The 223,819-nt window shown below is 63.9% G+C and carries 209 protein-coding genes, 1 tRNA gene, 5 pseudogenes and 2 riboswitches (1 of these 217 running past the window's edge); of the genes and pseudogenes, 68 read left to right on the top strand and 147 right to left on the bottom strand.

Features of this window, described 5'->3' with window-relative positions; translation table 11 throughout:
- The first annotated feature begins 496 nt into the window (after nucleotides 1–496).
- A complete protein-coding gene (locus SO140_RS02585) occupies nucleotides 497–733 on the top strand; it encodes a hypothetical protein (protein ID WP_498542292.1) in 237 nt (78 codons plus the stop codon).
- A 216-nt stretch (nucleotides 734–949) separates the two neighbouring features.
- Here SO140_RS02585 and SO140_RS02580 read toward each other — a convergent pair whose 3' ends face one another.
- Nucleotides 950–1,150, bottom strand: coding sequence for a hypothetical protein (locus SO140_RS02580; protein ID WP_498542291.1), 201 nt, complete (start codon nucleotides 1,148–1,150; stop codon nucleotides 950–952).
- 645 nt (nucleotides 1,151–1,795) lie between these two features.
- Between SO140_RS02580 and SO140_RS02575 the strand changes: the two genes are divergently transcribed.
- Nucleotides 1,796–2,215: a hypothetical protein gene (locus tag SO140_RS02575; protein ID WP_498542290.1), complete on the top strand. Its 420-nt coding sequence runs from the start codon at nucleotides 1,796–1,798 to the stop codon at nucleotides 2,213–2,215.
- Here SO140_RS02575 and SO140_RS02570 read toward each other — a convergent pair.
- The 4 genes from SO140_RS02570 to SO140_RS02555 form a co-directional block, all read right to left on the bottom strand.
- The gene (locus tag SO140_RS02570; RefSeq protein WP_498542289.1) at nucleotides 2,212–2,439 is read right to left on the bottom strand and encodes a hypothetical protein; all 228 of its coding nucleotides are present in this window, start codon (nucleotides 2,437–2,439) and stop codon (nucleotides 2,212–2,214) included. The genes SO140_RS02575 and SO140_RS02570 overlap by 4 nt on opposite strands.
- Before the next feature lie 213 nt (nucleotides 2,440–2,652).
- Complete coding sequence (locus SO140_RS02565; RefSeq protein WP_498542288.1) at nucleotides 2,653–3,291, bottom strand: hypothetical protein; 639 nt, start codon at nucleotides 3,289–3,291, stop codon at nucleotides 2,653–2,655.
- On the bottom strand, nucleotides 3,288–3,533 hold the full coding sequence (locus SO140_RS02560; RefSeq protein WP_498542287.1) for a DUF6074 family protein: 246 nt from the start codon (nucleotides 3,531–3,533) through the stop codon (nucleotides 3,288–3,290). The genes SO140_RS02565 and SO140_RS02560 overlap by 4 nt, the downstream gene beginning before the upstream one ends.
- On the bottom strand, nucleotides 3,530–3,742 hold the full coding sequence (locus SO140_RS02555; protein ID WP_498542286.1) for a helix-turn-helix domain-containing protein: 213 nt from the start codon (nucleotides 3,740–3,742) through the stop codon (nucleotides 3,530–3,532). Before SO140_RS02555 ends, SO140_RS02560 begins: the two co-directional genes overlap by 4 nt.
- An 82-nt stretch (nucleotides 3,743–3,824) precedes the next feature.
- Here SO140_RS02555 and SO140_RS02550 point away from each other — a divergent pair, with 82 nt between their 5' ends.
- Nucleotides 3,825–4,385, top strand: coding sequence for a hypothetical protein (locus SO140_RS02550; protein ID WP_498542285.1), 561 nt, complete (start codon nucleotides 3,825–3,827; stop codon nucleotides 4,383–4,385).
- Nucleotides 4,382–5,581 (top strand): tyrosine-type recombinase/integrase, encoded by a 1,200-nt coding sequence (locus tag SO140_RS02545; RefSeq protein WP_498542284.1) that lies wholly within the window; start codon nucleotides 4,382–4,384, stop codon nucleotides 5,579–5,581. Before SO140_RS02550 ends, SO140_RS02545 begins: the two co-directional genes overlap by 4 nt.
- 74 nt (nucleotides 5,582–5,655) lie before the next feature.
- Here the strand turns inward: SO140_RS02545 and SO140_RS02540 are convergent.
- Nucleotides 5,656–5,731: transfer RNA gene (locus SO140_RS02540), tRNA-Trp, on the bottom strand.
- 147 nt (nucleotides 5,732–5,878) lie between these two features.
- On the opposite strand from SO140_RS02540, the gene SO140_RS02535 reads away from it, so the two are divergent.
- A complete protein-coding gene (locus tag SO140_RS02535; RefSeq protein WP_498542283.1) occupies nucleotides 5,879–7,102 on the top strand; it encodes a serine hydrolase domain-containing protein in 1,224 nt (407 codons plus the stop codon).
- A 178-nt stretch (nucleotides 7,103–7,280) separates the two neighbouring features.
- Here the strand turns inward: SO140_RS02535 and SO140_RS02530 are convergent, their stop codons facing one another.
- Together SO140_RS02530 and SO140_RS02525 are read right to left on the bottom strand one after the other, a co-directional pair.
- On the bottom strand, nucleotides 7,281–8,048 hold the full coding sequence (locus SO140_RS02530; protein ID WP_449377291.1) for an SDR family NAD(P)-dependent oxidoreductase: 768 nt from the start codon (nucleotides 8,046–8,048) through the stop codon (nucleotides 7,281–7,283).
- A 67-nt stretch (nucleotides 8,049–8,115) separates the two neighbouring features.
- The gene (locus SO140_RS02525; protein ID WP_498542295.1) at nucleotides 8,116–8,814 is read right to left on the bottom strand and encodes a histidine phosphatase family protein; all 699 of its coding nucleotides are present in this window, start codon (nucleotides 8,812–8,814) and stop codon (nucleotides 8,116–8,118) included.
- A 137-nt stretch (nucleotides 8,815–8,951) separates the two neighbouring features.
- Here SO140_RS02525 and SO140_RS02520 point away from each other — a divergent pair, with 137 nt between their 5' ends.
- Nucleotides 8,952–9,737: an SDR family NAD(P)-dependent oxidoreductase gene (locus SO140_RS02520; RefSeq protein ID WP_498542282.1), complete on the top strand. Its 786-nt coding sequence runs from the start codon at nucleotides 8,952–8,954 to the stop codon at nucleotides 9,735–9,737.
- Between the two features lie 337 nt (nucleotides 9,738–10,074).
- Complete coding sequence (gene argE / locus SO140_RS02515; RefSeq protein WP_449377293.1) at nucleotides 10,075–11,253, top strand: acetylornithine deacetylase; 1,179 nt, start codon at nucleotides 10,075–10,077, stop codon at nucleotides 11,251–11,253.
- Nucleotides 11,254–11,351: 98 nt separating this feature from the next.
- Here the strand turns inward: argE and SO140_RS02510 are convergent, their stop codons facing one another.
- The 3 genes from SO140_RS02510 to SO140_RS02500 form a co-directional block, all read right to left on the bottom strand.
- A complete protein-coding gene (locus SO140_RS02510) occupies nucleotides 11,352–11,693 on the bottom strand; it encodes an NIPSNAP family protein (RefSeq protein ID WP_498542281.1) in 342 nt (113 codons plus the stop codon).
- 434 nt (nucleotides 11,694–12,127) lie between these two features.
- Entirely contained in the window at nucleotides 12,128–13,186 is a 1,059-nt protein-coding gene (locus SO140_RS02505) for a phosphotransferase family protein (protein ID WP_498542280.1), read from the bottom strand.
- Nucleotides 13,187–13,245: 59 nt separating this feature from the next.
- Entirely contained in the window at nucleotides 13,246–14,484 is a 1,239-nt protein-coding gene (locus SO140_RS02500; protein WP_498542279.1) for an acyl-CoA dehydrogenase family protein, read from the bottom strand.
- A gap of 321 nt (nucleotides 14,485–14,805) precedes the next feature.
- On the opposite strand from SO140_RS02500, the gene SO140_RS02495 reads away from it, so the two are divergent.
- Nucleotides 14,806–15,468: a TetR/AcrR family transcriptional regulator gene (locus SO140_RS02495; protein WP_498542294.1), complete on the top strand. Its 663-nt coding sequence runs from the start codon at nucleotides 14,806–14,808 to the stop codon at nucleotides 15,466–15,468.
- 6 nt (nucleotides 15,469–15,474) lie between these two features.
- Here the strand turns inward: SO140_RS02495 and SO140_RS02490 are convergent, their stop codons facing one another.
- From SO140_RS02490 to SO140_RS02470, 5 genes are all read right to left on the bottom strand, one after another.
- Nucleotides 15,475–15,867, bottom strand: a complete 393-nt coding sequence (locus SO140_RS02490) for a Rid family hydrolase (protein ID WP_498542278.1) — start codon at nucleotides 15,865–15,867, stop codon at nucleotides 15,475–15,477.
- 103 nt (nucleotides 15,868–15,970) lie between these two features.
- A complete protein-coding gene (locus tag SO140_RS02485; RefSeq protein WP_449377298.1) occupies nucleotides 15,971–16,186 on the bottom strand; it encodes a hypothetical protein in 216 nt (71 codons plus the stop codon).
- Nucleotides 16,187–16,504: 318 nt separating this feature from the next.
- A complete protein-coding gene (locus tag SO140_RS02480) occupies nucleotides 16,505–17,383 on the bottom strand; it encodes a beta-keto acid cleavage family enzyme (RefSeq protein ID WP_449377299.1) in 879 nt (292 codons plus the stop codon).
- Between the two features lie 220 nt (nucleotides 17,384–17,603).
- Nucleotides 17,604–18,833, bottom strand: coding sequence for a CaiB/BaiF CoA transferase family protein (locus tag SO140_RS02475; RefSeq protein ID WP_498542277.1), 1,230 nt, complete (start codon nucleotides 18,831–18,833; stop codon nucleotides 17,604–17,606).
- Between the two features lie 129 nt (nucleotides 18,834–18,962).
- Nucleotides 18,963–20,168 carry an MFS transporter gene (locus SO140_RS02470; protein ID WP_498542276.1) on the bottom strand — a complete coding sequence of 402 codons (1,206 nt, stop codon included), beginning with the start codon at nucleotides 20,166–20,168 and terminating at the stop codon, nucleotides 18,963–18,965.
- A 186-nt stretch (nucleotides 20,169–20,354) separates the two neighbouring features.
- Between SO140_RS02470 and SO140_RS02465 the strand changes: the two genes are divergently transcribed.
- The gene (locus tag SO140_RS02465) at nucleotides 20,355–21,581 is read left to right on the top strand and encodes a hypothetical protein (protein ID WP_498542275.1); all 1,227 of its coding nucleotides are present in this window, start codon (nucleotides 20,355–20,357) and stop codon (nucleotides 21,579–21,581) included.
- Between the two features lie 6 nt (nucleotides 21,582–21,587).
- On the opposite strand, the gene SO140_RS02460 is transcribed toward SO140_RS02465, so the two are convergent.
- Entirely contained in the window at nucleotides 21,588–22,322 is a 735-nt protein-coding gene (locus SO140_RS02460) for an NUDIX hydrolase (protein ID WP_498542274.1), read from the bottom strand.
- Between the two features lie 93 nt (nucleotides 22,323–22,415).
- Between SO140_RS02460 and SO140_RS02455 the strand changes: the two genes are divergently transcribed.
- A complete protein-coding gene (locus SO140_RS02455; RefSeq protein ID WP_498542273.1) occupies nucleotides 22,416–23,462 on the top strand; it encodes an SPFH domain-containing protein in 1,047 nt (348 codons plus the stop codon).
- Complete coding sequence (locus SO140_RS02450) at nucleotides 23,446–24,381, top strand: diacylglycerol kinase catalytic domain-containing protein (RefSeq protein WP_498542272.1); 936 nt, start codon at nucleotides 23,446–23,448, stop codon at nucleotides 24,379–24,381. The genes SO140_RS02455 and SO140_RS02450 overlap by 17 nt, the downstream gene beginning before the upstream one ends.
- Before the next feature lies 1 nt (nucleotide 24,382).
- Here the strand turns inward: SO140_RS02450 and SO140_RS02445 are convergent, their stop codons facing one another.
- The 8 genes from SO140_RS02445 to SO140_RS02410 all read right to left on the bottom strand — a co-directional run bounded on the left by SO140_RS02445 (nucleotide 24,383) and on the right by SO140_RS02410 (nucleotide 34,075).
- The gene (locus SO140_RS02445) at nucleotides 24,383–25,210 is read right to left on the bottom strand and encodes a 3-oxoadipate:acetyl-CoA acetyltransferase (RefSeq protein ID WP_498542271.1); all 828 of its coding nucleotides are present in this window, start codon (nucleotides 25,208–25,210) and stop codon (nucleotides 24,383–24,385) included.
- A gap of 202 nt (nucleotides 25,211–25,412) precedes the next feature.
- Nucleotides 25,413–26,810: an MFS transporter gene (locus SO140_RS02440; protein WP_449377307.1), complete on the bottom strand. Its 1,398-nt coding sequence runs from the start codon at nucleotides 26,808–26,810 to the stop codon at nucleotides 25,413–25,415.
- A gap of 411 nt (nucleotides 26,811–27,221) precedes the next feature.
- Nucleotides 27,222–27,683, bottom strand: coding sequence for a lipid-binding SYLF domain-containing protein (locus SO140_RS02435; protein ID WP_449377308.1), 462 nt, complete (start codon nucleotides 27,681–27,683; stop codon nucleotides 27,222–27,224).
- Nucleotides 27,667–28,581 carry a DUF2950 domain-containing protein gene (locus SO140_RS02430; RefSeq protein ID WP_498542270.1) on the bottom strand — a complete coding sequence of 305 codons (915 nt, stop codon included), beginning with the start codon at nucleotides 28,579–28,581 and terminating at the stop codon, nucleotides 27,667–27,669. Before SO140_RS02430 ends, SO140_RS02435 begins: the two co-directional genes overlap by 17 nt.
- Nucleotides 28,578–30,332, bottom strand: a complete 1,755-nt coding sequence (locus SO140_RS02425; RefSeq protein ID WP_498542269.1) for a DUF3300 domain-containing protein — start codon at nucleotides 30,330–30,332, stop codon at nucleotides 28,578–28,580. The genes SO140_RS02430 and SO140_RS02425 overlap by 4 nt, the downstream gene beginning before the upstream one ends.
- 126 nt (nucleotides 30,333–30,458) lie before the next feature.
- Nucleotides 30,459–32,351, bottom strand: a complete 1,893-nt coding sequence (locus SO140_RS02420) for a sensor histidine kinase (protein WP_449377310.1) — start codon at nucleotides 32,349–32,351, stop codon at nucleotides 30,459–30,461.
- Between the two features lie 94 nt (nucleotides 32,352–32,445).
- Complete coding sequence (locus tag SO140_RS02415; protein WP_449377311.1) at nucleotides 32,446–33,678, bottom strand: HlyD family secretion protein; 1,233 nt, start codon at nucleotides 33,676–33,678, stop codon at nucleotides 32,446–32,448.
- The gene (locus SO140_RS02410) at nucleotides 33,671–34,075 is read right to left on the bottom strand and encodes a hypothetical protein (protein WP_449377418.1); all 405 of its coding nucleotides are present in this window, start codon (nucleotides 34,073–34,075) and stop codon (nucleotides 33,671–33,673) included. The genes SO140_RS02415 and SO140_RS02410 overlap by 8 nt, the downstream gene beginning before the upstream one ends.
- Before the next feature lie 181 nt (nucleotides 34,076–34,256).
- Here SO140_RS02410 and SO140_RS02405 point away from each other — a divergent pair, with 181 nt between their 5' ends.
- Nucleotides 34,257–34,712 (top strand): hypothetical protein, encoded by a 456-nt coding sequence (locus SO140_RS02405; protein WP_449377312.1) that lies wholly within the window; start codon nucleotides 34,257–34,259, stop codon nucleotides 34,710–34,712.
- A gap of 44 nt (nucleotides 34,713–34,756) precedes the next feature.
- Nucleotides 34,757–35,560: a polyphosphate kinase 2 gene (ppk2, locus tag SO140_RS02400; protein WP_449377313.1), complete on the top strand. Its 804-nt coding sequence runs from the start codon at nucleotides 34,757–34,759 to the stop codon at nucleotides 35,558–35,560.
- Between the two features lie 42 nt (nucleotides 35,561–35,602).
- Here the strand turns inward: ppk2 and SO140_RS02395 are convergent, their stop codons facing one another.
- Nucleotides 35,603–35,959 carry a hypothetical protein gene (locus tag SO140_RS02395; protein WP_498542268.1) on the bottom strand — a complete coding sequence of 119 codons (357 nt, stop codon included), beginning with the start codon at nucleotides 35,957–35,959 and terminating at the stop codon, nucleotides 35,603–35,605.
- A gap of 8 nt (nucleotides 35,960–35,967) precedes the next feature.
- Between SO140_RS02395 and SO140_RS02390 the strand changes: the two genes are divergently transcribed.
- Nucleotides 35,968–36,213: a hypothetical protein gene (locus SO140_RS02390; protein ID WP_498542267.1), complete on the top strand. Its 246-nt coding sequence runs from the start codon at nucleotides 35,968–35,970 to the stop codon at nucleotides 36,211–36,213.
- Between the two features lie 75 nt (nucleotides 36,214–36,288).
- Here SO140_RS02390 and SO140_RS02385 read toward each other — a convergent pair whose 3' ends face one another.
- The 4 genes and pseudogenes from SO140_RS02385 to SO140_RS02370 form a co-directional block, all read right to left on the bottom strand.
- Nucleotides 36,289–36,723 (bottom strand): hypothetical protein, encoded by a 435-nt coding sequence (locus tag SO140_RS02385; protein ID WP_449377419.1) that lies wholly within the window; start codon nucleotides 36,721–36,723, stop codon nucleotides 36,289–36,291.
- Between the two features lie 109 nt (nucleotides 36,724–36,832).
- Entirely contained in the window at nucleotides 36,833–39,586 is a 2,754-nt protein-coding gene (locus SO140_RS02380) for a decarboxylase (protein ID WP_498542266.1), read from the bottom strand.
- A 173-nt stretch (nucleotides 39,587–39,759) separates the two neighbouring features.
- Nucleotides 39,760–41,468: pseudogene (locus SO140_RS02375) on the bottom strand (SulP family inorganic anion transporter).
- Nucleotides 41,465–41,581, bottom strand: a pseudogene (locus SO140_RS02370) (DUF1275 domain-containing protein); the annotation flags it as partial. The pseudogenes SO140_RS02370 and SO140_RS02375, both read right to left, overlap by 4 nt.
- A gap of 91 nt (nucleotides 41,582–41,672) precedes the next feature.
- Here SO140_RS02370 and SO140_RS02365 point away from each other — a divergent pair.
- Genes SO140_RS02365 through SO140_RS02355 form a run of 3 tightly spaced genes read left to right on the top strand, consistent with a single transcriptional unit; the run spans nucleotide 41,673 to nucleotide 43,323 of the window.
- Nucleotides 41,673–41,807, top strand: a complete 135-nt coding sequence (locus SO140_RS02365; RefSeq protein WP_498542265.1) for a hypothetical protein — start codon at nucleotides 41,673–41,675, stop codon at nucleotides 41,805–41,807.
- A gap of 19 nt (nucleotides 41,808–41,826) precedes the next feature.
- Nucleotides 41,827–42,708: an alpha/beta hydrolase family protein gene (locus SO140_RS02360; RefSeq protein ID WP_498542264.1), complete on the top strand. Its 882-nt coding sequence runs from the start codon at nucleotides 41,827–41,829 to the stop codon at nucleotides 42,706–42,708.
- A 30-nt stretch (nucleotides 42,709–42,738) separates the two neighbouring features.
- A complete protein-coding gene (locus tag SO140_RS02355; RefSeq protein ID WP_449377319.1) occupies nucleotides 42,739–43,323 on the top strand; it encodes an invasion associated locus B family protein in 585 nt (194 codons plus the stop codon).
- Between the two features lie 145 nt (nucleotides 43,324–43,468).
- Here the strand turns inward: SO140_RS02355 and SO140_RS02350 are convergent, their stop codons facing one another.
- The gene (locus SO140_RS02350; protein ID WP_449377320.1) at nucleotides 43,469–43,843 is read right to left on the bottom strand and encodes a response regulator; all 375 of its coding nucleotides are present in this window, start codon (nucleotides 43,841–43,843) and stop codon (nucleotides 43,469–43,471) included.
- A gap of 135 nt (nucleotides 43,844–43,978) precedes the next feature.
- Entirely contained in the window at nucleotides 43,979–44,611 is a 633-nt protein-coding gene (locus SO140_RS02345) for a response regulator transcription factor (protein ID WP_449377321.1), read from the bottom strand.
- 335 nt (nucleotides 44,612–44,946) lie between these two features.
- Between SO140_RS02345 and SO140_RS02340 the strand changes: the two genes are divergently transcribed.
- Nucleotides 44,947–45,630, top strand: a complete 684-nt coding sequence (locus SO140_RS02340; protein WP_449377322.1) for a helix-turn-helix domain-containing protein — start codon at nucleotides 44,947–44,949, stop codon at nucleotides 45,628–45,630.
- Here the strand turns inward: SO140_RS02340 and SO140_RS02335 are convergent.
- From SO140_RS02335 to SO140_RS02320, 4 genes are read right to left on the bottom strand one after another with little or no spacing between them, the layout of a single operon-like run.
- Nucleotides 45,608–46,066 (bottom strand): potassium channel family protein, encoded by a 459-nt coding sequence (locus SO140_RS02335; RefSeq protein ID WP_449377420.1) that lies wholly within the window; start codon nucleotides 46,064–46,066, stop codon nucleotides 45,608–45,610. The genes SO140_RS02340 and SO140_RS02335 overlap by 23 nt on opposite strands.
- Nucleotides 46,067–46,121: 55 nt before the next feature.
- Nucleotides 46,122–46,472 (bottom strand): phasin, encoded by a 351-nt coding sequence (locus tag SO140_RS02330; RefSeq protein ID WP_474800197.1) that lies wholly within the window; start codon nucleotides 46,470–46,472, stop codon nucleotides 46,122–46,124.
- 18 nt (nucleotides 46,473–46,490) lie between these two features.
- Nucleotides 46,491–47,354 carry an alpha/beta fold hydrolase gene (locus SO140_RS02325; RefSeq protein WP_449377324.1) on the bottom strand — a complete coding sequence of 288 codons (864 nt, stop codon included), beginning with the start codon at nucleotides 47,352–47,354 and terminating at the stop codon, nucleotides 46,491–46,493.
- An 8-nt stretch (nucleotides 47,355–47,362) separates the two neighbouring features.
- A complete protein-coding gene (locus SO140_RS02320; protein WP_498542263.1) occupies nucleotides 47,363–49,870 on the bottom strand; it encodes an alpha/beta hydrolase in 2,508 nt (835 codons plus the stop codon).
- A gap of 132 nt (nucleotides 49,871–50,002) precedes the next feature.
- Here SO140_RS02320 and SO140_RS02315 point away from each other — a divergent pair, with 132 nt between their 5' ends.
- The 5 genes from SO140_RS02315 (at nucleotide 50,003) to SO140_RS02295 (ending at nucleotide 53,391) form a co-directional block, all read left to right on the top strand.
- Complete coding sequence (locus SO140_RS02315; RefSeq protein WP_498542262.1) at nucleotides 50,003–50,929, top strand: alpha/beta fold hydrolase; 927 nt, start codon at nucleotides 50,003–50,005, stop codon at nucleotides 50,927–50,929.
- Entirely contained in the window at nucleotides 50,926–51,540 is a 615-nt protein-coding gene (locus tag SO140_RS02310) for a hypothetical protein (protein ID WP_449377327.1), read from the top strand. Before SO140_RS02315 ends, SO140_RS02310 begins: the two co-directional genes overlap by 4 nt.
- 78 nt (nucleotides 51,541–51,618) lie before the next feature.
- Nucleotides 51,619–52,266 carry a CoA transferase subunit A gene (locus SO140_RS02305; RefSeq protein WP_498542261.1) on the top strand — a complete coding sequence of 216 codons (648 nt, stop codon included), beginning with the start codon at nucleotides 51,619–51,621 and terminating at the stop codon, nucleotides 52,264–52,266.
- A gap of 4 nt (nucleotides 52,267–52,270) precedes the next feature.
- On the top strand, nucleotides 52,271–52,921 hold the full coding sequence (locus tag SO140_RS02300) for a 3-oxoacid CoA-transferase subunit B (RefSeq protein WP_449377329.1): 651 nt from the start codon (nucleotides 52,271–52,273) through the stop codon (nucleotides 52,919–52,921).
- Between the two features lie 11 nt (nucleotides 52,922–52,932).
- Nucleotides 52,933–53,391, top strand: coding sequence for a MaoC family dehydratase (locus SO140_RS02295; protein ID WP_449377330.1), 459 nt, complete (start codon nucleotides 52,933–52,935; stop codon nucleotides 53,389–53,391).
- Between the two features lie 181 nt (nucleotides 53,392–53,572).
- Here SO140_RS02295 and fabI read toward each other — a convergent pair whose 3' ends face one another.
- Genes fabI through SO140_RS02275 form a run of 4 tightly spaced genes read right to left on the bottom strand, consistent with a single transcriptional unit; the run spans nucleotide 53,573 to nucleotide 58,786 of the window.
- Nucleotides 53,573–54,361, bottom strand: coding sequence for an enoyl-ACP reductase FabI (gene fabI, locus SO140_RS02290; RefSeq protein ID WP_498542260.1), 789 nt, complete (start codon nucleotides 54,359–54,361; stop codon nucleotides 53,573–53,575).
- A complete protein-coding gene (locus tag SO140_RS02285) occupies nucleotides 54,358–55,572 on the bottom strand; it encodes an acetate/propionate family kinase (protein WP_498542259.1) in 1,215 nt (404 codons plus the stop codon). Before SO140_RS02285 ends, fabI begins: the two co-directional genes overlap by 4 nt.
- A gap of 5 nt (nucleotides 55,573–55,577) precedes the next feature.
- A complete protein-coding gene (locus SO140_RS02280) occupies nucleotides 55,578–56,540 on the bottom strand; it encodes a phosphate acetyltransferase (protein ID WP_498542258.1) in 963 nt (320 codons plus the stop codon).
- Nucleotides 56,541–56,569: 29 nt separating this feature from the next.
- Entirely contained in the window at nucleotides 56,570–58,786 is a 2,217-nt protein-coding gene (locus SO140_RS02275; protein ID WP_498542257.1) for a DUF3141 domain-containing protein, read from the bottom strand.
- 142 nt (nucleotides 58,787–58,928) lie between these two features.
- On the opposite strand from SO140_RS02275, the gene SO140_RS02270 reads away from it, so the two are divergent.
- On the top strand, nucleotides 58,929–59,450 hold the full coding sequence (locus SO140_RS02270; protein WP_449377335.1) for a GNAT family N-acetyltransferase: 522 nt from the start codon (nucleotides 58,929–58,931) through the stop codon (nucleotides 59,448–59,450).
- Nucleotides 59,451–59,459: 9 nt separating this feature from the next.
- Here SO140_RS02270 and SO140_RS02265 read toward each other — a convergent pair whose 3' ends face one another.
- From SO140_RS02265 to SO140_RS02205, 13 genes and pseudogenes are all read right to left on the bottom strand, one after another.
- The gene (locus SO140_RS02265; RefSeq protein WP_449377336.1) at nucleotides 59,460–60,548 is read right to left on the bottom strand and encodes an AI-2E family transporter; all 1,089 of its coding nucleotides are present in this window, start codon (nucleotides 60,546–60,548) and stop codon (nucleotides 59,460–59,462) included.
- Between the two features lie 108 nt (nucleotides 60,549–60,656).
- Nucleotides 60,657–62,685: pseudogene (locus SO140_RS02260) on the bottom strand (TonB-dependent receptor).
- A gap of 280 nt (nucleotides 62,686–62,965) precedes the next feature.
- A complete protein-coding gene (locus SO140_RS02255) occupies nucleotides 62,966–64,009 on the bottom strand; it encodes a HoxN/HupN/NixA family nickel/cobalt transporter (protein WP_449377337.1) in 1,044 nt (347 codons plus the stop codon).
- Nucleotides 64,010–64,077: 68 nt separating this feature from the next.
- Nucleotides 64,078–65,586: a glycerol-3-phosphate dehydrogenase gene (locus tag SO140_RS02250; protein ID WP_498542256.1), complete on the bottom strand. Its 1,509-nt coding sequence runs from the start codon at nucleotides 65,584–65,586 to the stop codon at nucleotides 64,078–64,080.
- Nucleotides 65,583–66,365, bottom strand: a complete 783-nt coding sequence (locus SO140_RS02245) for a class II aldolase/adducin family protein (protein WP_449377339.1) — start codon at nucleotides 66,363–66,365, stop codon at nucleotides 65,583–65,585. The genes SO140_RS02250 and SO140_RS02245 overlap by 4 nt, the downstream gene beginning before the upstream one ends.
- A gap of 19 nt (nucleotides 66,366–66,384) precedes the next feature.
- Entirely contained in the window at nucleotides 66,385–67,425 is a 1,041-nt protein-coding gene (locus SO140_RS02240) for a 2-hydroxyacid dehydrogenase (protein WP_449377340.1), read from the bottom strand.
- Nucleotides 67,418–68,998: an FGGY family carbohydrate kinase gene (locus SO140_RS02235; protein ID WP_449377341.1), complete on the bottom strand. Its 1,581-nt coding sequence runs from the start codon at nucleotides 68,996–68,998 to the stop codon at nucleotides 67,418–67,420. Before SO140_RS02235 ends, SO140_RS02240 begins: the two co-directional genes overlap by 8 nt.
- 2 nt (nucleotides 68,999–69,000) lie before the next feature.
- Entirely contained in the window at nucleotides 69,001–70,110 is a 1,110-nt protein-coding gene (locus tag SO140_RS02230; RefSeq protein WP_498542293.1) for an ABC transporter ATP-binding protein, read from the bottom strand.
- A gap of 19 nt (nucleotides 70,111–70,129) precedes the next feature.
- Nucleotides 70,130–71,236, bottom strand: coding sequence for an ABC transporter ATP-binding protein (locus tag SO140_RS02225; protein WP_449377342.1), 1,107 nt, complete (start codon nucleotides 71,234–71,236; stop codon nucleotides 70,130–70,132).
- A gap of 3 nt (nucleotides 71,237–71,239) precedes the next feature.
- Complete coding sequence (locus SO140_RS02220) at nucleotides 71,240–72,097, bottom strand: carbohydrate ABC transporter permease (RefSeq protein ID WP_449377343.1); 858 nt, start codon at nucleotides 72,095–72,097, stop codon at nucleotides 71,240–71,242.
- A 16-nt stretch (nucleotides 72,098–72,113) separates the two neighbouring features.
- Nucleotides 72,114–73,040: a carbohydrate ABC transporter permease gene (locus SO140_RS02215; RefSeq protein WP_449377423.1), complete on the bottom strand. Its 927-nt coding sequence runs from the start codon at nucleotides 73,038–73,040 to the stop codon at nucleotides 72,114–72,116.
- A gap of 128 nt (nucleotides 73,041–73,168) precedes the next feature.
- Nucleotides 73,169–74,608, bottom strand: a complete 1,440-nt coding sequence (locus SO140_RS02210) for an extracellular solute-binding protein (RefSeq protein WP_449377344.1) — start codon at nucleotides 74,606–74,608, stop codon at nucleotides 73,169–73,171.
- 22 nt (nucleotides 74,609–74,630) lie between these two features.
- On the bottom strand, nucleotides 74,631–75,641 hold the full coding sequence (locus SO140_RS02205; protein WP_449377424.1) for a sugar-binding transcriptional regulator: 1,011 nt from the start codon (nucleotides 75,639–75,641) through the stop codon (nucleotides 74,631–74,633).
- 160 nt (nucleotides 75,642–75,801) lie between these two features.
- Between SO140_RS02205 and SO140_RS02200 the strand changes: the two genes are divergently transcribed.
- The 3 genes and pseudogenes from SO140_RS02200 (at nucleotide 75,802) to SO140_RS02190 (ending at nucleotide 78,982) form a co-directional block, all read left to right on the top strand.
- Nucleotides 75,802–77,082, top strand: coding sequence for an FGGY-family carbohydrate kinase (locus SO140_RS02200; protein WP_498542255.1), 1,281 nt, complete (start codon nucleotides 75,802–75,804; stop codon nucleotides 77,080–77,082).
- Nucleotides 77,079–77,948, top strand: a complete 870-nt coding sequence (locus SO140_RS02195) for a TIGR01459 family HAD-type hydrolase (RefSeq protein WP_449377346.1) — start codon at nucleotides 77,079–77,081, stop codon at nucleotides 77,946–77,948. The genes SO140_RS02200 and SO140_RS02195 overlap by 4 nt, the downstream gene beginning before the upstream one ends.
- Before the next feature lie 9 nt (nucleotides 77,949–77,957).
- Nucleotides 77,958–78,982 (top strand): annotated as a pseudogene (locus tag SO140_RS02190) (class II aldolase/adducin family protein).
- Between the two features lie 10 nt (nucleotides 78,983–78,992).
- Here the strand turns inward: SO140_RS02190 and lhpI are convergent.
- The 3 genes from lhpI to amaB form a co-directional block, all read right to left on the bottom strand.
- Nucleotides 78,993–79,964: a bifunctional Delta(1)-pyrroline-2-carboxylate/Delta(1)-piperideine-2-carboxylate reductase gene (gene lhpI / locus SO140_RS02185; RefSeq protein WP_498542254.1), complete on the bottom strand. Its 972-nt coding sequence runs from the start codon at nucleotides 79,962–79,964 to the stop codon at nucleotides 78,993–78,995.
- Nucleotides 79,965–80,097: 133 nt separating this feature from the next.
- Complete coding sequence (locus SO140_RS02180; protein WP_498542253.1) at nucleotides 80,098–81,378, bottom strand: NAD(P)/FAD-dependent oxidoreductase; 1,281 nt, start codon at nucleotides 81,376–81,378, stop codon at nucleotides 80,098–80,100.
- 6 nt (nucleotides 81,379–81,384) lie between these two features.
- The gene (gene amaB / locus SO140_RS02175; RefSeq protein WP_498542252.1) at nucleotides 81,385–82,950 is read right to left on the bottom strand and encodes an L-piperidine-6-carboxylate dehydrogenase; all 1,566 of its coding nucleotides are present in this window, start codon (nucleotides 82,948–82,950) and stop codon (nucleotides 81,385–81,387) included.
- Nucleotides 82,951–83,200: 250 nt separating this feature from the next.
- On the opposite strand from amaB, the gene SO140_RS02170 reads away from it, so the two are divergent.
- Entirely contained in the window at nucleotides 83,201–84,097 is an 897-nt protein-coding gene (locus SO140_RS02170) for a LysR family transcriptional regulator (protein WP_449377351.1), read from the top strand.
- Nucleotides 84,098–84,715: 618 nt separating this feature from the next.
- On the opposite strand, the gene SO140_RS02165 is transcribed toward SO140_RS02170, so the two are convergent.
- The 5 genes from SO140_RS02165 to SO140_RS02145 all read right to left on the bottom strand — a co-directional run bounded on the left by SO140_RS02165 (nucleotide 84,716) and on the right by SO140_RS02145 (nucleotide 90,124).
- Nucleotides 84,716–85,351, bottom strand: coding sequence for a response regulator transcription factor (locus SO140_RS02165; protein WP_027521051.1), 636 nt, complete (start codon nucleotides 85,349–85,351; stop codon nucleotides 84,716–84,718).
- 145 nt (nucleotides 85,352–85,496) lie between these two features.
- The gene (locus SO140_RS02160; RefSeq protein ID WP_449377352.1) at nucleotides 85,497–86,126 is read right to left on the bottom strand and encodes a response regulator transcription factor; all 630 of its coding nucleotides are present in this window, start codon (nucleotides 86,124–86,126) and stop codon (nucleotides 85,497–85,499) included.
- Between the two features lie 93 nt (nucleotides 86,127–86,219).
- Nucleotides 86,220–87,029 carry a sensor histidine kinase gene (locus SO140_RS02155; RefSeq protein ID WP_449377353.1) on the bottom strand — a complete coding sequence of 270 codons (810 nt, stop codon included), beginning with the start codon at nucleotides 87,027–87,029 and terminating at the stop codon, nucleotides 86,220–86,222.
- A gap of 370 nt (nucleotides 87,030–87,399) precedes the next feature.
- Entirely contained in the window at nucleotides 87,400–88,662 is a 1,263-nt protein-coding gene (arcA, locus tag SO140_RS02150; RefSeq protein WP_498542251.1) for an arginine deiminase, read from the bottom strand.
- Nucleotides 88,663–88,690: 28 nt separating this feature from the next.
- On the bottom strand, nucleotides 88,691–90,124 hold the full coding sequence (locus SO140_RS02145; RefSeq protein WP_449377355.1) for a basic amino acid/polyamine antiporter: 1,434 nt from the start codon (nucleotides 90,122–90,124) through the stop codon (nucleotides 88,691–88,693).
- A 302-nt stretch (nucleotides 90,125–90,426) separates the two neighbouring features.
- Here SO140_RS02145 and SO140_RS02140 point away from each other — a divergent pair, with 302 nt between their 5' ends.
- A complete protein-coding gene (locus SO140_RS02140; protein ID WP_254113161.1) occupies nucleotides 90,427–90,930 on the top strand; it encodes a DUF1269 domain-containing protein in 504 nt (167 codons plus the stop codon).
- Between the two features lie 17 nt (nucleotides 90,931–90,947).
- Here the strand turns inward: SO140_RS02140 and SO140_RS02135 are convergent, their stop codons facing one another.
- A complete protein-coding gene (locus tag SO140_RS02135; protein WP_449377356.1) occupies nucleotides 90,948–91,661 on the bottom strand; it encodes a Bax inhibitor-1/YccA family protein in 714 nt (237 codons plus the stop codon).
- Nucleotides 91,662–91,890: 229 nt separating this feature from the next.
- Between SO140_RS02135 and SO140_RS02130 the strand changes: the two genes are divergently transcribed.
- The 14 genes and pseudogenes from SO140_RS02130 to SO140_RS02065 all read left to right on the top strand — a co-directional run bounded on the left by SO140_RS02130 (nucleotide 91,891) and on the right by SO140_RS02065 (nucleotide 106,890).
- Nucleotides 91,891–92,109, top strand: coding sequence for a DUF6894 family protein (locus SO140_RS02130; protein ID WP_449377357.1), 219 nt, complete (start codon nucleotides 91,891–91,893; stop codon nucleotides 92,107–92,109).
- A 183-nt stretch (nucleotides 92,110–92,292) separates the two neighbouring features.
- A complete protein-coding gene (locus tag SO140_RS02125) occupies nucleotides 92,293–93,732 on the top strand; it encodes a basic amino acid/polyamine antiporter (RefSeq protein ID WP_449377358.1) in 1,440 nt (479 codons plus the stop codon).
- A gap of 32 nt (nucleotides 93,733–93,764) precedes the next feature.
- A complete protein-coding gene (locus SO140_RS02120) occupies nucleotides 93,765–94,001 on the top strand; it encodes a hypothetical protein (RefSeq protein WP_449377359.1) in 237 nt (78 codons plus the stop codon).
- 34 nt (nucleotides 94,002–94,035) lie between these two features.
- Entirely contained in the window at nucleotides 94,036–95,172 is a 1,137-nt protein-coding gene (locus SO140_RS02115; RefSeq protein WP_498542250.1) for an AI-2E family transporter, read from the top strand.
- A gap of 17 nt (nucleotides 95,173–95,189) precedes the next feature.
- Nucleotides 95,190–95,780 carry a hypothetical protein gene (locus SO140_RS02110; protein ID WP_449377425.1) on the top strand — a complete coding sequence of 197 codons (591 nt, stop codon included), beginning with the start codon at nucleotides 95,190–95,192 and terminating at the stop codon, nucleotides 95,778–95,780.
- A 1-nt stretch (nucleotide 95,781) separates the two neighbouring features.
- The gene (locus SO140_RS02105; protein WP_449377361.1) at nucleotides 95,782–96,267 is read left to right on the top strand and encodes a DUF992 domain-containing protein; all 486 of its coding nucleotides are present in this window, start codon (nucleotides 95,782–95,784) and stop codon (nucleotides 96,265–96,267) included.
- A 157-nt stretch (nucleotides 96,268–96,424) separates the two neighbouring features.
- Nucleotides 96,425–96,982 (top strand): HdeD family acid-resistance protein, encoded by a 558-nt coding sequence (locus tag SO140_RS02100; protein WP_498542249.1) that lies wholly within the window; start codon nucleotides 96,425–96,427, stop codon nucleotides 96,980–96,982.
- Between the two features lie 17 nt (nucleotides 96,983–96,999).
- Entirely contained in the window at nucleotides 97,000–97,323 is a 324-nt protein-coding gene (locus tag SO140_RS02095; protein WP_498542248.1) for a twin-arginine translocation signal domain-containing protein, read from the top strand.
- A 42-nt stretch (nucleotides 97,324–97,365) separates the two neighbouring features.
- A complete protein-coding gene (locus SO140_RS02090; protein WP_449377364.1) occupies nucleotides 97,366–97,647 on the top strand; it encodes a hypothetical protein in 282 nt (93 codons plus the stop codon).
- A gap of 47 nt (nucleotides 97,648–97,694) precedes the next feature.
- Nucleotides 97,695–98,915, top strand: a complete 1,221-nt coding sequence (locus SO140_RS02085; protein WP_449377365.1) for an efflux RND transporter periplasmic adaptor subunit — start codon at nucleotides 97,695–97,697, stop codon at nucleotides 98,913–98,915.
- The gene (locus SO140_RS02080; protein WP_498542247.1) at nucleotides 98,912–102,064 is read left to right on the top strand and encodes an efflux RND transporter permease subunit; all 3,153 of its coding nucleotides are present in this window, start codon (nucleotides 98,912–98,914) and stop codon (nucleotides 102,062–102,064) included. Before SO140_RS02085 ends, SO140_RS02080 begins: the two co-directional genes overlap by 4 nt.
- Nucleotides 102,065–102,067: 3 nt before the next feature.
- A complete protein-coding gene (locus tag SO140_RS02075; protein WP_498542246.1) occupies nucleotides 102,068–103,138 on the top strand; it encodes an HlyD family secretion protein in 1,071 nt (356 codons plus the stop codon).
- Nucleotides 103,135–105,775, top strand: a pseudogene (locus tag SO140_RS02070) (ATP-binding cassette domain-containing protein). Before SO140_RS02075 ends, SO140_RS02070 begins: the two are co-directional and overlap by 4 nt.
- Before the next feature lie 2 nt (nucleotides 105,776–105,777).
- Entirely contained in the window at nucleotides 105,778–106,890 is a 1,113-nt protein-coding gene (locus SO140_RS02065; protein ID WP_498542245.1) for an ABC transporter permease, read from the top strand.
- A 5-nt stretch (nucleotides 106,891–106,895) separates the two neighbouring features.
- On the opposite strand, the gene SO140_RS02060 is transcribed toward SO140_RS02065, so the two are convergent.
- The 10 genes from SO140_RS02060 to SO140_RS02015 form a co-directional block, all read right to left on the bottom strand.
- On the bottom strand, nucleotides 106,896–107,663 hold the full coding sequence (locus tag SO140_RS02060) for an SDR family NAD(P)-dependent oxidoreductase (protein WP_449377370.1): 768 nt from the start codon (nucleotides 107,661–107,663) through the stop codon (nucleotides 106,896–106,898).
- Nucleotides 107,660–108,775, bottom strand: coding sequence for an ABC transporter ATP-binding protein (locus SO140_RS02055; protein WP_449377371.1), 1,116 nt, complete (start codon nucleotides 108,773–108,775; stop codon nucleotides 107,660–107,662). The genes SO140_RS02060 and SO140_RS02055 overlap by 4 nt, the downstream gene beginning before the upstream one ends.
- A gap of 10 nt (nucleotides 108,776–108,785) precedes the next feature.
- Nucleotides 108,786–109,643: a carbohydrate ABC transporter permease gene (locus tag SO140_RS02050; RefSeq protein WP_498542244.1), complete on the bottom strand. Its 858-nt coding sequence runs from the start codon at nucleotides 109,641–109,643 to the stop codon at nucleotides 108,786–108,788.
- Entirely contained in the window at nucleotides 109,636–110,565 is a 930-nt protein-coding gene (locus tag SO140_RS02045; protein ID WP_449377373.1) for a carbohydrate ABC transporter permease, read from the bottom strand. Before SO140_RS02045 ends, SO140_RS02050 begins: the two co-directional genes overlap by 8 nt.
- Nucleotides 110,562–111,848, bottom strand: a complete 1,287-nt coding sequence (locus SO140_RS02040) for an ABC transporter substrate-binding protein (protein WP_498539583.1) — start codon at nucleotides 111,846–111,848, stop codon at nucleotides 110,562–110,564. Before SO140_RS02040 ends, SO140_RS02045 begins: the two co-directional genes overlap by 4 nt.
- A gap of 60 nt (nucleotides 111,849–111,908) precedes the next feature.
- A complete protein-coding gene (locus tag SO140_RS02035) occupies nucleotides 111,909–113,081 on the bottom strand; it encodes an ROK family transcriptional regulator (protein WP_498542243.1) in 1,173 nt (390 codons plus the stop codon).
- Nucleotides 113,082–113,226: 145 nt separating this feature from the next.
- Nucleotides 113,227–114,357 (bottom strand): iron-containing alcohol dehydrogenase, encoded by a 1,131-nt coding sequence (locus SO140_RS02030; RefSeq protein ID WP_498542242.1) that lies wholly within the window; start codon nucleotides 114,355–114,357, stop codon nucleotides 113,227–113,229.
- A gap of 18 nt (nucleotides 114,358–114,375) precedes the next feature.
- Nucleotides 114,376–115,407: a 4-hydroxythreonine-4-phosphate dehydrogenase PdxA gene (gene pdxA, locus SO140_RS02025; RefSeq protein ID WP_449377377.1), complete on the bottom strand. Its 1,032-nt coding sequence runs from the start codon at nucleotides 115,405–115,407 to the stop codon at nucleotides 114,376–114,378.
- Entirely contained in the window at nucleotides 115,404–116,519 is a 1,116-nt protein-coding gene (locus SO140_RS02020; protein WP_498542241.1) for a four-carbon acid sugar kinase family protein, read from the bottom strand. Before SO140_RS02020 ends, pdxA begins: the two co-directional genes overlap by 4 nt.
- The gene (locus SO140_RS02015; RefSeq protein WP_498542240.1) at nucleotides 116,516–117,418 is read right to left on the bottom strand and encodes a dihydrodipicolinate synthase family protein; all 903 of its coding nucleotides are present in this window, start codon (nucleotides 117,416–117,418) and stop codon (nucleotides 116,516–116,518) included. The genes SO140_RS02020 and SO140_RS02015 overlap by 4 nt, the downstream gene beginning before the upstream one ends.
- A gap of 232 nt (nucleotides 117,419–117,650) precedes the next feature.
- Between SO140_RS02015 and SO140_RS02010 the strand changes: the two genes are divergently transcribed.
- From SO140_RS02010 to SO140_RS01985, 6 genes are all read left to right on the top strand, one after another.
- The gene (locus SO140_RS02010; protein ID WP_449377380.1) at nucleotides 117,651–118,448 is read left to right on the top strand and encodes an IclR family transcriptional regulator; all 798 of its coding nucleotides are present in this window, start codon (nucleotides 117,651–117,653) and stop codon (nucleotides 118,446–118,448) included.
- Nucleotides 118,449–118,670: 222 nt separating this feature from the next.
- Nucleotides 118,671–120,107: a sodium:solute symporter family protein gene (locus SO140_RS02005; RefSeq protein ID WP_449377381.1), complete on the top strand. Its 1,437-nt coding sequence runs from the start codon at nucleotides 118,671–118,673 to the stop codon at nucleotides 120,105–120,107.
- Nucleotides 120,104–121,291, top strand: coding sequence for a sialidase family protein (locus SO140_RS02000; protein ID WP_498542239.1), 1,188 nt, complete (start codon nucleotides 120,104–120,106; stop codon nucleotides 121,289–121,291). Before SO140_RS02005 ends, SO140_RS02000 begins: the two co-directional genes overlap by 4 nt.
- Nucleotides 121,292–121,295: 4 nt before the next feature.
- Nucleotides 121,296–121,976 carry an SDR family NAD(P)-dependent oxidoreductase gene (locus SO140_RS01995; RefSeq protein WP_498542238.1) on the top strand — a complete coding sequence of 227 codons (681 nt, stop codon included), beginning with the start codon at nucleotides 121,296–121,298 and terminating at the stop codon, nucleotides 121,974–121,976.
- Nucleotides 121,977–122,057: 81 nt separating this feature from the next.
- Complete coding sequence (locus SO140_RS01990) at nucleotides 122,058–124,010, top strand: alpha/beta hydrolase domain-containing protein (RefSeq protein WP_498542237.1); 1,953 nt, start codon at nucleotides 122,058–122,060, stop codon at nucleotides 124,008–124,010.
- A 118-nt stretch (nucleotides 124,011–124,128) separates the two neighbouring features.
- The gene (locus SO140_RS01985) at nucleotides 124,129–124,554 is read left to right on the top strand and encodes a response regulator transcription factor (RefSeq protein WP_498542236.1); all 426 of its coding nucleotides are present in this window, start codon (nucleotides 124,129–124,131) and stop codon (nucleotides 124,552–124,554) included.
- Nucleotides 124,555–124,557: 3 nt separating this feature from the next.
- Here SO140_RS01985 and SO140_RS01980 read toward each other — a convergent pair whose 3' ends face one another.
- A complete protein-coding gene (locus SO140_RS01980; RefSeq protein ID WP_498542235.1) occupies nucleotides 124,558–125,220 on the bottom strand; it encodes a response regulator transcription factor in 663 nt (220 codons plus the stop codon).
- Nucleotides 125,221–125,629: 409 nt separating this feature from the next.
- Nucleotides 125,630–126,514, bottom strand: coding sequence for a LysR family transcriptional regulator (locus SO140_RS01975; protein WP_498542234.1), 885 nt, complete (start codon nucleotides 126,512–126,514; stop codon nucleotides 125,630–125,632).
- A 132-nt stretch (nucleotides 126,515–126,646) separates the two neighbouring features.
- Between SO140_RS01975 and SO140_RS01970 the strand changes: the two genes are divergently transcribed.
- Together SO140_RS01970 and SO140_RS01965 are read left to right on the top strand one after the other, a co-directional pair.
- The gene (locus tag SO140_RS01970; RefSeq protein ID WP_498542233.1) at nucleotides 126,647–127,585 is read left to right on the top strand and encodes a ring-cleaving dioxygenase; all 939 of its coding nucleotides are present in this window, start codon (nucleotides 126,647–126,649) and stop codon (nucleotides 127,583–127,585) included.
- The gene (locus SO140_RS01965) at nucleotides 127,585–128,238 is read left to right on the top strand and encodes an alpha/beta hydrolase (protein ID WP_498542232.1); all 654 of its coding nucleotides are present in this window, start codon (nucleotides 127,585–127,587) and stop codon (nucleotides 128,236–128,238) included. The genes SO140_RS01970 and SO140_RS01965 overlap by 1 nt, the downstream gene beginning before the upstream one ends.
- A 6-nt stretch (nucleotides 128,239–128,244) precedes the next feature.
- On the opposite strand, the gene SO140_RS01960 is transcribed toward SO140_RS01965, so the two are convergent.
- Both SO140_RS01960 and SO140_RS01955 read right to left on the bottom strand, forming a co-directional pair.
- A complete protein-coding gene (locus SO140_RS01960; RefSeq protein ID WP_498542231.1) occupies nucleotides 128,245–129,693 on the bottom strand; it encodes a PepSY domain-containing protein in 1,449 nt (482 codons plus the stop codon).
- Between the two features lie 12 nt (nucleotides 129,694–129,705).
- Nucleotides 129,706–132,072 carry a TonB-dependent receptor domain-containing protein gene (locus tag SO140_RS01955; protein ID WP_498542230.1) on the bottom strand — a complete coding sequence of 789 codons (2,367 nt, stop codon included), beginning with the start codon at nucleotides 132,070–132,072 and terminating at the stop codon, nucleotides 129,706–129,708.
- Between the two features lie 117 nt (nucleotides 132,073–132,189).
- A riboswitch (cobalamin riboswitch) is annotated at nucleotides 132,190–132,389 on the bottom strand.
- Between the two features lie 75 nt (nucleotides 132,390–132,464).
- Here SO140_RS01955 and SO140_RS01950 point away from each other — a divergent pair.
- A complete protein-coding gene (locus SO140_RS01950; protein ID WP_498542229.1) occupies nucleotides 132,465–133,037 on the top strand; it encodes a histidine phosphatase family protein in 573 nt (190 codons plus the stop codon).
- Nucleotides 133,038–133,043: 6 nt separating this feature from the next.
- On the opposite strand, the gene cobT is transcribed toward SO140_RS01950, so the two are convergent.
- The 8 genes from cobT to cbiE all read right to left on the bottom strand — a co-directional run bounded on the left by cobT (nucleotide 133,044) and on the right by cbiE (nucleotide 140,277).
- A complete protein-coding gene (cobT, locus tag SO140_RS01945; protein ID WP_498542228.1) occupies nucleotides 133,044–134,102 on the bottom strand; it encodes a nicotinate-nucleotide--dimethylbenzimidazole phosphoribosyltransferase in 1,059 nt (352 codons plus the stop codon).
- A gap of 35 nt (nucleotides 134,103–134,137) precedes the next feature.
- The gene (gene cobF, locus SO140_RS01940; protein ID WP_498542227.1) at nucleotides 134,138–134,887 is read right to left on the bottom strand and encodes a precorrin-6A synthase (deacetylating); all 750 of its coding nucleotides are present in this window, start codon (nucleotides 134,885–134,887) and stop codon (nucleotides 134,138–134,140) included.
- A 46-nt stretch (nucleotides 134,888–134,933) separates the two neighbouring features.
- On the bottom strand, nucleotides 134,934–135,611 hold the full coding sequence (locus SO140_RS01935) for an energy-coupling factor ABC transporter permease (RefSeq protein ID WP_449377395.1): 678 nt from the start codon (nucleotides 135,609–135,611) through the stop codon (nucleotides 134,934–134,936).
- A gap of 37 nt (nucleotides 135,612–135,648) precedes the next feature.
- Nucleotides 135,649–135,868: riboswitch (cobalamin riboswitch) on the bottom strand.
- A gap of 48 nt (nucleotides 135,869–135,916) precedes the next feature.
- Complete coding sequence (gene cobA / locus SO140_RS01930; RefSeq protein WP_498542226.1) at nucleotides 135,917–136,645, bottom strand: uroporphyrinogen-III C-methyltransferase; 729 nt, start codon at nucleotides 136,643–136,645, stop codon at nucleotides 135,917–135,919.
- A complete protein-coding gene (locus SO140_RS01925) occupies nucleotides 136,642–137,952 on the bottom strand; it encodes a cobyrinic acid a,c-diamide synthase CobB (protein WP_498542225.1) in 1,311 nt (436 codons plus the stop codon). The genes cobA and SO140_RS01925 overlap by 4 nt, the downstream gene beginning before the upstream one ends.
- Entirely contained in the window at nucleotides 137,952–138,734 is a 783-nt protein-coding gene (gene cobM, locus SO140_RS01920) for a precorrin-4 C(11)-methyltransferase (protein WP_449377398.1), read from the bottom strand. The genes SO140_RS01925 and cobM overlap by 1 nt, the downstream gene beginning before the upstream one ends.
- On the bottom strand, nucleotides 138,731–139,099 hold the full coding sequence (locus SO140_RS01915) for a cobalamin biosynthesis protein (RefSeq protein WP_474797144.1): 369 nt from the start codon (nucleotides 139,097–139,099) through the stop codon (nucleotides 138,731–138,733). The genes cobM and SO140_RS01915 overlap by 4 nt, the downstream gene beginning before the upstream one ends.
- A complete protein-coding gene (gene cbiE / locus SO140_RS01910) occupies nucleotides 139,096–140,277 on the bottom strand; it encodes a precorrin-6y C5,15-methyltransferase (decarboxylating) subunit CbiE (protein ID WP_498542224.1) in 1,182 nt (393 codons plus the stop codon). The genes SO140_RS01915 and cbiE overlap by 4 nt, the downstream gene beginning before the upstream one ends.
- Here cbiE and SO140_RS01905 point away from each other — a divergent pair.
- Nucleotides 140,276–141,022: a cobalt-precorrin-6A reductase gene (locus tag SO140_RS01905; RefSeq protein ID WP_449377401.1), complete on the top strand. Its 747-nt coding sequence runs from the start codon at nucleotides 140,276–140,278 to the stop codon at nucleotides 141,020–141,022. The genes cbiE and SO140_RS01905 overlap by 2 nt on opposite strands.
- Here the strand turns inward: SO140_RS01905 and cobJ are convergent.
- From cobJ to SO140_RS01870, 7 genes are read right to left on the bottom strand one after another with little or no spacing between them, the layout of a single operon-like run.
- Nucleotides 140,998–141,732: a precorrin-3B C(17)-methyltransferase gene (gene cobJ / locus SO140_RS01900; protein WP_449377402.1), complete on the bottom strand. Its 735-nt coding sequence runs from the start codon at nucleotides 141,730–141,732 to the stop codon at nucleotides 140,998–141,000. The genes SO140_RS01905 and cobJ overlap by 25 nt on opposite strands.
- Nucleotides 141,729–142,460 (bottom strand): precorrin-2 C(20)-methyltransferase, encoded by a 732-nt coding sequence (locus SO140_RS01895; protein WP_449377403.1) that lies wholly within the window; start codon nucleotides 142,458–142,460, stop codon nucleotides 141,729–141,731. Before SO140_RS01895 ends, cobJ begins: the two co-directional genes overlap by 4 nt.
- 2 nt (nucleotides 142,461–142,462) lie before the next feature.
- Nucleotides 142,463–143,092, bottom strand: a complete 630-nt coding sequence (locus tag SO140_RS01890; protein WP_498542223.1) for a precorrin-8X methylmutase — start codon at nucleotides 143,090–143,092, stop codon at nucleotides 142,463–142,465.
- Complete coding sequence (gene cobG, locus SO140_RS01885; protein ID WP_498542222.1) at nucleotides 143,092–144,255, bottom strand: precorrin-3B synthase; 1,164 nt, start codon at nucleotides 144,253–144,255, stop codon at nucleotides 143,092–143,094. Before cobG ends, SO140_RS01890 begins: the two co-directional genes overlap by 1 nt.
- Nucleotides 144,252–147,500: a cobaltochelatase subunit CobN gene (cobN, locus tag SO140_RS01880; protein ID WP_498542221.1), complete on the bottom strand. Its 3,249-nt coding sequence runs from the start codon at nucleotides 147,498–147,500 to the stop codon at nucleotides 144,252–144,254. The genes cobG and cobN overlap by 4 nt, the downstream gene beginning before the upstream one ends.
- Nucleotides 147,500–148,549, bottom strand: a complete 1,050-nt coding sequence (cobW, locus tag SO140_RS01875) for a cobalamin biosynthesis protein CobW (RefSeq protein WP_449377407.1) — start codon at nucleotides 148,547–148,549, stop codon at nucleotides 147,500–147,502. Before cobW ends, cobN begins: the two co-directional genes overlap by 1 nt.
- Nucleotides 148,546–148,920 (bottom strand): DUF1636 family protein, encoded by a 375-nt coding sequence (locus tag SO140_RS01870; protein ID WP_449377408.1) that lies wholly within the window; start codon nucleotides 148,918–148,920, stop codon nucleotides 148,546–148,548. The genes cobW and SO140_RS01870 overlap by 4 nt, the downstream gene beginning before the upstream one ends.
- A 274-nt stretch (nucleotides 148,921–149,194) precedes the next feature.
- On the opposite strand from SO140_RS01870, the gene cobO reads away from it, so the two are divergent.
- Nucleotides 149,195–149,830, top strand: a complete 636-nt coding sequence (gene cobO, locus SO140_RS01865; protein WP_449377409.1) for a cob(I)yrinic acid a,c-diamide adenosyltransferase — start codon at nucleotides 149,195–149,197, stop codon at nucleotides 149,828–149,830.
- A gap of 7 nt (nucleotides 149,831–149,837) precedes the next feature.
- Nucleotides 149,838–151,286, top strand: coding sequence for a cobyric acid synthase (locus SO140_RS01860; RefSeq protein WP_498542220.1), 1,449 nt, complete (start codon nucleotides 149,838–149,840; stop codon nucleotides 151,284–151,286).
- A 3-nt stretch (nucleotides 151,287–151,289) separates the two neighbouring features.
- On the opposite strand, the gene cobD is transcribed toward SO140_RS01860, so the two are convergent.
- Both cobD and cbiB read right to left on the bottom strand, forming a co-directional pair.
- A complete protein-coding gene (gene cobD, locus SO140_RS01855) occupies nucleotides 151,290–152,255 on the bottom strand; it encodes a threonine-phosphate decarboxylase CobD (RefSeq protein ID WP_449377411.1) in 966 nt (321 codons plus the stop codon).
- Nucleotides 152,256–152,264: 9 nt separating this feature from the next.
- On the bottom strand, nucleotides 152,265–153,203 hold the full coding sequence (gene cbiB / locus SO140_RS01850; protein WP_449377412.1) for an adenosylcobinamide-phosphate synthase CbiB: 939 nt from the start codon (nucleotides 153,201–153,203) through the stop codon (nucleotides 152,265–152,267).
- A gap of 123 nt (nucleotides 153,204–153,326) precedes the next feature.
- On the opposite strand from cbiB, the gene cobU reads away from it, so the two are divergent.
- Genes cobU through bluB form a run of 3 tightly spaced genes read left to right on the top strand, consistent with a single transcriptional unit; the run spans nucleotide 153,327 to nucleotide 155,249 of the window.
- Nucleotides 153,327–153,830 (top strand): bifunctional adenosylcobinamide kinase/adenosylcobinamide-phosphate guanylyltransferase, encoded by a 504-nt coding sequence (gene cobU / locus SO140_RS01845; RefSeq protein ID WP_449377413.1) that lies wholly within the window; start codon nucleotides 153,327–153,329, stop codon nucleotides 153,828–153,830.
- Between the two features lie 4 nt (nucleotides 153,831–153,834).
- The gene (cobS, locus tag SO140_RS01840) at nucleotides 153,835–154,614 is read left to right on the top strand and encodes an adenosylcobinamide-GDP ribazoletransferase (RefSeq protein ID WP_449377414.1); all 780 of its coding nucleotides are present in this window, start codon (nucleotides 153,835–153,837) and stop codon (nucleotides 154,612–154,614) included.
- Between the two features lie 2 nt (nucleotides 154,615–154,616).
- The gene (bluB, locus tag SO140_RS01835; RefSeq protein WP_449377426.1) at nucleotides 154,617–155,249 is read left to right on the top strand and encodes a 5,6-dimethylbenzimidazole synthase; all 633 of its coding nucleotides are present in this window, start codon (nucleotides 154,617–154,619) and stop codon (nucleotides 155,247–155,249) included.
- Nucleotides 155,250–155,258: 9 nt separating this feature from the next.
- Here bluB and SO140_RS01830 read toward each other — a convergent pair whose 3' ends face one another.
- The 6 genes from SO140_RS01830 to SO140_RS01805 are packed head-to-tail and all read right to left on the bottom strand — an operon-like array spanning nucleotide 155,259 to nucleotide 161,125.
- A complete protein-coding gene (locus tag SO140_RS01830) occupies nucleotides 155,259–156,308 on the bottom strand; it encodes a LacI family DNA-binding transcriptional regulator (RefSeq protein WP_474797136.1) in 1,050 nt (349 codons plus the stop codon).
- Entirely contained in the window at nucleotides 156,305–156,949 is a 645-nt protein-coding gene (locus tag SO140_RS01825) for a ThuA domain-containing protein (RefSeq protein ID WP_027521114.1), read from the bottom strand. Before SO140_RS01825 ends, SO140_RS01830 begins: the two co-directional genes overlap by 4 nt.
- Nucleotides 156,950–156,960: 11 nt before the next feature.
- Nucleotides 156,961–158,058 (bottom strand): Gfo/Idh/MocA family protein, encoded by a 1,098-nt coding sequence (locus tag SO140_RS01820; RefSeq protein WP_449384607.1) that lies wholly within the window; start codon nucleotides 158,056–158,058, stop codon nucleotides 156,961–156,963.
- A 22-nt stretch (nucleotides 158,059–158,080) separates the two neighbouring features.
- Nucleotides 158,081–158,929: a carbohydrate ABC transporter permease gene (locus SO140_RS01815; RefSeq protein WP_498542219.1), complete on the bottom strand. Its 849-nt coding sequence runs from the start codon at nucleotides 158,927–158,929 to the stop codon at nucleotides 158,081–158,083.
- Entirely contained in the window at nucleotides 158,922–159,863 is a 942-nt protein-coding gene (locus tag SO140_RS01810) for a carbohydrate ABC transporter permease (protein ID WP_449384605.1), read from the bottom strand. Before SO140_RS01810 ends, SO140_RS01815 begins: the two co-directional genes overlap by 8 nt.
- Nucleotides 159,864–159,865: 2 nt before the next feature.
- Nucleotides 159,866–161,125 carry an ABC transporter substrate-binding protein gene (locus tag SO140_RS01805; protein ID WP_449384604.1) on the bottom strand — a complete coding sequence of 420 codons (1,260 nt, stop codon included), beginning with the start codon at nucleotides 161,123–161,125 and terminating at the stop codon, nucleotides 159,866–159,868.
- Between the two features lie 181 nt (nucleotides 161,126–161,306).
- Here SO140_RS01805 and SO140_RS01800 point away from each other — a divergent pair, with 181 nt between their 5' ends.
- Nucleotides 161,307–162,065, top strand: coding sequence for an SDR family NAD(P)-dependent oxidoreductase (locus SO140_RS01800; RefSeq protein WP_449384603.1), 759 nt, complete (start codon nucleotides 161,307–161,309; stop codon nucleotides 162,063–162,065).
- A 15-nt stretch (nucleotides 162,066–162,080) separates the two neighbouring features.
- Here SO140_RS01800 and SO140_RS01795 read toward each other — a convergent pair whose 3' ends face one another.
- Genes SO140_RS01795 through SO140_RS01785 form a run of 3 tightly spaced genes read right to left on the bottom strand, consistent with a single transcriptional unit; the run spans nucleotide 162,081 to nucleotide 165,599 of the window.
- Nucleotides 162,081–163,103 carry an ABC transporter permease gene (locus tag SO140_RS01795; RefSeq protein ID WP_474797131.1) on the bottom strand — a complete coding sequence of 341 codons (1,023 nt, stop codon included), beginning with the start codon at nucleotides 163,101–163,103 and terminating at the stop codon, nucleotides 162,081–162,083.
- Nucleotides 163,104–163,115: 12 nt separating this feature from the next.
- Nucleotides 163,116–164,618: a sugar ABC transporter ATP-binding protein gene (locus tag SO140_RS01790; protein WP_498542218.1), complete on the bottom strand. Its 1,503-nt coding sequence runs from the start codon at nucleotides 164,616–164,618 to the stop codon at nucleotides 163,116–163,118.
- A 27-nt stretch (nucleotides 164,619–164,645) separates the two neighbouring features.
- A complete protein-coding gene (locus SO140_RS01785; protein ID WP_449378392.1) occupies nucleotides 164,646–165,599 on the bottom strand; it encodes a sugar-binding protein in 954 nt (317 codons plus the stop codon).
- 651 nt (nucleotides 165,600–166,250) lie between these two features.
- On the opposite strand from SO140_RS01785, the gene SO140_RS01780 reads away from it, so the two are divergent.
- The 3 genes from SO140_RS01780 to SO140_RS01770 all read left to right on the top strand — a co-directional run bounded on the left by SO140_RS01780 (nucleotide 166,251) and on the right by SO140_RS01770 (nucleotide 171,514).
- Complete coding sequence (locus SO140_RS01780) at nucleotides 166,251–167,294, top strand: ABC transporter substrate-binding protein (RefSeq protein ID WP_449378391.1); 1,044 nt, start codon at nucleotides 166,251–166,253, stop codon at nucleotides 167,292–167,294.
- Nucleotides 167,291–170,038, top strand: coding sequence for a hybrid sensor histidine kinase/response regulator (locus SO140_RS01775; RefSeq protein ID WP_449378390.1), 2,748 nt, complete (start codon nucleotides 167,291–167,293; stop codon nucleotides 170,036–170,038). Before SO140_RS01780 ends, SO140_RS01775 begins: the two co-directional genes overlap by 4 nt.
- Before the next feature lie 174 nt (nucleotides 170,039–170,212).
- Nucleotides 170,213–171,514: a PQQ-dependent sugar dehydrogenase gene (locus SO140_RS01770; RefSeq protein WP_449378389.1), complete on the top strand. Its 1,302-nt coding sequence runs from the start codon at nucleotides 170,213–170,215 to the stop codon at nucleotides 171,512–171,514.
- A 6-nt stretch (nucleotides 171,515–171,520) separates the two neighbouring features.
- Here the strand turns inward: SO140_RS01770 and SO140_RS01765 are convergent, their stop codons facing one another.
- The 6 genes from SO140_RS01765 to SO140_RS01740 all read right to left on the bottom strand — a co-directional run bounded on the left by SO140_RS01765 (nucleotide 171,521) and on the right by SO140_RS01740 (nucleotide 176,866).
- Nucleotides 171,521–172,339, bottom strand: a complete 819-nt coding sequence (locus SO140_RS01765) for an aspartate dehydrogenase (RefSeq protein WP_449378388.1) — start codon at nucleotides 172,337–172,339, stop codon at nucleotides 171,521–171,523.
- Between the two features lie 75 nt (nucleotides 172,340–172,414).
- Entirely contained in the window at nucleotides 172,415–172,723 is a 309-nt protein-coding gene (locus tag SO140_RS01760) for a hypothetical protein (RefSeq protein ID WP_449378387.1), read from the bottom strand.
- Between the two features lie 173 nt (nucleotides 172,724–172,896).
- Nucleotides 172,897–174,555, bottom strand: a complete 1,659-nt coding sequence (locus tag SO140_RS01755) for a methyl-accepting chemotaxis protein (protein ID WP_449378386.1) — start codon at nucleotides 174,553–174,555, stop codon at nucleotides 172,897–172,899.
- Nucleotides 174,556–174,583: 28 nt separating this feature from the next.
- The gene (locus tag SO140_RS01750) at nucleotides 174,584–174,904 is read right to left on the bottom strand and encodes a plastocyanin/azurin family copper-binding protein (protein WP_449378385.1); all 321 of its coding nucleotides are present in this window, start codon (nucleotides 174,902–174,904) and stop codon (nucleotides 174,584–174,586) included.
- A 26-nt stretch (nucleotides 174,905–174,930) separates the two neighbouring features.
- Nucleotides 174,931–176,016, bottom strand: a complete 1,086-nt coding sequence (locus SO140_RS01745; protein WP_449378384.1) for a cytochrome-c peroxidase — start codon at nucleotides 176,014–176,016, stop codon at nucleotides 174,931–174,933.
- Between the two features lie 235 nt (nucleotides 176,017–176,251).
- Nucleotides 176,252–176,866 (bottom strand): glutathione S-transferase family protein, encoded by a 615-nt coding sequence (locus SO140_RS01740; RefSeq protein WP_498540710.1) that lies wholly within the window; start codon nucleotides 176,864–176,866, stop codon nucleotides 176,252–176,254.
- A gap of 127 nt (nucleotides 176,867–176,993) precedes the next feature.
- On the opposite strand from SO140_RS01740, the gene SO140_RS01735 reads away from it, so the two are divergent.
- Nucleotides 176,994–177,599 (top strand): pyridoxamine 5'-phosphate oxidase family protein, encoded by a 606-nt coding sequence (locus tag SO140_RS01735; protein ID WP_498542217.1) that lies wholly within the window; start codon nucleotides 176,994–176,996, stop codon nucleotides 177,597–177,599.
- Nucleotides 177,600–177,668: 69 nt separating this feature from the next.
- On the opposite strand, the gene SO140_RS01730 is transcribed toward SO140_RS01735, so the two are convergent.
- The 19 genes from SO140_RS01730 to SO140_RS01640 all read right to left on the bottom strand — a co-directional run bounded on the left by SO140_RS01730 (nucleotide 177,669) and on the right by SO140_RS01640 (nucleotide 197,957).
- Nucleotides 177,669–179,162: an ABC transporter substrate-binding protein gene (locus SO140_RS01730; RefSeq protein WP_498542216.1), complete on the bottom strand. Its 1,494-nt coding sequence runs from the start codon at nucleotides 179,160–179,162 to the stop codon at nucleotides 177,669–177,671.
- A gap of 55 nt (nucleotides 179,163–179,217) precedes the next feature.
- A complete protein-coding gene (locus tag SO140_RS01725; protein ID WP_498542215.1) occupies nucleotides 179,218–180,231 on the bottom strand; it encodes an ABC transporter ATP-binding protein in 1,014 nt (337 codons plus the stop codon).
- Nucleotides 180,228–181,241, bottom strand: a complete 1,014-nt coding sequence (locus SO140_RS01720; RefSeq protein ID WP_449378379.1) for an ABC transporter ATP-binding protein — start codon at nucleotides 181,239–181,241, stop codon at nucleotides 180,228–180,230. Before SO140_RS01720 ends, SO140_RS01725 begins: the two co-directional genes overlap by 4 nt.
- Before the next feature lie 2 nt (nucleotides 181,242–181,243).
- Nucleotides 181,244–182,140: an ABC transporter permease gene (locus tag SO140_RS01715; protein WP_498542214.1), complete on the bottom strand. Its 897-nt coding sequence runs from the start codon at nucleotides 182,138–182,140 to the stop codon at nucleotides 181,244–181,246.
- Nucleotides 182,137–183,087, bottom strand: coding sequence for an ABC transporter permease (locus tag SO140_RS01710; RefSeq protein ID WP_498542213.1), 951 nt, complete (start codon nucleotides 183,085–183,087; stop codon nucleotides 182,137–182,139). The genes SO140_RS01715 and SO140_RS01710 overlap by 4 nt, the downstream gene beginning before the upstream one ends.
- 125 nt (nucleotides 183,088–183,212) lie before the next feature.
- On the bottom strand, nucleotides 183,213–184,634 hold the full coding sequence (locus SO140_RS01705) for an amidase (RefSeq protein WP_498542212.1): 1,422 nt from the start codon (nucleotides 184,632–184,634) through the stop codon (nucleotides 183,213–183,215).
- Between the two features lie 120 nt (nucleotides 184,635–184,754).
- Nucleotides 184,755–185,690, bottom strand: a complete 936-nt coding sequence (locus SO140_RS01700) for a carbohydrate kinase family protein (protein WP_498542211.1) — start codon at nucleotides 185,688–185,690, stop codon at nucleotides 184,755–184,757.
- Between the two features lie 22 nt (nucleotides 185,691–185,712).
- Complete coding sequence (locus SO140_RS01695; protein WP_498542210.1) at nucleotides 185,713–187,368, bottom strand: FGGY-family carbohydrate kinase; 1,656 nt, start codon at nucleotides 187,366–187,368, stop codon at nucleotides 185,713–185,715.
- A gap of 29 nt (nucleotides 187,369–187,397) precedes the next feature.
- Nucleotides 187,398–188,171, bottom strand: coding sequence for an SDR family NAD(P)-dependent oxidoreductase (locus SO140_RS01690; protein ID WP_498542209.1), 774 nt, complete (start codon nucleotides 188,169–188,171; stop codon nucleotides 187,398–187,400).
- A gap of 34 nt (nucleotides 188,172–188,205) precedes the next feature.
- Nucleotides 188,206–189,213, bottom strand: coding sequence for an ABC transporter ATP-binding protein (locus tag SO140_RS01685; RefSeq protein ID WP_449378372.1), 1,008 nt, complete (start codon nucleotides 189,211–189,213; stop codon nucleotides 188,206–188,208).
- 18 nt (nucleotides 189,214–189,231) lie between these two features.
- The gene (locus SO140_RS01680; RefSeq protein WP_027521139.1) at nucleotides 189,232–190,062 is read right to left on the bottom strand and encodes a carbohydrate ABC transporter permease; all 831 of its coding nucleotides are present in this window, start codon (nucleotides 190,060–190,062) and stop codon (nucleotides 189,232–189,234) included.
- Between the two features lie 3 nt (nucleotides 190,063–190,065).
- Nucleotides 190,066–190,938 (bottom strand): carbohydrate ABC transporter permease, encoded by an 873-nt coding sequence (locus SO140_RS01675; RefSeq protein ID WP_449378371.1) that lies wholly within the window; start codon nucleotides 190,936–190,938, stop codon nucleotides 190,066–190,068.
- A 95-nt stretch (nucleotides 190,939–191,033) separates the two neighbouring features.
- Entirely contained in the window at nucleotides 191,034–192,287 is a 1,254-nt protein-coding gene (locus tag SO140_RS01670) for an ABC transporter substrate-binding protein (RefSeq protein WP_449378398.1), read from the bottom strand.
- Nucleotides 192,288–192,508: 221 nt separating this feature from the next.
- Nucleotides 192,509–193,459 carry a sugar-binding transcriptional regulator gene (locus tag SO140_RS01665; protein WP_449378397.1) on the bottom strand — a complete coding sequence of 317 codons (951 nt, stop codon included), beginning with the start codon at nucleotides 193,457–193,459 and terminating at the stop codon, nucleotides 192,509–192,511.
- Between the two features lie 8 nt (nucleotides 193,460–193,467).
- Nucleotides 193,468–194,127: an HAD family hydrolase gene (locus SO140_RS01660; RefSeq protein ID WP_449378370.1), complete on the bottom strand. Its 660-nt coding sequence runs from the start codon at nucleotides 194,125–194,127 to the stop codon at nucleotides 193,468–193,470.
- 100 nt (nucleotides 194,128–194,227) lie between these two features.
- Entirely contained in the window at nucleotides 194,228–195,559 is a 1,332-nt protein-coding gene (locus tag SO140_RS01655; RefSeq protein ID WP_449378369.1) for a TAXI family TRAP transporter solute-binding subunit, read from the bottom strand.
- Nucleotides 195,560–195,676: 117 nt separating this feature from the next.
- Entirely contained in the window at nucleotides 195,677–196,822 is a 1,146-nt protein-coding gene (locus SO140_RS01650) for an HlyD family secretion protein (RefSeq protein ID WP_449378368.1), read from the bottom strand.
- 27 nt (nucleotides 196,823–196,849) lie between these two features.
- On the bottom strand, nucleotides 196,850–197,305 hold the full coding sequence (locus SO140_RS01645) for a DUF3302 domain-containing protein (RefSeq protein WP_449378367.1): 456 nt from the start codon (nucleotides 197,303–197,305) through the stop codon (nucleotides 196,850–196,852).
- Between the two features lie 409 nt (nucleotides 197,306–197,714).
- Nucleotides 197,715–197,957, bottom strand: a complete 243-nt coding sequence (locus SO140_RS01640) for a hypothetical protein (protein ID WP_449378366.1) — start codon at nucleotides 197,955–197,957, stop codon at nucleotides 197,715–197,717.
- 29 nt (nucleotides 197,958–197,986) lie between these two features.
- On the opposite strand from SO140_RS01640, the gene SO140_RS01635 reads away from it, so the two are divergent.
- Entirely contained in the window at nucleotides 197,987–198,892 is a 906-nt protein-coding gene (locus SO140_RS01635; protein WP_449378365.1) for a transglutaminase family protein, read from the top strand.
- Between the two features lie 163 nt (nucleotides 198,893–199,055).
- Here the strand turns inward: SO140_RS01635 and SO140_RS01630 are convergent, their stop codons facing one another.
- The 8 genes from SO140_RS01630 to SO140_RS01595 all read right to left on the bottom strand — a co-directional run bounded on the left by SO140_RS01630 (nucleotide 199,056) and on the right by SO140_RS01595 (nucleotide 205,601).
- Nucleotides 199,056–199,241 (bottom strand): hypothetical protein, encoded by a 186-nt coding sequence (locus SO140_RS01630; RefSeq protein WP_449378364.1) that lies wholly within the window; start codon nucleotides 199,239–199,241, stop codon nucleotides 199,056–199,058.
- Between the two features lie 110 nt (nucleotides 199,242–199,351).
- Nucleotides 199,352–199,879 (bottom strand): hypothetical protein, encoded by a 528-nt coding sequence (locus SO140_RS01625; protein ID WP_498542208.1) that lies wholly within the window; start codon nucleotides 199,877–199,879, stop codon nucleotides 199,352–199,354.
- 145 nt (nucleotides 199,880–200,024) lie between these two features.
- Nucleotides 200,025–201,938, bottom strand: a complete 1,914-nt coding sequence (locus SO140_RS01620) for a nitric oxide reductase activation protein NorD (RefSeq protein WP_449378362.1) — start codon at nucleotides 201,936–201,938, stop codon at nucleotides 200,025–200,027.
- Between the two features lie 10 nt (nucleotides 201,939–201,948).
- Entirely contained in the window at nucleotides 201,949–202,761 is an 813-nt protein-coding gene (locus SO140_RS01615; RefSeq protein WP_449378361.1) for a CbbQ/NirQ/NorQ/GpvN family protein, read from the bottom strand.
- A gap of 57 nt (nucleotides 202,762–202,818) precedes the next feature.
- Nucleotides 202,819–204,165: a cbb3-type cytochrome c oxidase subunit I gene (locus SO140_RS01610; protein WP_498542207.1), complete on the bottom strand. Its 1,347-nt coding sequence runs from the start codon at nucleotides 204,163–204,165 to the stop codon at nucleotides 202,819–202,821.
- Between the two features lie 34 nt (nucleotides 204,166–204,199).
- Nucleotides 204,200–204,652: a c-type cytochrome gene (locus SO140_RS01605; protein WP_449378359.1), complete on the bottom strand. Its 453-nt coding sequence runs from the start codon at nucleotides 204,650–204,652 to the stop codon at nucleotides 204,200–204,202.
- Nucleotides 204,653–204,753: 101 nt separating this feature from the next.
- Nucleotides 204,754–205,026, bottom strand: a complete 273-nt coding sequence (locus SO140_RS01600) for a cytochrome C oxidase subunit IV family protein (RefSeq protein WP_449378358.1) — start codon at nucleotides 205,024–205,026, stop codon at nucleotides 204,754–204,756.
- Entirely contained in the window at nucleotides 205,026–205,601 is a 576-nt protein-coding gene (locus SO140_RS01595) for a cytochrome c oxidase subunit 3 family protein (protein ID WP_498542206.1), read from the bottom strand. Before SO140_RS01595 ends, SO140_RS01600 begins: the two co-directional genes overlap by 1 nt.
- A gap of 172 nt (nucleotides 205,602–205,773) precedes the next feature.
- On the opposite strand from SO140_RS01595, the gene SO140_RS01590 reads away from it, so the two are divergent.
- Both SO140_RS01590 and SO140_RS01585 read left to right on the top strand, forming a co-directional pair.
- A complete protein-coding gene (locus SO140_RS01590; protein ID WP_449378356.1) occupies nucleotides 205,774–205,929 on the top strand; it encodes a hypothetical protein in 156 nt (51 codons plus the stop codon).
- A 461-nt stretch (nucleotides 205,930–206,390) separates the two neighbouring features.
- Nucleotides 206,391–207,203, top strand: coding sequence for a Crp/Fnr family transcriptional regulator (locus SO140_RS01585; protein ID WP_449378355.1), 813 nt, complete (start codon nucleotides 206,391–206,393; stop codon nucleotides 207,201–207,203).
- A gap of 206 nt (nucleotides 207,204–207,409) precedes the next feature.
- On the opposite strand, the gene mmsB is transcribed toward SO140_RS01585, so the two are convergent.
- The 11 genes from mmsB to ytfQ form a co-directional block, all read right to left on the bottom strand.
- A complete protein-coding gene (mmsB, locus tag SO140_RS01580; RefSeq protein WP_449378354.1) occupies nucleotides 207,410–208,600 on the bottom strand; it encodes a multiple monosaccharide ABC transporter permease in 1,191 nt (396 codons plus the stop codon).
- Nucleotides 208,597–210,174 (bottom strand): multiple monosaccharide ABC transporter ATP-binding protein, encoded by a 1,578-nt coding sequence (mmsA, locus tag SO140_RS01575; RefSeq protein ID WP_449378353.1) that lies wholly within the window; start codon nucleotides 210,172–210,174, stop codon nucleotides 208,597–208,599. The genes mmsB and mmsA overlap by 4 nt, the downstream gene beginning before the upstream one ends.
- Nucleotides 210,175–210,383: 209 nt before the next feature.
- Nucleotides 210,384–211,457, bottom strand: coding sequence for a multiple monosaccharide ABC transporter substrate-binding protein (gene chvE, locus SO140_RS01570; RefSeq protein WP_449378352.1), 1,074 nt, complete (start codon nucleotides 211,455–211,457; stop codon nucleotides 210,384–210,386).
- A 73-nt stretch (nucleotides 211,458–211,530) separates the two neighbouring features.
- Complete coding sequence (locus SO140_RS01565) at nucleotides 211,531–212,412, bottom strand: SMP-30/gluconolactonase/LRE family protein (RefSeq protein ID WP_449378351.1); 882 nt, start codon at nucleotides 212,410–212,412, stop codon at nucleotides 211,531–211,533.
- Nucleotides 212,409–213,485 carry an aldose epimerase family protein gene (locus tag SO140_RS01560; RefSeq protein WP_498542205.1) on the bottom strand — a complete coding sequence of 359 codons (1,077 nt, stop codon included), beginning with the start codon at nucleotides 213,483–213,485 and terminating at the stop codon, nucleotides 212,409–212,411. The genes SO140_RS01565 and SO140_RS01560 overlap by 4 nt, the downstream gene beginning before the upstream one ends.
- Nucleotides 213,486–213,487: 2 nt before the next feature.
- Nucleotides 213,488–214,414 carry a Gfo/Idh/MocA family protein gene (locus SO140_RS01555; protein WP_498542204.1) on the bottom strand — a complete coding sequence of 309 codons (927 nt, stop codon included), beginning with the start codon at nucleotides 214,412–214,414 and terminating at the stop codon, nucleotides 213,488–213,490.
- Between the two features lie 2 nt (nucleotides 214,415–214,416).
- A complete protein-coding gene (locus tag SO140_RS01550; RefSeq protein ID WP_449378348.1) occupies nucleotides 214,417–215,187 on the bottom strand; it encodes a FadR/GntR family transcriptional regulator in 771 nt (256 codons plus the stop codon).
- The gene (yjfF, locus tag SO140_RS01545; protein WP_498542203.1) at nucleotides 215,184–216,164 is read right to left on the bottom strand and encodes a galactofuranose ABC transporter, permease protein YjfF; all 981 of its coding nucleotides are present in this window, start codon (nucleotides 216,162–216,164) and stop codon (nucleotides 215,184–215,186) included. Before yjfF ends, SO140_RS01550 begins: the two co-directional genes overlap by 4 nt.
- On the bottom strand, nucleotides 216,161–217,153 hold the full coding sequence (locus tag SO140_RS01540) for an ABC transporter permease (protein WP_498540564.1): 993 nt from the start codon (nucleotides 217,151–217,153) through the stop codon (nucleotides 216,161–216,163). The genes yjfF and SO140_RS01540 overlap by 4 nt, the downstream gene beginning before the upstream one ends.
- A complete protein-coding gene (locus SO140_RS01535; RefSeq protein ID WP_498542202.1) occupies nucleotides 217,150–218,694 on the bottom strand; it encodes a sugar ABC transporter ATP-binding protein in 1,545 nt (514 codons plus the stop codon). Before SO140_RS01535 ends, SO140_RS01540 begins: the two co-directional genes overlap by 4 nt.
- Nucleotides 218,695–218,876: 182 nt before the next feature.
- Nucleotides 218,877–219,842, bottom strand: coding sequence for a galactofuranose ABC transporter, galactofuranose-binding protein YtfQ (gene ytfQ, locus SO140_RS01530; RefSeq protein ID WP_449378344.1), 966 nt, complete (start codon nucleotides 219,840–219,842; stop codon nucleotides 218,877–218,879).
- A 292-nt stretch (nucleotides 219,843–220,134) separates the two neighbouring features.
- Between ytfQ and SO140_RS01525 the strand changes: the two genes are divergently transcribed.
- Nucleotides 220,135–221,274: an FAD-dependent oxidoreductase gene (locus tag SO140_RS01525; protein ID WP_498542201.1), complete on the top strand. Its 1,140-nt coding sequence runs from the start codon at nucleotides 220,135–220,137 to the stop codon at nucleotides 221,272–221,274.
- A 120-nt stretch (nucleotides 221,275–221,394) separates the two neighbouring features.
- Here SO140_RS01525 and SO140_RS01520 read toward each other — a convergent pair whose 3' ends face one another.
- Nucleotides 221,395–222,564 carry a fumarylacetoacetate hydrolase family protein gene (locus SO140_RS01520; RefSeq protein ID WP_449378342.1) on the bottom strand — a complete coding sequence of 390 codons (1,170 nt, stop codon included), beginning with the start codon at nucleotides 222,562–222,564 and terminating at the stop codon, nucleotides 221,395–221,397.
- A 340-nt stretch (nucleotides 222,565–222,904) separates the two neighbouring features.
- Between SO140_RS01520 and SO140_RS01515 the strand changes: the two genes are divergently transcribed.
- Nucleotides 222,905–223,819, top strand: the 5' portion of a protein-coding gene (locus SO140_RS01515) for an ABC transporter substrate-binding protein (protein WP_449378341.1). It continues 336 nt past the right edge of the window; the window shows 915 of its 1,251 coding nt (coding positions 1–915); its start codon is at nucleotides 222,905–222,907; the stop codon falls past the right edge of the window.

The following is a 223,819-nucleotide window of genomic DNA, read 5'->3' as shown; positions in this document are numbered from 1 at the left end:
GTGCTGACCCGCAGATAAACGCCAACTCGCTTTGCCATGACTGCAGCCTCCAAACTTGACGCTGCATCATACCCGAAACCATACCGAAAACAACTGTCTTGTGTATGGACTTTCACCGAGCAAATTCGTCAACGATGTCCGTGCTCATCACTCGTCATTTTTGGGTGGGTTTTCGGTATAGACCCTGAACCGCTGCGGCCAAGCTGCAACCATCGCCTAGTAGGCGCGTTATGTGGGCATGCGGGCCGACACGACCCCGCAGCGGCCGCCGGTGCCCCGAGGCAGACCTCAAAGGTGACACGCCGGCGGCCGCGCGCAGGGAGGGTGCAGGAAATTTTTTCCCAGAAGCACGGACGCATTGGGGCCTCGGTGATGCCGCCGCTGCCCGAAAACATCGTGGTGGAACCATTTAGACATCATTTAATTGTGTTTAAAATCATTTATATCGCGGTATAATAATCTCGGTTGCTTGGCCGAGAGACAGGGGAGAAAATCGATGAAGCTGATCTCAGGCGTATTGTCCGCGGCCGCTGTGACCTTCGTTCTGACGATTGGTTCGCCGATCGCGTTCGCTTGCAACGGGAATGGGAATTGCGAGAACGCGCCCGGCCAAATCAAAAAAGGCGGTGATGCGCACGGAGCCCCCGGGCCAATTGCGGGCGCAGGTCTTCCGCTTCTCGCGGCAGGCTACGGCGTGTATTGGTTGGTCAAGCGCCGCCGTAAAAGCAGTTGAGTTGCGATCCCAAGCGGATTCTTAGCCATAGCTCCCGCGCCGTCGCTGGAGGCGGCCATCGAACGAACACAGAGGCTTTGCAGGATCGGCCATGCCGGTATGATCCCCGGCGAGTGGTTATGCCTCCACGGTCTCGACTTCCTCCCCGGGGTCGAGACCCCTTTTTTCTCAGGCCCCGATGTCGGTTTCTCAGGCCCCCATGTCGGATAGGGCCGTTCAATGCTGGAGCGTTCGCGCTGCCGTAAGGACCTCCGCGTCCGAGAATATCCCGATCTCCAGTCCCAGCCGCTCCACTTCGTTCGCCAGTTCTTCGGCGATGCAGTAGTAGTCGAAAAAGGTGCTAGACGGCGTGATGTGCCTATCGACCAGAGCGCGTAGCTCCTGTTTGAACTGCTCATTGCCGACTGCTGTACTCATGGACGTGCTCCCATTCGTTGGGGGCGACACGGGCATCGGGACTTAATCGGCGCCGCTACTACTTTCCCGGCTCAATCGGCTACTTGGGCGAGCCCTCTATGCTGGTCGAACCACTGGGCGCCCCGTTCGGGAGTATGCCAGCTGCGCCCTTATTTCGCTCCGCCTGTCGAGCTGCCGGGGAGCCGGGTGGCGCGTGCGAATTGGTGTCGTCAGTGCCGGTAGTCATGCCGGGAGAAGTGTTGGTCGCGGGCGGCGCAGAAGGTGATTGGTTCGTTCCGCCAGTCGTCGTTGTTTGATTGGTCCCGCCGCTGGTCGCACTAGCTCCGCCGGCGCTGCCAGCCCCACCGCCTCCGCCACCCTGGCCGCTCGCCGAGGACGTCAGGACGATGCAGGCGGTGGCAGCTAGGATAATCGACTTCATGGCGCAGCGCTCCTCTTTTGGAGAGCACAATCGCCGCCGATTGCACTTGTTCCTGCTTGCGGGCGGCGGCTCGCGGATTGGCGAAGGGCGTTCGGCGGTCAGTTTCATGAACCACCCCTAGCGCGATTCGGGCTCGGGAAGATGCCGCGCCGCAGGCTTCACGCGCGGAACAGACGGCTCCTACTTTTGTTCAATCGTCCAGAGTCCAGCTCAGGAGAAGGGCTATGATCAACAGACTTACGATCGTGGGTGCGGTGCTCGCCTTCAGCAGTGCTGTGTATGCCGGTCCCTGCAACATGGCGAGCCGCGATGCAGGATCAGGAAATGTCCCGGGCTATACCGGACAAACCACTGGTTCCACAGGAGCTGATTCCAAGGAGCATCCACCGACATCGTCGATGAGCAAAGCCGCAGAGAATACCGCAACGTCGTCGGAAGACGCGCAGCGCCAGATGCAGAGCCAGCCCACCGCTGCCGAGCAATCAAAGAAGATCGAGCCTGCACCCTCCTCGCAAGCGCCGGATAAGACGGCAGGAACGGTCGAGCAGACCCGTCCCGCGCCTTCCGAACAGTCAAAGAAAATGACGGCCGGTGAGGCGGAGCAAGCACCGTCCCAGCAAAAGGCGGGGCAGGACTGCGATTAAAGGCCCTCGGGGTCCATCGATCTAACGTACAGGTATCCGATAGCCCTGCCTGCGATGGCCCATTGCTCGGGTTCGAGCCGTGCCTTCAGCGATGAAAGTTCGCCCAAGGTACCGTCCAGAGCACTAGTGATCTCTGCGTGGCCGAGGATGCCCTTTCGCTCGAGCAGCGCGAGAATGTGCTTTAGCGCCAGGGTGGTGCCGAATGCCCGCCCGTCTTCAATCATGGTCTGCTCCTTCTAATGTAGTTTGGTTTGCGAAATCGCTTTCCATAGCGGCGCACAAGTCTTCGAGCGCCAGCTCAGCGGCCAAGCAGGCGCTTAGGCAGGAATAGCTGTAGGAGTTGGCGCCGAACTCGTAGGCGGCCCGGGACTCGGCGACTGCCCCGCGCAGGGCCGTACCCAATGCCCGGAAGGCTCGTAGGGTGCGGGCGTGCTCTGTCATGCTGCCTCACCCTCACCCGAGATATAGATAGTAGGGTGATTTTTTCCCCCTGTAACAGTGGGGTGATTTTTTCCCCCTGGGGACTCGGTGACTTCAGGGTGATTTTTTCCCCCTGTAGCGAGGATTTTTTCACCCCCGGCAAACGATTTTTGAGAGCCGGATTTCTTGGACTTGCCCTTCGCCTTAGCGACTGCCCGTTCGTCCTTTGCTGCGCGCGCTTCCTGGGCGATCTTTTCCGCCTCCTCCAAGGTTTTGATTTGCCTCCACTCGTCGGTCGGGTCGTGCCAGCGGGAGCCGCGACGAACCGGGAGATAAGTCAGCCCAAACTTATTGGGATGACGACCGAAGTCAGACTCGCTCGGCCGCCCGCGCTCTGTGATCCTAGCAAACCCAAGTGCCTGCGCTTCACGAATAGCCGGCGCGACGGATTTGTGGCTGATGCCGAAGTTCGTGAAGTTGTCGAAGGTGACAGGCAGCCGATCGTTGTCTTTGCCGCCGTGGTGTCCGTGTTCGATTTCGATGCGGTCCACAACGCGGCGGCCCGACAGTGAAAGCGCTCGCCATGCGGGCGATTCAATCATTTCGATTCTGTGCGGCACGAACTGGCCGAGAATGCTTCCCCTGCCTCGTGTCATGCGTCACCCGTCGACTGGATATCCACCAGTTCGCGCGAGATCGCCGCCTCCATGCACCGGAGTTCACAGGCAATGAGATCTTCGGCGACACCACGCCGGCGCATCGCAGCGGCCTGCACCTCTAGCTGATACTCGAGGTAGCGTGCACCCGCGCGTGGGTTCAGATAGGTCACATGCTCCGCTTGCCGGGTAATGTAGGTCCGGCGGCGGGCGATCGGAAACGGCACAATGACTGCGCTCATTTCACCCCTGCCCGCTCGAGCATCGCATGAAACGCTGCCTTCGGTACCCGGATCAGCTTGCCGATCCTGATTGTGGGGATGTCGCCGCGCTTGGCTGCCGCATAGGCTGCGTTGCGATTGAGGCCGAGCATTTCGCCCGCCTCAGGTACTTCCAGAACAAGACGCTTGTCATCGGGAATTTGGGTCATCGAATCCTCTAGAGTGGTCATTTACCACTCATAGCCTGGACTGTTGATTTCTGTCAATGATGATTGTGCAACCACCACTTAATGTGCTAAGTGGCGCCTCGCCATGATCAGTCTTAAGGCATTTTGCGAAACGCTCGCACCAATCGTCGGATCAAGCCCTGCTGCCCTCTATGAGCGGCAGCGCGCTCTCGTCAGGATGGGAATGTTGCCGGAACCCACTAAAGGCCGAGGCCATGGGTTGGCTGCCACTCCGGAGACGGTAGCGATTCTGCTCACAGCGGTGATGGTTACGGACAACTTGTCAGAAACTGACATTCGCGTTCACAAATTGGCGCAGGCACGACACCGGTTTGCGCAGGACAAAGGCGGCGGCCGCTGCAAGCTAACGGGCAAAACGCACTTTGTTGATGCCGTTGCTGCGATCTTGGGCGCGCGGCGGTTGGCCGGTCGGACTGCGAGGATTACCGTCCACAGGGAATCTTTATCGGCTCAAATCTTCTACTACCGCGAGGACGAAGGGGAAAAGATACGAGACCCAGAACAAAGCCAATTCGGGCGCATGTCAGTATATCCCGATCGAATGGAAGTTCATGCAACCCTTTGGTCGAACATCATCAAAAGGATTGAATACGAACTGCGGAGAGGCAACCAGGAGACAACATGACCAAGCGATCACACGGCGACGGCGGCATTGATCAGCGCGGCGAGAACGTTTTCCGGCTTCGATACCGTGTCAGGGGAAAGCGCTATAGCAAGGCCTTTCACGGCACGTTGACGGAAGCCCGCAAAGAACTGCGTAAGCTACTAAAGTCCGGCGATGATGGGACCCATGTCGCGCGCGATCGCATCACTGTCAGCGTCTGGATCGACCAATGGCTCCAACTGCTCAAGCGCGATCTAACGGGCGATGCCAACCAGAAAGCCAAGCGCAAGCGCGGGCTGGTCAATCCGCGGACCCAAGAGCGTTACAGGCAGCTACTCGATCACGTCAAAGCCAAATATGGCACCCTCGCCCTTCAGAAGCTCACCGGCACCATGATCGACGATCTCTACATCGAGCTGGAGCAGAAGCTCGCGGTGCGCACGGTCCTTCATATCCACAATGCCTTGCGGCCCTGCCTCGCCTCTGCGGTCAAGAAGAAGATGCTTGTCAGCAATCCGGCCGATGACGCCGAGGCACCGAACCCAGGCGACACGGACGATATCACCGTCCTAAATGAGCAGGAGCTGGCGACGCTTGTTCGGGGCTTTCGCGGCCATCCGCTGGAGCACATCGTCGACATTGCCGCCTGCACGGGGGCGAGAAGAAACGAGATCATTGCGCTGCGCTGGTCGGATCTCGACTTCGATGCCAAGACCATGACCATCACCCGGTCGGTGGAGGAGACCATCGAGCACGGAAGGCACGTCAAAGAGCCAAAGACGGCCCGTGGCAGGCGCACGATCTCCATCGATGTCGACCTCAGCGAGCGGCTGCTGGCCTATCGTGACCTGATTAAACGGCTTGTAGCCGGTGTCCCGGGTGGTGCCGAGGTTGACCTCGGCCTTATCAAGCTGCCGGATGGCGCTCTGCTCTTCCCCGGCGAGGATTTGTCCGACCTGACCAAGCTGCGGGATGGTCATGCCGTTACCCGGACCTTCCGGCGGCATGCGAAAGGGCTGGGCTTAAACGTCAAGTTCCATTGGATCAGAGCCAGCCACCTGACCATCCTGCTCGACAAGGGCGAGCCGGTGCACGTCGTAGCAAAGCGGGCCGGGCATGATCCGGTCACCCTGCTCCGGTCATACGCGCGGTGGACCAAGAAGGCCGATGCCAAGGTGGCAGAAACTATCGCCAGCCTTTCGAAGGGCACGGTCTAGGATGCGCTTGGGTCCAAGTTGGGTCCAAGTCCCAAACACGTTCTCAGTTTGTGCCATCTAAGTTATTGATTTGATGGCAGGAGTGGCAGGGCTCGAACCTGCGACCCCCGGTTTTGGAGACCGGTGCTCTACCAATTGAGCTACACTCCTACGGACCTGCGTCACCACGGGTCAGGCCGCTTTCAAGCACAGGGGGCGGCCGGTTTGCAAGGGAGAAGCGCAAGCGAGGCGCTTGTTCACACCGCGCCTTCCGGGTCACAGTTCATCCTGAACCAGAACAACAACCCGGACGTGACAATGAGCGCTCAAACCGCCTCGAAGCCGAAGATCGCCGTTCAAACCCCGCCTTTGCCGGAGGCGAGGCCCGAAACGCTGGGTCTGTCGCGCCCCCGCCTCCAGGCGATGTCGGATGCCTTCAGGCGCGAGATCGACAAGGGAACCGTTCCCGGCGCGACCGTGCTGGTGGCCCGCCGTGGCCAGGTCGGCTGGTTCGAGGCGCTCGGCCGACAGACTCCTGCCGCCACAGTGCCGATGGCGCGTGATTCGATCTTCCGCATCTTCTCGATGACGAAGCCGATCGTGTCGGTCGGCATCATGACGCTGGTCGAGGACGGCCATGTCCTGCTCGGCGATCCCCTCGCCAAGTACATCCCCGAATTCGCCAACCCGCAGGTCGGCGTCGTCAGCGGTGGCAAGCTCGAGCTGGTTTCGGCCCACCGGCCGATCACGGTCCAGGATCTGCTCCGCCACACCTCCGGCATCACCTACGAGCACCAGGGCGACGGCCCAGTGCACAAGCTCTATCAGGAGTCCCGTGTCCGAAGCCGCAAGATCTCCAACGCCGAGCACGCCGCCCTGGTCGCGAGCTTCCCGCTGGTCTGCCAGCCCGGCGCGGAGTTCAACTACAGCCGCTCGACCGACATTCTTGGTCGCATCATCGAGGTCGTCAGCGGCAAGTCACTTGGCGCCTTCCTGGGCGAACGTATCCTCGGCCCCCTTCAGTTGACCGAGACCGGTTTCTCGACCGGCGAGGCCAACGCAGCCCGCCTCGCCGAGCCCTTCCCCGCTGATCCCTGGACCGGCGACAAGATCGTCCTCTTCAACATGCTGGAGCGGCCGGCGATGGAGTCCGGCGGCGGCGGTCTGGTCTCGACCACAATGGACTACGCCCGCTTCGCGATGATGCTGCGCAACGGCGGCACACTGGACGGCGCGCGCATCATCGGCCCCAAGACGCTGGAGCTGATGGCCTCCGATCACCTCGGTGCAAGCGTGAAGGTCAATGGTACGCTGCTCGCACCCGGTCACGGTTTCGGCCTCGGCTTCGCCGTACGCAGGGACGCCGGCATCGCGCCCTTCCCTGGCAGCGTCGGTCAGTTCTTCTGGAGCGGCATCGCCGGCACCTTGTTCTGGATCGACCCGAAGGAGGATTTGATCGCAGTGTTCATGACGCAGGGCCCGGGCCAGCGCGACTACACGCGGACGTTGGTGCGAAATCTCGTGTATGCGGCGGTGGAGTGAGCCGACGCTGCCGCAACATCCTCGGTGTCATGCCTCGCGAACGCGGGGCATCCAGTACTCCGCGGCTGGAGTTGGTTTACCCAACCACCGCCGCGGAGTACTGGATCGTCCGCCTTCGCGGACGATGACTGAGTGAGGGCGGCTTGCTTGCCTTTTCCCACTTCCGCACGCGAACGCGTCAACTAATCGTCGCGCCGCCGTCGATGACCATGGTCTGGCCGGTCATGAAGTCGCCGGCCTTCGATCCAAGGAACACGGCAGCGCCCGCGATCTCGTCGGGGATGCCGATGCGCAGGAGCGGCGAGCGCGAGGTCGAGGCCTTCAGGTTCTCCGGATTGTCCCACAGTGCCTTGGCGAAATCGGTCTTGATCAGGCCGGGCGCGATGCAGTTCACGCGGATGTTGTGCTTGCCGTATTCGCAGGCCAGATTGCGCGCGAGCTGCATGTCGGCAGCCTTGGAGATCGCGTAGGCGCCGAGAATGGTCGACCCTTTGAGGCCGCCGATCGAGGAGACGATGATGACCGAACCGTCTTTGCGCTCGATCATCTGCGGCACCACCATCGAGATCAGCCAGTTATTGGCGACGATGTTGTTGTCGAGGATCTTTCGGAACTGATCGTCGGAGATGCCGGCGAGCGGACCGTAATAAGGGTTCGAGGCGGCGTTGCAGACCAGCACGTCGATCTTGCCGAAGGCGCGGTTGCTCTCGTCGACGAGGTTTTGCAGATTTTCCTTCGAGGAGATGTTGGCCGCGATCGCTACCGCGGTCCCCTTGCCGAACCTGTCGTCTATTCCCTTCGCGACCTCCTCGCAGACGTCGGCCTTGCGCGAGGAGATCACGACCTTAGCGCCGTGCTCGGCCATACGCTCCGCGATCGCAAGCCCGATGCCGCGCGTCGATCCCGTGATGACGGCGACTTTTCCCTTCATGTCGAACAAGGTCATGTTTTTCTCCCAGAATTGACGACGTTGGTTTGATGCGTGAGCCGCGGCCGCGCTCGGCGGCAATGGCTCACGCGAGCTTCTTGACTTCCGGCCCTGCAGGCTGGTGCATCGCGTTGTGCCTGTCGTCCGCGATCCACGGCTGCTGGTTCACCATCGGCAGGCGCCAGACGACGCGCTCTGCTGTTGCGAAATGATCGAGCCGCGTCACCGAGACATTATCGATATCGAAGGAGAGCCCCTTCTCAGGCTCGCCGCCGAGCGCAAGCCCCAGCGCCGCCTTGATCGTGCCGCCATGCGTAACCGCGATCACGTCCTGCCCCGCCCGCTCGCGATTGATCCGTTCGATCGTGCGGCAAGTGCGGTTGTAGAGATCCATGAAACTCTCGCCTCCTGGCGCGGGCTCGTTGATGTCGGCGAACCAGCTACTGCCCGCGGGGCGGCTCGCGACGAAGGCTGCACGATTCATGCCCTGCCAGTCGCCGAGATTCTGCTCGGCGAAATCCGCTTCCCACGTCATGCTGGCTGGCTTCGGAAAGCCGGCCGCCCAGATCGCCTCCGCCGTCTGATGCGTGCGCATCAGATTGCTCGAGTACCAGACTGCATTGCGCGGCAGGATCTTTGCGACCGCCTCGAACACCTCCAGGTCGCTGGTGTCGCAGGCGAGATCCTTCTGACCATAGATGTTGCCGCCGTCATTGCGCACCGGCGCATGACGGACCCACCACCACCGCGTGGTGACGACTTTGGACCTGTCGGAATCGGACATCATCGAAACCCTTCCATCCCGTTTGATGTCGCTGTACGTGAGTAGCGAACGTGTCTCAAGACACTTTGCCGTTTGAAATTCTGTTTGAAATTCCGCCGCGCGGCAAGCGTCGCGTGAAAGCTACAAGGGAGAAACGCATGGGCCGTCTGCAAGGCAAATCCGTCATCATCACCGGCGCGGGCAGCGGCATCGGCCGCGCGGCCTCGCTGCTATTCACGAAAGAAGGCGCAAGACTGATCGCGGTCGATCGCACCGAGGGCGTGAAGGAGACGGTCGAGGAGATCAAGCGTGCCGGCGGCACCGCTGAGGCCGTGATGGCTGATGCGGGTTCCGAGACGGACGTCATGGCCGTCATCGACAAGGCGGTGAAGACGCATGGCCGGCTCGACGTGATCTGGGCCAATGCCGGCGTCTCCGGCGGGCTCGTGCCGCTCGCCGAGCAGACGGTCGAGCATTGGCAGGAGGTTCTGCGCGTCAACCTGATTGGTCCCTTCCTCGCGGTGAAGTATGCGATGCCGCACATGGTGCAGCAGCAGTCGGGCGCGATCGTGCTGACGGCATCGGTCGCGGGTCTCAAGGCTGGTGCGAGCGGTCATCCCTATGCCGCGAGCAAGGCCGGCGTGATCAGCCTGGTGCAGACCACAGCCTATTCGCTCTCCGGCACCGGTGTGCGCATCAACGCGGTGTGCCCCGGACTCGTCGAAACCGGAATGACAAAGCCGATCTTTGACCGTGCGAAGGAGCGCGGTACCGCCGACAAGATCGGCCAGCTCAATCCGCTCAAGCGCCCCGGCCAACCGCACGAGCTCGCGGCGATGGGCTTGTTCCTGGCAAGCGACGAGGCGTCGTATGTCAACGGCCAGGCTTTCCCCGTCGACGGTGGCCTCACGGCCTCGATGCCGTATACGGGCAAGCCGGTTTAGCTTTCTCGTGCCCCGGACGCTGCGCGACAGCGATGCGCTGTTGAGCCGGCCCATGCTTCCGACGACACGGCCGGAGCGTGTAGGGTGGGCAAAGGCGCACTTGCGCCGTGCCCACCATTTTTTCCACGAGGAAGCATACGCGGTGGGCACGCTTCGCTTTGCCCACCCTACGATTGCCGAGACCAAGCATCTAAGCGATGTCTTTTTCTCGAAAACAACCCCATGCAAAGTAGGATCGCCCCAGACTACCGGCAGGTGATTTGCCCGACGGGCGCCACCGTTGGTATGGTTCGTGCAGGCGGCAGAGCTGCCATCCTCCCTTCCCAAGAACCCGACAATGACAAGCCAAAGACCCGACCGTATTCGCAAACTGCTCGCCGACCTCGTTGCCTTCGATACCGTCAGCGATCGCTCCAACCTTGCCCTGATCGCCTACATCGAAAGCTACCTCGCATCCCTCGGCATCAGCGGACAGCGGATCGTCGACGAGACCGGGCAGAAGTCCTCGCTCTGGGTCACCATTGGCCCGAACGACCGTCCCGGCTTCGTGCTGTCGGGGCATACCGACGTGGTGCCGGTCGTGGGCCAGACATGGACCCACGATCCGTTCAAGCTGATCGAGCGTGACGGCCGTCTCTACGGACGCGGCACCACCGACATGAAAGGCTTTGTCGCGGTCTGCCTTGCGATGGTGCCAGAGATGGTCGAGGCGAAGCTGACAACGCCGATCCATCTTGCGATCTCCTATGACGAGGAGATCGGCTGCGTCGGCGTGCGGCCGATGCTGCGCGAAGTTGCCAAGAAGCCCGTCACGCCGCTCGGCTGCTTCGTCGGCGAGCCGACCGAGATGAAGGTCATCATCGGCCACAAGGGCAAGCACGGCGTGCGCGCGACCTTCAAGGGTCTCGCCCGCCACTCCTCGATAGCGCCCGACGGCGTCAACGCCATCGAATATGCGGCCGAGCTGATCACCGAGATCCGCCGCCGCGCCGTCGCGCTTGCCGCAAAGGCGGAGCAGGACAGCCTCTACGACGTCCCACACGCGACGCTGCTCACCAGCATCGTGCATGGCGGCGCCGCACTCAACATCGTGCCGGATACCTGCACCGTGGAGTTCGAGTGCCGTGGGCTTGGCATCACTGAGTCGCGAGAGGTGACGGACGCGATCGTCGCCTGGGCCAAGGCGGAGATCGAGCCGGCGATGAAGAAGCGGCATCCCGAGTGCGGCATCGATTTCGCGGAGATTCTCGACTATCCCGCACTCGACATCCGGGCCGACGACACCATCGTCACGCTCGCCAAAAAGCTCGCCGGCCGCAACGACCATGCCAAGGTTGCCTTCGGCACCGAAGCGAGCCTGTTTGCCAGCATGGCCGATATCCCCTCGGTGGTGATCGGCCCGGGTTCGATCGCCCAGGCGCACACGCCGGACGAGTTCGTGGAGATGTCGGAGCTCGAGAAGTGCGGTAAGTTTGTCGAAAAGCTGATCGCGCATTGCGCGAAAATGGGGGCGTAACTGGCGCAGCGTAGCCCGCATAAGCGAAGCGACAAGCGGGATCAATTCCCCGGGTATCGCTGCGCTCACCCGGGCTACGATACTTGCGCCGCGCGCCGCTAACGCAACAAGCTTTGTGACGGTGAATAATCCACCGGCGCAAGCAGCCGATCCTCGATCTGGCCGACCATCAGCCCATGCTCGGCGTGCGTCACGCGCTTGATCTCGGACCACTCGGTGTCCGCCATGAAGGCAGCCCAGGCGGCAGCCTTGGTCGCTTCGTCCGGCCACTCCAGCAGATAGGCGAACTCAGTTCTGTCGCCGAGCCTGGTTTCCCACATCGCCACGATCTGGAAGCCGTATTTACTTCGCATGATGCGCGCGGCGTGATCGCGAAACCGGGCGTGAAACGCAGTCTTGTTCTTCTCAAAAATCTCGTAGATGCGCAGTTGCTGGATCATGACCGTCTCCTGTTGAAGGAGATAGGGACGAAGCGCCGACTCGCAACCGGCAAGTCGCAGAGGGCAAAGCGACTTGTCCGCCGTAGCTCGAAGAGCGAGGGCGGAAGCGTGCCCGTCTGCGCCTCGGCTCCGGTCGCGGCCAGTGCGTAGGGTGGGCAAAGCGAAGCGTGCCCACCACTTCTGTGTACGTATAAGCGGTGGGCACGACGCTGACGCGCCTTTGCCCACCCTACGAGAGCTGGACGGGTTTCAACAAACTCGTCATTGCGAGGAGCGGAGCGACGAAGCAATCCAGACCGTCGCCGCGGATACATTCCTGGATTGCTTCGCTTCGCTCGCAATGACGGAGAATGCCCGAACGTTCGCGAATCACAACAACAAAAGAAAAAAGCGCGGCTCAATCGAATCGCGCCTCTTATTTCGTCTGGCGTTCCCTAAACCGCGCCCGCCTTCTGCGCGTACTCCCATGATGCCTTCGACAGCGGCACGGTGCGCTTGGCGGATTCGAGCGCTTTTGCATTCGCGGCGGTGCCGTCGCGGATTCGACCCGCGATTCCCTGCGTGATGCCCGCGAGGCGGAAGAGATTGTACGAGAAGTACCAGTTGAGATCAGGCACGCTCATCCCGGTCGCGTTGCAGTAGATCTGCGCCGCTTCTTCCAGGCTCGGAATGTTCAGCGCCTTGATGTCGGCGCCTTCAAGCCCCGGCATGATCCACTGCATCAACAGATAGGTGAAGTCGGCCATGGGATCGCCGAGCGTCGACAGTTCCCAATCCAGCACGGCCTGCACGCGCGGTTCCGTCGCGTGGAAAATCATGTTGTCGAGGCGATAGTCGCCATGGACGATCGAGACGCGCGCCTGCTCCGGCACGGTGCGCGGCAGCCATTCGGCGACCTTCTCGAACTCCGGAATGTGCTGGGTCTCGGAGGCCCGGTACTGCTTGGTCCAGCGATCGATCTGCCGCGCGAAATAATTGCCGGGCTTGCCGAAGTCGCCAAGGCCGATCGCCGCGGGATCGAACATGTGCAGCTTCGCCAGCGTCTCGATCTTGCTGGTGAAGATTCGTCGACGCGCGTCCGGCGTCTGGCTCGGCAGCGTCGGATCCCAGAACACCCGGCCCTCCTCCATCGACATGATGTAGAAGGCAGCGCCGATGATGCCGTCGTCCTGGCAGAGCGCATAGGCTTTCGCGACCAGAAAGCCCTGCTTTCCGAGCGCTGCGATGACGCGATATTCTCGATCGACCGCATGCGCCGACGGCAACAGTTTGCCGAATGGTTTTCGGCGCATCACGTAGGAACGGCCGGGCGTATCGAGCCGGTAGGTCGGGTTGGACTGGCCGCCCTTGAATTGCAGGACGACCAGCGGGCCCTGATAGCCTTCGACGTTCTCGCGCATCCAGGTCTCGAGGCGCAGCTCATCGAAACGATGCCGCTCCTCGACGGGCTTGGTGCCCGAGAACTCCTCGTCTTTCCTGACGCCGTCAGCCACGATGACGCTCCCTCACGGTCTTCTCGATCTTATTCGGGAACGCCGCCGGGCACTCCCTTTTAGTGCTTGGGAGAGTTTGCATACTTCCGGATTTCAAGTCTGGCAATGGCGCGATTGTGCACCTCGTCCGGACCATCGGCGAGGCGGAGCGTGCGGATGCCCGCATAGTCCTTGGCAAGACCGGCTTCATCCGAGACGCCCGCGCCGCCAAAGGCCTGGATCGCCTGGTCGATGATCTTCAGCGCCATGTTGGGAGCTGCGACCTTGATCATGGCGATCTCGAGCTGCGCGGTCTTGTTGCCGACCTTGTCCATCATGTCGGCGGCCTTGAGGCACAAGAGGCGGTTCATCTCGATGTCGGTGCGGGCCTCGCCAATGCGCTGCTCCCACACCGAGTGCTCGATGATCTTCTTTCCGAACGCGGTGCGCGACATCAGCCGCTTCACCATCTTCTCCAGCGCCTCCTCGGCCTTGCCGATGGTGCGCATGCAGTGATGGATGCGGCCGGGGCCAAGGCGGCCCTGCGCGATCTCGAAGCCACGACCCTCGCCGAGCAGCAGGTTCGAAGCGGGAACGCGGACGTTCTCCAGCAGAACCTGCGCATGGCCGTGCGGCGCGTCGTCGAAGCCGAACACCGGCAGCATCTTCTCGACCTTGATGCCGGGCGTGTCGAGCGGCACCAGGATCTGCGACTGCTGCTGATGCTTGGCGGCGTTGATATCGGTCTTGCCCATCAGGATCGCGATCTTGCAGCGGGGATCGCCGACGCCGGACGACCACCATTTGCGGCCGTTGATGACGTAGTGATCACCGTCGCGATCGATGCGGGTCTCGATGTTGGTGGCATCCGACGAGGCAACCGCCGGCTCCGTCATCAGGAAGGCGGAGCGGATTTCGCCGTCCATCAGCGGACGCAGCCATTTGCGCTTCTGCTCCTTGGTGCCGTAGCGGAACAGCACTTCCATGTTGCCGGTGTCGGGAGCCGAGCAGTTGAACACTTCCGAGGCCCAGGAGATGTGGCCCATCTGCTCCGACAGCAACGCGTATTCGAGATTGGTCAATCCCGCGCCGTGAAATTCGTCGTCGTCATGCTCCTTGGACGGCGGCAGGAACATGTTCCAGAGGCCTTCGGCCTTGGCCTTCTTCTTCAGATCCTCCAGCACCGGAATGACCTTCCAGCGCTCGCCGCTGTGATCCTGCTGATTGTAGACGGGAACAGCGGGGCGCACGTGCTTGGTCATGAAGGACTGCACGCGTTCGAGCCATTCCTTCTGCTTGGGGGACATGTCGAAGTCCATGGGACGCTCCTCGTTTCTCTCTTTGAACGATCTTTTTGCCGGACTGTCCTCCCGCCTCGCGCGGCCCGCAAGCACCTTGCGGAGCGCCTGGGAACCCCAGGGTCGCAATTGCGAACGGCTCCCGATTGCGGATTGACTTTTCCCAGCCTTCAAACGATAGTTTCATACAACTGTTTGAATTGCAACTCCCTCCGGCGCGCGCCCCTCGCCGTCATTCCGGGGCAGCCCGCAGGGCTGAACCCGGAATCCGGAAGTTGTGGCGCGAAATTCCGGGTTCGCGACTTCGTCGCGCCCCTGAATGACGAGAAAAGGCTCTCAGCCATGGCCAGTGATCAGACCAGATCTGCCATTCTCGCCGCCGCCGAGCGGCTCTACGCCGACCGTGGCTTCGGCGACGTGACGCTGCGCGACATCGTCGCCGAGGCCAACGTCAACCTGGCTGCCGTGAATTACCATTTCGGCTCGAAGGACGAATTGATCGCCGAGTTGTTCGTGACGCGGAGCATCGCGCTCAATCGCGAGCGGCTGGCGGAACTCAAGGCAGCGGAAGACCAAGGCGGCGGCCGCGCGCCGATCGAAATGATCCTGCGCGCCCTGGTAGGCCCGACCCTGCACGGCTGCCTGGGGCCGGCGAACCAGCGTTCCACCGCGGCGCGGTTCATGATCCGCGCCTCCATTGAATCGGTGCCGCCGATCCGCCGCATCAAGAACCGCGAGATCGACCACTTGCGGAAATTCGCCGCCGCGATGCGCCGCGCGCTGCCCGACCGCAGTGATGAGGAGATCTATTGGGGCCTGCACTTCGCTCTGGCCATGGCGCACCACACCATTCGCGAAAGCGAGCGGCTGACCAAGCTGTCGGACGGCAAATGCGACCTCGACGACGTCGAGGGCATCATCGAGCGCGTGGTGAGGATGGCGGTGATGGGGCTGACCACCGGCAAGGCGGGGAGCAAGGCGCCCGCGAAGGTCGCTGCGCGCTAAGCCCCGTTACATCATCGCGATGCAGTCGATCTCGATGTCGAACGGCCCGGTCCATTCGGGAATGCAGACGAATATCCGCGCCGGCGGTTGCTCCGGGAAGTAGCGGGCGTAGACGCCGTTGAAAGTCGCAAAATGCTTCGCCGACGTGCAATAGACGTTGCACTTCATGACATTGTCGAGGCCGGCGCCGGCGGCCTCGAGGCAGAGCTTCATCTGCTCCATGACGAGCTCGCTCTGCCGCTCGATCGAAGCCGCTGCGATCTCCCCTGTCTGGGGATCGAGCGGCGGCAGCCCCGACACGAATATCATGCTGCCGGCGCGCGTCACCGGTGAGGCCGGCGCCTTCCAGCGGTCGAGAAAGGTCGAGATCGGCTCGACGCGAAGCGTTTCGCGTTTCATGGGCGGTTACCTTCGTCTGTAAACGTAACGGCAGCAGCCTACATCATCTCAAGGCTGCGACGTTTCGCTCAAGATCGAAGCGTGCTCGCGAGCTTCCCGCTGACTACATCCTCTGTGGCATCTCCTCGGCTTCTTCCTTGGCGAGCAGCAGCAGCATTTCGATGCCCATGTCGCCTTCCTGCGGCGAGCGGATGAACTTGATTTCCTCAGCCGACTTTTGCAGCGCTGCGACGATCGCCACGGCCTGGTTGGCCGTCGCCGCCTCGGTCGCCAGGACAGCCTTCTGGTTCTTCACTTGATAGCCGATCGTGTAGGACATTCGAATCCTCCCTGCCGGACATCAGTTCGTCAGATGAAGAGATCGAATACGAGTCCGGATTGCGACGAAAGCCGGGGCAACTACGGATCATCTGTGGACAATGGAACGAAAGGCCCCTCACCCTTCCGTTGTCTCTCAACGGTTCACTGGAATGTTCGGGTTCCGGCATCGCTTTGATTGCCGTCGGCGAACTCGCCGGTGAAGCGCGCCGAGAGTTCCGACTGGCGGCGCGCTCCTTCCTCGCCGTAACGTCGTGGCTAGCAGCACAGAGTTGTCTCGAGATGACATCGACCCGCGCGGCGGGGCTGACGGCGGGCGTCAGGCGAGCCCGAGCATGGCGCGCGCGTCGTCCGAGCTCGCGACTGTCGCACCGAGGCTCTTCAGGATCGCAGCCGCATGCGCGACCAGCTCGGCATTTGTCTTCGCCAGCACACCCTTGGACATGAAGAGATTGTCCTCCATGCCGACTCGGACGTGGCCGCCGAGCAGATAGGCCTGCGCGACCATCGGGAATTCGGCGCGGCCGATGCCGAAGCCGGACCAGATCGCACCCGGCGGCAAGAGACTGCGGGCATAGAACATCGTCTCCGACGTGGCGGAGAAACCGTACTTCACCCCTAACACGAGGGAGAACAGGCCCGGCCCTTTCAACGTGCCGTCGGCAAGGAGATCGCGCGCGAGGTGACAGTCGCCGGAATCAAACAGCTCGATCTCCGGCAGCACGCCGGCCGCCTTCATCCGCTCGGCCATGATGCGGACGTTGCGCGGGGTGTTGATTACGACCTCGCCGCCGGAGTTCATGGTGTTGAGATCGAGCGTGCAGATGTCGGGCCTGAGCAGCTCGATATGCTCGACGCGCTTTTCCGGCTGGACCAGAGTCGTGCCAGGGCCGGCGATACGGGGATCGTCGTGCGAGGGAACATAACGTCCGCCTGGCCCGGTGGTGAGATTGATGACCAGGCTCTTGTTGCGGGCGCGGATGCGCTCGATGACCTCGCGGTAGAGATCGATCGACATCGACGGACGCCCGGTCGCGGGATCGCGCACGTGGATATGGGCGATCGCTGCGCCGGCTTCTGCCGCTTCCAGCGCGGATGTCGCGATCTGCTCGGGCGTGATCGGAAGATATGGCGATTGCTCGGGCTTCGTGAGATTGCCGGTGATCGCGCAGGTGATGATGGTTTTGCCGGTGGTCATCGATTCTCCTTCACCTCTCCCATCTGGAGAGGTCGGCATAGGCGGCCTCTGGCCGCCGTTCCAAGAAGACGCCGATGCTTGCATCGGCTACGGCGCCCGGTGGGGGTTACGCACTCTGGTGAGACCTGAGCCCCTCACCCGATTTGCACTCGACGATGCTTCGCATCGCGAGGAGCAAATCGACCTCTCCCCGCCGGGGAGAGGTGAAGGGAGATCGCTGCTAGATCACGCCCTGCTTCTTCAAGGCCTCGATTTTCCCAGGATCATACCCGAGTTGTTCGCCGAGAACCTCCTGCGTGTGCTCCCCAAGCAGCGGCGGCGCGCGATAGTCCGTCACGGGGGTCTCCGAGAACGTCAGCGCGTTGCGGATCAGCGACAGTTCGGGCTCGAACTTATGGTTGACCTTCACCCGCATGCCACGCGACTGGACGTGCGGATCGCCAAACACCTGCTCGAAATTGTTGATCGGACCTGACGGCACGCCGGCCTCCTCCAGCTTTTCCAGCCAGTAGACCACCGGCTTCTTCAGGAACAGACCAGCGAAGATCGCCATGATCTCCTTGCCGTGCACGACGCGGTCGTTGTTCTTGATGAAGCGCTTGTCGCTCGCAAGCTTGGGCTCACCCAGCACGGCGCATGTCCGCTGGAACTGACCGTCATTGCCGACCACCAGCATCAGTTCGCCGTCGGTGCAGCGGAATACGCCGGCCGGCATGCCACCATTGCCCCAGGTGCCGCGGCGCGGCGGTGTCTTGCCGTTGACGAGGTAGATCTGTAGCCAGTGCGACAACGATGCGATGACGGTATCGAACAGGCAGACGTCGATGTGCTGTCCTTCCCCACCATTGACGTCGCGATGGTAGAGCGCCGAGAGAATTCCGATCGAGGTGTTCATGCCGGTCATGTAATCGACGATCGACGGGCCGACCTTCATCGGGCCCTCGCCGGGCTCGCCGTCGATATGGCCGGTGACGCTCATCAGGCCGCCCATCGCCTGCAGGATCGCATCATAGCCGGCGCGCGGGGCGTAGGGTCCGGTCTGGCCGAAACCGGTCACCGAGCAGTAGATGATGCCGGGGTTGATCGCCTTCATCGTCTCGTAATCGAGGCCATAGCGCTTGAGATCGCCGACCTTGTAGTTCTCCATGAAGACGTCGACGTCCTTGGCGAGCTCGCGAATGATCGCCTGCCCTTCCGGCTTGGCGATGTTGACGGTGACCGACTTCTTGTTGCGATTGGCGCAGAGGTAGAAGGAGTTGTTGTTGTTCTGCTTGCCTTCGGGGTCAGCGAGATAAGGCGGGCCGAAGGCGCGCGCGTCGTCGCCGGTGCCGGGCCGCTCGATCTTGATCACCTCCGCGCCGAGATCGCCGAGCATCTGGGCCGACAAGGGCCCGGCGAGCACGCGCGTAAGGTCAAGGATCTTGATGCCTGAGAGCGGCAAGGCCGACATAAGGTTTCCTCCGGGAACTGGTGTTGGCGCGGCGGCCGAGGCCGGGCCGCGCTCCCTGCGGATACACTATTTCGAGCCCGCGAGTCCTGCACTGGCGGCATGCCACCATCGTAGGCTCGTCTTACGACATCACGCCGCGGCAGCCGTCGCGGCCCGTGGCCGGCGGCGGCCAAGAGCGATCAGGATCAACACCGTTGCGCATGAGCAGAGCATGGTCAGGCCGAGCAGGCCGCGACTGCCGAAGTGGACCAGCAGGGCTGCGAGAATCGGCGGCGACACGGCGGCGGCGAGGTTGACCGGCATGGCGATCATCGACATCGCCTTGGCGAATTCGGTCTGGTCGTAGAAGACGAGCGGGATCGTCGCCCGCGCCACCGCCATCGCGCCGCTGCCGAGGCCATAGAGCAGGATGAAGAGCGTAACGACCCAATATGCGCCGTTGCCGGCCATCAGAAGCAGCATGGCAAGCGGCAGCGCCGTGCCCGCGACCAGCCCGGTCGTGATGCCGTCCCAGCGTCCGCCGCCGAGGAAATCGATGCCGCGCGCGCTGACCTGGATCACGCCCAGCATGGAGCCGAAGCCGACGGCCTCCGCCGGCGAGAGCCCCTCGGCCTTCAGGAGCTCGATGAAGACGGCGCTCAAGCCGAAGTTCACGAAGGCGTTGAGCGCGACCGCTGATACCACGAGATGGAAGGTGCGCCTGGGCACCGGAGACGGCGGCACGTCTCGCGCCTTCGCGGTGACCTCCTCGCTCGCCTTGCGCCGGCGCGGTGCACCGAAGGCAAGGAGCGGCAAGCAGACGACGACCATCATGGCCGCATAGATCAGACACGTTCCGCGCCAGCCGACGAGGCTGCTCAGGAACGACGTCGCGGGCCAGAAGAGGCTGTTGGAAAGGCCGGTCACCAGCATCAGCGCGCCGATCGCGCTCTTTGCGCGCCGGCCGGCAACCTCGTTCAGCATGATGTAGGCGCCGGTCGAGAGCGTGGCGCTGCCGGCCACACCGAGAATGATCCACGACGCGAAATAAAGTATCGACTCCTGCGCGAAGGACAGCAGCACAAAGCCCGGCGCGGTCACCAGCGTGCCCACCATCATCACACGGTGCACGCCATGCCGCGTGAAGGACTTTGCGAGCCAGGGCGCGCACAGCCCCATCGCCACGTACAGAACCGACGTTCCCGCGAATACCGCCGGAAGGCTCATATTGAGATCGGCTGCGAGATCGCGGCCGACGATGGCGGGAAGCCCGATCGTCCCCCATCCGACGAGTTGGGTGACGGCGAGCACCGCCATGACGCCAATCAGCTTCGTATCGAATTTCAAGCGACGCATTCCGCCCCAGGGCCGGATCCGACCGATCCGGTCATTTCCGGATACACCATCTCCACCCCACGCTGCACTGCGAACGCGGTATGACCCTATCCGCCACAATGCCATTGACATGACGACAACGGCCATCAGCGCGATTTGACAGCCCCGCGCGTCGCGGGCAACTCTTGCTCGTTTCGAGAATCACTGATGTCTCACGCCGAGTATGCTCCCAAACAGCTCCCAGTCCTCACGAGACTGGCGATAGCGCTGCGCCGTATCCCGGCGGTTGAATTTGCGTTGGCGAAATTCAAGTCGCTGCTGCGTGGTCGAACGAACGACGAACCGCTTGTCGTCAGCGAGTTTCAGGCACCGGCTGCGGACCTCACGAAGGACGACGTTGCGCGCGGCGCGATCGAGACGGAAACGGTTGAACCCGACACCGTGCAGGCGGCTCCCGATGGAACCGAGGCCGCGGCGGCCGAGCCCGTCGAGACCGACACGGTCGAAGCTGAGGAAATGGAGGCTCCTGCGACGGATGTCGCAGAGACCGCAACAGCGGAGACTGGCGCTGCCGAGATCGATGCAGATGAGCCGGTCACGACGAGCAACCGCGATGCTGTCTCCTCTGCAATCACGTCCGACGATCTCTCCCGGAGTGAGATCGAGGCCGTTGAAAGCGATGAGCTTCCCGTTGAGGCCGAGATAGCTGAAATCGAATCTGCTCAGACGCCTTTCGTCGCAATCGAAAGCGCCGAGGCTGACGCGGCTGAGACCGAGACAATCGAAACCGTCGCGCTTGGCGCCGACGACGTTACGGCGCATGTCGCGCCATCAGAGGACTCATGTAAGGCTGTTGCTACCGGGTCCGGCGTTCTCCCGCTCGATGCTGCCGAGGCCGACATTATCGAGGTCGACGCGATTGAGACGGCGCCTTTTGAAGCCAAGGCCGAGAGCGACGCCGATCGGCCCGATGTGCTTGAGCCCGAGGCAGTCGAGGCTGCCCCGACGCTGATCGAAACTTTCGAGACCGACGCGGTCGATTCCGATGCCGCAGAGACTTCCGAAGCCATCGCTGTCGAGACGAACGTGGTTCAACGCGACCTCGTCGAGACCGATGCCGCCGAAGCGGCCCCAGTCGAGGCTGTCATCGCCAGAGCCGACATCGCCCCGGCCGCCGTCACGAAATCCGACGATCCCTGTGATCGGGAGACGCTTATTCGCAGGCGCTGGAAGGAAACCGGGATCAGGATGTGGCGTGGCACTGGACAGTCCGTGCTGTGCATTCAAGGTCGCATCGCGCTGCTGCCGCCGAAGCCCGGCGAGACGATGCCGGGCTACGACAGGCTAGAGTTCAGGCTGATCAACGGCCTCATCATCTGCGAAGGGTTCGTCGTCGATCCACCGGAACCGCCGCGACCTAGCCAGTTCGCGTAAGACCGCTCACTCCGGCGGATTGAACGTGCGCACGAAATACACCGGCTCCCTGCCCTTCTTCAGGCGATAGAGCTGCGCCGGCCGGTTCGGGCCACGCCGCATCTTGGCGATCGGCTCGATCATGTCGGCTGCGAGAATCCGCGTGCGGAAGGCGCTCTTCTCCAAGGGACGGTCCAGCACGATCTCGTAGACCCGCTGAAGATCGGGCAGCGTGAATTCCGCCGGCATCAGGTAGGCCGGCAGCGAGGTGTATTCGACCTTGTTGCGCAGGCGTTCGACGGCCGCAGTGAGGATCTCGCCGTGGTCGAAGGCGAGCTTCGGCTTGATCCTGCCGGCGACGATCGGAAACCATTGCGCGTCGGGTGCGAGCGCGGCCCGACCCGCCTCCTCCGGCATCAGGGCGAAATAGGCGTGCGTCGCCGACCAGCCACGCGGATCGCGGATCGCGCTGCCCCAGCTTCCGAGCTGCTCGAGATAGGGGCTGGTCACGCCGGTCTTCTCCTTCAGCTTGCGCACCGCGCAGGCCTCCAGATCGCGGTCCTTGGCGATATCGACGAAGCCGCCCGGCAGCGCGAAGGCGAGCGGGAACGGCTCGCCAGCGCCGGCCGGCCGCTGCACCAGAAGGACGTGGAGGCCTTCGTTCCGGATCGCGAAGATCACCACGTCGACCGTGGCCAGCGGTCGCGGGAAATCCAATTGTCCCGAACTTTCAATGTCCTGGGCCTGATCTTTCGGCGCCATTGTGACCTCCCTCTCCTGCCGCTTGACAGTAACCGACTTAGTTGTACAGTGCAACTTACTTAGTTGTTCAGACCAACTTATTGGGAGAATACCATGTTCGGCGTCAGGTTCATCAAGGCCCAGCCCACCACCTATCTCATGAAGTACCGCGCCGGCGCCGTTGTCGCCGAGGGCGCCGGACTATCCGCGTTCTACTACGCGCCGGCCACCTCGCTCGTCGCCGTCCCCATCGGCAGCCGCGACGCTTCCTTCATCTTCCAGCAGATCGCCCGCGACTTTCAGACCCTCACCGTCCAGGGCCACGTCACATATCGCGTCTGCGAGCCGAAGAAAGCGGCCTCGATGCTCGACTTCACGCTGAAGAGCGACGGCAAGACCTATGAGACCGACGACCCGGAGAAGCTGCCGCAGCGCATCCTCGGCACGGTCGAGGTGCTGGCCCAGCAGGCAGTGAAGGAGCTGACCTTGAGGGAAGCCCTGCAGGCCTCCGACCGCATCGCCGACATCATCGCGACCGGCTTGCGGGCCCGCGCCGACATCGCCTCGCTCGGCCTCGAAATCCTCGGCGTCTCCATCCGCGGCATCAAGCCGACGCCGGACACGGCCAAGGCGCTGGAGGCCGAAGCGCGCGAGGCGATCCTGAAGAACGCGGACGAAGCGATCTTCGCGCGCCGCAATTTTGCGGTCGAGCAGGAGCGTGCCATCCGCGAGAGCGAGCTCGATACCGAGATCGCGGTCGAGCAGAAGAAACGCTCGATCCGCGAAACCCAGATGGACGCGGAAGCCAGCGTCGCCGCCAAGAAGAACGAACTGCGCCAGGCCAGCATGGTCGCGGACATCGCCCTCGAAGGCAAGCGCAAGGACTTCGTCGGCCTCAACGCCGAGAACACCCGCACGCTGGCCGACGCCGAGGCCTATCGCGTCGGCGCACTGATGAAGATTTTTGAGGGCGTCGATACCCGCGTGATTCAGGCGCTTGCCTCTGCCGGAATGCAGCCGGGCCAGCTCATCGCGCAGGCCTTCACCGGCATTGCCGAGAAGGCGGAAAAGATCGGCCAGCTCAACGTCTCGCCGGACCTGCTCAGCCAGTTGATGGAGAAGCCCAGGGCGATGGAGGCCGCCAATGCCCGCCGGCAATGACCGCAAGATCGTGCTGGTGACGCGCAAGACCAGGCTGGAGGACCTGGTCGCGCGTTACCTGACGGCGGCGCAGGCGCGCTTCTATGTCGAGCATCTCGGCGCCGACTTCTCCGACTATGAGCGCGAGCACGAGGTTTATCGCGCGCAGCATCACCTCTCGTTGCAAGTGCTGGAGCAATGGGGCCGCTACCAGGTGATCGAGCGCAGCTTCTTGCCGAACTTCATCTTCGCGCCCTCCGACATCGTGGTCGCACTCGGCCAGGACGGCGTCGTCGCCAACACCATGAAATATCTCGACGACCATCCGCTGATCGGGCTCAACCCGGATTCCGCGCGCTACGACGGCATTCTCCTGCCCTTCGCGCCGCGCGACCTTGCAAAGCTCCTGCCCGAGGTCGCCGCTGAGGAGCGCGACAGCCAGGCGGTGACGATGGCAGAGGCCCGGCTCTCCAATGGTCAGGTGCTCCATGCCGTGAACGACCTCTTCATCGGCGCCCGCACGCACACCTCCGCGATCTACGAGATTGCGACCGGCGAGACGAAGGAGCGGCAGTCTTCGAGCGGGCTCATCGTGTCGACCGGACTCGGTTCGACCGCCTGGTTCAAGAGCATCGTTACCGGCTCGTTCGCGATCGCAGGACAGTTCGGCCAGCCGTCGGAGCCTACCGCCTACGCCGCCCTGCCCTGGGACGCGCCGGAGCTGCGCTTCGCGGTGCGCGAGCCGTTTCCCAGCCGCAACTCGCAAGTGAGTCTCGTCTGCGGCTCCCTCACCTCCTCAGGACAACTACGCATCCGCTCGCTGATGCCCGAAAACGGCGTCATCTTCAGCGACGGCATCGAGGCCGATCGCCTCGAATTCAACGCCGGCGCCGAAGTCGCGATCGGGATCGCGGCGCGACGGGGACGGCTGATCGTGTGATCTACCGCGCGATCCTCAGTGCCGATCTCGCCTCCGCAGGTGTGGCGACGCGTCGGCCGTGACGGGTCACCGCCTCACAAGCGAGGGTCACGAGCTCAGCGTTGCTCTTGGCCAGACGGTTTTTGTCGATCCTGACGTTGTCCTCGAGCCCGGTGCGAACCGCATCGGCGCCCCGCGACAGCGCCCAGCCCATGACCTCGGCTTGATGGCGCCCGATCCCGGCCGCGGTCCAGGTCGCTTTCGGCATCAGCCGCTTGAGCTCGGCCAGGAGAATGTCGAGGACATGCTCGTCCGCCGGCATTGCGTTCTTGACGCCCATGACGAACTGCACGTGCGGATGCTCGTCGATCAGTTTCGCCTCGATCAGGCGGCGCGCGCCATGCAGGTGCGACAGATCGAAGATCTCGATTTCAGGACGGATGCCGCCGGCCTTCATCCCGGTGGCCAGTTGCTCGACCAGGGCGGCGCTGTTCTCGTAGACGATGGTCGGAAAGTTCACTGATCCGGTCGAGAGAGACGCCATCTCGGGCTGCAGATAGAGCGCCGACCCGCGCGCCGATGGATCGCGGCCGCGCCCACCGGTCGAGAACTGAACGATCATTCCCGGACAATGCTTCCTGATACCCTCCTGCACCTCCGCAAAACGCTGGGGGTCGGAGGACGGTGTTTCGTCGTCGTTGCGAACGTGAATATGCGCAAGCGTTGCGCCCGCCTCGAAGGCCGCGTGCGTCGACTCGATCTGCTCGGACGGCACGATCGGCACCGCCGGATTGTCCTTCTTGCGCGGAACGGAACCGGTGATCGCGACAGCAACAACAACGGGATTCATTTCTCAACTCCTTGGTAGCCGGCGTGCCGCCGGTCGAAGATCGCTATCGCTCCAATGGCTTTGCCGATCAAGCGTCATCCGGTTGGCGGGAGCCCTGCCGCTGCTGGCGGGCTTGGCCGCAGCGGCAGTTCTTCCTTCATTTGCAGGACGACGGCAACATCCGAGATCATGGCGCCGCCATCACCTCCACTTCCCGCGGCCGTCAGGTCAGAGCCGCGGCAGCCTCGCCGGCCGTCTCCGCACGCCTCCGCTCATAGTCCGCCCTTGGCATCGGCACGGCATCCGGATTTCCGAGATCGTCAAGGCTGATCCGGTACGTCTCCCTGGCAGTCACCGCTGCGAGGGCGGCAATCACCGTAATGCCGAAGGCGATGGCGCCCACCGTCAGCGGGATGTTGGCCGAGCCGGGAGGCGCCACGGTCGCAAACAAAGCGGGAAGCAGCGCGGTGATGGTCGTGCCGATGTTTTGCGAGATCGCCATCGCCGAAACCCGGGTGCGCGTCGGAAACAGTTCAGGATAGAAGCTCGGGAAGATCGCGTTGTAGCCCTGATAGACCACACCCCACATCAGGAGTGACAACACGATCGCCAGTGGCACGTTCCTGATGCTGATGGCATAGAGGTATCCGAACGCGAGCAGACCGGAGCAGAGCGCGCCGACGATGATCGGAGGCTTGCGGCCGACCTTGTCCGAGAGGTTGCCGACGAAGGGAATGACGAACACTGCCAGCATGTTTCCGAGGACCGGAATCCAGAGGTAGACGTCCTTCGCAAAACCGATTCCGTAGGCAGACTGGACGGCATAGGCCGCGCCGAAAATCGTCGTGACGACCGGAATGACATTCATCAGCGCCATGCAGATGACCCTGAGCATGTCCTTCCAATTCAGCTTGATGGCCTGAATGATCGGAGCACGCGGGGTTTCGCCGCGCTCATCTTCCCTGGCAAAGGCAGGCGTCTCGTCGACTTCGCGGCGGATGATGTAGCCCGCGACGATGACGAAGAAGCTGAGCAGGAAGGGTATCCGCCAACCCCAACTGTTGAAGGCCTCGGTGGGCATGTAGGCCGCGAGCGGCAGAAAGACCGCCGCCGCAAGGATCTGTCCGGCCTGCACGCCCTGGAGCGTGAAGCTCGCATAGAATCCGCGCCGCCCGAATGGCGCATGCTCCAGGATCATCGAGCTTGCACCGGAGATCTCGCCGGCAACGGCAAAACCCTGCACGAGACGTAAGGTGACGAGCAGGATCGGCGCCCAAATGCCGACCTGCTGGTATGTCGGCAGGATGCCGACGGCCATGGTCGAGATGCCCATCAGGAACATGCAGACGATCAGAACCGTTTTCCGGCCGTGGGTATCGCCCCAGTGCCCGAGAACGAAGGCACCGATCGGCCGGGCCACATATCCGACACCGTACGTTGCGAGCGATGCGACGATGGCAACGGTGGGATTGTCCGACGGGAAGAAGATCTGCGGGAAGATCAGCGACGCTGCGGTCGCGTAGATAAAGAAGTCATAATATTCAAGCGCGGATCCAATCCAGCCGCTCGCAGCAGCCTTCTTGGATTGACCCATGTCGTGGATCGCTCGAGCCGTGGTCATGTGCAAGTTTCCTCCGACCTATTTTGCTGGCGTCCCGTAAGCGGGCTTCATAGATGTGTGTTGGGCAGCATTATCCGATCGCGCGGCGGGCTTTCCGCTTGCGCTTGTCGACTGCCGGGACGTGTCTGGTTCGGTGTGTGACAATAGGCTTTCGGCGAGCTAACACAATTACCGTGTTATGCGATAAACCTAACATCATGTTATTCGCGGCAGACGCGGGGCCGGGTGGCGAATACGCGAAAGGGGCAGTGCGAGCGACGTCGATCGCGCGCTCGCAATCGGCGGCGCGTGGATGGGCAACTTGCGCTCAAGTGCGATGTGCGGCGGTGTTGCGCCAGCAGAAATTCCCCCAATTTGGAGGCCTGCTTCGCATGCTCAATAGAATCCGGATGGGAGGTCTTCAGGCCGAACTCATCTCATGGAGATCGTGATCGCGCTGAGGTTGGCGGCGACTTCCAGTCCGGCCTTCGGCCCTTGCAGCACGATCGTCACGCCCTTCTCGTTGCGCAAATGGACACCGTTGACACCGCCGACCAGGGCGAAGCCGCCGCCAACCGAGCTATAGGTGCCAGCGAAATCATTGATCTCGCGGATGCCCGAGGCCCAGCCGTCCAGGCGGCTGATCGTGGCGCCGGCCGTAATTCCAAGGCTCAGACCAGAGACGCGAAAGGGATAGTTGCGGCCACGCCAAGTCAGCACGCCGCTGCCGGTGCCACCGCCGACCAGGAGGCCCGCCTTCACGATCTTGACGCGGACCTGGCCGGCGGCCTGTGCGAACGACGGCGTTGCTGGGACAACGAAGGCAAGCAATGTCATCGCCGTCAGCCAGCCAAGGAAAAAGCGCCGCGCTATTTTCTCATTGTTTTGCGGCATCGACCTTCTTCCAGGTCTGGTCCGGATTGAACAAGATCATGCGGCTGGCAATGCTTTCGGTGCGAGGCCCGAGATCCTTCTGGTAGACGGTGCCGCCGTGATTGACCACGAAGGTCATGACGCCGGAATTGCCGTACTCGGCGGGATAGGCGACGAGCGCATAGCCGCCGATCATCTTGCCCTTGACGACGTAGTCGAGGGTGCCGCCGGGGGCGTTAGGGCCCTGCCCCTTGAGGATCCTGAAGTAGTAACCGTGATAAGGCGCACCCTGCCCTTCCATCTTGTAGCCCTCGCGCGAGGCTTCCGCCGCAAATTCGCCGAGCGGGCTCGGGTCACTATCGTCGCGCCAGAACAGCCCGTCCTTCTTTCCGGGCGTCGAGACGATGCGTTGCGCATAGACACCGACGCCTTCGCCGCGGTCTTTCTCCGCATAGTCGTTCTGGGCATCGACATACGCGAGCGCGGCCTGGATCGCATCGAGCTCATTGCGGCCGATACGGCGATAGAGCACCTCGATCCGCCCCTCGTCCACGTCGAATTCCCAGCCCGTTTTGGAGTTGACCAAGGGAATCGGGAACGGAAAATCGTCCGCGCCGAGCATCAGCGTGGCCTTCTTGTTGCCCTCCGCCTTGATCGCATGCTTGGCATCGTACATCGACGTGAAGCGTTGACGAATGTCGGCGTCGGCAACTTCGTCACCGGAGGAGACGATGTCGTCTGCGTTCCTGCCGAGCACTTTCAGGATATCGCGCGGTCCGCTCTTCACAGCCGCGGCGAGCGCTGCGGCTGCGTCCTCAGGAGTGGGATACGATTGCTGCGCCTGCGACGGCAAGCTGAACAGCACGACCGCCATGATGGCCGGCAAAGCTGCGCGCCGAAGCGACTTCAGACCGATCATGGCTTCACCTCCGCAGGGATTTTTGCGCCGCCGGCAAGCCAATCGCTGTACGTGCGGAATTTCAGACCGAGCTTTTCGTAATAGACCCGCAGATAGCCGTCGCTGCCTCGGGTCACCGCTTCCGGAATCACGCGCTCGACCTCCTGCGCCATGACGCCGACATAGACCTTGTGGCTGCCAAGATAGCTGAAGCGGTAGTAGCCAAGGCCATTTGCGAGATGACCGAGCAGGACGATGTCGTGCTTCAGCGCGATATCCGAACGCCGGCCACCGCCGCCGCCACCGCGCCCGCCTCCACCAAAGCCGCCTCCTCCACCGCCGCGCATCGCCATTCCGCCACCACCGCCGCGCCCGGCAAAGCCACCGCCACCGCCGCCGCGTGGCATGCTCGCCATGCTCGAGCGCCCGCGTGTTGATGCTGCGGCAGCCGCACGGCCGGAGGAGACGTTCATGGCGCCACCGCGATTGCCGCCACCACGGTTGGCATTGGCAGCGCGATTGCCCGCGCCAGCACCGCCGCGGTTGGCGGCCTTCGCGCGGTCGCCACCGCCCTTCGCGCCAGCTCGATCGCCACCACCCTTGGCACGGTCGCCGCCGCCCTTGGCGCGATCGCCAGCGCCGGCGCGATCTCCGCCACGATCACCTGCACGATCGCCGCCGCGGTCTCCCGCTCGATCGCCCGCGCGGTCCCCTGCACGATCTCCCGCGCGATCACCTGCGCGATCACCTGCACGGTCTCCAGCGCCTGGCCGATCCTGTCCGGACTTCAGGACCTGCTGCCCATCGCGGCCGCGAAAATCCATCCGGTCGGCCGCGCCTGCCTTGATGTTGTTGTTGCCGAAACGCTGCTGCACGTTCACGTTGTTGTAGCGCACGCCCTGGCGATGCGCAGGATTGTGCTGCCAGCCGTTTGCGATGTTGGTGGTTCGGTGATTGACGTAGACGTTGCGGTTGCCCCAGTTGCAGCCGCCGCCCCAGTAGTTGCCCCAGCGTCCAATGGCCCAGGCGGTGCCGAAAGCGAGGCCTGCCGCCACCACGCCTGCGCCGATATAAGAAGGATATCCAAAGTAGTACGGCGGATACTCGGCGTAGGGCCACGCGCCATAAACGGTCGCCGGCTCGTAATAGGGTACGTACATCGTACCGGCGTCGGCCGGCTCGATGAGGATGACCTGCCTGTTGTCCTGAGTCTGGACGCTGACCTTCTGCTGCTTGGTCGTGACCAGTTTCTTGTTGTCATAGGCCTTGTTGCGCAGCCGCTGGATTGCATCCATCACGTCAGGCTGTTGCGCGAGAAAGGCGTCGCCGAGGCTCTTGGTCCATTCGAGCTTGTCGCTCATCATGGCCAGGACGTCGGCCGTGCTGGCGAGTGCCTTGATGCTGTCGTCCCAAGATTGCTTCTCGACCTCGCCCCTCAGCGCATCGCCTTTCAGTTTCTTGCGCTCCTTGAGCCAGCGATCGGCCTGCACGACCTCCAGCGGATAGGTCGATGCCGCCAACACGTTGGCAAGCAACTCGTCCGGATAGAGCGCGATCGGCGCGACCAGCGCCTCGAGCTGCTCCGGCTTCAACAGCTCCGCGGCCGGCAGAGCCTGACTTGCTGGCGGCGCTTGACTTGCTGGCGGGGCCTGGCTTGCTGGCGGCGCCTGGCTTGCCGGCGCGTTCGGCGCGGCCGGGTTCTGCGCCGATACGGCGATGGGCATCGCCATCATCAGCGCAAGCGCGATCAGGGTCTTGCCACAGCGAAACATTGCACACTCTCCGTTGGTATTGCGGCGGGGAGCATCGGGCCGGGACGGATGTGTTCCTTTGACGAAGATCAAAGAAAGGGGATGCCGGGTTGTTGCGGCGCGAAAATTCCGCGGCCGATGCGTTGTCTAACGCGTGATCGGCAGCTTGATCGTAAGCAGCGCACCGCCCGACAGCCTGTTCTCGGCAACGATCTGTCCGCGATGGGCCTCGATGATGGTTCTGGCGATGGCGAGTCCCATGCCCATGCCTTGCGGTTTGGTGGTGAAGAATGGATTGAAGACGTTCTTGAGATCGCCGGCGGCTATGCCGGGTCCGCTATCGCCGATCCTGATTTCTGCGAAGGAGCCGGACAGCGCCGTGGTGACGGTCACCTCCCGCACCTTCGCCTCCGCCTCGGAGATCGCGTCGATCGCATTGATGATCAGGTTGAGAATGACCTGCTGAAGCTGGACCGGATCGCCCCTGACGCGCAGCGCGCTTGCGGCGGCCGTGAACTTCAGGGCGATCTTGTGCCGGTCGGTCACGGCGGTCAGAAATCCGATCGCCTCGCCGACGGTTTCGTTCAGATCGATATCGGCGATCTCAAACGGCGTCTTCTTCAACACGCTGCGTAGCCTGCGGATCACTTCGCTCGCCCGCTGATCGTCGCGCCTGATGTCGGCAAGGATCTCCCTGATCTCGCCGAGATTGGGGGAAGCCCCCTTCAACATGAGCTCGGCCGTCTCGGCATTGGTGAGGATAGAGCCGAGCGGCTGATTCAATTCGTGCGCGATCGACGTCGTCAGCTCGCCGGCCGCCGCGTAGCGGTTGACATGCGCCAGCTCGGCCAGACGCTGGCGGGATTCGACCTCCGCGACACGGCGACGCCAGCGCTCGTGAAGCAGGCCACTGATCAGGCCGGCCTGCACCAGGATCACCGCTGCGATCAGCGCCATCTGCCAGCGATAGACCTCCCAAACACTCGGCTCGCGAAACAGGATCTCGCTGCCAGGAGGCAGATTGCTTTCGCTGATGCCCCAGCGCTGCATCTCACGCCAGTCATATCGCGGTGGCGCAAATTGGAGCGTTTCGATCTTGATGTTGCCCGGCTTCTCGCCACCGAGGATACGGATGGCAACGTCGACGGTTTTCCGGCTGGTTGCGGCCGTAGAATGCATGGGGCCACCGACGGTCTGGCCATCGAAGAAGGCATCCTGATAGGAAAAGATCGGCGCGTTGGCGACAGCTCGCAATTGGCGCAAGGCGATGTCGCCTTCATGCGTGACACCTGCACCGTCGACCGACATCAGGCCCCAGAACAAGACCGTGTGCGGCGCGAGCGATGACGCGCGCTTGAGGATGTCCTGGAACGAAAGCCCCGAATACCAATCAAACGACACTCTGTTTTCGAACGGCTTCGCATCCTTCTTGACCTCCTCAAGCCAGAACTTCTCAACGGGAGAGGCTCCCAGCACGACGGCGATCTTCTGCGTGGCAGGCAGGACCTGAAGGATGCCGGCAAAAGATGCCTGAAAGTCATTGTGGATCGCGATGACCGTGTCGTTGTCGGTCAGTCCCGTGCGATCGACCAGGCGCTGCTCGACCGCGGTCAGGACCATCGGTGTGTCGGGGAAAAGCTGCTTGCGATACTTCTGGGCGAATTTTGCCGCAGGCGCCCCGACGCTGACGACGATATCCGGCGGACAACTCTCGTAGAGCGAGCGCAGATAATCGACGAAGGGCTCTTCAGGACCTGGATTGTTGAACCGCGCCGTCAGGAGCGTGTGCTCCTGAATGTCCAGCGGCCACGGCGCCTGCCGCTCGAGATCGGCCTTGATGGCCCGCGCGAATTCACTCCACGGACGAAATTCCCGTCCGAAGGAATGAAGCAGCAGCACCCGCTTGGGCTGGCCCTGATCGGCAGCGCTCGCCGGTCCGAGCCCGGCTAGGGCCAAGACCAGTACACACAGACAGAGCCGTGCGGCCGCCGCCGGCCAGCCCCGCCTGACCGCAGCAACGATTGGGATGCGCCCGCTCATCCTCTTCCTCAGCAGCTTCGACCGGCTGCACCTTCATCTCATTCTAACGCAAAACGGCCCACGGCCAACGCTTTTGCCGGGGCCCTCCTCGGCGTCAGTGGCCGCTCAGCACGAGCGTCTTGATCGGCAGCAGGAGCGCCTGGATGCGAAGCAGCAGTGCGTGCACAAGACCGACACCGTCGACGACGTGGAGCGCGATCGCTCGCCCGGTGCTAGTGTCCTTTGCGGAAATCTCCTCGTGATTGCTGGTGTAGGCGTTGACGAGGCAGCTACTCCCCGGTGTCACGCCTTCGAGCCCGCCCTTGTAGAGTGGCTCCAAGAAGACGAGGATCGTGCCGGGCTTCGGGCCATTCTGTGCTTCGAGCAGTTGCTGCCCGCCCTGGAACTGTCCTGCCGCAATGTAGTCCTGCACTGTCGTCACCACCATCGGGATGATGACCCAGGGCCTCGATATGCAGGTCGCTTCCGCCACCATGCCTTCCTTCATCACGCCCGCCTCGATCTGGCCGAAGCCGGCCTGAAGCACCTTTCTGCCGGCGCCCTCCGGAATTAGCACGCCCGCCGGCCGCATCAACTGATTGACGACGTCGCCGACACGAAGCAGGAATTGCTCGACCCGGCCGTCGACGCCGGCGCGGACGATGGTCTTGTCGAGGTCGACCTGGGCCTGCTCGAGAGCGGCTTGAGCACTCGCCTTCTGGGCCGGCAGGAGCGTCGACACCTGCAAGGCGGCCGTTTCCCTCACGGCGGTCGCCGCATCGATCCCGGCCTGCCGTTGATCGACCAGCACCTGGAGCTTTTCGATGTCGCGTTGCGGCACGATACCGGGGTTGCGGCGCTGCAATTCGGATTTGGTGTCGAGTTCGTCCTTGGCTTGCTGATAATTGGCCTTGGCTTCCTGGATCTGGGCTTCGGCCTTGACGACATCCGACTGCGCCGAGGTCATTGCCGCATCGACCTCGGCGACCTTCCGCCGGGCGGTCTCGTAGGCGGCCTGTTGCTTGGAGCTGTCCAGCGTGAACAGCACGTCGCCCTTCTTCACCTCCTGGCTGAAGCCGACCTTGACCTCCGCAACCCGCCCCGATCCTTCGGGCAGGATCGGCACGGTGCGGAAATAAAGCGTCGCCGAGTCGGTCGCCGGATGGAAATAGAAGATCATGGTGATCAGCGACACCGTGAGCATCAGACAACCGGTGATGCCCCATCGCAGCTCATACCAGATGGAGAAGAACGTGATCTCCTTGCCGAAGCGCTTGCCCTGGACATAACGGCGATAGAGGTAGTCCGGCACGATGGTCAGGAGCGAGCAGAACATGAGCTCAAACATGGCTGGGCTCCTTCTGCCTGACGGGGCTCGGCTCATCCGCCGGTAGTGGGCTCGCCGAGCCGGCCTCTCCCGGCGTCGCATCGGCAATCTTTTCGACGGAGTCGGCGATGCTGCGCAGCGGCGTGCCGAAATCGGGAATGTCGATCAACGCAAGCAACAGGCCCGCGACCCAGAAGATATGCATATGGGTAAAGAGCGAGATCAGGCCGAGCACCGCGACGAATTCGAATTGCAGTTTCTGTGATTTATGCGCCATCCGCTCGGGCAGGCTGTGCAGCTTCCAATAGAGCGTGCCGACCCAGAGCACGGTGCCAATCAGGAATATTCCCATCACCACCATCAGCGGGTCGACCCCGCTTCCAGGCGCGAGATAGAACGGTAGATGGTGCGGAGCCATCGGATGAAGCTGGTCGTTCAATGGTCTCTCCCCAATCTGGAGCGGAGTTGCGCATTGCGTTGCGGCCAGTCTGACTACCCCGGTGTGGATTTTGCTTGATTTGAATCAAGGGAAGCCTCGCCGCCGGGCCTAGCTTACCTCGAACGCTGAACTGCCAACACCCAATCAGGAGCCGTCAGCCATGCCCGGCCTCGATGATCTCATCCCCAATGCCACGCAGATCCGGAAAGAAGCAGCGCTCAAAGAGGCTCAGAAGGCCGAGGAATATGCCCGTCTCGCCGCCGCCGCCGAGGCCGAGAAGCACGCCCTGATCGACCGGCTGAGCAAGCCGTCCGGCAAGACCGAAGAGGAGAAGATCAAGCTCGCCTCGACCATCATCCAGCGTGCAGTGCGAAACGGCCTGACCGAGGTCCAGGTCTATCGCTTCCCCAACACGCTGTGCACCGACAAGGGCCGCGCCATCAACCAGCGGGAAAAGGGCTGGGAGAACACACTGACCGGAATCCCCAAGGAAATCTTCCAGCTCTGGACCGACCACCTGAAGCCGCGCGGCTATCGCATCGCCTACCAGATCATCGATTTTCCCGGCGGCGTTCCGGGCGATATCGGCGTCACCATCTCCTGGGGAGACGATTGACGGCCATTCGGCCGCGTCGGAGCTGAAACAGCGAAAGGACAGGCATGGCCAAGGATGATGAGTCCGACACACGAATGAAGCGCAAGGAGTACGAGAAGGAGCTCGAAAAGCTCCAGGTCGATCTTTGCCATCTCCAGGATTATGTGAGGGAGAAGAAGCTGCGGGTGATCGTCCTGTTCGAAGGTCGGGATGCCGCCGGCAAAGGCGGCACCATCAAGGCGATCACCGAGAAGGTCAGTCCGCGCGTGTTTCGCGTCGTTGCCCTTCCGGCGCCGTCGGATCGCGAAAAGACCCAGATGTTCTTCCAGCGCTATATGGAGCAGTTTCCCGCCGGCGGCGAGATCGTGATCTTCGACCGGAGCTGGTACAACCGCGCCGGCGTCGAATACGTGATGGGCTTCTGTACGCCCGCCGAGCACGATCGCTTTCTCGCCCTCTGCCCCCAGATGGAAAAATACGTCATCGAGGGCGGCATCATCCTCGTCAAGATCTGGCTCGAGGTCGGGATGGACGAGCAGGAGCGTCGATTCAGGGCCCGCATCGACGATCCGGTGCGGCAGTGGAAGCTGAGCCCGATGGATGTGGAATCCTACCGGCGCTGGTATGACTACTCGCGGGCGCGCGACTTGATGCTCAGGAAGACCAGCACGAAGCACGCGCCCTGGCACATCATCCGCTCCGACGATAAGCGGCGGGCGCGGCTGAACTGCATCGCGCACCTGCTCAAGGCGATCCCCTACAAGCGCGTCAAGAAAGACAAGATCAGGCTGCCGCCGCGCTCGGACAAGGGCCGTTACAACGACCAGGCCAGCCTGCGCGGGCTGAAATTCGTCGAGGAGCGTTATTGAGCGGATCAGGCCGCGTGGTGGCGGCCTGATGCGACCTTTGCCTCAATAATTATAAGGATACTGCTGCGGGCAGACCCAACTGCCGTAGGAGTCCTGATAGCAGCCGTTGTTGTAGTAGTTGTTGTTGTAATAGCCATACGCACCGTACGCACCGGCCGCTGCGGCTCCAAGAGCGGCGGCGCCATAAGCGGGTCCACGCCAGCCATAGCCATAGCCCGGACGATAGCCGGGATAACCGGCGATCGGACGCCCCGGATAACCCGGCCGGCCTGCGATCGGACGGCCCGGACGACCGGCTATCGGATGACTCGGACGCACGCCTCCGGCGACGCGATAGCCGCCACCGCCAACGCGACCGGCATGAACGGCACCGCCGCGGTACCCACCGCCTGCCCGCATACCACCACGTGGAAGCCACCACCGCCGCCGCGGAAGCCACCACCACCACCGCCGCCCCGGCGAGCGAAGGCATCATCCGGAATGAGGCAGGTCGTGAGAAGAACGAGCGCCGCAAGAGCAGCGAGAAGATAACGAAGCATGGCGTGTCCTCCATTGATTGGGGTGCCGTCGTTCGCTCTTCGATGATGCCACGCGACATGCGATCAGCACCCGACGTTACCGTCGGCCGCCGATCGCGTCAGAACTTGACCTAGATCAACGGAACCGAAGCATTTGAACAAAACGCAGTGTTCCGTCAGACCGCGCGGGCGCGGCCCGATCACCAGGACCTATTTCAGTTTGATCGTGACGCCGCCGACCGCGGCCGACAATTCGGCACCGACCTTCGGCCCGCTGAGTTGCAGGATCACGCCGTTCGCGTTTTGCAGCTGAACGGCACCGGCGCCCGCGGCAACCGCGCCACCCGCTCCACCCACCGCGTACGATCCTTCGATCGACGCGGGTCCCTTAAGATTGAGAGCTCGTCCGACAAATTTTGTCGTCGAGGCGCCAATTGTGAAGCCGACGCTCATGCCGGACACTGTGAACGGATAGTCCTTGCCCCGGAGTCTGAGCACACCATCGCCGCCGCCGACCCCGACGATCAGCCCGCCTTTGGTGAAGACGACTGCGACCTGGCCGGTCTCGGCCCGTGATGGCGTGCTGAAACCGGCAACGCCTGCGAGCAAGGCGACCAGAGCGGCGCGGATGGCAAGCTTTCTCATGACTTTGGTTTCCCCTTTGGTTTCTACGTCGAACTGTTGAGCCAGAATTATCGCGAAGTAGCCGAACACGGTAAGCAGGACGCCCGAGACGGCACGTCCCCTACCTATCTCAAGAGGCAGCCTTCAGCTTCGGCTGAGCACCGGGCTTTGGCCTGCCGATCTTCGCCAAGGCCTCCGTGCGTACGAGCTTCAGTCCCTCCTTGGCGTCGTAGCCGTGGATTTCCTTCACATCGAGCTTGCGCATGAAGTCGATGGTCTCCTGCGTGATGACCTGCCCCGGCACCATGATCGGGAAGCCCGGCGGATACGGGATCACGAAGTTCGCCGAGACGAGCTCGGGTCCGGCTTTCAGCCGTCGGTCGATCTCGGGATCGTTGAGACGGATGTGTTCGCAACCCGCCGCGTCGTAAGCGGCATAGAAGCCGCCGCGGATATCGCCCTCGTTGGTCTTGGCGCCGGCATCGCCGCGGAAGCTCGGGTGGAAATGCGAGAAGTTCGGCAGGTCGGGCACATCCTTCATCAGGCTATTGACCCGCGCCTCGAACGTCTTTTTCGCGTTGGCCCCGCCCTGAGCCAGGCCGCGATCGACCTCACCCGCGATCTCGGCCAGGACCCGGACGAGATGCGCGACGTCGCTGCGCGTGTTGTTGATGTTGGACTGGAGCAGGACCGAGTTCCGGGAGGTCTTGTTGACCTGAATGTTGTACTCGTTCGCCAGAATGCCCTTGAACTGCGTGCCGTCGTAACCGGCCGTACCGCACACCAGCGTCATGCGGGTCGGATCGAGGCAGAACTCGTCGTCGTCCAGGCTCTTCAGGGTGTTCGCCCAGTTCACGCCGGGTGCGAGATAATCGGTAAAGCCGCTCTGGCGATATTGCGACGGCACCATGGCGTCCGCACCGAGGATGCGGAAATACTTTGAGATCAGCGGGTTGTTGTTGACCGCCTGGCGGATCGCGAGCGCGATTTCCATGGCGTTGGCGACCAGACCATATCCCTCGAGCTCCATCTGCCGCCGCGAGACGTCGAGGCTCGCGATGAGCTGCTGGTTTGGACTGGTCGAGGCATGGGTAAACACGGCCTCCTTGAACTGTTGCTCGACCGTATGGAATTCGACGTCCTTGACCGAGAGCATGGAGCCTTGGCGGATCGCAGACATCGACTTGTGGGTCGAATTGGTCTGGTAGACGCGCAATCGGATCTGGCGCGGATCGGGAATGAGCCGGGTCTTGAGCAGCACCTCGTCCGACGGGTTCTTGCCGAGCTCGGCCTGCTGCTTCTCATAGGCTGCGACCGACTTCGGGTCGTGCATCCAGGCTTCGATCTCGTTGGCCGCGCCCATCGCGGTACGCCGCCGCAGGAACGGCGAGAACCGTGCAAAGCCAAACCAGGCCTCGTCCCAGAGGAAGATCAGGTCCGGCTTGATCGCAAGGCATTCTTCCATCACCCTGCGGGTGCTGTAGATGTGGCCATCGAAGGTGCAGTTGGTGAGGTCGAGCAGCTTGACGCGGTCGAGCCGGCCGTCGGCCTTCGCACCGAGCAGCGCCTGCTTGATCGTTTTCAACGGCACCGCGCCATACATCGAATATTCCGTCATCGGGAAGGCTTCGACATAGAGCGGCTGAGCGCCGGCCAGCACCATGCCGTAGTGGTGCGACTTGTGACAGTTGCGATCGACGATCGCGATGTCGCCGGGCGCGAGCAGCGCCTGCACCGCCATCTTGTTGGACGTCGAGGTGCCGTTGGTCACGAAGAACACGCGATCGGCGCCGAGCGCGCGCGCCGCCTTGTCCTGCGCTTTCTTGATGGTGCCGGTCGGCTCCAGGAGGCTGTCGAGGCCGCCGGTGGTCGCGCTGCTCTCGGCCAGGAACAGGTTCGGCCCGTAGAACTCGCCCATGTCTCGGATCCAGTCCGACTTGAAGACGGATTTGCCGCGGGCGATCGGCAGCGCGTGGAAGGTGCCGATCGGACGCTGTGCGTATTTCTTGAGATTGTCGAAGAACGGCGTGTCGTAGCGATCCTGAATGCCTTCGAGGATCGACAGATGCAGCTCGAGCAGTTCCTCGATGGAGTAGAAGATGCGGCGGACCACGTTGGTTTCGGGGTTACCGGCCATTTCCTCAACGTCGCGGTTGGACATCAGATAGATGTCGAGCTCGGGCCGCACCCGCTTGATGATATGGGCGAGCCGGAGAGCATCCGCGTCGGATTCATCGTTGAGACCGGCCGCGGCCGTGATGGAGCGGAGGATCGGCGCATTGTGGCGTGAGCGCAGGCCAAAACCCTCGTTGATGACGACGGCCGCGATATTGGGGTTGAGCATGGTCGCGCAGAACGCATCTTCCAGGCTGCCGACGATGACCGGCTCATAGACGAAGGAATCGACCGGGCGACGCAGCTTGCGCCATTCGGCGGCCAGCGCAGGCCATTGGCCGGACGACAGACCGGTGACGATCAAGGTCTCGAAATAAGGCCGCCGGGCCGCATGCGAGCCGAAGGTCGGCGGCAGCAGATCGGGCGCCTCGCCATTGCCTTCGTCCTTGAGATTCCAGTCGCCGGCGTGCTGGCGGAATGACCGCGTGGTCAGCGCCTGCGTGATCCGCGTCGCAAGGGCCAGTGATGTTGCCGCATCGCCCGCTGAAGCGGCCTCTCGCAATGCCGCCATCAACTGCAGGCCGGGATAGCCGTGAAACTCCTCAGTCACCGACAGATCGGCCAGCGCCGCATCGTATTTCGCGCGATCACCGCCGCGGGCCCATGCCTTCGCGGCCTCCACCAGATCCCGCCAGTCGTCTGCCCGCCCTCCGGGCCCGGAAAAGAACTGATCGATGCGCTTTTGCGCGGACTTCGTGTCCTTGGACATGGTTGTCTCCCGATCCCTGAGGCAGGTGATGCGGGATCGTGAGTGCAGCGCGGCGGGGTCCATTGATCCAAGTCAACGGTCGCGCACGACGCAATGAAGCCGTTGAGCCCATGAGCGACCTTCCTTCGCAATGCAACACCGCGCCGGCGAACGATGACGAGCCAGTCCGGAGATCAGGGCGTTCTTTGGCCAGTGTCAGGCTGTCCCTCACCGAGAACGCTGTCGAGCGAGCGCAACCATTGGCCGCTGTCGGTCTTCTCCGCCAGCCCTTCGGCCCGCAGCAGGTCGCGCAGCTGCGCATGCGCGCCGACGATGCAGAAGGTGACCCGACGCGTTGCGAGCTCGTCGTAGAGATCGTGCAACATGCGCGCACCGGCGAGGTCGATATAGGGCGATGCCGAGAGATCGCATGCGACCAGTCGGATGTCCGCCGACCTCTTGAGCGCGATCAGGACCGTATCGAGGATCGTCTCGGCATTGATGTAAAGCAGCGAAGCTTCGGGCCGGAACGCGATGACGCCAACGAGGGGCTCGACACCCTGGTGTCTTGCGCTGTCGGAGTAACGACCACTGCCGGGCAACCGGCCGAGGAATGCCACGTTCGGCTGCGAGGCGCGCGCCAGCAGCAGGAAGATCGAGGCAATCAAGCCAGCAGGACGCCTTGCAGGATGCCGAGCAGTAGCACGGACACGAGCGCAATCGCCGCGGCGTAGAAGTCGATCCGGCTGACCTGCCACATTCGCAGCAGCGCTCGAACGTCCACCAGCTTGTAGACGGCGGCAAACACGATGGCCGCGAGCACGGCCTTGGGCAGGTTGGTCAACAGCCCCGTGAAGAACAGCAGACACAGGCCAAGCGTCACCGAGCAGATGACCAGCGCCAGCGGCGTCCGCGCGCCCGCGTTGTCATTCACGGCGGATTGCGACAGGCCGCCGGCGACGGGATAGGCGTGGCCGAAAGATGCGGCAAAGTTCGCCGCCCCCAGCCCCAGAAACTCCTGCCGCACGTCGAGGGGATAACCGTGCTTGGCGGCAAAGCTGCGCGCCGCAGAGACACCTTCGATGTAGGCCAGCAGCACGCATCCTGCCGCGAGCGGAAAGAGATCGTCGAATTCCAGAAGACCAAATGTCGGCAACCCAATCGCAGGCAGCCCCTCGGGAATCTTGCCGGTCACGGGGACGCCATGGGACGCAAAGCCGAGGAGCGTCGCTACCGCGATCGACAACGCCACGATGGTGATACCGACCGGCCGTCCCGGCAGAAAGCGTTCGCCAAGCAGGAGAAGCACGAGCGCGACCGCGCCAATCGCCAGGATCAGGAGATTGATCTCGCCAAGCTGGCTGGCGAGTTTGAAGACGCGATCGAAGAAGTTGTGACCGCCGCCGGGGACGCCGAACAGGCTCGGCAACTGGCTCATGATGATGGTGAGCCCGGCGCCGGCCTTGAAGCCGACCAGGATGCTGTCGCTGACCAGGCGAACGAGAACGCTGAGCCTGAACAGCCAGGCGATGAAGCACAACACCGCCACCGCGAAGGCTGCGAGGCTTGCAATCTGCGCGTATCGCACGACGTCGCCGCCGGCGAGTGTGCCCACGGTGCCGGCGATCATCAGCGAGATCGCCGAGGTCGGGCCGACCGCGAGCTGCCGCGAGGAGCCGAGCAACGCATAGCCAATGCCGCCGAGCAGATAGCCGTAGACGCCGACCTGCGGCGCCAGGCCAGCCAGTGCGGCATAGGCCAGCGAGACCGGAATGGCGTACGCGGCGAGCGTGACGCCAGCGATTGCGTCCGGCCGCAGCCAGGCCGCTTGATAATTGGCGAGCCATCGCACCGGAGGGAAGAACCTGAGCCAATCGTCAGGCTGTCCGAAGGGCCCCGTCACGGCCGCCCTCCACCACGATGAACCTCGCAGCGCAACAGCACGATCAAGAGAGCGATCACCGGAATGCCAAGCGCAAGTTGCGGGATTTGTTTGTTCGCAAAGGCGCCGACGGCCGGGATTGATCTGGATCAAGCATTTCGCCGCTTTTGGGGACTGACTTGCCGCAAACGCGCCCCGGGGAAATGCGATCATGGATACCGCCAGATGGATCATCTCCGCCGCTCCGGAATCTTTCTGCCGTTGGCGGTCGCGCTCCGGACCGTTCTCGGTCGGATCAAGATTTGTGGATTTGCCGTTCTTGGCCCGATCATCATCGTCGCCTGCACGTTCATGGGCTGAAGGAATGGAGAGCTGAGCCATGCGTCAGCAAACCCTGCGAAACCTAACGGCCCTGCTGTTGCTTGTGTGCGTCGGTCTGTTCGCGCCAGCGCACGTCGTGGCGGCTGAGGATCGCTCCATTCAAGAGGAGGTCTGGGCGCTGCCGCTGCCGCTTCCGATGTTCGCGTACGTGGTGCGCCCGGTGGGAGACGGCCCCTTTCCTCTCGTGATCATGAACCACGGCGTGTCACTCAACCCGACCGACCGCAGCTTCTTCCCGCTCGTGGAGTTCCGCGACGCCGCCAAGTGGTTCGCCAGGCGCGGCAACTTCGTGGTGGCCCCTGTCGGCACCGGATATGGCGCCACCGCCGTCGATATTCCCGAACGCGGCGGGCCGTTCTTCTCAAAGGTCGGAAAATGCACCCATCCAAACTTCCGTGATCCCGGGCTCGCAGTCGCCCAAGTCGACCTCTGGATCATTGACTACCTGGCCGCCGAAAAGCGCATCGTGCCGAAGGACGTCATCGTCGTCGGACAATCGGCCGGCGGCTGGGCGTCAATCGCGCTCTCAAGCTTCAATCCCCCGCAAGTGAAGGCCATTATCGTCCTTGCGGGAGGGCGTGGCGGCCGTGTCGGCGGCTTGCCGAACCACAATTGTGCGTCCGACAAGCTCGTCGCGCAGACCGGCGAATTCGGCCGCACCTCGCGGGTGCCGATGCTGTGGATCTATATCCAGAACGACGCGTATTTCGGTCCGGTCCTGACGAAGCGCATGCACGAGGCCTTCACTGCCGCCGGCGGCAACGCCGAATACCACCTGATGCCGCCATTCGGCAACGAAGGACACTTCTTCATCGGCTCGCCCGACGCGGTACCGATCTGGTCGCCGCTGGTGACGAAGTTTCTCGACGCACAAAATTGACCGGAATAGCCAGAGACTTGGAGGCGAACCATGGTCCACGCTCGTTATTGTCTCGCGGGAGTTCTGATCGTCGCTATCGCCGGCGTCCCTACTACTCCTGACGCCGCCACGCGCAAGAATGCGCAAAACGAAAAACCAGCGGAAGTCGCAACGCGCGGCCAGCGCGAGGCCAAGGATATCACCTACGGAGATTGGCAAAAGCTCTGCTTCAAGGCAGGCGGCGCGCCGACGCTGTGCCGGACCTCGATCACCGGCAAGTTTCCGACCGGGCAAATGGCAATGCGGGTGGACCTGATCGAGCGCGAAGGCGACCGGGCAGCGCGGCTGCAATTGTTCGTGCCCGTCGGCATGTACCTGCAACACCCTGCCAAGCTGACCGTCGACCAGGGCACTCCCTACCAGGTGCCCTATAGCTGGTGCCTCGCGAACGCCTGCATCGCAGCCGATGTTGCGGATCCAAAGATCGTCAAGGAGATGGAAGCAGGAAAGACGCTGGTTCTCGAGGTTGTTGATTCCAACCTTCTGGCGCTCACGACATCAATGCCGCTCGCACAATTCGCTTCCGTTCACAAGGGCCCGCCCACGAAGACGCTGGAGCAGGACATCGAGGAATGAACCGGCGCGAAACCGCCTCTGGAGCACGATCCGGAAACGTATGCAGCGGTATTCCCTTGCGGCAAACTCGGAACGCGTTTGCGCGGAAATCCTGCTCAAGCAATAACCTAAAGCGCGATGACGGTTCATCCCAATCCCATCGCGCTTAGATCCTGTTTTCGCGGGCGCGTTCGATCAGATCGACCAGTGATTTCGCGGTAAAGGGCTTGGTCAGGTAAGCCACGCATCCCGATGCGACCGCGGCCGATCGATTCCGCTCGCAGTCATTTCCGGTGATATAGATCACGGGGGCCGAGATGCCCTTGTCTGCGATCCGCCGACGCAGGTCGATGCCGGATTGATCGGTCAGATCAATGTCGATGATGATGCACATGGCGCTCTCGAACTCGGCATGATCGAGCAGCGCGGCCGCGGAGTCGAACAGCAGCGTCGTAAAGCCGTGCTCGCGCAGAAGCCGTTTTATGCTGATGCGCACCGACACATCGTCGTCGACGACGAACACGGATCTGCGGGTCGGCACGAGGGGCAGCCTTCTGTTGAACGAGGATCTAACAAACCAGGTAGAGCTACACCCTCCATAGAACACGTCGTCATTCACATTTCATATTGTCCCTGGGTATAGGTATGCGGCACGACCCCGACGAACGGGTCCGGACTAGCCGCTTTGCTCGTTTTTGGGATCAAGCATGCCAAGGCGCTCCGCGATCGACACCAGTTCCGCGAGTGAATGAACCTGCATCTTTTCCATCACCTGGTGGCGATGCGCCTTTACGGTGCGCTCGGTGGTTCCGAGCTCGTGAGCAACCTGCTTGTTGATCTTGCCGCGCACGATCAGATCGAACACCTGCCGCTCGCGCGGGGTCAGTGCGGCCACCAGCGCCTTGAGCGAGTCGAGCTTGCTGCGCTGGCTGCGCGCGGCTTCGTGCCGGACCAAGGCGCGCTCGATCGCGTCGATCAACTGCTCCGACGAGACCGGCTTGGTCAGAAAATCCTCGGCGCCTGCCTTGATGGCCCGCACGGTCGTTGCCGTGTCGGCGTGCCCGGTGAGGAAGACGATCGGCAGCGTCGAACCGAGCTCGATGAGACGGCGTTGCAACTCCGGACCGCTCAGTCCCGGTATCTGCACGTCTAGCAGAATGCATCCCAGCCTGTCGGGATCAGGTAATCGATCGAGCAACTCCTGCGCCGCTGCGTACGTCGCAACATCGTAGCCGGCAAGCTTCAGCCGGCGTTCGATCGCCGTCCGAAACGAAGCGTCGTCGTCGACCACGTGCACCAGCCCTGGCAAGTTCACCTCTTAGCCGCGACGACCATTGGAGTTTCCGCCGCACTGAAACGCAGAATCAATCGGCGATCGAGTAGCCCATATGGATGATAGCGGGCATAGCGGACAATTCGTAAGTAGTAGTACCAAGAGCATCAAAATGCATTTTACAAAGACCGCTTTTTCTCACTCCGCGCAAGATATTGCAGCGCCTGTCCTTTGGTACAATGGCCCTCGAGACAATGGCTGGAAATGCCGCCTTCGTCGTAAAGCAACCCAAGCGGGAGTGGGGTAGCGCGGCACATTCCTCGCCATGAATAGCCTGAGACCAATTCAGCAATGGATTGAGGAGTTGGCCCATGTTCGTACGCATCATCAGCGATCCCCTGCCCCGTCCCAATTCGCTGCACGATCTTGGAATGAGCAGTGACTCAAATCCGATCGTGAGTTTAAGCGAATTTACCTACAAGAAGGGCAATGAGATCTACGGCGAGAAGGAGCCTGCCGAGTACATCTATCAGGTCAAGACCGGCGCGGTGCGAAGCTACAAGCTGCTGTCTGACGGACGCCGTCAGATCGGCGCGTTTCACCTCGCCGGCGATATCTTCGGGCTCGAGAACGGCCGCACGCATCGCTTCACTGCAGAAGCTGTCGTCGATACCACCGTGCGCCTCATCAGGCGGCAGAGCCTGGAGACCGTGGCCGAAAGTGACGCCGTGGTGGCCAAGAACCTGCTCCGCATGACCACGACCAATTTGCAGCACGCGGAAGATCACATGCTGCTGCTCGGCCGCAAGACATCGCTGGAACGGGTCGCGGCCTTTCTGATCGAGATGGATACGCGGCTAACTGCCGCAGGCGTCCTGGCGCTGCCGATGTCGCGGCGCGACATCGCCGACTATCTCGGCCTCACCCTTGAGACGGTCTCGCGGGCGATATCGCACCTGCATGAGCTCGGCATCCTCGGCTTCGTCGGCAACACCCAGCGTCAAATCGTGCTCTTGGACCGCCGACAGCTCGCTAGTCTCGATCTCCAGAACTGAAATCTTTGGCGCTGACGGCCGCAAGGTGCCCCAGCGTCTTGCGTAGCACCTCGAACAGCACCGCAGTCGACCAGCCGAAGAGCAGGATGCCATTCATCGCGGTCATCGGACCGACCAGCCGCCAGTCCGGCACCGGCGTGATATCGCCGTAGCCGAGCGTGGTATAGTTGACGAAGGCGAAATAGAGCAGATCGCTTCCGGCGGGCGCTGCACCGACCACTCGATATGCAAGCGCCCATACGAGAATTTCGAGCGTGTGAGCCACCATCAGGGCAGCCGCAGTCGCCACCATCACGGCCATCAGATGCACTCGCGGCCACGCAGCGTCACGTAACCCCGCCGCACGCGCAATGCCGATGGCGCCGACGGTCACCAGCGCGTGAATCATGATGTTGGCGAGGCTGATGACGGTGCCGACCAAGAATTGAAGCGCCATCATCCTGTCTCGTTTCGCCAAGTGGCGGAGCCGTTCTCCTCGAAGGAGATTTCGTCTATGATGCCTTCGGCGTGAACATGCCGCTAGCCGCCTTCATCGCGGACTCGCCCATGTTTCTGGCCTGATCGGTCAACGAGCGCATCTGGTCCTGGAAGAACTCGGACTGGATCCTGAGCGCTTCCTGCATGTCTTTGGCCTGGACGAGCTTGTCACCGAGATCGAAGGTCGCGGAGACGTTGCGCTGCATATGGCTGCAGAACTCCTTGGCTTGATTCGCGATCGGCAGCGGTGAGGAGCTCAGGCCTTTCTCCAGCAGATCAAAATATTCAGTGTTGGCCTTGCGCAGGCGGCCAAGCGCTTCGCTCATCATCGTACGCATATTCTCGGTCGATGGGATTTCCGCCATGATGTTGCTCCTCAAGGGTTACGCTGCAAGCCCGCCGAACCAAGCCCCAAAATAGCCAGCATACAGAGCTGGCAGTTCAAGATTCATCGAATGCCCAATGCGGGGCACCACCACCAGCCGGCAGTCCGGCATCGCCTCGGCCATGGCGCGCAAGTCAGAAGGCGGAATCCAGCCGTCCCATTCGCCCCACAGCACCAGGTGCGGGTGCCGGATCTCCGCCATGCGGCGCTCCAGCTCCCGGCTCTCTTTTTCCCGCGTGAGGTTGACGGGCGTCCCGATCCAGATGCCTTCAGAGACGCCAAAGGTCTGCTCGATGATGCGGTCGAACAGCGCCGGGATATCACCCAGCCCATCACGGAATCGAGGAACTTCGCCCGGCGCCATGCTCTCCGGCACGAACAGCGAGGAAGCCGCTGTCGCCATCACGGTTCGTGTCAGCTCCCTGCTGGCCATCATCGCACGGAAAAGCCCGATCTGATCGGCATTGAAGGCCATGCCGAGCGGCGTCACCGGATCGAGCGCGAACACGCGGCCGAAGCGCTGCGGCTGCATCAAGAGCATCCGGGCGGCAATGATGCCGCCGGTCGAATGCGTGGCGAGATGGCAATAGCTGACGCCCAGCGCATCGAGCGCCGCGAGCATATCCTGCGCATGCTGCTGCATCGAGTAGTTCGCATAGTCGGCCTTGGGCTTCGGCCGGTCGCTGTCACCGCAGCCGCGCCAATCGATGCCGATCACGCGGAGGCCTGAGGGAAACATCGGCGCGGCGAGCTCGATCCAGTCCTTGCTGGCGAGATTGCCGTGGATAAAGACGACGGTGACGTCGCCTCCTCCCCACTCTCGCCAGCTCAACTGAACCTCGCCCGCCTGCACCCTTGGCATGAGCAGCCCTATTTGTTCAGGCCGGCCGTCGGCGCAGCACCCGCCGGGGTCGGCGCCACCGGCAAGGCCGATACCACGGCCCCCTTGATCATGCGGTCGATACCCTGCGGCGACGACGTGTCGACGCTGCCCTTGGTCACGAAGTCCACGACGTCAACCGAGAACTCGACGGGATTGTCCGTGTGGATGAAATGTCCGGTTTCCGGATAGATCTTCAGGATCGGCCGGTTGCCGGCATTCGTCATCCGCGTCATGAACGGCGAGATGACGTCGCGCCCCAGATCCGTCAGCCCGTTGAACGCGGGCGTCGGGATGAAGGGCTCCTTGTCGCCGAACGCGAGGAAGATCGGCGCCTTGATCTGGGTGAGCCGCTCGTAGAGATTCTTCGGGTCATCCTGCTGCAGCTCAGAGCCGATAGTGTAGATGTCGTAGATGAAGACGTTGCACCATTGCTCGAGCTCCTTCGGATTTCCCTTGGTCAGCCCGACGCGCTGCTCAGTATGGAAGCGGGCGTATTCGCTGTCGTTGAAGAAGTAGCCGCTCTTGGCCGCCGACACAGCGCCGGTGTTCGGATCACGCTTCTTGAAGTAGAAGAAGTCGCGGATGTTCTGCTCATCGCGTGCCATCTCCGCGGCCAGAATGCCGGTCTGGTCCCAGGTCGCCTTCCACTTGTCGAAATCATGGTCGAAGGCCTGGTCGAACAGGCGGGCCTTCTTGTCCTTGGCGATGGTGATGTCGCGCGGATATTCCTCGAGGCCGGACGGCGCTTCCAGCGCAAGGCCCTGCACCGCGTCGGGCCAGGTCAGGGCGTAGCCCATCACGAACTGCCCGCCGAGCGAATGGCCGTGATAGTAGGCCTTCTTGACGCCGAGTTGATTGACGACGAGGTCGTAGATGACCTCGCGCATGTCTTGCATGGTGCGGGCCGGGCTCTTGTCGAGATTGCCGGGCCCCGACATGCCGTAATGTGGCAGGTCGGGCACGATCACGCGCAAGCCGCTGCGCAGGGCGTATTGCATGATATTGCCGTAGTGCCCGCCGAACGCACCCTTGCCATGGATGATGACGAGCACCTTCGGATCCTTGGCCGTGCCGGCATATTCATCCATGTAGCCGATCTGCCAGGCATTGCCGCTCTTGTCCTTGGCGTTGGCGAACTTGACCGGATATGGATAGGTCACGAAATCCTTCCAGAAGGATTTTTTGGGATCGATGTTCTCGGCGACGCCCGGCACGCGATAGTTCTTGTCGACGAACTGTTGCGCGCGGTCGAGGCTTGCGACGTCGTCCATGAACGCGACGAACTTGGGATCGTTCTTGCGGTTGTTGATGAGTGGGAAGACGCCATAGTGGGCAACCGGGCTTTCCTCGGCGATGAGGTCCGCACCGGGCACACGATCGACGGCCTGCTGCGCGAGCTTGAAGTTCAACCAGAGGTCATTGGTGATGTGCATCACCAGCGTGCGCGCCTGGATACGGCCGAGATAGGCATTGATGTTGTGCGTTTCGCCGACCCGGTTGCGCCAAACGAGATCCACGGCATCGTAGAGTTTGGCACGGTTGGTGACGCTCAACCCAGCCTTCTCATTTGGCGGATCCCAGTAGAAGATCTCGGGCTGGACTGCGGTGAAATTCTGGGTCGTGCGATAACCAAAGTCATACCCGGTCATTCCGAGGATGGACCAGCCGAACGCCACGCCCGGTACCGGATGCTTTTCCTTGGGCAGCTTGTAGTAATCGCCGTTCGTGGCCTGCCATACGGGGTCGGACTCGATCGCGGCCGTCATCATCTGGAACGTCCAGTTGCCGACGGGATCGCCCGCGTCTGACTGCGTGGTACCGCCGATCGGCATCAGCGCGCCGATGAACTCCGGATGCATCACGCCCCAGACATAGGTCTGCGTGCCGCCCATGGAGACGCCGGTCACCAGTGCCACGCGCGCGACCTTCAGATGATCGCGCAGCAGGCGGTAATTCGCCTGCACCATGTCGAAGTAGCTGTATTGCGGGAATTTCACGCCTAACCCGTCGGACGGCTTGCTGTCGCCCCAGGTGCCGAGCGGATCGACCATGATGACGAAATAGCGATCGGTGTCGATTGGCCGCCCCGGCCCGATGATGGGCACGCCGCCTGACAAAGCAGCGCCCTTGACCCACTGCTCGAACATGTCGGTGGAGTCGCCGGAATAGTAGGAGTTGATGACCACGGCGTTCGTGATCTCGTCATTGGCATTGCGCCGGGCCTTGCCGATCGCGATGTAGGAGGCGCGCAGCTTGCCGGCACCGAGCGATTCCAGCGTCACGCCGCTCTCGCCACCATTCTCCCATTTCGAAGGATCGGACAGATCGTACTTGCCGCCGAGGCGGAAGTTGGCGATCTCGTACGTCTTCTTCAGCCCATCATGCTGCATCTGCGACGAACGGCGGGTGAAGGGTTGCGCGACAGCGAGCGCCGTGCCGACCAGCAACACGATCAGGCTCACGAAGCAACGTTTGAGCATGTCTCTCCCGGTCATGGCAGATTCCTCCTGGCGGTGTTTTGCGAAAACGCTAGTGATGTCACCCGGAAGAGCTTTGATTTAGCTCAATGGAATCCCCGACCGGAGATTGAAGATCGCAGCGATCAGACACTGCAGCCGGTCGTCGCAATGCCCTTCCTCAATCACGGCTCATATCGGATACGCTATGAGCTCGAAGGGCCGCCCGATGCCCCCGCCTATGTTCTGGTTAACGGGCTCACGCAATATGCCGAGCTCTGGGCTGCCTATCGCGAAGCGCTTGTCGCCCGGCATTTCCGCGTGGCGACCTTCGATCTGCTCGGCCAGGGCGGTTCAGACAAGCCGGCCCTGTTCATCAACCAGGACGACCAGGTTACCGCGCTTCATCGCCTGATCGGCGAGCTCGGCGATGGACCGATCTTCCTCAGTGGCATCAGCTTTGGCGGACTCATTGCACTGCGCTACGCGATTGAGCACGGCGAGCGACTGTCCGGCCTGGTGCCGATGAGCTGCTTTGCGGAGCTCTCCCCACAGCTGCTCCTGATCGGCAACGCCTTGCGCACCGGCCTGATCCTGGGCGGCACCGGCTATCTCCAGGACCTGTTGCTGCCGATGAACCTGTCCGACCAGTGGCTGAAGCCGCTCCTGGACAAGCTCGACAGCGTCAAGCGACAGGGCTGGCTCGTCAACGACCTCTACGCGCTCCAGAACCTGATGGAGTCCTTTCTCGACTTTCGGCCGTTGACGCCGCAGCTTTCGTCGATCACGCTCCCGACCATGATCCTGAACGGCGAATTCGACTTCCTGACGCCCCGTGCGCTGCACGAGACCCTGCGGCTCGAAATCCCCAACAGCTCGCTGGTGATCATCCCGAAGGCTTATCACGCCTTCACGCTCGAAAAGGGGGCACTGACGGCCGACCTGCTCGCGCGCTTCGCCAAGGACGTGCTCGCCGGACGCTGGCGGGGCAACAAGGCGGTCTGGGTCGCGCCGGAACAGCCCGGCGGCGAACTCACGCCGTTTCCCGAAGGCTATGATCATCTCCGCGCGATCCCCGTCCAGAGAGGCGCGACATGAGCGACTTCTTTGGACCGCTCGATTCTGAGGGCCGCGTGCCGCCCCACCAGCAAACGCGTGTCGCCGCATTCCTTATCTCCGCCCACGGCGCACTGGCGCGACAGTCCGCGTTCACCTTGCCCACAAAGCTCGAGTCCGCTTGGCAGACCGAGCTGAACACGCAGCTCTTCCGCGAGACCGAGATCGTCTCGCTTCTGATGCGCGCGACGAGTTGGGCGCCTGACCCTGGCCTGGGCTATATGACCGTGGCCTGGGAAAGCGCCTGGTTTCCGGCGCCCGTCTACGAGATTTCGGACTGGCCGCTGGCAGTGGCAGCCGGTCTTGCGACGCTCGCCCACGCTGTTCACGCGGCCATCCGGCCGGCAGCACTGTTGCCGGCCGAAGCAAATCCCGAGGATCCATTCGCAATGGCGCTGCGCCGCATCGAGTTCGAAAGCGGCCGTCTGCTGCAGGCACAAATCCTGTCGCTGAAGGGGCCCGACCTTGTGCCTCATCGCGAGGCCGTCAACTCCGCCCTCGAACGGCGTCACACCGAGGTGCGCAAGCTCTGGCGCGACATGCTGCAAAGCGTCGGCATCGCCATGGCCGATTCAAATGACGATAAGCCTTGATGCAAATCAAAGCACCGCGGTGACAGCTGGCAAACATCCGCTCGCTGCTGTTCTCAGCGTCTGATCGGAGTTGCCGCCATGAAGGCCGTTTCTGTCGAAGAAGCCGTTGCGATGATCCCGGCAGGCGCAAGCGTCATGGTCGGTGGATTCATGGGTGTCGGGACACCGGAGCGCCTGCTCGATGAGGTCGTCCGGCAGCAGAAGACCGGCCTGACGCTGATCAGCAATGACGCGGCCATTCCCGGCAAGGGCGTCGGCAAGCTGTTCGATGCGACGCTGGTCTCGCGGCTGACCGCGACCCATATCGGCCTCAATCCGAAGGCGCAGCAGCAAATGCTCGCTAACCAGATCGCGGTCGATCTCGTTCCGCAGGGCACATTCGTCGAGCGCATTCGCGCGGGCGGATGTGGCCTTGGCGGCGTTCTGACCCCGACCGGCGTCCGCACGCTGGTCGCCGAAGGCAAGCGACAGATCGAAGTCGACGGCAAGCCGTTCCTGCTCGAGACTGCGCTGCGGGCGCAGTTCGCGCTGGTGCATGCCTTTCTCGCCGACTATCTCGGCAACCTCTCCTACGCCCTCACCTCCCGCAACTTCAATCCCGTCATGGCGATGGCCGCCGACACCGTCATCGTCACGGCCGACAACATCGTGCCGGTCGGCGTCATCGCGCCCGACCACGTCGTGACGCCGGCGCCGCTCGTCGATTTCCTCATTACCAACGGGTGAGATCATGGATGCACAGACCATCATCGCCCGGCGCGTCGCCAAGGAACTGAAGAGCGGCAACCTCGTCAACCTCGGCATCGGCATTCCGACGCTGGTCGCGAACTATGTCCCGCCCGATCTGAAGGTGTTCTTTCAATCGGAGAACGGCCTCATCGGCACCGGCCCGATCCCGGAGCAAGGCATGGCCCATCCGACGCTGACGGACGCCGGTGGGCGCCCGATCAGCGCCCTGCCCGGCGCCTGCACATTCGACAGCGCGATGTCGTTCGGGCTGATCCGCGGCGGCCATGTCGACGTCACCGTGCTCGGCGGCCTCCAGGTCGACGCACACGGTCACCTCGCCAACTGGATGATCCCCGGCAAGATGGTGCCGGGAATGGGCGGGGCGATGGATCTCGTCAGCGGCGCCAAGCGCGTTATCGTTGCGATGCAGCACGCGGCCAAGGGCAAGTCGAAGATCGTCGCAAAGTGCACGCTGCCGCTGACGTCGGCGCGGCCGGTGAGCCTGGTGGTCACCGACATGGCCGTGATCGCCTTTCCCGACGGTAGGGCGACGCTCCTGGAAACCGCGCCAGGTATCAGCGTCGGCGAGGTGATGGCCGTGACGGACGCCGAGCTCACCGTTCCCGATACCGTACCGGAAATGAAAATCTGACGGGCAAGACCATGCGGATATTCAGCGATTTCGCAGAGATCAAATCCGCTGTGGGCACCGAGATCGGCGCCAGCGACTGGATCGAGATCAGCCAGGACCGCATCAACCAGTTCGCCGAGGCGACCTGCGACGAGCAGTGGATCCATGTCGACCAGGTGCGCGCGAGCAAGGAGATGCCGGGGGGCAAGACCATCGCGCACGGGCTGTTGTCGCTTGCACTCGCTCCGCTCTTCATCCGTTCCGTGATCGGCCTGAAGGGCCTGCGCAACACGCTCAACTACGGCGCGGACCGCATACGCTACCTGGCTCCGGTCCCGGCCGGTTCGAAGCTGCGCGGCCGCGTCACGGTCGCCGAGGCCGAGGACGTGCCGCCCGATGGCCTGCGCGTGAACTATCACCTCGTGATCGAGATCGAAGGCGGCAAGAAACCCGCCTGCGTCGCCGAGCTGATCGCCCTGCACTACCGCTGAATACAAAAACTGAAAAACAACCCCATGCAAAGTAGATTCAGAGGCGGCACGACAAACTGCTGAATAACCGAAATTGCTTGACACGTCGGGCAAATCACCGGCATGGTGCCATGATCAGCCAGAAGCGTCCCAACCGGATGTCCCAGATTGGCTCCTGCGGCGCGCGTCGCGCCACCTCTCCTCAATCGATGATGTGATAGCCGCCGTCGATGTAGATGACGCTACCGGTCATCAGCTTGGCGCCGTCGAGCGCCAGGAACGCCGTGGCATGACCGACGTCGTCGATGCTGACGAGGCTCCGTGCCGGAGCCTTCGACTGCGCCTTGTCCATGAGCTCGTCGAACTCCGGAATGCCCGACGCCGCGCGCGTCGCCAACGGTCCCGGTGAAATCGCGTGCACCCGGATGCCCTTCGGCCCGAGCTCCGAGGCGACGTAGCGGACGGCCGATTCCAGCGCCGCCTTCGCCACGCCCATGATGTTGTAGTTCTCCACGACCATCTGGCTGCCGTAATAGGTCATGGTGAACATGGTGCCACCATTCTTCATCAGCGGCTCCGCCAGATGGGCCATGCGCAGGAACGACCAGCAGGAGACCTCCATGGTCTTGAGAAAACCCTCGCGCCCGACATCGACCACGCGTCCGTGCAGCGCTTCCTTTGGCGAGAAGGCGATGGAATGCAGCAGGAAATCGAGCTGGCCCCACTCTTTCGCGATGCGCTCGAACACCTGCTCGGTCTGGCCTTCGACCATCACGTCCAGCGGCATGAAGATCGGTGCTTCCAGTGCCTGCGCCAGCGGCTCGACGTGCTTCTTGGCACGATCGTTCAAATAGGTCACGGCCAAGTCGGCGCCGAGCGCGCGAAACGCCCGCGCGCAGCCCCAGGCGATCGACTGATCGTTGGCGATGCCAACGACGAGGCCTTTCTTTCCCTTCAGCGCAACCTTCGTCTCCGGAAACACGGGAATCATGACACCCTCATAGATCTGGCGTTTTGCGATTTTCCGTTCATCAGCAGCGCCAACGTGTGCTGCGCGATCATCAGTTCCTCGTCGGTCGGCACGACGTAGACGGGAACGAGACTGTTCGGTCGCGAAATCAGCCGCGAGTGACGCGCGTTCTCGGCGGCATCGAGCACAACGCCCAGCCAGCCGAGTTGCTCCGCGATGCGCGCGCGAATGCTGACCGAGTTCTCACCGATGCCGGCGGTAAAGACGAACGCGTCGAGGCCCTGCAAGGCGGCAGCGAGCATCCCGGCGGCAAGACCGATCCGATAGACGAAGTAGTCGATCGCGAGCTTTGCGCGTGGGTCCGCACTCGCCTCCAGCTCCCGCATGTCGTTGCTGACGCCGGACAGGCCCTTCAACCCGCAATCGCGATAGAGGAAGTCCTGCACATTCGCGGGCGACATGCCCTTCTCCGAGATCAGATAGAGCACGACGCCGGGATCTAGCTGGCCGGGACGCGTACCCATTGGCAGACCATCCAGCGCCGTAAAACCCATCGTGCTCTCGACGCTCTGCCCACCCTTCATCGCGCACATTGAGGCGCCGCTGCCAAGATGCGCAACGATCACCCGCCGTTTCGCGATGTCGGGCGCGATCTGCGGCAAGGTCTTCGCGATGTATTCGTAGGAAAGTCCATGAAAGCCATAGCGCCGCACGCCTTCGGCATGCAGCTGATGCGGGATCGCGTAATGATCGGCAAGCGGCCCATGGCTGCGGTGAAACGCGGTGTCGAAGCAGGCGACCTGCGGAAGCGAAGGAAAGTTGGCAAGGATCGCACGGATTGGCGCCAAATTATGCGGCTGATGCAGCGGCGCCAGCGGGACAAAGCGTTCCAGGCGCCCCACCACGCCGTGGTCGATCAGGACCGGCCGCTCGTATTCGGGCCCGCCATGCACGACGCGATGCCCGACAGCCAACGGTTGGAGGCGAGCCTCATCTCTCAGCCACTCGCCCGCGACCTGCATCGCGGCCGGAACGTCCGGAATCGCCTCGATCGGATAGGCGCGATCGGCCATGGGATCGCCACCCGCCCCGCTCGCCCGCAAACGCGGCCGGCTGCCAATGCCGTCCATCTGCCCCTTGATCTGCCGGCGAAGCGTGCCCTCGCCCTCGACCGAGTAAACCTGGAACTTGACGCTCGAGGAGCCGGCATTGATGACGAGAATGGTGTCCATGGCGGTCACGCGGCAACTGTCGGCGCCTTTTGGCGCCGTGCATGGGCGTAAAGCGCGGCCACGGCGCAGGACGCCATCCGCGCCCGCGGGCTGTCCGCGCGCGAGGTGAGCACCACCGGGACGCGCGCGCCGAGCACGATGCCGGCGCCATCGGCCATGGCAAAGTAAGCGAGATTCTTCGCCAGCATGTTGCCGGCCTCGAGGTCGGGCACGACCAGGATCTGCGCCCGGCCGGCCACCTCGGACTTGATGCCCTTGATCCGCGCGGCCTCGGGATCGATGGCGTTGTCGAAGGCCAACGGTCCGTCGAGCAGACCGCCGGTGATCTGGCCGCGATCGGCCATCTTGCAGAGCGCGGCGGCCTCGATCGTGGACGGAATTTTTGACGTCACCGTCTCGACCGCCGAGAGGATCGCGACCCTCGGTATCTTGCCGAAGCCGGCAAGATTGTAGAGGTCGATCGCGTTCTGGATGATGTCGCGCTTGGCGTCGAGATCGGGGAAGATGTTGATGGCCGCATCGGTGACGAAAATGGTCTCGGCATAGGCCGGCACGTCCATGACGAAGACATGGCTGATGCGCCGGTCGGTGCGCAGGCCGCCGGTTTTGGCCGTGACGGCCCGCATCAGCTCGTCGGTGTGCAGGCTGCCCTTCATCAGCAATTCGCCGCGGGTCTCGTGGATCAACTCGACGCCCTTGGCTGCGGCCGCGTCGCTGTGCGGCGCATCGACGATCTCATAGCCGGCAATATCGAGACCGAATTTGCTCGCTGTCTCCTTGATCTTCCGCTCTGGGCCGACCAGCAGCGGCCGGATGATGCCAGCTCTCGCGCTGTCGACGGCGCCACGCAGCGATGTCTCGTCGCAGGGATGGACCACGATGGTCGTCGAGGGCGGCACGGCCTTGGCGGCCGCGATCAGATGGTCGTATTTGCTGCCCGCTTGCGTTTGCGTCGTGTCGGCCGACATGATGCTACTCCCAATTCTGACAAGCTGCGCTACGACGCTTTTGCCTTGGGATCGAAAGGGGCGACGTTCGACTCGCCTTCCTCACCGACACCGAAGAGCCCGGCAATCTGCTTCAAGCGCTTTGCCCGCTCGCCTGTGATGTCCTCGCTCGCGGACAGCACCTCGCGCATCGCTGCGAAAGCTCCGCGCCGCTGATTGACGTCATCGGGCAACATCTTCGGGATCGCAGCCAAGGCACGGTCCCGGTCGAGCAGCAACATGAAGAATTGCTCGCGAACCAGCATCTTGAACTCAGCCAGCGTCAAGCGGGCTCCAGCATGGTCGCGCCGAACCTGGCGCAGCGCCTCGATGCTTCGTTCGTCCACCATGCCGCGGGCGGAACCGACATAAAGCAGTGCACGAATGGCAGCCTCGCGAAGGCCGCCCTCACCGATCTTCGACTTCAACTCGGCGATCCGCTTCTCCAACATCGCTCGGTGTTCGGCCGTCATCTCCCGCCGGCCGGATGGCGCGGCGTTCGGATCCACTCCGACCGCCGCCTGCAATGCGGGCGAACCATAGACGTTGAGGAAAACGGCTTCGCTCAGCGCCTCCTGCGAATCCCGCCAGCTATCCAGCGCGTGAACGATCTGCTTTGACATCTGCTCCTGGAACGCCAGGAACGGATTGTCCTTCGAGGCCGGCTTGCGCTTGTCCTCGACCGCGTCGGCCGCCGATTTCACCACCGACATCCATGGATTCTGACTGCTGAAGGCCTCGTATTGCAGCCGCAGCGGATGAATGTTGCGCGCCCATTCCGCCATTTGCGGTGTCACCATGCCCTTGATCCAGGGCTGAACGTACCTTTGATAGGCGGCAAGATTGAGTTCCGAGACGCGCTTGGCGGCGGCAAAGCGGCGCTCGTCCTCCGGCGAGTTGCCGCCCATCGCGCGGATATCGTCCAGCGTCCGCGCCTCGCAGCGCATGATCCACTGACCAGTCGCGAGATCGGCATTGATGGTATCGGAACCTCTCGCCTCGAACGTGGCCTCATAGAGTCCCGGTGGCAGCACGTCGATCAAATCGATATTGCTCGAGAATTCCGCGTGTTCCTTCTTGGCGACGCCGCCAGACACGAAGATGCCGAGATGGCCGACACTTTCGTGCACGGTATAGACGATGGTCTGCCCATAGGCCCTGATCTCATCGACATCGGCATAGCAATCGAGGATCCAGTGCAACGCCTGCTGCGGCGGAGTAATGTTGTCGCCCTTTGAGCAGAACACCACGATCGGCGAGCGGATGTTACGCAAATCCACCTTCCGGCCGTCGGACATCTCGATCTTGCCGGCCGCGAGATTGTTGCCGACGAACAGCTCGTCGACGATGAACTGGATCTCCTCGGCATTGAGGTTGACGTGACCGCCCCACCACCGCTCGAATTCGAGGTAGCGGTCCGCTTCCGTGTCGACCTTGGAATAAACGTTATATTGCTTGGTCCAGAGCGTGTTCGAAGGATTCTGGTTCTCGAAGTTCTGCACCAGCCAGGCACCATCGAACTTGCCACCGCCGAGATCGCTCGCCAGCGCCGTAAGCCAGCTTCCGCCGAGCAGCCCGCCTGAATAGCGCATCGGGTACTTGCCGTGTACGCCCGCCCAATAAGCGAGCGGCGCGCCAGCAATGATGAGCGGCCCGAACAGTTCCGGCCGCAGCGAGGCCAAAATCATGACCGCCCAGCCGGCTTGGCAGTTGCCGATCACGCAGGGTTTGCCGTCTGCCTCGGGATGGCGGCTGATCACCTTCTCGATGAACAGGGCCTCCGCCCGCGCGATGCGCTCGATGGTTTGTCCCGGCATCGGTTCCGGAAGGAAGCCAATGAAATAGCAGGGATGTCCCGCCTTCATGGCGACGCCGATCTCGCTATCGGCCTTGAAGCCACCAATGCCCGGCCCATGGCCGGCGCGGGGATCGACCACGATGAATGGCCGCCGCTTTGTATTGATTTCGACGCCCTTGGGCGGAATGATACGCACCAGCGCATAATTGACTGGCTCGTCCAGCTTGCGGCCGTCCATGATCAATTCGGCGGCATATTGCAGAACGTGCGGCGCGGTTTGTGCGACATGTTCCCGGTACTGGTCGCCACGCTGACGCATGATGTCCAGAAAGAGGACGCTGCGCTGGCCTGCATCCACCAGATATTCGACTGCCGACGCAACCAACCCAGACATGGGACCGCCGGGGAGTTGTGCTGTGTCCATGGACATGTTCCGACCTCGCTGTCGCGCTGCATCATTCAAGTTGCACGGCCCGCGGCTGACGTTGATCTAGGTCAACGTCGGACGCCCTTTGAAGCGGTGTCGAGATATGACGCTCGGCAGTGATCGAGGCGAGATGGTATCGGGACCCATGACAGAGGCGGCAAACTATACAGCCCAGGAGATTCTGAAGGACGGAAGCCCGGTCGAGATCAGGGCGCTGCGTCCCGAGGACGAGGCGGAGATGCTGGCCGCGATCGAGCGGACCAGCCCGCAATCTCTGCAGCGTCGATTCTTTGCCATGAAGCGCCACTTCTCGGACAAGGAGCGTGCCTTCTTCCTGCAGGTCGACTTCAAGAATCACGTCGCGCTCGCTGCACTTGTCCGCGGCGGCGACGGACAGATGATCGTCGGGGGTGGCCGATTCATCGTGTTCGAGCCAGGCGTCGCAGAAATGGCCTTCGTCGTGACCGATGCGTACCAGGGGCGTGGACTGGGCTCGCTCCTCATGCGGCACCTCATCCAGATCGCGCGCGACGGCGGATTGCGGGAGCTGACGGCAGAAGTCCTTCCCGGGAATACGGCCATGCTACGCGTCTTCGAAAGGTCCGGCTTCAAACCGGCCGCACGCCGTGATCCGCAGACGGTTCATCTTGTGCTTCAACTCGGCTAGGCAGCAGCTTCAGTCGCCTGTCGTTTTTCGCACCGGCGCGCCGCTGTCGATACGGATCCACGCCACGGCGAGTTCCCAGGCCACCGATAGAATGATCGGCCCGATGAAGAGTCCGATGATGCCGTGTGCCAGTGTTCCTCCGATCACACCGATCAGGATCACGAGCGTCGGCGTGGTCAGGCCACGCCCCATCACGAGCGGCTTCAGGATGTTGTCGAGGAAGCCGACAAGGACGAGGAACACCGTCAGGAGCAACGCCGTCGTCACGTCCTTGTCCATCCAGATCCAGATGACCACGGGAAGAAGCACGATGAGCGGGCCGATCTGCACGATCGACAACAACAGGACGACGAAAGCCAGCAGACCCGCGCTTGGAATATCGGCCAGCTTGAAACCGATACCGGCCAGCAAGGCCTGAATGATCGCGACGCCGATCACGCCCTGTGCCACCGCCCGGATGGTCGCACCCGCAAGCGCCAGGAAATGCTCGCTCTGCTCGGGCACGATCCGGGTCAGGAAACCACGGGTCACCGCCACGAGTTGCGGCCCGAAAGGAAGGAGAATACCGGAGACGATGACGGACACCAGGAACTGAAGCGTGCCAAGCCCGGCATCGCCTGCGAATGACAGCAGCGGCCCCGCAAGCGGCTTCAAATAGGGCGCCACCTCACGCAACACCGCCCGCACGTTGGTGTAGGCCAGATCCCAGAATTCATAGAGCTGCGGGCCGATCAATGGCCACGTCTTGACCTGCTCCGGCGCCGGCGGAAGCATGACGTCACCGGTGCCGAGCTGGCTTGCCAGGTCCTTCACACCCTCCACCGCGCTCACGCCGAGCCAGGCGGCCGGGCCCAGAACGATGCCGAGCGCGACGAGCGTCAGAATCGCTGCCGCGGTCCGCGGACGTCCGCCGAGCAGTTTGGCGAGCCAGCTGAAGGCGGGATAGAACGCGACCGCAAGCACCGCGCTCCAGGTCAGGATCGACACGAAGGGTCGGATGATGACGAACGTCCAGATGATCAGCAAAGCCAGCAGGCCAAGCCGGATCAAGAGCTGGATGATATCTTCTGCGGACAAGAGCTGACGAAGCGTCTTCACGGCGGACTCTCATCTCAAGGCAGCCTTCAAAAATATCGATCGGCCTCGCGTGATCCTGTTGACCCAGATCAATGATCGCCTCTCCTGCGGTTCCCCGCCGGACCGCCCCTAGAAGGCGCCCGCCATCGTCACCCGAAAGGTGAGCGGCTCGACCGGGTGCAGCACGTAGTCCATCACGCCATTCTGGCACACGGCCGGCGGCGCAGCCTGCTGCAGGTAACAGAGATTGTAGAGGGAATCCGTTTTCAGGAGCGAGCCGTAGGCATAGGTGATCTGGTTGGCTTTTGTGTTGAAGAGATTGAGCACCTCGAGCTGGATGCGCCAACCTTCGGTCGTGCGGTAGCCGAGCCGCGCGTTGACGATGCTGGTCGGCTGCGAGCGGAACGCATTGTCCTCGGTCAGCGGACTGGAGGCGAGGTAGCGCCAGCGCACGCCGCCGAACCAGCCGGTCTTCTCGCCGAACGTGATGCCCGCGGACGCCACCATGGCCGGCGCGTTCGGAATATAGTTGCCGGGCGCGTTGCCGATCTGCGCCTCGGGGAAACCTGCGAGCGAGGCATAAGTTGTCGCCTGCTCGCTGTCGTAGCCGCGAAAGCGCGCATGCGTCATCGCAAGATCGGCGTCGAGGTCGATCCAGGATCTTGGGCGATAATGGTTGGTCCACTCGAAGCCGTAACGGCGGCTGGCGCGGCTCGCCGAGGTATCGCCGGCATCGCCGGAGAACAGAATCTCGGAATCCTGGTCGAGAATGAAGACGCTGAGCGAGGTGTCGAGATCGGGAAGGATCCTGCTGCGGACGCCGACCTCGGCACCTTTGGTGCGCACCAGCAGTGGTGACGGTGAGAGTTTCGTGCCGGGATCGCTGGGGTCTTCGGTCGTCGTCGCGCCGCGCGCGTCATTTGAGTGCATGCCGTAGCCGGCGCCGAGGAAGAACTCGGTCTTATTGAAGGGACCGAGCACCATCCGGAACTTCGGGCTGCCGATTGCGGCGCTGGTGCGGCCGCTATTGTTCGCATCGTACAGCGACGTGACATCGGCGGCGTAGTAATCGCCGCGCCAACCGGCCGTGGTCCGAAGCCAGCTGGTCCAGCGCACGGTGCTCTCCGCATAGACACCGACGCTGCCCTCGCCCACCTTGTCGCTGCGGATATTCGACAGGAAGTCGCGCTGAAACGTTCGCATCAACGCGAGCTCGATTGCGTCGTAGCGCGATTGCAGGCCGATGGTGGTCTCGATGGGCAGGCCCGCAAATGATCCGTTCAGCGTGCGCGCGACGTTGGCGCCAGCCATGAGCCGGTCATCATGCTGGTGGAACTGGTCGCCGAACGTCTGGTCGCTGAGGACATAGGTGAAATTGTTGAAGAGATCGAGCTCGCTCTTGACGACGTAGGCGTTGGCCTTCCAAGACCCCACGTCATCGCTCTGCGCAACGCGCGCCGACAGCGCGAAGCGATTGGTGTTGCCGCCGTCGCTCGGGTCCTCCGATCCGAACCGGTCGAGCAGGCCGGATGTGATCGCACGCTGCGGCACCTGGTCGGTCGAATTCCATTTGTTGACGTAGGCCATGCCGGTGATCGAGACGCCCTCGGTCGCGGTGCCCTCGCTGTAGCGCATGAGCCCGTTGAGCTTGCGCATGTCGTCGGGATTGTCCCAGGGGCCATTATATGTCCCCGCCTCGCCGGCGATCAGCAGCGAGCCGTCGCCGAGCTTCACCGAATCCATGCCAAGAAAGCGGCGATAGCCGAAGCTGCCCGCGGTCATCTGCGCCAGGCCCTTCACCGTGCGATCGATCAGGCCGATATGCACGCTGCCGACAGAAGAGAAATCACCCTCATCGGCGAAATACGGCCCCTTGCGCACGTCCATCGCGGCGACGGTTTCCGGGATTAGCCAGTTGAGATCGGCGTAACCTTGGCCGTGCGCGTGCGTGCGCATGTTGACGGGCACGTCGTCGACATAGATCGCCAGATCGGTGCCGTGATCGAGGTTATGGCCGCGGAGAAAATACTGATTGGCTTTGCCCTCGCCGGAGTGCTGGGTCACGATCAGGCCGGGGCACCGCCTCCAGAAGTTCGCCTTGACGCGTGACGGGCCGTGCGCGCAGATCATCGCCCGATACGGTCGTTTCGCTTGCCATGGATGGCGACGCTGGCGGGCCGGAGGCGACGCCGCTGACGCCAGACGCCGCGACCACATTCGGACGCACAATGAGCCGCGTCGTCGAGGCCGTGGGCTTGCCGGAGCGCTGCGGCGAGCGTTTGGCCGTTTGCCGGGATGGCTCGCTACGGGTCACCTCGATCGGCGGCAATTCGCGCGGGACAGGAACAGCCTGCGCGAAGGCGCCCTCGCTTCTTGCGCATACGAGGCAGGCAACGAGCATCGACAACGCGGCCGATGCTCGCCTGCGCGCAAAATACTCAGGCCACCTCGACGGCATCGACGGGTCCGGCGCGGCCGAACGCGACGCGATAAGTAACGATGGAGACGACCCAAGCGAGCACGAACAGCGCGATCACCGCGAAGCCGAAATTGGCGAGCGAGCCGTTGAGGCTTTCGATCAGCGTCCACAGCGCGCCGTCGAGACCAAAACGCTGGCCGATCAGGCCGAGCGCCTCGACGCCACCAATGAACAGCGCGACCACGACGGAAGCGCCGGTGATGGTGAGGTTGTACCAGAGCTTGCGCATGGGATCGACGAAAGCCCAGCGATAGGCGCTCACCATCAGCGCCGAGTCGGCGGTGTCGACCAGCGCCATGCCGGCGGCGAACAGTGCGGGAAACACCAGCACGTCGGACAGCGGCGCGCCCCGCGCGGCTTCCGTCGCCGAGATGCTCAGCAAGCCGATCTCGGTCGCGGTATCGAAGCCGAGCCCGAACAGGAAGCCGAGCGGATACATGTGCCGGGATTTCGAGACCATGCGAAACATCGGCGCGAGCAGCCGTGCCAGGAAACCACGGCCGGCCAGCAGCGCCTCGATCCCTTCTGCATCATGGGTGCCCTGGGCGCGGACCGCGCGCAGCGTCCGCCACAGGCCGACGAGGATAGCGAGATTGACCACGGCGACCAGCAGCAGGAAGAGCGCAGACACCGAGGTGCCGATCGCGCCGCCGATGGTCTTGAGCAGGCTTTCGCCGCCAAGGCTCACCACGCCAAGGCTGAGCAGCAGCGTGGCAACGACCACGACCGTCGAATGGCCGAGCGCGAAAAAGAGCCCGGCGCTTCTCGGTGTATCGCCCGCATGCATCAGCTTGCGCACGACATTGTCGATGGCCGCGATGTGATCGGCATCCACCGCGTGGCGCAAGCCGAACACCCAGGCGAGCAGCGCGGTCGCCATCACCGCGGGCCGGTCGGCAAACAGCGCGAAAGCCCAGCTCCATGCGGCGATGTTGGCGAGGATAAGTCCCGCGAACAGCAACAGGGTGCCGGACTTGTCCCCCTGCCCAAACCACTTCGTCACGCGACCCGCTCCATCCAACCGCACTCCGGTATGATCTTTCTACCGAACTATCATACTCGGGGGCAAGCTTAGATGTAGCCCTCAAACGCGACACGCTGGGCCGGCGTCAGATGCAGCCCGTGCTTGGTCCGGCGATCCAGGAAGTCGGCAGGGCTTCTAGCCCACTCATTCTCGCGCAAATACAATGCCTCGCATTCATAGAAATCGCCGCCGAAATGACGTCCGAGATCGGCTGAGATGCGGGCCGGGCCCAAAAGCTCACGGGCGCGCGTCCCATAAAGGCGCGCATAGTGATGAATCAGCTTGCGCGGAAGATCGGGATAATCGCGCGCGAGACCGACGACGAAATCGTCGAAAGGACCGCCGATGTCGCCGCCGGGCAGCGGCGCGCCTGCCGTCCAAGCCGGCTGCATCTTCGGAAACCAGCCCGCCAGACGCTCGAGCGCATGCTCGGCGAGTCTGCGATAGGTCGTGATCTTGCCGCCGAAGATCGACAGCAGTGGCGACGCATCGGGCGTGCCGTGAATCTCGAAGACATAGTCGCGCGTCACTGCGGACGGATTGTCTGCGTTGTCGTCGTAGAGCGGCCGTACGCCGGAGAAGGCATGGACCACTTCGCTTGCACGCGGCGGAGCCCGGAAGTAGCGGCTCAAGACCTTGAGCAGATAGTCGATCTCGCCCTCGTCGATCGCGACGTCCTCGGCGCGGCCGTCGTAGGGAATGTCCGTTGTCCCGATCAACGCGAGATCGTCCTCATAGGGATTGACGAAGATCACGCGGCGATCCTCATTCTGGAGCAGATAGGCCTGCGGCCCGCTCCAGAATTTCGGCACCACCACGTGGCTTCCCTTGACCAACCGGACATTGTGCGAGGAGTTCAGGCCGGCAACGCCCTGTACGACGTCCTGCACCCAGGGACCTGCCGCATTGACGAGCGCACGCGCGCGGGCGATCTGCGTGCTACCGTCCTCGCTCTGCATCTCCAGGCGCCAAGTGTCCCCTTCCCGGCGCGCGCTCACCGCGCGGGTGCGCGGCAGGATTTTTGCGCCATTGTCTGCAGCATCGATCAGATTGAGGATCACGAGCCGGGCATCGTCGACCCAGCAATCCGAATATTCAAAGCCGCGACGGAATTCGGCGTGCAACGGCGCCCCCTCCGGCGCATGCGCGAGATCGAGCCCGCGGCTCGGCGGCAATTGCTTGCGGCCGCCGAGATGATCGTAGAGGAACAGACCGGTACGAACCAGCCAGGCCGGCCGTTGCTCCGGCGAGTGTGGCAGCACGAAGCGCATCGGCCAGATGATGTGCGGCGCCGATGCGAGCAGCACCTCACGCTCTATCAGGGCTTCGCGGACCAGGCGAAACTCGTAATATTCGAGATAACGCAGCCCGCCATGGACGAGCTTGCCGGAGCGGGACGAGGTGCCTTCGGCGAAATCGTCCTTCTCGCACAACAGGACCTTCAGCCCGCGCCCCGCCGCGTCTCGGGCAATACCGGCGCCATTGATGCCACCGCCGATGATGGCGATGTCGACAAGCCCGTGATCCCTGCCCGCCTCAGGCGCAGCGCCCGTCATCGCTTTCCGCTGCGCTTCTTCTCGACCCGTTGCCGTGCCGCCGCCTTGGCAGCGCGCGCCTTGCCAGGTTTTGGACCCGACTTGGCGCTGGACTTGGCGCTGGACTTGGCCTTGAGCTCGGGCTTGGGCGCCTGCAAGCCGTAAGTCGAGAATCCCTTCACCGTGTCGGCGATCTCCGCTTCGCTGAGAATATGCGGCGCCCCGAGCGCGAGCGAGAGATAATATTGCCGAGCGATAGTCTCGAGCTCGACGGCGAGCCACATCGCCTTGTCGAGATTGGCACCCACCGCGATCATGCCGTGATTGGCGAGCAGGCAGCCGTTGCGGCCGTCGAGCGCTTGCAGGGCGAGTTCGGATAGCTCGGCAGTACCGTACCGTGCATAGCCTGCGCAGCGGATGTCGTTGCCGCCGAACGCCGCCATCATGTAGTGGCAGGCGGGAATCGATTTGCGCGCGATCGCGAGGACCGTCGCGTAGGTCGAATGGGTGTGGACGACACCGCCGACATCCGGCCGCCCACGCATGATATCGAGATGAAAGCGCCATTCGGTGGACGGCTGGAGCGGTCCTTCCCAGGCACCGTGCTCGCCCTCGATCGGCATCGATGCGATCATCTCGGGCTTCATCGCGTCATAGGGCGTCGCAGACGGCGTAATTAGCATCCGGTCCTTGTAGCGGGCGGAGATGTTGCCTGACGTCCCCTGGTTCAGTCCCGAGGCGTTCATCCACCGGCATTTGGCGATGATCGCTTCGCGTAACTGTCGCTCCTCACGGGTCATGTCAAAACACCTTTCGTCTTCAGCAAGGGTTGAGCGGCGGCTCGCCGGCGAGATAGCGGCGCACCTCCTCCGCGGCCTGATTGGCGGCAATGGTGACGGTGCGCAAGGAGGCGCCGGCGATGTGCGGTGTCAGCGTGACGTTCGGCAGTTGCAGGAGCCGCCAGTCCGGCGGCACCGGCTCGACCGCAAACGTGTCGAGCATGGCGCCACCAAGGCGCCCCGAGGACAACACCTCGAAGAGCGCCTGGTAGTCAACCAGCGGGCCGCGCGCCGTATTGATCAGGAATGCGCCGGGCTTGACCCGCCCGAGCGCCGCGCGATCGATGAAGCCCGTCGTCTCGCCGGTGACCCGCGCATGCAGGCTGATGACGTCGGCGCGCGCCAGCAGGTCGGCCAGGCCGACATGCTCGACGCCGTCATTGCGGTCCTGCGCGCTGAGCTGGACGTAGGGGTCGGCGACCAGGATCTTGCAGCCGAACGCCTTGAGCAGCTTCACCACGCGGGTGCCGATCGCGCCGTAACCGACGATGCCCACCGTCATCTCGCCGAGCTCGCGACCAGTGCGGTCGGCGCGATAGAGATCGCCTCGCCATTCGCCGCCGCGCAAGGATTCGTGTCCGCTGCGGATCAGGCGCGTCTCGGCAAGAATGGCTCCGATGGTGAACTCGGCCACCGCGCTGGCATTGCGACCGGGTGTATTGACCACGACCACCCCGTGATCGCGCGTAGCCTGCATGTCGATATTGACGGGACCGCCACGCGAGACCGCAATGAACTTGAGATTCGGCAAGCGCTCCAGCATCGATCGCGAGATCGGTGCGAGGTGGGTCACGAGCAACGCTGCGTCGCCGATGAACTCGGCGACCTCGTCCGGATCGCCCATGAACTCCTTCAGCCCATCGAGCTTCGAGCCGGCATAGCCATGCTCCATCGGCTCGTCCGGCCAGGGCTGCTCCAGAAGGCGAATATCAACGCCGCTCCCGCAGGCCGCGTTGATCTTCTCGGCGAACACCGACGGCAGCATGAAGCGGTCACCGACGATGGCGATGGAGCTAGACATGACCGGCTCCAGCACGCAGCGCGGCAAGTTGCTTCCAGACCGGTCGCGACGCCAGCCTCGCCTCCAGGTAGGCCGGAAACATTTTCGCATAGCGCGCGGCCAATGCGGCATCTGGCGTTTGTCGTTCGTTCAAATGCGGTCTCACCCAATCCTCGGCACAACTGGTCATATCGGAATAAAGGCCGGTTGCGACGGCCGCAATCATCGCAGCGCCAGCCGCACCGGCTTCGCCGCGGCCACAGACGCGCACATCGCATTCAAGCACGGCCCCGAGGATAGTCCCGAGCGCGCGGCTGCGCGCTGCGCCGCCGGTGATCCGCACCTCGCCCGGCAACGCGCCCATCGCGGCATAGCAATCGCGGGCGGCGAAGGCGAGCCCCTCCATCACGGCGCGCATCAGGTCCCAATAGCCGTGACGCGACCGCAGACCGATGAGTTGGGCGCAAGCCTCATGGGCAACGAAGGGCCCGCGCTCGCCGGCATCGGAGATGAAGGGATGAAACAAGAGCTCGCCGGCCTTCGCCGTCAACACCTTCTCGTCCAGACGACGGATCAGATCGGCACGCGAACGCACGACGCCCTCGGCGGCGAGCAGATCGCGCGCGAGATCAAGCAGCCAGTCGATGTTCAGCGTTGCCGCCATGTTGGACTGCATCTGCGTATAGTGACCAGCGACCGGGAACGGCATGGTGTAGCCGGTCGCCTCCGCGTTCAGCGTGACCGCGTCGGCGCTGGTGGCAAGGCGCATGTGCATGCCGGTGGACCCGATGATGGTGCAGCCGACATCGGGTGAAGGATCGTAGAGGCCCGCGCCCAGCGCGTTGCAGACGACGTCGACATAGCCGAGCGAGACCGGCACGCCCCCGGGCAGTCCGGTCTCAATCGCGGCAGCCGCACTCAGCGGATGTGTCGTCGTGACCCCGTCGATGACCTCGGGAAACAGGGCCGCACTATCGGCGATGCCGATCAGCCGCGCTGTCTCCGCATCAAAGCGGCGCTTGCGGAAATCGCCACACGTGAAGGTCGATTCCGACGGATCGGTCGCACGCTGGCCGGTGAGCAGGAAATAGAGCCAATCCTTGCAGTGGAAGGCAGTCCTGGCCCGGGACAACGTCTCGGGCGCATGCGCTTGCAGCCAGGCGAGTTGCGGCCCCTGCTGGCAGGCGTTGAGCCCGGAGCCGGTGCGCCGATAGAGCGCGACATTGCGCTCGCTGGAGCGGATTCCCTCGACAAGGCCGGCGGCGCGGGAATCCAGCCATAGCAGCGCCGGCGCAACCGGGCGGCCATCATCATCGATCAGCCAGGTGCCATCGCCCTGCCCTGTGACCGCAATGGCCGCGAGACGCTGGGAAATATCCGGCACCGCCGCCACCAGGCCGCGCAATGCGGCGACCGTGTCGGTCCAGGTCCGCGACATGTCCTGCTCGACGCGGCCTCCGGGTGAGGTCGTGTATGTATTGGGCAGAGAGAAATCGCCGAGCTGCCGCCCGTTACGCGTGAACGCCACGGTCTTGATCAGAGACGTGCCGGCATCGATGCCGATGATCACGTCGCGCTGCGGCGAGGTCTGCATCGTCAGCTCCCCTCCGCATGGCGAATGCAGGTGCCGTCAGCGCCGAAGATGTGGAGGTGACGCGGCTCCAGCGCAAACGGAATGACGTCGCCAGGCCGCGCCGCGATCCGGTTCGGTGTCACCGCGATCAGGAGATGGCCGGCGCACTCGCCCGCGACATGCGATTGGTCGCCGAGCCACTGATTCGATACGACGCGCGCGCGGACATCGCCTGTCCCGACCGCAACTTTCTGCGGTCGGATACCAACCCGGACGTGCTTGCCCTGTTCAAGCGCGCGTTTCGCGCCCTGATCGAGCGCATCACCCGGAATCTGGAACGCGATATCGGAGCCTACCGACAGGCGGAAGCCGCCATCGGCGGGTGCAACCCCCGTCTCCAGCAGATTCATCGGCGGCTCACCGATGAAGCTGGCAACGAACAGGTTGGCCGGGCGGTTCTTCAGTTCCTTTTCGCTGGCGAATTGCTGAAGGACGCCGTCCTCCATCACCGCGATGCGATCGGCGAGCGCGCTCGCCTCGGTCTGGTCGTGGGTGACGAAGATCGCCGTCATGCCTCGCTCGGCCAGCAAGCCCTTGATCCGCCCGCGCAGCACAGCGCGGAGTTGCGGCTCGAGCTGCCCCATGGGCTCGTCGAGCAGGTAGAGGTCGGCGTCCCGCACCAAGGCACGCGCCAGCGACACACGCTGCTGCTGCCCGCCCGAGATGGCACGCGGAAAGCTGTCCAGGATATCCTCGATCTCGACCAGTCGCGCGACCGCTTCGACCCGGCGCGATATTTCGCTGCGCGAGAGCTGCTGGGCCTTGAGCGCAAAGGCAATGTTCTCGCGCACCGTCAGCGGCGGATAGAGCGAATAGCCTTCGAAGGCCATTGCCACTTTGCGCTTCGCCGGCGGCAGCTCGTCGATCCGCCGCTGCGACAGCGCGATCGCGCCCGAGGTCACGCTCTCGAAGCCTGCGATCATCCGCAAAGTCGAGGTCTTGCCACAGCCGGACGATCCCAGCAGCGCAACGATCTCGCCCTTCTTCACTTCCATGTCGAGCGCGCGTACGGCGTGAACCGGCGGCTTGCCGCGGCTGCTGTAGACCTTGTCGACATTCCTGATTTCGAGCATGGCCATGGGTCCGCTCTCCTCACGCCGCCTGACGCCGGTGCGGCAGACCAACCCGGAGCCCGGTCGCACGATCGAACAACAGCGTCGCCTCTGGCGCGAAACGGACGAAGACGCCGTCGTCGGCACTCGCCATCGGCGAATCCGGCGGCAGTGCCGCGAGCCACTCCGAGCCGTCGGCAAAGCGCAGCAGCAGCACGGCCCTTTCGTGCATCGGTGTGACCGCGACGATGCGCGCGGGAACCGCGTCTTCACTGGCTGACCGGGTGATGACGAGATCATCGGGGCGAACGCCGAGCCAGCACTGACCGAGGTCGGCTGCCTGCTGATCCACGGGATCGAGCCTGACTCTTGTCCCGGCAATTTCGGCCGTCAGGCCCGCCTGTTCAGTGTGGGGTGTGACTTCGGCAAGATTGATGCTGGGATCACCGAACAGGCGCGCCACCGCCACGGACGCCGGCCGGGCGTAAATCTCTTCGGGGCGCGCGACCTGGACGAGACGCCCCGAGATCAACACCGCGATGCGGTCCGCAATCGCCATGGCTTCACGATAGTCCTGGGTGACGTAGAGCACCGCGGCAGAGCTGCGGCGCAACAGGCTCGGCAACTCCAGCCGCATCTCGTAGCGTAGCTTGGCGTCGACGTTGCGCAAGGGATCGTCGAGCAGCAGCACCTCCGGATTGCCGATCAGCGCACGCGCCAGCGCCGTGCGCTGCTTCTGCCCGTTCGACAATTCGCGGGGCATATGACCGAGCACATGCTCGATCTTCAACAACCGGCTGATCGACGTGACCCGCGAAGCCAACTCTCGTCCCTTGGCCTTCGCCCGCAGACCACTCGCAATGTTGTCCTGCGCGCTCATGTGCGGGAACAGCGCAAAGTTCTGAAAGGCCATGCCGATGCCGCGCTGCTCCGGCGGCGCGCCGACGATCGATCGCCCACCGACCAGGATATCTCCCTCGTCGGGCTCGAACATGCCCGCGATCATGCGCAGCAGCACGGTCTTGCCGCTGCCCGATGGCCCGAACACCGCGACGATCTCGCCGGGCTCGACCGCCAGCGACAGGTTGTCGGCGCAACGCACCGCGCCGAAAGCCTTGCCGACGGAATTGAGTTCGAGACGCGCCATGTGTCAGCCTTTCACCGCGCCGAGCGAGAGCCCCTCGACCAGATAGCGCTGCGCATAGAGCGCGAGCAGCAGCGTCGGCGTCACCGAGAGGACGATAGCGGCCGCGATCTGCCCGTACTGGATGCCGGAGGCCGTGACGAAGGCCAGCGCGCCCACGGTCACCGGCTGCTTGTCGGCGGAGGCCAGGATCAGCGCGAAGACGAAATTGTTCCAGCAGAAGATGAAGGACAGCAGACCCGCGGCCGCGATGCCGGGACCAGCGAGCGGCACCGCAATGCGCGTAAAGGCCTCGCGCCAGGAATGACCGGCAAGCCGATAGGCGTGTTCGATGTCCGGGCTGATGTCCTCGAAATAGCCACGCACGATCCAAAGAATCAGCGGAAGCGCGATGAGCTGATAGACCCAGACGATACCGAAATACGTGTCGCTGAGCCCGAGCTGCTGGTAGTAAAGTGACAGCGGCAGCAGGACGAGCAGAGGCGGCGCGAAGCGGAATGACAGCAGCGTGAACGCGATGCTTTCGCCGAGCCTGAACTTGAACCGCGCAAAGGCATAGGCCGCGGGTACGCCGAGCAGCAGGGCCAGGAGCACCGCCGCGCTCGATAGCACGAAGCTGTTCATGAGATTGCGCATGAAGGAGATCTCGAGATTGCCTGCGGTGGTGCGCAGCTGGCCCGAGATCAAGGCCTGGTAGTTGGAAAGCGTCGGCTCGAACAGGATGCGCGGTGGAATCCGCAGGATCTGCTCATTCGTCTGGAACGACATCATGAGGATCCAGACGATCGGGAACATGAAGAAGATCAGCACAAGCGCCAGCGCCACGCCCCGGAAGATGCGACCCGCGAGACTGGAATGATCCATCGCCGCCTCCTCAGCCTTACGCGTGACCGTGGGCGCGTGCGCGCAGCCGCAGCCAGTTCTTGATGAAGATATTCGACAGGATGTTGGTAATCAGCCACAGGATCATCAGCAGCGCCGCCGAGCGGCCGACATTGGTGTACTGGAAGAATTCGAGATAGGCCTGGACCTGGAACACCATCAGCCGGTCGCCGGGCCCGCCTTGCGTCATCGCATAGATGATGTCGAACTGCTGGATGGAATCGAGCAGGCGGAACAGCGAGGCCGTGATGATGTAGGGCGCGAGCATCGGCAGCGTGATGCGGAAGAACACGAAGCTTGCCGGGACGCCGTCGAGCGCCGCGGCCTCGAACGGCTGGCGCGGCAGCGAGCGCAGGCCGGCGAGCAGCAGGATCATGATGAAGGGCGTGTAGACCCAGACATCGACCAGCACGACCGTGAACAGCGCGCTCGACGGGTCCGACGCCCATTTGAAGTCGTGCACGCCGAGCAGGCTGACCAGATAGGACAGGATGCCGAAGCTCGGATTGGTCATCAGCTTCCACATCAGCGCGGCGATTGCGGGCGCGGTCATCAGCGGCAACAGAAGCACAATCGACACCGCGTTATGGAAGCGCGTCGGCCGCCGCAGGAGCAGCGCGATGCCAAGGCCGAGCAGAAGCTCGAGCACCACCGTCAAGGCGGTATAGACGAGCGAGATGCGCAGCGTATTCCAGAACGCGGGATCGGAGAGGAAGTCGATGTAGTTGTCGACCCCGATGAAGCCCCGCAAGTACGGCAGGTTCAGCCGGTAGCGCTGAAGCGAATAGACCGCGGCCGTCACGAACGGCACGAGGATGGCGATGCAGACGAGCAGAGCCGGCAGGCTCAGCAGGTAAGGCAACATGCGCCCGCGCAGCTTCATGGTGCGGCGCGGAAGCGCAGAGGTCTGAAGGAGTTGAACCATGCTCATGATGATACGGGATCACATACTCACTGCAACACCGCCGGCCCGGATCGGGTAGCGCTCCGAACCGGCGGGTTGTCGTGGCACGGAGGAATTGAGGCACCACGAAAGGTGTCAACCGAGCTGGCCTAACCTAGACCTGCCTGCTTCAGCTGACGGTTGATGCTGTCGGCGAGCTTGTCGAGGCCTTCGTCGACGCTGATCTCCTTGGCGACCATCTTCTGGAGCGAGGCCGCCCATTCGGTGGTCAGGTCGAAGAACAGCGGCTGCGCCGTGAAGTAGATCTTGGCGCCCGGGGCCGAGACGTCATGCTGCTCCAGATAGCCGGGATAGGATTTCGCGATGCGGTCGCGGAACTCTGAGTCCTTCCAGACCGAGGCGCGCACCGGGTTGACGAAGTCCATCTTGCGAGCGCCGAACAGATCGTGCTCGACGGAAGCTGCCCATTGCATGAACACCCAGGCCGCATCTTTCTGCTTGGAGAAGCTCGACATTGCGAGCGACCAGATCCAGACGTTCGGCGTCGGCGCCTTTGCGGCCGGATTGGCGGCAAACGGCGCGTAGCCGAGATTGCCCTTCTCCTTGTTGTCGCCGCCGTTCATGAAGTAGCCGAGAATGTCGGCGTCGAAGATCATGCCGGATGCGCCGGCGCCGAGGTCGGTGCCGACCTGATACCAGGTGTAGGTCGACCAGTTCTTCGGACCCGAGCCCTGGATCATCTTGACCCATTTCTCGTGGAAATCCTTCGAAGCCTTGGTGTTCATGGCGGCCTTCAGCTTGCCGCCTTCCATCACAAAGTCCTTCTGGCCGAAGTTCGAATAGGCCGAGAGGAAGCCGGGATGGATGGTCGCCCAGGATCGCGAGCCGCGCACGCCAACGCCGTAAGGCCCGCCCGCATCCTTGGTGATCTTCGCGGCCACCTCGAGCATGTCGTCGAGGTTCTTTGGCGGCTTGACGCCGACCTTGTCGAAGATGTTGCGATTGTAGGCGATGTTGTTGAGCTCGTAGCCCCAGGGGATGCACCACTGCTTGGCCTTGCCCGAGCCGAGTTCAGAGCCCGCAACGCCGTCCCACGCGGTCGATGAGCGCAGGCCGGGCAGCACATCGTCCCAAGCGAAGGCCGGATTGGTCTTGGCGGGATCCTTGATGTAGGTGTTGAGATCTTCGATCCAGCCGGCCGGACCGTAGGTCCAGGTCATGTAGGCGCCGGTCATGAAGGCGTCGTACTGATCCGACTTCGAGGACAGTGCCGCGGTCACCTTGTCGAAATAGACGTCCTCCGGGAAGATGTCGTAAGTGACGTTCATGCCCGTCAGCGTCTTGAACGCTTCGAGATCGCCGATCATGGCATCGACGTAGGGATGCTTGTTCAAGAGCAGCTTGACGGACTTGCCGCTATAGGCCTTCCAGTTGAAGTCCGCGGCCATTGCCCGCGACATCGCAGAGGCGAAGCCTGCATTGGCCGCTGCGCCGGCGATGCCGAGCTTGGCGGCCCCATCCAGTAGATCACGCCGGCTGATACGTTTGCCGGCGTAGGAATCGAACAGATTCTTCTCGCGGTCGTGCATTGCAACCTCCCATGGTGCGCGTTTACGTTCCCTTCCGACTCTTGTTCTTGGTTTTGCCGGATGTTGCCTCCGGCTTGTCGGTAGCGAGTGCCTGCGCTGTCACCTCATCGATGATGAGGCCGTGCAGGAGGCCGCTGCGTAAAACTGCGCGCAGCGCCGTGACTTTTGCCAGTCCGCCGCCGATGGCGACGATGCGGTGATTCCGCAAATCCGCCGCCTCCATCGAGGTGGCGCGCGCCGAGAGGTCGATGTCGAGCATCTCGCCATCGGCGTTGAAGAAATGGCCGAGCAGATCGGCGCAGGCGCCTTCCCGCTTCAGGTCCACGACCTCGTCCGGCCTGATCATGCCGCTCGAGACCAGAAAGCCCTCGGCGTGGATCTGGCCGATGCCGACGAACAGCAGCGAGGCCTTGCGGGCGAGAGCGAACACGTCGGCGATGCCGTACTGCTGCATCAGCACGGCGCGGTCGGCGACGGAATTGGCAAAAACGGGAACCGGCAGAAGATAGGCCTCCGCGCCAGTGCGCTCGGCGAGGCGATGGATGACGTCGAACGGATTGGCGGCGAATTTCCGCGTCAGTCCGCCAAGCAGCGACACGAATTGCACCCCGCGGGCCGGCGTCTGCGGCAATTGCTCTACCATCGCGGCGAGCGTGCGGCCATGGCCGACGCCGATGATCTTGTGCTCGCCGCGCTCGAGGATCTGTCGCAGGAAGCTGGCACCCTCCAGCGCCAGCGCCTTCAGCGGCAGATCGCCCTCGCCGAGATCAGGCGCGACGCGGCAGAAGGAGAGCCCGTAGCGCTCGACCAGTATGTTCTCCAGCGCGACGCATTCGGCGACCGGCCCTTCCACGAAGACCCGGATCATGCCCTCGCGGCTGGCGCGCGCGATCAGCCGGTGCGCCTTGGTGCTCTGGATGTTGAGGCGGTCGGCGACCTCCGACTGAGTCAGTCCGGCGGCGAAATAGAGCCAGGCCGCGCGTGTCGCGAGCGACGCTTCGCCGTCAGTCGTCGCCAGCCTGTCCGGTTGCATCACCACGGCGAAAAAGCCCGCTTGCAAATTTCTTCACATCTTGCAAAAAATTGCAGAGGCCGGCCGGGACGTCAATCCCCCAAACGTGCTGCAGTGCAATCGCGGCGGTGATTGTGATCTGGACCGCGATCGTCAGAGTGCCAAAGAGAGGTGAGATCCGATGACGGGTATGTTCCTCGGCATCGACGTTGGAACCAGCGGGGTGCGCGCCTGCGCCATTGATGCGCGCGGCGACATCCAGTGCATGGAAGCGGCCACCCTGCCCCCGCCGCGACAGGACGGTCATGCGATCGATCAGGATCCGGAGTTATGGTGGCACGCGAGCGTCGTTGCGATCAGCAAGCTCGGACGCAGCATCGATCTCGAAGCCGTCGAGCGCGTGTGCGTTGACGGCACGTCCGGCACGCTGCTCCTAGTCGACGCGGCCGGCCGTCCTTGCACGCCGGGGCTGATGTACAACGATGCCCGCGCGACAAAGGAAGCCCTGCACATTGCAACGGTCGCCCCGGAGGAAAGCGGCGCTCACGGCGCCAGCAGCGCATTGGCGAAACTGCTTCACTTGCTGGGCCACAGCGAAGCGAGAGACGCGCGCTTTGCCGTGCATCAGGCCGATTGGATCGCCGGACGGTTGGCCGGAAACCACGGCGTCAGTGACGAGAACAACGTCCTTAAACTCGGCTACGATCCCGTCACGCGCAGCTGGCCGGCCTGGCTCGATCAGCTTGGCGTGCCCCACAGCCTTTTGCCGCGCGTGTTGGTGCCGGGGACACCGTTTGCCGAGATCGATCCGGCGATTGCCTCGGAGCTCGGCGTGTCGAAAACGGCGCGCATCGCGGCCGGCACCACCGATGGCGTCGCCGCTTTCATTGCGACGCGCGCAGATAGCCCCGGCGATGCCGTGACCTCGCTCGGAACGACGCTGGTCGTCAAGCTGCTCGCGACGCAGCCGATCTTCGCCGCCGATCAGGGCGTCTATTCGCACCGGCTCGGCGAGCGCTGGCTCGCCGGTGGCGCCTCCAATTCGGGCGGCGGGGCGCTGCTCGCACACTTTTCGGCCGCAGAGATGGAACGGCTGACACCGCAACTGCGGCCGGAGAAGCCAACCGGGCTCGACTACTATCCGCTGCCAAAACCCGGCGAGCGCTTCCCGATCGCCGATCCGTCACTGGCCGCACGGATCACGCCGCGCCCGGCGGAAGATCATCGCTTCTTCCAGGCGCTGCTCGAAGGCATCGCCTCGGTCGAAGCCCTCGCCTATCAGCGTCTCGCTGCGCTCGGAGCACCGCGACTGCGCCGCGTCGTCAGCATTGGCGGCGGTGCGAAGAACCCGGCATGGACCGAGATCAGGCGCCGCGCGCTCGGTGTTGCCGTCACGACGGCCGAGCAAACCGAGGCAAGCTATGGCGCTGCGCTGCTGGCCTTGCAAGGCAGCCCGTCATGAGAGCCGGCACCATCGAAATCGATGCGTTGAGCGCGATCGCCGACCGGTTCGATCACGTGCTGCTCGACCAATGGGGCACGCTTCATGAAGGCGGCACCGTCTTTCCGGCCGCGCGGAACTGCGTGGCAAGACTCAAGGCGGCAGGAAAGCGCGTTCTGGTGCTGTCGAACTCCGGCAAGCGTGCACACAGCAACGAAGAGCGGCTTGCAAGGCTCGGCCTGCCGCCGACGGCCTATGACGGCATCCTGACCTCGGGCGAAGTGACCTGGGCGGGCTTGCGGCAGCGCTCACGCGCCCCGTTCACCGATCTCGGCCGCTCCTGTTTTCTCATCACGCGCGGCGGCGATCATTCCGTCGTCGACCGTCTTGACCTTTCGATCGCGACCGAGATCGAGAAAGCCGATTTCATCCTGCTGGCCGGGCTCGATGACGACGTCGCCGAGCCCGAGCATTGGCGAGCGCGCTTCGCAGCGGCGGCAGCGCGACAGTTGCCGATGCTGTGCGCCAACCCTGATCTGACCATGTTCAGCGCAAGCGGGTTGATCCCGGCGCCGGGCGCGCTGGCGCGGTTCTACGAGAAACTTGGCGGCGCCGTGGCATTCGTCGGCAAGCCGCACCCACCGATCTTCGAGGCGGCGCTGGAGCAACTCGGCCATCCCGATCCGCAGCGCGTCCTGATGATCGGCGATTCTCTCGATCATGATGTCGCTGGCGCACGGGCCAAGGGAATGCTGACCCTGCTCCTCGGTGCCGGCGTGCACCGGGACGCGCTCGCAGGCGCGCCCGATCTGCCGGCGGCGATCCGCATGCTGGCGGGATCGCAGGAGATGACACCGAACTGGCTGATGAATCACTTGACCTGGTGAGGCCCCGCGATGCGTGCGCCTGCGCAACTCGATGAACTCCGCGATATGTCGGCCCGCGTCGGCCGCAACATCCTGCTGGTGCAGGGCGCCGGCGGCAACTCCTCGATCAAGGATGGCGACGTGCTCTGGGTGAAGGCATCCGGCACCTGGCTTGCGGATGCGGAAGCCAAGGACATCTTCGTCCCGGTGTCGCTCGGCGCAGCGCGCGCCGCGCTCATGCAAGGCGACGAAAAGGTGCCTCTTGCCCCCGACGCGAACACGACGCTGCGCGCCTCGAGACCTCGCTCCACGCGCTCATGCCGCATCCGGTCGTGTTGCACGTCCATTCGGTCAACACGATCGCCTGGGCGGTGCGGTCCGACGCACGCGAGGAGCTTGCCAGGCGCCTCGACGGATTGGCATGGCGCTGGCTCGACTACCATCATCCGGGACTTCCGCTGGCAAAGGCCGTCAATGATGTTCTGGCGGAGGATGCAGTAGATATCCTGATCCTCGGCAACCACGGGCTGGTGGTCGGCGCCGAAAGCTGTGCGGCCGCGGAAGCGCTGGTGGATGAGGTGGAGAGACGGCTCGCACTCACCCCGCGCAGTGCGATACCCGCCGATGATGAGGCACTGCGCTCAATCTGCGCCGGCACGGACTATCGTTCGCCGAAAGACCCGCTCTGCCACGGCGTCGCGATCGACCGCTTCAGCCGGGCCATTGCAACCAGCGGCTCGCTGTATCCGGACCATGTCGTCTTTCTCGGTCCCGGCCTGCCCGTGCTGGACCATGGCGAGGATCTGCGCATCCAGACGTCGCGAGGCCGGGCGGACCGGCATCCGCCTCCGGTTGCCCTCCTCGTTCCCGGCCTCGGCTGCATCATTCGCAAGGATGCAAGCGATGGCGCCGAGGCCATGCTGACCTGTCTCGGACTGGTGACCTGCCGTGTGCCTCTGACGGCAGAGGTCCGCTATCTCTCGGCGGAGAACGAGCATGCCTTACTGAATTGGGACGCCGAGCGCTATCGCCAGCAATTGACCGCCGATCGCTGAACTGAACCGGTCAGGCGCGAATTCTGGACTCCCACCCACCGACGAGGAGCGAGGCCGCCGCGAGATCCTCGGAAGCCGCGCCGACTGACTTGAACAGGGTGATCTCGTTCTCCTCCAGACGTCCGGGCCGCGCACCGCTGGTCAGCTCATGCAGATCACCACAGATCCTGGCGGCGTCCCAACGTCCGGCCGCGATCGGCTGGAGCAGGTCGCCGGCTTCCGCGAGCGCGCCGCCATAGGTATCGACGAAGACGCGGCTGCGGCAGACGGCCTCGTCGTCGCTCTCGCGCATGTTGCGGGTGAATGCGCCGACGAGATCGAGATGCGTGCCTGGCCTCAACTGTCGGCCGAGGACGATGGGCTCGACCGAAGTCGTCGCGCAACTGACGATATCCGCCTCGGCCAACACCGCCGGCAGGTCGGCAACCGCCTCGGTGGTGAACCCTTGGCCAGAGATATCGCCAACAAAGCCCTGCGCGCGCTGCGGATTGCGGCCCCAAACGAGCACGCGCTCGATCGGCCGCGCGGCACGATGCGCAGCGGGCAGGCAGGCCGCGATGCGACCCGTGCCAATGACCAGCAGAGTCTTGCTGTTCGGGCGCGAGAGATAGCGCGAGGCAAGCGCGGAAGCTGCGACGGTCCGCCGATTGGTCAGTGCCTCGCCATCGATCAGCGCACGCGGCTGACCGGTCGCGCCGTCGAATAGCGTGTAGAGCGACGACACCGCGCCCAGGCCGCAGGACGTGTTCGCAGGGAATACCGTCACGAGCTTGACCCCAAGCGCCTTCCCGCGCTCCCAGGCCGGCATGGTCAGGAGATGACCGGGCGCGTCGGAGGTTCCGACGTCGTAGCTCTGCCGAACCGGCATCGCCTCGCCGCCACGCCGAAAGGATTCGGCCAGCGCGTCGATCAGTCTGGCATAGTCGAGGCCGGCCTCGACCTCGGCGGCGGTATAGTAGCGCAGCAAGGCATCCTCTTTCATGGTTCGACGGCTTAAAGCATGATCTGGAAAAGTGTGAAGCGGTTTTCCCTCGCGACAAACGCGGAACGCGTTTGCACGCAGATCATGCTAACAACCTAAAGCGCAATGACGATCATCCCAATCTCATCGCGCTTTAGAGCCGCGCTTCGGTCAGATGAACGAGCTGGGATCCAGCGCGATACAGAGCCTCCTGCGCGAGGCGGAAACGCGGCTCCTCGCAAGATGCGACCGGCAGCGGAAGATCTTTTTCCGTGACGTGGCCAAGCACATAGGATGCCAGCACACCGCCAAACACCGTGCCCGGCGCGATGCCCCGACCGTTGTAGCCGCTGAAGGCAATGACGTTGCGGTCGAGCTTGTGAAAGCGCGGCAGATTGTCCGAGGTCATGCCGATCATGCCGAACCAGCCGGCCTCGAACCTGATTTCGGCAAGCTGCGGAAACAATTTTCGCAGCGAACGAATGGCCCACGCTCGGTGGATGGCGGCACCCCTGCCCTCGAGCGCACCGACGCTGCCAAACACCAGCCGGCCCGCGCGGTCGAAGCGGAACGAGGAGAGCACCTGCTTGGTGTCCCAGGCGCCCTGCCGTCCCGGCAGGATCGACGCCTTCAGATTATCCGACAGGGGCTCGGTCGCGAAATTGAAGTAGGGCAGATGAACCTGCTCCTGCCGAACCTGCGACCACGGTCCCTGCGCGTAGGCATCGGTGGCCACGATCACCCAATCCGCGCGGACCGATCCTGATTTCGTTTCGATCGTCCATCGCGAGCCGTCCTTCGCAGCGAGAACGGGACTTTGGGTGAATATCTTCGCGCCCGCACCGAGCGCGACACGCGCCAGGCCGCGGACATAGGCGAGCGGCTGAATGGTGCCGGCGCGCTTGTCCAGCAGCGCGCCGGCATAGTCGCCGCCGCCGATCTTGGCACGCGTCTCCTCGGCGTTGAGCACCTCGACGGGCGCACCGCGCCGCTGCCATTGCTCCGCGCGGGCCTTGATCTCCAAAAGGCCCTTGCTTCCGACGGCGCAGTGCAGCGTGCCCGCGCGCTCCGGCTCGCAATCGATGCCGTGCTTTTCGATGAGATCGAACACCTTCTGCGGTCCGTGACCGAGGAGATCGATCAGGCGCTCGCCAAAGGTCTGCCCCAGCGTCGCGGTGAGAATGTCAGGCATGACCCACATGCCCGCATTGACGAGACCGACATTGCGCCCCGATCCGCCGAACCCGATTTCCGAGGCTTCGAGCACGGCGACGCGCGCGCCTTGCTCGGCGAGATGAAGCGCGGATGAAATGCCGGTATATCCTCCGCCGATGACGACGACGTCGACGTCCAGCTCGCCCACGAGCGGCCTGGTCTCGGGCGCAGCCGGGGCCGTCAGCGCCCAAAGACCGTGCGATCGGGGATCATCCTGCATCAGGTCTCACACCACGTCGAACTTGACGCCCTGGGCCAGCGGGAGTGTCCGGCCATAATTGATGGTGTTCGTGGCCCGGCGCATATAGGCCTTCCATGCATCGGACCCGGACTCGCGTCCACCGCCGGTTTCTTTCTCACCGCCAAAGGCGCCGCCGATCTCCGCTCCGGACGGACCGATGTTGACGTTGGCGATCCCGCAATCGGAGCCGCGCGCCGACAGGAACGTCTCGGCTTCGCGCAGGTCGTTGGTGAAGATCGACGAGGAGAGCCCTTGCGGAACGGCATTGTGCAGTTCGAGCACGGAATTCAGATCGCTGTATTTCATCACGTAGAGGATCGGCGCGAAGGTCTCCTGCTCGACTGGCCCCGTCTGCGCAGCAATCTCGACCAGCGCGGGACGAACGTAATGCGCATCCGTGGCTCCCTCGACGGCAACTCGCTCGCCGCCGTGAATGGCGGCCCCCGCAGCCTTCGCGGCCTCGAGCGCGCCCTGCATCGCACGATAGGCCGTGCCGTCGATCAACGGACCAACCAGCGTGCCGGCTTCCAGGGGACTGCCGACGGAAACAGATGCGTAGGCCCGCTTCAGCCGCGGAACGAAGCTGTCATACACGCTCTCATGGACAAAGAGACGCCGAAGCGTCGTGCACCGCTGGCCGGCAGTTCCCATCGCAGCAAAGGCAATGCCGCGCAGCGTCAGGTCGAGGTCGGCCGTCGGCGCGACGATCGCCGCATTGTTGCCGCCGAGCTCGAGGATTGCGCGCGCGAAGCGCTTGGCGAGCCGCGGTCCCACGGCGCGGCCCATCGCGGTCGAGCCCGTAGCCGACACCAGCGGGACCTTCGCATGATCGACAAGCAGCTCGCCGAGGTCGCGGCCGCCAATCAGCAGCGCCGCAAGTCCTGCAGGCGCGCTTCCGCCTTCCGTCGCAAACCGCGTCAGCGCGCGGTCGAACAGCGCCTGCGTCGCCAGCGCCGTCAGCGGGGTTTTCTCGGACGGCTTCCACACGATGCTGTTGCCGCAGACGAGTGCCAGCGCCGCGTTCCATGCCCAGACCGCGACCGGGAAATTGAAGGCGGAGATGATGCCGGTCACGCCAAGCGGATGCCAGCTCTCCATCATCCGGTGCTCGCCGCGCTCGGTGGCGATGGTCAGGCCATAGAGCTGGCGGGACAGCCCGACGGCGAAGTCGCAGATGTCGATCATCTCCTGGACCTCGCCGAGGCCCTCGGACACGATCTTGCCGACCTCGATCGACACCAGTCGGCCCAACGCCTGCTTATTGGCACGCAACTCTTCGCCGAACAGCCGGACCAGCTCGCCGCGCTTCGGTGCCGGCACGAGCCGCCAGACCTGGAAAGCCGCATGCGCCTTCGCAATCAGCGCGGCGGCATCGGCGGCGCTGACTTCCCTGACCTTCCCGACGATCCTGCCGGTGATCGGCGTCTGCACGGCGAGCGTGCCTTCCGTGAAGCTCACGCGGCTCACGCCGAGGTCGGTGAGGAGCCTGTCGACCTCAGTGGCAAGATCGGCGGTGTGAGCTTGTGTCTGAGGGGCTGATATGACGGACATGACAGGCTTTCCGAAGTCGACGTTGAATTGAATGGCGCGGCCGTTGCGTCTGGCTGTGAGCGCGCCGGCTCTTTGATCGAACTGAAGTGGCACGCTGGTCAATGGCTAATTCTCGTCAGGCCGCAGTCGGGAACCGGCCGGGACTGCCACAATAGTCATGCGAAATTAGCATGAAGTATTCGAAGTATTCTTGCCTTTTCAACGCCCGGAAACGACAATTATTCAATAGATCATTCCATTCTGGAATAAGATGCAGCCGACCCGCCGCTTCCTGCCGTCAACCGCCCTCCTCGCCGCGTTTGAAGCGGCGGCGCGCACCGGCAGCGTGACGCTGGCAGCCAAAGAGCTCAGCCTGACCCAGGGAGCCGTCAGCCGGCAGATCAAGTCGCTAGAAGAGCAGCTCGATGTCGAACTCTTCGTCCGCGCGCGCCAGACCATTCGGCTGACGCCCGCCGGCGAAGCCTATGCGCGCGAGATTCGCGACGCGCTGCGGAAGATCAGCACCGCCTCGTTTAACCTGCGGGCCAATCCGAGGGGCGGCACGCTCAATCTGGCGATCCTGCCGACGTTCGGCACGCGCTGGCTGGCGCCACGCCTTCCAAGATTTCTGGCGCAGAATCCGGGCGTCACCGTCAATCTTGCAACGCGCCTGTCCTACTTCGATTTTCGTTCCGAGCCGCTGGATGCAGCGATCCATTTCGGATCACCGAACTGGCCGGGCGCCGAGATGATCCTGCTGCGCTCGGAGGAAGTCGTTCCCGCCTGCAGTCCAGAGCTCAGGAAGCAATTCCACTTTCGCACGGCGGGCGACATCAGGAAGGCATTGCTGCTCAGCATCTCGACGCGCCCGAACGCATGGGACCAATGGTTCCTTGCGCAGGGCGTTGCAGGCGCGTCAGCCCAGACGATGTATTTCGATCAGTTTGCCACGGTTGCCCAGGCGGCGATGGTCGGCGTCGGCGTTGCGCTTCTTCCCACATTCCTGATTCAGGACGAGCTGGCAAGCGGTCGCCTCGTGCGCGCACTCAACCTGCCAATGGAGAGCTCTGAACGATACTATCTGGTGTGGCCGTCTGAACGAACGCTCCACCCGCCCCTCGTCGTCTTTCGGGATTGGCTTCTCGCTGAAACGGCGGCCGATCGGTGAGCGAGTCATGAGGGGCGCTCTGATCATCACGGAGGACCAGATCGGTGAAATCTTTGCCGCCAACCGCCGTGCCTGGACGATCACAGGCTGAGCAGCACACGAGCGGTCATCTCCAACCTTGCTCTCCAATCTCGCGCGTCACGACGCTTGCCGCCAGCCTTAACGAAAATTCATCGACGACGGCTGCGACTCACACCGATTTGTCTACCCGCGTCAAACTGTCAGATGGATAATTTGCGCGACGCCGTAGTCGACGCCGGGCAAGTTGAACGGAGGCTAACATGCAGAGAGCAGCCACAGTGCATGTCGCAGTAGTAATCCTTATTCTGGTTGCGGCGGCCGCAGCGTATGCAAAAGGCAGCGCGCACGGCGGAGGATTGGCGGCGCCAGCCAATCCGGCGGTCCCCCCGACCCTGACGTCCAACTCGCGCCTTTTGGACTATGCACCTCTGCCCGCCGAGCGGCAGGTAACACGGAGCGAGGATCCGTCTCTTGCGAGCGACCTTCGGCCCACACGCGAAGAGAGCGACCTCGACGGCAAGCTGGCGATCTGTCGAGGCTGCTGATCGCGCTGCGTCGGGGCCCATCACCGAGATACGGCCCTCCCCAAGCGACCCTTCACGGCGCCACCAGTCTCTTGCGAATGGCATAGCGAACCAGCTCAGCCGTCGACGACATTCCGAGCTTGCGCATCGCCGAGGCGCGGTGCGTCTCGACGGTCTTCACGCTCAGCTTCAGGATGGTGCTGATGGACCTGTTGGTATGTCCTTCAGCAATGAGCTGAACCACGCTCTGCTCGCGCGAGGTGAGCAGCATGGCCGACTTGTTCTGCTTGTTGAGCTGGTAGTCGTGGAGCAGCTTCTCCAGCAGCAGGCTGGTGAAGTAAGGTCGGCCGTCGAGCAGCGCCTCGATGGCGGAAATCAGGTGGTTCCTGGCGTCCGATTTGAACAGGAACCCACGGACTCCCGCCAGGATGGCCTCGGTCAGCAGCTCCTCATTCTCGTGCATCGTCAGGATCAGCACTTCCGTGCGCACATGCAGCGCCTTGAGACGACGGCTGACCTCCAGCCCGTTCATGAGCGGCATCGAATAGTCGACGATCACGATATCGGGCCGTGTCTCCAACGCCAACGCGACCGCCTGCTCGCCATTGGTGGCCTCCCCGCTGACGATCCAGTTGGAGCGGGTTTCGACGATCGCCCGCAGCCCGGAGCGCACGACTTCATGATCATCCGCAATCACGATGCGCTTCACGACGTCGTTCCCGTATGCCGGCCCGCGAGCCCATCGGGCGATCGATGGAGGCGACCGGCAGAAACATCGAGCGATCATACCGGTCGGGGTCCAGCGGGTTATCCCACAAAACCCTGAAATCCCTCGGCGATTGTACTCAAAGGCCTCATACCTCGATCAGCCCGGCCCGCACCGCGTAACGGACCAGTCCGGCCGTCGAATTCACATCGAGCTTGCGCATCGCCGCCGCCCGGTGCGCCTCCGTCGTCTTGACGCTGAGGTCCAGGATGGAGCTGATGCCTTTGTTGCTGTAGCCCTCCGCAACCAGCTTGACGACGAGCTGCTCACGCGGGGTGAGCGCCTGCCTGCTGTCCATGCCGGGGGCCACGCCGCGATCCAGTTCGTTCTGACAGCTCCTGCTACAGAACGGCTTGTGCGCCAGGAGCGCCTCGACCGCCGCCAGCAGCAGCTTGTTGGCGTCGGACTTCAGCAGGAAGGCGCGCGCACCTGCCTGGAACGCCTCCTGCGCGAGCAGGCTGGAATTGTGCACCGTGAAGATCAGCACCTCGGTCTGAAGCGGGTATTCCCTGATCCGCCGCGCGACTTCCACCCCCGTCATGCGCGGCATGGAAAAATCGACGATGGCGACGTGGGGCTGGTTGGCGATCGCAGCGGCAACAGCCTTGCTGCCGTCATTGGCTTCAGCGACCACCTCCCAATCCGCCCGCTGCTCGAGCACGGCTCGCAAGCCCGACCGCACGGCCTCGTGATCATCTGCAATGAGAAACCGCTTCATGGCAGCGCACTCCATTTTCTTGACACGGTGGCTGCCCCAGACGCCAGGCGCGAGAGATGATTTCGGCCACCACCGGTGATCAGTTTTCTTCCTTCACGATGTGCCTGCGTGGACCCTCGCCACTGTTGTGGTCTTCCTGTTGCGTTTGCTTGCGACGAAATCGCGCGGCAACACCGCCAGCAATGTGGTGCCGGAATGTCGCGCCGCCGAGTCGGACTGGAAATGCAGAGTGCCTCCAATCTGCTGCAATCTGGCCCGCATGGCCGGAATGCCGACGCCCATCACAGCCCTCGTGCCGGATCTCGTACGGTCAGCCGGAAATCCTCGCCCGTTGTCACTGACCGTCAGTTGAAAATGGCTGCCGGTCGAGGCGATGGCGATTCTCACTTCCGTCGCCTTCGCATGACGAAAGACGTTCGTGAGGGCCTCCTGGATGACCCGAAGCAACGCATGCTGCTTGTCTCGCGACAAGCGATCGATATCCGACGAAATCCTGGTCGTGACGTGCAGGGATGTCCGCGCGGAAAATCCCCGCGAATAGCGTTCAATCGTTGCTTTCAGACCGTCGACGGTCAGATTCTGCGGGTGCAGCAGATAGGCGAACGCTCGGATTTCCCGCAGCGCTTCGTCGATCGAGGCATCAATCTCGTCACATAGCCGCGCAGCTCCAGCCGGATCATTCAGGCAGCTGCGCAGACGCATCAGGCCGAGGCTCGCGGCGATCAGATACTGGCAGGTCGAATCGTGAAGATCGGACGCGATCCGCTGCTGGATACACTCCTGGAGCGACACCAGGTTGGCGTTCGGCTGCGCGTCGGCCAGTTGTTCCTCCGGACCGATTGGCAGCCATTCCCCGACGCCGGCTCGACTTGACTCGCAGATGGGAGAGCCACGTAGCTTCACGGTACGCACTCACTTTTTGAGCGACCTCGGCATCGAAGCTCAATGCCAAGCCTTCAATGTTCCCGAACGCGAGAGTCGCTCCCTGCCCCTCGACGCTACGCCGGATGATCATCTCTGGATCAGAACCCGCGCCCTCGGGCTTGCGCGATTATACACCCCCGGGCCGGGTACACTACCAAGTAGAGCCCTGTGCGGATTGAAATCCCGAATATGTGAGATCAAGCGCACGACTGTGCATTTCGTGCCAAACCGGCCGCGGGCCGACGCTCAACATCAATGCAACAGATACTAAAAGGCCTCCGAAGATGCCTCTCTCGACGTGGCGGCGGAACCTATTCCGCCACGGTCACCGAGCGCTCAGGTCTGCCGCCTAATAGTCCACCGCATCCCGCGTGATCGGACAGGTCATGCAGTGACCGCCCCCCCGGCCACGGCCGAGTTCTGCGCCGACGATGGTGATGACCTCGATCCCCTCCTTGCGCAGCAAAGTGTTGGCGTAGGTGTTGCGGTCGTAGGCGAATACGACCCCGGGCGACGCGCAGACCAGATTGGCACCGCTGTCCCACTGCGTGCGCTCGCGCATATAGGCGCTGCCGCCGGTCTCGATGACGCGCAGCTTCTTCAGGCCCAGTGCTTCCGCGATGACCTGCACGAACGGCTTGTCGTCCTTGCGCAACTCGATGCCGGTGGCGTTGTTTGCGGGCCGGTACGAGAACGCCCTGATGGTATCGACGATGTCGGGATAGATCAGCACACAGTCGCGATCGGCGAAGGTAAACACTGTATCGAGATGCATCGCTGCGCGGAGCTTGGGCATTGCGGCCACGATCACGCGCTCGGCCGCCTTCTTCTTGAATAAGGCCGCAGCAAGCTGGCTGATCGCCTGCCGCGAGGTACGCTCGCTGAGGCCGATCAGGACGTTGCCCTTGCCGATCGGCATCACGTCGCCGCCTTCCAGCGTTGCAAGGCCATGATCCTGGGTCGGGTCACCCCACCAGACGTTGACCTTGCCTGCAAAATCCGGATGGAACTTGTAGATGGCCGTCGCGAGGATCGGCTCTTCATGCCGCGCCGGCCAAAAGAGCGAATTTAGGGTGACGCCGCCATAGATCCAGCAGGTCGTATCGCGCGTGTACAGCGTATTCGGCAGTGGCGGCAGCAGATACTCGGTCATGCCGGCTGCCTCGCGAATGAGCCGCAGCGTTTCGCCGCCATGGGCGTCCGGAAAATCGTAGGTGGAAACACCGCCGATCAAGGTTTCGGCCAGGTCACGCGGCTTGAGGCTTTCCAGATAGGCGCGCAGGTCATCGACGAGATCCGGCCCGACCTGGTTGGGAACGACCTGGTTGTCGAGAATCCATTTCCTGGCCTCGGGGATCGCGACGGTCTCGGTGAGCAGGTTGTGCATCTCGACCACTTCGATGCCGCGGTCGCGCATCTTCTGCACGAAATCGAAATGATCGCGCTTGGCGTTGTCGACCCAGAGCACGTCGTCAAACAGCAGCGTGTCGCAATTGGAGGGCGTCAGGCGCTGATGGGCGCGGCCCGGCGAGCAGACCATCACCTTGCGCAACTGTCCGACCTCAGAATGCACGCCGAATGCAGTGGAGGAATCCGAAGCTTGCTTTGCCATGGCAACTGCCTTGCTTAGAGGGTCTTGCCTAGATGGTGATGTAGCCGGTGGCCAGTCCGTGAATCCCGACCACAGCGCCGACCACAGCCACGATGAAGATGATCCATTCGACCGGCTTGAAGACCTTTGCCTTCTGCTCCAGTCGAGCCCAGAAGTACAAAACCGTACCGGGCGCGTAGAGAATGGCGGCCAGCAGCAGGTATTTCATCCCGGCCGCATAGATCAGGAACAGCGTGTAGACGACGGCGATGCCGGTGAAGATCATGTCGCGTCTGCGCTGGTCCGGACGCTTCTCATAGGTCTCGCCCCGACTGACCAGCAAGAGCCCATAGGCGGCGACCAGGAAAAACGGAATGAGGTTCATGACGCTCGTCAAATTGAGCATGAATGCAAAGGCGTCTCGCGACCAATAGGTGCTAATGACGAAGAGCTGGACGACCACGTTCGTCAACCACAGCGCCGCGGCCGGCACCTTGTTCGCGTTCTCCGTGCCGAACACCGCCGGCATGTCTCGCGTCCGGCCGGCGGCAGAGAGCACTTCGGCGCAGATCAGCGACCAGGCGAGATAGGCGCCCAACACGGAGATCAGGAGTCCAATACTGACGAAGACGGCGCCCCAATGCCCGACGACCGCCTCCAGCACCGTCGCCATTGACGGCTGGCGCATATCCGCGATCTCGGCGCGCGGGAGCACGGCATAGGGCAGCATGGTGACGAACACCATCAGGCTCGTCACGATCACGAAGCCGAGGATCGTTGCAGCTCCGACATGGGAACGCTCCCTGGCATAGCGCGAATAGACGCTGGCGCCCTCGATGCCGAGAAAGACGAACACCGTGACCAGCATGGTCGCGCGAATCTGCTCGAACAGGCTCTTGTCCGGCATGCCCTCGCCGCCCCAGAAATTGGCGCGGAACATGTCCGCCTTGAAGGCGAAGATCAGGATCGCGATGAAGACCAGGATCGGCACGATCTTGGCGATGGTGACGATGGTGTTGATCGCGGTCGCCTGCTGCACGCCGCGCAAGATCATGAAGTGGAACAGCCAGATGCCGATGGAAGCGACGATGATCGCGGTGACAGTGTTGCCATCGCCGAACACGGGAAAGAACGCGCCGAGCGTCGACTTGATCAGCACCCAGTAGGAGACATTGCCGATGCAGCTCCCGGACCAGTAGCCGAGTGCCGAGAGGAAGCCCGGATAGTCGCCAAATCCCGCCTTGGCATAGGCATAGACGCCGGCGTCGAGATCGGGCTTGCGTTCGGCCAGCGACTGGAAAACGCGGGCCAGCGTGTACATGCCGCCGCCGGCGATGCACCAGGCAAAGATGGCTCCGAACGGACCGGTTGCGATACCGAAGGTCCGCGGCAACGAGAAGATGCCCGAGCCGACCATCGAGCCGACCACCATCGCAGTCAGCGCAAACAGCGAAAGCTTCTGGATCGATGACGTCGTAGTCATGGAGGCCTCGCGCAGTCGGAAGCGTCCTCGCCAATCGGCTATTGTCGATGCTTGCGACCATGCGCTTTCGGACCTGCAGGGAATATCGGGTGATTACCTAGTCGCGGATCAGGATTTCCCTCCTCGCCGGCGACGACGCCGATCGCCTCGCGCGTGCCCCTTCGCGCATCAGAACATTCATCCTTTGAGCCCAGGGTTTTCTCCGATGCCGTGCGTAGCGCCCGCGGACTACCGTCGCGCCGGAGCGCACCATCAGCAGCATTCCGCCCAGCCGACAAAGCTTAAAGCTTAAGGAGGTTTCGATGTCCGATCTCGTCGCGATCGTGTACCCGACCGAGGCAAAAGCCGAGGAGGTGCGTCAGCGGCTCCTCAAATTGCAGAAGGAATACCTCATCACCATCAGCGACGCCGTGATCGCCGTCAAAACCGATACCGGCGGCATCAAGCTCAATCAGCTCGTCAACACGACGGCCGTGGGAGCGATGACCGGAAGCTTTTGGGGGCTCCTGATCGGCGTCTTGTTCCTGAACCCGATTCTCGGTGTCGCGGTCGGGGCGGCGTCGGGCGCGCTCGGCGGCGCGCTGTCCGATTTCGGCATCGACGATGCCTTCATGAAGGAACTGTCCGGTAACCTCCACACCGGCAACGCAGCCTTGTTCGTCCTGATCAAGCACATGACGGCGGACAAGGTGCTCAAGGAGATCAAGGACGCCGGCGGCGTCGTGCTGAAGACATCGCTGGACGAGAGCAAGGAAAAGATGCTGCGCGACGCGCTCGCCAGCGCAGCGGAGCGGCCGGCGGCTTGACGCCGCCTTCCGCCGCTTCAGCGACGATTGCCGAGAAGGCGCAGCAGCATCATGAACAGGTTGATGAAGTTGAGGTAGAGCGACAGCGCGGCGAGAACGGACTTCCGGCCTGCCGACGTCTCATCGTCCGCGCTGTCGTACATCGCCTTGATGCGCTGCGTGTCGTAAGCCGTGAGGCCTGCAAAGACGCCGACACCTACGATCGAGATCAGCCAGTCGAGCCCGGTCGACCTCAGGAAGAGGTTGACCAGGCTGGCGATGATGATGCCGATCAGGCCCATGAACAGGAAGGTGCCGACCCCGGACAGGTCGCGCCGCGTCGTGTATCCGAATAGGCTGAGTGCGCCGAAGGTCGCTGCGGTGACGAAGAACACGCGTGTGATCGAGGCGCTCGTGTAGATGTGGAGCAGGATCGAGAGCGATATGCCGACGAGCGCGGCATAGAGAAAGAAAAGCTGCCGTGCGGTGGAGACCGACAGCGTATTGATGCGCGATCCCAGAAAGAATACCAGCGCGAGCGGCGCCAGTATGAAGATCCACATCACCGGACTTTGCAGCCAGGCGGGATCAACCAGCTGGTAGGCCAGCCACGCCGCAACCGCAGTCACGCCGACACCCGTGGCCATGTGATTGTAGATCCGCAACATGTAGTCGCGCAGTCCGGCGTCAATCGCAATCGCGCTGCCGCCGGCCTGGCCTGAGGCCGCCAGATTCTGATCATAGTTCGACATCGCTTTCCTCCTCTCGCGCGTCGACGGGATCAGATCAGGCTATTCCGATGCGCAGGTCCCGGACATCGGCTGATCACCCGAGGAACCGAGGTAGGATTCCCCTAGTCCGGGGAGGCTCGCCTCGACCTTACGGGAGCGCAAGCTGCCGGACCGCTTGTCATCCCTTTGGCGGAGGCGCCTTACGGGTTTGTCACTGGAAGCCGTCCACGCGCGAGCTTAATGCAGCCGCATGCGCTACTTCTTTCACATCGTCGATCGATATGGCTTGTTCCCGGACCTGACCGGATGCGAGCACGCCGATCTGGATGCGGCGCTGGAGCACGCCAGGCGGCTGGCAGCCGAGCTCGCCAAGACAGGCGAGTTCTTTCGGTCGAGCTTCGTATTCGTGGCGCGGGCGGCGGCAGCCGGTTCGCCGTCGCGTTCCGACCAACAGGTTGCAGAAGCCTGAAGGCGGCGCTCCGCGCGAGGCCGGCGATGCCGATTTACGGCCATCGCCCTCTACAGAGAATCCCTGATGTGCGGGCGGGAAAACCGCCTCTAAGGTTGCAGGCTTGTCGGCCGGCCGCCATCCCGCGATTCCCCGCGGACTGTCGTATCAGGCCCATTTCCGATCGGAAGGCCATTCTCTGTCATGGCTCCTTCGTCGAACGAGGCCGCTCAAACGCTGTCACGCAGTGCGCTCACCGCGCTCGTGATCGGGTCGATGGTGGGTTCGGGCATCTTCGCATTGCCCGCATCCTTCGGTCGCGCCACGGGCGTGCTTGGGGCGATCATCGCCTGGGTCATTGCCGGTACCGGCATGCTGATGCTGGCGCTGGTGTTCCAGGCGCTCGCACGCCGCAAGCCGGAGCTCGACGCCGGCATCTATGCTTACGCCAGGGCCGGATTCGGCGATTACATCGGCTTTGCTTGCGCCGCCGGCTATTGGATTGGCTGCTGTCTTGCCGACGTCACCTGTCTCATCCTGATCAAGGCCACGCTCGGGCAGTTCTTTCCCATGTTCGGCGATGGCACGACGCCGACGGCGATCGCGGCGGCATCCGTGCTGCTGTGGGGCGTCCATGTCCTGGTGCTGCGCGGCATCAAGGGAGCGACCACCCTCAACACGATCGCAACCTACGCCAAGATCGTCCCGATCCTGGCGTTCATCACCGTGGCGATCTTTGCCGTGGACGCCGAACGGCTCTCGCAAAGCTTTTGGGGAACGGACGAGCCGGCTCTTGCGGACGTCTTCACGCAGGTCCGCGGTACAATGCTGCTCACCGTCTTCGTGTTCGTCGGGATCGAGGGCGCAAGCGTGTACTCCCGCTATGCGAGGGACCGCTCCGATATCGGGGTTGCGACCGTTTTCGGCTTCCTGATCGTCTTGAGCCTTCTCGTCCTCGTGACGCTTCTGTCCTACGGCGTGCTGCCTCGCGAGGCACTGGCGGCGCTTCCGACGCCTTCGATGGCCGGTGTGATGGAGGCGATGGTCGGGCGCTGGGGCAGCATCTTCATCAGCATCGGGCTGCTGATCTCGATCCTCGGAAACTACCTGTCATGGTCGCTGCTCGCAGCTGAAGTCCTGCATTCGGCGGCGCTGAACCGCACCATGCCCTCCTTCCTCGCAAACGTGAACGCGCATCAGGTCCCGGTGGGCGCGCTCTGGCTCACCAATTGCGTCATCCAGGCTTTCCTGCTCGTCACCTGGTTTGCGGAATATGCCTTCACGCTCGCGCTCAAGATGACCAGTGCGATGACGCTGATCCCGTATTTCTTCGTTGCGGCATATGGGCTGAAGCTGGCGTCGGTAAGCGAAACTTACCATGCCGGCGAACGCGCCCGCACCGTCGACGGGGTCCGCTCGGCCGTCGCGACGCTCTATGCCGCCGGCATGATCTATGCGGGCGGTCCCAAGTTCCTGCTGCTGTCGTCCATCCTGTACGCACCCGGAACGGTGCTATTCTTTCTCGCAAAGCGCGAGCGCAAGGAGCCGACCTTCAGGCCATTCGAAGCCGTCGCATTCGCAGCGTTGGTGGTCGCTGCGTGCGCCGGTATCTATGCGCTCACCATCGGAGCTATCTCGATCTGAACTTAGTCGCTGGTCGTACATTGGAGGCGAGCATGAACACCCGGGCCCTCTGCGGTATTCTGATCCTTGGACTTGCAGCAGCGATCGCACCTTCGTGGCCCTCTCTGGCGCAGTCCGACACCAAGAGCGTGGCCGCGCCGAAAGAAACAGGCGCAGCCGCGCCCAGCACCACCACACCCAATACGAACACCAACCCGACGAAGCACCGCTACTGGCGCCATCGCGGCGGCAAGCATCCACACTATGGCAGCCGTCGGGTTCGTACCTAGAAAAAGGGATGAGATCCCACGAATTGGTCGGTCGATGAGCGACACCCGGATCGGACAAGACAGGCTGCGCGAGGCGGTGCGGCGCGACGAAGCCGACCCCATCGGAGGCGACGGCCGGCGCAGCCTGCTCACGACTGGACTCACTCTGCTTGCCGCATGCGTCGCACTGTTCCTGGCGTGGCAATCCGTTTCGAGCCTCCTCGTCGTCTTCGCCGGCGTGCTGTTTGCGGCCTTGCTGGATGCCGCCGCGCGGGCGCTCGCTCCCGCCCTCCCGCTCAAGCGGGTCTGGCGATTGACGCTCGTGCTGCTGTTCCTCACTGCTCTGTCGGGACTTGGTCTCGTGTGGGGCGCACGCAAGCTGCCGGAGCAGACGCGCATATTGCTCAAGGTGATGGACGCCCAGCTCGACATCCTCCAGGAGCACCTGTTGTCGTACGGCGTCGATCTGCTCGGCCCGGAATGGGGCCGGGATTTCGCGCAATGGCTGTTCTCCGATCAGGGCCGGCTCCTCAGCCACGCCCAGTTCGTGCTGGGAGGCGCCTCGAGCGTACTGACCGCCACGCTCGTGATCCTGTTCCTCGGAATCCTCTTTGCATTCGATCCCACCAGCCATCGCGAAAGCCTGGTGATGCTGGTGAAGCCGTCATATCGGGCACGAACGCGCGAGGTGATGGACGAGATGGGCAACGTCATGCGGCTCTGGTTCGTCGGACAACTGATCCGCATCATCCTGATGACGCTGTGCGTCTGGGTCGCGCTTTACCTCATCGGGCTGCCCGGTCCGTTCGTGCTTGGGCTGCAGGCGGGATTGTCGAATTTCATCCCCTATCTCGGGCCGATCGTTGCCGCCATTCCGATTGCGCTCGTCGCGATGCCTCTCGGCGGCTCACTGCTGATCTGGGCCATGGTGGTCTACACCATCATCCAATCAGTCGAAGGCTATGTGATCGGCCCGCTGATCCAGCGCCACGCCGTGGAAATCCCGCCGGCCTGGACCCTGGTCGCGATCGTTCTGTTGGGCGCGCTGTTCGGCGTCATGGGCATTGCGCTGGCGATGCCGCTGGTTGCCATCGGCCGGGTCGCGATCATCCGATTCTACGTCGAGGACTACCTCGGCGATGGCCCCAGACTGACGCTCGGCAACGGCAAATCACGCGTGGGTGACCCATGAACAACACTGAGCGCGAGATGGATACGCAGCAGGCGGAGAGCGGCGACGCTCACCCAACGTATTCGAGCATGGCCCATTTCCTGTGGCAGCAGCTTCCTTATGTCGTGGCGCTGGTGCTGGCGATTGCGGGCGTCGCCTACACCAATGTCTCGCACCAGCCCCTGGTCGGCTATTGGGAGTTCCTGGCACTCGCCATCGGCGTGGTCTGCGTCATCACGAAATGGCCGGAGGTCGAGGCTAAGGAAGCCAAGTTGCGGTTGATCTGGACACAGGCGCTGCACTGGGTCGCCGTCCTGATTACGATGAACATCATCCTGGTGTCGGGCGTGCAGCAGTTGCTTCCGACACCGGCAACCGGCCTTGTTCTTCTGACTTTGCTCGCGCTCGGAACGTTCCTGGCGGGCGTCAGTCTTCTGTCGCTGCAAATTGCCTTCCTCGGCCTTGCGATGGGCTTGGCCGTTCCGGCGATATCCTGGCTGAAGCAGTCGTTCCTCTTCTTTCTGCTGGGCGCCATGCTCCTCATCGGCCTTGGTCTTACCTTCTGGCTTCGCCAGGACCGGCGGCCGGGAGCCGCGGCCGCCGACACCAAGACGCACATGGAGGCGTGACATGCGAATGACACGGATCGTTGCAGTGATCGGCGCATCGGCGCTGCTGTCCACATTCACCCTGCCCGCGTGCGCCGAGACCTTCAGGGTCGGCCGGCTCCTGTGTTTCAGCAACCCGCGCGTCGGGCTGGTGCTCGGATCGGCGCAGACGCTGCGCTGTGTATTCTATGCGCGAAACCCGGCCCGGCAGTACATCTATGAGGGGCGGATCCGCCGCGTTGGCCTTGATATCGGCGTGACGAGCGCAGGCACCCTCTCCTGGGCCGTGCTCGCGAAGAATTCGCGCATCGGCCCCGGCACCTTGCGCGGCAACTATGTGGGCGCGAGTGGTAATTTCGCTCTGGGGCCCGGCCTCGGCGCCAATGTCCTGATCGGCGGCTCACGACGCAGCGTCATGCTACAGCCGCTCTCCATCGAGCGATCGATCGGGCTCAATCTTGCAGCCGGCGTCACGAATCTGACGCTGGGGCCGAGGGGACGGCGATAGCGATCCGCCGCGCCTCTCGCGTGAGCGCAGCGCCGACATTCATGCCAATGGGAATATTCCCGCGCCACTGCTCAGGGTTTCGTCGGATGTCGGCGTTGCGGGTTCCAAGCTAGCATTCAGGCGTGTCGATCGAGCCATTGCCGATGAGGAGAATGGCATGACAGCCTATGACAGCCGAACCGAGATCGAGGGGCTCGTTCCGCCCCCGTTCTGGGTCTGCGCGCTTCTTGGCATCGTGCTGATCGCCGCCGGCCTCTTTGCTCTCGGCGACGTCGTGTTTGCAACTCTCATCAGCGTCAAGCTGATCGGCGTGATCGCGATCGCGGCCGGCGCGTTCGAGATCATGCACGCCTTCTGGACCAAAGGATGGGGCGGCTTCCTGTGGCAGGTTCTGCTTGGCGTGCTCTATCTGGGGCTCGGTTTCCTGCTGCTCGGCCAGCCTGTGTCAGGCGCTCTCATCCTGACCTACTTCCTCGGCGCGATACTGTTCGCCTCGGGCGCCATTCGCTGCGTGCTGAGTTTCGCGCATTGGCGGCAGAACGGATGGATGATGCTCATCTCCGGCGCCTTTGCAACGCTCGCAGGTCTCGTGATCCTGCTCGGATTCCCCGACATCAGCATCTGGGCCCTCGGATTCCTGCTGGGGGTCGACCTCATTTCGCACGGCCTGGCGTGGCTGCTCTACGCGCTGCAGTCCGTGCGGCGGACTGCGTGACAAGAGAGGAGAAGATGATGGACGTTCCCACTCGCCGTGCTTTCCTCGGCTTTGCCCAGAATGCCGTTGCCGCCGTAGCAATCGGCGCCATCGGCGTTCGCTTGATCGAGACCGCGGAAGCCATGCCGATCGCCCCCGATCTCGGGCAGGCCGGGACGCCATCCGATCTCGTGACGCAAGCGCAATGGGGACCTGGACCCGGCTGGGGACCTGGAACTGGCCCCGGTTGGGGACCCGGACCCGGTTGGGGGCGACCGCCGCCACCGCCGCCGCGGCGCAGGCGCCGCTGGGTCTGCTGGTGGCATCGCGGTCGTCGTCAATGCGGATGGCGGTGGCGCTAGAGCCGTCGCAAACCGACGCAGTCCTTCGGCGGCGGGTTTGTCATGACGACGATTCGGGCTCTCAACCAGACGATGGAGGACACCATGCACACGAAGAACCAATGGCTCCTTGCGGCCGTGCTGGCCGTCCTTCTCATTGTGGCCACCTGGTATTGCGTCGCTGTGTGGCAGGCGACGCCCATGCCGCTCTACGGCAACATCATCCTGGGAGTCGCCGCGATCTTCATACTGGTCTCGGGCTGCGGCCTGATCGCGCTGATGTTCTACAGCCGTCGCAAAGGCTACGACGAGCCTGCACGCAGCAACCGCACGCCACGGGAGTAAGCGAGGCCTGAGCTACTGATTTTCCAGGCCGGAGCAAGGAGCAGATGATGGACCTTGCGCAAGCCTCGGTCAGACTGCTGGCGGCAAGCCTTGTGACGATCTTCACCGGCGGGACAGCCTGGACCCAGGCTGCTCCCACTGGCCCTGCTGCGGTCGGTGTCGTGGAAGCGGCCGAGCGGCCGATCACCGAGAGCAACGAATTCATCGGGCGGATCGAGGCGATCAATCGCGTCAACGTCGTCGCACGCGTCACCGCGTTTCTGGAAAAGCGGCTGTTCGTCGAAGGCGCTGAAATCAAGACTGGGGATCAGCTCTATCATCTCGAACGCGGCCCCTTCGAAGCCGACCTCGAGGCAAAGCAGGCACAGGTAGCACAGCTCCAAGCGACGCTCGAGAATGCCAAACTGACCACCGAGCGCGCACGCACGCTGCTCGGCGGACCGGCCGGACAGCAATCGACCTATGACGCGGCGATCGCGAACCAGCGCAGCCTGGAAGCGCAGGTTCAGGCCGCGCAGGCACAGGTCGAGGCGTCCCGGATCAATCTCGACTACACCGTGATCAGCGCAGCGATCGACGGCAAGATCGGACGCACCTCGGTCACCGAAGGCAACGTCGTCAGTCCGAGTTCAGGCGTGCTGACCACCATCGTCAGCCAGGACCCGATGTACGTCACCTTCCCCGTGCCGCTTCGCCAGGGGCTGGAATTGCGCGAGCGCTATGGTCCGAAAGGCGGCCTGGAAGCCGTGGTGATCAGGTTGCGACTCCCCGACGGCCGCATGTATGGCCAATCCGGCAAGCTGAATTTCGTCGACAACACCATCGCGCAAAACACCGACACGGTCACCGTGCGCGGCGAGATCGCCAACCCCATCCTGCGGGCACCTTCGGCCGCGGGCGTGACCGTTCATGAACTCACCGACGGCGAATTCGTCACCGTCGTGCTCGAAGGCGTCGAGCCGGTCGAGGTGCTGGCAATCCCCCGCTCTGCCGTGCTCTCGGACCAGCAGGGTGATTATGTTCTCACCGTCGGTGCGGACAACAAGGCCGAGCAACACCGCATCAAGCTTGGACAATCGACGCCGACCATTGCCGCCGTGATCAGCGGGCTCACCGCCGGTGACAGGGTCATTGTCGAGGGCCTGCAGCGGGCCCGTCCCGGCCAAGTCGTCGCACCCGGTCCGGCAAGCCCGCTGATCCTGTCGAACATGAACGCCGCTACGGGCGACACCGGCACTTCCGGCAAAGCGGTGGGCACCAAGCCATGATGTCCGCGATCTTCATCGATCGTCCCCGACTGGCGATGGTGATCGCGTTCATCATCACCATCGCCGGCGCGCTCGCGCTGACGCAGATCCCGGTGGCGCAGTTTCCGGACATCGTGCCGCCGCAGGTTTCGGTCTCCGCTACCTTCCCCGGGGCATCGGCGGAGGTGGTCGAAGGCAGCGTCGCCCAGCCACTGGAGGCGCAAGTCATCGGCGTCGACCGCGCGCTCTACATGAAATCGACCAGCGCCAATGACGGCACCTACACGCTGACGGTCTCGTTCGCGCTCGGCACCAATCCAGACATTAACACCGTCAACGTCAACAACCGCGTCCAGAGCGCGCTGTCGCAATTGCCGACGGAGGTCCAGCAGCAGGGCGTGACGGTACGCAAGCGGTCCTCGGCCATCCTGCAATTCCTGGTGCTCTACAGCGCCGACGGACAGCAGGATCCACTCTTCATCACCAACTACGCCATCATCAACGTGCTTGATGCCCTCGCCAGCACGCCGGGCGTCGGCCAGACCAATCTGTTCGCCAAGATGAACTACTCGATGCGGATCTGGTTCGATACGCAGCGGCTGACCAGCCTCAATCTGACTCCGTCGGACGTCATTGCCGCGATCCGTACGCAAAGCGTTCAGGCGCCGGTCGGCCGCATCGGTGCGCGGCCGATCAGCGATGACCAGCAATTCCAGTTCAATGTGCAAACCCTTGGCCGACTCGCCACCACCGATCAATTCGCCAACATCGTGCTGCGCGCGAATCCGGACGGCTCCTCGCTGTTGGTGAAGGACGTTGCGCGGGTCGAGATGGGCGCGCAAAACCTCGACAGCGAAGCGCGGATCGATGGACGCTCTGCCGTGCCGATCGCGATCTATCTTGTACCGGGCGCCAACGCCGTGACGACCGCGAAGGCAGTCGCGGCCACGATGCAACGCCTGTCCAAGCGTTTCCCGACCGGGCTCGGCTACCTCGTGCAATACGATTCCACGAGCTTCGTGTGGGATACGATCACCGAAGTCCTGCGGACGCTTGCCGAGGCCTTCGTCCTGGTCGTGATCGTGGTGTACCTCTTCCTTGGCAATCTCCGCGCCACCGTGATCCCGGCCGTGGCTGTTCCCGTGAGCCTGATCGGCACTTTCGCCGTGCTGCTGGTGGTCGGCTATTCGGCCAATACGGTGTCGCTGCTCGCAATGGTGCTCGCCATCGGCATCGTGGTGGACGACGCGATCGTGGTGGTCGAGAACGTGGAACGCGTCATGGAGGAGGAGCCGGATCTGTCCCCGGTCGAGGCCAGCAAGAAGGCCATGACGCAGATCACTGCACCGATCATCGCGATCACGCTGGTGCTGCTCTCCGTGTTCGTACCAATCGCGTTCATTCCGGGCATTTCCGGCACGCTGTTTCGCCAGTTCGCGGTCACGATCAGCGCAGCGATGATCATCTCGGCATTGAACGCGCTGACACTGTCGCCGGCGCTCTGCGCGCTGTTCCTGCGCCACACCGGACCTAGGGGCGGCATCATCGGGCGCGTGCTTGGCGGCATCGACTGGCTGCGCGAGTGCTACAGCAGCGGCGTTCGCCGGCTGTTGCGCATGGCGACCCTCTCCCTCCTGCTGGCTGTCGTGTTCGCGAGTGCGATCTTCGGCATGTCGCTGATCACGCCGACGGGCTTCCTCCCCGAGGAAGACCAGGGCGCCTTCTTCACATCGGTGCAACTCCCCGACGGCGCGTCGGTCGCACGCACCAGCGAGGTCACCCAAAAGATCGAAGACATCCTGAAGAAAATGCCGGCAGTCGATCACGTGCTCGCCGTCATCGGCTTCTCACTGCTCGACGGGGCATCCGAGCCGAACAGCGCGCTGGTCGTGACCCGACTCAAGCCTTTTGCCGATCGCAAGGCTGCGGCCGATTCTGCACAGGCGTTAATCGCGCAAACCTTCGCAGCCGGTGCGCAGATCCCGCAGGCAAACGTGCTGCCCTTCAACATGCCGCCGATCATCGGCCTCTCCACCTCCGGCGGGTTCGAATACCAGCTCGAGGCGCTGGAAGGACAGAGCCCTGCGGCCATCTCCAGCGTCACCAGCGCATTGATCAGCGCCGCCAACGCCGATCCAAGGCTGGCGCGCGTCTTCTCGACGTTCACGGCGACCAATCCTTCGATCTTTCTCGACATCGACCGCCGCAAGGCGCAGGCGCTCGGCGTTACCGTCAGCGACATCTTCACCGCCTTGCAGGCGACGCTCGGCGGTATCTACGTCAATAACTTCAACCTGTACGGCCGCACCTGGCAGGTCAACGTCCAGGGCGAGGCGTTCGATCGCGCCGATATCTCCGACATCTGGCGGATCTACTTGCGCAACGACACTGGCCAGATGGTGCCGATACGCTCGCTAGCCGGCATCAAGATCGTGACCGGACCGCAGGTGATCACCCGCTACAACAACTATCGCTCGGTGACGGTGAACGGCAGCCCGGCGCCAGGCATCTCGTCCGGCACCGCGATTGCAACCATGGCGGAGATCTCGAACACCGTGCTGCCGACGGGCTACAGCTTCGAATGGACCGGCACCGCCTATCAGGAGCAGCAAGCCGCCGGCCAGACCGGCATCGTGCTGATGCTCGCGGTATTGTTCGCCTATCTGTTCCTGGTCGCGCTCTACGAAAGCACCGTGATCCCGATCCCGGTGCTGCTCTCGGTCGTCGTCGGTGTGCTCGGCTCCTATGTCGGGATCAAGGTCGCCGGCCTCAATCTCGATCTCTATGGCCAGATCGGCCTCGTGGTCTTGATCGCGCTCGCTGCCAAGAACGGCATCCTGATCGTGGAGTTCGCAAAGGAGCAACGCGAGGCGGGCGTGGCGCTCCACGATGCGGCGATCCAGGGGGCACATATGCGCTTCCGCGCGGTCATGATGACGTCGGTTGCGTTCATCCTCGGTCTCCTGCCGCTCGTCATCGCAACCGGTGCCGCCGAGCTCAGCCGCCGTGCCGTCGGCACGGCCGTTTTCGCCGGCATGCTCGCCGCCAGCTCGATCGGGATCTTCATGGTGCCGATGCTCTACGTGACGTTCCAGCGCCTGCGCGAGCGGGCGAAGGCGAAACCCGGTTCAAACCCCCACCTGACACCGCCTGTCGATGAAACGGTCTAGACCATGACGCGCAATCGAAAACGCTGGCTGATCGCCCTCCTTGTCGTGGCCTTAGGCGTGGGCGGCTACCTCGCCTGGCAGAGGCTGGGCAGTGACAGCCTTCCGCCCGGCTTTGCCAGCGGCAACGGCCGCATCGAGGCCGTCGAAATCGACATTGCGACCAAGACGCCGGGCCGGATCAAGGACATCCTGGTGAGAGAGGGCGATTTGGTCTCTGCCGGACAGGCGCTGGCGCAAATGGATACCGTGCAACTCGAGGCGCAATACCGTCAGGCGCAGGCGCAACTGCGCCGCGCCACGATCGGAATCGACACGGCCAAGAGTTTCGTGACCCAGCGCGAGGCCGAGAAGAAGACGGCGACCGCCGTGATCAGCCAGCGCAGCGCGGAGTTCGATGCGGCCGATCGAAAGCTGCAACGCTCGGAGCAATTGATCAGGACCAATGCCGTGTCGCAGCAGGTGCTCGACGACGACCGGGCGGCTGCCAACGGCGCGCGCGCAGCCGTGGCCGCATCGGAGGCCCAGCTCGCCGGCTCGGAAGCTGCGATCAGTGCCGCTGAAGCACAAGTCGTCGATGCCGAGGCTGCCGTAGAGGCGGCGAAGGCGGCCATCGAGAGCATCAAGGCCGACCTCAACGACTCGACGCTGCGCGCGCCGCGCGATGGACGCGTCCAGTTCCGCGTGGCCCAGCCCGGCGAAGTGCTCTCCGCCGGCGGACGCGTGCTCAACCTCGTCGACCTCGGCGACGTCTACATGACCTTCTTTCTGCCGACCGCGCAGGCAGGCCGCGTCGCGATCGGCTCGGAGGTCCGCCTCGTGCTCGACGCCGCGCCGCAATGGGTGATTCCCGCCAAGGCGACGTTCGTCGCCAGCGTTGCCCAGTTCACGCCGAAGACGGTCGAGACCGAGGAGGAGCGCCAGAAGCTGATGTTCCGCGTCCGCGCGCATATCTCCCCCGACCTGCTGCGGAGAAACATCGAGCAGGTCAAGACCGGCCTGCCCGGCCGGGCCTTCGTCCGGCTCGACCAGAACGCCGCGTGGCCGGCGCAACTGACGGAACATCTGGTCAAATGAGCGACGCGTCGAATGGCGATCAGTCAGCGGTGCCGGTCATACGCCTGGAGGCGGTCGCGCTGTCCTATGACAGGACTCGCGCACTTGACGGCATCACGCTCGACATTCCCGCAGGCCGCATGGTTGGATTGATCGGACCTGACGGGGTCGGAAAATCCAGCCTGCTTTCGCTGATCGCCGGGGCTCGCGCGATCCAGGGAGGCGGCGTCCACGTGCTCGGCGGCGACATGGCCGACGCTGCGCATCGCCGACGGACCTGCCCGCAGATCGCCTATATGCCGCAGGGCCTGGGCAAGAATCTCTACCCGACTCTGTCCGTCTTCGAGAATGTCGATTTCTTCGGCCGCCTGTTCGGACACGACCGGCGCGAGCGGGAGGAACGCATACAGCAGCTCCTCAAGGACACTGACCTTGCTGCCTTTGCCGACCGACCCGCCGGTAAGCTGTCCGGCGGCATGAAGCAGAAGCTCGGCCTCTGCTGCGCGCTGATCCACGATCCCGACCTGCTGATCCTCGACGAGCCGACCACTGGCGTCGACCCGCTCTCGCGCCGGCAGTTCTGGGAGTTGATCGAGACGATCCGGAAGGATCGTCCCGGCATGAGCGTCATCGTCGCGACCGCCTATATGGAGGAAGCCGCGCGCTTCGACTGGCTCGTTGCAATGAACGACGGCCGGGTACTGGCCACCGGCACGCCGGCTGCACTGCTGCAGCAGACCGGCGCCGACAATCTCGACGCCGCCTTCATCGCCCTGCTCCCCGAGGCGCAGCGACGGGGTTACAAAGAGGTGGTGATCCCGCCGCGCGCGGGCGACCATGACGGCGACATCGCGATCGAGGCCGAGCAACTGACCGTTCGGTTCGGCGATTTCACGGCCGTCGATCATGTGAGCTTCCGCATCGCTCGCGGCGAGATCTTCGGCTTCCTCGGCTCGAACGGCTGCGGCAAGACCACGACGATGAAGGTGTTGACCGGGCTGCTGCCGGCGAGCGAAGGCGAAGCCAGGCTGTTCGGGCATGAGGTCGATCCCAACGACATGGATGTCCGGCGGCGCGTCGGCTACATGTCGCAGGCCTTTTCGCTCTATTCCGAGCTGACGATCCGCCAGAACCTGGAACTGCACGCACGCCTGTTCCGCCTCGCGCCAGAGACCATCGAAGACCGCGTCCGCCAGATGGTCGAAGACTTCGACCTCACCGACGTCATCGACGCGCTGCCCGATGCGCTGCCGCTCGGTGTGCGCCAGCGCCTGTCGCTGGCGGTCGCCATGATCCACGCACCCGACGTCCTGATCCTGGACGAGCCGACGTCAGGTGTCGATCCGGTCGCGCGCGATGGCTTCTGGCAGATCCTGTCCGACCTGTCGCGGCGCGACAACGTCACGATCTTCGTGTCCACCCATTTCATGAACGAGGCCGAGCGCTGCGACCGCATCTCGCTGATGCATGCCGGCAAGGTGATGATCAGCGACACGCCGGCAGGGATCGCGGAGCGGCGCGGCGGCGGCAACCTGGAGGAAGCCTTCGTCGCCTATCTGAAGCTGTCTCTTATACACAGAGCTCAGGCGCGACCCGATCCGAGCGACGCTGGCGATCCTCGGCAGCCTGATCCTGATGTTCGTGATGGGTTATGGCATCAACATGGACGTCGAGAACCTCTCCTTCGCCGTCATGGACCGCGACGATACCACGATCAGCCGCGACTACGTCCTTCAGATCGCGGGGTCCCGCTATTTCACGGAGCTCGCACCGATCACCGACTACGACGATCTCGACCGCCGCATGCGCAACGGCGAGTTGAGCCTGGCCATCGAAATTCCGCCTGGCTTCGGTCGCGATGTGGCGCGCGGCAGCGACGTTCAGATCGGCGCCTGGGTCGACGGCGCGATGCCATCGCGCGCGGAGACAGTGCGGAGTTATGTGCAGGCGATGCACGCGACGTGGCTCGCGCAACGGGCCCGGCAACTCCTGGGCAATGCCGCGACCACCGGTGACTACCAGCTCGAGGTACGTTTCCTCTACAACCCCGACATCAGAAGCATCGTCGCGATGGCACCCGCCGTGATCCCGATCCTGCTCCTGATCATCCCGGCGATCCTGGCGACGCTGAGCGTCGTGAGGGAGAAGGAGCTGGGATCGATCATCAACTTCTACGTCACGCCGGTGACCCGGATCGAGTTCCTGCTCGGCAAGCAGCTGCCCTATGTCGCGCTCGCCATGCTGAACTTCTTCCTCCTGACCGCTTTCGCCGTGTTCGCATTCGGCGTTCCCTTCAGGGGCAGCTTCGTTGCCTTCACGGCAGCCGCCCTCCTCTACGTCGTCATCACGACCGCGATGGGGCTCGTGATCTCCTCGTTCATGACGAGCCAGATTGCTGCGATCTTCGCGACCGCGCTGCTCACCATGATTCCGGCCACGCAATATTCGGGTCTGGTCGATCCGGTATCATCGCTCCAGGGTGCGGGCGCGATCATCGGACGGATCTACCCGACGGCCCATTTCGTCACCATCACGCGCGGCACCTTCTCCAAGGGGCTCGACTTCAGCGATCTTTCGGGACCGTTCCTGGCGCTCGTCATCACCATCCCCGTGCTGCTCGGGCTCGGCGTGCTGCTCCTGAAGAAACAGGCGAACTAACCATGCGCGCAGGCAATATCATCCAGCTCGGCGTCAAGGAACTGCGCGGCCTGTTGCGCGATCCGATGATGCTGGGGCTGATCGTCTGTGCCTTCACGGTCTCGATCTATACCTCGTCCAGGGCGCAGCCGGAGACGCTGAACCAGGCGGCGCTGGCCATCGTCGACGAGGACAGGTCGCCCGCCGCCACGCGCATCATCACCGCATTCAGCCCGCCCTATTTCACGGTCCCGCGGCTGATCCCACAATCGGAGATGATGTCCCGCATGGACGCCGGGCTCGACACCTTCGCGCTCAACATTCCGCCCAACTTCCAGCGTGACCTGCTGGCGCAGCGATCGCCCGCCATCCAGCTCAATGTCGATGCGACGCGCATGTCGCAGGCTTTCACGGGAAGCGGCTACATCCAATCCATCGTCAGCGACGAGGTCAGCGAGTTCCTGTCCCGCTACCGTTCGGCCGCACCGCTGCCGATTGATCTGGCGCTGCGCGCGCGTTTCAATCCAGAGCTCAACAAGGGCTGGTTCGGCGCGATCAACAACGTCATCTCCTCGGTCACGATGCTCTCGATCATCCTGACCGGCGCGGCGCTGATCCGCGAGCGCGAGCATGGCACCATAGAGCATCTCCTGGTGATGCCGGTGACGCCGTTCGAGGTGATGGCGAGCAAGATCTGGTCGATGGGGCTCGTCGTTCTCGTCGCCGCCAGCGTCGCGATCATCTTCATCGTTCAGGGATTGCTCGCGGTTCGGATCGGCGGCTCGGTCCCGCTGTTCCTGTTCGGTACGGCGCTCTACCTCTTCGCCACCACCTGCATGGGCATCTTCCTCGCCACCTCTGCCGGCACCATGCCGCAATTCGGTCTGCTGCTGATGCTGGTGCTGATGCCGCTTCAGATGCTGTCGGGCGCGACGACGCCGCGCGAGAGCATGCCCCAGATCATTCAGGACATCATGCTCGCCGCACCGAACACCCATTTCGTCATCCTCGCGCAGGCTGTCCTGTTCCGTGGCGCGGGACTGACGGTCGTCTGGCCGCAATTTGCGGCCTTGCTGACGATCGGCGGGATCCTGTTCTTCGTGTCTCTTCGCCGCTTCCGGCAATTCCTGCGCTGAACGACCTAGCCGAGGCCGCCGTCGACCTGGAAGCACTGACGCGTGATGCGTTTGCTGTCATCGGACGCCAGAAACAGCGCCATCCGCGCGATATCCTCCGGCGTTACCGCGTCCGGAATGGCCTGCCGCGTGCGGAGTTCGGCGATCTTTTGCTCGTCGGGATACCAGAGCCGACGCTGACGTTCCGTGATCACCATACCCGGCGCGATCGCATTGACGCGGATGCGGTCGGGGCCCACCAGCCGGGCGAGCGCGTTGGTGAAGCCGACGATCGCCGCTTTGGCCGCGGCGTAAACCGGCAGCGCCGGCGCGCCGCGTATCCATGCCACCGATGACATGTTGATGATCGAACCGCCACCGCGTGCCTGCATCTGCGGCACGATCCCCTGCGCGGCGAAGAAGACGTGTTTGAAGTTGACGCCGATTGTCCAGTCAAATTCTGCCGGCGTCACCTCGGACACTACCTGGCGCTGGTCGTTGGCGGCGTTGTTGACCAGCACCGCGGCATCGCCAAGCGTGCCGTGGACCTCTGCCATCGCCTCGCGCAGGGCCCCGATGTCGAGCAAGTCGCACGGCACGAAGAGGGGCGCTGAGCCGCCTGCGTCCGTCACCTCCCGCACCAAGGTCTCACCGGCATCGGTGTCGATGTCGAGGAAGGCGACGCGGGCCTGTTGGGCCGCGAACGCGCGCACGAAGGCCGCGCCGATACCGCTGGCGCCGCCGGTAATCAACACCACCTGGCCCGCAAGGCCCGGATAACTCGTCTCAGTCATGCGATCAGCCGCTCCGTCTCGGGGTCGAACAGGCAGATGCGGCGCGTGTCGAGCGCGAAGGCGGCGCGCTCGCCCGGCACCGGCCGGATGTCGGGCGCAATCCGCGCCAATGCGGACTCGCCGCCAAGCCGTAGCAATACGATGGTCTCCGCACCAGTCGGCTCGACCATCTCGACAGGCGCATTGACGACGACGGGCGCGCCGGCGCCGTTGGAGAAACTGCGGCTTCCCTCGGCGATGCATTCCGGCCGGATCCCGACCACGATCTCGCGGCCGACGAAGGAGGCTGCTGCGTCATATCCTTGCAGGCGCAGGCGGGCCTCGTCCGGCCGACCCGCGCCGATGACGACCACCGGCCCGCCATCTTCGGTTTCCAGCCGCGCCCTCATGGTATTCATCGGCGGCGAGCCCATGAAGCGCGCCACGAACAAATTGGCCGGATAGCGGTACACGGTGTCGGGATCGGCGAACTGCTGCACCTCGCCCTGATGCATGACGGCGATCCGCGTCGCCATCGTCATCGCCTCGATCTGGTCGTGGGTGACGTAGACGATGGTGGCGCCGATGCGCTGATGCAGCCGCTTGATCTCCATCCGCATTTCGACGCGCAGCTTGGCATCGAGATTGGAGAGCGGCTCGTCGAACAGGAACAGCAGGGGATCGCGCACCAGCGCGCGGCCCATCGCCACGCGCTGGCGCTGGCCGCCGGACAATTGCGCCGGCTTGCGTCCGAGCAGCGGCTCGATCTGCAAGAGGCGCGCGACATTCGATAGCGCCTTCTCCTGCTCCGCCTTCGGCACATGACGGCATTCCATGCCGAACGTGATATTCTGCCTCACCGTCATCGACGGATAGAGCGCGTAGGACTGGAACACCATGGCGATGTCGCGATCCTTCGGCGGGACATCATTGACGACTCGTCCACCGATCTCGATTGTTCCGTCGTTGGCGCGATCGAGCCCGGCGACGATGTTGAGCAGCGTGGACTTGCCGCAGCCGGAGGGCCCGACCAGCACGGTGAACTCACCGCTCTCGATGTCGAGATCGATCCCCTTCAGCACCTCGAGATTGGCGTAACGCTTCGACAGGGAGCGAATGCTCAATGCTGCCATGACAACCCCATCATTTCACTGCTCCGGCGGTAAGGCCGCGCACGAAGTACCGACCGCCGAGGAGATAGATCAACAAGGTGGGCAGCGCTGCGATGATCACGGCAGCGCTCTGCACACCATGCTTCGGGATATCCGCGATAGCGGCGGATAGCGCGATGAGAGCGGCCGTAACTGGCTGCTGTTGGCCGGTCGTGAATGTCACGCCATAGAGGAACTCGTTCCAGATGTGCGTGAACTGCCAGATCACGGTGACGATCAGGATGGGCGACGACAGCGGCAGAATGATGCGCCAGAAAATACGAAAGAACCCGGCGCCATCGATACGCGCGGCCCTGATCAGCTCATGTGGGATGGCGACATAGTAGTTCCGGCAGAACAGCGTGGTGAAGGAGAGCCCCTGGATCGTATGAATCAGCACGAGGCCCGTCAACGTGTTGATGAGCCCGATGTCCCGCAGCACGATAGTCCAGGGAAGCAAGCGCATCTGCTGCGGAAGGAAGAGACCAAGGGTCACGATGCCGTAGATCCAGCTATCGCCGCGAAAACGCCAGAGCGATACGGCGTAACCGGCAATCGCACCGAGTATGGTGGAGAAGATCGTCGCAGGAATCGTGACGAGCGCGGAGTTCAGCATGTACGGCCGGATGCCGGCGCAGGTCTCGGCGACGCAGAAACCGCTCCAGGCAGCAGCGTAGTTGCTCCAGGCCCAGTATTTTGGCCAGCCGATCATCGAGGCCTGCGCGATCTCCTCGTTCGTTCGGAGCGAGTTCAGCACGACAACAACCAGTGGCGCGAGCCAGGCTGCCGCGATCAATGAAACAAGCAGATAGATCAGGATCCGGTTCGGCGCGAAGGCGTGATCACGCATGGATCACCCGCCGTCGCTGGTAATAGCGCCACGCGGCATACGGCAGCAGCACCGCAAGGAGAATCAGCAGCATCAGCACCGCCGCCGCCGCACCCCGGCCGAGTTGGCTGCGCTGGAACATGAGGTCGTAGACCACAAGGGCCGGCAGCTGGGTCGCGATCCCGGGCCCGCCGTTGGTGAGCGCGCGGACGAGGTCAAAAGCCGAAATCGCGAACTGCAACTGGACCACGATGACGGTGATGGTGATCGGCCACAGCGTCGGCAAAATGACGCGCCGGTAAGTTCGGAACGGACCGGCACCGTCGATCTGAGCAGCCTTGATGATGTCGGCGTCGACGGACCGAAGGCCGGCAAGAAAGAGCGCCATGGCGAAGCCCGAGGATTGCCAGATCGCCGCGATGACAATCGTCCAGATGGCCATGTCGCGGTCGACCAGCCAGTCGAACCGGAAGGATGTCCAGCCGAGGTCATGGACGAGCTTCTCGATTCCGATGCCGGGATTGAGCAGCCAGCTCCAGACCGTGCCGGTGACGACGAACGACACCGCGAGGGGATACAGGAAGATGGATCGCAGCACGTTCTCGCCGCGAATGCGCTGGTCGAGCAGGATCGCGAGTATGAGCCCGGTCACCAGACTTAGCAGCACGAACGCGCTGCCAAACAGCAGCAGATTGTCGAAGGCGATCTGCCAGTTCCGTGACGCCAAGACCGCCGTGTAGTTGCGCAACCCCACCCAGCCCGAGACCGGAACAAGCGTGGATGGCGTGAACGAAATCCAGATCGTCCAGATCGAAAACGAAATGAGGTGCGCTGCAGACAAGAGCAGCGGCACCCAGATCATCAGATATTCGGGCAGCCGGCGCACCATTTCAGAGGTCGCCGGCCGGCCCGGTCGCGCTGCTGTCGAGACGGCGTCGGTCAACGTGAGCTCTCGACGGCGTCGGCGAGGCGGGTGACCGCCTGCTCCGGCGTAATCGTCTTGTTCTTCACGTACTCTGTGATCACGTCGATCATCGCTGCGGTCAGCCCGTTTTCCTGCGCCATGTTGTGCGCGAGGCTCAGGACGGCCTGATTGTTGGCGACAGCATCTTTCAGAGCTGCAGCGGTTCGCCGTTGACCGTCCGACCAGCCGGCACCGGAGAGATCGACATCGGTGCGCACGGGGATCGATCCTGTGATCTGCGAATACATGGTCTGGATCGCCGGATCCATGACGAGCTGGGCCATCAGCGTCTGACCGGCCTGCAGATCGGCCTCCTTGCGTTGCCAGAATATGAAGGCATCGGCATTCAACAGGAACACCGGCTTGCTGTTGTCGCTGGGGCCCGGCACGATGATGAAGTCCTCGAACTTGAAACCGGCGTTGCGCAACACGCCCTGCGCCCACCCGCCCTGGATCATCATGCCCATGTCGCCGTCGACGAAACGCTTCAGGTTGGTGGCAAACGGTTGGGCGCCGACATTGGGATCCATCCAGTCGGCGATCTTGCGCGTCTGCGCGAACGCAGCCTTTATGTCGGGCCCCTCCAGGGCCTTCTTGTCGAGATTCATGATGGCTGCGCGGTATGAGGTCGGACTGATGCCGGCGAAAGAGGCCTCGAATTTCTGCCCATCGTCGGGGCGGGTGCCGCCGTTGGCGATGGGATATGTGACACCGCCCGCCTTCATCTTCTCGGCGAGATCGTTGAACTCGGCCCAGGTGACGGGGGCCTTGTCGGCCTTGGCTTTGTCCAACGCACGTTTGGAGAGAAACAGCATGTTGGTGCTGTAGATCTGCAACGGCAGTGCGATCCACTTGCCCGCCGGCTTGTGCAATTTTGCAAGATCTGGTGCGACAACTTTTTCATAGCCAGCAGCAGCGACGATGGCGTCGAGATCGACTGTCGGGGCGATCTTCGACCAGGCCGCGATCTCGGGGCCCTTGAGCTGCGAACAGGCCGGCGGATCGCCGGCGATGATCTGGGCGCGGAGCTTATTCATCATCTCGGTGGTGAACCCGGGAACAGGCGAGTGCTGCCAGACCCCGCCTTTCTCCTCGAATTTCTTGCCGAGCGCCGTGATGGCCGCCCCATCGCTACCGGCGGACCATTGCGAGATCGCTGTCAGGCGCGGCTTGACCGCGCCTTGCGCACGAGCAAACGCCGGCAGGGCCAGCGCGGCAGCGGATCCAGCGAGCAGACGACGCCTTGTTGTTGTAATCGGCATAGCAAGTTCCTCCCGGGTGCGAACTTTTTTTGGCACGAGTGAGCCGTGGCTCAAGACATTTCAGGCAGCCTCCGTCGATGCGGCCGGCATGCCGCCGCGGCACGCGAGACAACAGGCGGCAAAGGCGAGCGCGGCATTCGGATCGTTTCCGTTCGAAGGCGGCACGAAAGCGAGTGACACCTCGGCGAGCTTGCGGCCGCCGAGCAGGCTGGTATCGATCCCGTCGATCACGGCCTTGCGATCGTCCTCGCTAAGAAGGGACGGCCAGCCACTGATGACGACGCCAGGACTGGGCTTCACGTTCAGCGTATTGCCGATCGCAAGGCCGAGCCGGAACAGCCGGCGGCGCAACTCCTGGCGCACGCGCGCGGGAAACGGGATTGCATTCATCCAGAGGTCGCCGAGTTGCAGCAAGTCGGATTCGCTGACACCAAGAAGCTCGGCCAGCGCAGGCAGCGAGGTATAGGCCTCGACACATCCATGATGGCCGCAACGACAGCGCGGACCGCCTTCGCCGAACACCATGTGGCCGAGCTCAACCGGCCGCGAGGCATTTGCCTCGATCGCGTCGTCCACCCACGCGCCTGCGACACCCTGGCCGACGAACACGAACAGATGGGCGCCTGTAAGCGGATAATCTTCGGTGCGGCAGCGATGAAACATCGCATGCGCCACCACCGAGTTCGTGAACTCGACAGTTGCGTCCGCGAACGTCTCGCTGAACATGTCGCGAACCATGGCGACGTCACAGGGAATGATCGGATTGTGCAACTCACTCAACCGGCCGAGCCCCGGAACCGAAACGCCGATCTGCGCGAGGCCGTCTCCTCGCCGCCGCGTCCAGTTCCGAAGCAGGTGCAGTGCGTCGCGAAAGACCCCGCCGACGGTGTCGGCGGTCAGCGTCTTCGGCAATGGCAGACGCTCGACGTAGCTGAGCTCGCCCGAAAGCGTGCCGACGCCGACGCTCAGCCGCTGTGTGGTCAGCTCGAAAGCCGCCAGCGCCACGGACCTGTCGAGCGACACCAGGCCGGTCGGGCCACCGAAGTAAGGCGCAGGTCGCCTCACTTCTTCGATCAAGCCTTCGGCCTTCAGGTCAAACAAGATGCGCGACAGGCTCGCCTCGGACAGGCGCACCGCCTTGGCCAGAGGAGGCCGAAACATGCCGCCCGACTTGAGCAGGTGCCCAAGAATGGCCGCACGCGTCTGCCGCCGACTTCGCGGCTGCTCCGACATTTCCGTCCCTGTCGTCATTCTTACTTAGTGTAAGAATGTGCGAGGAGCGTTTCGCCTGTCAAGGCGCCCGCTGGCTAGACGTTGGACTTAGTGTTGTGCGAGGCAGCAAAGTTTCAAGCAACGGACTCGTCTTCCCACGAAACAGTCAGAATGCCGCCTGGTACATCTTGAGGATCGCATCGCGGCCGAGATCGCGCGGATTGTTGTCGAGAAGACGGCGAATTGCGTGGGCCTCGTCGGCCATCGCGCCAAGGTCATCCGCGGGCACGCCGAGCGCGGACAACTTCATCTCGATGCCGAGATCCGCGCAGAACTTGTAGGCCGCCTCGAACGCAGCTGCAGGGTTCCTGGTCGCGGGCGCACCGAGCCCCTCCAGCACGCCCTCCGTCTTTGCTTCCACCGCCGGCATGTTGAACGCCAGCGTATGCGGGAAGATCACCGCGCAGGCGAGGCCATGGGCGATGTGATGGCGGGTGCCGAGCGGATAGGCCACCGCGTGGCCCGCGGTGGTGTTGACTGGCCCAAGGCAGAAGCCGCCATAGAGCGATGCCAATGACAGCGCGGCGCGCGCCTCGCGATCCGCACCATCCTTGACCGCGCGCGCGAGATAGCGGCCGACGAGGCGGATGCCTTCGAGCGCATAGAGATCAATGGCCGGATGTGCCTTGCGGCTGGTGAAGGCTTCAGTGCAGTGCGCGAGCGCATCGACGCCCGTCGCGGCCGTTACCTGCGGGGGAACAGTCATGGTGAGGTCGGGATCGACGACCGCGAGATCGGCCAGCATGAAGCGGCTCTGCACGGCGAGCTTGTTGCGGGTCGCGGGATCCGTGACGAGTGCGCGGATGCCGCCCTCGCTGCCGGTGCCTGACGTGGTCGGCACCTGGATCAGCGCGACGGCGCGACCCGCCACCTTGTCCGGACCGACGACATCGGCAAGCTTCTGCTCGCCGGTGCTGAGCACGGCGACGAGCTTGGCGAGATCCATCGCGCTGCCGCCGCCGAAGCCGACCACGAGATCCGGCCGCGCCGCGTGGGCCACGCCGAGCGCCTTCTCCAGATTGGGAACGTCCGGCTCCGGCTTGACCTCGCCGAACACGGTCACCTCGCCCGGCAGCGCGAGCAGGTCGACGCGCGCCGCGTTGAAGGCATCGGCGACGACGAGCGGACGCCGCACGCCCTTCCCGCGTGCGAACCGCGCCACCGCAGCGATTGTGCCGGATCCAAACTCGATCACTTCAGGGCGAATGATTTCGATCGGCGCAGACAGGTTGGTCATGGTTCTCTTTCCCGGAGCTCAGGCTCGCGTCGCGCTGGCGGCAAGACGTTCGGCATATTCGATCGCCTCGATCAGGCTGCGCTCATTGGCGATGCCCTTGCCGGCGATGTCGAAGGCGGTGCCGTGATCGACGGAGGTGCGGATGATCGGCAGGCCGAGCGTGATGTTGACGCCGGACAGCTCCTGCCAGCGGCCGGTGGCAGGATCAACCTCGAAGCCGAGCAGCTTGACCGGGATGTGTCCCTGGTCGTGATACATCGCGATCACGGCGTCGTACTGGCCGGCGCGCAGTTTCACGAACACGGTATCGCCCGGCACCGGGCCGACGATGTTCAGCCCATCGGCGACCGCCTTCGCGATCGTCGGCTCCGACACGTCAATGTCCTGGCGGCCGAACAATCCGCCCTCGCCGGCGTGCGGATTGAGCGCGGCCACGGCGATCTTCGGCTTGTCCAGGCCAAGGCCGCGCAGCGCCTTGTCGGTGAGATCGATGACATAGCGCAGGCGTTCCGGCGTCAGCCGCTTCGGCACGTCCTGAAGCGCGACATGGGTCGAGACATGGCTGACCCGCATGTTGCCATGGGCGAGCATCATCACCGATCCCTTGACGCCGGTAAGCTCGGCCAGCATCTCGGTATGGCCGGGATAGTGGTAGCCCGCCTTGTTGAGCGCTTCCTTGTTCAAGGGCGCGGTGACGATCCCGCCGATCCGCCCGGCCTGTGTCAGGCGCACGCCCTGCTCTACCGCCTTGAACGCGAAGCGGCCGCCGTCGGCCGTCAGAACGCCGGGCTTGATCGGCTCGCCTTCGTCATCGGCCTGGAGAAAGCACAGATTCGGCCAGTCCTTGTCGGACGTGTGCACCTCGGGGATATCGAGTTTCGCGGCCAGTTGCGCGGCCGCATTCTTCAATGCTGCGCCGCTGCCGATGATCAACAGCCGGAGATCACCTGCTTCGATCCGCGATCGCAGCTTCTCGCAGGCCTTGATGATGATCTCCGGACCGATCCCGGCGGGATCGCCCATGGTGATGGCGAGATGCGGATGGGTCATATGTCGTGTCTCTCGTTGATCAACTGATTGTCCTGCAACAGCGTGTGCCACAAGTTCGGCGCGCCGAAGGCGCCTGATTTCGAGATCACCGCAACGCCGTCCCAGCGGCCGCCGCGAATGATCGAGCACGGCAGGCCCGGCATGATGCGCCCAGTCACCTCTAACGCGTTTGCGTCCAGCGCAAGGCACAATGCCCGCAAGGTCTCGCCGCCCGCAACGATCAGCGTGCCCGGCGGCTCGAGCGCCGTGGTCACCGCCCCGAGTCCGCGCGCGATGCGGCGCGCCGCCTCATCGCGGGACAGACCGGGCGCGAGAGCGAACTTCACCAGCGCGACGCCTTCCGTACCAAGCTTGCGGCGAACCGGTCCGACGTTGTCTTCACCAGTTTCCGCAAGCGCAATGACGGCATCACCGCAGGCTGCCAGCTGTGCGGCCGTCGCAGGTTGATCCGATCCGAACAGCCCGAGGACCGGCTTGCGCAGTACCGACGGGGCGGACGCATCGCTGCCGCGTGCGAGCGCGCCGGCGAGACCGCCGCTGCCGCACCACAGGACCGGCTGCGACGCGCGGCGCCCGATCGCGACGATGCGATCGAGATCATCCTCGCTCTCAGCGTCGAAGACGCTGATGCCGGCAGGCAGATCGGTGTCGAACCGTCCCGTCTGCGCGTCGAGGCCCTCGGCTGCGAGCTGCACCAGCAGGTTGTCGCCGACCCGCGACCAGCTCCCGTCGTGCGCGCGCGCATATTGCTGGCCGCCAAAGGTGCGGCGTCCCTGATAGGCGAACGCCGGAGCCACGATGCAGGCCTTCCACGGCGCCGATCGCAGGCACGCCCCGAGCTCGGCAGCCCAGGCGCCGCGCAACAGGCTGTCGACCTTCTTGTAGGCGATCGCCCCATTGCGTAGCAGCGGCGCGAGGCGCTCGACGATCTGCGCGCTCTCGACCTTGTCACGCTCCCGCGTTCCGGTATCGACCGCGAGACACGCAGGAAGTTGCGAGGGCAGCGCCTCCGCCCATGTCACCTGAAGTGGTCCGCACATACCGACGAACTCGGCGGCCGTGTCCAGCGCACCGGTCAGATCGTCGGCGAGAAGGCGGAGCGTCGGCTTCACGCCTGCTCCTTGACGAGCCCTGTGGCCAGCAGCTTGTCGGCGTTCTCCTGCGACAGCGGCAGCAGCGGCGGCCGCATCCGGCGCCAGCCGGCATGGCCGGTTTCCTGCGCCAGCAGCGTCTTCAGCGAAGCGATCTGCGGGAACACGGACACACGCTCGCGCGCCTTGACGATGCGGTTCTGCGCCGCTTCGAGCGCGGCGTCATCATCCTTGTAGTGACGGAACACGTAAGCGAGCTCGCGCGCCACCAGGTTCGAGGTTGCGGTGATGCAGCCCGCGCCGCCCTTCTTCAGCAGCGGCAGCAGCAGCGGATCGGCGCCTGCGATCACGGCGAAGCCGGGGAATTTCTCGATCATCGCCGTCATGTTGGCAAAGTCACCGGAAGAATCCTTGATGCCGACGATGACGTCCGGATAGGCCGCGCGCAACCGCGCGATCACCGCATGCGGGATCGGCTGATGTGACATCTGGGGGATGTGATAGAGCACGACCTTGAGCCTGACATCAGCGACACGCTGAATGACCTCGCTGTAGGAGGCATACAGTCCCTCGTCCGTGACGTCCTTGTAGTAGAATGGCGGCAGCATCACGACGGTGGTGGCACCGAGCGAGAGGGCATGCCGCGTCAGCTCGACCGTCTCGGTCAACGCCGGCACGCCGGTTCCCGGCAGGAGCTTTGACGGCGCGATGCCGGCGCGGACGACGCTCTCGATCAGCGCCTTGCGTTCGCTCGCGGAAAACGAGTTGGCTTCGCCGGTCGTGCCCAGCAATGCGATGCCGTCACAACCTTCGCTCAGAAGATGGCGACAATGCTTGACGAAGACGGCATGATCCGGCGCAAGATCGGCATCCAGCGGCGTCAACGCCGCGCAAAACACGCCTTTGGGCTGAACGTCCACGACGAGAGCTCCTCCGTTGGCATCCGGCCGATCGATTGATCGGAATCCGAACAATTGTTGTCAATCCTTGAGGATGTGATTAGACTTCGCAGTCGCGGCCGTCAAGCGAGCAGCCCATGCCTTTTTATCCGGGAGGGCTCCCCTGCTTGCCAACGGGCCGAAGTAAAGCGCGGATTCGCGAGTGGTTCCAACTCTCTCGTGGACGACGCGCCGCCAGATGAAGGAACGAACATTGGCCAAGACCGCATCGCCAGCCGACAATCCCAAGAACTTTGTGAACTCGGTGGCCAAGGCCTTCGCAGTGTTGAAGAGCTTTTCGGCCGAAGAGTTCGAATTGACGATCACAGAGATTGCCGAGCGCGCCGAGATGGACCGCGGCACGGCGTTTCGCCTGGTGCAGACGCTGGTCAAACTCGGCTATCTCCACGCCAACGAGGCATCGCGCCATTATCGCCTCAGCCTGAAGTGCCTCGATCTCGGATACACCGCGCTCTCCGCCGGCAACCTGCGCGGCCAGGCCGAACCGCTGCTCCGCGAACTGGTCCCGGCGCTCGGTGACGCCGCCTCGCTGGGTGTTCTCGACGGCAGCGACGTCGTCTATCTCGCGCGCGTCAGCGCCGGTCTCGACCGCCACAAGATCGACCGCAGGCCCGGCAGCCGGATCAAGGCCTATGCCGCGGCACTCGGCCACGTCATGCTGGCGGGTCTGCCGAAAAACGAGCAGATCGCGCGGCTCGAGGCCACCGAGCGGATCAAATTGTCGGAGCGCACGCTGACGGATCTGAAGGCGCTGCTCACGCGGCTCGATCAGGTGCGCAAGCAGGGTTATGCCGTCTCGGACGGCGAGAACGCCTATGGCCTGCGCACCCTCGCCGCACCCGTCTTCGGCCCCGACAAATCCATCGTGGCCGGCATCAGTCTCACCGTCGACGCCAACCGCATCGATATCAAGACGTTCGAGAAATCAGCGCTGCCGGAAGTGCTACGCGTCGCCAAACTCCTGACCAACGCAGTCCAGATGAGCGGCTGATCCCTCTTCCAACCGGGAACCTATTGAACCCCCTGCGGCAATGAACGCCAGACGTGGCGCATCGACCGCCGCGTCAACGCGTACGCTTGACGGAGGGCGCTCGGGCAGGTCTAATAGGCATTAACAACATTTGTTCGCATTCCGATCAAACAGAGTCGGAACGAAACCGGACATAGCGGGCTTCACAACACCGCGTCCGCGTCACCAGAGGAAACACCACTGATGCAAGCCATCCTCAATGGAGAGAGCACGCTCATCGTCACGATGATCGCCGCCTACATCGCCTTCACGTCGTGGCTCACGATCAAGCTGCGCAGCAGGACGAGCGATCAGTTCATGACCGGCGCGCGCGCCATGCCGGCCGTCGTCGTCGGCGTGCTCATGATGTCCGAATTCGTCGGCGCCAAGTCGACCGTCGGCACGGCGCAGGAAGCGTTTCAGTCCGGCATGGCCGCCGGATGGGCCGTGCTCGGCGCCTCGATCGGCTTCCTTCTGTTCGGGTTCTTGATGGTCAAGAAACTCTACAATTCCGGCGAATACACGATCTCGGCCGCGATCGCGCAGAAATTCGGCAAGTCGACCATGCTCACGGTCTCGGTGATCATGATCTACGCTCTGCTGCTCGTGAACGTCGGCAACTATGTCAGCGGCGCAGCCGCCATCGCCACCTCGCTGCATATCAGCCTGCCCGTTGCGATGTGCATCATCGCCGTGGTCTCTACGTTCTATTACGTGTTCGGCGGCCTGAAGGGCGTGGCCTGGGTCACGATCCTCCACAGCGCCATCAAGGTCGTCGGCATCCTCATCATCTTCGCGGTCGCAATGTCGTTGACCGGCGGGATCGCGCCGATCCAGGCGAAACTGCCGGCTTATTATTTCAGCTGGGACGGCAAGATCGGCTTCACGACCATCTTCGCCTGGACCTTCGGCACGGTCGGCGCGATCTTCTCGACACAGTTCATCGTGCAGGCGATCTCCTCGACGCCGAGCGCCGACGACGCCCGCAAGGCGACGTTGTACGCGGCCGCGTTCTGTCTCCCTCTCGGCTTCCTGCTCGCCCTGATCGGCGTTGCGGCAAAATTCCTCTACCCCGACATGAACAGCCTCTACGCGCTGCCGGTATTCCTGGAGAAGATGCCGCCTCTGGCCTCCGCCTTCGTGACGACTTCGCTGGTCGCCTCGATCTTCGTCAGCGTCTGCACGGTCGCGCTCGCGATCGCCTCGCTCGTGGTGCGCGACTTCTATGTCCCCTACTGGAAGCCGACGCCGGAGCGCGAGTTGAAGATGACGCGCGTATTCTCGGTCGTGATCGGCATCGTACCGCTGGTGTTCGTGTTCTTCGTTCCCGAGATACTCAAGCTGTCGTTCTTCACGCGCGCGCTCAGGCTGTCGATCACCATCGTCGCCATGATGGGCTTCTATCTGCCGCTGTTTGCCAGCAACCGCGGTGCGACCACGGGACTGATCGGGGCCGCTGTCTCGACGACGGTGTGGTATCTGCTTGGCAATCCCTTCGGCATCGACAACATGTACATCGCAGCGGCGACGCCCCTGGTCGTGATGGCGATCGAGCGCCTCGTGCTCGGCCGCCCGCCCACTGAGCGCGCCGCGCCGGCGACCACGCAAACCAGTACTTTTGTGGAAAGGACTTCAGCATGATCGCGGACATCGAGATCGCCGACGGCGTCGTGCGACAGGCGGCCGGCGAACCCGACCGGTTCGACGCCTTCATTCCGTCGCCCTGCGTGCAGAACCACGCGGCCAATCTGATGCCGCTTGCCAATGGCGACCTTGGCTGCGTCTGGTTCGGCGGCACGCAGGAAGGCATGTCGGACATATCGGTCTATTTCTCGCGTCTTGCCCGCGGCGCGACGCAATGGTCGCCGGCCGAAAAGCTGTCCGACGATTCCAAGCGTTCCGAGCAGAATCCGGTGCTGTTCCCTGCCCCGGATGGCGCGCTCTGGCTGATCTGGACGGCGCAGCTTGCGGGAAACCAGGACACGGCCTTCGTTCGCAGGCGCCTGTCGCGCGACCACGGCCGGACCTGGGGCCCGATCGAAACGCTGTTCCCGGAGCAGCGCGGTCGCGGCACCTTCATCCGCCAGCCGATCGTGGTGCTCGACAATGGCGACTGGCTTTTGCCCGTCTTCTATTGCCACAGCACGCCGGGACGGAAATGGAACGGCGACGAGGACACCAGCGCAGTGAAGATTTCCTCCGACGCGGGCGCGACCTGGCGCGACGTGGACGTGCCAGGAAGCCGCGGCTGCGTACATATGTGCATCGAGCGTCTTGACGACGGCTCGCTGCTCGCACTGTTTCGAAGCCGCTGGGCGGACAACATCTATCAGAGCCGATCCACCGATCACGGCCGCACCTGGTCGGCGCCGGTTGCGACCATCCTTCCGAACAATAACTCCTCGATACAGTTCACGCGGCTTGCCGACGGACATCTCGCGCTCGTCTTCAACGACTCCAGCGCCAATGCCGCGACCGAGCGCCGTCTGTCGCTCTACGACGAGATCGAAGACGAGCTGCCGCCCGTGATCGCCGGCGACGGCAAGACACACGGACGCACCGCGTTCTGGGGCGCACCGAGAGCGCCGATGACGCTCGCCGTCTCGGCCGATGGCGGACGGAGCTGGACGAAGCGCGACGTCGAGACTGGCGACGGTTACTGCATGACCAATAATTCGCGCGACCAGACCAACCGCGAGCTGTCATATCCGTCGATCAAGCAGACCGCCGACGGCGCGCTTCACATGGCCTTCACCTTCCATCGGCGGGCGATCAAGCATGTGCGCGTGACGGAGCCATGGGTCACGCACGCCGTCGGGGACTAGGACGATGGGCGGGCGGCCCCACGCACTTGTGACAGGCGCAAGTTCCGGCATCGGCGCCGCGGTCGTCGAACGCCTGCTGCGCGATGGTTGGCGCGTCACCGGCATCAGCCGCCGCCCCGCACCTCTCGACCATCCGGCGTTTGATCACCTGTCGCTTGACCTCGGGAACGTCGATGCCATCGCGCCTGCTCTCGCAGGCATCGCACCGACGGCTCTCGTTCATGCCGCGGGCGTCCTTAGGGTCGGCCAACTCGGCGCGCTCAACCATGACGACGGCGCGGCGATGTGGCGGCTGCATGTCGATGTCGCCGAGCGCCTCGCCAATGCACTGGCGCCGCGTCTACCCGAGGGCGGGCGCATCGTTTTCATCGGCAGCCGGACCGCATCGGGCGCATCCGGCCGGGGACAATATGCTGCGACGAAAGCGGCGCTGGTTGCGCTCGCACGCTCATGGGCGGCTGAGCTCGCGCCTCGTGGCATCACGGTGAACGTCGTAGCGCCCGCCGCGACCGAAACGCCGATGCTGAACGACCCGACGCGCGCCAATGTGACGCCTAAACTGCCGCCGATCGGCCGCTTCATTCGTCCCGAGGAAGTCGCCGCCAGCGTGGCGTTCCTGCTCTCGGCGGAAGCTGGCGCAATCACCGGGCAGCAACTCGTGATCTGCGGCGGCAGCTCTCTCTGAGCGCGACGCTCGCGCACGGCTTGCCAGATCGATCCGGCCACGCTCTACTCATCATGTCCTGACTCTGGGAGGAGACACGACATGATACGCTACGCCGCTCTCTTGAGCGGGCTGATCGCCCTCGCCTGCTCCACGCCCGCCAGTGCAGAGATCACACGGTTCAACGTCCTCGATCGCACCACCTCCGCCCTGCAAGGCCGCAGCTTCGGGCCCGCCGGTCAGGTCGAGAAGATAACCGCGAGCGCCACCATCGCGCTCGATCCGGCCAATCCCCGCAACGCCGTCATCACCGATCTCGACCGTGCGCCGCGCAATGCTGACGGCAAGGTCGAGGCCACCAGCGACGTCGTCATCCTCCGCCCTGCGCATCCGAACGGCATCCTGCTGTTCGAAATACCGAACCGTGGGCGCAGGCTGATATCAGCCTGGTTCGACAACAGCTCGATCCAGGGTAGCATCCGTCTCGATCAAGCCGACGACGCGGGCCGCGGCTTCCTGTTGTCGCAGGGCTACACGCTGGTCTGGGCGGGCTGGCAGGCGGACGCACCCACAGGCGCCGGCATGCTTGGAATCCAGGTGCCGGTCGTCGCGGGCATCACCGGGCCCGTCCGCGAGGAATGGAGTTTTGGCGACACGACCAATCCGCATCGCGCGACACTGAGCTATCCCGTTGCGGACCGGGCAAGCGCACAATTGTCGGTGCATGCTCGCGCCGACGATCCGCGCCAAACTCCACCGGAGCTCAAGCTCAGCTTCATCGACGACAAGACGATCGAGATCACGCGCCCGGCCGGCTTCACCTCGGATGCGCTGTACGAGCTGACCTACACGGCGCGCGACCCGAAAGTGACCGGAATGGGTCTCGCCGCAATCCGCGACGTCGCCGCCTTCCTGAGGCGCGAGGGCGGCCCGACCAATCCGCTCGCGGCCGACGGCCAGAGCGGCATCTCGCGAGCGATCGGACTTGGCATCTCGCAGTCCGGCCGCGTGCTGCGCGACGTGCTTTATTTTGGGATGAACGAGGACGAAGCCGGACGTCTCGTGTTCGAGGCGATGATGCCGATCATTCCCGGCGCGCGGCGCAGCTTCACCAATGACCGTTTTGCCGAGCCGGGTCGCAATCCTGGGCCTGAGTTCGACCGCCTCTATCCCGTGCTGCGTTTCCCCTTCACCTATGCCGTGACGGAGGATGCGTTCACTGGACGGCGCGACGGACTATTGCTCCGCTGCAGCCTGACCAACACCTGTCCGCGCATCATGCAGATCGATTCCGAGTTCGAGTTCTGGGGGTCCGAAGCGAGCTTGCTCGTCACCGACACGCGCGGGCGCAATCTGGAACCGCCGCCTGAGGTGCGGCTCTACATGGTTGCAGGCAGCCCGCACGGCAATGTCGCGACTGCCGTCGTTACACACAGGCCGACCTGCACCCTGCCTCTCAATCCCGTGTATGGCGGCCCCGCCTTCCGCGCGCTGCTCACCGGCTTGCAGGCGTGGATCACCGAGGACGTGGCACCGCCGGCAAGCCGCTACCCGACACTGGCGCAGAATACGCTTGCAGCAGCCAGGGACGTCTATCCGGTGCCGATCCCGGGCCTTGGCTATCGCGCTCAGTATGCGCGCGCGGAGGCAATTGAACAGGCAGCTCCGTTGCCGAAGGTACACGGAGAATACCCGCTCTATCTGCCGCGCGCCGGCGCTGATGGCAACGCGCTGGCTGGCGTCCGGCTGCCATTGCTTGCTGCGGCTCGCGCGACCTACACGGGATGGAATGCGATCGCAGGGGCAGATGGCGGACAAACGCTGTGCACCCAGATGGGCGGCACGCTCGCCTTCGCCAGCACGCGCGCAGAGCGTCTTGCGGCCGGCGACCCCCGCCCCTCGATCGAGGAGCTTTATCCCACGCCGGATGCTTATGTTGCCGCGGTCAAGGCCGCAGCCGTGCGCATGGTCGACGATCGTCTGCTCCTTCCCGAGGATGCAGCCGATGCCGTCGCCGCGGCGCAAGCCGGCACGCTGGCCCGACTTGCGCCCTGACGGCGCGTGCGCGGGCGTATCGCCGGCAAGCCGACGGCGCCCGAGTATACATCTGTATAGTCGCCGCGGTTGGTCGTTGGACCTAAGCTTGCGTTAACGGTCTTATGCGGGATCATCATTGTCGTCTCGCGATTGCCCGTTTTCGGGATTACGGATCGTGCAAGTACCTCATGCAGGACGACTCGTTGCGATCGTAGACGACGACAACTCGGTTCGTACCGCGGTTCGCGGGCTGCTGCGCTCCATTGGTGTTTCTGCGGAAGTCTTTGCATCTGCGGAGGAGTTTCTGCGCTCCGCGAAGATGGATCAGGTTGGCTGCTTGGTCGTCGACGCCAATATGCCGAACATGAGCGGACTTGATCTGCACCAGACGCTGCGCAGCCAGGGAAATTCGATCCCCACGATCATCATAACCGCCTACCCGAGTGACCATGTCCGGGCTCGCGCACAGCAGAATGGCGTGCATTGCCTGCTCACCAAGCCGTTCAACGAGGACGATCTGCTCAGCGCCATTCGCAACGCTCTGGCTCGAGCGGGTCGGTGACCGTCAGGCCACCTTGCCGCTGTCGTTCGATTTTCCCAGCGCGAGAAGAATCCGGTCTGCCATGCGCGACAACTCGGGCAGTGACTTCGCATGCATCTTTCGCATCACCTGGCCGCGATGAACCTTGACGGTGATCTCGCTGAGGCCAAGCTCCGCCGCGATCTGCTTGTTCAGACGGCCACTCACCACCAGCGCCATGACCTCGCGCTCCCGCGGCGTCAACGTTTCGAAGCGGGCCTTCAGCTCAGCGCTGATCTTCTCCTGCTCGAGCCAGGCGCGGTCGCGGGCATGGCCAAGCTGGATCGCGTCGAGCAGGTCCTGCTCCCGAAATGGCTTCGTCAGGAATTCGATTGCGCCGCCCTTCATCGCCTGGACGGACATCGGGATGTCGGCATGGCCGGTGATGAAGATAATCGGCAACTGCCGCTTGCCGCTGCCGAGCTCGCGCTGCAGCTCGAGTCCGCTTTGTCCCGGGAGGCGCACATCCAGCACGAGGCAGGTCGGTCCTTCGGGCCGCCCCGCATCCAGAAACTCGCTGACCGAACCCATCAGGCTGACCCGGAATCCCGCCGACCGCAGCAGATTGCCAAGCGATTGCCGTATGCTCGGATCGTCGTCGATCACGACCACTGTCGCGGGTTGATCCTTGTCCTTGGGCTCCGTCACAAGCGCACCTTGACACGTGCTTCGACCAAGGAGTGTAGCGGGCACCCCAAGACGAGGGAAGCGGGCGATCAGCGCACATTGGCCGTCCATCCCCGACCTTCCGGTGACATAGACTGAACCATTCAGTACGCTCGGCTATGCCATCGTATAGCTAGCGAAGCGAAACGAATTCAGTAAGTTAGTAGCATGAGTAGCGAAACCATATCACTCGTGTTCCCGGCGCTCGGCGTTACGATGCTGATCGCCGCGATCGTCCTGCTCGCCGGCGTGTAACGCGCCTCGACGGAGCACCTTCCGGCAGACGCCAAGCGCAGGCAACCTCGGCAGTCATTGAGCAAACGTCAGCGCGCGACCGCGGCTCTGCTACGAGCCATCCCCTGCTGCGTTGCATCGAAACCCGTCCGGCGTATCAACCCTCGAACCGTTCCACCAGAAAATCGATGAACAGACGCACCTTGAGTGCGAGATGGCGTGTCGGCGGATAAAGCGCGTAGAGCGCCAGTGGAGGCGCATGATAGTCATCGAGACAGGTCCGAAGACGCCCGGTCTGCAAAGCGTCCTCGCCGATGAAGACGGGGAGCAAGGCGATTCCCCGCCCGGCCACCGCTGCATCGCGCAGCACCTCGGCATTGTTGACGCACAGCGTCCAGGACGGCTGGATCCAGTGATCGCCGTCCTTGCCCGACAGCTTCCACTGGTTGCCGGTGGAGAGGAATCCGTAAGTGAGGCAGTTGTGATCGCGCAAATCGTTGGGATGCGATGGCACGCCGTGGCTTCTGAAGTAATCCGGTGAAGCACAGATCACACGGGCGATCGGCGCGATCTTGCGCGCGATCAGGCTCGAGGATTCCAGATCGGCAATGCGCAAGGTGACATCGAGACCGTCCTGGAGCGGATCGACATTCTCGTCGCTCAGCACGAGCTGGATGCGAAGCTCGGGATAACGCTGCATGAACTCGGCAATCGCCGGCCCGAGCCGAAGCGTACCGAACGACATCGGTGCATTGACCCGCAGCAATCCGCGCGGTGTAGCCTGCGACTGAGTGACGGCATGGTCCGCGGCCTCGAGCTCGCCGATGATGCCCAGCACGCGCTCAAAATAGGCTTGGCCGTTTTCGGTCGGGCTGACGCGGCGCGTGGTGCGGTTCAAGAGCTGCACGCCGAGCTCGTCCTCGAGTTCGCCGACATATTTGCTCACCGCGGATCGCGACAATCGCAGCGCCCGGCCCGCTTCGGAAAAGCTGCCGAGCTCGACCACCTTCGCAAAGGCCCGCAGGCCTGCCAGCTTGTCCATTCCGGCACCGTTTCAATTGTCGCCATTTCATAGACAGTGATGCCATGAAACGCCAGATTGTCTTTGAAATGGAGCGGAACGATATTTCCAGCATGACGAGCCGATAGGGCTCACACGCAATGGAGACAAGTTATGGCCGGCCTTCACCACGTCACCGCGATTTCCGGTAACCCGCTGAGGAACCTGAAGTTCTACAGAGAGCTTCTGGGCCTGCGGCTGGTCAAGAAGACCGTGAATTTCGACGATCCCGGCACCTATCACCTCTATTATGGCGACGAGAGCGGCACCCCCGGCACCATCCTCACCTTCTTCCCTTGGGAGCATGCGGCACCGGGCCGGGGCGGCGTCGGCCAAACCCAGCAAACCGCTTTCCGCGTACCTGCACGCTCGATCGGCTACTGGACCCATCGCTTCATCGAGAAGGGCGTCGCGCATGAGGCGCTGGAGAAGCGGTTTGGCGAGAGCGTGCTGTCCTTCACCGACCCCGACGGCATGAGCCTCGCTTTGGTCGGCGTCCCCGGTGCCGAGAACGAGCGCGCCTGGAGCAACGGCGACGTTCCGACCGAGCACGCGATGCGCGGCTTTCACGGTGTGACGCTACTGCTCGATGATGCCGCCAAGACCGGCGCCATCCTCACCAATGTGCTCGGCTTCGAGGCGGCCGGCGGCGAGGGTTCGATCAGCCGCTATCGTTCGCCGAACTCAGCCGGCGGCATCGTCGATATCTATGAGGCCAAGGGCTTTCTGCCCGGCCGCATGGGTCGCGGCTCCGTGCATCATATCGCGTTCCGTGCCGCTGACGATGCGACTGAGGCGGAGATGGCGCGTAAGCTCGTGACCGAGCACGGCATGCAGCCGACCGAGCAGAAGGACCGCAACTACTTCCGCTCGATCTACTTCCGCGAGCCCGGCGGCATCCTGTTCGAGATCGCCACCGACATTCCGGGCTTTGCCGTGGACGAGCCGCTCGCCACGCTCGGCGAGGCCTTGAAGCTGCCGCCGTTCCTGGAGGCACATCGCAAGGACATCGAAGGCGTGCTGGCCCCGCTGGGCGATGAGGAGGCGGCGTGATGAGCCAGCTCTCTTTCATCCACCGCTTCGAGAAGGGCACGCGGCGCGATCTTGCGCCGCTGCTGCTCCTGCACGGCACGGGCGGCGACGAGAACGACCTGATCCCGCTCGGCCGCATGGCCGCCCCTGACCGTGCGCTGCTCTCGGCGCGCGGACAGGTGCTGGAAGGCGGCGCGCCGCGCTTCTTCCGGCGGCTTGCCGAGGGCGTGTTCGACGAGGCCGACGTGGTGCGCCGCGCGCATGACCTTGCCGACTTCGTCGATGCCACACGCAACGAGTACGGCATCGCGGCGCCGGTGGCGCTTGGCTATTCCAACGGCGCCAACATCGCGGCGGCCATCCTGCTGCTTCGACCGCAAACCCTGCGCGGTGCCGTGCTGCTGCGCGCGATGGCGCCGCTGGCAAGGCCGCCCCAGGCCGATCTTGTCGGCAAGTCGGTGCTGCTGCTTTCCGGCCAGCACGATCCGATCGTCCCTCCCGGCAATGTCGGAGGCCTTGCCAGGACTCTCGCTGCATCTGGCGCGCGCGTGGAGAGCCGCGTGTTGCCGGTCGGCCACCAACTCTCCCAGCTCGACGTCAATCTGGCGCGCGAGTGGCTGGCCGAGGAAGGATTGTCCGACGGCTCACGCCGCAACGAAGCCGCGAACGCGTGAGGTCTGTCACGGCCGCAAGATCCCGGCGCCGATTGTGTAACGCAATCGGCGCCAGCCGATGACAATGCCGGTGAGCGAGAACACGAAGCCGAGGGCACACAAGCCGACGATCAGAACGCTACGCACGTGCGCATGCGCCAGCAGAATGGGAAAATCCAGCGTGTGCAGGGCGCTGTAGAGCCAACGATAGACCCGTCGCGACGAATCCAGCTTTTGCAGCACTACGCCGTTCGAACCGTCGATGTCGAACCAGACGTCGCCGCATCGCGTGCGGTAGACGGGTCCACCCGGCAGCAAAGACGATGCAGGATACTCATCGGTCGCACTGACCGGTGCTGGAACGCCACAACCGTCCCAAAGACGCTCGGTCACTCCTGAGATATCGCGAGGATTCAGGAATGGCTGTTGCTCGTCCGGTTTCGAATCCCCTGCCCTGACCAGGATCTGCCTGTCGAGACCGACGCGGTCGCGCCGGTAGAAGCTGCCGTTGAAGGCGAACCACTCGACCTCGCGGGTCGATGGTGAGATGGGCGGCCAGTTCACCGTCGCAAGCGCGGACCAGTCGGGCACCGCAGAGGCGATATTCGCTTCGGCTTGCGTCAACTGCCCGCGTGAGAACAAGCGCCCGTGGTCCATGGACAGCCAGCCACTGAAGATCCAAGTCAGCACGAAGATCGTCGCCAAGAGCCCGATGACGTGATGCAGGGCATGCCAGCCGCGATAGGGTGAGCGCATTCGCCCTTTTTCAAGCCTGAACCGCGCGATGCCCAGCGCAGCGCCAAGCACGGCTGCGATCAATGCGAACAGCGAGAGGCTCCAGACGACCCCGTCCCACAGCGACCAGTTGCGCCTCAGCACAGTCGGATAGATCCAGTGCACGACGCTGCCGATGAAATTCCATCCGCGCTCGCGCCGCATCGTATCCAGGACGATCTCGCCCGTGACCGACGATACGTAAAGCTCCGTCCCATCAGCGTCGGCGAGTGCCACGCGGAACAGCGGCCGATGCCGATCGAAGCCGTTTGGCACGCTCCATTGATCGTACTCGGCAAGCGCGACGACCGACGCGCGGGCAACATCAAGCCCGCGCCGTGGCGCATGATCGGTCGCGATGGCAAGTGCAACGTCCGGCGATGTCACGGCGGCGTCGGCGCCGTCCGTTGCGCGGATTGCATGCGACCGCGAAGGCCCCATGACGACGTAGACTGGACCGTCGCTCCGCCGGATCAGCCGCACGCGCGCAGCGTCGGACAGTCCGCTCGCCGCGACGGCGTCCGACGGCCCAATCCCCGCAGCCACGTTTCCCAGTGGTGCGAGACTTTCGACGCGTTCCGCTTCACTCAATGAAGGAAACGGAACGAAGTGCATCACGATTCCGCTTGCGAACCACATCGCAAACAGCAGGCAGAACGCAATTCCAAGCCAGCGGTGCAGCAGGATCGTCGCGCCCATCATGCGATCATCACCTTACCACTTGAACGCGGCGGAGATCTCATAGGTGCGCGGCGCGCCCAGCAGAACCTGATCGGGGTAGAACGGATCGCCCCAGACCGCATAGCGCTTGTCGGTGATATTGCGCACGCGGAACGTCAGACGCGTCTGCTCGACGGCGGCGAAGACCGATTTCGGGATGTCGACGAATGCGTAGACGTCTGCGATCGTGTAGGCGTTCAGCGTCACGGTGTTCGCATCGGTGTTGTAGCGATCGCCGACGTGACGTCCGACGACGCCGAGCTCCACCGGCCAAGGTGTGAGGAAAGGTGTGAAGAAGCGATAGGATGCGCCGGCATTGGCGACGATGCGCGGCACGTTTGGCGGCGTATTGCCGGAGAACGAGCCACCGGCAAAATTGTAGTCGGCATAGCGTGCATCGACATAGGCGATATTGCCCCACAGCCGCATGGCGTCCGTCACGCGCACGGCACCGGCGAGCTCCACGCCCTTGGACTCCTGTCGCCCGGCAATGTTGAGCTGCATGCCGCCGGCGGCTGCATAGACGTTCTTGCGCAGGATGTCGTAGGCCGAGAACGACCATTCTGCCCGATTGTCCCAGAACAGATGCTTGACGCCGGTCTCGTAGGTGCGCGAGGTCGTCAGGTCGAGCGGCTGCGTTGGTGCGAGCAGGAAGATGTTGTTGGCCGAGACGTCGGCGCCGGTCGCATACTGGCTATAGAAGGTCAGGCCGGGCACCGCTTCCCAGGTGTAGCCGATGCGGCCGGTCACCGGCGCCCAGTCCTTCGAGAACGGGAAGCCCGCCTTCTCAAGACCGCCGACGTTGGTCGAATTGCGGTCGAGCCCGATATGCTCGACGCGCAGGCCGCCGATCAGCGCGAAGCTTCGGGTGATCTTCAGCCGGTCCTCGAACGACAATGCTTCGTTGTCGATGCGCGCCGTCTGCTGCTGCGTCGTGAGCGGGCCATAGTAACCACGCGCGGGATCGACCAGCGTGACGAGATCATGCGGGAAATTCGCCGCGCCCGGCCGGACGAAATCGAGATCGCTCGCGGCGAAGGTCGTCACCAGGCGATTGTCAAAACCTGCGATATTCGCATCCCAGGTCAGGTCGGTGACGTTGCCGACCAGCCGCTGGCTGTGCGCCACATAGAAGCGCTCGCGATCGACCAGGTTTGAATTGGCGTTGAACGCCTCGACCTCGTTGTTGAACCACGTACGCTCGGCACCATAGCCATAGGTCTGGCTCTTCAAGGTGAGGCCCTGCGCGAGCTTGAGCTCGAAGCCGCCACGCAGCCACACCTCCTGCGCCGCGTTGCGATTGTCGAGCACATTGTAGTTGGTGTTGAAGGTGCGGTCGTCGATCGTGACGGGGCCGAGATTCGACCCGTTGTAGTTCGAGACGTAGCTGCCGGAGACGATGCCGGCTGTGGCGTGCGACCCGCTGTAGGCGATCGGCACCAGCGGAACGCCCCAATAGGCCTTTGAGCGATCCTCCCTGTATTCGATCGCGCCCCAGAGCTTGAGATTGTCCGAGACGCGATAGTTGAGCTGGCTCGATACATCGAGCGTCTTGGTGCTGGTGTCGTCGGCAAAGCCATTGAGCGAGGACCGGCTGACGTCGAACCGATAATCGAGACCCTGCACATTGGTGCTGCCACCGGAGCCGTAATAGCTGCGGTACGAGTTCAGCGAGTCGTACGAAAAGAATGCCTCGTTCTGGACCGGCCCGGTGTGCGGCTGCTTGGTCACGAAATTGACCGCGCCGCCGCTGGCGCCCTCGCCTGACATCAGCGAGGCCGGCCCCTTCAGAACCTCCACCGCTTCCAGATTGGCCGTGTCCATGATGCGCGAGGTCATGTTCTGCGGGCCGATCTTGATGCCGTTGTAGAGAGTATTGATCTGACTGTTGGTGAAGCCGCGCATCGAGAAGGCCGAAGGCTCCGCCGGATTGTCGCCGGCGGTCACGCCGACCGTGCCCTGGGCGACGTCCGAAACGGTCCGGTAGCCCTGCTCTCGGATCGTCTCGGCCGAGATCACCTCGACGGTCGCGGGCACCTCACGCGCAGTGAGGCCGAGACGCGAAGCGCTTTCAGCCACTGCATTCGTGTTGAGTGGTGTCTGCGTCGCGTGAACGGCCGGCTTTTGCGAGGTCACGGCGGTCGCCGTTCTGTTCGGCGCCGCGCGCCGGGCGCTTCGCTCATTGCGTCCGCCCGGCTTGGCCGGCTTGCGGCTTTGGTCGGCCTGGCGGACCTCGACCGGCGGCAATTGCTCGCGGACTTGCTGCGCAACGGCTGCGGAAATATCGACGAAGATGAACGGCGTGAGAATGCTGGACGCGCGCAGGAATTTGCGCGGGTAGCCGGTGCGGGCGGAAGACATGGTTCGGACCTCGGTATGACGTCAGTGGCACGTCACAGCGAACCAAGTCTCAACCTTCGGCGCAGTTCTCGCCTCCAGCTAAGCCAAATGTCTGTACTCCCCGACCGACATCTTCGCGTGTGACCACGGCTGACGGCAGGTCTCCTGGCTCGCGGGTCGTGACCTCTTCGCCGCCTTCCCGGGACCGAGAGCCCAGTGGCTTGTGACGAAGGATTCTCCGCTTACAGTTGCGGGGGCAGCTACGGCATTGGGGAAAATCCCCGCACCGCATTCCCTTTTCATCCCCGGATGGGGAAACCGTCGCGAGCATCTATGATTAGGAGCGACAGAGAGTCAATGTGCTGGCCGCGGCATTCTTGTCGCAGCGGTGCAAACGTCTGTGGAGATGCTGAATGGAGGGGAACACCTTCCTCTGGTTGGTGAGACATGCGGTCGTCGATGGCGTCGCGGGGACGATCCACGCCATGGATGCGCAGGCCGACCTCAGCGACCGGACGCGTTTGGACGCGTTGCGACGGTGCCTGCCGCAGGGGGCCGCGAGCTACGCGAGCCCGGCACGACGGACCGTCGACACGGCACACGCGCTCGGGCTCGATCCGATCCTCGTGCCCGGGTTCAGCGAGCAGGATTTTGGCGAATGGACCGGACGACGTCACGACGATCTCGCCGCCTCGGGCGGCGAGCCCTACGCGCAGTTCTGGGCCAATCCAGCGCACGCGAGGCCGCCGGGCGGCGAAAGTTTTGAAGATCAGATCGCCAGAACCCGTGAAGGCCTTCACCGCATCGAAAGAGGACCGGCGGTCCTCGTCGTCCATTCCGGCACCATCCGCGCTGTGCTGTGCATCGCGCTCGACCTCGCCCCGGAGGCGGCGCTGCGCTTTGCGATCGAGCCACTCTCGCTCACCCACATCGACCGGCTCGCGAACGGCTGGCGCGTCGTCTCGGTCAATCAGACGATCGTTTGAGTGCTATCAGGAGGGACGATCCGGAACATTGGCCTGCGCGAACGTCGCCATGCCATTGTGCAGGGCGCAGGCGAGCCGCACCAGCGGCAGCGCGATCGCGGCGCCCGATCCCTCCCCGAGCCTGAGATCGAGGCTGACCAGCGGCTGAACGTTGAGCGCGCGAAGCACCAGGCGATGACCCAGTTCCGCCGACTGGTGCGACGGCAGCAGGAACGGTTGACATGACGGATTGAGGCGCGCGGCCGCCAGCGCAGCAACCGACACGATGAAGCCGTCGATCAGGGTTGGAACACGCCGCTGTGCAGCCGCGATGATTGCGCCGCAGATCGCCGCGATTTCGAGGCCGCCGACTGCGCGCAGGACCTCCTCCGCAGACGCGCCCGTCTTCGTCAGGCCATGCCGTGCAAGCGCAGCGTCGATCACGCGCGCCTTGCGTGCACGCCCTGCGGCATCGACACCGGTGCCGCTACCGGCGATCTCGTCGGCGCTCACCCCGAGCAGGCTCGCCGCGATCGCCGCCGACGCCGTGGTATTGCCGATGCCCATCTCACCGAGGATGAGGAGATCAGGCTGCTTCGCCGCCGCACGCGTCACAGCGCGCTGTCCGCATTCGAACGCAAACACCAGCTCCGCCGGCTCCAGCGCAGCTTCCACGCTGAAATCGCGCGTGCCGCAGCGCGGCTTGTCCGCGACAATCCCCGCGACCACCGACTGTGCCAGCGAGCCGGCATCGACGACCTCGAGACTTGAGCCCAATTCACGCGCCAGCACCGAAATCGCAGCGCCGCCGGCGGCGAAATTCGACATCATCGCGATCGTGACTTCCTGCGGATAGGCGGAGACGCCCTGGGCGACGATGCCGTGATCGCCGGCAAAGACGATGATCGGCACGCGCGCGGCGCGCGGCTGCTCCGTCTCCTGCAGGCCCGCAAGGTCGATCGCGACCTGCTCGAGCCGACCGAGCGCACCGGTCGGCTTGGTCAGTTGCGCCTGCCGCGCCATCGCCGCCTCGCGGTGCGAGGTCGAGATACCCGGGCATTTCTCGTAAACCCAATTGGGGAGCATGTCGTCCTGCCTCCGTTCACGCGACTGCGGTCGCGTCACACGCTGCGTTTGAGAATGTAGCTGTCCATGATCCAGCCGTGCCGTTCGCGCGCCTCCTGCCGTGCGGCGACGATGCGCGGACCGATCTCGGCCAACGCACCCGACATGACGACCTGATCGGGCATGCCGAGATAGGCGCCCCACCAGATCTGCAGGCCTTGCGGATCGAGCGACTGAAACGCCGTGCCGCCATCGAGCATCACCACCACGGTGTCGGCTCCGTCAGGCCAGCCGCCTTCGCGCAGTCGCCGCCCTGTCGTGACCAGGAAAGGCGCGCCGATATCGTTCAGCGGCAGCGCATGCGCCGCGCACAGCGCCTGGATCGACGTGATGCCGGGGATGACTTCGATCGCGGGCAAAGGATCAAGCCGTCGCGCGATCCTCAGGGACGAGTCATAGAGCGACGGGTCGCCCCAGATCAGCAACGCAACGCGGCCATCATGTGCGAGATGTCCCGCGATCGCCTGCGACCAGGTCGCAGCAACCGCACCATGCCAGTCGTCGACGCCCTTGCGGTAGTCAGCTTCGCCGGCGTCACGCACCGGCAAGTCGAACTCCGCGATACGCGTCTCTTTGTTGGTGAGCACATCGGCGCAAATCGTCCGCCGCAGGTCGGCGAGATCGGACTTCTGCGTCCCCTTGCGCGGAATCAGCACGAGATCTGCCGCATTGATGGCACGGATCGCGGCAAGCGTGAGCTGCTCGGGATCGCCGCAACCGATACCTATCAGGGAGAGCGTGACCATCACGAGTGTGAAGGGCGACCATGAACGGCCGCCCCTCAGCTCATCTCTACGCCGCGTTGTGCAGGCGCGGGGTGACGAGGCCGGGCGCGGTGACGCCACGCAGCGATTTTGCCAGCGCCAGCACGGCGAGATCGGCCAGCGGCTCGATCACGATGACCAGCGCATAGGACGCGGCGAAGGTCGCGATGTTGGCGAGGTTCGCAGCGCCAAAGCCCGCGCCATAGATCGCCCAGAACGCAACCCAGGCGATGATGCCCGACTGATACGCCGTCGAGAGCGCCAGCGCCTGACGATACTGCAGGTCGACATAGGCCGTGTCGCGGGGGATGATGCGGGTCGCGAGCGCCTGGATCGCGAACAGCGGCACCAGCAGCGTGGTGACGTTCATGCCGTATTGCGGCAGGTCGGTCGGCACGAAGAACAAGCCTTGCAGCAAGAGACCAAGCGCGAGACCAAGGGCCGCCGGCGCCGCGCCGAACAGCAGGAACAGGGTCGAGCCGAGGATGAAGTGCACCTCGGAAACCCCGACCGGGAAGTGCGGCAGGATCTCGAAGAAGGTGAAGACCAGCGCGGTGGTCGCAGCCGTCCGTACCGCAAACGAGCTGACGCCCTGCTCGCGCACGGTCTCCGCCGTAAGCTTCAGCGCAACGCCGCCAGTGGCGATGCCGGTTGCGTAACTCAACACGAGCTTGGCGCCCGTCACGATTCCTGGTTCGATATGCATGGTTCAAGTCCTTCCTGCCGTCACACCCGACGGCCTTGGCGTCCAAACGTGCAGGGCCGGTCTCCTGGCTCGCGGATCGAAGGGGATCTCCGGCCTTCCCGAGCCTTGCGGCCCAGTGGCGGATCGGAGCCCCTCACCGCTTACAGTCGCGGGGGCGGCTGGGGTTTGGGGCGCCGCAACTGGGTCCGCCCACCCCCATTCCCGATTATGCTCCGGCGCTTTGCGCCGCATCGAGCACCATGCCCCTCTTGTGTGCCTCTTTCGCAAGCCGGGCGTCAAGGGTCGAACGGCAACTGCGGACATCATCACGACGATTCTCCCGCTAGTGCGCCAAACAGGATGACGGCGGCGGTGGTCGCGGGCACGGCCTGCGCGAGCTCTTCGGCGAGCTTTGCGATCGTGGTGCGGACGAGCCGCTCGTCGGCGCGGCCCAGGGATTCCGCAAACAGCGCGGGCGTTTCCGGCGAAAGACCCTGCGCAATCAGCTTGGTGGCCAGTTCCGGGAACGTGCGCCGGCCCATATAGATCACCGTCGTCGCATCCGGGTCGGCCAGCGCCGTCCAGTTCAGATTTTGCGGAAGCTGCCCGGTCACGTCGGCCCCGGTGACGAACTGCACCCGGCGCGCGGTATTCCGCCGGGTCAGGGGGATGCCGGCTTGCGCCGCCGCGACGCAGGCCGAGGTGACGCCGGGCACGATCTCGTAGCCGATCCCCGACGCCCGAAGCGTCTCGATCTCTTCCTCGAGCCGGCCGAAGATGCCGGCATCGCCGGATTTCAGCCGCACCACGCGCGCGCCGGTCGCCGCATAATCGACCAGCAGGCGGTTGACGTGCTGCTGCTTGGTCGAGGGCCGGCCGGCGCGTTTTCCGACTGCCACCAGATTGGCGCCGGGTCGGGCAAGCTCGAGGATCGTGCCGGAAGCGAGATCGTCATAGAGCACGACGTCGGCCTCGCGCAGCCGCGCCGCGCCCTTGAGCGTCAAAAGCTCGGGATCGCCGGGGCCGGCGGAGATGAAGGAGACGAAGCCGCTCACCGGTCCTCCGCAATCAAATGAAAGAAGGTGCCCGTCGCATATCCGCGTCGCGATCCGGTCTCCGCGACGGTTGCGCCCGTCGCGTCACGCACGATCGCAAGCGATACATCAGGCTGCGCGAGAATCGTCGAATAGTGGAATTCATGACCGCGCAGGCGCGCGCCGGGCTGATGTCCCGGCATTGGCGCTGCGAGCTCGGCAAGACGGTAGCCAAGGTGCATGCGGCGCTTGGCAAAGCTCGTCTCCAGGCCCAAGAGGCCAAGCATCTCGTGCCGCGCGCCGTCGGCATCGGTCAAGGCCGCGCCCATCACCATGTAGCCGCCGCATTCGCCGTGGACCGGCCGCGTCTCGGCGAAGGCGCGCAAGCGCTCGCGAAAGCGCGCATTCGCGGCGATACGGCCGGCGTGCAGTTCCGGATAGCCGCCGGGCAGCCAGCACACATCGGCGCTTGCATCGGGTCCCTCATCGGCGAGCGGCGAGAACGGCAGGATCTCCGCACCGGCAGCACGCCAAGCCTCGAGCATATGCGGATAGACAAAGGAGAACGCGGCGTCGCGCGCTAGCGCAATGCGCTGGCCTGGCGGCGTGACGTTAACCCGATTCGTGATTGGCTGCGATGTCCATGCAGATGCCGCGCCGAGCACGGCGTCGAGATCGACGTGCTCGCCGACGAAGCGCGCGGCCTCATCGATCAGGCGACCGATCTCCGTCTGCTCCTCCGCCTGCACCAGGCCGAGATGCCGTTTCGGCACGCTGATCTCGGCGTGGCGTGGCAGCGCGCCGAACACGGCAATGCCCGCATCGGCCAAAGCGCGGCGCACGAGGTCCTCATGCCGCGGGCTCGCGACGCGGTTGAGCACGACGCCGGCGAGACCCACCCCGCTGCGGAAATCCCGCAAGCCCGTCGCAATCGCGGCCGCCGTCTGGGCCTGGCCGGACGGATCGATCACCAGCAGCACCGGCCAGCCCATCATCTCCGCGATGTCGGCGGTGGCGCCCGTCCCCGAGACGCCGCGCGCGGCGACGCCGTCGAACAGGCCCATCGAACCCTCGGCCAGCACGAGATCGGCGTTCGCACCGCGGCTGACGAGATGCTCGATCGTCGCGCGATCCATCGCCCAGCTATCGATGTTGACGGAGGCACGCCCCGTGGCCGCCGCATGAAAAGCAGGATCGATGTAATCGGGGCCGCTCTTGAAGCACTGCACAGTGAGTCCGCGATCGCGATAGGCGCGCGCGAGCGCTAACGTCAGCGTCGTCTTGCCGACACCGGAAGCCGGCGCCGAGATGACGAAACCCGCAGGCATCACGACTCCTCCGGAAAACGCGGCGCCGGCCCGACCGGCCGGTAGCGGCGGTCATAGTCCGCGGCGTAAAGGCGGCTCTCTGAGAATTCCTCCGAGCCGAGTGTCCGGCCGACCAGGATGAGCGCGGTGCGCCCGAGCTCGGCGCCGACAGCCGCATCGAGCGTGGCAAGCGTCGCGCGCACGATGCGCTGGTCCGGCCAGCTCGCGCGCCAGACGATCGCCACCGGACAATCCGCGCCATAATGCGGCGTCAGCTCCGCAATCACCTTGTCGAGCAAATGGATCGACAGATGAATGGCAAGCACCGAGCCGGTCGCGGCGAACGCAGCAAGCTTCTCGCCCTCCGGCATCGCGCTCGCCCGGCCTGGCGTACGCGTCAGCACCACAGATTGCGTAAGCCCCGGCAAGGTCAGCTCGGCTTCCAGCGCTGCGGCGGCCGCCGAGAAGGACGGCACGCCCGGCGTGACGGTGAAGGGAATGCCGAGCGCGCGCAGGCGGCGCAATTGCTCACCCATCGCCGACCAAATCGAAACATCGCCCGAATGCAGCCGCGCGACATCCTTGCCTTCCGCGTGCGCGTTGGCAATCTCGGCGATGATCTCGTCGAGCGACAATGGCGCCGTGTTGACGATCCGGGCGCCCTTCGGGCAGTGCACCAGAACGCCTTCGGGCACGAGCGAGCCCGCATAAAGGCAAACCAGTGAGGCTGCGATCAGGTCGCGCCCGCGCAAGGTGAGGAGATCGGCGGCGCCCGGCCCTGCTCCAATGAAATGCACGGTCATTCGCCGTCTCCCTCCGCAATCGCCGCGGTCGCGGTCCGGTCCTGCGAGACCACGCGCGTCGCAATCAGGCGCGCATCACGGCCCGCTGCCGCGAGCGCGACGGCTTCCGCCACCGATCCGGTGCCGAATTTTTCCTTGATGAGGCCTGACTGCGTCGGCGTCGTAATGCCCACGAGCTTATTGGCGGAAATGGCCTTGATCGGCACGTTGAATTCGCCCGCGAGCAGCTTCAGCGCGGCGCTGTCCGCCTTGTCGCTGACGGTTGCGACAGCCGCTAAACCTTCCACACCGCCGGCGGCGAGAAGCGCCTCGCGCAGCGCGGCAAGCGTGACGTCGCTCCTGAAGCCGAGCCCTGCGACCCTCATCGCACCGCGCTCCATTGCACGACCGGCCGCGCCACCTCCCAGGAGCGATAGCGCCCCAACGAGCCCGCATGTGCGATCTCGACCCGCATCAAGTCGCCGCCATGGCGCTGGTAAAGCTCCACCAGCAACGTTTCCGTCTCCAGCGTCACGGCATGGGCCACCAGCCGCGTACCTGACCCAATGCGAGACCAGATAGCATCGAACATCGCGGCGTCGAGACCACCGCCGATGAACACGGCGTCCGGCGCCGCCAGACCTACCAGTGCACCGGGCGCAGGTTCGGCGATGACGGTGATCTTGTGTGCAAGTCCGAGTGCCGTGGCATTGCGCCGGATGTTTACAACGCGGTCCTCGCGCGCCTCGACCGCAATCGCCGAACCGCCGCACAAGGCCCATTCGACCGAGATCGAGCCGGAGCCCGCGCCGATGTCCCAGAGGCATTCACCGGGTCGAGGCGCCAGCGCGGACAAGGCCAGCGCGCGCATCGGCCGCTTTGTGATCTGGCCGTCATGCGCGAAGAGATCGTCGGCAAGTCCGGAACTGCGCGGAATGCCATTCAGGCCCCTTGTCTCTAGCGCGACCGCGATCAGGCTGTCGCCGGCTTCCGCCGTGAAACCGTCTGCACGATGCGCTCTGATGTTTTCTCGCGGGCCGCCGAGCGCGGTGAGAGTCCACAGTGCTGAAGCACCCCAGCCCCGTTCCGTCAGCCACTTCGCGAGATCGCCGGCGGCCTTGCCGTCGCGCACAAGGCAAATAATCCGCGCACCATTGGCGAGATGCGGCACCAGGCGTTCGAACGGCGCGGCGTGCAATCCGAGACAGACGACATTCTCCAGCCGCCAGCCCAGCCTCGCCGCGGCAAGCGAGAACGTCGACGGCGCGGAATGCGCGATCCACTCACCGGCCTGAAGCCTCTCTGCGAGGCTGGCGCCGGCGCCGTGCCAGAACGGATCACCGGACGCGAGCACCGCGGTGGGCCGGCCGCGGCAGCCCAGCACGACATCCGCATCGAACGGCACTGGCCACGGGCGGCCACGATCGGTTATGCCTGCCAGCGCAAGATGGCGCTCGCCGCCGAACACGGTCTCGGCCCTGGCAAGCGCCTTTCGGCTTGCCTCGGAGAGGCCGGCAAGGCCATCTTCGCCGATACCGATGATGGTCAGCCAGGGATCAGCCATGATGCGCGCCCTCATTCTGGGCGGAACGAGTGATGCGAATGCGCTCGCCACGGAGATCGCGCGCGCCGGCGTCGATGCGATCTATTCCTATGGCGGTCGCACCCGCGTGCCTGCCGGACAGCCCCTGCCGATCCGCACCGGCGGCTTTGGCGGCGTGAGCGGACTTGCGGATTACATCCGGCAAGAAGGCGTCACGCACGTCATTGACGCCACGCATCCCTTTGCCGCTGAGATGAGCCGCAATGCGGCCCTGGCCTGCGAGGAAACGCAAACACCGCTGATCGCGCTCGAACGCGCGCCCTGGATGAAAGCGCCGCGCGATAACTGGATCGAGGTCGAGGATCTCGCCGCCGCTGTCGCGGCGCTGCCCGAGGAGGCGGCGCGCGTTTTCCTCGCGATCGGCCGGCAGCATATCGCCCCGTTTGGCGAGAGACCGCAGCACACCTACACATTGCGCTTCGTCGATCCTTCCGAGGCGACGCTGCCGTTCGAAGCCGAAATCATCGTGTCGCGTGGGCCGTTCACCTTCGAGGGCGAGGTTGAGCTGCTGCGGTCGCGTGGCATCGCATGGATCGTCGCCCGCAATTCCGGCGGCGAAGGCGCGCGCGCCAAGATCGACGCGGCCCGCGCCCTTAGCCTGCCCGTCATCATGATCGCACGGCCGCGACTTCCCGAGCGGCTGCGGGTAGAAAGCGTAGCCGAAGTCATGGCGTGGCTCGGTCATCGGGCCTGCCTCGGTGCATAGACCCAACGGCCGACACGGCGCGTCTGCGAATTGCCGACGATCACGAGCGTGCGCATATCGGCCATCTCCGGTGTCGCCTCGTTCAGCGCGACCGTCTCGATCCGCTCGTCCGGCGCGCTGATCGCGCGGGCGAAGATCACCAGCCTCTCGCCGCAGCCCGCCTCCTTCAGCACCGCGAGCGCGCGGCCAAAGCCTTCCGGCCGGCTCGCCGAGCGCGGATTGTAGAGCGCAATGGCGAAATCGGCCTCCGCCGCGAGTCGCAGGCGCTTCTCGATCAATGGCCATGGCTTGAGATTGTCAGAGAGATTGATCGCGCAAAAATCATGGCCGAGCGGCGCGCCCGCGCGCGCGGCGGCGGCCAGCATCGCGGTCACGCCGGGCAGCACGCGGATCGGCAGTTCCCGCCATTCTGGAGTCTGTTCAAGCGCCTCGAATACGGCCGACGCCATCGCGAACACGCCGGGATCGCCGGACGACACCACGACCACCTGCCGTCCTTCCGCTGCAAGCCGCAGCGCTTCGCTCGCGCGCTGAAGCTCCACGCGATTGTCCGAGGGGTGCAGCGTCAGGCCATCGCGGGGCGCAACACGCGCGACATAGGGAGCATAGCCCACGACGTCGGTCGCAGCCGCGAGCGCAGCAGAAACCTCCCGCGTCACCAAGGCCTCGTCGCCGGGCCCAAGCCCCGCGATGGTCAGCGTTCCCGTCATTCGCCGGCGTCCATGCGCCGTCCCCGCCCGTGCACCAGCACGATTGCAAAATAAGGACAGTCGGATTCGTCGATATCGGCGAGCCGCGCAACGCGCTCACCAGGCATGGTGCCGCGCTCGACCAGCCAGGCATCATCGAGCCTGCCGGCGGAGGCGAGCGCGCGACGCACTTTTCGCAGATTGCGACCGGTCTTCATGATGACGAGCGCATCGGAATTGCACATGCGCTGCTCAAGCTCGTCCTCGGCCAGCGTGCCCATCAGGACCGTCGTCACGTCATCGCCGAGCGCGATCGGCTGGCCGACCGCGTTCCAGCAGCCGGCCATGCCGGGAATGCCGGCAATGACCTCGATCTCGACGCGCCCCTGCAAACGTGCGTGCAGGTGCATGAAGGAGCCGTAGAAGTAAGGATCGCCTTCGCAGAGCACGACGACGTCGACCGCGCGCGCCAGCCGCGCCAGCCGCTCGGCCCATTCGTCGTAGAAGCCGGCGAGCAGGCGCACATATTCCAGGCTGTCGAAGGCGATCTCCGTCGTGACCGGATATTCCATCGGATATTCGGTGACGTCGCCTGCGAGCATGCCCTCGACGATGCGCCGCGCCTGGCCGGGACGCCCTTTCTTGCGGAAATATGCAACGTGCTTGGCCGTGCGCACCTCGCGATCGGCGCGCACACTCATCAGATCGGGATCGCCGGGCCCAAGGCCGCAGCAGATGATACGCCCCATCTCTATTCGCTCCGGCTCGCCAGCGCATTCACGGCGGCAACGGTAATCGCCGAGCCGCCGAGGCGCCCGTCGACCGCCAATGCCGGCGCCGGCGGATTCGCCATCAGGGCTGCCTTGGATTCGGCCGCGCCGACGAAGCCGACCGGACAGCCGATGATCGCCGCCGGACGTGGACAGTTTTCGTCCTCCAGCATGTTCAGCAGGTGAAACAGCGCGGTCGGCGCGTTGCCGATCGCAACGATCGCACCGTTCAGATGCGGCCGCCAAAGCTCGAGCGCCGCCGCCGAGCGCGTGTTGCGCATGGTTTCGGCGAGCGCGAGCACGGCAGGATCGCCGAGCGTGCAGATGACGGCATTGTTCGCCGGCAGCCGCGCGCGCGTAATTCCTTCCGACACCATGCGCGCATCGCACAGGATCGGCGCGCCGCTCTCGAGCGCCGCGCGCGCGGTGCGCGCCATGCCGGGCGTGAAGCGGACATTCATCTCGAGCCCAACCATCCCAGCGGCATGGATCATGCGCACGACGACCTGCTCTTCGTCCGGCGTGAAGCGCGCGAGGTCGGCCTCGGCACGGATGGTCGCAAAGGATTGCCGATAGATCGCCGCGCCGTCGGTCTCGTACACGTGCGGCATCAGCGCCCTCCCATTAGCACGGAGGGATTTTTGACGATCTCGGCGCCGCTCAGACCACGCCGCACAGGCATATCGCGGGTCGAGCCGCAACGGACGAAATCAAATCCGTCACGAGTTGCAACGAGCGTAAGCGTTGCCGGTCCCGAATGCGCGCAACCCTTGGCGCAGCCGGAGACGTGAAGCCGCGCATCAGGCGCGATGTGAGGCGCGAGCGCGGCAGCAAGCGTGCGGGTGTCGGCATGTGCCTCACGGCAACGCGGCGCGCCGCTACAGGCGATCACGCGCAGCGCGGGATCATCGGCCCGGGTGATGAGGCCTTCACCGCCCGGCAGCTCGCGCATGCCCTCCGCCAAAATCATCCGCCACGGCGTCATGCGCAGCGCCGGCGCGCAAGAGGCAAGATGAGTGAGCGCCGAATGCGGCAACTGCCCAAAGGCCGCACCAATCATCGCGCCTTGCGGGTAAAGACCAGGACGGGCTGCAGCTGCCGTGACGGCAGGCTCGACCTCGCCACGCAAGGCGTCAGGCAATTTCGCGCCGGCAGCGATATGTGCTGCCATCCGCCCTCGCCCGACCTTGGCGTCACGGGATGCCACGAACCACTCTGCCAACGCGAGCGCCGCGGTCACAACTTCTCGCCGCGTAACCGCGCGCCCGACTTGCGCGCCATCGGCACGCACCATGAGCGCCCCCGTACGGTCGCGCTCGATCCGGATGTCCGCGGATGCGCTCGTCAGCACACGCTCACGACCGTCATCAATGGCAAAGCCGAACTTGGTCGGAAGATCGAGCGCGCTACCCGCAAGAGCCTGCTCGAGCTCGTCGGCGAGCAGGCAGGTGTCGTCGCCGGCGTTCCAGAATGGCGTCACCAGAATATTGCGTCGTGATTCGGTCTCCGGATCGGAATCGAGCAGGCCCAATTGCGCGAGGCCGTCGAGGAGAGGCAGATGCGCCGCCTCGGTCACGCCCCTCACTTGAAGATTGGCCCGGCTGGTCACGTCGATCAAACCGTTGCCATACCGCGCGGCAAGCTCCGCAATGCCTGCCGCCTGCGCCGCCGCCAGCCGGCCGCCATGCGGGCGCACGCGGACCACGAGGCCGTCACCCGACAGCATCGGCCGCAGCGCGCCGGGACACCAGCCCTTGATCGCGACCGCGCTCATGAGGCCTCCTTCAGCGCCGCCGCGATCGAGTTGCGGCGGGTCTTCCAGAGGGCAGCTTCGTGCAGGCGAGCGAAGCAGATTTCGATCGCAGCCAAGGCGGCCGGATTTTCCCGCGCCATGAACGACCTGACATCGTCGTTGCCTAGGGTCGCATCATAATAGACATCGAACAGATACGGCGGCACGGCGCCCGCCAGATGCGCGAATGCGGCCATGTGCTCGAGCGTCGCAGTGATCTCGGCAGCGCCGCGAAAACCATGGCGCATCATGCCTGCGATCCAGTCCGGGTTGGCGGCGCGGGCGCGAACGACGCGCGAAATCTCTTCCGTAAGCGCGCGCGCCTGCGGCTGGTCGGGCCGCGTCGCGTCGAGGTGATAGAGCGACGGCGCGGCCACGCCTAGCTTTGCCGCCGCAGCCGCAACGCCCGCCTCATGCGCGGCATAGTCGGCGGCGAGCAGCAGGTCTGTCTCTGGCAGATCCTGCACATGGACGAAGGCGTTGGCGCTGGCGAGCCTCGTCTCGATGCCGGCGCGATCGGGCCGCATCTCGCCGTCTGAAGACAACGCCCAGGATGAGGCCGACAGCCAGGCCTCGGCGGCCGCCTCGCGCGAACCTTCAGTGAAGACATCCGGTATCGAGGAGAGGCCGACGCCATATTGTCCGGGACGTGGCCCGAACACGCGCGCGGCGCGCGTGCGATAGGGATTTTCGTTACCCTCGCCTTCGCGCGTCGAGAGTGCCTCGCTGGCCGCCTCGAACAATTGCGCAAGGCCCGCGAAGACGTCGCGGAACAGTCCCGACACGCGAAGTGTGACGTCGATGCGAGGACGGCCGAGCTCGGCCAGCGCGATCATGTCGTAGCCAGTCACGCGTCCTGATGCGTGATCCCAGCGCGGCGCGAGCCCGGCCAGATGCAACGCCATCGCAAACTCCTCACCCGCCGTGCGCATGGTCGCGGACCCCCAGAGATCGACGACGAGCCCCTTCGGCCAGTCACCGTGATCCTGCAAGTGGCGGCGCAACAGTTCTTCGGCGAGCTTCACACCTTGCGCATGCGCCGACGGCGTCGGCACGGCGCGCGGATCGACGGCGAACAGGTTGCGCCCGGTCGGCAGCACGTCCTGGCGCCCGCGATAGGGCGAGCCCGCTGGCCCGGGGGCGACGCGCCTGCCGGACAGCGCCGCAATGAGCGCGTCCCTCTCCGCTTCGCCGCAAGTCCCCCGACCGAACACATGCAGGCCATCGCCGAACTGGCTTTCCTTGAGATCGCAGACGAAACGGTCGATGCGTGGAATCGCTTCGGCAGATAGCGCCGATGCGGCAAGGCCGAGGTCGGCGTCGAGGCCGGCCGCGTGCGCCTCGTCGCGGATAGCGGCAATGAGCCGGTGCCGGCGCGCGGGATCGAGACCGTCGGCGGTCGAATATTCGTCGAGCAGCTGCTCGAGCCGGCGCAAGCCCTCCGGCACCGCGGACTTCGCCAGCGCCGGTGGCAGATGGCCGATCGTCACCGCACCGGTGCGCCGCTTGGCCTGCGCGGCCTCGCCGGGGTCGTTGACGATGAAGGGATAGACGACAGGCAGACCGCCGATCAGCGCCTCGGGCCAGCAGGACGACGACAACGCCACGGATTTCCCCGGCAGCCATTCCAGCGTGCCATGCGCGCCCATGTGCACGACGGCGTCCATGCCCTGCTGCCGGAGCCAGAGATAGAACGCGACATAGGCATGGCGCGGGGTGCGCGAAAGATCGTGATAGTCGGCGTCGCGGTGACTGACATAGCCACGTTCCGGCTGCACCGCGATGATAGCCTTGCCGCTTCTGATCGCCGCGAAATGAAATGCGCCGCCGCGGCAGCTCGGATCATTCTCCGGCGGCCCCCAGGCGCGGGCCAGATCGTCCTGCAATGCCTGCGGAAGGCGGGAAAGCGCCGCGCGATAATCGGCTGCGCTCCACGTCAATTCCTGTTTCAGCAAGTGATCGCCGAGAGCACTCTGTGGTTCAACATCGAAGCCGGCTTTGCTGAGATCACAGAGCAGCACTTCGACGGAGGCGAGCGCATCGAGCCCGACCGCGTGGGCGATCTGGTGCGGCCGACCGGGATAGTTGGAGAGCACGATCGCCAGCCGCTTCTCGCTTGCCGGCTTCTCCGCGAGCCGCTGCCAGGCCGCCACGCGCGCAACGACGGCGGCAATGCGCTCTTCGTCCGGCCGATGGGCGAGATGGGCGAATTGCAGATCAGGATCGCGCTCGCCAGCCGACTTGAAGCTCACCACGCCCGCAAACACGCGGCCGTCGACCTCCGGCAGCACGACGTGCATCGCAAGATCGCCCGGCGAAAGCCCGCGCAGCGATTCGGCCCAGTCCTCACGACGTGCCGTAGAGAGCGCGACCTGGAAGACCGGGCATGACGCAGCATCGAACGGCGTCGTGCCGTCATCGCCAAGCGCAGAGAACGCCGTCGCGTTGACGATGGCCGCTGGCAGACATTGTGCAAACAGTGCGCGTAGCCAATCCGCCACGCCGGGCGCTTTCAACGATGTAACGAAGACACCAAAGGCTTCGAAACCTCTCTCGCGCAGCGCTGCGATCAGCGCATCGACGGGCGCAGTATCGGCGGCCGTGAGATAAGAGCGATAGAAGGTCACGATCGCGCGAGGTTTTCCGCCGGGGTCGGGCAGCGCCCCGACAACGCCGCGTCCCGGCTCGTAAAATCCAATCTCGGGAACCTCGATCTCACCTACCACCGGTCCCGCATAGAGACCCGAGGCCAGCGCAAGCTGCGCGATCGCGGCTTGTGCGGCGACCGGTCCGCCCTTGTCGCAGAGCACTTTCAGCCGTCTGAGCGTCGAGACCGGCAAGGTCGAGAACGCATCCAGCCGTTCATCGTCGCGACCATCCGCTGGCAACACGGCAAGCGCGATGCCGCGGTCCTTCGCCAGTTGCTGCAGGGCTGCAAGCCCATACGCCCAATAGGACTCGCCGCCGATCAGGCGCAGCAGAATGCCGCGCGCTTGCGACAGCGTCCGCTCGATATAGGTGTCGACCGACAACGGATGACGCAGCTCGGCGAGATTCGCCAGCCGCAGCGACGGCAGGCTCGCGCACCCTCGCCGCCAACCAGCCGCGAACGCGGCGAGATCTGAGTCCGAGAACGAGAGCACCACGAGATCGGCCGGATCCTGGCCGATGTCCCTTGGCGTCGCAGTCTCTTCCAGACCACGGCTCTCGCGGAAGACGACGTGCATCAGATCCCAAGCCCTGAGATACCAAGTCCTGCCTTGATCGCGGTCTCGTCGATGTCGCCATGCTCGCCGATCACGACCAGCTTGGATTGCCGGGGACGCACGCCCCAGGGCTGATCGAACTGGTGCCGCACGCGTTCGCCGACCGATTGCAGCAACAGCCGCATCGGTTTGCCCTTGACCGCGATATAGCCCTTTGCGCGCAGCACGTTCTGCTCGCGCGCCAGCCGTTGCACCGAGGCGATCAGCGCCTCGACGTCGACGACCTCAGGCAGATCGATCACGACGGAGTTGAAATCATTGTGCTCGTGATCGTCCTCGCCGTCGTGATGCGAGGGGCGCGCGGCGAGATCATCTTCGGCCGCCGCCTCAAGACCGAGGATCACGCGCAAGTCCACCGCGCCGTCGACGACCGGCAGCATTGGAACGGGGCGCGGCATTTCCGCCGCGATCGCCGCCTTCGCTGCTTCGAGTCCCGCCGCGCCGGCAAGATCGGCCTTGGTCAGGAGCACGATATCGGCGCAGGCGATCTGGTCCTCGAACACCTCCGACAGCGGCGTCTCGTGATCGAGATTCTCATCCGCCGCGCGCTGCGCCTCCACCGCAGCCGGATCGGGCGCGAAGCGTCCGGCCGCGACAGCCTCGGCGTCGGCGAGCGCAATCACGCCGTCGACCGTGATGCGTGAGCGGATCTCCGGCCAGTCGAACGCTTTCAGCAGCGGCTTCGGCAAGGCCAGCCCCGACGTTTCGATCAGAATATGATCCGGCCTCACCCGACGTGCGAGCAGTTGCTCCATCGCCGGAATGAAATCGTCGGCCACGGTGCAGCAGATGCAGCCATTGGCGAGTTCGACGATGTTTTCCTCCGGGCAATTGGCATCTGCGCAGGATTTCAGGATCTCGCCGTCAACACCTTCGCTGCCGAATTCGTTGACGAGCACCGCGAGCTTCTTGCCGTTGGCATTGCTGATCAGATGCTGGATCAGCGTCGTCTTGCCTGATCCCAGAAAACCCGTGACGACCGTGACCGGGACTTTTGCGAGCGTGTTCATTCGGCGGCCTCCGGCACGACGGCGATGGGGGGAATGCGGGCAAGCGATTGCTTGCGGAAGATTTCGGGGCGGCTGCGCCATGGCACGATGCCGTCGGGCGCAGCCGCGTAAGCCGAAGCGCCTGCGATCACATCGTTCGCATTGGCATCCGACAGGCGGCCGTAGACGTAGGACCATCGGCCCGGCGCGCTGAGTGCGACCGAGCAGCCCTGGCTACACGCCGAGAGGCATTCGACGGGAACCAGGTTGACGCCCTCGGGCACGCCGGCCTCGAGGATCGCGGCATGCAGCCGTGCGCCGGGCGTGGCTTCACCTTCGCCGGGTGTCTGCCCGGCGCGGCAGGTGATACAAACGTGAAGTGTGACGGCCATCGCCCCTTCCAGGATATCTGCGGGAGGCGATGAGGCGCACGAACCGCTCGAAAGAGGGTCCGTTTCCCCGTCGCGGAACACCCCGTCCGCCGGTCCAAAACAGTCGCGCTGGCAGGTCTCCCGGCTGTCTCTTATACACATAAAAAATTTTTTTTTTTAATGATACGGTGTTTTCTGAGATCTACACCCTAGAGCTCCTGTCGTAGGACAGGAACCAACACTGGCCCACCATTTGCCCATGGCCGCCACTTGTCAAGCCGAAGGACCATTTCAGATGACGCCTGAACCGGATACCCCAGCGGTGCAAGACACCGACGCCCGGCATGCCACGAAAATGGCGAAGAAGAAGGTTGCCCGCGACAAGATCATGGCGACCAAGAGCGGCGAAAAGGGGCTGATCATCGTCCATACCGGCGCGGGCAAGGGCAAGTCCTCCTCCGCCTTCGGCATGATCGTTCGCTGCGTCGCGCATGGCTTCCCTTGCGCGGTCGTCCAGTTCATCAAGGGCGCCTGGGATACCGGCGAGCGCCGCCTGCTCACCGGGCATTTTGGCGATCTCTGCCAGTTCCACGCCATGGGCGAAGGTTTTACCTGGGAGACGCAGGACCGCGCCCGCGACATCGCCGCGGCGAAGGCCGGCTGGGAGAAGGCGAAGGAGCTGATCCTCGACCCCAATTTGCGCATGGTCGTGCTCGACGAGATCAACATCGCAATGCGCTACGACTATCTCGATATTGCCGAGGTCGTCGACTTCCTGAAAACGCAGAAGCCGCCGCTGACGCATGTCGTCCTCACCGGACGCAACGCCAAGGACGAGCTGATCGAGATCGCCGATCTCGTCACCGAGATGACGCTGGTGAAACATCCGTTCCGCTCCGGCATCAAGGCACAAGCCGGCGTCGAGTTCTGAGACTTCGATGGCGCGCGCATTGATGATCCAGGGAGCGGGCTCGGACGTGGGCAAGTCGCTCGTCGTCGCGGGCCTTGCGCGTGCCGCAAAGCGCCGCGGCCTGCGCGTGCTTCCCTTCAAGCCGCAGAACATGTCGAACAATGCGGCGGTGACCGTCGATGGCGGAGAGATCGGCCGCGCGCAGGCGCTCCAGGCGCTCGCCGCCGGCGTCGAGCCGCACACCGACATGAATCCCGTGCTGCTCAAGCCCGAGACCGATGTCGGCGCGCAAGTCATCGTCCAAGGCAAGCGCATCGCCACCGCGCGCGCCCGCGACTACGCGGCGATGAAGCCGACGCTGATGGGCGCCGTGCTCGAAAGCTTCGAACGGCTGAAGACGCGCGCCGATCTCGTGCTGGTCGAAGGCGCCGGCAGCCCGGCCGAAGTCAATCTGCGCAAGGCCGACATCGCCAATATGGGCTTTGCCCGCAAGGCTGATGTTCCGGTGGTGCTGGTCGGCGACATCGACCGCGGCGGCGTCATCGCCCAGCTCGTCGGCATCAAGACCGTGATCGATCCTGACGATGCCGCGATGATCCAGGGGTTCGTCATCAACAAGTTCCGCGGTGATCCCACGCTGTTCGACGACGGCTACCGGCTGATCCAGGACAAGACATCCTGGCGCGGCTTTGGCGTGCTGCCCTGGTTTAACCGCGCCGGCGAATTGCCGGCCGAGGATGCACTGGGATTGGGCGACGCGCGAAGGCCCGGCAGATGCAAGATCGCGTTTCTGGCGCTGTCGCGGATCGCCAATTTCGACGATCTCGATCCGCTCAAGCTCGAACCAAACGTTGACCTCGTGATGGTCCGTCCCGGCGAAGCCATCGCGGGCGACGTACAGCTCGTCATCATCCCTGGCTCGAAATCGACGCGCGGCGACCTCGCCTTCCTGCGCGCGCAAGGCTGGGACATCGATCTCCTCGCACATCACCGCCGCGGCGGGCACGTGCTGGGTGTCTGCGGCGGCTACCAGATGCTCGGCCGCAGCGTGGATGATCCCGAAGGCATCGAGGGCTCGACCGGCGCGACAGCCGGCCTCGGCCTTCTCGACGTGACGACGGTGATGTCGCCGCAAAAAACACTGACGCGCGTCACCGCGCGCCATGCCGGGACCAGCGAGCCGATTGACGCTTACGAGATTCACATTGGCCGCACCGATGGGCCGGATCGCGCGCGTCCCTTCGCGATGCTCGATGGTGCACCGGAGGGCGCCATCTCCAGCGATGGGCGCGTGCACGGCAGTTATCTGCATGGGCTGTTCACGTCGGACGGTTTCCGCAAGGCGTTCCTCGCGCAGCTCGATATTCCCACGACAGACCAGCCATACGGCGCAAGGGTCGAGAGCGCGCTCGACGCACTCGCCGATCACATCGAGGCCCATCTCGACGTCGAAGGCCTGCTCGCGCTGGCGCGCTGAAGGTCAACTGGAGAGCGTTGACGCAAGACGCGCCCATTCCCTCTCGTCGCCCGGCAGGCCCAGGCGCAGCCAATTCGGCTGCTGGCTGAAGACGCGCGACCAGATCCGGCCGCGCGCGAGCTTATCCTGCGCGGCAAGCGCATCACCGACATCGTACAGACGAAACAGTGGCGTGCCGCCGATCAGCCGCCATCCTTGCGCAGTCGCCATGGCATCGAGACGTGCGCAGTCTTGGCCGAGCCGCGCCGTCGTTGCGCTGGCCCATTCGCGATCGAGCAGCGCGCGCCGACCGACGGCGATCGCAGCGCCTGAGACCGGCCACGGCCCCGCCATCGCTACGAGCGTTGCAATGTCCGCTTCCGCGCCGAGCACAAAGCCAAGGCGCAAGCCTGCCAATCCGTAAAACTTGCCAAACGAGCGCAGGATCAGGAGGCCGCCCTGGCCAGCTTCGGGCGCGAGCGAGAGTTCGGGCAGCGCATCGGCAAAACTCTCATCGATCACGAGGCGACCGACGCGCGGCAAGATTGCAAGCAGATCGGCCTTGTCATGCTGCCGACCGTCGGGATTGTTGGGATTGACGACGACGGCGAGATCGGCACCAGCGAGCGCGTCGAGATTGGAGACCTCGGCAACGTCCCAGCCGACCGGAGAAAGCACCGCGGCATATTCATTGTAGGTCGGCGCGAGAATGCGCGCGCGGCCCTTGCGCGACAAACTCGGCAGACACTGGATCGCCGCCTGCGCGCCGGCCATGGCGAGCAGCGGCGCCTGCGTTGCATAGGCCTGCCGCGCGGCCTCGTGCAGCGCTTCAATCTCGGATCGCGACGGCAGCGCACGCCATGCGTGCTGTTCGATCTCGCCCACCGCGTAAGGCTGCCGATTGATGCCGGTCGACAGATCGATCCAGTCCTTGATGCGCCCGCCGAAACGCTGCATCGCGGAGTCGAGATTGCCACCATGCTCGCGCATCGCCGCCCCTCAAACCAATGCCAATGCTACGAGTAAGCCGCCCAGCAGCAGCATCGCGCGAACGTAGAGTTTCAGGCCCAACCGGATGTCAGCGCCAAGCGGATCGCGCGCGCCCGCGTTCAGCCAGGGCTCCTCGGTCACAGCGCCGTGATAGCTGCGCGGCCCGCTCAGGCGCACGCCGAGCGCACCCGCCATTGCCGCTTCCGGCCAGCCGGCATTCGGCGAGCGATGGCGATTTGCATCGCGCGACATGCAGGACAAGGGCGCCCAAGGGTGCGCCGTCACCAGCGCGAACAACAGGCCCGTCAGCCGCGCCGGAATGAAATTGGCGACGTCGTCGATGCGCGCGGCTGCCCAGCCGAACCAGAGGTGACGCTCGGAGCGATGACCGATCATGGAATCAAGCGTGTTGATCGCCTTGTAGCCAAGGATGCCGGGCAGGCCGAGCAGCGCGCCCCAAAACACCGGCGCCACGATGCCGTCGGAAGCATTCTCTGCGAGGCTCTCGAGCGCCGCACGCGCAATCCCGGCCTCATCGAGGGACGCGGGATCGCGGCCGACGATCTCTGCGACCGCAAGCCGCGCCGCGTCGATATCGCCCGACTGCAGGCGCTGCGCGACGGCAGCGACGTGATCGTGGAGCGAGCGCAGTGCGACCAGCGGCCAGGCCAGAACCCCAAGCAGGACGGCGCTCCACCCGGGAACGAGCCAGCTCTGCACGATCCAGCCGATGCCGGCGCACAACGCGATCACCAGAAGTGCGGCGGCGACGCCGGCCATGCGCCGCGCCTCGGGCGCATCTTTGGACCTGTTCCAGTTGCGATCGAGCAGAGCGATCAACCTGCCGATCCAGGTCACGGGATGGCCGATCCGCGCGAACAATGCGGCGGGCCATCCCCAGATGGCATCCACAGTCATCGCTACCGCCATCGCACCGGCAAATCCCACGTCACATCTCCTCGCATGCCCTGATGCGCAAGATTTGGGTCACAGCGCAAGCCCCTCCTCGCCGATTTCGGCTTTGTCTTTGCACCCGTTTGGTGGTTAGTGCGGGTCAGAACGGGAGGTTTCATGGCGGTTGTCCTGATCACGGGAGGGGCGAGGTCCGGGAAAAGCCGTCGCGCCGAGGCGCGCGTCCGCAGCTTTCCCGGCCGGCCCGTCTACATCGCGACCGCGGAGGCGCTCGATGCGGAGATGGCGGAGCGGATCGCGCACCATCGCGCCCGCCGCGGCGACGAGTGGATCGAGCGCGAGACGCCGCTCGATCTCGTGGCGGCGCTCGATGCGACCGACGGCGGCGGGGCACGGCTCGTCGACTGCCTGACGCTGTGGCTCTCCAACCTGCTCCATGCCGGCCGCGACTGGTCGAACGAGGCAGCGCTGCTCGCCGCTGCACTTCGCAGGCAACAGAGCCCGGTGATCCTCGTGACCAACGAGGTCGGCCTCGGCATCGTGCCCGACAATGCGCTGGCGCGCAGGTTTCGCGATGCCGCAGGCCTGCTGAACCAGGCGGTTGCCGAAGTCGCCGACGAGGTCGAGCTCGTGGTTTCGGGCCTGCCGATGAAGGTCAAGTGAAGCTATGACCAACCGCACGCAACTCACCGCCATCGTCACGGATTTGCGGATCGGCGTGTCGCTCGCCACCATCCTGCCGCTCGGCCCGTCGACGCCGGTCGGCGATGGCGACATTGCGCGTGCGGGCTGGACACTGCCGGTCGCGGGATTGCTGATCGGTCTCCTCAGTGCCGGCGTGTACGGAAGCGCACATGCGCTCGGCGTGACGCCCGGTCCCGCCGCGATGCTGGCGCTTGCGAGCACGATCATCATCACCGGAGCACTGCACGAGGACGGGCTCGCGGACGCCGCCGACGGTCTCGGTGGTTCGACGCGCGCGCGAAAACTCGAGATCATGCGCGACAGCCGGATCGGCAGTTTTGGCGTGTGCGCGCTCATTGTCTCGCTAACACTGCGCTGGAGCGCTCTCGCCGCCATCGCCGCCCCGCGCTCGATCCTCATCGCTCTATTGCTAGCGCATGTCGCCGCGCGCGCAGGCCTGCCGCTGTTCATGGCGCTGGTGCCGCCGGCGCGAACGGATGGATTGTCCGCGGGCGCCGGCCGGCCCGCAGGGCCAAACGCCGCCATTGCGCTCGGCCTCGGTGCCATCGTACTCGCGATCGGCTTTGGGCCGGGCAAGGCAATCCTGGCCGTGATCCTCCTCGCCTTTCTCGGCCTGCTGATCGCCTGGCTCGCGATCAGGCAGCTCGGGGGACAGACCGGTGATATACTCGGTGCTTACGAGCAAGTCGCCGAGACCGCCATCCTGCTGATGGCCGCCTCGCTGTTTCATGCGGCCGCCTGATGATGGTCTCTTTTGACGACGATTTCCGCCGGCAATTGCGCGAGCTCTTCGTCTGGCGGCGCGACGTGCGGCGCTTCCGGAGAGACCCGCTGCCCGAGGGCACGCTGGAGCGGCTGATCGACATCGCGTGTCTCTCGCCATCGGTCGGGCTCAGCCAGCCCTGGCGCTTCGTGATCGTCGAGGATCCGGCGCGGCGCGGCGCCATCATCGACGACTTCAAGATCTGCAACGCGGACGCGCTCAAAACCTATTCCGGCGAGCGCGCCGCGCGCTATGCCGCCCTCAAGCTCGCCGGCCTCGAAGAGGCACCCGGACATCTGGCGGTGTTTTCAGAAAAAACGTGCGAGACCGGGCACGGCCTCGGCCGCGCGACGATGCCGGAGACCCTCGACTATTCAGTCGTCGCCGCAATCGTCTCGGCCTGGCTCGCTGCGCGCGCCGACGGCATCGGCATCGGCTGGGTGTCGATCCTTAACCCCGCCCGCGTGCGCGAGATTCTCGACGTGCCCGTCAACTGGAAATTCATCGGCTATCTCTGCATCGGCTATCCCGAGGCCGAGCTCGATCGTCCCGAGCTCGAGCGGGTCGACTGGGAACACCGGCGGCCGTCGACGGACGTCACGATCCGGCGCTGAGGCGCTCTGTCACGGCAGATTGTCCCGCAAGAAGATATCGATGCGGATACGCTCCTGGTCAGCACTGATCGGCTCGCCCGAGCAATGCGCGAGCAACACGCGCGCGGCGGAGCGCGCCTCGTGGCCGGGATCCTGGTTGATGATCGCATCGATGGTGCCGCGCACCAGAAAGCGCCCCGTGAACTGGGTGAGCTCGTGGGCGATCCAGACCACATCGCGGGCACGACCCGAGGCTTCCAACGCCTCCGCGATGCCGCGATTGCCCGCTCCGCAGGAGTAGATGCCAAGCAGATCGGACCGTCGCGACAAGAGCTCTGTGGTCAGTACGCGCGTGCGCTTGCTGTCGTCGCGCCCCTCCAGCACCGGCAGCACAACCAGATCCGGATATTCGCTCGTCAGAATCTGGTGGAAGCCAAATTGTCGCTCGGTGTGATCGCGTAGCGACAGCGAGCCGGCGATGACGGCCACGCTGCCTGTGCGTCCCGAAAGGAAGCGTCCCATCAGGGTCGCAGCCGTGCGACCGGCGGCCGGATTGTCGATACCGACATAGTGCAGGCGCCGCGCGCTCGGCGCGTCCGAGACCAGCGTCACCACGGCAACCCCGCGGGCCGCGAGATCGTCGATCGCAGCACGCACGCGCGGATGATCGAGCGCGATGACGGCGACACCGTGATAGGCCGTCGACAGCTCTTCCAGGGTGCGGGCCAGCACGTCCGGGTCGAACACGTCGACGTGCAGGATATCGATGAATCCGCGCTGGCTCGCGAGCCATTCAGCCGTACGTTGCACTTGCTCGGTCAGGTTGGTCATGAAGCTGTTGCTGCCGGTCGGCAGCACGAAGGCGAAGCGGAACGTCTGGCCACGAGCGAGCCGGGCGGCGGCGACATCGGCGCGATAGCCAAGCTTTGCGACCGCCGCCTCCACGCGCGCCACAGTTTTGGCACGCACGCCTTCGCGACGGTTGACGACCCGATCGACAGTTGCGAGCGACACTCCGGCCATGCGCGCGACGTCTTCCAGCGTCGCGCGCATGGCCGATTGCGTCTCGCCGCCCGTCATCCGCGCGCGGCCCACAGCATGCCGCGGATCATCATGGTCCTGATCTCGGGCACGTCCAGTTCATAGGCGCGGTGGCCGAGCGAGGAATAAAACACCCTGCCCTCGCCATAGCGCTTCTTCCAGACCACGGGCATCACCACGCCCTCGATCCAGGGCGCGTGCTCGCCGGAAAACGTCGTCGTGGCCAGCACTTCGTTGGCGGGGTCGACATGCATGTAGTACTGCTCGGATCGATGCTCAAAGCTCTTCAGACCCTTCATGATGGGGTCATCCGGCTTCGTCAAGTCCACCCTGTAGTCGATGATGTTGCCGGGATGGGCAACCCACTGGCCGCCGCAGAGGAATTGATAATCGACGGACTCCCGGAAGGCGTCGCACATGCCGCCATGATGACCCGCGAGTCCGACGCCGCCGCGCACGGCCGCGCAGAGGTTGAGCGCCTCCGGCTTCTCGATCTTCGACATGGTGTAGATCGGAATGATCAGCGAGAGGTCGTGGATCGCGGGATCGGCGAACGCCGCCGTCGTGGTCTCGATACGGACCTCGAAGCCTTCCTGCTTCAGCCAGCCTCGTATCATCGAGGCGCACAGATCAGGATCGTGTCCCGGCCAGCCACCCCATACAATCATTGCCTTGCGCATTGTCATGATCCTCAGTCGATCTGTCCGGTCTCACGCCCGGCCGGCAACATCGCCGGCCGCTCGACGCGGCTCTCGATTTTGACGCGGCGTCCCTCATCGGCGGAGGCCTGGAACGCTTCCATCGCCTCCAGCACGTGGAAAGCGAGCGCGCCGCTGGCGCGGTGCGGCCGGTTGGTGACGATTGCGGTTGCCATATCGGCGACGCCGATCGAGCGGAATTCGCCTTCGACATGGCCATGGGTCAGCGGCACGGCCTCCCACTCGCCGCCGGTCTTCGCCACCTGCACCTCGCCGCCGAAGCGGTTGGGATCGGGGACCAGCATGCTGCCCTTGTCGCCATAGATCTCGATCGGCGCATGTCGGTGCTTCGGCACGTCAAAGCTCATGGCGATCGAGACCACCGCGCCGCTTTCAAATTCAAGCGTGCCGGCCACGTGGGTTGCGACCTCGACAGGGATCATCTGGCCGTTCATCGGCTGGCTGGTCACGAGACGCTCGGATCTCGGCCGCGCGGTCGAGCCCATCACGCTCGCGACGGGACCGAGCAGTTGCACGAGGTCGGTGATATAATATGGCCCCATGTCCAGCATCGGCCCGCCGCCGCGCAAATAGTAGAAGCCCGGCGCCGGATGCCAGCGTTCGTGGCCAGGGCACATGAAGAATGCGCTGCCCGCGACCGGCGTGCCGATGGCGCCGTCGTCGATCAGCTTCCGCGCCGTCTGGTGGCCGCCGCCGAGGAAGGTGTCCGGCGCGCAGCCAACACGCAGGTTCTTTTGCGCGGCGAGATCCATCACCTTGCACGCCTCGGCGACATTGACGCCCAGCGGCTTCTCGGAATGAACGTGCTTGCCCGCGTTCAGGACCGCGAGGCTGACGTCGGTGTGGGCGAGCGGCACCGTGAGATTGACCACGATCTCGATATCGTCGCGCTTGAGCAACTGGTCCACGCGCATCGCGGGCAGGCCGAACTCGGCCCCCCGTTTTTCCGCCGCATCGCTGCGCATGTCGGCGAGCGCGCGAATGTCGAGGACCGGGAAGCCCTGCGCTGCCTTGAGGTACGCGGTGCTGATATTGCCGCAACCGATGATGCCGATGCCGACTTTTCTCATTCTTGTCTCCGTGAGGTGTCGTTCATCCCTTGACTGCGCCCGCGGTGAGACCGGCGACGATGTGCTTCTGCGCCAAGAGGAAGAGGATGATCGTCGGCAGGATGGTCAATGTGATGAAGGCGAGGATCAGGTGCCACTCCGACGAATATTCGCCCTGGTAAACCATGATGCCGAGCGGCCAGGGATAAAGCGCATCGGTGTTGAGCATCACCAGCGGCAACAGATAGGCGTTCCAGCTATTGACGAAGGTGATGGTGCCGACGGTGGCCAGGATCGGCCGCGACAGCGGCAGCGTCACGTAGCGGAAGAATTTGATGTAGCTGCAACCATCGACCAGCGCCGCCTCGAGCAGCTCGTAGGGGATGTCCTTGAAGAAACGCCTGAGCAGCAGGATGCTCATGGCGAGGCTGAAGGCGACCTGCGGCAGCACGACGCCGAGATAGGTATCGAGCAGCCCGAGATCCCGCACCTTGATGAACAGCGGCAGCACGGCGGTTGCGGCCGGAAACAATAGTCCCAGCGTCAAGTAGCTCAGCAGCATCGAGCTGCCGAAGAACCGGACATGGGCGAAGGTGAATGCCGCCATCGACGCGACGATCAGAGTGAGCGTCACCGTCAGCGTCGAGATGATGAGTGAATTGCGCAGGAGCTGCCAGTAGCGCTGCGAGAACAGGATGTCGGCGTAGTTCTGCCATTCCCAGTGCCGCGGCAGACCGAACGGATTGACGCGCAATTCGCCGAGCGTCTTGAAGCCGCCGAGCACGGTCGCGAGCAGCGGCACCGCGACGAAGATCGCGACGAGAGCAAGGAACATCGCCTTGTACAGCACGGCGGGATCGAACGGCGCGCGGGTGACCTCGACGTTACTCATCGCGCATGAACCATCGCTTGTAGGTGAAGGCGAAGGTGACACAGATCATGAACAGGATGACACCGATGGCGCTGCCATAGCCGACCCGCATGCGCGAGATGCCGTTGTTGTAGAGGAAGCTCACCATCGTATTCGAGGAATCCGCCGGCCCCCCACGCGTCAACGGCATCACCAGGTCGAATAGCTGCAACGACCCTATGATGGCGAAGAATACCGAGAGACGAATGGTCGGATAGAGCAAGGGAATCACGACGTGGCGCAGCGTCTGCGAGCGCGTTGCGCCGTCGATGCGCGCCGCCTCGATCAGGCTCCTGTCGAGGCTCTGCAGCGCGGCGATGAACAGCATCATGTGGAAGCCAAAATACTTCCAGACGATCACGATGAGCACCGCCAGCATCGCGGTGTCGGTCGAGGCGAGCAGATGCGGCGCTTCGCTACCGAAGGCGCGCCAGATCGAGGCGACGAGGCCGTAATCACCGTCATAAACGAACGAGAAGATCAGCCCGGTGGCGATCTCGGCCAGGATGTAAGGCATGAAGAACAGCATGCGCAGCGCGACCGCGCCGCGAAAGCGTTCGGCGAGCATGAGCGCGAGGGTCAGCGCCAGCGGCAACTGGACGAGCAGCGAGACCGCGATGATCAGGCCGTTGTTGCGCAGCGCGAGCCAGAAGGCGCGCGTCTGGAGCACGAAGCGGTAATTGTCGAGCCCGATCCAGTTGGTCGGCCGGCCAAAACCGTTCCAGGTGAAGGTGGAATACCAGGCCGCCTCCCCGATCGGCACCACGACGAACAGGGTGAACAGCAGCAGCGCCGGCGGAAGGAACAGCACGAGCACGGTGAGCCGGCCGTCCCAGCTCGGACCGCGCACCGCGATCGGCGATGGTGCGGGCTCAACCACACCCATCGCCGGCGAAGTCGCCATCCGCCGCGCCACGGTCAGTTGCCCTGCTTCCAGGCTGCCTCGATCGCTTTGGCCGCATCCTGCGGGCTCATGCTGCCGCCGGCAATCTCCGCCGCGACGTCGTTGACGACGCGACCGACGGAAGGACCGAGGCTCTGGTCATAGAAGTTCTGGTGGTAGTTCGATTTCGCAAGATTGTCCGCGATGCGCTTCATGAAGGCGTTGTTGAGCCCGGCATCGGCGCCCTTCACCACGGGAATGATGTAATTGCCGGCGGCAAGGCGCGTCTGCACGTCCTTGGAGACGAAGTATTTGAGGAAGTCGACCGCCTCTTTCGGCGAGCCCTTGGTGACGAGCCAGCCGGTGATACCGCCGAGCGTGTCTGATGGCGCGCCCTTGCCACCGGTCACCACCGGGAAATCGAACCAGCCGATCTTGTCTTCACCGAGGCCCACCTTGTCGGCGGCAAGCGCGCGCTGCAGGTGATAGACGGTGCTGATGGCGAGCGTCATCGCCGCCTTGCCGTCGCCGAAATAGCCCACGGCTTGCGGATTCTTGAAGCCGAGGAAGCCGTTCTGGAACGGCTGGAGGTCCACGAGCTGCTTGAACAGTTCGCCGGATTTCTGGAATGTCTCGCCGGCAAAGCCGCCGTTTTCGCCGCGCAGCGCGGCATCGAAGGCCGGCTTGCCGCCGATCCGCACCGCAAGGTGCGTCCAGTAGAAATGCAGCGGCCATTTGTCGGCGCCGCCGACGACGATCGGCGTCACGCCCGCGGCTTTCAGCGTTTTCACCGCTGCGAGCAGATCGTCCCAGGTCTTGATGGCGGCTGGATCGACATTTGCCTTCGCCATCAACTCCTTGTTGTAGAGGAAGCCGACCTGCGACAGCGCCGTCGGCAAGCCGTAGACGCGGCCATCCCTGCTGAAGGCGGCAAGCGCCGCAGGCGTCAGCGTGTCGGAATAACCCTTCACCTGGTCGGTGATGTCGTCGAGGACATCGGCCTCGATCTGTGTCTTCAACACGCCGCCCGCCCAGCTATAGATGATGTTGGGCCGGTCCTTGGACTGAAGAATGGTCGGAAGCTTCGCCTTGTACGCCTCGTTCTCGAGGAACTGCATCTCGATCTTGACGCCGGGATGCGAGGCCTCATAGGCCCGCGCCACCTCTTCCCAGATCTTGACCTGCGCGGGATTGACCTCGATGTGGAGCCATTTCACCGTGGTGTCGGCCATCGCCGCGCCTTGCGCGAGCAGCCATGCGGTAGCAGCGAGTCCCAGTTTCCTGAGCAGCCTCATCAGCATTCCTCCCGACTATTGGTTTTGGTCTTGCTTATGTCGTTGCGGCAATGCTGCCCTCATTTTTTGAGGTACGCAACTAAAATTCTGATCTATGCACCTCACCGGTCATGTGGCTAAGGTTCCGACGAGTAGTTTTGCCGGGCAAGCATTGCCCGGACACCAGTATTGGGAGGACATCGTGGCCGCCATTTATCCGGACCTTGCAGACAAGGTCGTTCTCGTCACGGGCGGCGCGTCCGGCATCGGCGAAGCGATCGTGCGGCGCTTTGCGCAGCAAAAATCCGTCGTCGTGTTCTTCGATATCAAGGCGGATGACGGCACGCGGCTGGCACGCGAGCTGTCAGACCAAGGCCTCGCGGCGCATTTCCACCACGTCGACCTCACCGATATCGCGGCCTTGCGGACCGGCATCGCGGAGGCCCGCAAGGCCCACGGCCCGATCAACATCCTCGTCAACAACGCCGCGCATGACGAGCGGCATCCGACCGAGGAGGTGACGCCGGAATATTGGGACGACCGCATCGCCGTGAACCTGAAGCATCAGTTCTTCGCGGCGCAGGCGGTCCTGCCGGACATGAAGGCGGCGAGCGCCGGCGCCATCATCAATTTCGGCTCGGTCTCCTGGATGGCGGGACAAGGCGGCATGGCCGCCTACACCGCCAGCAAATCCGGCGTGATCGGCCTCACCCGCTCGCTCGCGCGCGACTACGGCCCCTACAACATCCGCGTCAACGCGATCGCGCCCGGCTGGATCATGACCGAGCGTCAGGTCACGAAATGGCTGACCCCGGAAGGCGTGGAAGAGCTGATGCGCCGCCAGTGCCTGAAACGCAAGCTGATGCCGGACGAGATCGCGAAGGTGACGCTGTTCCTCGCCTCCGATGAGGCTTCGGCGTGCACGTCGCAGCACTACGTCGTCGACGGCGGCTGGGTCTGACGCCGCGCGTCAACCTCACTCCGCGTTCGCGCGCTCCAGCGGCGCGGCCGCGACGTTCGCCTGCGGCCGCGCCTTTGCGGTCGTCGTGCGGCGGCGCTGCATGAGATACTGGTCGCCGAGCACGCCGATCAGGATCACCGTGCCCATAACGGCGAAATTCAGCGAGCTCGGAATGCCCAGGAGATTGACGAGATTCTGCAGCACCTGAAGCAGCACGGTGCCGAGCACGACGCCGATGATCGAGCCCTCGCCGCCGCGCAAGGAGCAGCCGCCGAGCACCGCGGCGGCTATCGCGTAGAGCTCGTAGAAGGAGCCGTGCACCGCCGGCGAGATCGATCGGGTGTACATCGCAATCAGGATCGCGGCGAACGCGGTCAGCCCGCCACAGATGATGTAGGCTGAAACAACGACGCGATCGGAGCGGATGCCGGAATAGCGCGCCGCTTCCTCGTTCTTGCCGACGGCGTAGAGATAGCGGCCGAACACGGAACGGTGCAGCAGCACCCAGGCGACCGCAGCGACGATGAACAGCGCGACCACGCTGTGCGGCAAGGGAAAGCCCAGCACATTGGTGCGTCCCGCGGTCAGCCATTCCAGCGTCGGAAAGCTCGCGCCGAAGCCGAAGCCGGCGGTCGCGTCCTCGGTGTAGTAGCGCGCGGCGCCGCGATAGATCAGAAGTCCGCAGAGCGTCACCACGAAAGGCTGGATGTGCATCCTGGTGACGAGCGTGCCGTGTACGAGGCCGATCGCGAGCCCGCCGGCGATGATTGCCGCAAAGGCCAGCATCCAGTTGACGTCGTGATTGACGATGAGGTCGATGAAGAGCACACCGAGCAGCGCGATGACCGAGCCGACCGACAGCTCGATGCCGCCGATGATGATGACGAACGCTTCCGCGATAGAGAAGATGCCGAACATCCCGACCTGGTTGGCGGTATTGGAGAGATTGCCGACCAGCAGGAAGCGCGGGTTGATGAAGGTGACGACCGCGCCGACCACGAGGATCAGGACCAAAAGGCTCAGATCTTTCTTGTTCAAGGGCCCCTCGCCTCAGATTGTGTGGCCGACTGCCAGTTGCAGCACATTGTGCTCGCTGAACTGGCTGCGATCAAGGAAACCGGAGATCGCGCCCTCATGCATGACCGCGATCCGGTCGCTCACCCCGATCACCTCCTCCATGTCGCTGGAGATCATCAGGACCGCGACGCCCGCATCGGTCAGGCGGCGCAGCATGTCATAGATCTCCTGCTTGGCGCCGACGTCGATGCCGCGCGTCGGCTCGTCGAAGATCAAGACTTTCGGCCGCATCGACAGCCATTTGGCGAGCACGACCTTCTGCTGGTTGCCGCCGGACAGCGAGCCCACGGCGGTTTCGACGTCAGGCGCGCGGATCTTGAGGCGCTCGCGCTGGCGGCGGGCGTTCTCGGTCTCGCGCGCGGTGTTCACGAGCCAGAGCCGCAAGTAGGACGACAGATCCGGCAGCGAGATGTTTTCGGCGATCGAGAAGTCGAGCAGGAGGCCGGAGCTCTTGCGGTCCTCCGGGACGAGATAGATGCCGTGCTCGATCGCGGCACGGGGACTGGAAATGCGGATCGGCTCGCCGTCCAGCCTGATCGCGCCGCCGCGCAAGGGATCGACGCCGAAAATGGCCCGCGCGAGTTCCGTGCGCCCCGATCCGACGAGGCCCGCAAGCCCCAAAATCTCGCCGCGGCGCACCGACAGGCTGACGGCGCGCTCTGGATATGTGTCGGTAACGACTTCGACGATGTCGAGCACGGCCTTGCCGGGAGGAGCTGCCGGCGGAACGTACAGCGATTTGAGGTCGCGCCCGATCATCAGGCGGATCATCGCGGCCGGCGACAGCTCTGCGCGGGTCAGCGCGCCGACCATCCGCCCGTCGCGCAGCACCACCGCGCGATCGGCGCACTGCATCACCTCGTTGAGGCGGTGTGTGATGAAGATGATGCTGACGCCGTCAGCCTTGAGGCCCGCGATGACCCGCATCAAGCGGTCCGTCTCGGTGAGCGTCAGGCTCGAGGTGGGCTCGTCCATGATGACGAGGCGCGCGTCGAGCGAGAGCGCCTTCATGATCTCGACGAGCTGGCGCTGGGCGAGCGACAGCTCGGCGAGTGGCGCGTCGGGTTCGAAGTCGGCGCCGAGCCGTTCCAGCAACGGCCGCACCTTCGCATAGAGCGCCTGCCGATCGATCAGCCTGAGCGGCCCGCCATGGACCGGCTCGCGACCGATGAAGACGTTGCCGGCGACGTCGAGATTGTCGAAGAGATTGAGCTCCTGGTGGACAAAGGCGATGCCGGCCTGGATCGCCTCCGCCACGGTGAACGAGCCCCGCTCGACGCCGTCAACCCGGATGAGGCCGCCACTCGGCTCGACGACGCCGCCGAGCACGCGCATCAAGGTCGACTTGCCCGCGCCGTTCTCGCCGATCAGCGCGATCACCTCGCCCGGCGCGACCTTGAGGTCGACGTGGTCGAGGGCGACCACGCCGGGATAGGTCTTGCTGATGTCGACCAATTCGAGGAACGGCTCAGGCATTGGCGGCTGCGAGCAGCGCTGACACCCCTACTTCTTGAGCATCGCTTTCATCGATGCCATGAAGTCGTCGACATTCGCCTTGTCGATGACCTTGCCGGGAACGATGATGATGCCGTTTGCCGGAATGCCCGACTTGTCGCCCCCGATGTAGGCGGCCATCAGCTTCATGCCCTGATAGCCCCACTCGAACGGCTGCTGGACGACGGTGCCGGCGATGCTGCCTTCCTTGACGCCGCCGAGTGTGATCGGATCCTCGTCAAAGCCGATGATCTGGATCTTGCCGAGCTTACCGGCCTCCTTGAGCACCTCGTAGATGCGCGGCGTGTTGTAGGAGTAGAAGCCGACGAGGCAGCTCACGTCGGGCATCGCGGCGAGGATGTCCTCGACGTTGCGCTTGGCGCGGGTCTGGTCGATCTCGTCGCCGCGGACGTCCACGAGCTCGACCTTCGAGCCCTTGATCGTTTCCTTGACGCCCTCGATGCGCTCGCGGGCATTGTCGGCGCCGGGCAGACCGACGAAACCGACGCACTTGCCGCCGCTCGGCAGCGCCTTCAGCATCAGCTTGCCGGCTTCCTTGCCGAGATCGGTGTTCGACGAACCGATATAGGCCACGCGCTTGGAGGCCGGCGCGTCGCTGTCGGTCGTGAACAGCACCGTCTGCGAAGCGACCTTGTTCAATTGCTCGGTCTGGTTCTTGGGATCGACCGCGCTGACCATGATGCCGGCAGCACCTGCCGCGACGAGGTCGTCCATCACCCGCTGCTGCACGGCGGCCGCGGCCTGCTCCGGATATTTGAACTGAAGCTCGAAATTGGGCAGTTCGCCCTGCGCCTTCTTGACGCCGGCTTCGGCGATTTTCCAGAAGTCGGACGCGCCGTTCACGACGAAGGCCAGAACCTTCTTGTCCGCCGCGTTGGCCGAGCCGAGACCCAGCGCGACCGCGAACGCAACGGATACACCTGCAACCAAGAGACGCTTCATTCATCCCTCCCTTTTAAGCGGTCGACCGTCGATCGCGGCCAACTCTTCATGTCATTTACGCAAGCCACCCTGTTTCTCCCCACCACTGGACCAACGAAGCGCCGCTCCGGATCAACGGAAGTCGCGGGCGCCGTCGGCTCCAGCCTGCAAGGAAGAAAAAAATGAGGCACGCACCTCAAACGTACCAGAATCCCTCCGGGCGCGCAACCGAGGGCGCATTCGCTTCGGTTGGGCAGGCAAGTCAACCCGGCGCCCGAAGCCTGGATGGAGCGCAGCGCAATCCAGGTTTGCCCCGCGGGCTGCGATCCCGGATCACGCTTCGCTTACCCCGGGCTACGATTTCTACTTTGCATGGGGTTGTTTTCGCTAAATGAGAAATCACGTGCGCCGCCGGCGCCAATCCCACCGACGCCCGGGCATTTCCACCGCTCAAATTTCACATTGACAGAATTCGGAATTATGGCATCCTGCAGTCTCGTCTCCTGCCAAAACGCGGGCGTCTCGACGGATGGCCGCAAAGAAACTCCCGTTAGGCTCTCACGCCCGGTAGCTGCGAACGAGCATTCACAGGCACGATCCCTCACCATTTGTGATCACCGCGCTTTCACGCTATTCACACCGGCTGGAACAGGCCATCGTGCAGTCTATTTCATGACCGGGCAGTCCGCGCATCCCCTCGCCCCGGTGGCGGTCGACCGCCGAAACTTCATTCGCCTCGCCGGTGCATCGGCCGCGGGATGGCTTGCGCTCGCCGCATCGCCGGACCGGGTCCGCGTCGTCGCCTCCCTGATCGGATTGCCGCTCGGAGACCCCCTGACGAACCGGAGTGCACCGGAGAGCGCTGCCTCGCGACTGAGCGCTCTGATCCAGGGAATGACCGAGCGCGGATGGGTGGAAGGCGTCAATGTCCGCTACGAGACGCGTTCGAGCTTCGGCGGCCCAGCGCAGCAGGAAGCTGCGATCCGGGAAATCCTCGCACTCAAGCCGGACGTAATCCTGACCTCGTCGACGATCGAGACCGCAGCTCTGACGGCGGCCACCAAGACGATCCCGATCGTGTTCGCCACCGCCAACGATCCCGTCGGCAATGGCTTCGTCGAGAGTCTCGCGAGACCCGGCGGCAACGTCACCGGCTTCACCAACGGCACCGCCGAAATGGGCGGCAAATGGCTTCAGCTCCTGCGGGAAGCAGCTCCCGCCATCGCGCGCGTCGGTGTGCTCTTCAATCCTGCGACCGCTCCGCGCGCCGGGCGTTTCTTTCTCGACTCGATCGAATCCGAAGCCGCGTCCTTGGGCGTGACCGTCACGCCGTTGCCGGTCAACGACACAACCGGCATAGACCAGGCCATTCGCGGCTATGCCGGTGCGCCCCCGGGCGGGATGATCGCGCTCGTCGACCCCTTCCTCGTCATCAACCGGCGCACCATCGTCAACGCCGCCGCGCAGCACCGCGTCCCGGTGATCTATCCGTTTCACTATTTCATCGACGTCGGCGGGCTGATGAGCTACGGCGCTTCTCTCGAGGTGCGCTCGGCGGATTATGTCAACCTCATCCTGCGCGGGACCAAAGCGGGCGACCTTCCGGTGCAGTCGCCGCGCAAATACGAGCTTCTGATCAATCGCAAGGCCGCTGACGCTTTGGGGCTGAAGCTGCCGGCCACATTGCTCGCACGCGCCGACGAGATCCGCGAGTGAGCGAGCCGGCCGACCACGACACCTCGCGCGCGCCTCCGAGCCGGCTGTTCCGCAAATATCTCTATTCGTTCGTCGCGCTCGCCTTCGCGGCGCTCGCCGTCAACACTGCGCTCGAGGTCTGGTTCTCCTACCGCGAGCAGAAGCAGCTCCTCGCGGCAACCCAGCGCGAACAGGCCGCATCGGCTGCGATCCAGATCGGCCAGTTCATCGGTCAGATCGAGAGCCAGCTCAAATGGCTCTCGCGCCTGCCGCCGGATCTGTCGGCACAGGAGGATGAGCGGCTGAACGCCATCCGTCTCTTGCGCCTCTCACCCGCCATCGCCGAGATCGCAACGCTCGATGCCCGCGGACGCGAGCAGGTCCGCGTCTCACGCCGCCTCGCCGACAAGGTCAGCAGCCAGGCCGATCTTGCGGCCTCGCCAGCTTTTCTCGGCGCCAGGGCTAGCGGCATCTACTACGGACCGGTCTACTTCTTCGGTGATACCGAGCCGTTCATGACGCTTGCCGTTCTCGGCGGCGGAAACGATCCGCAAGTCACGGTCGCCGAGGTCAATCTGCGCTTCATCTGGGATCTCGTCGCCAGGATCAAGGTCGGCAGCACCGGCAAGGCCTATGTCGTCGATCGCGAGGGACAGTTGATCGCACATCCGGACTTGTGGCCGGCGCTGCGCCACACCGATCTTTCCAATCGTCCCGACGTCCAGGCGGCACTTGCCGGCACCCCGCCCGCCGCGGGAGGATTCGTCAAGGATGACCTGGCGCAGCGGCGCGTGTTGTCGACCTACGCAACGGTCCCTCCGCTCGGCTGGCTCGTCTTCGTCGAGCTGCCGATCAGCGAAGCCTATGCGCCGATTTACGCCTCGATCGGGCGCTCGACATTCCTGCTGGTCGCCCTGCTCGCATTCGCCGTTCTGGCAGCGTTCCTGCTCAGCCGGCGCATGACCGTCCCCATCCAGATGCTGACGCAGGGCGCAAAGCGGATCGGCAGCGGAGATCTCTCTTTGCGCCTCGCCATCAACACCAATGACGAGCTGGAGGCGCTCGGCGACCAGTTCAACGTGATGGCCGCGCATCTGCGCGATTCCTATGCGACGCTGGAGCGGAAGGTCGCCGAACGCACGGCTGAGCTGGAAAAGGCCCGTGATCATGCGCTCGCCGAGCACGATGCCGCTGAGCGCGCGCGCAGCGCCGCCGTTGAGGCCAACGAGACCAAGTCGCGCTTCCTGGCCATAGTCAGCCATGAGCTCCGTACGCCGCTCAACGGCGTCATGGGCGTGTTGCAACTGCTCGACGATGGGATCCTGAACGAGACGCAGCGGCGACACCTCACGACCGCGGCCGGATCTGGTGAAACCCTGATCGCATTGGTGGATGCGATCCTTGAATATGCCCGGCTTGAAGCGAGCACGGAAGCACTGGAGACCCGCGACTTCCGCCTCGACCAGCTTATCCAGACGGCCGCCGACCTGATGCGTCCGCAGGCGGTGGCGAAGGGGCTGACATTCGACCTCTCCTGCGATGCGAGCCTCAATGCGCATGTGCATGGCGATCCGGTGCGGCTCAATCGCGTGCTGCTCAATCTCATCGGCAACGCCGTCAAGTTCACCGCGAAGGGCAGCATCACGCTCAGGGCCGCGCTCACGCAGCGACAGGATGCCCCGCTGCTCCGCGTCGCCGTCGCCGATACCGGTATCGGCATCGTCTCCGACATGCACGAGCGGGTCTTCGAGGATTTCGTGCAGGCCGACGACAGTATTGCGCGACGCTTCGGCGGCACCGGGCTAGGGCTTGCGATCGCCCGCCGCCTGACGCGACTGATGGGCGGGGACGTGACGCTGGAAAGCACGCCGGGCTCCGGGAGCGTGTTCCACCTCGCAGTCCCGCTCGCACTTGCCGAGCCCGAGACCTCCCAGGGGGGGCCGCGCGCGCCATCGCGCGCGCTGCGCGTACTGCTGGTCGACGACGATCCCGTCAATTGCGAGATCGGCGAAGCCATGCTCGGCCGGCTCGGGCACCATGCCGTGATTGCCACAGACGGCGCGTCGGCGGTCGAGCAGGTCCGCCGCGCGGCGTTCGATGTCGTCCTGATGGACCTGCACATGCCCGACATGGACGGCGTGGAGGCTGCGGCGCGCATCCGGGAGCTTCGATTGCAGCAGATGCCGCGCATCATTGCGGTGACCGCGGACGTGTCGCGGAATGCGCGCGAGCGCCTCGCCGGTGCCGGGATCAGCAAGATCGTCGGCAAGCCAATCCTGATCAAGAACCTGCGCCACGCGCTCGAAGACGATTTGCAAGAGGGATCGGAGACAGCCCGGCTGGCCGCAGGCACGCTGATCGACGAGCGTTTCCTGAGCGATCAGAAGGAGCTGCTGGGCGCGCAGCAGATCGCTGCGCTCTGCGAACTGCTCGAAGAGACGAGTGAGACGCTGGTTGCAGACATCATGCGGGCCGTAGCCGCGGATGATCGCGTGCAGCTTGCGAAATCCGCGCACCGGCTCGGCAGCGCCGCCAGCGCGCTTGGCCTCGTCCGCCTGTTCGAAGCCTGCAACGCGATCGAGCTTGCGGCCGCATCGATGTCGATTGGGGAGTGCCGGATCGCAGCCCTTGAGCTGGACACGCTCCGGCAGGCATCCCTGCAAGCGCTGGCTGGCCTGATCCGCGCCGAAGAAAGGCGCGCGCCTGCACCGGAGTCCTGGCGGCCCAAAAAGAGGCCCGCCAACCAGGGCGGGCAGGATTTCTAAGGGAGGAAGCGCCCTGACAAGGGAGCGCTATGCAATCTCGGCGATTCGATTGGAAACGGTAAGATCGTATAACTACTGTCATCTGCGTCTGCCTTCTACTAGCGGGCTGACCGCAGGACCATCGCGACAGCCACGCAGGCCGGATCGGTTCCGCGGGCGTAACAGGGGATTTTCATGAGTTTTTCCAGCGTGTTCGCGCGCATCGTCGCGCTGATCGGCGGAGCTGCGCTCGTCTGGCGGCGGATGTCGGAAACCCAGCCACAACCGGCCTGGGGCGGAGCACCGCAGATTCCGGAAGCCAAGCCGCAAGGCGCCATCCCGACGCTGAAGATGCCGACCGCGCGTGGCTGGCGCGATGGCGAGACGCCGGTCGCCGCGCCCGGACTGAAGGTCAACGCATACGCGAGCGGGCTCGACCACCCGCGCTGGATCAACGTGATGCCGAATGGCGACGTGCTGATCGCCGAGGCAACGCAGATAGCGGGTCCGCCGAGGAGCGTGTTTCACTATGCGATGCAGGCGACGATGCGGCGCGCCGCCGCGCTCGGCATCAGCGCCAACCGCATCACGCGGCTGCGTGATGCGGACGGCGACGGCGTCGCAGAGCAGCGTGGAACGTTCATGGATGGACTGAGCCAGCCGTTCGGCATGGCGCTCATCGGCGACACCTTCTATGTCGGCAACACCGACGGCGTGGTCGCGTTTCCCTATGTCGCGGGCGCGGAAAGCATCAAGGCTTCTGGACGCACGCTCGTCACTTTCAAGCCGGCCGGACACTGGACGCGCAGCCTGTTGCCGAGCGCGGACGGCAGGAAACTCTATGCGGGCGTCGGCTCGCTGAGCAACATCGCCGAGACGGGCATGGAGGTCGAGGAAGGCCGCGCCGCGGTCTATGAGCTCGATCTTGCAAGCGGTGCAAGCCGCATCTTCGCCGGCGGCCTGCGCAATCCTGTCGGCCTTGCCTTTGAGCCGAACACCGGCGCGCTCTGGACCGTCGTCAACGAGCGTGACGGGCTTGGTGACGAGACCCCGCCAGATTACCTGACCTCGGTGCGCGACGGCGGCTTTTACGGCTGGCCCTATTGCTATTGGGGCCAGACCGTTGACGACCGCGTGCCGCAGGATGCAGCCATGGTCGCAAAGGCGATCACGCCGGATTATGCGCTCGGCGGACACACCGCCTCGCTCGGGCTCTGCTGGATGCCAGCCGGCACCTTGCCCGGCTTCCCCGACGGCATGGTGATCGGCCAGCACGGCTCCTGGAATCGCTCGACGTTGAGCGGCTACAAGGTCGTGTTCGTGCCGTTCGAGAACGGCAAACCCTCTGGTCCTGCACGGGACATCCTGTCGGGATTCCTCGCACCCGACGAGAAGGAGTCCTATGGCCGGCCGGTCGGCGTCGCGCTCGGGCCTGACGGCTCGCTGCTGGTGGCCGACGACGTCGGCAACGTCATCTGGCGCGTGACGGGCGCGTAAGCACGCTCACGTCCCGACGCTGAGCGTGGCGCGCTGCTTGCGCAACAGGGCGATCACGGACAACGCCGTGATCATGCCGGTCTTGGGGTTCTCCGAGGGAATGTTTTCAGTTCCCATCGAGAAGCGCGCGGAATCCGCCTCCACCTCGATGCGATGCACGTTGCGCGTCACGGTCGGATCGGCCCAGATCTCGACCATGGTGCGATCGGGGCCGATGCCCGCCAGCGACAGCGCGACCGCGACGTTGAGATTGGCCGGAAAGCCCTTGGCCGCCTCCCGCGCGGTGCCCGCGAACAGTCTGAGCGGCTCGCGCAAATTGTCGATGTCGATGCCGTTCTGCACGATGAACGGCGCACCCTTCAAACCGTCGATCGGCTTACGCGTGACCATCCTGACCGAATGGATGGTGCCGACGGCTGCCGCGTTGACCGCATCGAGCCCGATCAGCGCACCCGTCGGCACGATGATGCGGCCGCCATGGGTCTTGGCGAGATCGATGAGGTCGGAATTGTCCAACAGCGCGCCGACGCTGACGACGACCGCCGCCTTCCCTCGCCTCACCACGGGCTCGACGATGCTGCGCAACAGATGGCTCGGCGCGCACTCGACGACGATATCGGCCACCTCGGCGAGCTGCTCGATGGGCATGATGGCTGCCGGCTGGTGCAGGCCGCTCAGAAATGGGCGATGCTTGTCGGGATCGCGTGCGGCGATCGCCGTCAGGACGAGGCCCTCGATGCCGCGATCGAGCTCGGCGGCGATCTTCGTGCCGATCGAGCCCAATCCCGCGATCGCAACCCGCAGCTCCTTCCGATGATCGGCCATGCGCACCTCTCCTTCGCAAGGCCTTTCATAGCTCAGGCGTCAGGTGTGCGCAAAGCCGCTTCGTCCGCGGTCAGCTCACTGCTCGAAGGTGCGCACGCCGTGAATGCCGGCATCGGTGCGGATCATCCGCCCCTTCTTGCCGTCGGACGTGACGAAGATATCCCAATGCGCGGTGCCGCCGGGCTGGCCGTCCATGATCATGGCACCGGTGCAATCAGCGTTGATGGTATATGTGCCCTGAAGCGTCTCGCGCGCCGCGCTGTTCGTCTGGCGGATCGAGGTCTGCTTGCCCGAGAACCTGCCGCCGCCATCGAAATTGAAAACCCCGTAGTGCACGTTGGTGCCCCGTCCGTCGAAGACATAGGCGCCCTGAAGCTTGTCCACCGTGCACCCCGCCGCGTAGGTCGGAGAGACCGAAGCGCACCCCAAAATCAGACCGCCGACTGCAGCGCCTGCCAATATTCGTTTGAACTGCATGCTTCCCCACTGTTCTCATCGTGAGGGCGCAAACACACGCTCAAATTGAGGCGCAAAAAGGGAGGCGCCGAAGCTTTCGCTCACGCAGCCACGTTCGCCAGGAAGCGGTCGACCGACGAGCGCAATTGCATCGCCTGGTTGGAGAGATCGTGCGCGGTGGCAAGCACCATGTCAGCCGACCGGTTGGCGTTGTCGGTCGCCTCTGCCGTTCCGGCGATGCTGCGTGCGACAACGGCGGTGCCGTTGGCCGCCTGGCCGATGTTTCTGGAGATCTCGCCGGCAGCGGCATTCTGCTGGCTAACGGCCGCCGCGATGCGTCCGGTAAAGCTGTCGATCTCGCCGATGATCAGCGCGATGGCGCCGACATTGTCGACGGCATGGCGCGTTGCCGACTGCACCTCGGTGATTTGCGAAGAAATGTCCTCGGTCGCTTTCGCGGTCTGGGTCGCAAGCGCCTTCACTTCGGAGGCGACGACCGCAAAGCCCCTGCCCGCTTCGCCGGCGCGCGCAGCTTCGATCGTGGCGTTGAGCGCGAGCAGATTGGTCTGCCCGGCAATCGTACGGATAAAGCCGACCACCTCGTCGATCTGCTGCGCGGCGACGGCCAGCCGGCCGATCGTCTGGTTCGCGGCTTCCGCCATGCCGGAGGCGCGCTGCACGATCGTGGTCGCATCGGCAAGCTGGGACGTGATCGCTTGGACGGATTCGCCGAGCTGACTCGCGGCGCTCGCGACCGTCTGGACGTTGGTCGAGGTTTCCTTGGCGGTTGATGCCGCCTCGCTCGATTGCGTGCCCGCAGTGCGCGCGGTGGAGGCGAGGTTTTGCGCCGTGTCGGTCAGTTCACCGGTCATGCGATCGGTGTTGCTTAGCACCGTGCTGAAGGCGGATCGGAAGGCATCGATCTCGGCTTCCAGGCGCTGCCGGCGGTTGCTCTGCGCGGCGCTGCTCTGGTCCTTGGCGGCAATCAGCGCCAGATCGTCATCGGCGCGGGCCTTGAGGCTCGCCTGCATGACGGCGAGCGATTTCAGGAGCCGGCCCAGCTCGTCGCTGCGACGTACGGAGATCTCATCGGTGAAATTGCCGGCCGCGACACGTTCGGCAACCCGGACCGCCGCCGAGATCGGCCGGCTCATCGAGTAGGAGAAGGCGAGCGCGATGATCAGCCCGATCATCACCGTACCGACCGCAACCGATAACATCGTGGTGCGCGCCTGCTCCACCGCCCCTTCTGCGGCAGTGCGATACTCGTAGCCATAGGCTGCAACCAGCTCGACGAGATCGTCGATCGAGGCCATCAGGCGATCGCCCTGCTCGGCGAGCAGGAAGCTCGTCGGAATCTCCGTCACCCCGCCGGGCGACGGCTTGAGGATTTTGAGTGCAGCGCCCGACCAGTCCCTGAGCTGGTTCTCGGCCTTCTCGCGCGCCGCTGCAACGGACGGCGACGGCGTGCGTTCACGCACAACATTGAGGTCTTCGAAGCTGCTGCGCACCAGTCTTTCGAATTTCGTGACCATGTCACCCGAGGCGCCGGCAACCAGGCTGCGCTGGAGCACGAGGCGCGCCTCGTGCAGGGCCGCATGGGCGGAGCGCGCATGGTTGATCCCCATCAGGGGTCCGTCATAGAGCTTGACGACCATGTCGCCGGAATTGCCTATCGCGCGAATACCGTAGAAAGCGATCGCGCAGGCGAGCAGGACGACGACGCTGAAGGCACCGAAAATCTTGTAACGTATCGACATCATCAATCTCCGGTACCCGGCGGGCCCGTTAGTCCGTCACCTTGACCATCATCTTCATACGCGGATGGATCGCGCAGATCACCTGCACGTCGCCAGATTCCTTGAAGGAGACATCGGTCGAGGTGCCCGGCGCCTGTGAACCGAGATTGAACTCGTTGCCCTTGGTGGCCGACATGATGTTGTGGGGCACCGTATCGTCATTGAGAAACGTGACCGCCTCGCCCTTCTTGACCGAGATGCTTTCGGACGAGAAGACGCGGCCCTGCTGGTGAATCACCTCGGTCGCAGCGTAGGCGCCGACCGAAAGACCACAGATGATGACGCCGGTGAACAGAGCGAGTGTACGCATGGGGATATCCTTTTTGAAGATCGTTGCTAGCGTGGAAGGACCGGCACGGCCGTTGGACCGAGTTCGCTGGTCAATGTCTTGAGGAAGGCGACGAGATCGGCCTTTTCCTGGACCGTCAGCCCGAGCGGCCGCATCAGGTCCGAGCGGCTGGGACGATCGACGCCGGCATGGTCGTAGTGGTCGATCACCTGCTCGAGGGTCGCGAGCGAGCCGTCATGCATATAGGGGCTGCGGCGGCCGATCTCGCGCAGGCCCGGAGTCTTGAAGGCGTGCTGCATCTTGACGACGCCGGGCAGATATTCGCCGCGACCGACATCCTTGCTCGGCAGACCGATGTCCTGAAAACCTTCGTTGGTGAAATTCCAGCCCTCGTGGCAGGCGGCGCACTGCGCCTTGCCGTTGAACACGGCGAAACCGCGCTTGGCGTCTTCCGAGATCGCCTTCTCGTTGCCGTCGATCCAGACGTCGAACGGCGCGCGCTCCGAGACGATGGTGCGCTCATAGGTGGCAATCGCCTGCGCGAGAGTCTTCGCCTTCATGCCTTCGCCGGGAAAGGCCGCGTCGAACAACGGCTTGTATTCGGGAATGCTCGAAAGGCGCGCCAACAGATCGTCGAGCTTCATGTTCATTTCGCCGGGCGACTGGATCGGGCCGAGCGCCTGCTCCTCGAGCGTCGGAAGACGCCCGTCCCACATGAAGATCGCGCTCCAGGCGGCGTTGACGATGGTCGGCGAATGGCGTCCGAGCTTCGCCATGCCGTGACCGATACCGACAGCGAGCCCGTCGCCCCAGCCGAAGCCGGGACTGTGGCAACTCGCGCAAGACTGCGCCGAGCTCACCGACAGGCGCGTATCGAAATAGAGTTTCTTGCCGAGCGCAGCCTTCTCGGGCGTGTACGGATCATCCTTGGGAAACGGAATCGTCGTCGGCCGGCGGTATTGCGCCTTCAGGGCATCAAGTCCGCCCGACGCCTTCTGCGTGATCTCGACCTTCCGGCTTTCACCGACGACGGCCGCGCCAAAACCGATCGTGCTGAAGCCGAGAACGCCAAGACCAGCCGAGGCGATCGTCGCAAGGAAGGCGATCGAGCGATAGGAGCCGCGCACCGGCATACAATGTCCCCAAAAAAACGTGTCATTCGCGACACCAAAAAGCTTCGACGCAATGAAACGCCAGAACGACATCGTGACAATTAGAGTCAAATCGTTAAATAAGATTTCCATGATCATGCCATGGCGCTATCGGCTTTCGGCAATTCCGCAAGCATAGAGTGCGGGAAAAACAGGTAGCAACCAGAGCCACGCAAGTCCCCCGCAAATATACGGAGAAGGCACACCAATGCGCAGCTCAGTTGCGCCCCGACAGCGCGCGCACGCGCGCGTAGGCCGGACGTGCGAGGCAGCCGTCGAGCCACCGCGCCAGATGCGGACAGACCGAGAGATCGAGCCGGGAAATCCTGCCCCAGGCAAGGATGGAGGCGACGTTGAGGTCGGCAACCGTGAAGCCGTCGCCAGCGAGATGACCGCGTGCGGCGAGCGCCTGGTCGAGGATGCCGAGCGGCTTTTTCAGTAGAAGTTCGGAGCGCGCGGCATGCGAGGGGTCGCGGCAGAAGTCCGGCAGCAATGCGCGATGCATCAACAGATCGAGCAGCAGGCCATCCAGCTCCAGCATCGCCCAGATGCTCCACTGCGAGGCAAGGCCGGTGACCTCCGGCCCGCAATGCATCGGCCCACCATACTTCTGTGCGAGATAGAGATTGATCGCCATGGATTCCCACAGCACGAGATCGCCGTCGACGAGCGTCGGTATCAACGCGTTCGGATTGAGACGGAGATAGTCCGACGTTTGCAGATCAGCGGGGCTGGTGCTCCTTTCGATCAGCTTGTAGGGCTGTCCGATCTCCTCGAGCATCCAAAGGCAGCGAGTCGCGCGCGATCGCAGATTTCCGTAGAGCTGAAGCATCCTGGCCTCCACTGGCGGACGGAACGGATCTCAAGGGACGAGATCGACCATATCCGAATTCACGCGAAAGGCGTATGCTCCTCCTGCGCCTGTCCGGCCGGACCAGTATTTCAGCGGGAGGACCTCAATGTCCGCGAGCGTGATGTTTCACGATGGAAATCGGCAGTTGCAGGACCAGTTCGACAGCCGGCGGATTTCCGACCGGCTGGAGGAGAAGCTGACGCGGACAGAATTTTCCGACGACGACAGGCTGTTCATCGGGAGCCTGCCCTATTTTTTCCTGGCAACGGCCGATGCGAAGGGACAGCCGGACTGCTCGTTCAAGGGCGGGCCGCCCGGCTTCGTGCGCGTGATCGGGCCATCGGAGATCGCCTTTCCGGACTACGACGGCAACGGCATGTTCAAGAGTCTCGGCAACATCGTCGTCAATGCCGATGTCGGCCTCCTCTTCATCGCCATGCACGGCAAGCCGCGGCGCCTGCGCGTCAACGGCACGGCGAAGGTGAGCGACGCCGATCCGCTTCTGGCCGAGACCGTCGGCGCGCAGCTCATCGTGCGTGTCACCGCGCGCGCGATATTCCCGAACTGTCCGCGCTACATTCCGACAATGCAGCTCGCCGAGCCCTCGATCTACACGCCGCAGGCCGGGTGCGCCGCACCGGAACCGAAGTGGAAGGGATTTGCGGACTTCAGCGATGTCGTCCACCCGCGACAGCCGACGTTCAAGGGCTGATGACGGGCGACGACGGCCGGGTCAAGCCCGGCCGTCATAACTCAGGAAGGCGATGCGCGAAGCGCGCCCCTACTCCCACGACCAGGCCGAGAAATCGTTCTCGAACTGCGGGACTTCCTTCCAGACACCCTTCAGCTTCTTGTTGGTAACGGTGACCCATTGCGGCTGGAACAGGAAGCCGGCAACCGCATCGGTTGCCAGCATGCGCTGGGCGTCGCCAAGCAGTTTTGCGCGGCCGGCTTCGTCCGGCGTCGTCACGATCTGCTTGTAGAGGGCGTTGAACGCCTCGTTGTTATAGCCGAGATAGTAGTCGGGTTCAGTCAGCTTGACGAGATCGAACGGCTCGACATGGGAGACGATCGTGAGGTCATAGTTGTGTGGCCCGTTCGGCGCGAAGACCTGCGACAGCCACTGCGCCCATTCGACGTTCTCGATCTTCGCGGTGATGCCGACCTTGGCGAGCTGGGCCGCCAGGATCTCGCCGCCCTGCCGTGCATAGGGCGGCGGCGGCAGCTTCAGGCTGATTTCTAGCGGCGTGGTGACGCCAGCTTCCGCCAGCAGCTTCTTCGCCTTCTCGGGATCGTAGGGATTCACACCGGTGGTGTCGACATAGCCGAGCGAGCCTGGCGTATAGAAGCTGCCGATCGGCGTGCCAAAACCTTCCACGGCGCCCTCGATCAGCGCCTTGCGATCGATTGCGGCGAGGATGGCGCGGCGCACCCGCACGTCGTCGAGCGGCTTCTTCTTCTCGTTGATGGCGACGATGGTCTTGGCCTTGGAGCCGCCGACCAGCACGGTAAAACGCGGATCGCCCTTGAACTGAGCGACGCCGCGAGTCGTGACACGCGGAAACGCGTCGACGTCACCGGACAGCAGGGCGGCAATCTGCGCTGCGGGATCGCCGATGAAGCGGATCGTCACCTTGGCGAGCTTGATCGCGGAGGCATTGCGATAGTCGGCCCATTTGTTGAGCGTGATCGAGGAGCCCTTGACCCAGGCGCCGAGCTGGTACGGCCCGGTGCCGACCGGCTGGGTCACGTTGGTCGGCGCGCTCTTCGGCTCGACGATCGAGGCACTCGCCTGCCCGAGCAGGAACGGCAGGTTCGGTTCGGAATATTTCAGCGCGACCACGACCGTGTCGGCGTCCGGCGCGTCGATCTTCTCGAAGCTCTGGAATAGACTCTTGTCCTTGTTGGTGCTGTTCGCGGCTGCGTTGCGCTCGAACGAGAACTTCACCGCAGCGGATTCGAACGGCTCGCCATTGTGGAATTTGACGCCCTTGCGCAGCTTGAAGGTATAGGTCTTCAGGTCGGGCGACGCCGTCCAGCTCTCGGCGAGCAGCGGCGACACCGAGCCGTCCTCGTTGATCTTGGTCAGAGTCTCATAGACGTTGTAGAGCGTGACTTCGGCAATCGCCGCGGCGGCCGCATTGGTCGGATCGAGCCCCGGCGGCTCCAGCGTCATGCCCATGATGACACCGTCCTTCTTGCTCTGCGCCAGAGCTGGCAGCGGTGCCGCGGCAAACGCGGCCGCTACCGCGACGATGATGAATTTCTTGAACATTTCTTTTCTCCCCGGCCAGTGACCCGATCAATCTATGCAAATCCGCCGCTTGGCGCTAACCCGCCTCGCTGGTCGCGGCTGGCAACGCCATCACCTGTTCGGCCTTGTGGCAGGCGGCAAGGTGCGCTTCGCCGACCTTGCGTAGCGCAGGGGCGGCCTCGCGGCAATGCTGGTCGGCGAGCGGGCAGCGGGAAACATAGGGGCATCCGGTCGCAGCTGACGATTGTGAGGCAATCGCCTGCGCGCCGCGGCGGCTGCGCACACGCCCGGCGCGCGCGCGCGGCACCGCCTCCAGCAGCGCGCGCGTATACGGATGGGCACAATGTTCGAACAGGTCCTCCGGCCGGCCCTGCTCGACGATCCGGCCGAGATACATCACCGCGACCTCGTCGCAAAGATAGTCGACGACCGCAAGGTCATGGCTGATCAGGATGTAGCTCAGGCCGAACTGCTCCTGGAGGTCCTGCATCAAGTTCAGAACCTGCGCCTGCACTGAGACGTCGAGCGCGGAGACCGGCTCGTCGGCGACGATCAGTTTTGGCTGGGTGATCAGCGCGCGCGCAATCGCGATTCGCTGGCGCTGGCCACCGGAGAATTCGTGCGGATATTTGTCCATGTCCGCATCGCGCAGGCCAACCTGTCGCAGCACCGCAGAGACCCGCACGCGCAGTGTCGTACGATCGGTGCGCTCGAGTGCGGTGAGCGGCTCGGCGACGATCCGCGCGATGGTCTGGCGCGGATCGAGCGATCCGTACGGATCCTGAAACACCATCTGAAAATCGCGACGCGCGCGACGGAGCTCATCCGCGGGCAATTGATTGAGGTCGCGGCCGAGCAACTCTACCCGCCCCGACGTCGGCCGCTCCAGCGCCATCACCACGCGGGCAAAGGTCGACTTGCCCGAGCCGGATTCGCCGACCACGCCGAGACTCTTCCCCGCCTCGATCCGTACACTCACGCCGTTGAGCGCCAGCACCTCGCCCGGCGGCCGGAACAGGCTTTCGCGTGGCAGCGTGTAGCGTTGCACGAGGTCGTTGACGCGGAGAAGCGGTTGCGAGGTGGCGGTCATGCCGGCACCGCTCCGACGCGATCAGCCATTGACACGTCAGTCCTGATGCAGCGGACACCATGGTCATGTCCGACCTCCACCATCGGCGGGAGCGCGGCACGACAACCATCGATCACCAGCGGACAACGATCGGCAAACGTACAGCCGGACGGCAGATCGGCAAGTTCGGGCACCGTGCCGGTGATGGTCTTGAGCCGCGTCCCCTTCCGCGCGCCGAGCCGCGGCCGGGCCCGGAACAGGCCTTGCGTATAGGGATGGCCCATGCGCCTGAATACGTCGTCGGTCGGCCCGCTCTCGACCACCGTGCCGCCATACATCACCATCATGCGCTCGACGTTCTCGGCGATGACACCGAGATCGTGCGAGATCAAGATCATCGACATGCCCCGCTCCTCGACGAGATCGGCAATGAGGTCGAGGATCTGGCCCTGGATGGTGACATCGAGTGCGGTGGTCGGCTCGTCCGCGATCAGCAGGTCGGGCTCGCAGGCGAGCGCCATCGCGATGGTGACGCGCTGGCGTTGGCCGCCGGAGAACTGGTGCGGATAGGCATCGACGCGCTTTGCCGCGTCCGGGAGCCCGACCCGGTCGAGCAAGGCGATCGCCTCGGCGCGCGCCTGCGCCGCCGAATAATTCTTGTGCCGCCGCAGCGGCTCGGCGACCTGATGCCCGACCGTGTGCATCGGGTTGAGCGCGGTCATCGGCTCCTGGAAGATCATGCTGATGCGGTTGCCCCGCAGCTTGCAGTAATCCGCATCGGAAAGTCTTACGAGCTCGCGACCGTCGAGGCGGACGCTGCCGCCAAGGACAGCACTCTCAGGCAACAGGCCCATCAGTGCGAGCGCGGTGACCGACTTGCCGCAGCCGGATTCGCCGACCAGACCGAGCGTCTCGCCGCGCTTCAGCGAGAAACTCACGCCGCGAACGGCCTGGGCCGGGCCTCGGCTGGTGTTGAGACGGACGCCGAGATTGTCGACGTCGATCAACGGCGCGTTTGCGGGGTTGCCCATCGTCACCGCTCCCGCGCCAGACGAGGATCGAGCAGATCGCGCAATCCATCGCCGAGAAGATTGAGGCCAAGGACGGCGACCGCGATCGCCGCGCCCGGATAGACCGCAAGCATCGGCGACTGGAACAGCAGCGTCTGCGCGTCGTTCAGCATTCGTCCCCAGGAAGGCTGCGGCGGCTGGGTGCCGAGCCCGAGATAGGACAGCGCGGCTTCGGCGAGAATCGCGAGCGCGAACTGGATCGTCGCCTGCACGATCAGGATCGACAGGATGTTCGGCAGCACGTGCTCGATCGTGATGCGGAAAGCCCCCTTCCCCGCCGCGCGCGCCGCCAGCACGAACTCGCGCGCCCAGATCGCGTTGGCCGAACCGCGGGTGACGCGAACGAAGATCGGGATCTGGAAGATGCCGATCGCAGTGATCGAGGTCAGCATGCCGGGACCGACCACCGCGGCGAGCATGATCGCCGACAGCACGGCCGGAAAGGCGAAGGTGAAATCGCTCATGCGCATGATGAGCTCTTCCGTCCAGCCCTTGCGCGCGGCGGCGATCAGGCCGAGGCAGACACCGAAGGTCAGCCCGATGCCGACCGCGATGATGCCAACCAGGATGGTCGAGCGCGCACCGATCAGCAGCAGCGAGACGATGTCGCGCCCGAAGGAGTCGGTGCCGAGCCAGTGCGAGAACGACGGCGGCTTGAGCTTCGAGGCGATGTCGATCTCGTAGGCCGACCAGGGTGTCCACACCAGCGAAAGCAGCGCCGAGCCGATCACCAAGAGAACCAAAGCGCCGCCCAGGACGAAACTGCGATGGCGGAACGCGCGGCGCCAGAAGCCGGTCGCAGGCCGCGACGGCATTGAAGTCGTCGGCAGGCCGACGGCGGCGGTCAGCGGATCACTCACAGGTCGTGGACCTTGATGCGGGGATCGATGAAGGCATAGAGCACATCGACCACGAAATTGACGATGACGACCATGGCCGCGAGCAGCATCACGCAGTTGCGCACCACGATCAGGTCGCGATTGGCGATCGACTGGAAGATCAGTCGGCCGAGGCCGGGCAGATAAAAGACGTTCTCGATGACGATGGTTCCAGCGAGCAGATTGGCGAATTGCAGACCCATCACGGTCATCACGGGGATCATCGCGTTGCGCAGCACGTGGCTCCACAGTACTTCGCGCTTGCCGAGCCCCTTGGCGCGGGCGGTGCGGACGAAATCCTCGCGCAAGACTTCCAGCACAGCCGAGCGCGTGACGCGGGCAAGGATCGCTGCCTGCACTACGGCGAGCGAGATCGCCGGCAGCAGCAGCGATTTGACGCCGGGCCAGATGCCGTCGTCCCAACCGGCAAAGCCGCCGGCCGAGAGCCACTGCAGCTTCACCGAGAACAGCAAGATCAGCAGAATGGCGAACCAGAAGTTCGGCAGCGCGATGCCGACCTGGGTCAGCGACATCACACCGACATCGCCGAGCCTGTTGTGATTGGCGGCAGTGTAGATGCCGGCGGCGAGCGCGAGTGTCACCGTGATCAGCATGGACATGATCGCCAGCGGAATGGTCAGCACCAGGCGCTCGGCGATCAGGCCGGCGACCGGCGTGCCGTAGACGTAGCTGTTGCCGAGGTCACCCACCGCCATGCCCTTGATCCATTGCAGGTAGCGCACCATGAGCGGCTGATCGAGGCCGAGCTTGATGGTCAGGGCCCGCACTGCATCCGGCGAAGCATCGGCGCCCATCAGCATCTGCGCGGCGTTGCCCGGAAGCGCATCCAGCACCAAGAAAATGATCAAGGACGCGCCGATCAGCGTCGCCAGCAAGGTCACAAGCCGCCTTAGGACAAATACGCTCATGCGCTCTCGGGTTCAGGCTCTGGAATTCAGGGCTTCCCTGGCACGATCAACATGTCCGGGCGCCGGACGCAAGTGCCTTGGTGCAAGTACCTTGGTGCAAGTACCTCGGTGCCTGTGTCCCACTTTCAGCCGGGCCGGCGGGACAAGAGATCGTGCGAGGCCTCGAACAGCGCGCTGACACGCAACAGCTCGGCATCGTCGCGGAAGCGGCCGGCGAGTTGAAGGCCGATCGGCAACCCATCGCGGCCGAACCCGCAAGGCAGGCTGATCGCGGGATGACCGGTCATGTTGAACAGCATGGTCCAGGGGAACCAGTGCGGCCGGACGCTGTCAAAGCTCTTGCCGTCGATCTCGATGGTGCCGAACAGGTCCTGGTCGATCGGCAGCGCCGTCCGGGTCAGGGTCGGCATCGCCAGCAAATGACCGCGCGCGAGCAGCGATTGCACGCGGCGGAATAACGCCGTGCGCGCGAACATCGCCTCCTGGTAGTCGACGCCGCTTACCTTCGTGGCGAGCGCGAGCTGCTTGAGGAACGTTTCGCTCAACTCATCCTTGTGGTTGGCCGCGAGCTTGGAAAAACGCGTCCGCCAGACGGTGTGGTTGATCGCGCGCCAGATCGGCTCGATGTCAAACCCCTCGCCAGAGAATTCTTCGAGCTCCGCGCCGAGACCCGCCAGCCGGTCGAGGCTTGCCTTGAAGGCACTGGCGACATCGGCCGAGACGGGTCGTCCGGGCGGCGACAGGCAGTACATGATCTTCTTTCCGCGCAGATCGCCGCGCGGCACGGCCGCGCCGACGAAATCAGGCGCGGGAAGACCGATCGACCAGGGATCGCAGGCATCCTCCCCGGCCATGGCCTGCATCATCAGCGCGGTGTCCGCGACGGTCCGCGTGGTCGGCGTGACATAGGTCTGGTTGCCGAAGACGTCCTGCACCTGGCTGTGCGGGATCACGCCGTTGCTCTGCTTAAGGCCGACGACGCCGTTGCAAGCTGCGGGAATGCGGGTCGAGCCGCCGCCATCGGTTGCGACCGCCAGCGGCGCGATGCCGCTCGCAACTGCCACTGCGGCACCGCCGCTGGAACCGCCGGAGGAGCGATGCACGTCCCACGCGTTACGGGTGCGGCCGAACAGCGGCGAGTCGGTCAGGCATTTCGAGCCGAATTCCGGCGTCGTGGTCTTGCCAACCAGGATCGCACCATGGGCGCGCAGCCGTTCCACCGCCACGGCGTCCTCCTCCGGCACATTGTCCTTGTAGGGAACGGCGCCGAAAGTGGTTTTCACGCCCTTGGTGTTGACGATGTCCTTGATGGTAGTGGGAATGCCGTGAAGAAGGCCGAGCGGCTCGCCCGCCATCACCTTGCGTTCCGCCTCGCGCGCCTCTTCCATCGCTTCGTCGCCACACAGCGTGATGAAACAGTTCAGCCTCGGCTGCAACGCTTCGGCGCGGGCGAGCACCGCACGTGTGACCTCGAGAGGAGATATCTCCTTGCGGCTGACGCGTCTGCGCAGTTCAACGGCCGATAGAAAACAGAGATCTTCGCTCATGTCGGGACAGGCTCGCGTGACGTTGTCGCGAACTTGGCAGCCTCAAGCGGGCCTGTCCATTTCCGACGGCGCATGGCCGCAGTCCCGGGGGACATTCTTGGAGGCGAGCGCCCGGATGCGCTACCAGCGCCAGTCGATCTCGCTGAGGCGCGGCGGATCGGCGCCGGGCCGGGTGCAGGTGAAGCCGGCACAATTGGCCGCGAAGGACAGCGCGCGGCGCAGCTCATCGGCGCCGATGTCTTCCAGGGGTTGACGTCGAAGACGTCCCTGCTTGTGCAGGGCGAACAGCAGCGCCGCCTGAAAGCTGTCGCCGGCGCCGATCGTGTCGGCAACCGTCACCTTGGGCGCGGCGACCTCGATCTTCCCCGCCGCCTTGTGCCAGGCGACGGCGCCGTCGATGCCGCGGGTGATGACGACGAGTTTGGCGCCTTGCCCAAGCAACGCTTCGGCCTTCTGCTGGTATGGCTCGTCACCATAGAGATAGGTGAAATCGACGTCGGACATGCGGACGATATCGGCGTTCGCCGCGAACTCACCCATGCGCGCAACATAGGACGGCTTGTCCTTGACGAGGTTGGGCCGGCAGTTCGGATCGAACGAGATGGTCGAGGATGCCCTGGCGTCCGCGATCAGCGCCTCCGTCTCGGCCGCGCCGGTGTCGTTGACCAGCGTGGTGGAGCCGACATGCACCGCTTCGATGGTCTCCAATGGAATGGAACCGCGCCGATAGGTCCAGTTCCGTGTCGCGGTCTCGGCGTCGTAAAAGGCGTAATGCGACTCGCCGGCAATGATGCGCACGAAAGCGAGCGTGGTCTGATGATCGCTGCGCGTGGCGCAGCGAAGCTCGACGTCGGAGGCTTCGGCATGGGCCGCGATCATCTGCCCGAACATGTCGTTCGAGAGGCCTCCGACGAATCCGGTCGGCGCGCCCAGCCGCGCCATGCCGATGGCGACGTTGAGACAGGAGCCACCGACCGCGGGCATCACGGCCTCGCGGCCGTCGGCTGCGCGCGTCGGCACGAAATCGATCAGCGCATCGCCACAACTGAGCAGCATCACCCCTAACCTTATCTTGCCCTTATCCCGGCAGCGTCAGCCCGAAGCCGGCCATCGCTTCGCGGCTGCCACGGTCGACCTCGCGCAACATCTTATAGGCCTTCCGCTTGCGGCTGTGAAATTCGGCCATGCCGGGAGCCGTCGGCTCGCTGAGGCGGCCAAGCGCCGACATTTTGGCCATGGTCTCGCCGATCGAAGCGAAGGCGCCGCCGGCGACCGCGCCGAGCATCGCGGCACCGAGCAGCACCGGCTCCCTGGTCTGCGGCAGCGCGACGGTCAGTCCCGTGGTGTCCGCCATGATCTGCCGCACCAGCGGGCTGCGGCTCGCCCCGCCTCCCATGATCATGATGCTGGAGTGAACGCCGTGCGCGGCAAAGGCCTCGATCACCTCGGCAAGGCCGTAGGCAAGGCCGCAGAGCCCCGCGACGAACAAGCGCTCCATCGCGCCGATGTCGGTATCGAGATCGAGGCCCGCGATCACCGCGCGCGTATCTGGATCGGCGTATGGCGAGCGGTTACCGATGAACTCCGGGAGAACGTGAATGTCGCGCGCCAGCAACGCGGCACGGCTCACATCACCCGCGCGCGCAATAACGCGCTTCTCCAGGAAGTCGATGATATCAACCCCGTCCTTGCGCGCAGCCGCGCTCGCCTCGGTATATCCCGCGTGCGACTTCAAAAGATGGTCGATCGCGGCTCCCGCTGCCGACTGTCCACCCTCGTTCAACCAGAAATTCGGCACCATGCCGGAGTAATAGGGCCCCCACACGCCGGGAACGAAGCACGGCTCGGTGGTCGTCGCCATGATGCAGGCGGATGTCCCCATGATGTAGGCGAGGCGGTCGCAGACATCTGCGGTGCCGCCCGAGCCGTCACGTCCGCCGATTGCGCCGATGCCGCCGGCATGGGCATCAATCAGCGATGCGCCGACCGGCGTACCCGCACTCAACCCCAGGTCGGCCGCCGCCGCCCGCGCCAGGCCGGCGCCGAGCCGCGTGCCCGGCGCGACGATCTCGGTGCCGATCCGGGCATATTTTTCTGATACGAAGTCCGACAGCCCGATACGCTGGAAGAACGGCGCACTCCAGCCGCCACCATCATGCGCCAGATAGTTCCATTTGCAGGTCACCGTGCAGGTCGAGCGCTGGAGCGAGCCGGTCGCGCGCCAGGTCAGATAGTCCGCGAGATCGAAGAAATGGCCGGCGATATCAAAACTCTGGCGCAGATGGCGCTTCAGCCACAGCAGCTTCGGCATTTCCATCTCGGGAGAGATCGATCCGCCGACATAGCGCAGCACATCGTCCTGCGTCTCATTGATCAGACGCGCTTCGGTCGTGGCGCGGTGATCCATCCAGACGATGACGTTGCGCTGGCTGTCGCCGGAGGTGCTGACTGTGACCGGCTCGCCGTCCTTGCCGAGCACGACCAGCGAGCAGGTGGCATCGAAGCCGATGCCTCGCACGGTATCAGGCGCAATCCCCGCCTCAGCCATGGCTGCGCGGACGGATCTCGCGCAAGCATCCCAGATGTCCGACGACGACTGCTCGACGATATCGCCGGCCTCATGCCAGATCCGGATCGGATGCCGCGCCGTCGCCAGAAGGTTGCCAGCCTCGTCGAAAACCCCTGCCCGCGTGCTGGTCGTCCCGACATCGACACCGATATACGCTTGCGGCATTGTCGCTCCCGTCAATTTTGACGAGGAGCCTACCAGCAAGTGTAACCGCCATCCACTAGCACGATGCTGCCCGTCATCAGGCTCGCGGCCTCGGAGCTCAGGAACAGCACAACCGAGGCGATCTCCTCCACCTGCCCCATCCGTGCCATCGGAGTTCCACCAATCCAGGCGTCATACATTTTGGGATTGCTCTTCACGAAGGCGTTCAGCGGCGTCTCGATATAGGTCGGCGCGACCGCGTTGACGCGGATGCCTCGCGCACCCCATTCGGCGGCAAGCGACTTGGTCAGATGATGCACCGCGGCCTTGGAGGCGTTGTAAAAGGACTGCTCCTGCGGCTTGTTGACGATAAAGCCCGACATCGAGCCGACGTTGACGATGGTTCCCGCCTTCGCCTTCAGCATGTGCTTGCCGAATTCCCGGCAGCACCAGAAGGTCCCGTTGAGATTGACGTCGATGACGTTGAGCCAGTGCTCGTCGGTCACGGTCTCCGCCGGGGTCTCGCTGCGGGCAATGCCGGCATTGTTGACGAGGATATCGACGTTGCCGTGACGGGCGACGAGTTCGTTCGCGACCTCGGCGACGCGCCTGGTGTCGGTCACGTCCATGACGACGGTCTCGGTGTCGTACCCCTTGGCCTTGAGGCCGGCCTGGGCGGCCTGGGCGACCTTGCCATCGCGGTCGGCGATGATCACCTTGGCCCCGGCTTCGGCCAGCGCCTCGGCGCAGGCGAGCCCGATGCCCTGCCCGCCGCCGGTAATGATCGCGGTCTTCCCGTTCAGCTTGAACTTTTCCAGGTACATGTTGCTTTTTCCCGTTTCTTGTTCGCCCAGCTTGTCAGCCCCGGATCGCGTTGCCGCCCTCGTTGAAGCGGTGAATGCGCGCAGGTTCGGGCACCAGCGACACACGGTCGCCGGCATGCAGGCTCAACTCGCCGATATAGCGTGCGGTGAGCATGCCGAGCTGGCCGGCGTCGACATAAAGAAAAGTATCGCTGCCGAGATGCTCGGCGACCGCAATCGTACCCGGCCAGCCGCCTCCACCATCGCGCTCGATCTTCAAATGCTCAGGCCGCACGCCGATCGTGATCGCGCCGTGCTGAAGGGCGGGCTCGCCGGTGACGAAATTCATCTTGGGCGAGCCGATGAAGCCCGCGACGAACAGGTTGGCCGGCTTCTCATAGAGCTCGAGCGGTGAGCCATATTGCTCGATCTTACCGGCATTGAGCACGACGATCTTGTCGGCCATCGTCATGGCCTCGACCTGGTCATGGGTGACGTAGATCGCGGTGGTGCCGAGCTGCTTCTGGAGCCGCGTCACCTCGATCCGCATCTGCACGCGCAGCGCGGCGTCGAGGTTCGACAGCGGCTCGTCGAACAGGAACGCTTTGGGTTCGCGCACGATCGCGCGCCCGATCGCGACGCGCTGGCGCTGGCCGCCAGACAGCTCGCGCGGCTTGCGCTCGAGATAGGGCGTGAGGTTGAGGGTCGCGGCTGCAGCTTCGACCTTGCGGTCGATCTCGTCCTTGGCGAGTCCTGCCATCTTGAGCCCAAAGCCGATGTTGCCACGCACACTCATATGCGGATAGAGGGCGTAGGACTGAAACACCATCGACAGGCCGCGCTTGGCGGGCGGAACGGCGACGACGTTCTTGCCGTCGATGAGGATCCGTCCATCCGTCACGTCTTCGAGCCCGGCGATCAACCGCAAGAGCGTGGTCTTGCCGCAGCCGGAGGGACCGACGAACACCACGAAGGAGCCGTCCGCGATGTCGAGGTCGGCGCCCTTGATAATGTGCACGGGCCCGAAGGCTTTCTGCACGCCTTGAAGTGTGATTTGACCCATGTTGCGACAGCCCTTTCGCTACTTGACCGCGCCAAAGGTGAGCCCGCGCACGAGCTGCTTCTGGCTGAACCAACCGAGGACAAGAATAGGCGCGATTGCCAGCGTGGAGGCCGCCGACAATTTTGCCCAAAACAATCCTTCGGGACTCGAATAGGACGCGATGAACACCGTCAGCGGCGCCGCCTCCGATGTCGACAGGTTGAGCGTCCAGAACGCCTCGTTCCAGGCGAGGATGAGGTTGAGCAGCAAGGTCGACGCCAGGCCGGGGATGGCCATTGGCGTCAACACATAGACGAGCTCGCGGCCGACGGTGGCGCCGTCCATGCGCGCCGCTTCCAGGATGTCGCGCGGAATCTCCTTGAAATAGGTGAAGAGCATCCAGATCACGATTGGCAAATTGCCGAGGCACAGGATGAAGATGAGGCCGATGCGTGAATCGAGCAGGCCGACGTTCTTGTAGATCAGGTAAATCGGCACGAGCACGCCAACCGGCGGCATCATCTTGGTCGACAGCATCCAGAGCAGGATGTCCTTGGTGCGCTTTGTGGGCGAGAACGCCATCGACCACGCGGCCGGAATGGCGATCAACAGCGCGATCAGCGTCGAGCCGCCGGCGATGATGATCGAGTTCAGTGCGTGGTGGAGGTAGTCGCTGCGCTCCTGCACCGTCGCGTAGTTTTCAAGAGTCCAGTGGAAGAACAGGAATGAAGGCGGAATGGCGAAGGCCTCCAACTCGGTCTTGAAGCTTGCCAGCACCATCCAGAGGATTGGAAAGAAGATCAGGAAACCGCAAAGCCAGGCGGCTGCCGTCGAGACCGCGACCCGCTGCGTCGTTGCGATCCGTGCCATGATCTAAGCCTCCAGATTGCGGCCGACGATGCGGACGAGGAAGAAGGCGACGATGTTGGCGATCACCACCGCGACGAGGCCGCCCGCGGACGCGCTGCCGACGTCGAACTGGATCAGCGCCTGCGAATAGATCAGGAAAGCGATGTTGGTCGTCTGAAGGCCGGGTCCGCCGCCGGTGGTGACGAAGATCTCGGCAAACACCGTCAGCAGGAAGATGGTCTCGATCAGGATCACCACAGTGATGGGGCGCGCGAGATGCGGCAGCGTGATGTAGATGAAGGTCGAAACCCCGCTCGCCCCGTCCATCTCCGCGGCTTCCTTCTGCTCCTCGTCGAGCGATTGCAGCGCGGTCAGGAGGATGAGAGTCGCGAACGGCAGCCATTGCCAGGCGACGATCAGGATGATGGCGAACAGCGGCACGTCGTTGAACCAGTCGATCGGCGTCAGCCCGAACACCTTGGCGAGCCAGGCAAACAGGCCGGAAACCGGATGCATCAGCAAATTCTTCCAGACCAGCGCGCTCACCGTCGGCATCACGAAGAATGGTGCGATCACCATCAGCCGCACGATGTTGCGGCCGATCACGGGCTGATCGAGCAGAAGCGCCAGGGGAATGCCGAGCAGAATCGTCAGCAGCAGCACCGAACCGACCAACACCAGCGTGTTCTGAAGCGAGGCGAGAAAGGCCGGATCGGTGAGAAAGTAGCGGAAGTTTTCCAGACCGACGAACGCTTCGGAGCCGGGATCGAGCAGGCTGTAATGCAGCGTCGAGAAATAGAGCGTCAGCGCGAGCGGGACGATCATCCAGATGAACAGCAGCCCGACGGCCGGGGCCAGGAGCGACCGCGCAAGAATCTGGGTCTGCTTGGTTGCCATCCTTGCTTCTCCTCTGGAGGGAAGAAGGCGGCCATCCATCCTGTCTGGCGGATGGCCGCAGTTTAGGCTCTCAGGAGGGTGAGCCTTGGTCCTACCTACTTGATATAGCCGGCGCGCTTCATCTCGCGCTCGGTCGTGGATTGCGCCGCCGAAAGCGCGGCATCGACGGTGGTCGATCCCGACAATGCGGCGGAGAACTGCTGTCCTACCTGCGTGCCGAGGCCCTGGAATTCTGGGATCGCAGCATATTGCACGCCGACATAAGGCACTGGCTTCACAGTCGGCTTGTTCGGATCCGCCGCGTCGATCGAGGCCAGCGTCAGCTTTGCGAACGGCGCGACCTTCAGGTAATCAGGATTTTGGTAGAGCGAGGTCCGCGTACCTGGCGGCACGTTGGCCCAGCCCTCCTTGGAAGCCACGAGCTTGGTGTAGTCCTTGCTCGTCGCCCAGGCGATGAACTTCTCGGCAGCGTCCGTCTTCTTCGAGCCGGCAGGGATTGCGAGACTCCAGGCCCACAGCCAGTTTGCGTTCTTGCCGAGCCCGGTGTTCGGCGCCAGCGCAAAGGCGACCTTGTCGGCGACCTTCGATTCCTTCGGATTGGAGACCATGGACGCCGCAACCGTCGCGTCGATCCACATCGCGCACTTGCCGGCGTTGAACAGCGCCAGGTTCTCGTTGAAGCCGTTCGAGCTCGCGCCGGGAGGGCCGGCCTCCTTCATGAGATTGACATAGGTCGTGAGCGTCGTCTTCCATTCCGGCGAGTTGAACTGCGGCTCCCACTTCTCGTCGAACCAGCGCGCGCCGTAGGAGTTGGACATGGCGGTGAGGAACGCCATGTTCTCGCCCCAGCCGGCCTTGCCGCGCAGGCAGATGCCGTAAACGCCAGCATTCTTGTCGGTGAGCTTCTTGGCCGCATCGATCACGAAATCCCAGGTCGGGCTTTCCGGCATCTTCAGGCCGGCCTTCTCAAACAGATCGGTGCGGTACATCACCATCGAGCTCTCGCCGTAGAACGGCGCTGCGTAGAGCTTGCCATCGACGGAGACCGCATCCTTGATTTTCGGCAAGAGGTCGGCGACGTCGTATTCGGCGCCGAGATTGGCGAGCGGCACAAGCCAGCCCTTCTTGGCCCAGATCGGGACCTCGTAGGTGCCGATGGTGAGGACGTCGAACTGCCCGCCCTTGGTGGCGATGTCGGTGGTAACGCGCTGGCGCAGCACGTTCTCCTCGAGCGTCACCCATTTCACGTTGATATCAGGGTTCTTCGCAGTGAATTCGCTGGTCAGTCCCTGCATGCGGATCATGTCACTGTTGTTGACGGTGGCGATCGTCAGGGTCGTTTCGGCCATCGAGGGGGCGGAAAACAGCAGTGCAGACACGCCGCAGACGGCGCCTAGGACTTTTTTCACGGTGACCTCCCTATACTCGCGTTTTGAGCATCTGCCCACGCGTTGGGCGTATGTTCAACTCAAGGCCGGAGCTTTGTCAAGCAGGCGCGTGCGCCCTCCCCTCAATTCAGGGTGGTGCAGTGCAAGAGAGATTAGTGCAGATGCGCCGCGAGGCCGCTGGTTCAGCGCTCGAGAATCGCGCGGGCGGTCGCCTCGTCCGTGATCAAGCCGTTGATCAGGCGGCCATTCAGCGCCGCGGCGATCGCCGGCACTTTTGCCGCGCCGACCGCCGCCCCGATCGTCGTGGTCTTGACCGGCACCTCGGGCGGGATACTGGTGAGGCGCTTGTTGGTGCCGCCCTTGAGCAGGCGGCCCTTGGCATCATAGGCCCAGCCGGTGATCTCGCCGATGGCGCCCAGCCGCATCATCTCGAACAGCTCGTCGCGGGTGACGAAGCCGTCGACGTGGACCTGCGCCTTCTGGTCCATCTGGCCGATGCCGACGAGCCGCAGATCGGCCTTGGTCGCGATCGCCTTCACCTTCGCGATCGGCTCGATCCGACCCATCTTGTTGCGCTCGTCCTCCGATGACATCAGGAACGGCAGCGGCATTGGATAGTGGCGCGCCCCGGTGCGGTCGGCCAGGCGCCCGACGGTGTCGTAGAAGCTCGCCGAACCGTCCGCGGAAATGTTGCCGACCAGCGAGACGATCTGGTGATTCGGCCGCTCGATCGGGGTAACGCGCTCGACCGCCGCGCGCACGGCGCGCCCCGTCCCGAGCGCGACGATGACCGGCGTCTCGGAGCGCAGCGTCGAGTCCAGGAGGTTGGCGCAACGCTCGGCAATTCCAGCGGTCGCCTGCGGCGCCGCGGGATCGGCCGGCACGACCTCGCAATGGGCAAGCTCAAACCGCTGCTTCAGCCGCGCCGCCAGTTCCATGCAGGCGGCAATGGGATGCTCGAGGCGAAAGGTGATCAGGCGTTCGGCAAGGCACAGCGAAACCAGTCGCTGCGCCGAGGCGCGCGAAACCTGGAGCATTTTGGCGATCTCGTCCTGCGTGTGACCGGCAATGAAGTAGAGCCAGCCGGCGCGCGCGGCATCGTCGAGCCTGGATTTTTCGTTCTCCATCGCCATGGCCGGCGTCACGCGTCCTTCCAGAAATCGCCCATCTGCGCGAAGACCCGATCGGCCCCGGCAGCGGTCAATATAGCGCGGCCGTCGCGGGCGCGATAATGGCTGCCGCCGACAAATCCCCAGACCATCATGCCGGCGGCCTTGGCCGCCTGCACGCCGCTGACGCTGTCCTCGATCACCAGCGTGCGCGCCGGATCGGCACGCATCTTCTCTGCGGCGTAAAGGAACAGGTCGGGCGCCGGCTTGCCGTATCTGACCATTTGCGCCGTGTAGAGCCGGTCGCCGAAATGCGGCTTGAGGCCGGTGACGTCGAGCGAAAGCGACACGCGATCGATGTCGCTCGACGAAGCGACGCAAAACGGCCTGTTCAACTCCGATACCACCGCGCCGATCCCGGGGATCGGCTGCAATGCACCTGCGAAGGTGGTCAGCACCCTCGACTTGAAGCGAGGCAGGAAGCCATCCGGCACGACTTGTCCGAGATCGCGATAATGCTGCTCGATCGCCTTGGTGCTACGCCCCAGGAACAGCTCGAGCGCCTGCTGCTCGCTGAGCGCGATCCCGAATTCGGACAGCACCTCGGAGAGACAGCGGCAGCTCAAGAGCTCGCTGTCGACGAGCACACCATCGCAGTCGAAGATGATCAGGTCGGGCCTGGTTGCGTCCATCGAGGCATTCGATCATATACTCACGAGCTGGGCAATAGCTCACGGTATAGCTGCCTGACGACGGACGACCCGGCAAGCCCGCCCCTCGAATACGGATTCGTCACGGCATTGCCTTGTGCGCCGCGTCCGAACCGGCGGCAACGAGCGCCGTCCTGCGATCATGAATCAGATTCTCGAGACGATGGGCTGCAACATTGAGTGTTGCAGCATCCAGGGCTTGTTCTTCGTCGTCCGCCGTGGCGCGTTGCGCGCGCAAGACGTCGTCGATCTGATTTTCGATCTCCAGCAATTCCGAGGCGTTTCCGGCGTGCCTTATCCGTTGCCCCAACGCATAGAGCGTATCGAGCGCCGGCTCCCTCGGCTTCAGCTCGCCGGATCGGAGAAACCGCCAGGCTGCCGCGAGCACCGTGATCAGCGCGCCAAGCGCCATCGGTGCCAAGAAGATGGCGTTGCTCCACTTGTCCAGGAAGGATAACTGACTGCCATTGTAAAACTCCGCCGCTCCCGCATGGACGGGAAGAAAGGCGCCGGCGTCGGTATCAGGTGCCTTGAACTGCGCCAGGATCGGCAATTCGGCCAGAAGGTCCCTGCGAGCGGTCGTGATGGCGTGCGTGAAGCCCGCAATCATATCGTTGTCGAGACTCTTCTTGCCGACCAGATAGAAGGCTGTCTGGAGTGTGGTGACATCATCTTCGGGAACGGGAGGGGATCCGCGCAACGTGCCCTTGGGGATATCGAAGCTTTCGTAGGCACGTTCCTTCTCGGCAATCGCTCCTGCGCTCTCGATCGGAATCAGCACCGGGGCGGTCTTCGCGTTCTGAGGGAATAGCCCTCGCACCAGCGACAGGTATTTGTCGCTCAGCGGCATCACGAACAGGACGGCACGTATCTCCTTGGTTTCGAGCGCCCGGCGGACCTGATCGAGCGCAACGCCCTTGAATGCAACGTTGGCGCGGTCAAGGTCATATGTCCTTCTCAACACGTCGACGAGCTTCTGATTGGTGTCGCTACCGACCACCCCCACCGTCGTGCGTTTCAGGTCGGCCATGTCCGTGATCGCCGAACCCGGAGGCGCAACGAGCAACGCCACGGCCTGGGCCAGGACGACAATGGCCTGCGCCTGCGACAGGTCACCGACATCACCACGAACGACGGCAAGGTCCGTCTTGCCGGAGGAGAACGCCGCCGCGGATTCGATCGGTCCGCTGGTCTCCACCACTTTGAGCCGCACTGGCGCGTTATTGACGACAAGCCTGCTCGCCAGCGCCGACACGATCTTTGGCGCATCGCCGTCCAGCGACCCAACCGCGATCGATAGCGTCACCGGCCGTACATACCAGCGATATGCGAACATGCTTGCGCCGCTTGCTAGCAGGACCAGAGCCAGGACCACGACGATACGGAGCCAGATCGGCAGCTTGACGGCGCCCATGCTCATCCTTGACTGTCATTTAACGCAATAATCGGCATCAATCTCCACCAGCGGAGGCTCGCAATTTTTGAAAAATTGTCTTCGCGCACCGACCTCGTGCTCATCTGAGCAGACATCTTATTCCGCTTCGAAGAAAGCGTAGTTCTGCCAGCTTCGCATGCGCAGAAGGATTTTCCGCAGTAAGGACAACTCGTGGACATGCTCGGTGTAAATGGCGGCTTCACCTGCCGAGCCAAGAGGGACCTGGTAGCCGGACATGTCGTCGATGATGTCGAGGACCGCCAGGGCCCGGTCTCCGGGCAACACACCGCGGATCTCCTGCAGCGCACCTGTGGCTTGAAGCTGCCCGGCCGCGATCGCATCGATCACGAGGCGAACCTTCGCCTTGAAGACCCGGCCAGGTATGCCCTTGAACAAGACTTCGGCTTCATCGCCGGCCTTGACACGCTGCAGTGCGTTCTGCTGGAAGGCAGCTGCCAAAGCCCGATCTTTCTGGGTGTCGTTGACGAAAATCATGACCGGCCGAGCAGCGGTCGCGCCGACATACATTCCTGGCCGTAGCGAGACCTCGGTAACAAATCCGCTGGTGGGCGCCCTCACGGTGGTCTCGCTGAGATTATATTCAGCATCGGCAAGTTCATTGCGTAGACGGACGATGGCCGAGTGTTCACCGTCTACTGTCGCGCCATAGGCCTGTCGTGCCCGATCTTGCGCGGCAACGGCAGCCGCCAGTGCCTGGTTCGCCGCATCACGGTTGCGCGTCGCCGTGTCGAGAGTCGCCTGGGCAACGACATTCTTGTCGAAGAGCTCCTTCTGTCGCTCGTAGTTCGTCTGAGCGAGGTCCCGTTCTGCCCTGGATTTTTCGGCCGACGCCGTCGCCTGGTCGACGGATGCCTTGAGCTCGGCAACACTGGCCTCCGCGTCAGCGAGCCCCGCCCGTTTTTCCGCGACGGCATATTCGTAGGGCTTCGGATCGATCTTGAAGAGAACCTCGCCGGCTTCCAGATGCTGGTTGCTTTTGTTCTCCACCGGCACTTCGATCACGCGGCCCCGGATGCCGGCCAAAACCGGCGTGACGGTAAAGTAAATGCGCGCATTGGTGGAAAACGGATGGTTGTAGGCCATCGTTATGAACAGCAGCGAAAGGCCGAAAATGCCGCCGAGGGCTGCTGTTGCAAGCGTCCATTGATTGACCGGAATCCTGAAGAGCTTGAAGATGGCATAGCAGAGTGCCACGTACGTCAGGGTGAGCAATATTTCCATCAGTGGCCTCCCATTCGGGACTGTCGGCTATCGCGAAGCGCCCCGGCCTGCTGCAGGAGCGGCTTCTGCATCCGCAACCCTCTGCTCCTCGACAGCCGACACCACCGACTCCGGCACGAGCGCGGGATGGCCCCCGCCTTCTCGAAGCCCGAGTTTGGATTCGACGGCTGCCAATCGATGCTTCAGCTCATCCAGTTCAGCCACAGCTTCTGCCGGCGAGGATGGCTCGCCCGGCTTGTGACTGAAGCCCCAGCCGCGATCCGGTTTGTAGGCCATCGCCCAAATCCATAGGAATGGCCACAGCAAATGCAGCATGAACAGGCTGATCCAGCCGGCAGCATGGATGGCATCTTCATGCGGGTGATGGCGGGCCTTGGCGATGCGTGCCGGAATGTCATGGATCGCGATGATGCCGTAGACCAGCACGATGATGACAAAAAACAGCAGGCCAAGCGCGAAGTAATTGAGAAAGGGATCTTCCATGAGCGGCCCAGAAACGGTTGCGTAAGCACCACTGACTGGTGATCTGCGCGAAAATGCCGCGCCAGATCGCCTGCCATCGATTGACCTCGATCAACATCGCATCAGTTCAGCGTCCGCGACCGTTGATTCAGATCAAGGTCAAGATGCGGTTAACCGCATTTGGTTGCGTTGTTGCGGCATGGTCAGATCCTAGGGCAAAGCTCCCAGTGCGAACGGCATCAAGAGAGCGGAGACTTCTCATGCTTTTCGAGCCCAACGACGAACCCAGACGTTCCACTCACTCACGGGCCTTCGAAAAATGGGTGGGCCTTGCCGTCCTTCTCGGGACCGTGGGGTTGATCGTCGCCTTTTCGTATCTGGTGGATCTTTAACTCATGCGCGCCCGGTTCGCACGAACGCGCAGACCAGTTCAACGAGTCGGACTGCGCCTCAAACGCGGCGCCGCTTTGCGGCAGACGCCTTGGGTACATTGTGCAGTAAAGCCTACGCGCAGGCCCAGCTTCTTCGCGATGTTGAAGCCGTTGATGTTCAATTCGCGCATGATCATGTTGGCCAGATGCGAACATTCCGACGGCCCGATCCAGGATGGGCTCCTCCATTCGGGATCGCTTTCCTTAAGGTAACTGGCGAAAGCCGAGCGCGGCACGTACATGTGATCAAACGATTTGGCTCGGAGGAGCAATGGCCCTTCTCTTCGAGATCAAACACACCACCACCTACAGCTACGCAAAACCGGTGGCGTTCGGTACGCATCGCGCCATGTTCCTGCCGAGACCCGCTGCACGCGGGCGATTGATAAGCTGGTCTGCAAAGACCACTCTTTCGTCCCGCATCCGCTGGATCAGCGACGGCCTTTCCAACAATCTGACGGAGATCGAACTCGACGAGCCCGGCAAGGAATTGACCTTTACGTTCGAGTTTCAAGGCATCCATTTTGGGGCCAAAGGCATTGAGCAATTCCACTTGGAACGAAGGGCCGAACTCGTACCGGTGCAATACACGCAAGACGAATGGACCGACCTTGTCGGCTTCATGCGCCCGCATACGGGGGATCCCGACCTTGAAGTCGTAACTTGGGCCAGGGACTTCGTCGCCAATGGCCGCGCGCAAACCAGCGACGTCTTGAAAGGGATGCTCGACGCGTTCCGCGATACATTCACCTACGAATCGCGGGAGACGGAGGGCACCTTGGCTCCCACGGCAACTTTGCGTTCGAAATCAGGAACCTGCCGCGACTATGCCTGGCTCATGATTGGGGCGTTGCGCCGGCTCGGGTTCGCAGCCCGCTTCGTTAGTGGTTACATCTATGATGCGGCGCTGGACGGAGGCGACGTGGGGATGATTGGTTCGGGGGCGACCCACGCCTGGGTTCAGGTGTTTTTACCCGGGGCTGGCTGGATGAATTATGATCCGACCAATCACATCAACGCCGGCTTCGACCTTATCCAAGTGGCGGTCGCCCGACATCCGGGCCAAGCCGTGCCGCTCGCCGGGTCGTGGGTCGGCGACGCCGGCGATTATCTCGGCATGTCAGTATACGTCGCTGTCCGAAAACTTGCTGAGGTCACCGATCAATCTGAAGAATAGAGACGAAGCCCACAGAGCCCAGCGCGCCTCCTTCATCGATCGCTCTCCGCGTCAATCGGTCCTTGCTCTCATCGAATCGCACTGACCTCGACGCGGACGAAAGCCGTTCGCTGCATCGCTCTGCGTCAGCAACGCGGGCGCATTGTACCGTCCAATTGAGTGCTCAGCCCGACTTCTTCACGATCGCAAAACCGCTGGTGTCCAGCTCGTGCATGATCACCTTCGTCAGATGCGAACATTCCGCTGGCCTGATCCAGGATGGACTCCTCCAGTCGGGATCGTCCTCCTTTGGATAACTGACAAACGCGGAGCGAATAGCCGCCTGAATGACTTCCGCAGGGTCTGGCATGGGAGCCCTCTTTTCCCATCGCCGCGCTAGCGAGTTTTCCACCGCGACGTTCGTCAAGCCTGGTGCGATCGGGGCAGCTCTCGAGCCGCCCCGTGTCGCTCGCGGACGGCCTACTGACAGACGTGCATCAGGCCGTCATCACCTTTGATCAGGCTGCCTGGATCGCAGACGATTCCGTAGCGCGCCTTGTAGCCAGCCCAATCGTTAGCGACATACCAAGGGCCATTCGCAGGGTAGGCCCTTTGCAGGTAGAACGGACTGGTTTGGATCGCGCCGCCATAGTAGGCGTTGGCGGCCAAAGCCCCGCTACCGACGTAAGGCCTATTGCCATAATAGCCCCATCCGGGTGAGCCCCATCCGGGCGAGGTGGCGGCAACCGCGGCCGCTGTGCCGACTGCCGCAGCGCCTGCGAGACCGGCGCCGACAGCTCCTGCACCATACCCGTACGCAGCCCGCCGGTTTTGCCGGCGTGCAACACCCGCAACGCTCACCGGCGTCAACGGACGACCGACTCGCGCCTGGGCACTCTCGATCGACAGCCAGACGCCGCGTTGCTCAGACCAGCTGAAGGTGAGCAATGTCGCGCACGCGAAGGTCGAGGTCGCTATTGCAATTTTTCTCAAACTCATCTGGTTCATGGATTGGCTCCACGGTTTCCTGCCCGTTGGAACGATGCGCTCTCGCGATCGACGCGCGCGTTGCGGTAGATCAACGTTTCCTCGCGAGACTTCCTGCCTCCACAGGGCAGCAACACTGACGCACCTGCTGCGGCTTTCCCCGGCCTTAATGCGCTACCTGCCGGTAGATTGCCGGCAGTGCCCCAGGCAGCCGGCGGATGTTGCCGACGATCGCGTAACCGCCCCGCCCGAACAGGGTCGGAAAATAGGATTGCGCCGTCGCATCGACCGTTACGCCGAACGCGGCAATGCCGAGGCGGCGCGCTTCCTGCACGGACTTGCGGGTGTCCTCGATTGCGAACCGCCCTTCGTAGTGGTCGATGTCGTTCGGCTTGCCGTCGGTCAGGACGAGCAGCAGCTTCTTGCGCTGCGGCTGGCGGGCGAGGCCGGCCGCGGCATGGCGGACCGCCGCGCCGATGCGGGTGTAATAGCCGGGCTTCAGCGCCCCGATCCGGCGCTCCACTGCCCCGCTCATCGGCTCGTCGAACGCCTTGATCGTCTCGAGCCGTACCCAGGAGCGACGACGCGAGGTGAATGTCAGGATGCTGTGGTGATCACCGCAAGCCGAAAGTCCATGCGCGAGCGCCAGAAGCGCCTCCATCTCGACGTCGAGCACGCGGTGACCATCGACCCACGCATCCGTCGATAGCGAGACGTCGACCAGCAGCGTGACGGCGAGATCATGGCCCTGCGGCCGCATCGCCACATGGATGCGATCAAGCGCGCCGCTGCCGGCGCGAAGATCACAGCGCGCGCGCACCAGCGCGTCGAGATCGAGATCGTGTCCGTCGGCCTGCGCACGCATCAATTCGTGACGCGGCCGCAAGACTTCGAACCGGCGCCTCACCTGCCGAATGTGGCTGCGCATGGTCTCATCCGGCGCCCAGCTCTCGCCGGTCTCGGACGCCGCAGCGGCAAGCACGCGGCAATGATTGGGCAGATAGGTTCCGCTGCGATAATCCCACTCAGGATAGGTGAGGTCCGCGTTCAGCCGCGACGCGTCGAGTGCCTCCGGCGGCAGGTCGAGATCGAATTTGAGCCGGGTTGCGGGCTGGCCGCTGCGGCGCCCGAGTGCAATTTCGTCGAGATCGTCGGCCGCCTTCTGCGCGTCCTCGTCCTCGCTGTCGTCGGCGGGCCGATTGACGTTGACCATCTCGGCCATCGAGAGGATCTTTTCGAAGCGGTTGAGCACGAAGGGATCGCGGCGGTCCGCATCCTCGTCGCGCTCGCGGACGGCGAAGCGCTTGCGATCATCCACTGGTGCCGGGTCTGCGCCCTGTGCATACACGTCATCGCTTGCGCCCGCGGAGGAGAGCTCGCGCATCCAGCAATCGCCCCACAGCGGGCATGGCAAAATGGAGCGATATCCCGGTGGCGCCCATGCTGGCAGTGCGCCCGTGCCGGCCATGGCCTTCCATAGCTTGCCTGAAGGCGGCTGACGCGCGCCGAGCAAGGCGAGCACGGTCTCTTCCATCTCCTGTTCGATGCGCGGCAGTGGCCGGCGCGGACGCGCCAGCGCCGTTGCCGCGGCAAGCTGCGCGTAGTCGTCAGCCAGTCCGGGAAACTGCACGAGCACCAACACCGCCGTTTCACCTGCCCGCCGCAGCATCAAGAGATCGCGCCGCAGCGGATCGACCTCGTCGATCACTTCGGCCGGCGCGGTCGCGAACCAGGCGGCGAGCCATCGATAGAGCGACGCATTCAGCGCGCGGTCTTCGAAAATCGCGACGCTGTCAGGCAGAAAGATGGTTGCGGCGTCACGCCCCGGTTGCTCCAGGCGCTCATCACCGAGCCCGATGCGCTGGCGCCATCCGAGCCGATGCCCGGACCGGCGGGCGCCGGCGCTTGCGATCTGCACGCCGGCCTCGCCGCCGAGCGCGCGAAACATCACGGCGATCCGCGTGCGCACGTCCGCAAGCGAGACCGCATGCTCGGCATGGACCGGATAGCTCGCGGTGCCGCCGACCAGGCGATGCCAGGCGCGGCCGACCGTCTCTTCCAGCTCGAGAAAGTCGAGCATCGGCTTCCCCTCACGCGATCACGGCACGCGCAACGTCGAGCAGCGCGGCCTTGACATCGGCATCGTCGGTGAGCGGCTCGATCATGCCCGCCAGCACGGCATCGGCGATCGAGGCCCCGGCCGCAATCAAAGTCGCACAATAGACGACCAGCCGGGTCGAGACGCCCTCCTCCAGGTCGTGTCCTCTGAGAGCCCGCAGCCGAGCCGCGAGCTGAACCAGCGGCCGCACACGGTCGGGCGCAAGCCCGCTTTCGACGGAAACCACCGCGATCTCCTGCTCCGCCGGCAGAAAGCCGAACTCGATGGCGACGAAGCGCTGCCGCGTCGACGGCTTCAGCGCTTTCAAGAGGGTCTGGTAGCCGGGGTTGTAGGAGACCACCAGCATGAAGCTCGCGGGCGCGACAAGCTCTTCGCCGGTGCGCTCGAGCGGAAGGATGCGGCGGTCATCGGTAAGCGGATGCAGGACGACGGTGACGTCCTTGCGCGCTTCCACCACCTCGTCGAGATAGCAGATGCCGCCTTCCCGCACCGCTCGGGTCAGCGGACCGTCGGTCCACACGGTGTCACCGCCCCTGAGAAGATAGCGGCCGGTGAGATCGGCGGCGGTGAGATCGTCGTGACAGGCGACGGTATGAAGCGGCAAGCCCAGCCGCGCCGCCATATGGGTGACAAAGCGCGTCTTTCCGCAGCCGGTCGGTCCCTTCAGCAGAACCGGCAGGCGATGACGCCAGGCGTGCTCGAACAGCGCGCATTCATTGCCGCTCGGAACATAGGCCGGAAGCTCGGGCGCCGGCGCCGTCACGGCATGGAGTGCAGGTTTCATGGTCTCTCTCCGAGTTCACTTTGACGAGCGGCCGCGACTTCGCGGCCGCCGTCGCGCCTATTCGGCGGGTTGCAGCGCGCCGGGGATGACCGGCTGCTTCTCGCGGCCAGGCACCAGCACCGCCCACACGAACATCAGCGCGGAGATCGCCACGAACGCGCCGGAGCCGAGCCGGACCCAATAGAACACCGCGATCTGGTCCTGCACGTCCATGTAGCTCTGGCCGAGCACGCGCTGGAGGTGAACTTGGATCACGCCGGCAAAGGTCAGTGCGAATGTCATCACCATCATCGCCGTGCACATGATCCAGAAGCTCGCCATGCTGAGCCATTGGTTGTAAGGCGCACGCTCCCTGAGCTGCGGGATCGCATAAGCCATCACCGCAAGATTCAGCATCACATAGGCGCCGAAGAAGGCGAGATGCCCGTGTGCTGCGGTCACCTGGGTGCCGTGGGTGTAGTAGTTCACCGAGGACAACGTGTGCAGGAAGCCCCAGACGCCGGCCCCGAGGAACGCCATCACCGAGCAGCCGACCGACCACAACAGCGCAGCGCGGTTCGGATGCTTGCGGCCGGCTTTCCATGTCATCTGCACGGTGAAGATCACCATGGTGAAGAAGGGCGCGACTTCCAGCGTGGAGAACAGCGAGCCGATCCATTGCCAGTAGCCGGGCGCGCCGATCCAGTAGAAGTGGTGGCCGGTGCCCAAGATGCCCGAGAACAGGGCCAGGCCGATGATGACGTAGAGCCATTTCTCGACCACCTCGCGGTCGATGCCGTTGAGCTTGATCATCAGGAAGGCGAGCACGGAGGCCATGATCAGCTCCCACACGCCTTCGACCCAGAGGTGCACGATGTACCACCAGTACATCTTGTCGACGGCGAGATTGGCCGGGTTGTAGAAGGCGAACAGGAAGAAGATCGCAACGCCCCACAGGCCGAACAACAGAATGTTGGTAACCGTCGTCTTGCGTCCCCTGAGCGCCGTCATCGTCACGTTGAACAGGAACATCAGGCAGACGACGACGATGCCGACCTTGATGATGAAGGGTTGCTCGAGGAATTCGCGGCCTTCGTGATAGTGAAAGAGATAGCCGACGACGGCCACACCCGCCGCGCCGAAGAACATCCAGAACTGGATCTTTGCCAGCAGCGGGCTGAACAGCTCGGTCTCGGTTTCCTCGGGCAGCAGGAAGTAGGTCGCGCCCATGAAACCGATCAGCGACCACACGATCAGCGCGTTGGTGTGGATCATCCTGACGATGTTGAACGGCAGGATGACGGACAAGGTGTTGGGCAGGACATAGATGGTCCCGGCAAGGACGCCGAACGCGACCTGGGCGAGGAATAGTGTCAGCGCGCCGTAGAAATACAGCATCGCGACTTTCTGGGTCTGATATTTCATCGATGTGCTCTCATTTGGAATGTTGTCGCGGCGCTCAGCCCGCCTTGTTCGGCGGCCAATCCTGGCGCTTGATCGTGCTGGTCCATTGCAGGAAGTCGGCGAGATCGTTGAGCTCCTGGTCGGTGAGGTTGAACTGCGGCATCTGCCGGCGGCCAGGCGCACCGGACGGCTGCGCCTGCATCCAGGCCTTCAGCGTCTCGCGCGCGCCGGCCGGGTCCTCCTTGCCGCCCCACCGATCCCAGACATTGCCAACCTCAGGGGCGAAATAGGCGCCCTCGCCCAAAAGGGTGTGGCAGTTGATGCAGGAATTCTTCTCCCAGACGTGCTTGCCGCGGGCGACTGACGACGTCAGCGTGGCGGCATCGGTCGAGCTTGTGACCATGTAGTAGTGGCTGTGCGCCGTCAGCCCAATGAAGATGGCGAAGAAAAAGGCCGATCCGCCGTAGAAGACGTTTCGAGCGGCCGACTTGGTCAGGCGTTCAGCCATTGCCAATCCTTTCCGAGTTGAGTCCTGTCGAGAAATGCGGGTGACGATATTTTGCCGATTGGGCACCGCGGCTCTTTGTTGCGCCGCAATGAGCGCGACGATCAGATCAGGGCGACGGCTGCGGAAGCGAGCCAGGCAAACAGCACGAGGATGGCGATCCAGGTGCTGACCAGGCCGCGCCACGGCGCCGGCGCCGCGCGCAAGTCGAGATAGTCGAGCACGATCCGGTGGCCCTTGACTGCGGCCAGGACGAGCACCACGGCGTTGGCGAAGAGCGCGCCCGGCACGAGCCAGGGCACCAGGACGGTTGCGATCGTAAGCCCGATCAGCACGGCCCAAGTCACGTCGAGCCGAGTCACGTCGAGACGATTCATCACCGCACCAGATAGACGATCGGGAACATGACGATCCAGACCAGGTCGACCATGTGCCAGAATGCGGCTCCTGTCTCGACGCTCACAACTTCGGCACGCCGGCAGACCACCGCGAGGATCACGATGCCGAGGCCAACATGCAGAAGGTGAAAACCGGTCAGGAGGAAATACAGCGTGAAGAATGGGCTGGTTTCGAGACCGATGCCGCGTCCGATCTCCTTCGCATACTCCATTAGCTTGATCGCAATGAAGACTCCGCCAAGCGCCATGGCACCGAGCAGCCAACGGCGCGCCGTCCGCCTCGCCCCGTTCCGCGCCGCCAGCATGCCGCGCGCGGCTGCCCAGCCGCTGCTCACCAGGACCAGGGTGTTCATGCCGGCAAGCCCCGAATCGAGCGCCGCCTGCCCGGAGGCGAACAGCGCCGGCTGCACGAGCCGGGCGATTGCGAAGGCGCCCAGGAACAGCCCGAAGGCAGCGAGCTCGCTGAAGATCAACACCCAGATCATGGGATCACCGGGCAGATCCTCGAGGATTCCCCAGCCACTTCCCTGCTGCTCGTAGTCCGCTGCCGACATCTGATCTCCGCAAAGCGCGACGCCGGCAAGCAATATCGCGCATCGGCGCGTCGTAATTTGTCGGCGGACAAACCGCAGTCAGCCTTCGCGCTGTTTGCGCCGTCGCAACCTCCGTGATGGCGGCGGTCGGTAGAGTGACCGTCGAGGTTTCATCATTTTCGCGAAGGCCAACATGAGCGAGGCGCAACTTGGTCTGATGACCGCAACCCCTATCATTATCCTGTTCGCGGCGGCGCTCCGGCGGATGGGCGTGCTGTCGACGGCGGCGACCGCATCTGCGGTCTGTCTATCGGTCGCGATCGCGGTGGTGCTGTTCCTGACGCAGTAGAACGTCGGTTCCTCATCCAGCTTTGGACGCGGTGGCATGAGGACATTGGAGAGCGAAATCGGCCTGATATGCCGGCCAGGGCAGTCGCCAAACCAACACCGGTCGATCACCGCGTCGGCAGTCGCCAGGCTGAAAAGTGGCGAGCGGGCAAAGTGCTCAAGCTGGCGTTTGCTCGGCGAAAACCGCACAGCCCCGCAATTACCCGTGCTTGATCTCGAGCAATGGCTCTGTTTGGATGAATAGCGTTCGGCATTTCAATTTCGAATAATCGGATTTTATGGAATCGAAACCTTGTATACTGCGTTTTTGATTGCCTTTGCCTCGACCACTCCGTGTGGTCCGCTTCGGGGCTGCCGCTCACGCGAAACCACCCATGCCGGCGCGCGCTGCGTTGACTCGACCTCACTTTCGTGGATGCTAGCCAGCGTCGTTCCTGGGTTGCTCGTTCACCAAGAGGCATCGTGACCGTTCACCGCACCGGCATTGGGAATCGGCTTCTGGCGGCGTTGCCGCCCGAGGATTTGGGCTTGCTTACGCCCCACTTCCAGAAAGTCTCCTTCGAAGCCGATGCCGTTCTGGTGCGGACGGGCGATGAACTCGACCCGGTTTATTTTCCCCACAGCGGCGCGATCGCCTTCATGCTCGATATGCCCGACGGGCAAACGGTCGCAACCACGTTGATGGGACGGGAAGGTGCTTTGGCCTCGTTCTCCGTACTCGGTCCCTCACATTCATCCGTCACGGCGACTGCACGCCTGGCGGGCACGGCCTCGCTGATATCAGCCGCGAAGTTCCGGGCTGCCTGCGCGCGCAGCGCAGCCATCAGACATGTCGTGCAGGTCCACGCCCGCGCGCTGCTGTTGCAGCTCCAGCACGTAGCCGCCTGCAACGCGCTGCACCGAGTGGACGGCCGCATGGCGCGGTGGCTACTGCAACTGCACGACCGCGTTCCCGATGATCTTCTTCCCGTGACGCAGGAGGCGCTTGCGCAATTGCTCGGGGTGCGGCGGACGACCGTCACTCTGACGATGAGCAAGCTCCGCGCTGCGGGCGCCATCCCGTCCGACCGACGCGGCTTCGTGGAGATCCACCGGGCGCGGCTGGAGAGGGCGGCATGCGACTGCTATGCGCTCATGCAGCAGAAGATCGATCGGATGTATTGCCAGGAATTGTCGGCGCCGCAAGCTGCCTTTGCGCCATTCCGGGAATGCTCCAGTATCGCCTTCGACGAAGTGGGTGCTGAACCCAGAGCCGCTTCGCGAGAGAGAAAATAAAGCACGTTCTCTATCGGATCAGCCCAACATAGCAATCAGGTCGCGCGAACGCGTGCCCGTTGGCGTGTCCACGACATTGCGCAGAATAGACGAAGATGCAGGGTGGGCAAAAGCGAAGCGTGCCCACCACTTCTGCGCGACGTAAAGAGAAGACGGTGGGCACGGCGCTTGCGCGCCTTTCCCACCCTGCGGCACCGTCGAATTGGCTACCGCCGCTGATTGTACACGTCGATGCAGACCGCACCGAGCAGCACCAGGCCCTTGATGACCTGCTGGTAATCGATGCCGATGCCGAGGATGGACATGCCGTTGTTCATCACGCCCATGATCATGGCGCCGACCACGGCACCGCCGACGCGGCCCACGCCACCATAGGCCGAAGCGCCGCCGATGAAGCAGGCGGCGATGACGTCGAGCTCAAAGCCAAGGCCCGCTTTCGGCGTTGCGGTGTTGAGCCGCGCGGCGAAGACGAGGCCGGCGAGTGCGGCCAGCACGCCCATGTTGACGAAGGTGAAGAAGGTCAGCCGCTCGGTCTTGATGCCCGAAAGCTTGGCCGCCTTGGCATTGCCACCAACCGCATAGATCTGCCGTCCGATCACGGTGCGCCGGGTGACGAAGCCATAGAGCGCGATCAAGGCGCTCATGATCACCAGCACGTTCGGCAGTCCGCGATAGGTCGCGATCAGGTAGGTGAAATAGAGCACCGCGCAGGCCAGCACGACGCTCTTGCCCAGGAAGAACGCGTAAGGCTCGACCTCGATGCCGTGCGACTGCTCGCGCGAACGGCTCTTGGCGCTGGCATAGACCAGTCCGAGGGCCAGCACCGCGCCGATCAGCATCGAGGTCGGGTGCAGCGTGCCGGCCTCAGGCAGCATTTCCGGAATGAAGCCCGAGGACAACTTCTGGAACGTCGACGGAAACGGCCCGAGCGACTGGCCCTGCAACACCGCAAGCGCCAGGCCCTTGAAAACGAGCATGCCGGCCAGCGTCACGATGAAGGACGGGATACCGAAATAGGCGACCCAATAGCCCTGCGCGGCACCGATCGCCGCGCCCAACAGCAGGCAAGCGATGAAGGCAACGGTGTAGTCGACCTTGTAGCTCACCATCAGCAGCGCGGCCACGGCGCCGACGAACCCTGCAACCGAGCCGACCGACAGATCGATATGTCCGGTCACGATCACGAGCAACATGCCCAGCGCCATGATGACGATGTAGCTGTTCTGCAGCACCAGATTGGTGAGATTGAGCGGCTGTAGCAACGTGCCGCCGGTCATGATCTGGAAGAACAGCATGATCGCGACCAGCGACATCAGCATGCCGTAGTTGCGCAAATTATTCTTGATGAAGCCCGCGTGCCGGCGCTCCTCAGGCAGCGAAACCGTCTTGTCGGTCATGGCTGCATTCCTCCCATCTCCGCGGCCTCAGGCACGCCGTTTCCATTGCTTCTCTCATTGCGCATGATGGCGCGCATGATCTTCTCCTGCGTCGCCTCATGGCCCGCAAACTCACCGACGAAAGCGCCGTCGTTCATGACGCAGATGCGGTCGCAGATGCCGAGCAGCTCCGGCATCTCCGAGGAGATCACCACGACGCCCCGGCCGGCCTCCGCCAGCTCGTTGATGATACAGTAAATCTCATATTTCGCACCGACGTCGATACCCCTCGTCGGCTCGTCCAGGATCAAAACCTTGGGGTCGGTCATCAGCCATTTCGACAGCACGACCTTTTGCTGGTTGCCACCCGAGAGCTGGCCGGTCTCCTGGTAGACGTCGGAGCAGCGGATACGCATCCGGTTACGGTAGTCGCTTGCCACCTTCAGCTCGGCAATGTCGTCGATCACCTTGCCGGGGGCAACTTGGTCGAGGCTGGCCAGCGTAATATTCTTGCGGACGTCGTCGGCCAGGATCAACCCGAGCTGCTTGCGGTCCTCGGTGACATAGGCAAGGCCGGCATCGATCGCCGCCGCCACGCTCGGCAGAACGATCTCGTTGCCCTCGAGGCGAATGCGGCCGGTGATGTTGGTGCCCCAGGAGCGGCCGAACAGGCTCATGGCGAATTCGGTGCGCCCTGCCCCCATCAGCCCGGCGATCCCGACGACCTCGCCGCGCCGCACACCGAAATTGACGTTCTTGATGACCTGTCGCTCAGGATGGATCGGGTGATAAACCGACCAGTTCTCAACCTTGAGGACGGGCTCCCCGATCTTGGCGCTGCGCTCGGGGAAGCGGTGGGCGAGATCGCGGTTGACCATGCTGCGGATGATGCGGTCCTCCTGGACCTGCTCGGTCCGGCAGTCGATGCCATCCACCGTGCGTCCGTCGCGCAGCACCGTGATGTGGTCGGCAACCTTGGCGACTTCGTTCAGCTTGTGGGAGATCAGGACCGAGCCGATGCCCTGCTCGCGAAATTGCATCAGGCGCTCGAGCAGCGCAGCGCTGTCGGCCTCGTTCAAGCTGGCGGTCGGCTCGTCCAGGATCAGCATCCGCACGCGCTTAGAGAGCGCCTTGGCGATCTCGACGAGCTGCTGTTTGCCGACGCCGAGATCGGTGATCAGCGTGTCCGGCGACTCCTTCAGGCCGACCTGGGCCAGGAGTTCCCGGGTCCGGCGGTAGACCTCGTCGCGGTCGATGACGCCAAGTTGTGACGGCGGATGCGAAAGAAAGATATTCTCCGCAATCGACATCAACGGGATCAGCGCCAGCTCCTGGTGGATAATGATGATGCCGAGCGCCTCGGAATCATTGATGTCGCGGAAGCGGCGTTCCTCGCCCTCGAAGACGATGGTTCCCTCGTAGCTGCCGTGGGGATAGACCCCGCTCAACACCTTCATCAGTGTGGATTTTCCGGCGCCGTTCTCGCCGACCAGGGCATGAATCTGCCCGGGCTCGACCGAGAAATTGACGTCACGCAGCGCCTGCACGCCCGCAAAGCTCTTGCTGACGCCGCGCATTTCCAACATTGCCGTCATGGCTTCGTGTCCCGTCTTTAGTTCACTTCTCCCCGTGCCTATCCGCCAAAGCTTCAGCAATGGCGGACGCGGGGAGAGATCGAAATGCGCGCTTAGCGCGGATTTCGGGTGAGGGGGAGTCTCCACGACACCATCTATCCCACCCTCGTGGAGACTCCCCCTCACCCCAACCCTCTCCCCGCAAGCGGGGAGAGGGAGTAGGCAGCACCTTACTGGAATTGCGACTTCTTGTAGTAGCCGCTGTCAACCAGAACTTTCTCCCAATTGTCCTTGTAGACCACGACGGGCTTGAGCAGGTAGGAGGGCACGGTCTTGGCGCCGTTCTCGTAGGTCTTGGTGTCGTTCACCGTGACCTGCTTGCCGGCCAGCGCTGCGTCGACCATATCAGCGGTCACCTTGGCGAGGTCGCGGGTGTCCTTGAAGATGGTCGAATACTGGTCGCCGCGCAGCATCGCCTTGATCGAGGGCACTTCGGCATCCTGGCCGCTGATGATCGGCATCGGCTGGTCGGCACTGCCGTAGCCCACGCCCTTCAGTGACGAGATGATGCCGATCGAGAGGCCGTCATACGGCGACAACACGGCATTGACCTTCTTGTTGCCGTAGTAGGCACTGAGCAGGTTGTCCATGCGGGCCTGCGCGGTGGCGCCGTCCCAGCGCAAGGTCGCGACCTTGTCCATGCCCATCTGGCCGGACACGACGACGAGCTTCTTGCTGTCGATGTAAGGCTGCAGCACCGACATCGCGCCGTTGTAGAAGAAGTAGGCGTTGTTGTCGTCGGGCGAGCCGCCGAACAACTCGATGTTGAACGGACCCTTGCCATCCTTCAGACCGAGTCCCTGCACGATCGATTCCGCCTGGAGCACGCCGACCTGGAAGTTGTCGAAGGTCGCGTAGTAGTCGACGTTCGGCGTGCCGCGGATCAGGCGGTCATAAGCGATAACGGTGATGCCCTTGGCCTTGGCCTGCTTGAGCACGTCCGACAGCGTGGTGCCGTCGATCGCCGCGATCACCAGCGCCTTGGCGCCCTTCGTCACCATGTTCTCGACCTGCGAGAGCTGGTTCGGAATGTCGTCCTCGGCATATTGCAGATCGGTGTTGTAGCCGCGCTCTTTCAGCACCTTGACCATGTTGTTGCCGTCATCGATCCAGCGGGCCGACGACTTTGTCGGCATGGCGATGCCGACGGTCGGCTTGTCCTGGGCCAATGCCGGGGCCGATGAGGCCATCGCGGCGGCGCTCGCAAATGCGAGCGCAAGTACGGTCGTCTTCAGTTTCAGCATGGTTCACTCCCTTGGGTGTAAGAACGTTCGTCGTTGTAGTCAGAACTCGGTGTGTTGTGGGGCTTTGGATCTCCTATTCGAGCTTGACGTCGGGCTCCGCGCGACCGCGCGCGGCAGCCTCGAGGATGAAGGTGCAACCAGCCTGAGGATCGGCGGCGCGTGCCGCCGCATCCATATCCTGCCACGCCGAGGTGACAAGAAGGCGAGACAGATCCGGCCCGATGAAGGCGGGACAACTCGACTGCCGCGCCGGCACCACCAGCGAGCGCAAGCGCTCGCCTTCGGGACTATAGACGTCGACGCAGGCCCCGCCCCAGCGCGCATTCCAGATCAACCCGTCGGCATCGACCACCGAGCCATCGAGACCGCCGACGCCGGTGTGACGCAGCAGCACCTCCGGCTCGCCGCGCGGCAACCCCGTCGCCGGATTGAGCGGAACGCGATAGAGCACGTGACGCGCGGTGTCGGCGAAGTATCCGATCGTGCCGTTCGGTGAGAAGCAGATCGAGTTCGGAATGCTGATGCCGGGAAACAACGTCGAGATCTTGCCGCGATGGAGCGCGTAGATCGCGCCGGCGCCCGCTTCCGCCTTGCGGCCCATGGTGCCGATCCAGAACGTGCCGGATTGATGCACGCGTGCGTCGTTCGACCGCGTGCCCGGGTTGTCGGCCTCCAGCGGGCGATAGAGCGTCATCGCGCCATCAGCGAGCTTGCGGATGTAGAGGCCATCCTCGGCCACGATGAGCTGCCGCTCCGCATCGATGCGGCCGAGCGCGCTTGCCATCCGGCCGAGTGCATGGACGCGAATATTGCGACCAGCGAGAGCGGCCTCATAAAGGCGGCCTTCGCGGATGTCGAACCACCAGGCGGTATCGGTGGTGACGTCATAGGTCGGGCCCTCGCCGAGATGGCAATGCTCGGCGCAGAGAACAGAGGTCGGCACCTGCTCGGTCATGGTGAGCTCACCCCAAAACGATACACGGTGTGGTGCTTGTAAACGCTGCCGGGCGCAAGACGCGGGCTCGGGAAATCCGTCCGGTTCGGCGAATTGGGCCAAATGTGCGGTTCGAGGCACAGCGCGTCGGACTGTCGGTACAGCCGGCCGCCCTTGCCCGCCACCGAGCCGTCGAGGTAGTTGCCGGAATAAACCTGCAAGCCCGGCTGATCCGTGAACAGCTCCATGATGCGCCCCGAGCGCGGCGCCTCCACGCGCGCGGCGAGACGCAAGCTGCCGTCGCGCGGGAGGCAGAACGTGTGGTCATAGCCCCTGCCGTTGCGCAACTGCTGATCATTCTGCCGGATCCGCGCGCCAATCGCAGTGGCCTCACGGAAGTCGAAGGGCGTCCCGGCCACTGCGTGCGGCGGCCCGGCCAGCGGGATCGCAGTTGGATCGATCGCCAGGAAATGATCGGCGGCGACCATGAGCTTGTGATCGAGGATCGGCGTTCCCGACGTCGCTCCTTCCAGATTGAAGAAGCTGTGGTTGGTGAGATTGACGATCGTCGGGCGGTCGCTCCGCGCCTCCATGCCGACCGACAGTTCGGCAGGACCGGTCACCCGATAGGTGAGACGAACGTCGAGCCGGCCCGGGTAGCCCTCTTCGCCGTGCTCGCTTGTATAAGTGAGCGTGACCACGGGCTCCGCGCCGTCAGCGAGATCGGCGATCTGCCAGAGCTTGCGATCAAAGCCGTCCAGACCGCCATGCAGCGCGTTCGGGCCGTTGTTGGCGGCGAGCTGCACCGTCTCGCCATCGAGCACGAAGCGTGCGTCCGCGATACGGTTGGCATAGCGCCCGACGGTCGCGCCGAAGAACTTCCGCTCGGCGAAATAGCCCGCAAAATCGTCATAGCCGAGCACGACGTCGTCGGTAGCGCCCTTGGCATCAGGGGCGATCAGCGCCTGGATCACCGCACCATGGGTGATGATGCGTGCTTCGAAACCGCCCTGCCCGCGCAGCACCACGCGCTCGACGGCGCGGCCATCCGGCAGCGTTCCGAAGACGTCCCTTGTGATGCTGCTGCCTGCCATGATCATTCCACGAACGGTTCGACGACGTTGCGCTTGCCAAGCATGAAGGCGTCGGCGACGAGACGGAACGGCGTCAGGTCGACATCGCTCTCGCGCGTCGCCGCAAGCTCGACGAAACGCCGGTAGAGCCCGCGATATTCGGCTTCCGGCTCTTCCGCAAGCACTTTGCCATCGACGGCCATGCGGGCGCCGCCGCCCGAAAGCATCATCCGGCCCTGATCGGTCTCGGCCACGATGTCCCAGCTCTGTGGGCCGGTCTGTCGGAAGTCGAATTCGGCCGTGATCGGGAGACCGCCGGCGTCGGAGAGTGTCAGATTCGCCGCAATCGGCGCCTCGCGATTGGCGGGGAAGGACAACTCAGCCGCCGTCACGAACACCTGACGCGGCAGGATGCGGGTCAGGATCGACAGCGCATTGATACCGGGATCGAACACGCCGAGCCCGCCCGGCTCCCAGATCCAACCCTGCCCCGGATGCCAGACGCGGACGTCTTCCTTCCAGCTTATGTGCACGGACTTGATGCTGCGCGCGGCGAGCCATTGCCGCGCCGGCTCGACGGCGGGGGCAAAGCGCGAATGCCAGGTCGCAAACAGCGTCCGTTTCGCGCCCATCGCCATCGCGACCAGCGGGTCGAGCTCACCGAGGCTGAGGCCCGGCGGCTTCTCCAGCATCACATGCTTGCCGGCGGCAAGCGCCGCGACGGCCTGCACACGCCGCACTTGCGGCGGCGTGCACAGCGACACCGCATCGATCGGCGGCCCCTTTGCGAGCAGCTCCTCGATGCTGGCGAAATGCGGCAGGTCCGGCAGCGAAGCATTGCGGCTTGCGATGGCGGCAAGGGTTGCGCCCGGCGTTGCCGCGATCGCGGCGACGTGCTGGTCGCGCGCGATCTTGCCGAAGCCAACGATGGCGATGCGAAGTTCCGTCACGCTTATTCTCCAGATTGAGCCGAGGGCGCCACCTCGGCCGGCGCCGTCTCGATCACCGTGCCTTCATGGCGGCTCATGCCATTGTGGATGACGAAGACCATGGCGGCCGAGGCGGCCTCGACGTCGCCCGCCGCGATCGAATCAACAATCTTCTGGTGCCAGAGCAGCACCGTGTCGCGATCCTCGACCTCGACCGGCGCGCTGAGCAGGAAGGACGCGCGCAAGGCGGCTTCGATGACATGGCCGATCGAGCGCATGAACAGATTGCCCGATGCCCGCGCCACGGCAACGTGCAAGGCGAGGTCCGCGTCGGCGAAGGCGGCGGAATCGGAGGCCTCCCGCCGCATGCGGTCCATGCTGCGCTTGAGCTCGGCGAGATCCTCCTCCGAGCGCCGCGCGGCCGCGAGCATCGCCGCACGCGGCTCGACCGCAAGACGGATCTCGGCGAGGTCGTTGAGGAAGCGTTTGTCGATGCCGGCGTCGAGATGCCAGGCCAGCACGTCGGCATCGAACATGTTCCAGGCGCCGCGCTCGCGCACGACTGTGCCAACCCGCGCCTTGGTGGTGAGCAGACCTTTTGCCACGAGGGTCTTCACGCTCTCGCGCAACACCGGCCGTGAGACGCCGAACATCGAGGTCAGCTCGGCATCACCAGGCAGCCGCGTGCCTTCGGCATAGCGACCCGCGATGATGTCGATTCCGATCGAGCGGGACACTTCCGCGTGGTTGGAATGGGCCCGCCGCGTCGGGATGACGACGATGCGCGAGGTCATGACGTGGCTCCCGCGGATCTCACGGCTGGCCGGCGCGCGATCGCGATCATGACCTGCTGCAAGGCGATGAAGGCGAACAGCAAAACCCCGGTCGCGATCTTGGTCCACCAGCTCGACAGCGTCCCGTCGAAATTGATGTAGGTCTGGATCAGACCCTGAATGAGGACACCGAGGAACGTTCCGACCACCGAGCCCTGCCCGCCCGTGAGCAGCGTGCCGCCGATCACCACCGCCGCGATGGTATCGAGTTCGACGCCGACGGCCGAGAGCGAGTAGCCGGCGCCGGTGTAGAAGGAGAAGACGATGCCGGCGATGCCTGCAAGCAGGCTCGAAAGCATGTAGATGCAAACAGTCATTTTGCCGACGGCAACACCCATCAGGCTCGCCGTGATCCGGCTGCCGCCAAGCGCATAGACATTGGCGCCGAAGCGGGTGAGCTGCAGCAGCAACGCTCCGCCGATCACGATGACCAGCATGATGATCGCAACCGCCGTCAATCGGCCGCCCCCTGGTAGTCGCAGCGCAAAGTCCGAGACCGTCGAATAGATCGGCGCGGTGATCGGCACCGATTCCGTCGAGAGCAGGAAGCTCGCGCCACGCGCGAGGAACATACCGGCCAGCGTGACGATGAACGGCGGGAGGTCGAACAGATGGATGACGGCGCCCATCGCCGCGCCGAAGGCCGCGGACAGCGCCAGGATCGCCACGAAGGCGACCAGCGGCGGCATGCCCCAGCGCTCGATTGCGAGCGCGACGAACACGGTGGTAAAGCCGATCACCGAGCCGACCGACAGGTCGATGCCGCCCGAGATGATCACGAAGGTCATGCCGGTCGCAACGATACCGAGGAAGGCGTTGTCGGTCAGGAGATTGCAGACCACGCGGGTCGAGGCGATGTTGGGAAATTGCAGCGCGCAAAGCACAAAGCCCGCGACGAGCACGATGGCCGTGATGAGGACGGGCGACAGGCCTTTCATGCTTTCGTCCCTCGGATACGCGCCATGATGCCGGCCATACCGGTCAGCTTCGGCGATTGCAACAGCAGCACCGCCAGCACGACCACGGCCTTGACCAGGAGGTTGAATTCCGGGGGATAGCCCGACAAGAGAATGCCCGTGTTCATCGTCTGGATGATGAGCGCGCCGAGCACGGCGAGCAAGAGGCTGAAGCGGCCGCCAAACAGCGAGGTTCCGCCGATCACGACGGCCAGGATTGCATCGAGCTCGAGCCAAAGACCGGCATTGTTGGCATCAGCCCCCATGATGTCGGCTGCGGCGATCACGCCGGCGAGCGCCGCGCACACGCCGCACCAGACATAGACGGCCAAAATCATGGCGCGGGTGCCGACACCGGCAAGCTCGCTCGCGCGCGCATTGCCGCCCGTCGCCTCGATCAGGAGCCCGAGTGCGGAGCCGCGCACCACGGCGCCGGTGAGGATCAGCATCCCCAGGGCAATCACGACCGGCACGGGAACGCCGAGGATGGCGCCGTTGCCGAGCCAGACCAGATCGGGCGAGGTGAAGGTCACGATGCGGCCCTCGGTGATAAGCTGGGCGATGCCGCGGCCGGCAACCATCAGGATCAGCGTCGCGACGATTGGCTGCATGCCGAGGATGCTGACGAGGAAGCCATTCCAGAGGCCGCAGACGAGTCCCGCACCGAGCGCAGCCGCGAGCACTACCGGCAAGCCATGACTGTCGGCGAGGCTCGCTGCGATCGCGCCGGAGATCGCCATGACCGCGCCAACCGAAAGATCGATGCCGCGTGTCGCGATCACCAGCACCATGCCGAGCGAGAGCAGCGCCACCGGCGTGCCGCGGTTGAGCACGTCGATCAGGCTGCCGAACAGCCGCCCGTCCTGCAAGCGCAGATCGAAGAATTGCGGCGAGACTGCGCGGTCGACCGCCAGGATGACGATCAGCGCAAAGATCTGGGCAAGGCCCCGGCGCGGCAGAAGAGCGGTCATGGCCTGCCCTCCTGCGCCACGGCACTGCCATCGGCGGCGATCGCCGCCAAGATATTGGAGACGTCGATCGCCTCGCCCTGCAGCTCCTCGACATGGGCGCGATCGCGCAGCACGACAACGCGATCCGAATAGGTGACGATCTCGTCGAGCTCGGAGGAGATCACGAGCAGCGCCAGCCCGTCGTCGCAGAGCTCGCGGATCAGGCGGATGATCTCGGCATGCGCGCCGACATCGATGCCGCGGGTCGGCTCGTCCAGCACAAGGAGCCGCGGCGAGGTCGCGAGCCAGCGCGCCAGCAGCACCTTTTGCTGATTACCGCCTGACAACAGGCCGACCGGACGCTCGGGATCTGGCGGACGAATGTCCAGCAGTTTTACGAAGCGCGCGGCGATCTCATCCTGCTCGCGGCGCGACAGCGGCAAATAGAGGCCGCGCTTGGCCTGGAGCGCGAGCACGATGTTCTCGCGCACCGTGAGCTCGGCGACGATGCCTTCGGTCTTGCGCTCCTCCGGGCAATAGCCAAAACCGTGGCGGACGCCGTCGCGCGGAGTTTGCAGCCGGACGGGGGCACCTTCCACTTTCGCCTGGCCCTGATCGGAACGCTCAGCGCCGAACACCAGCCGCGCCGTCTCGGTCCTCCCCGAGCCCAGGAGGCCGGCGAGGCCCACGACCTCGCCATGGCGCAGCTCCAGATTGAATGGCGCGACGTGACCAGCCTTCCCGTAGTTCTCGAAGCTCGCGCAGATCTCGCGCGCCTGATGCTCCCTCGCAGCCGCGCGTACGCTGGTGGTCTCGGCAAGCTCGCGGCCGAGCATCATGCGGATCAGGTCGAGCCGTGGCAGTGATGCGGTCTCGCGCTCGCCGACCAGGCGGCCATTGCGCAGGACGGTAATGCGGTCGGAGGTCTCGTAGACCTGGTCGAGGAAGTGGCTGACGAAGACGATGCCGATGCCGCGGCCGGCAAGCTGGCGCATGATCTTGAAGAGAATGTCGACCTCATGACGATCGAGACTCGCAGTCGGCTCGTCGAGAATGAGAACGCGCGCTGACAAATCGACGGCGCGGGCGATCGCAGTGACGTGCTGGATCGCGACGGAGTAGCTGCCGAGAGGCGCCGCCACATCGATGTCGAGGCCGAATTCGGCAAGCAACGCCTTTGCTCGCCGGCGCATTTCGCCTTCGCGGACGATGCCGAAGCGCATCGGCTGCCGGTCGAGAAACAGATTCTGCGCCACCGACAGATTGGGCAACAAGTTTACTTCCTGATAGACGGTGGCAATACCTGCCTCGAGCGCCGCCTTCGACGATCGCGGCGCAACCTCGACGCCGCCGAGCCGAACGATACCCGCATCGCGCGGGAATACGCCGGTGATCACTTTGATCAGCGTAGACTTGCCGGCGCCGTTCTCGCCGAGCAGGGCATGGATCTCGCCTGCGCGGAGCGTGAAATCGACGTCCTGCAACGCGCGCACAGCACCAAAACTCTTGCTGATCCCACGCACCTCGAGCAGACAAGGGGCAGAATCCGGGCCGGTCTCCATTGCGACGTCACTCCCGCCGGCGTCCGCTTGTGGGATTGCGGACGTCCAGCCAATTCACCACGCTTAGCAGTTTCGAACGGGGGTGCGCCACCGGAGCGTCTAGTTTGAGCATGATCTGGTCGGAAAACCGCTACACACTTTTCCGGATCATGCTCGCCCGCCACAGTGGCGCACGATAGGGCTCAGTAACCGAGGCCCTTCTTGCTGTCGTAGACTTTCTGCGGATCGTCGGAGGCGGTGTAGAGCTTCGATTCGGTCTGGATCCACTTCGGCGGAGCGGTGCCCTTGTCCTTGAAGGCGGCGATGACGTCGAGCGCGGGCCCAGCCATGTTCGGCGTCAGCTCCACAGTGGCATTGGCCTCGCCTGCGGCCATCGCCTTGAAGATGTCGGGAACCGCGTCGATCGAGACGGTCAGGACGTCCTTGCCGGGCTTGAGACCGGCTTCCTTCATGGCCTGGATCGCGCCGACCATCATGTCGTCATTATGCGCATAGACGGCGCAAATCGACTTGCCGCCGCCTTCGGCCTTGATGAAGCTCTCCATCACTTCCTTGCCCTTGGCGCGGGTGAAGTCGCCGGTCTGGCTGCGTACCACCTTCAGGTTCGGATGCTTGGCGACGACGGAGTCAAAGCCCTTCTTGCGGTTGGTGGCGACGCTGGCGCCGACGGTGCCCTGCAATTCGACGACGTTGCAGGCCTTCTCGCCGACCGTCTTGGCAAGCCACTCGCCGGCGACGGCACCTTCGTGCACGCTGTCCGAGGTGACCGCGGTCAGATAGAGGTCCTTGCCCGACGGATCGATGTCGCGGTCGAGCAGCACGACCGGGATCTTGGCTTCCTTGGCCTCCTTCAGCACCGCGTCCCATCCAGTCGAAACGACCGGCGCGAGAAAGATCGCATCGACGTTCTGCGCGATGAAGGACCGGATCGCCTTGATCTGGTTCTCCTGCTTTTGCTGGGCGTCGGCGATCTTCAGGTTGACCTGCCGCTTGGCCGCTTCCTGCTTGGAGACCGAGGTCTCAGCGGCGCGCCATCCGGATTCCGATCCGATCTGCGAAAAACCGATGGTGAGCTGGCCGGCATTGGCCGGCAGCGAAAGCAGCAGTGCGGCGGTGGCGCTGGCCGCAAAGAGGGCTTTGAGGGTCATCAGGCGTGTCTCCCAAAAAAATGTTTATCTCGGATGCCAATTGGTATTATGGCACCTGCTAGACCGCCCCTCGGGGCGGCGGGAGGCACTATTTCACGGAAGCCTGGTGCCGTATAGTCATATTATTTGACTATATGACTGATCCTCGAAATTTTTTCACGCGCGCTCGCTACGCGCGATTTTCCCCCCAAACACGACAAAAAGACGAACGCGAAAATGTGGAGTCGCCTATCGAAGGGCTCAGTATAGTTTGAAATGTTAGCGCTGTGCGCACCGGTCGGAAGGTGGAGCAATGCGGACGTGCGATGTCGCCGTAATCGGGCTCGGCCTCATGGGCAGCGCGGCGCTCGACGCATTGCTGAACGCCGGCGTTGATGCGCTGGGCTTCGACCCGATTGGCCCCGGCGATAATCGCGGCTCCTCTCACGGTTCATGTCGGGTGTTCCGACGTTTCAACTTCGAGAATGACAACTATACCGATCTGAGCGACGCAGCCCTTGCGGGCTGGAAGCGGCTGGAGGCCGACACCGGCAAAACAATTCTCATACCGTCTCCGGTTCTGGAGGCCGGCCGGCCCGGATCGGCGATGGTCGCGGCCTCGCGCGCTGCGGCGATAGCGAAGGGCCATGCGGATCCCACTTGGTCGGCCGCTACGGCAAACCGGGAATTCCCCGCATTTGCTCTACCTGCCGACTGGGATGTGGTCGTGCAGGACGGTGGGGCCATTCTAAAGGCCGAAGTCGCCCTCAGGATCATGCGAACGCGCGCCGACGCGCGGATTTTTCCGGAAGCTGCGCAGATCGACTGTCGTCCGGACGGCGTCATGGTGCGCACCAAGACCCGGGAGGTTTTCGCCCGGCAGGTCATCCTCACTCTTGGCCCATGGCTCGGCCGCGCCCTGCCCAAGATCGCTCCGATTCTCGAAGTGACGCGGCAGGCCGTGGGTTGGTTTAAGGCCATCCGACCCGAGACCGTGTCACCCGCCCGCTTTCCACTGTTCATCCTTGAACGCGGCCCCAACGATGTCGTGTATGGTTTCCCGGATTTCGAACTGCGTGGCGTGAAAGCGGCACCCCATAATCATGGACCGAAGGTGGACGCCGACGACTGGGACCGGCCGGCGACCGATGCTGAATTGTTGCCGGTCGGAAAAGCGCTAGCCGAGCTCGTCCCGTGCGCTTCCGGTCCGATCGTCGATCGCGACATCTGCCTCTACACCAACACTCTGCCAGCCGACCACCGACCGGACAACGGCCAGGAGTTCATCATCGATCGATGGCCGAATTCCCGGCTGATCGTCGCCTCGCCCTGTTCGGGTCACGGCGCGAAGTTTGCGCCTGCTATCGGCGAAAAACTTGCCCGCCTCGCCATCGATCCAACGTACGATGTCGAACCCTTCTTTCGGCTGTCGCGGTACTCGGCTTTCGCCTGAATGGACGGATGGCCCTCACCAGCTGTTCCTCATGCCCGTCGGAACGCCAGGTGTCGGTGGTGAACCACACCTGGCCTGGAGCCGAACGAGTCGGTGCTCCGATCCGAAGTCGTCATTGGCTTAGATCAGCTTGCGTTGCGCCAGGTTCTTCATCAGCGCGCCGATGCCGAAGCTCCAGGGCTCGCACTCGTCGCTTGTGCGCATGCGGTTGGTGAGCTTGCCGAGCGCGGGGGCTGCGATCGTGACGATGTCGTCGTGCTTGTGGGTGAACCCCTGCCCCGGCGCATCGCGATCCTCGACCGGCGCGAACATCGTGCCGAGGAACAGCACGAAGCCATCAGGATATTGATGGACGGTGCCGATCGTCTGCGCGACGAGATCAGTGGGATCGCGGCTGATCTTGCTGATCGAGGAATGGCCGTTGAGCACAAATCCGTCCTGCCCCATCACGCTGAGGCTGATGTCCAGCTTGCGTGCATCATCGAGGGAGAAGGTGTCGTCGAACAGCCGCAGCAGCGGGCCGATGGCGCAGGAGGCATTGTTGTCCTTGGCCTTCGACAACAGCAGCGCCGAGCGCCCTTCGAAGTCGCGCAGGTTCACGTCATTGCCGAGCGCACCGCCGACGATCTTGCCGCGGCTCGACACGAACAGCACCAGCTCCGGCTCCGGATTGTTCCAGGTCGATTTCGGATGCAGCCCGGCATCCATGCCGGCGCCGACGGACGACAGCACCGGCGCCTTGGTGAAAACCTCCGCATCGGGGCCGATGCCGACCTCGAGATACTGGCTCCAGGCGTTCTGCTCGATCAGCACCTGCTTCAGCCGCATCGCCCCGTCCGAGCCGGGCTTGAGCTTAGACAGATCGTCGCCAATCAGCCGGGTCACTTCTTTCCGGATCGCTTCGGCCGACGCCGGGTTGCCCTTCGCCCGCTCCTCGATCACGCGCTCCAGCATGGAGACGGCAAAGGTCACGCCGGCGGCTTTCAGGGTTTGAAGGTCAACCGGCGCGAGCAACCAGGGCTTTTGCCGATCGCGCTGGTCGGGCGGCGTGTTGGCCGCGATCGCCTCGAGATCGCCGATCCGCTCGCCCCTGGTCTCGCGCACAGCCTTTGACGGATCGGCCTCCTCACACAACGCGCTGATGGTCGGAAACCGCGCTGTGATGTCGAACACGCCGTCGCTACGTACCGCGACCACGGCAGGACCATTAACCTGCGGCAGCCAGACGCGGCCGACCAGCGTGCCGCGCGTCCCGTCCTCCGGCAAAACATCCTTCGCCGTCAGTGTCATTCTGGCCGTTTCCGAGTTCATTGCATCGGTCCTTTTCTCGTTCGTTGTCACCCGTGCGACACGGCAGGAGCGCCGCTCCCCAGCACCAAAAACACCATTTGCGGGCGCTCCGCCACTGGGCAGCATGCGATTCAACCACGCCGCATTCCTTCGCCTATTGCACCGCGGAACCATTTGCGACGCAACATTCAAAATGAGACTGCCCGTTAAGCCACGCATGGCTCCGACGCGTGCGCTGCATCCGAGTTCGGTTAGCCTTCATTCAAGAACCGTGAGCGTCGTGCCGACCAGCTACCGTCAAATAATGACGACAAAAATGACGACTAAAGGGAGGAGAGCAATGTTGAAAGGCAGTGTGGGACTTATCGCGCTGAGCAGCCTGTTGCTTTCGGGCGCAGCCATGGCTCAGGAGAAGATCAAGGTCGGGGTCACCGCAACCCTCGAAGGCACCTACACCGTGCTCGGCGAGGACGGCATCCGCGGCCATCAGACGGCGCTCAACGTGCTCGGCAAGAAGGTCGGCGACAAGGAACTCGAATTCATCATCGCCTCGACCGATGCAACGCCTGATTCCGCCGTGCGTGCCGTGCGCAAGCTGATCGAGCAGGACAAGGTGCAGATCCTGCTCTCGCCGCTGTCCGGCGACGAAGGCATCGCGGTGAAGAATTTCGCGAAAACCCATCCCGAGCTGACCTTCATCAACGCGGCCTCCGGCGCCCAGGAAACTACCTTTGTCGATCCCGCGCCAAACTTCTTCCGCTACAACATGGACGGCGCGCAGTGGCAGGTTGGCCTCGGCAAATACGCCTATGAGAACAAGGGCTATCGCAAGATCGCGACGGTCGGCGAAGACTATTCCTTCATCTACACGCAGGTGTTCGGCCTCGTGCTCGAATTCTGCGGCATGGGCGGACAGGTCACCAATCGGCAATGGGTGCCGCTCGGCACCAAGGACTTTGCCTCGGTCATCGCCGCGCTCCCCGACGATGTCGATGCGATCTATCTTGGCTTGGGCGGCGCCGACGCCGTCAACTTCCTCAACCAGTACCAGCAGGCCGGCGGCAAGGCGCACCTGATGGGCGGCTCGATCATGATCGACCAGACCATCCTGTCCTCCAAGGGCAACGCAAAGAACGCGCTGATCGGCACGCTGGCAGCGAGCGGCCAGGCCGACACCTGGGAGGATCCGGGCTGGCAGAAGTTCGTGAAGGACTATCAGGACGCCTTCCCGCCGAACAAGCGCTTCCCGAGCCCG

This window comes from Bradyrhizobium sp. UFLA05-108 (genome assembly GCF_059803455.1).
Note: the sequence above shows the minus strand (reverse complement) of the source record. Positions and strands in the feature narration are given on the sequence as shown.

What these genes read in the sequence shown, in the direction of transcription:
- SO140_RS01770 (WP_449378389.1), top strand. Translation starts at nt 170,213, where the DNA reads ATGAGTTTTTCCAGCGTGTTCGCGCGCATCGTCGCGCTGATCGGCGGA.
- cobT (WP_498542228.1), bottom strand. Translation starts at nt 134,102, where the DNA reads ATGCTCCCCAATTGGGTTTACGAGAAATGCCCGGGTATCTCGACCTCG.
- SO140_RS02285 (WP_498542259.1), bottom strand. Translation starts at nt 55,572, where the DNA reads ATGGACACCATTCTCGTCATCAATGCCGGCTCCTCGAGCGTCAAGTTC.
- SO140_RS01995 (WP_498542238.1), top strand. Translation starts at nt 121,296, where the DNA reads ATGGGCGGGCGGCCCCACGCACTTGTGACAGGCGCAAGTTCCGGCATC.
- SO140_RS01615 (WP_449378361.1), bottom strand. Translation starts at nt 202,761, where the DNA reads ATGAAACCTGCACTCCATGCCGTGACGGCGCCGGCGCCCGAGCTTCCG.
- SO140_RS02450 (WP_498542272.1), top strand. Translation starts at nt 23,446, where the DNA reads ATGCCCGCCGGCAATGACCGCAAGATCGTGCTGGTGACGCGCAAGACC.
- SO140_RS02420 (WP_449377310.1), bottom strand. Translation starts at nt 32,351, where the DNA reads ATGAGCGGGCGCATCCCAATCGTTGCTGCGGTCAGGCGGGGCTGGCCG.
- SO140_RS02035 (WP_498542243.1), bottom strand. Translation starts at nt 113,081, where the DNA reads ATGTCGGAGCAGCCGCGAAGTCGGCGGCAGACGCGTGCGGCCATTCTT.
- SO140_RS01805 (WP_449384604.1), bottom strand. Translation starts at nt 161,125, where the DNA reads ATGAGGCTGCTCAGGAAACTGGGACTCGCTGCTACCGCATGGCTGCTC.
- yjfF (WP_498542203.1), bottom strand. Translation starts at nt 216,164, where the DNA reads ATGAAAGGCCTGTCGCCCGTCCTCATCACGGCCATCGTGCTCGTCGCG.
- SO140_RS02110 (WP_449377425.1), top strand. Translation starts at nt 95,190, where the DNA reads ATGGATACGCAGCAGGCGGAGAGCGGCGACGCTCACCCAACGTATTCG.
- SO140_RS01645 (WP_449378367.1), bottom strand. Translation starts at nt 197,305, where the DNA reads ATGGAAGATCCCTTTCTCAATTACTTCGCGCTTGGCCTGCTGTTTTTT.
- pdxA (WP_449377377.1), bottom strand. Translation starts at nt 115,407, where the DNA reads ATGACCCATCCGCATCTCGCCATCACCATGGGCGATCCCGCCGGGATC.
- SO140_RS02440 (WP_449377307.1), bottom strand. Translation starts at nt 26,810, where the DNA reads ATGACCACGGCTCGAGCGATCCACGACATGGGTCAATCCAAGAAGGCT.
- SO140_RS02520 (WP_498542282.1), top strand. Translation starts at nt 8,952, where the DNA reads ATGGGCCGTCTGCAAGGCAAATCCGTCATCATCACCGGCGCGGGCAGC.
- SO140_RS02365 (WP_498542265.1), top strand. Translation starts at nt 41,673, where the DNA reads ATGGATCATCTCCGCCGCTCCGGAATCTTTCTGCCGTTGGCGGTCGCG.
- SO140_RS02170 (WP_449377351.1), top strand. Translation starts at nt 83,201, where the DNA reads ATGCAGCCGACCCGCCGCTTCCTGCCGTCAACCGCCCTCCTCGCCGCG.
- SO140_RS02270 (WP_449377335.1), top strand. Translation starts at nt 58,929, where the DNA reads ATGACAGAGGCGGCAAACTATACAGCCCAGGAGATTCTGAAGGACGGA.
- SO140_RS02575 (WP_498542290.1), top strand. Translation starts at nt 1,796, where the DNA reads ATGATCAACAGACTTACGATCGTGGGTGCGGTGCTCGCCTTCAGCAGT.
- SO140_RS01685 (WP_449378372.1), bottom strand. Translation starts at nt 189,213, where the DNA reads ATGGGTCAAATCACACTTCAAGGCGTGCAGAAAGCCTTCGGGCCCGTG.
- SO140_RS02245 (WP_449377339.1), bottom strand. Translation starts at nt 66,365, where the DNA reads ATGACCCGTGAGGAGCGACAGTTACGCGAAGCGATCATCGCCAAATGC.
- SO140_RS02280 (WP_498542258.1), bottom strand. Translation starts at nt 56,540, where the DNA reads ATGTCGGCCGACACGACGCAAACGCAAGCGGGCAGCAAATACGACCAT.
- cobF (WP_498542227.1), bottom strand. Translation starts at nt 134,887, where the DNA reads ATGGTCACGCTCTCCCTGATAGGTATCGGTTGCGGCGATCCCGAGCAG.
- SO140_RS01755 (WP_449378386.1), bottom strand. Translation starts at nt 174,555, where the DNA reads ATGTCGATACGTTACAAGATTTTCGGTGCCTTCAGCGTCGTCGTCCTG.
- SO140_RS02560 (WP_498542287.1), bottom strand. Translation starts at nt 3,533, where the DNA reads ATGAGCGCAGTCATTGTGCCGTTTCCGATCGCCCGCCGCCGGACCTAC.
- SO140_RS01830 (WP_474797136.1), bottom strand. Translation starts at nt 156,308, where the DNA reads ATGACGGGCGGCGAGACGCAATCGGCCATGCGCGCGACGCTGGAAGAC.
- SO140_RS02105 (WP_449377361.1), top strand. Translation starts at nt 95,782, where the DNA reads ATGCGAATGACACGGATCGTTGCAGTGATCGGCGCATCGGCGCTGCTG.
- SO140_RS01665 (WP_449378397.1), bottom strand. Translation starts at nt 193,459, where the DNA reads ATGGCGATGGAGAACGAAAAATCCAGGCTCGACGATGCCGCGCGCGCC.
- SO140_RS01600 (WP_449378358.1), bottom strand. Translation starts at nt 205,026, where the DNA reads ATGAATCGTCTCGACGTGACTCGGCTCGACGTGACTTGGGCCGTGCTG.
- SO140_RS02100 (WP_498542249.1), top strand. Translation starts at nt 96,425, where the DNA reads ATGACAGCCTATGACAGCCGAACCGAGATCGAGGGGCTCGTTCCGCCC.
- SO140_RS01680 (WP_027521139.1), bottom strand. Translation starts at nt 190,062, where the DNA reads ATGGCACGGATCGCAACGACGCAGCGGGTCGCGGTCTCGACGGCAGCC.
- SO140_RS02545 (WP_498542284.1), top strand. Translation starts at nt 4,382, where the DNA reads ATGACCAAGCGATCACACGGCGACGGCGGCATTGATCAGCGCGGCGAG.
- SO140_RS01690 (WP_498542209.1), bottom strand. Translation starts at nt 188,171, where the DNA reads ATGTACCTGGAAAAGTTCAAGCTGAACGGGAAGACCGCGATCATTACC.
- SO140_RS01560 (WP_498542205.1), bottom strand. Translation starts at nt 213,485, where the DNA reads ATGGCAGGCAGCAGCATCACAAGGGACGTCTTCGGAACGCTGCCGGAT.
- SO140_RS02180 (WP_498542253.1), bottom strand. Translation starts at nt 81,378, where the DNA reads ATGCAGGATGATCCCCGATCGCACGGTCTTTGGGCGCTGACGGCCCCG.
- SO140_RS02005 (WP_449377381.1), top strand. Translation starts at nt 118,671, where the DNA reads ATGCAAGCCATCCTCAATGGAGAGAGCACGCTCATCGTCACGATGATC.
- SO140_RS02320 (WP_498542263.1), bottom strand. Translation starts at nt 49,870, where the DNA reads ATGACCGGGAGAGACATGCTCAAACGTTGCTTCGTGAGCCTGATCGTG.
- SO140_RS02135 (WP_449377356.1), bottom strand. Translation starts at nt 91,661, where the DNA reads ATGTCGAACTATGATCAGAATCTGGCGGCCTCAGGCCAGGCCGGCGGC.
- SO140_RS01635 (WP_449378365.1), top strand. Translation starts at nt 197,987, where the DNA reads ATGGCCCTTCTCTTCGAGATCAAACACACCACCACCTACAGCTACGCA.
- SO140_RS01925 (WP_498542225.1), bottom strand. Translation starts at nt 137,952, where the DNA reads ATGCCTGCGGGTTTCGTCATCTCGGCGCCGGCTTCCGGTGTCGGCAAG.
- SO140_RS01870 (WP_449377408.1), bottom strand. Translation starts at nt 148,920, where the DNA reads ATGGCCGTCACACTTCACGTTTGTATCACCTGCCGCGCCGGGCAGACA.
- SO140_RS02060 (WP_449377370.1), bottom strand. Translation starts at nt 107,663, where the DNA reads ATGACTGAGACGAGTTATCCGGGCCTTGCGGGCCAGGTGGTGTTGATT.
- SO140_RS01890 (WP_498542223.1), bottom strand. Translation starts at nt 143,092, where the DNA reads ATGCCGCACGTGTACGAGACCGACGGCGCGGCGATCTATCGGCAATCC.
- SO140_RS02250 (WP_498542256.1), bottom strand. Translation starts at nt 65,586, where the DNA reads ATGACGGGCGCTGCGCCTGAGGCGGGCAGGGATCACGGGCTTGTCGAC.
- fabI (WP_498542260.1), bottom strand. Translation starts at nt 54,361, where the DNA reads ATGATTCCCGTGTTTCCGGAGACGAAGGTTGCGCTGAAGGGAAAGAAA.
- SO140_RS02300 (WP_449377329.1), top strand. Translation starts at nt 52,271, where the DNA reads ATGGATGCACAGACCATCATCGCCCGGCGCGTCGCCAAGGAACTGAAG.
- SO140_RS01905 (WP_449377401.1), top strand. Translation starts at nt 140,276, where the DNA reads ATGATGCGCGCCCTCATTCTGGGCGGAACGAGTGATGCGAATGCGCTC.
- SO140_RS01520 (WP_449378342.1), bottom strand. Translation starts at nt 222,564, where the DNA reads ATGACACTGACGGCGAAGGATGTTTTGCCGGAGGACGGGACGCGCGGC.
- SO140_RS02335 (WP_449377420.1), bottom strand. Translation starts at nt 46,066, where the DNA reads ATGGCGCTTCAATTCTTGGTCGGCACCGTCATCAGCCTCGCCAACATC.
- SO140_RS02325 (WP_449377324.1), bottom strand. Translation starts at nt 47,354, where the DNA reads ATGCCAAGGGTGCAGGCGGGCGAGGTTCAGTTGAGCTGGCGAGAGTGG.
- cobD (WP_449377411.1), bottom strand. Translation starts at nt 152,255, where the DNA reads ATGCGCGAGCATGGTGGCAATCTCGACTCCGCGATGCAGCGTTTCGGC.
- mmsA (WP_449378353.1), bottom strand. Translation starts at nt 210,174, where the DNA reads ATGACGGCAATGTTGGAAATGCGCGGCGTCAGCAAGAGCTTTGCGGGC.
- SO140_RS02410 (WP_449377418.1), bottom strand. Translation starts at nt 34,075, where the DNA reads ATGGCTCCGCACCATCTACCGTTCTATCTCGCGCCTGGAAGCGGGGTC.
- SO140_RS01670 (WP_449378398.1), bottom strand. Translation starts at nt 192,287, where the DNA reads ATGGCCGAAACGACCCTGACGATCGCCACCGTCAACAACAGTGACATG.
- SO140_RS01970 (WP_498542233.1), top strand. Translation starts at nt 126,647, where the DNA reads ATGGCCGGCCTTCACCACGTCACCGCGATTTCCGGTAACCCGCTGAGG.
- SO140_RS02295 (WP_449377330.1), top strand. Translation starts at nt 52,933, where the DNA reads ATGCGGATATTCAGCGATTTCGCAGAGATCAAATCCGCTGTGGGCACC.
- chvE (WP_449378352.1), bottom strand. Translation starts at nt 211,457, where the DNA reads ATGCTGAAACTGAAGACGACCGTACTTGCGCTCGCATTTGCGAGCGCC.
- SO140_RS01735 (WP_498542217.1), top strand. Translation starts at nt 176,994, where the DNA reads ATGTCCGCGAGCGTGATGTTTCACGATGGAAATCGGCAGTTGCAGGAC.
- SO140_RS01700 (WP_498542211.1), bottom strand. Translation starts at nt 185,690, where the DNA reads ATGCTGCTCAGTTGTGGCGATGCGCTGATCGATTTCGTGCCGACGCGC.
- SO140_RS02125 (WP_449377358.1), top strand. Translation starts at nt 92,293, where the DNA reads ATGGCTCCTTCGTCGAACGAGGCCGCTCAAACGCTGTCACGCAGTGCG.
- bluB (WP_449377426.1), top strand. Translation starts at nt 154,617, where the DNA reads ATGGTCTCTTTTGACGACGATTTCCGCCGGCAATTGCGCGAGCTCTTC.
- SO140_RS02360 (WP_498542264.1), top strand. Translation starts at nt 41,827, where the DNA reads ATGCGTCAGCAAACCCTGCGAAACCTAACGGCCCTGCTGTTGCTTGTG.
- SO140_RS02570 (WP_498542289.1), bottom strand. Translation starts at nt 2,439, where the DNA reads ATGATTGAAGACGGGCGGGCATTCGGCACCACCCTGGCGCTAAAGCAC.
- SO140_RS02130 (WP_449377357.1), top strand. Translation starts at nt 91,891, where the DNA reads ATGCGCTACTTCTTTCACATCGTCGATCGATATGGCTTGTTCCCGGAC.
- SO140_RS02475 (WP_498542277.1), bottom strand. Translation starts at nt 18,833, where the DNA reads ATGTCGGCCTTGCCGCTCTCAGGCATCAAGATCCTTGACCTTACGCGC.
- SO140_RS02230 (WP_498542293.1), bottom strand. Translation starts at nt 70,110, where the DNA reads ATGCTCGAAATCAGGAATGTCGACAAGGTCTACAGCAGCCGCGGCAAG.
- SO140_RS02220 (WP_449377343.1), bottom strand. Translation starts at nt 72,097, where the DNA reads ATGGATCATTCCAGTCTCGCGGGTCGCATCTTCCGGGGCGTGGCGCTG.
- SO140_RS01860 (WP_498542220.1), top strand. Translation starts at nt 149,838, where the DNA reads ATGGCGCGCGCATTGATGATCCAGGGAGCGGGCTCGGACGTGGGCAAG.
- SO140_RS01975 (WP_498542234.1), bottom strand. Translation starts at nt 126,514, where the DNA reads ATGGACAAGCTGGCAGGCCTGCGGGCCTTTGCGAAGGTGGTCGAGCTC.
- lhpI (WP_498542254.1), bottom strand. Translation starts at nt 79,964, where the DNA reads ATGAAAGAGGATGCCTTGCTGCGCTACTATACCGCCGCCGAGGTCGAG.
- SO140_RS01740 (WP_498540710.1), bottom strand. Translation starts at nt 176,866, where the DNA reads ATGCTTCAGCTCTACGGAAATCTGCGATCGCGCGCGACTCGCTGCCTT.
- SO140_RS02225 (WP_449377342.1), bottom strand. Translation starts at nt 71,236, where the DNA reads ATGGCGCGTCTCGAACTCAATTCCGTCGGCAAGGCTTTCGGCGCGGTG.
- SO140_RS01895 (WP_449377403.1), bottom strand. Translation starts at nt 142,460, where the DNA reads ATGGGGCGTATCATCTGCTGCGGCCTTGGGCCCGGCGATCCCGATCTG.
- SO140_RS02305 (WP_498542261.1), top strand. Translation starts at nt 51,619, where the DNA reads ATGAAGGCCGTTTCTGTCGAAGAAGCCGTTGCGATGATCCCGGCAGGC.
- SO140_RS02380 (WP_498542266.1), bottom strand. Translation starts at nt 39,586, where the DNA reads ATGTCCAAGGACACGAAGTCCGCGCAAAAGCGCATCGATCAGTTCTTT.
- SO140_RS02435 (WP_449377308.1), bottom strand. Translation starts at nt 27,683, where the DNA reads ATGCCGCAAAACAATGAGAAAATAGCGCGGCGCTTTTTCCTTGGCTGG.
- SO140_RS02550 (WP_498542285.1), top strand. Translation starts at nt 3,825, where the DNA reads ATGATCAGTCTTAAGGCATTTTGCGAAACGCTCGCACCAATCGTCGGA.
- SO140_RS01655 (WP_449378369.1), bottom strand. Translation starts at nt 195,559, where the DNA reads ATGGGCGCCGTCAAGCTGCCGATCTGGCTCCGTATCGTCGTGGTCCTG.
- SO140_RS02120 (WP_449377359.1), top strand. Translation starts at nt 93,765, where the DNA reads ATGAACACCCGGGCCCTCTGCGGTATTCTGATCCTTGGACTTGCAGCA.
- argE (WP_449377293.1), top strand. Translation starts at nt 10,075, where the DNA reads ATGACAAGCCAAAGACCCGACCGTATTCGCAAACTGCTCGCCGACCTC.
- SO140_RS02470 (WP_498542276.1), bottom strand. Translation starts at nt 20,168, where the DNA reads ATGCGTCGCTTGAAATTCGATACGAAGCTGATTGGCGTCATGGCGGTG.
- SO140_RS02205 (WP_449377424.1), bottom strand. Translation starts at nt 75,641, where the DNA reads ATGCAACCGGACAGGCTGGCGACGACTGACGGCGAAGCGTCGCTCGCG.
- SO140_RS02455 (WP_498542273.1), top strand. Translation starts at nt 22,416, where the DNA reads ATGTTCGGCGTCAGGTTCATCAAGGCCCAGCCCACCACCTATCTCATG.
- SO140_RS01955 (WP_498542230.1), bottom strand. Translation starts at nt 132,072, where the DNA reads ATGTCTTCCGCCCGCACCGGCTACCCGCGCAAATTCCTGCGCGCGTCC.
- SO140_RS01785 (WP_449378392.1), bottom strand. Translation starts at nt 165,599, where the DNA reads ATGAAGCGTCTCTTGGTTGCAGGTGTATCCGTTGCGTTCGCGGTCGCG.
- SO140_RS01610 (WP_498542207.1), bottom strand. Translation starts at nt 204,165, where the DNA reads ATGAAATATCAGACCCAGAAAGTCGCGATGCTGTATTTCTACGGCGCG.
- SO140_RS01620 (WP_449378362.1), bottom strand. Translation starts at nt 201,938, where the DNA reads ATGCTCGACTTTCTCGAGCTGGAAGAGACGGTCGGCCGCGCCTGGCAT.
- SO140_RS02445 (WP_498542271.1), bottom strand. Translation starts at nt 25,210, where the DNA reads ATGAATCCCGTTGTTGTTGCTGTCGCGATCACCGGTTCCGTTCCGCGC.
- SO140_RS01590 (WP_449378356.1), top strand. Translation starts at nt 205,774, where the DNA reads ATGAGCGAGGCGCAACTTGGTCTGATGACCGCAACCCCTATCATTATC.
- cobG (WP_498542222.1), bottom strand. Translation starts at nt 144,255, where the DNA reads ATGAGCGCGGTCGCGATCAAGGGCTGGTGTCCCGGCGCGCTGCGGCCG.
- SO140_RS02000 (WP_498542239.1), top strand. Translation starts at nt 120,104, where the DNA reads ATGATCGCGGACATCGAGATCGCCGACGGCGTCGTGCGACAGGCGGCC.
- SO140_RS02430 (WP_498542270.1), bottom strand. Translation starts at nt 28,581, where the DNA reads ATGATCGGTCTGAAGTCGCTTCGGCGCGCAGCTTTGCCGGCCATCATG.
- SO140_RS02030 (WP_498542242.1), bottom strand. Translation starts at nt 114,357, where the DNA reads ATGACCAACCTGTCTGCGCCGATCGAAATCATTCGCCCTGAAGTGATC.
- SO140_RS01815 (WP_498542219.1), bottom strand. Translation starts at nt 158,929, where the DNA reads ATGAGTAACGTCGAGGTCACCCGCGCGCCGTTCGATCCCGCCGTGCTG.
- cobN (WP_498542221.1), bottom strand. Translation starts at nt 147,500, where the DNA reads ATGCACGTCGTCTTCCGCGAGAGCCGTGGTCTGGAAGAGACTGCGACG.
- cobM (WP_449377398.1), bottom strand. Translation starts at nt 138,734, where the DNA reads ATGACCGTGCATTTCATTGGAGCAGGGCCGGGCGCCGCCGATCTCCTC.
- SO140_RS01915 (WP_474797144.1), bottom strand. Translation starts at nt 139,099, where the DNA reads ATGAGGGTCGCAGGGCTCGGCTTCAGGAGCGACGTCACGCTTGCCGCG.
- SO140_RS01820 (WP_449384607.1), bottom strand. Translation starts at nt 158,058, where the DNA reads ATGAGAAAAGTCGGCATCGGCATCATCGGTTGCGGCAATATCAGCACC.
- SO140_RS01750 (WP_449378385.1), bottom strand. Translation starts at nt 174,904, where the DNA reads ATGCGTACACTCGCTCTGTTCACCGGCGTCATCATCTGTGGTCTTTCG.
- SO140_RS02140 (WP_254113161.1), top strand. Translation starts at nt 90,427, where the DNA reads ATGTCCGATCTCGTCGCGATCGTGTACCCGACCGAGGCAAAAGCCGAG.
- SO140_RS02565 (WP_498542288.1), bottom strand. Translation starts at nt 3,291, where the DNA reads ATGACACGAGGCAGGGGAAGCATTCTCGGCCAGTTCGTGCCGCACAGA.
- SO140_RS02465 (WP_498542275.1), top strand. Translation starts at nt 20,355, where the DNA reads ATGTCTCACGCCGAGTATGCTCCCAAACAGCTCCCAGTCCTCACGAGA.
- cobU (WP_449377413.1), top strand. Translation starts at nt 153,327, where the DNA reads ATGGCGGTTGTCCTGATCACGGGAGGGGCGAGGTCCGGGAAAAGCCGT.
- SO140_RS02315 (WP_498542262.1), top strand. Translation starts at nt 50,003, where the DNA reads ATGCCCTTCCTCAATCACGGCTCATATCGGATACGCTATGAGCTCGAA.
- SO140_RS01725 (WP_498542215.1), bottom strand. Translation starts at nt 180,231, where the DNA reads ATGACCGCCACCTCGCAACCGCTTCTCCGCGTCAACGACCTCGTGCAA.
- SO140_RS01625 (WP_498542208.1), bottom strand. Translation starts at nt 199,879, where the DNA reads ATGAACCAGATGAGTTTGAGAAAAATTGCAATAGCGACCTCGACCTTC.
- cbiE (WP_498542224.1), bottom strand. Translation starts at nt 140,277, where the DNA reads ATGGCTGATCCCTGGCTGACCATCATCGGTATCGGCGAAGATGGCCTT.
- SO140_RS02275 (WP_498542257.1), bottom strand. Translation starts at nt 58,786, where the DNA reads ATGTCCATGGACACAGCACAACTCCCCGGCGGTCCCATGTCTGGGTTG.
- SO140_RS01745 (WP_449378384.1), bottom strand. Translation starts at nt 176,016, where the DNA reads ATGCCGGTGCGCGGCTCCTATCGCTCGATCGCCTTCCTTGCGACGATC.
- SO140_RS02055 (WP_449377371.1), bottom strand. Translation starts at nt 108,775, where the DNA reads ATGGCAGCATTGAGCATTCGCTCCCTGTCGAAGCGTTACGCCAATCTC.
- SO140_RS02535 (WP_498542283.1), top strand. Translation starts at nt 5,879, where the DNA reads ATGAGCGCTCAAACCGCCTCGAAGCCGAAGATCGCCGTTCAAACCCCG.
- SO140_RS02355 (WP_449377319.1), top strand. Translation starts at nt 42,739, where the DNA reads ATGGTCCACGCTCGTTATTGTCTCGCGGGAGTTCTGATCGTCGCTATC.
- SO140_RS01965 (WP_498542232.1), top strand. Translation starts at nt 127,585, where the DNA reads ATGAGCCAGCTCTCTTTCATCCACCGCTTCGAGAAGGGCACGCGGCGC.
- SO140_RS01960 (WP_498542231.1), bottom strand. Translation starts at nt 129,693, where the DNA reads ATGATGGGCGCGACGATCCTGCTGCACCGCTGGCTTGGAATTGCGTTC.
- SO140_RS02395 (WP_498542268.1), bottom strand. Translation starts at nt 35,959, where the DNA reads ATGCGGGCAGGCGGTGGGTACCGCGGCGGTGCCGTTCATGCCGGTCGC.
- SO140_RS01675 (WP_449378371.1), bottom strand. Translation starts at nt 190,938, where the DNA reads ATGGCAACCAAGCAGACCCAGATTCTTGCGCGGTCGCTCCTGGCCCCG.
- amaB (WP_498542252.1), bottom strand. Translation starts at nt 82,950, where the DNA reads ATGTCCGTCATATCAGCCCCTCAGACACAAGCTCACACCGCCGATCTT.
- SO140_RS02580 (WP_498542291.1), bottom strand. Translation starts at nt 1,150, where the DNA reads ATGAGTACAGCAGTCGGCAATGAGCAGTTCAAACAGGAGCTACGCGCT.
- SO140_RS01710 (WP_498542213.1), bottom strand. Translation starts at nt 183,087, where the DNA reads ATGAGCGTATTTGTCCTAAGGCGGCTTGTGACCTTGCTGGCGACGCTG.
- SO140_RS01535 (WP_498542202.1), bottom strand. Translation starts at nt 218,694, where the DNA reads ATGGAGACCGGCCCGGATTCTGCCCCTTGTCTGCTCGAGGTGCGTGGG.
- SO140_RS02530 (WP_449377291.1), bottom strand. Translation starts at nt 8,048, where the DNA reads ATGACCTTGTTCGACATGAAGGGAAAAGTCGCCGTCATCACGGGATCG.
- cobS (WP_449377414.1), top strand. Translation starts at nt 153,835, where the DNA reads ATGACCAACCGCACGCAACTCACCGCCATCGTCACGGATTTGCGGATC.
- SO140_RS02480 (WP_449377299.1), bottom strand. Translation starts at nt 17,383, where the DNA reads ATGACCACCGGCAAAACCATCATCACCTGCGCGATCACCGGCAATCTC.
- SO140_RS02490 (WP_498542278.1), bottom strand. Translation starts at nt 15,867, where the DNA reads ATGAAACGCGAAACGCTTCGCGTCGAGCCGATCTCGACCTTTCTCGAC.
- SO140_RS02495 (WP_498542294.1), top strand. Translation starts at nt 14,806, where the DNA reads ATGGCCAGTGATCAGACCAGATCTGCCATTCTCGCCGCCGCCGAGCGG.
- cobO (WP_449377409.1), top strand. Translation starts at nt 149,195, where the DNA reads ATGACGCCTGAACCGGATACCCCAGCGGTGCAAGACACCGACGCCCGG.
- SO140_RS02040 (WP_498539583.1), bottom strand. Translation starts at nt 111,848, where the DNA reads ATGCCGATTACAACAACAAGGCGTCGTCTGCTCGCTGGATCCGCTGCC.
- SO140_RS02555 (WP_498542286.1), bottom strand. Translation starts at nt 3,742, where the DNA reads ATGACCACTCTAGAGGATTCGATGACCCAAATTCCCGATGACAAGCGT.
- SO140_RS02525 (WP_498542295.1), bottom strand. Translation starts at nt 8,814, where the DNA reads ATGTCCGATTCCGACAGGTCCAAAGTCGTCACCACGCGGTGGTGGTGG.
- SO140_RS02115 (WP_498542250.1), top strand. Translation starts at nt 94,036, where the DNA reads ATGAGCGACACCCGGATCGGACAAGACAGGCTGCGCGAGGCGGTGCGG.
- SO140_RS02075 (WP_498542246.1), top strand. Translation starts at nt 102,068, where the DNA reads ATGACGCGCAATCGAAAACGCTGGCTGATCGCCCTCCTTGTCGTGGCC.
- SO140_RS01630 (WP_449378364.1), bottom strand. Translation starts at nt 199,241, where the DNA reads ATGCCAGACCCTGCGGAAGTCATTCAGGCGGCTATTCGCTCCGCGTTT.
- SO140_RS01720 (WP_449378379.1), bottom strand. Translation starts at nt 181,241, where the DNA reads ATGGGCAACCCCGCAAACGCGCCGTTGATCGACGTCGACAATCTCGGC.
- SO140_RS02050 (WP_498542244.1), bottom strand. Translation starts at nt 109,643, where the DNA reads ATGCGTGATCACGCCTTCGCGCCGAACCGGATCCTGATCTATCTGCTT.
- ppk2 (WP_449377313.1), top strand. Translation starts at nt 34,757, where the DNA reads ATGGCCAAGGATGATGAGTCCGACACACGAATGAAGCGCAAGGAGTAC.
- SO140_RS01605 (WP_449378359.1), bottom strand. Translation starts at nt 204,652, where the DNA reads ATGGCTGAACGCCTGACCAAGTCGGCCGCTCGAAACGTCTTCTACGGC.
- SO140_RS02385 (WP_449377419.1), bottom strand. Translation starts at nt 36,723, where the DNA reads ATGAGAAAGCTTGCCATCCGCGCCGCTCTGGTCGCCTTGCTCGCAGGC.
- SO140_RS02090 (WP_449377364.1), top strand. Translation starts at nt 97,366, where the DNA reads ATGACGACGATTCGGGCTCTCAACCAGACGATGGAGGACACCATGCAC.
- ytfQ (WP_449378344.1), bottom strand. Translation starts at nt 219,842, where the DNA reads ATGACCCTCAAAGCCCTCTTTGCGGCCAGCGCCACCGCCGCACTGCTG.
- SO140_RS01695 (WP_498542210.1), bottom strand. Translation starts at nt 187,368, where the DNA reads ATGCCGCAAGCGTATATCGGTGTCGATGTCGGGACGACCAGCACGCGG.
- SO140_RS02235 (WP_449377341.1), bottom strand. Translation starts at nt 68,998, where the DNA reads ATGCAGACCTCGCCGCAGCGCGACGTGATCATCGGCATCGATGCCGGC.
- SO140_RS01825 (WP_027521114.1), bottom strand. Translation starts at nt 156,949, where the DNA reads ATGCGCAAGGCAATGATTGTATGGGGTGGCTGGCCGGGACACGATCCT.
- SO140_RS02210 (WP_449377344.1), bottom strand. Translation starts at nt 74,608, where the DNA reads ATGCACGACCGCGAGAAGAATCTGTTCGATTCCTACGCCGGCAAACGT.
- SO140_RS02310 (WP_449377327.1), top strand. Translation starts at nt 50,926, where the DNA reads ATGAGCGACTTCTTTGGACCGCTCGATTCTGAGGGCCGCGTGCCGCCC.
- SO140_RS01790 (WP_498542218.1), bottom strand. Translation starts at nt 164,618, where the DNA reads ATGCCTGAGCCGTTCCTCGAATTGGTCGACATCAGCAAGACCTATCCC.
- SO140_RS01765 (WP_449378388.1), bottom strand. Translation starts at nt 172,339, where the DNA reads ATGGCCGATCATCGGAAGGAGCTGCGGGTTGCGATCGCGGGATTGGGC.
- SO140_RS02485 (WP_449377298.1), bottom strand. Translation starts at nt 16,186, where the DNA reads ATGTCCTACACGATCGGCTATCAAGTGAAGAACCAGAAGGCTGTCCTG.
- SO140_RS02585 (WP_498542292.1), top strand. Translation starts at nt 497, where the DNA reads ATGAAGCTGATCTCAGGCGTATTGTCCGCGGCCGCTGTGACCTTCGTT.
- SO140_RS02405 (WP_449377312.1), top strand. Translation starts at nt 34,257, where the DNA reads ATGCCCGGCCTCGATGATCTCATCCCCAATGCCACGCAGATCCGGAAA.
- SO140_RS01660 (WP_449378370.1), bottom strand. Translation starts at nt 194,127, where the DNA reads ATGGACGCAACCAGGCCCGACCTGATCATCTTCGACTGCGATGGTGTG.
- SO140_RS02065 (WP_498542245.1), top strand. Translation starts at nt 105,778, where the DNA reads ATGCGCGCAGGCAATATCATCCAGCTCGGCGTCAAGGAACTGCGCGGC.
- SO140_RS01950 (WP_498542229.1), top strand. Translation starts at nt 132,465, where the DNA reads ATGGAGGGGAACACCTTCCTCTGGTTGGTGAGACATGCGGTCGTCGAT.
- SO140_RS02095 (WP_498542248.1), top strand. Translation starts at nt 97,000, where the DNA reads ATGGACGTTCCCACTCGCCGTGCTTTCCTCGGCTTTGCCCAGAATGCC.
- SO140_RS02510 (WP_498542281.1), bottom strand. Translation starts at nt 11,693, where the DNA reads ATGATCCAGCAACTGCGCATCTACGAGATTTTTGAGAAGAACAAGACT.
- SO140_RS01540 (WP_498540564.1), bottom strand. Translation starts at nt 217,153, where the DNA reads ATGACCGCTCTTCTGCCGCGCCGGGGCCTTGCCCAGATCTTTGCGCTG.
- SO140_RS02460 (WP_498542274.1), bottom strand. Translation starts at nt 22,322, where the DNA reads ATGGCGCCGAAAGATCAGGCCCAGGACATTGAAAGTTCGGGACAATTG.
- SO140_RS02200 (WP_498542255.1), top strand. Translation starts at nt 75,802, where the DNA reads ATGACGGGTATGTTCCTCGGCATCGACGTTGGAACCAGCGGGGTGCGC.
- SO140_RS01595 (WP_498542206.1), bottom strand. Translation starts at nt 205,601, where the DNA reads ATGTCGGCAGCGGACTACGAGCAGCAGGGAAGTGGCTGGGGAATCCTC.
- SO140_RS02340 (WP_449377322.1), top strand. Translation starts at nt 44,947, where the DNA reads ATGTTCGTACGCATCATCAGCGATCCCCTGCCCCGTCCCAATTCGCTG.
- SO140_RS01780 (WP_449378391.1), top strand. Translation starts at nt 166,251, where the DNA reads ATGACCGGGCAGTCCGCGCATCCCCTCGCCCCGGTGGCGGTCGACCGC.
- SO140_RS02085 (WP_449377365.1), top strand. Translation starts at nt 97,695, where the DNA reads ATGGACCTTGCGCAAGCCTCGGTCAGACTGCTGGCGGCAAGCCTTGTG.
- SO140_RS01525 (WP_498542201.1), top strand. Translation starts at nt 220,135, where the DNA reads ATGCGGACGTGCGATGTCGCCGTAATCGGGCTCGGCCTCATGGGCAGC.
- SO140_RS01550 (WP_449378348.1), bottom strand. Translation starts at nt 215,187, where the DNA reads ATGACCTCGCGCATCGTCGTCATCCCGACGCGGCGGGCCCATTCCAAC.
- cobW (WP_449377407.1), bottom strand. Translation starts at nt 148,549, where the DNA reads ATGAACACGCTCGCAAAAGTCCCGGTCACGGTCGTCACGGGTTTTCTG.
- SO140_RS02195 (WP_449377346.1), top strand. Translation starts at nt 77,079, where the DNA reads ATGAGAGCCGGCACCATCGAAATCGATGCGTTGAGCGCGATCGCCGAC.
- SO140_RS02500 (WP_498542279.1), bottom strand. Translation starts at nt 14,484, where the DNA reads ATGGACTTCGACATGTCCCCCAAGCAGAAGGAATGGCTCGAACGCGTG.
- SO140_RS01565 (WP_449378351.1), bottom strand. Translation starts at nt 212,412, where the DNA reads ATGACCGAGCAGGTGCCGACCTCTGTTCTCTGCGCCGAGCATTGCCAT.
- SO140_RS01705 (WP_498542212.1), bottom strand. Translation starts at nt 184,634, where the DNA reads ATGAGCGAAGATCTCTGTTTTCTATCGGCCGTTGAACTGCGCAGACGC.
- cobJ (WP_449377402.1), bottom strand. Translation starts at nt 141,732, where the DNA reads ATGACGGGAACGCTGACCATCGCGGGGCTTGGGCCCGGCGACGAGGCC.
- SO140_RS01990 (WP_498542237.1), top strand. Translation starts at nt 122,058, where the DNA reads ATGATACGCTACGCCGCTCTCTTGAGCGGGCTGATCGCCCTCGCCTGC.
- SO140_RS02425 (WP_498542269.1), bottom strand. Translation starts at nt 30,332, where the DNA reads ATGTTTCGCTGTGGCAAGACCCTGATCGCGCTTGCGCTGATGATGGCG.
- SO140_RS01935 (WP_449377395.1), bottom strand. Translation starts at nt 135,611, where the DNA reads ATGCATATCGAACCAGGAATCGTGACGGGCGCCAAGCTCGTGTTGAGT.
- SO140_RS02160 (WP_449377352.1), bottom strand. Translation starts at nt 86,126, where the DNA reads ATGAAGCGGTTTCTCATTGCAGATGATCACGAGGCCGTGCGGTCGGGC.
- mmsB (WP_449378354.1), bottom strand. Translation starts at nt 208,600, where the DNA reads ATGACCGACAAGACGGTTTCGCTGCCTGAGGAGCGCCGGCACGCGGGC.
- SO140_RS02080 (WP_498542247.1), top strand. Translation starts at nt 98,912, where the DNA reads ATGATGTCCGCGATCTTCATCGATCGTCCCCGACTGGCGATGGTGATC.
- SO140_RS01730 (WP_498542216.1), bottom strand. Translation starts at nt 179,162, where the DNA reads ATGTTCAAGAAATTCATCATCGTCGCGGTAGCGGCCGCGTTTGCCGCG.
- SO140_RS02215 (WP_449377423.1), bottom strand. Translation starts at nt 73,040, where the DNA reads ATGGTTCAACTCCTTCAGACCTCTGCGCTTCCGCGCCGCACCATGAAG.
- SO140_RS02145 (WP_449377355.1), bottom strand. Translation starts at nt 90,124, where the DNA reads ATGACTACGACGTCATCGATCCAGAAGCTTTCGCTGTTTGCGCTGACT.
- SO140_RS02240 (WP_449377340.1), bottom strand. Translation starts at nt 67,425, where the DNA reads ATGTCTAGCTCCATCGCCATCGTCGGTGACCGCTTCATGCTGCCGTCG.
- arcA (WP_498542251.1), bottom strand. Translation starts at nt 88,662, where the DNA reads ATGGCAAAGCAAGCTTCGGATTCCTCCACTGCATTCGGCGTGCATTCT.
- SO140_RS02330 (WP_474800197.1), bottom strand. Translation starts at nt 46,472, where the DNA reads ATGGCGGAAATCCCATCGACCGAGAATATGCGTACGATGATGAGCGAA.
- SO140_RS01650 (WP_449378368.1), bottom strand. Translation starts at nt 196,822, where the DNA reads ATGGAAATATTGCTCACCCTGACGTACGTGGCACTCTGCTATGCCATC.
- SO140_RS02415 (WP_449377311.1), bottom strand. Translation starts at nt 33,678, where the DNA reads ATGTTTGAGCTCATGTTCTGCTCGCTCCTGACCATCGTGCCGGACTAC.
- SO140_RS01640 (WP_449378366.1), bottom strand. Translation starts at nt 197,957, where the DNA reads ATGTACGTGCCGCGCTCGGCTTTCGCCAGTTACCTTAAGGAAAGCGAT.